General features: G+C 70.5%; 213 protein-coding genes, 2 tRNA genes and 2 riboswitches (2 of these 217 running past the window's edge). Of the genes, 124 read left to right on the top strand and 91 right to left on the bottom strand.

Annotation, left to right across the window (positions count from 1 at the left end):
- Both CLV46_RS04890 and CLV46_RS04895 read left to right on the top strand, forming a co-directional pair.
- Positions 1-152 carry the 3' portion of an APC family permease gene (locus CLV46_RS04890; protein WP_245866525.1) on the top strand. The gene continues 1,060 nt to the left of window position 1, outside the view, so the window shows 152 of its 1,212 coding nt (coding positions 1,061-1,212); the start codon falls outside the window, past its left edge; the stop codon is at positions 150-152.
- 138 nt (positions 153-290) lie between these two features.
- Complete coding sequence (locus tag CLV46_RS04895) at positions 291-500, top strand: DUF1232 domain-containing protein (protein ID WP_100363739.1); 210 nt, start codon at positions 291-293, stop codon at positions 498-500.
- Between the two features lie 177 nt (positions 501-677).
- Here CLV46_RS04895 and gndA read toward each other — a convergent pair whose 3' ends face one another.
- Positions 678-2,126: an NADP-dependent phosphogluconate dehydrogenase gene (gndA, locus tag CLV46_RS04900; RefSeq protein ID WP_100363740.1), complete on the bottom strand. Its 1,449-nt coding sequence runs from the start codon at positions 2,124-2,126 to the stop codon at positions 678-680.
- Positions 2,127-2,217: 91 nt separating this feature from the next.
- Here gndA and CLV46_RS04905 point away from each other — a divergent pair, with 91 nt between their 5' ends.
- The 5 genes from CLV46_RS04905 to mfd all read left to right on the top strand — a co-directional run bounded on the left by CLV46_RS04905 (position 2,218) and on the right by mfd (position 8,859).
- The gene (locus CLV46_RS04905) at positions 2,218-2,715 is read left to right on the top strand and encodes a gluconokinase (RefSeq protein ID WP_100363741.1); all 498 of its coding nucleotides are present in this window, start codon (positions 2,218-2,220) and stop codon (positions 2,713-2,715) included.
- The gene (locus CLV46_RS04910) at positions 2,712-3,749 is read left to right on the top strand and encodes a D-2-hydroxyacid dehydrogenase (RefSeq protein ID WP_100363742.1); all 1,038 of its coding nucleotides are present in this window, start codon (positions 2,712-2,714) and stop codon (positions 3,747-3,749) included. Before CLV46_RS04905 ends, CLV46_RS04910 begins: the two co-directional genes overlap by 4 nt.
- A 155-nt stretch (positions 3,750-3,904) precedes the next feature.
- On the top strand, positions 3,905-4,522 hold the full coding sequence (locus tag CLV46_RS04915; RefSeq protein WP_100363743.1) for a 50S ribosomal protein L25/general stress protein Ctc: 618 nt from the start codon (positions 3,905-3,907) through the stop codon (positions 4,520-4,522).
- Between the two features lie 15 nt (positions 4,523-4,537).
- Positions 4,538-5,131 carry an aminoacyl-tRNA hydrolase gene (gene pth / locus CLV46_RS04920; protein ID WP_100363744.1) on the top strand — a complete coding sequence of 198 codons (594 nt, stop codon included), beginning with the start codon at positions 4,538-4,540 and terminating at the stop codon, positions 5,129-5,131.
- 155 nt (positions 5,132-5,286) lie between these two features.
- The gene (gene mfd, locus CLV46_RS04925; protein WP_100363745.1) at positions 5,287-8,859 is read left to right on the top strand and encodes a transcription-repair coupling factor; all 3,573 of its coding nucleotides are present in this window, start codon (positions 5,287-5,289) and stop codon (positions 8,857-8,859) included.
- Here the strand turns inward: mfd and CLV46_RS04930 are convergent.
- Genes CLV46_RS04930 through CLV46_RS04940 form a run of 3 tightly spaced genes read right to left on the bottom strand, consistent with a single transcriptional unit; the run spans position 8,856 to position 10,407 of the window.
- The gene (locus CLV46_RS04930) at positions 8,856-9,173 is read right to left on the bottom strand and encodes a hypothetical protein (protein WP_157802230.1); all 318 of its coding nucleotides are present in this window, start codon (positions 9,171-9,173) and stop codon (positions 8,856-8,858) included. The genes mfd and CLV46_RS04930 overlap by 4 nt on opposite strands.
- Positions 9,173-9,772 carry a DUF1349 domain-containing protein gene (locus tag CLV46_RS04935; RefSeq protein ID WP_100363747.1) on the bottom strand — a complete coding sequence of 200 codons (600 nt, stop codon included), beginning with the start codon at positions 9,770-9,772 and terminating at the stop codon, positions 9,173-9,175. Before CLV46_RS04935 ends, CLV46_RS04930 begins: the two co-directional genes overlap by 1 nt.
- Positions 9,773-9,810: 38 nt before the next feature.
- Complete coding sequence (locus tag CLV46_RS04940; RefSeq protein WP_157802231.1) at positions 9,811-10,407, bottom strand: hypothetical protein; 597 nt, start codon at positions 10,405-10,407, stop codon at positions 9,811-9,813.
- 191 nt (positions 10,408-10,598) lie between these two features.
- On the opposite strand from CLV46_RS04940, the gene CLV46_RS04945 reads away from it, so the two are divergent.
- Positions 10,599-11,750, top strand: a complete 1,152-nt coding sequence (locus tag CLV46_RS04945; protein ID WP_157802232.1) for a sensor histidine kinase — start codon at positions 10,599-10,601, stop codon at positions 11,748-11,750.
- On the top strand, positions 11,747-12,412 hold the full coding sequence (locus CLV46_RS04950) for a response regulator (RefSeq protein ID WP_100363750.1): 666 nt from the start codon (positions 11,747-11,749) through the stop codon (positions 12,410-12,412). The genes CLV46_RS04945 and CLV46_RS04950 overlap by 4 nt, the downstream gene beginning before the upstream one ends.
- A gap of 14 nt (positions 12,413-12,426) precedes the next feature.
- Here CLV46_RS04950 and CLV46_RS04955 read toward each other — a convergent pair whose 3' ends face one another.
- Both CLV46_RS04955 and CLV46_RS04960 read right to left on the bottom strand, forming a co-directional pair.
- Positions 12,427-13,167: a CPBP family intramembrane glutamic endopeptidase gene (locus CLV46_RS04955; protein WP_100363751.1), complete on the bottom strand. Its 741-nt coding sequence runs from the start codon at positions 13,165-13,167 to the stop codon at positions 12,427-12,429.
- 48 nt (positions 13,168-13,215) lie between these two features.
- Entirely contained in the window at positions 13,216-14,289 is a 1,074-nt protein-coding gene (locus CLV46_RS04960) for a LacI family DNA-binding transcriptional regulator (protein ID WP_342746100.1), read from the bottom strand.
- Positions 14,290-14,377: 88 nt separating this feature from the next.
- Here CLV46_RS04960 and CLV46_RS04965 point away from each other — a divergent pair, with 88 nt between their 5' ends.
- From CLV46_RS04965 to CLV46_RS04985, 5 genes are all read left to right on the top strand, one after another.
- On the top strand, positions 14,378-15,304 hold the full coding sequence (locus CLV46_RS04965; protein ID WP_100363752.1) for a carbohydrate ABC transporter permease: 927 nt from the start codon (positions 14,378-14,380) through the stop codon (positions 15,302-15,304).
- Positions 15,301-16,233, top strand: coding sequence for a carbohydrate ABC transporter permease (locus CLV46_RS04970; RefSeq protein ID WP_100363753.1), 933 nt, complete (start codon positions 15,301-15,303; stop codon positions 16,231-16,233). The genes CLV46_RS04965 and CLV46_RS04970 overlap by 4 nt, the downstream gene beginning before the upstream one ends.
- 71 nt (positions 16,234-16,304) lie before the next feature.
- Positions 16,305-17,615 carry an ABC transporter substrate-binding protein gene (locus CLV46_RS04975; RefSeq protein WP_100363754.1) on the top strand — a complete coding sequence of 437 codons (1,311 nt, stop codon included), beginning with the start codon at positions 16,305-16,307 and terminating at the stop codon, positions 17,613-17,615.
- A 103-nt stretch (positions 17,616-17,718) separates the two neighbouring features.
- Positions 17,719-19,764: a beta-galactosidase gene (locus CLV46_RS04980; protein WP_100363755.1), complete on the top strand. Its 2,046-nt coding sequence runs from the start codon at positions 17,719-17,721 to the stop codon at positions 19,762-19,764.
- Positions 19,765-20,098: 334 nt separating this feature from the next.
- Positions 20,099-21,463 carry an MDR family MFS transporter gene (locus CLV46_RS04985; protein ID WP_100363756.1) on the top strand — a complete coding sequence of 455 codons (1,365 nt, stop codon included), beginning with the start codon at positions 20,099-20,101 and terminating at the stop codon, positions 21,461-21,463.
- Between the two features lie 16 nt (positions 21,464-21,479).
- Here CLV46_RS04985 and CLV46_RS04990 read toward each other — a convergent pair whose 3' ends face one another.
- From CLV46_RS04990 to CLV46_RS16630, 6 genes are all read right to left on the bottom strand, one after another.
- A complete protein-coding gene (locus CLV46_RS04990) occupies positions 21,480-23,603 on the bottom strand; it encodes a RecQ family ATP-dependent DNA helicase (protein WP_100363757.1) in 2,124 nt (707 codons plus the stop codon).
- Between the two features lie 213 nt (positions 23,604-23,816).
- Positions 23,817-24,275, bottom strand: a complete 459-nt coding sequence (locus CLV46_RS04995; protein WP_100363758.1) for a carboxymuconolactone decarboxylase family protein — start codon at positions 24,273-24,275, stop codon at positions 23,817-23,819.
- Positions 24,276-24,399: 124 nt separating this feature from the next.
- Positions 24,400-25,491 carry an LLM class flavin-dependent oxidoreductase gene (locus tag CLV46_RS05000; RefSeq protein WP_100363759.1) on the bottom strand — a complete coding sequence of 364 codons (1,092 nt, stop codon included), beginning with the start codon at positions 25,489-25,491 and terminating at the stop codon, positions 24,400-24,402.
- A gap of 112 nt (positions 25,492-25,603) precedes the next feature.
- Positions 25,604-26,218 carry a response regulator transcription factor gene (locus tag CLV46_RS05005; RefSeq protein ID WP_100363760.1) on the bottom strand — a complete coding sequence of 205 codons (615 nt, stop codon included), beginning with the start codon at positions 26,216-26,218 and terminating at the stop codon, positions 25,604-25,606.
- Positions 26,215-27,306, bottom strand: a complete 1,092-nt coding sequence (locus CLV46_RS05010) for a sensor histidine kinase (RefSeq protein ID WP_157802233.1) — start codon at positions 27,304-27,306, stop codon at positions 26,215-26,217. The genes CLV46_RS05005 and CLV46_RS05010 overlap by 4 nt, the downstream gene beginning before the upstream one ends.
- A gap of 41 nt (positions 27,307-27,347) precedes the next feature.
- The gene (locus CLV46_RS16630; RefSeq protein ID WP_157802234.1) at positions 27,348-27,599 is read right to left on the bottom strand and encodes a hypothetical protein; all 252 of its coding nucleotides are present in this window, start codon (positions 27,597-27,599) and stop codon (positions 27,348-27,350) included.
- 104 nt (positions 27,600-27,703) lie between these two features.
- Here CLV46_RS16630 and CLV46_RS05015 point away from each other — a divergent pair, with 104 nt between their 5' ends.
- A complete protein-coding gene (locus tag CLV46_RS05015) occupies positions 27,704-28,366 on the top strand; it encodes a hypothetical protein (protein ID WP_100363762.1) in 663 nt (220 codons plus the stop codon).
- Here the strand turns inward: CLV46_RS05015 and CLV46_RS05020 are convergent.
- Together CLV46_RS05020 and CLV46_RS05025 are read right to left on the bottom strand one after the other, a co-directional pair.
- Complete coding sequence (locus CLV46_RS05020; protein ID WP_100365901.1) at positions 28,351-28,755, bottom strand: GNAT family N-acetyltransferase; 405 nt, start codon at positions 28,753-28,755, stop codon at positions 28,351-28,353. The two genes, CLV46_RS05015 and CLV46_RS05020, sit on opposite strands and share 16 nt — an antisense overlap.
- 95 nt (positions 28,756-28,850) lie before the next feature.
- Positions 28,851-29,342, bottom strand: coding sequence for a MarR family winged helix-turn-helix transcriptional regulator (locus CLV46_RS05025; RefSeq protein WP_100363763.1), 492 nt, complete (start codon positions 29,340-29,342; stop codon positions 28,851-28,853).
- A 132-nt stretch (positions 29,343-29,474) separates the two neighbouring features.
- Between CLV46_RS05025 and CLV46_RS05030 the strand changes: the two genes are divergently transcribed.
- The 14 genes from CLV46_RS05030 to CLV46_RS05095 all read left to right on the top strand — a co-directional run bounded on the left by CLV46_RS05030 (position 29,475) and on the right by CLV46_RS05095 (position 42,149).
- A complete protein-coding gene (locus tag CLV46_RS05030) occupies positions 29,475-30,542 on the top strand; it encodes an LLM class flavin-dependent oxidoreductase (protein ID WP_100363764.1) in 1,068 nt (355 codons plus the stop codon).
- Positions 30,539-31,228 carry an NADPH-dependent F420 reductase gene (locus CLV46_RS05035; RefSeq protein ID WP_100363765.1) on the top strand — a complete coding sequence of 230 codons (690 nt, stop codon included), beginning with the start codon at positions 30,539-30,541 and terminating at the stop codon, positions 31,226-31,228. Before CLV46_RS05030 ends, CLV46_RS05035 begins: the two co-directional genes overlap by 4 nt.
- Before the next feature lie 26 nt (positions 31,229-31,254).
- Positions 31,255-32,427, top strand: a complete 1,173-nt coding sequence (locus CLV46_RS05040) for a low temperature requirement protein A (RefSeq protein WP_245866528.1) — start codon at positions 31,255-31,257, stop codon at positions 32,425-32,427.
- Positions 32,428-32,645: 218 nt separating this feature from the next.
- Complete coding sequence (locus CLV46_RS05045) at positions 32,646-33,278, top strand: hypothetical protein (RefSeq protein ID WP_100363766.1); 633 nt, start codon at positions 32,646-32,648, stop codon at positions 33,276-33,278.
- 105 nt (positions 33,279-33,383) lie between these two features.
- Positions 33,384-33,743, top strand: coding sequence for a MerR family transcriptional regulator (locus CLV46_RS05050; RefSeq protein WP_100363767.1), 360 nt, complete (start codon positions 33,384-33,386; stop codon positions 33,741-33,743).
- Between the two features lie 132 nt (positions 33,744-33,875).
- Positions 33,876-34,478 carry a hypothetical protein gene (locus tag CLV46_RS05055; RefSeq protein ID WP_100363768.1) on the top strand — a complete coding sequence of 201 codons (603 nt, stop codon included), beginning with the start codon at positions 33,876-33,878 and terminating at the stop codon, positions 34,476-34,478.
- A gap of 95 nt (positions 34,479-34,573) precedes the next feature.
- On the top strand, positions 34,574-35,272 hold the full coding sequence (mazG, locus tag CLV46_RS05060; protein WP_100363769.1) for a nucleoside triphosphate pyrophosphohydrolase: 699 nt from the start codon (positions 34,574-34,576) through the stop codon (positions 35,270-35,272).
- A 242-nt stretch (positions 35,273-35,514) separates the two neighbouring features.
- Complete coding sequence (hisS, locus tag CLV46_RS05065; RefSeq protein ID WP_100365903.1) at positions 35,515-36,765, top strand: histidine--tRNA ligase; 1,251 nt, start codon at positions 35,515-35,517, stop codon at positions 36,763-36,765.
- Positions 36,766-36,850: 85 nt separating this feature from the next.
- Complete coding sequence (gene eno, locus CLV46_RS05070) at positions 36,851-38,131, top strand: phosphopyruvate hydratase (protein ID WP_211282150.1); 1,281 nt, start codon at positions 36,851-36,853, stop codon at positions 38,129-38,131.
- A gap of 10 nt (positions 38,132-38,141) precedes the next feature.
- Complete coding sequence (locus CLV46_RS05075) at positions 38,142-38,648, top strand: FtsB family cell division protein (protein WP_100363771.1); 507 nt, start codon at positions 38,142-38,144, stop codon at positions 38,646-38,648.
- On the top strand, positions 38,645-39,187 hold the full coding sequence (locus tag CLV46_RS05080) for a DUF501 domain-containing protein (RefSeq protein ID WP_100363772.1): 543 nt from the start codon (positions 38,645-38,647) through the stop codon (positions 39,185-39,187). The genes CLV46_RS05075 and CLV46_RS05080 overlap by 4 nt, the downstream gene beginning before the upstream one ends.
- Positions 39,184-40,419: a S8 family serine peptidase gene (locus tag CLV46_RS05085; RefSeq protein WP_245866530.1), complete on the top strand. Its 1,236-nt coding sequence runs from the start codon at positions 39,184-39,186 to the stop codon at positions 40,417-40,419. The genes CLV46_RS05080 and CLV46_RS05085 overlap by 4 nt, the downstream gene beginning before the upstream one ends.
- Positions 40,420-40,457: 38 nt before the next feature.
- Positions 40,458-41,777, top strand: a complete 1,320-nt coding sequence (locus tag CLV46_RS05090) for an NAD(P)/FAD-dependent oxidoreductase (protein WP_100363774.1) — start codon at positions 40,458-40,460, stop codon at positions 41,775-41,777.
- A 298-nt stretch (positions 41,778-42,075) separates the two neighbouring features.
- A tRNA-Leu gene (locus CLV46_RS05095) sits at positions 42,076-42,149 on the top strand.
- Between the two features lie 39 nt (positions 42,150-42,188).
- On the opposite strand, the gene CLV46_RS05100 is transcribed toward CLV46_RS05095, so the two are convergent.
- Complete coding sequence (locus CLV46_RS05100; RefSeq protein WP_100363775.1) at positions 42,189-43,133, bottom strand: SDR family oxidoreductase; 945 nt, start codon at positions 43,131-43,133, stop codon at positions 42,189-42,191.
- Positions 43,134-43,301: 168 nt separating this feature from the next.
- On the opposite strand from CLV46_RS05100, the gene CLV46_RS05105 reads away from it, so the two are divergent.
- Positions 43,302-44,141, top strand: coding sequence for a helix-turn-helix transcriptional regulator (locus tag CLV46_RS05105; protein ID WP_100363776.1), 840 nt, complete (start codon positions 43,302-43,304; stop codon positions 44,139-44,141).
- 11 nt (positions 44,142-44,152) lie between these two features.
- Here the strand turns inward: CLV46_RS05105 and CLV46_RS05110 are convergent, their stop codons facing one another.
- Positions 44,153-44,734: a M15 family metallopeptidase gene (locus tag CLV46_RS05110; protein WP_245866532.1), complete on the bottom strand. Its 582-nt coding sequence runs from the start codon at positions 44,732-44,734 to the stop codon at positions 44,153-44,155.
- Positions 44,735-44,869: 135 nt separating this feature from the next.
- On the opposite strand from CLV46_RS05110, the gene CLV46_RS05115 reads away from it, so the two are divergent.
- Entirely contained in the window at positions 44,870-45,559 is a 690-nt protein-coding gene (locus tag CLV46_RS05115; RefSeq protein ID WP_100363778.1) for a response regulator transcription factor, read from the top strand.
- A complete protein-coding gene (locus CLV46_RS05120; protein WP_100363779.1) occupies positions 45,546-46,667 on the top strand; it encodes a sensor histidine kinase in 1,122 nt (373 codons plus the stop codon). Before CLV46_RS05115 ends, CLV46_RS05120 begins: the two co-directional genes overlap by 14 nt.
- Here the strand turns inward: CLV46_RS05120 and vanX are convergent.
- From vanX to CLV46_RS05135, 3 genes are read right to left on the bottom strand one after another with little or no spacing between them, the layout of a single operon-like run.
- Positions 46,627-47,295, bottom strand: coding sequence for a D-Ala-D-Ala dipeptidase VanX (gene vanX / locus CLV46_RS05125; protein WP_100363780.1), 669 nt, complete (start codon positions 47,293-47,295; stop codon positions 46,627-46,629). The genes CLV46_RS05120 and vanX overlap by 41 nt on opposite strands.
- Positions 47,292-48,332 (bottom strand): D-alanine--(R)-lactate ligase, encoded by a 1,041-nt coding sequence (gene vanA, locus CLV46_RS05130; RefSeq protein ID WP_100363781.1) that lies wholly within the window; start codon positions 48,330-48,332, stop codon positions 47,292-47,294. The genes vanX and vanA overlap by 4 nt, the downstream gene beginning before the upstream one ends.
- Positions 48,329-49,279 (bottom strand): NAD(P)-dependent oxidoreductase, encoded by a 951-nt coding sequence (locus CLV46_RS05135; RefSeq protein WP_245867020.1) that lies wholly within the window; start codon positions 49,277-49,279, stop codon positions 48,329-48,331. The genes vanA and CLV46_RS05135 overlap by 4 nt, the downstream gene beginning before the upstream one ends.
- Before the next feature lie 196 nt (positions 49,280-49,475).
- On the opposite strand from CLV46_RS05135, the gene CLV46_RS05140 reads away from it, so the two are divergent.
- A complete protein-coding gene (locus CLV46_RS05140; RefSeq protein ID WP_157802235.1) occupies positions 49,476-49,904 on the top strand; it encodes a hypothetical protein in 429 nt (142 codons plus the stop codon).
- 18 nt (positions 49,905-49,922) lie between these two features.
- Here CLV46_RS05140 and CLV46_RS05145 read toward each other — a convergent pair whose 3' ends face one another.
- On the bottom strand, positions 49,923-51,971 hold the full coding sequence (locus CLV46_RS05145) for a hypothetical protein (RefSeq protein WP_100363784.1): 2,049 nt from the start codon (positions 51,969-51,971) through the stop codon (positions 49,923-49,925).
- Between the two features lie 111 nt (positions 51,972-52,082).
- Here CLV46_RS05145 and CLV46_RS05150 point away from each other — a divergent pair, with 111 nt between their 5' ends.
- The 4 genes from CLV46_RS05150 (at position 52,083) to CLV46_RS05165 (ending at position 56,212) form a co-directional block, all read left to right on the top strand.
- Entirely contained in the window at positions 52,083-53,345 is a 1,263-nt protein-coding gene (locus CLV46_RS05150) for an alanine racemase (RefSeq protein WP_245866535.1), read from the top strand.
- Positions 53,342-54,643 carry a D-arabinono-1,4-lactone oxidase gene (locus CLV46_RS05155; RefSeq protein WP_100363786.1) on the top strand — a complete coding sequence of 434 codons (1,302 nt, stop codon included), beginning with the start codon at positions 53,342-53,344 and terminating at the stop codon, positions 54,641-54,643. Before CLV46_RS05150 ends, CLV46_RS05155 begins: the two co-directional genes overlap by 4 nt.
- Before the next feature lie 64 nt (positions 54,644-54,707).
- Positions 54,708-55,274 carry a LemA family protein gene (locus CLV46_RS05160; protein WP_100363787.1) on the top strand — a complete coding sequence of 189 codons (567 nt, stop codon included), beginning with the start codon at positions 54,708-54,710 and terminating at the stop codon, positions 55,272-55,274.
- Between the two features lie 44 nt (positions 55,275-55,318).
- Positions 55,319-56,212: a M48 family metallopeptidase gene (locus CLV46_RS05165; protein WP_100363788.1), complete on the top strand. Its 894-nt coding sequence runs from the start codon at positions 55,319-55,321 to the stop codon at positions 56,210-56,212.
- 112 nt (positions 56,213-56,324) lie between these two features.
- Here CLV46_RS05165 and CLV46_RS05170 read toward each other — a convergent pair whose 3' ends face one another.
- The gene (locus tag CLV46_RS05170; protein WP_157802236.1) at positions 56,325-57,455 is read right to left on the bottom strand and encodes a hypothetical protein; all 1,131 of its coding nucleotides are present in this window, start codon (positions 57,453-57,455) and stop codon (positions 56,325-56,327) included.
- Between the two features lie 57 nt (positions 57,456-57,512).
- A complete protein-coding gene (locus CLV46_RS05180) occupies positions 57,513-58,712 on the bottom strand; it encodes a winged helix-turn-helix domain-containing protein (protein WP_100363791.1) in 1,200 nt (399 codons plus the stop codon).
- A 162-nt stretch (positions 58,713-58,874) separates the two neighbouring features.
- Here CLV46_RS05180 and CLV46_RS05185 point away from each other — a divergent pair, with 162 nt between their 5' ends.
- From CLV46_RS05185 to ilvA, 6 genes are read left to right on the top strand one after another with little or no spacing between them, the layout of a single operon-like run.
- Positions 58,875-60,002, top strand: a complete 1,128-nt coding sequence (locus tag CLV46_RS05185) for an ABC transporter substrate-binding protein (protein ID WP_100363792.1) — start codon at positions 58,875-58,877, stop codon at positions 60,000-60,002.
- On the top strand, positions 59,992-60,852 hold the full coding sequence (locus CLV46_RS05190; protein WP_100365904.1) for an ABC transporter permease: 861 nt from the start codon (positions 59,992-59,994) through the stop codon (positions 60,850-60,852). Before CLV46_RS05185 ends, CLV46_RS05190 begins: the two co-directional genes overlap by 11 nt.
- A gap of 26 nt (positions 60,853-60,878) precedes the next feature.
- Entirely contained in the window at positions 60,879-61,667 is a 789-nt protein-coding gene (locus CLV46_RS05195) for an ABC transporter permease subunit (protein ID WP_100363793.1), read from the top strand.
- Positions 61,664-62,704, top strand: a complete 1,041-nt coding sequence (locus CLV46_RS05200; RefSeq protein WP_100363794.1) for an ABC transporter ATP-binding protein — start codon at positions 61,664-61,666, stop codon at positions 62,702-62,704. The genes CLV46_RS05195 and CLV46_RS05200 overlap by 4 nt, the downstream gene beginning before the upstream one ends.
- Positions 62,705-62,723: 19 nt before the next feature.
- Complete coding sequence (locus CLV46_RS05205; RefSeq protein WP_100363795.1) at positions 62,724-63,920, top strand: AI-2E family transporter; 1,197 nt, start codon at positions 62,724-62,726, stop codon at positions 63,918-63,920.
- A complete protein-coding gene (gene ilvA, locus CLV46_RS05210) occupies positions 63,901-65,154 on the top strand; it encodes a threonine ammonia-lyase (protein ID WP_100363796.1) in 1,254 nt (417 codons plus the stop codon). The genes CLV46_RS05205 and ilvA overlap by 20 nt, the downstream gene beginning before the upstream one ends.
- Before the next feature lie 84 nt (positions 65,155-65,238).
- Here ilvA and greA read toward each other — a convergent pair whose 3' ends face one another.
- Together greA and CLV46_RS05220 are read right to left on the bottom strand one after the other, a co-directional pair.
- Positions 65,239-65,724, bottom strand: coding sequence for a transcription elongation factor GreA (gene greA / locus CLV46_RS05215; protein WP_100363797.1), 486 nt, complete (start codon positions 65,722-65,724; stop codon positions 65,239-65,241).
- Between the two features lie 62 nt (positions 65,725-65,786).
- Positions 65,787-66,203 carry a DUF4307 domain-containing protein gene (locus CLV46_RS05220; RefSeq protein WP_100363798.1) on the bottom strand — a complete coding sequence of 139 codons (417 nt, stop codon included), beginning with the start codon at positions 66,201-66,203 and terminating at the stop codon, positions 65,787-65,789.
- Positions 66,204-66,281: 78 nt separating this feature from the next.
- On the opposite strand from CLV46_RS05220, the gene CLV46_RS05225 reads away from it, so the two are divergent.
- Positions 66,282-66,530, top strand: a complete 249-nt coding sequence (locus tag CLV46_RS05225) for a hypothetical protein (RefSeq protein ID WP_100363799.1) — start codon at positions 66,282-66,284, stop codon at positions 66,528-66,530.
- A 177-nt stretch (positions 66,531-66,707) separates the two neighbouring features.
- Here CLV46_RS05225 and trhA read toward each other — a convergent pair whose 3' ends face one another.
- The gene (trhA, locus tag CLV46_RS05230) at positions 66,708-67,457 is read right to left on the bottom strand and encodes a PAQR family membrane homeostasis protein TrhA (protein WP_100363800.1); all 750 of its coding nucleotides are present in this window, start codon (positions 67,455-67,457) and stop codon (positions 66,708-66,710) included.
- Positions 67,458-67,518: 61 nt separating this feature from the next.
- Between trhA and CLV46_RS05235 the strand changes: the two genes are divergently transcribed.
- From CLV46_RS05235 to CLV46_RS05250, 4 genes are all read left to right on the top strand, one after another.
- Positions 67,519-68,307 carry an isoprenyl transferase gene (locus CLV46_RS05235; RefSeq protein WP_245866539.1) on the top strand — a complete coding sequence of 263 codons (789 nt, stop codon included), beginning with the start codon at positions 67,519-67,521 and terminating at the stop codon, positions 68,305-68,307.
- An 8-nt stretch (positions 68,308-68,315) separates the two neighbouring features.
- A complete protein-coding gene (locus CLV46_RS05240) occupies positions 68,316-69,437 on the top strand; it encodes an aminotransferase class V-fold PLP-dependent enzyme (RefSeq protein WP_100363802.1) in 1,122 nt (373 codons plus the stop codon).
- Positions 69,438-69,614: 177 nt separating this feature from the next.
- Positions 69,615-70,970 (top strand): RNA 5'-3' helicase PhoH2, encoded by a 1,356-nt coding sequence (gene phoH2 / locus CLV46_RS05245; protein ID WP_245866540.1) that lies wholly within the window; start codon positions 69,615-69,617, stop codon positions 70,968-70,970.
- A 306-nt stretch (positions 70,971-71,276) separates the two neighbouring features.
- Positions 71,277-72,167: a hypothetical protein gene (locus CLV46_RS05250; protein ID WP_100363804.1), complete on the top strand. Its 891-nt coding sequence runs from the start codon at positions 71,277-71,279 to the stop codon at positions 72,165-72,167.
- Here the strand turns inward: CLV46_RS05250 and CLV46_RS05255 are convergent.
- The 6 genes from CLV46_RS05255 to xseA all read right to left on the bottom strand — a co-directional run bounded on the left by CLV46_RS05255 (position 72,164) and on the right by xseA (position 76,834).
- Positions 72,164-72,568, bottom strand: coding sequence for a VOC family protein (locus CLV46_RS05255; RefSeq protein WP_100363805.1), 405 nt, complete (start codon positions 72,566-72,568; stop codon positions 72,164-72,166). The two genes, CLV46_RS05250 and CLV46_RS05255, sit on opposite strands and share 4 nt — an antisense overlap.
- A 76-nt stretch (positions 72,569-72,644) precedes the next feature.
- On the bottom strand, positions 72,645-74,039 hold the full coding sequence (locus CLV46_RS05260; protein ID WP_100363806.1) for a class II fumarate hydratase: 1,395 nt from the start codon (positions 74,037-74,039) through the stop codon (positions 72,645-72,647).
- Positions 74,040-74,079: 40 nt separating this feature from the next.
- The gene (locus CLV46_RS05265) at positions 74,080-74,661 is read right to left on the bottom strand and encodes a carbonic anhydrase (RefSeq protein ID WP_100363807.1); all 582 of its coding nucleotides are present in this window, start codon (positions 74,659-74,661) and stop codon (positions 74,080-74,082) included.
- Between the two features lie 35 nt (positions 74,662-74,696).
- Complete coding sequence (locus CLV46_RS05270; protein ID WP_100363808.1) at positions 74,697-75,329, bottom strand: DUF4245 domain-containing protein; 633 nt, start codon at positions 75,327-75,329, stop codon at positions 74,697-74,699.
- Complete coding sequence (locus tag CLV46_RS05275) at positions 75,329-75,553, bottom strand: exodeoxyribonuclease VII small subunit (protein WP_100363809.1); 225 nt, start codon at positions 75,551-75,553, stop codon at positions 75,329-75,331. Before CLV46_RS05275 ends, CLV46_RS05270 begins: the two co-directional genes overlap by 1 nt.
- 9 nt (positions 75,554-75,562) lie before the next feature.
- Positions 75,563-76,834: an exodeoxyribonuclease VII large subunit gene (gene xseA / locus CLV46_RS05280; protein ID WP_100363810.1), complete on the bottom strand. Its 1,272-nt coding sequence runs from the start codon at positions 76,832-76,834 to the stop codon at positions 75,563-75,565.
- A 95-nt stretch (positions 76,835-76,929) separates the two neighbouring features.
- Between xseA and CLV46_RS05285 the strand changes: the two genes are divergently transcribed.
- Entirely contained in the window at positions 76,930-77,961 is a 1,032-nt protein-coding gene (locus CLV46_RS05285) for a 4-hydroxy-3-methylbut-2-enyl diphosphate reductase (RefSeq protein ID WP_100365905.1), read from the top strand.
- Between the two features lie 25 nt (positions 77,962-77,986).
- On the opposite strand, the gene CLV46_RS05290 is transcribed toward CLV46_RS05285, so the two are convergent.
- From CLV46_RS05290 to CLV46_RS05300, 3 genes are all read right to left on the bottom strand, one after another.
- The gene (locus CLV46_RS05290) at positions 77,987-78,352 is read right to left on the bottom strand and encodes a TraR/DksA family transcriptional regulator (protein ID WP_100363811.1); all 366 of its coding nucleotides are present in this window, start codon (positions 78,350-78,352) and stop codon (positions 77,987-77,989) included.
- 93 nt (positions 78,353-78,445) lie between these two features.
- A complete protein-coding gene (gene fbaA, locus CLV46_RS05295) occupies positions 78,446-79,471 on the bottom strand; it encodes a class II fructose-bisphosphate aldolase (protein WP_100363812.1) in 1,026 nt (341 codons plus the stop codon).
- Positions 79,472-79,506: 35 nt separating this feature from the next.
- Entirely contained in the window at positions 79,507-80,244 is a 738-nt protein-coding gene (locus CLV46_RS05300; protein WP_100363813.1) for a FadR/GntR family transcriptional regulator, read from the bottom strand.
- A 256-nt stretch (positions 80,245-80,500) separates the two neighbouring features.
- On the opposite strand from CLV46_RS05300, the gene CLV46_RS05305 reads away from it, so the two are divergent.
- From CLV46_RS05305 to glpX, 7 genes are all read left to right on the top strand, one after another.
- Positions 80,501-81,796 (top strand): MFS transporter, encoded by a 1,296-nt coding sequence (locus CLV46_RS05305; protein ID WP_100365906.1) that lies wholly within the window; start codon positions 80,501-80,503, stop codon positions 81,794-81,796.
- Between the two features lie 55 nt (positions 81,797-81,851).
- The gene (locus tag CLV46_RS05310; RefSeq protein WP_100363814.1) at positions 81,852-83,585 is read left to right on the top strand and encodes a dihydroxyacetone kinase family protein; all 1,734 of its coding nucleotides are present in this window, start codon (positions 81,852-81,854) and stop codon (positions 83,583-83,585) included.
- Positions 83,582-84,046, top strand: coding sequence for a ribose-5-phosphate isomerase (locus CLV46_RS05315; protein WP_100363815.1), 465 nt, complete (start codon positions 83,582-83,584; stop codon positions 84,044-84,046). The genes CLV46_RS05310 and CLV46_RS05315 overlap by 4 nt, the downstream gene beginning before the upstream one ends.
- A gap of 1 nt (position 84,047) precedes the next feature.
- Positions 84,048-84,806, top strand: coding sequence for a triose-phosphate isomerase family protein (locus CLV46_RS05320; protein WP_100363816.1), 759 nt, complete (start codon positions 84,048-84,050; stop codon positions 84,804-84,806).
- A complete protein-coding gene (locus CLV46_RS05325) occupies positions 84,803-85,603 on the top strand; it encodes a sugar phosphate isomerase/epimerase family protein (protein WP_100363817.1) in 801 nt (266 codons plus the stop codon). The genes CLV46_RS05320 and CLV46_RS05325 overlap by 4 nt, the downstream gene beginning before the upstream one ends.
- Positions 85,600-86,454: a phosphogluconate dehydrogenase C-terminal domain-containing protein gene (locus CLV46_RS05330; RefSeq protein WP_100363818.1), complete on the top strand. Its 855-nt coding sequence runs from the start codon at positions 85,600-85,602 to the stop codon at positions 86,452-86,454. The genes CLV46_RS05325 and CLV46_RS05330 overlap by 4 nt, the downstream gene beginning before the upstream one ends.
- 456 nt (positions 86,455-86,910) lie before the next feature.
- Positions 86,911-87,873, top strand: coding sequence for a class II fructose-bisphosphatase (glpX, locus tag CLV46_RS05335; RefSeq protein WP_100365907.1), 963 nt, complete (start codon positions 86,911-86,913; stop codon positions 87,871-87,873).
- Positions 87,874-87,931: 58 nt separating this feature from the next.
- Here glpX and CLV46_RS05340 read toward each other — a convergent pair whose 3' ends face one another.
- The 4 genes from CLV46_RS05340 to CLV46_RS05355 form a co-directional block, all read right to left on the bottom strand.
- Positions 87,932-89,401: a DNA recombination protein RmuC gene (locus CLV46_RS05340; protein ID WP_100363819.1), complete on the bottom strand. Its 1,470-nt coding sequence runs from the start codon at positions 89,399-89,401 to the stop codon at positions 87,932-87,934.
- 57 nt (positions 89,402-89,458) lie between these two features.
- Positions 89,459-90,061, bottom strand: coding sequence for a 3'-5' exonuclease (locus CLV46_RS05345; protein ID WP_100363820.1), 603 nt, complete (start codon positions 90,059-90,061; stop codon positions 89,459-89,461).
- A gap of 178 nt (positions 90,062-90,239) precedes the next feature.
- Entirely contained in the window at positions 90,240-90,929 is a 690-nt protein-coding gene (locus tag CLV46_RS05350; protein ID WP_100363821.1) for a hypothetical protein, read from the bottom strand.
- A 37-nt stretch (positions 90,930-90,966) separates the two neighbouring features.
- On the bottom strand, positions 90,967-91,620 hold the full coding sequence (locus tag CLV46_RS05355; protein WP_157802237.1) for a hypothetical protein: 654 nt from the start codon (positions 91,618-91,620) through the stop codon (positions 90,967-90,969).
- A gap of 118 nt (positions 91,621-91,738) precedes the next feature.
- Here CLV46_RS05355 and ychF point away from each other — a divergent pair, with 118 nt between their 5' ends.
- A complete protein-coding gene (gene ychF, locus CLV46_RS05360) occupies positions 91,739-92,812 on the top strand; it encodes a redox-regulated ATPase YchF (protein WP_100363823.1) in 1,074 nt (357 codons plus the stop codon).
- A gap of 196 nt (positions 92,813-93,008) precedes the next feature.
- On the opposite strand, the gene CLV46_RS05365 is transcribed toward ychF, so the two are convergent.
- Together CLV46_RS05365 and CLV46_RS17130 are read right to left on the bottom strand one after the other, a co-directional pair.
- A complete protein-coding gene (locus tag CLV46_RS05365; RefSeq protein WP_245866542.1) occupies positions 93,009-94,697 on the bottom strand; it encodes an amidase in 1,689 nt (562 codons plus the stop codon).
- Positions 94,698-95,186: 489 nt separating this feature from the next.
- Positions 95,187-95,747: a GTPase-associated system all-helical protein GASH gene (locus tag CLV46_RS17130; RefSeq protein ID WP_425430402.1), complete on the bottom strand. Its 561-nt coding sequence runs from the start codon at positions 95,745-95,747 to the stop codon at positions 95,187-95,189.
- A gap of 306 nt (positions 95,748-96,053) precedes the next feature.
- On the opposite strand from CLV46_RS17130, the gene CLV46_RS05370 reads away from it, so the two are divergent.
- Complete coding sequence (locus CLV46_RS05370) at positions 96,054-96,773, top strand: GntR family transcriptional regulator (RefSeq protein ID WP_100363825.1); 720 nt, start codon at positions 96,054-96,056, stop codon at positions 96,771-96,773.
- On the opposite strand, the gene CLV46_RS05375 is transcribed toward CLV46_RS05370, so the two are convergent.
- Both CLV46_RS05375 and CLV46_RS05380 read right to left on the bottom strand, forming a co-directional pair.
- Positions 96,748-97,449: a sugar isomerase domain-containing protein gene (locus tag CLV46_RS05375; RefSeq protein WP_100363826.1), complete on the bottom strand. Its 702-nt coding sequence runs from the start codon at positions 97,447-97,449 to the stop codon at positions 96,748-96,750. The genes CLV46_RS05370 and CLV46_RS05375 overlap by 26 nt on opposite strands.
- Positions 97,440-99,251 (bottom strand): PTS ascorbate transporter subunit IIC, encoded by a 1,812-nt coding sequence (locus CLV46_RS05380; protein WP_100363827.1) that lies wholly within the window; start codon positions 99,249-99,251, stop codon positions 97,440-97,442. Before CLV46_RS05380 ends, CLV46_RS05375 begins: the two co-directional genes overlap by 10 nt.
- 137 nt (positions 99,252-99,388) lie before the next feature.
- On the opposite strand from CLV46_RS05380, the gene CLV46_RS05385 reads away from it, so the two are divergent.
- Together CLV46_RS05385 and CLV46_RS05390 are read left to right on the top strand one after the other, a co-directional pair.
- A complete protein-coding gene (locus CLV46_RS05385) occupies positions 99,389-99,640 on the top strand; it encodes a type II toxin-antitoxin system Phd/YefM family antitoxin (RefSeq protein ID WP_100363828.1) in 252 nt (83 codons plus the stop codon).
- Positions 99,637-99,894 (top strand): Txe/YoeB family addiction module toxin, encoded by a 258-nt coding sequence (locus CLV46_RS05390; RefSeq protein ID WP_100363829.1) that lies wholly within the window; start codon positions 99,637-99,639, stop codon positions 99,892-99,894. Before CLV46_RS05385 ends, CLV46_RS05390 begins: the two co-directional genes overlap by 4 nt.
- A 145-nt stretch (positions 99,895-100,039) precedes the next feature.
- Here CLV46_RS05390 and CLV46_RS16635 read toward each other — a convergent pair whose 3' ends face one another.
- The 8 genes from CLV46_RS16635 to CLV46_RS05425 form a co-directional block, all read right to left on the bottom strand.
- The gene (locus tag CLV46_RS16635; protein WP_157802238.1) at positions 100,040-100,216 is read right to left on the bottom strand and encodes a hypothetical protein; all 177 of its coding nucleotides are present in this window, start codon (positions 100,214-100,216) and stop codon (positions 100,040-100,042) included.
- Between the two features lie 18 nt (positions 100,217-100,234).
- Positions 100,235-100,591 carry a DUF4190 domain-containing protein gene (locus CLV46_RS05395; RefSeq protein ID WP_100363830.1) on the bottom strand — a complete coding sequence of 119 codons (357 nt, stop codon included), beginning with the start codon at positions 100,589-100,591 and terminating at the stop codon, positions 100,235-100,237.
- 58 nt (positions 100,592-100,649) lie between these two features.
- Complete coding sequence (locus CLV46_RS05400) at positions 100,650-101,414, bottom strand: SDR family NAD(P)-dependent oxidoreductase (RefSeq protein WP_100363831.1); 765 nt, start codon at positions 101,412-101,414, stop codon at positions 100,650-100,652.
- Positions 101,415-101,460: 46 nt separating this feature from the next.
- Positions 101,461-102,456, bottom strand: coding sequence for an NAD-dependent epimerase/dehydratase family protein (locus CLV46_RS05405; protein WP_100363832.1), 996 nt, complete (start codon positions 102,454-102,456; stop codon positions 101,461-101,463).
- A 62-nt stretch (positions 102,457-102,518) separates the two neighbouring features.
- The gene (locus CLV46_RS05410) at positions 102,519-103,469 is read right to left on the bottom strand and encodes a carbohydrate ABC transporter permease (RefSeq protein WP_100363833.1); all 951 of its coding nucleotides are present in this window, start codon (positions 103,467-103,469) and stop codon (positions 102,519-102,521) included.
- Complete coding sequence (locus CLV46_RS05415; RefSeq protein WP_100363834.1) at positions 103,466-104,347, bottom strand: carbohydrate ABC transporter permease; 882 nt, start codon at positions 104,345-104,347, stop codon at positions 103,466-103,468. The genes CLV46_RS05410 and CLV46_RS05415 overlap by 4 nt, the downstream gene beginning before the upstream one ends.
- Before the next feature lie 40 nt (positions 104,348-104,387).
- The gene (locus tag CLV46_RS05420) at positions 104,388-105,689 is read right to left on the bottom strand and encodes an ABC transporter substrate-binding protein (protein WP_100363835.1); all 1,302 of its coding nucleotides are present in this window, start codon (positions 105,687-105,689) and stop codon (positions 104,388-104,390) included.
- 167 nt (positions 105,690-105,856) lie between these two features.
- The gene (locus CLV46_RS05425; RefSeq protein ID WP_100363836.1) at positions 105,857-106,903 is read right to left on the bottom strand and encodes a LacI family DNA-binding transcriptional regulator; all 1,047 of its coding nucleotides are present in this window, start codon (positions 106,901-106,903) and stop codon (positions 105,857-105,859) included.
- Positions 106,904-107,050: 147 nt separating this feature from the next.
- Here CLV46_RS05425 and CLV46_RS05430 point away from each other — a divergent pair, with 147 nt between their 5' ends.
- The 3 genes from CLV46_RS05430 to CLV46_RS05440 all read left to right on the top strand — a co-directional run bounded on the left by CLV46_RS05430 (position 107,051) and on the right by CLV46_RS05440 (position 112,476).
- On the top strand, positions 107,051-108,226 hold the full coding sequence (locus CLV46_RS05430; protein WP_100363837.1) for a glycoside hydrolase 5 family protein: 1,176 nt from the start codon (positions 107,051-107,053) through the stop codon (positions 108,224-108,226).
- Positions 108,227-108,317: 91 nt separating this feature from the next.
- Positions 108,318-111,356 carry an alpha-mannosidase gene (locus tag CLV46_RS05435; RefSeq protein ID WP_100363838.1) on the top strand — a complete coding sequence of 1,013 codons (3,039 nt, stop codon included), beginning with the start codon at positions 108,318-108,320 and terminating at the stop codon, positions 111,354-111,356.
- A 190-nt stretch (positions 111,357-111,546) separates the two neighbouring features.
- The gene (locus tag CLV46_RS05440; protein ID WP_170028532.1) at positions 111,547-112,476 is read left to right on the top strand and encodes a DMT family transporter; all 930 of its coding nucleotides are present in this window, start codon (positions 111,547-111,549) and stop codon (positions 112,474-112,476) included.
- A 6-nt stretch (positions 112,477-112,482) separates the two neighbouring features.
- On the opposite strand, the gene CLV46_RS05445 is transcribed toward CLV46_RS05440, so the two are convergent.
- Together CLV46_RS05445 and CLV46_RS05450 are read right to left on the bottom strand one after the other, a co-directional pair.
- On the bottom strand, positions 112,483-113,349 hold the full coding sequence (locus CLV46_RS05445; RefSeq protein ID WP_211282152.1) for an alpha/beta fold hydrolase: 867 nt from the start codon (positions 113,347-113,349) through the stop codon (positions 112,483-112,485).
- Positions 113,346-113,915, bottom strand: a complete 570-nt coding sequence (locus tag CLV46_RS05450) for a carboxymuconolactone decarboxylase family protein (RefSeq protein WP_100363839.1) — start codon at positions 113,913-113,915, stop codon at positions 113,346-113,348. Before CLV46_RS05450 ends, CLV46_RS05445 begins: the two co-directional genes overlap by 4 nt.
- A gap of 132 nt (positions 113,916-114,047) precedes the next feature.
- Between CLV46_RS05450 and CLV46_RS05455 the strand changes: the two genes are divergently transcribed.
- From CLV46_RS05455 to CLV46_RS05465, 3 genes are all read left to right on the top strand, one after another.
- Positions 114,048-114,434 carry an MmcQ/YjbR family DNA-binding protein gene (locus tag CLV46_RS05455; RefSeq protein WP_245866545.1) on the top strand — a complete coding sequence of 129 codons (387 nt, stop codon included), beginning with the start codon at positions 114,048-114,050 and terminating at the stop codon, positions 114,432-114,434.
- 66 nt (positions 114,435-114,500) lie between these two features.
- Positions 114,501-115,031, top strand: coding sequence for a hypothetical protein (locus tag CLV46_RS05460; protein WP_100363841.1), 531 nt, complete (start codon positions 114,501-114,503; stop codon positions 115,029-115,031).
- Between the two features lie 21 nt (positions 115,032-115,052).
- Positions 115,053-115,238 (top strand): hypothetical protein, encoded by a 186-nt coding sequence (locus CLV46_RS05465; protein WP_100363842.1) that lies wholly within the window; start codon positions 115,053-115,055, stop codon positions 115,236-115,238.
- 3 nt (positions 115,239-115,241) lie between these two features.
- Here CLV46_RS05465 and CLV46_RS05470 read toward each other — a convergent pair whose 3' ends face one another.
- Positions 115,242-115,832 (bottom strand): TetR/AcrR family transcriptional regulator, encoded by a 591-nt coding sequence (locus CLV46_RS05470; protein ID WP_100363843.1) that lies wholly within the window; start codon positions 115,830-115,832, stop codon positions 115,242-115,244.
- An 89-nt stretch (positions 115,833-115,921) separates the two neighbouring features.
- Here CLV46_RS05470 and CLV46_RS05475 point away from each other — a divergent pair, with 89 nt between their 5' ends.
- Both CLV46_RS05475 and CLV46_RS05480 read left to right on the top strand, forming a co-directional pair.
- Positions 115,922-116,179 carry a putative antibiotic biosynthesis monooxygenase gene (locus CLV46_RS05475; RefSeq protein ID WP_100363844.1) on the top strand — a complete coding sequence of 86 codons (258 nt, stop codon included), beginning with the start codon at positions 115,922-115,924 and terminating at the stop codon, positions 116,177-116,179.
- Between the two features lie 44 nt (positions 116,180-116,223).
- Positions 116,224-116,985 (top strand): 3-keto-5-aminohexanoate cleavage protein, encoded by a 762-nt coding sequence (locus tag CLV46_RS05480; RefSeq protein WP_211282153.1) that lies wholly within the window; start codon positions 116,224-116,226, stop codon positions 116,983-116,985.
- 23 nt (positions 116,986-117,008) lie between these two features.
- On the opposite strand, the gene CLV46_RS05485 is transcribed toward CLV46_RS05480, so the two are convergent.
- Positions 117,009-118,298, bottom strand: a complete 1,290-nt coding sequence (locus CLV46_RS05485) for an alpha/beta hydrolase (RefSeq protein WP_100363845.1) — start codon at positions 118,296-118,298, stop codon at positions 117,009-117,011.
- Between the two features lie 169 nt (positions 118,299-118,467).
- A riboswitch (glycine riboswitch) is annotated at positions 118,468-118,562 on the top strand.
- A riboswitch (glycine riboswitch) is annotated at positions 118,563-118,658 on the top strand. It begins immediately after the preceding riboswitch.
- A 14-nt stretch (positions 118,659-118,672) separates the two neighbouring features.
- Between CLV46_RS05485 and gcvT the strand changes: the two genes are divergently transcribed.
- The 3 genes from gcvT to gcvP are packed head-to-tail and all read left to right on the top strand — an operon-like array spanning position 118,673 to position 123,053.
- Positions 118,673-119,788 (top strand): glycine cleavage system aminomethyltransferase GcvT, encoded by a 1,116-nt coding sequence (gene gcvT, locus CLV46_RS05490; protein ID WP_100363846.1) that lies wholly within the window; start codon positions 118,673-118,675, stop codon positions 119,786-119,788.
- Positions 119,788-120,156: a glycine cleavage system protein GcvH gene (gene gcvH / locus CLV46_RS05495; RefSeq protein ID WP_100363847.1), complete on the top strand. Its 369-nt coding sequence runs from the start codon at positions 119,788-119,790 to the stop codon at positions 120,154-120,156. The genes gcvT and gcvH overlap by 1 nt, the downstream gene beginning before the upstream one ends.
- Positions 120,153-123,053 (top strand): aminomethyl-transferring glycine dehydrogenase, encoded by a 2,901-nt coding sequence (gene gcvP, locus CLV46_RS05500; RefSeq protein WP_100363848.1) that lies wholly within the window; start codon positions 120,153-120,155, stop codon positions 123,051-123,053. Before gcvH ends, gcvP begins: the two co-directional genes overlap by 4 nt.
- A 211-nt stretch (positions 123,054-123,264) precedes the next feature.
- Here gcvP and CLV46_RS05505 read toward each other — a convergent pair whose 3' ends face one another.
- The 3 genes from CLV46_RS05505 to CLV46_RS05515 form a co-directional block, all read right to left on the bottom strand.
- Entirely contained in the window at positions 123,265-124,845 is a 1,581-nt protein-coding gene (locus tag CLV46_RS05505) for a solute symporter family protein (protein ID WP_100363849.1), read from the bottom strand.
- Complete coding sequence (locus tag CLV46_RS05510) at positions 124,842-125,210, bottom strand: DUF485 domain-containing protein (protein ID WP_100363850.1); 369 nt, start codon at positions 125,208-125,210, stop codon at positions 124,842-124,844. Before CLV46_RS05510 ends, CLV46_RS05505 begins: the two co-directional genes overlap by 4 nt.
- Before the next feature lie 67 nt (positions 125,211-125,277).
- Positions 125,278-126,069, bottom strand: coding sequence for a CPBP family intramembrane glutamic endopeptidase (locus tag CLV46_RS05515; RefSeq protein ID WP_100363851.1), 792 nt, complete (start codon positions 126,067-126,069; stop codon positions 125,278-125,280).
- A 315-nt stretch (positions 126,070-126,384) separates the two neighbouring features.
- On the opposite strand from CLV46_RS05515, the gene CLV46_RS05520 reads away from it, so the two are divergent.
- The 7 genes from CLV46_RS05520 (at position 126,385) to CLV46_RS05550 (ending at position 136,154) form a co-directional block, all read left to right on the top strand.
- Positions 126,385-128,004: a peptide ABC transporter substrate-binding protein gene (locus tag CLV46_RS05520; RefSeq protein WP_245866548.1), complete on the top strand. Its 1,620-nt coding sequence runs from the start codon at positions 126,385-126,387 to the stop codon at positions 128,002-128,004.
- Positions 128,005-128,174: 170 nt separating this feature from the next.
- Entirely contained in the window at positions 128,175-129,104 is a 930-nt protein-coding gene (locus CLV46_RS05525; RefSeq protein WP_100363853.1) for an ABC transporter permease, read from the top strand.
- Positions 129,094-130,047, top strand: coding sequence for an ABC transporter permease (locus CLV46_RS05530; RefSeq protein ID WP_100363854.1), 954 nt, complete (start codon positions 129,094-129,096; stop codon positions 130,045-130,047). The genes CLV46_RS05525 and CLV46_RS05530 overlap by 11 nt, the downstream gene beginning before the upstream one ends.
- A complete protein-coding gene (locus CLV46_RS05535; protein ID WP_100363855.1) occupies positions 130,044-131,783 on the top strand; it encodes a dipeptide ABC transporter ATP-binding protein in 1,740 nt (579 codons plus the stop codon). The genes CLV46_RS05530 and CLV46_RS05535 overlap by 4 nt, the downstream gene beginning before the upstream one ends.
- 45 nt (positions 131,784-131,828) lie before the next feature.
- Positions 131,829-133,640 carry an ABC transporter family substrate-binding protein gene (locus tag CLV46_RS05540; protein WP_100363856.1) on the top strand — a complete coding sequence of 604 codons (1,812 nt, stop codon included), beginning with the start codon at positions 131,829-131,831 and terminating at the stop codon, positions 133,638-133,640.
- A gap of 75 nt (positions 133,641-133,715) precedes the next feature.
- Positions 133,716-135,623, top strand: a complete 1,908-nt coding sequence (gene typA, locus CLV46_RS05545) for a translational GTPase TypA (RefSeq protein ID WP_100363857.1) — start codon at positions 133,716-133,718, stop codon at positions 135,621-135,623.
- Between the two features lie 54 nt (positions 135,624-135,677).
- The gene (locus CLV46_RS05550) at positions 135,678-136,154 is read left to right on the top strand and encodes a hypothetical protein (protein WP_100363858.1); all 477 of its coding nucleotides are present in this window, start codon (positions 135,678-135,680) and stop codon (positions 136,152-136,154) included.
- A gap of 9 nt (positions 136,155-136,163) precedes the next feature.
- Here the strand turns inward: CLV46_RS05550 and efeB are convergent, their stop codons facing one another.
- From efeB to efeU, 3 genes are read right to left on the bottom strand one after another with little or no spacing between them, the layout of a single operon-like run.
- Entirely contained in the window at positions 136,164-137,411 is a 1,248-nt protein-coding gene (efeB, locus tag CLV46_RS05555) for an iron uptake transporter deferrochelatase/peroxidase subunit (RefSeq protein ID WP_100363859.1), read from the bottom strand.
- A complete protein-coding gene (gene efeO, locus CLV46_RS16940) occupies positions 137,408-138,583 on the bottom strand; it encodes an iron uptake system protein EfeO (RefSeq protein WP_100363860.1) in 1,176 nt (391 codons plus the stop codon). Before efeO ends, efeB begins: the two co-directional genes overlap by 4 nt.
- Positions 138,580-139,434 carry an iron uptake transporter permease EfeU gene (efeU, locus tag CLV46_RS05565; RefSeq protein ID WP_100363861.1) on the bottom strand — a complete coding sequence of 285 codons (855 nt, stop codon included), beginning with the start codon at positions 139,432-139,434 and terminating at the stop codon, positions 138,580-138,582. The genes efeO and efeU overlap by 4 nt, the downstream gene beginning before the upstream one ends.
- A gap of 138 nt (positions 139,435-139,572) precedes the next feature.
- Here efeU and CLV46_RS05570 point away from each other — a divergent pair, with 138 nt between their 5' ends.
- The 4 genes from CLV46_RS05570 (at position 139,573) to CLV46_RS05585 (ending at position 143,426) form a co-directional block, all read left to right on the top strand.
- Positions 139,573-140,568 (top strand): PIG-L deacetylase family protein, encoded by a 996-nt coding sequence (locus CLV46_RS05570; RefSeq protein WP_100363862.1) that lies wholly within the window; start codon positions 139,573-139,575, stop codon positions 140,566-140,568.
- A gap of 9 nt (positions 140,569-140,577) precedes the next feature.
- Positions 140,578-140,904, top strand: a complete 327-nt coding sequence (fdxA, locus tag CLV46_RS05575; RefSeq protein WP_100363863.1) for a ferredoxin — start codon at positions 140,578-140,580, stop codon at positions 140,902-140,904.
- A gap of 4 nt (positions 140,905-140,908) precedes the next feature.
- Positions 140,909-142,012 (top strand): succinyldiaminopimelate transaminase, encoded by a 1,104-nt coding sequence (gene dapC, locus CLV46_RS05580; protein ID WP_100363864.1) that lies wholly within the window; start codon positions 140,909-140,911, stop codon positions 142,010-142,012.
- A gap of 127 nt (positions 142,013-142,139) precedes the next feature.
- Entirely contained in the window at positions 142,140-143,426 is a 1,287-nt protein-coding gene (locus tag CLV46_RS05585; protein WP_100363865.1) for a citrate synthase, read from the top strand.
- Positions 143,427-143,617: 191 nt separating this feature from the next.
- Here CLV46_RS05585 and dapD read toward each other — a convergent pair whose 3' ends face one another.
- Positions 143,618-144,577, bottom strand: a complete 960-nt coding sequence (gene dapD, locus CLV46_RS05590; RefSeq protein ID WP_100363866.1) for a 2,3,4,5-tetrahydropyridine-2,6-dicarboxylate N-succinyltransferase — start codon at positions 144,575-144,577, stop codon at positions 143,618-143,620.
- Between the two features lie 60 nt (positions 144,578-144,637).
- Between dapD and dapE the strand changes: the two genes are divergently transcribed.
- The 3 genes from dapE to CLV46_RS05605 all read left to right on the top strand — a co-directional run bounded on the left by dapE (position 144,638) and on the right by CLV46_RS05605 (position 147,181).
- Positions 144,638-145,735, top strand: a complete 1,098-nt coding sequence (gene dapE, locus CLV46_RS05595; RefSeq protein ID WP_100363867.1) for a succinyl-diaminopimelate desuccinylase — start codon at positions 144,638-144,640, stop codon at positions 145,733-145,735.
- Positions 145,717-146,937, top strand: a complete 1,221-nt coding sequence (locus CLV46_RS05600) for a hypothetical protein (RefSeq protein ID WP_245866551.1) — start codon at positions 145,717-145,719, stop codon at positions 146,935-146,937. Before dapE ends, CLV46_RS05600 begins: the two co-directional genes overlap by 19 nt.
- Positions 146,938-147,010: 73 nt before the next feature.
- On the top strand, positions 147,011-147,181 hold the full coding sequence (locus CLV46_RS05605; protein WP_100363868.1) for a DUF3117 domain-containing protein: 171 nt from the start codon (positions 147,011-147,013) through the stop codon (positions 147,179-147,181).
- A gap of 54 nt (positions 147,182-147,235) precedes the next feature.
- Here the strand turns inward: CLV46_RS05605 and CLV46_RS05610 are convergent, their stop codons facing one another.
- Positions 147,236-147,868, bottom strand: coding sequence for an O-methyltransferase (locus CLV46_RS05610; RefSeq protein ID WP_100363869.1), 633 nt, complete (start codon positions 147,866-147,868; stop codon positions 147,236-147,238).
- 58 nt (positions 147,869-147,926) lie between these two features.
- Between CLV46_RS05610 and CLV46_RS05615 the strand changes: the two genes are divergently transcribed.
- The gene (locus CLV46_RS05615; protein WP_100363870.1) at positions 147,927-148,301 is read left to right on the top strand and encodes a sec-independent translocase; all 375 of its coding nucleotides are present in this window, start codon (positions 147,927-147,929) and stop codon (positions 148,299-148,301) included.
- A 13-nt stretch (positions 148,302-148,314) separates the two neighbouring features.
- On the opposite strand, the gene CLV46_RS05620 is transcribed toward CLV46_RS05615, so the two are convergent.
- The gene (locus CLV46_RS05620; protein ID WP_100363871.1) at positions 148,315-149,859 is read right to left on the bottom strand and encodes a succinic semialdehyde dehydrogenase; all 1,545 of its coding nucleotides are present in this window, start codon (positions 149,857-149,859) and stop codon (positions 148,315-148,317) included.
- A gap of 4 nt (positions 149,860-149,863) precedes the next feature.
- Positions 149,864-150,790, bottom strand: coding sequence for a LysR family transcriptional regulator (locus CLV46_RS05625; protein ID WP_100363872.1), 927 nt, complete (start codon positions 150,788-150,790; stop codon positions 149,864-149,866).
- A gap of 292 nt (positions 150,791-151,082) precedes the next feature.
- On the opposite strand from CLV46_RS05625, the gene CLV46_RS05630 reads away from it, so the two are divergent.
- A complete protein-coding gene (locus tag CLV46_RS05630) occupies positions 151,083-152,465 on the top strand; it encodes an MFS transporter (protein ID WP_100363873.1) in 1,383 nt (460 codons plus the stop codon).
- The gene (locus CLV46_RS05635; RefSeq protein ID WP_100363874.1) at positions 152,462-153,898 is read left to right on the top strand and encodes a pyridoxal phosphate-dependent decarboxylase family protein; all 1,437 of its coding nucleotides are present in this window, start codon (positions 152,462-152,464) and stop codon (positions 153,896-153,898) included. Before CLV46_RS05630 ends, CLV46_RS05635 begins: the two co-directional genes overlap by 4 nt.
- Here CLV46_RS05635 and CLV46_RS05640 read toward each other — a convergent pair.
- Complete coding sequence (locus tag CLV46_RS05640) at positions 153,891-154,475, bottom strand: PB1 domain-containing protein (RefSeq protein ID WP_100363875.1); 585 nt, start codon at positions 154,473-154,475, stop codon at positions 153,891-153,893. The genes CLV46_RS05635 and CLV46_RS05640 overlap by 8 nt on opposite strands.
- Positions 154,472-155,230: a DeoR/GlpR family DNA-binding transcription regulator gene (locus CLV46_RS05645; RefSeq protein ID WP_100363876.1), complete on the bottom strand. Its 759-nt coding sequence runs from the start codon at positions 155,228-155,230 to the stop codon at positions 154,472-154,474. Before CLV46_RS05645 ends, CLV46_RS05640 begins: the two co-directional genes overlap by 4 nt.
- Before the next feature lie 156 nt (positions 155,231-155,386).
- Between CLV46_RS05645 and CLV46_RS05650 the strand changes: the two genes are divergently transcribed.
- Genes CLV46_RS05650 through CLV46_RS05660 form a run of 3 tightly spaced genes read left to right on the top strand, consistent with a single transcriptional unit; the run spans position 155,387 to position 160,028 of the window.
- Entirely contained in the window at positions 155,387-156,409 is a 1,023-nt protein-coding gene (locus CLV46_RS05650) for a 3-oxoacyl-ACP synthase III (RefSeq protein WP_100363877.1), read from the top strand.
- Positions 156,406-159,057, top strand: a complete 2,652-nt coding sequence (locus CLV46_RS05655) for an alpha/beta fold hydrolase (protein WP_100363878.1) — start codon at positions 156,406-156,408, stop codon at positions 159,055-159,057. Before CLV46_RS05650 ends, CLV46_RS05655 begins: the two co-directional genes overlap by 4 nt.
- On the top strand, positions 159,054-160,028 hold the full coding sequence (locus tag CLV46_RS05660) for an NAD-dependent epimerase/dehydratase family protein (RefSeq protein WP_100363879.1): 975 nt from the start codon (positions 159,054-159,056) through the stop codon (positions 160,026-160,028). The genes CLV46_RS05655 and CLV46_RS05660 overlap by 4 nt, the downstream gene beginning before the upstream one ends.
- A 499-nt stretch (positions 160,029-160,527) precedes the next feature.
- Here CLV46_RS05660 and CLV46_RS05665 read toward each other — a convergent pair whose 3' ends face one another.
- From CLV46_RS05665 to CLV46_RS05675, 3 genes are read right to left on the bottom strand one after another with little or no spacing between them, the layout of a single operon-like run.
- A complete protein-coding gene (locus CLV46_RS05665; RefSeq protein ID WP_100363880.1) occupies positions 160,528-161,670 on the bottom strand; it encodes an Mrp/NBP35 family ATP-binding protein in 1,143 nt (380 codons plus the stop codon).
- Positions 161,648-162,163, bottom strand: coding sequence for a DUF1003 domain-containing protein (locus CLV46_RS05670; RefSeq protein ID WP_245866559.1), 516 nt, complete (start codon positions 162,161-162,163; stop codon positions 161,648-161,650). Before CLV46_RS05670 ends, CLV46_RS05665 begins: the two co-directional genes overlap by 23 nt.
- Entirely contained in the window at positions 162,150-163,469 is a 1,320-nt protein-coding gene (locus CLV46_RS05675) for a magnesium transporter MgtE N-terminal domain-containing protein (protein ID WP_100363881.1), read from the bottom strand. The genes CLV46_RS05670 and CLV46_RS05675 overlap by 14 nt, the downstream gene beginning before the upstream one ends.
- A 56-nt stretch (positions 163,470-163,525) precedes the next feature.
- Here CLV46_RS05675 and CLV46_RS05680 point away from each other — a divergent pair, with 56 nt between their 5' ends.
- Positions 163,526-164,020 carry a YflT domain-containing protein gene (locus tag CLV46_RS05680; RefSeq protein ID WP_100363882.1) on the top strand — a complete coding sequence of 165 codons (495 nt, stop codon included), beginning with the start codon at positions 163,526-163,528 and terminating at the stop codon, positions 164,018-164,020.
- A gap of 23 nt (positions 164,021-164,043) precedes the next feature.
- Here the strand turns inward: CLV46_RS05680 and CLV46_RS05685 are convergent, their stop codons facing one another.
- Positions 164,044-164,844 carry an ABC transporter permease gene (locus tag CLV46_RS05685; RefSeq protein WP_100363883.1) on the bottom strand — a complete coding sequence of 267 codons (801 nt, stop codon included), beginning with the start codon at positions 164,842-164,844 and terminating at the stop codon, positions 164,044-164,046.
- Position 164,845: 1 nt separating this feature from the next.
- Positions 164,846-165,751, bottom strand: coding sequence for an ATP-binding cassette domain-containing protein (locus CLV46_RS05690; RefSeq protein ID WP_100363884.1), 906 nt, complete (start codon positions 165,749-165,751; stop codon positions 164,846-164,848).
- 105 nt (positions 165,752-165,856) lie between these two features.
- Between CLV46_RS05690 and CLV46_RS05695 the strand changes: the two genes are divergently transcribed.
- From CLV46_RS05695 to CLV46_RS05710, 4 genes are all read left to right on the top strand, one after another.
- Positions 165,857-166,774 carry a TetR/AcrR family transcriptional regulator gene (locus tag CLV46_RS05695; RefSeq protein WP_100363885.1) on the top strand — a complete coding sequence of 306 codons (918 nt, stop codon included), beginning with the start codon at positions 165,857-165,859 and terminating at the stop codon, positions 166,772-166,774.
- Positions 166,775-166,848: 74 nt separating this feature from the next.
- Positions 166,849-167,190 carry a YciI family protein gene (locus CLV46_RS05700; RefSeq protein WP_100363886.1) on the top strand — a complete coding sequence of 114 codons (342 nt, stop codon included), beginning with the start codon at positions 166,849-166,851 and terminating at the stop codon, positions 167,188-167,190.
- Positions 167,187-168,401: an RNA polymerase sigma factor gene (locus tag CLV46_RS05705; protein ID WP_245866562.1), complete on the top strand. Its 1,215-nt coding sequence runs from the start codon at positions 167,187-167,189 to the stop codon at positions 168,399-168,401. Before CLV46_RS05700 ends, CLV46_RS05705 begins: the two co-directional genes overlap by 4 nt.
- A gap of 70 nt (positions 168,402-168,471) precedes the next feature.
- On the top strand, positions 168,472-169,146 hold the full coding sequence (locus tag CLV46_RS05710) for a uridine kinase family protein (protein WP_211282155.1): 675 nt from the start codon (positions 168,472-168,474) through the stop codon (positions 169,144-169,146).
- 51 nt (positions 169,147-169,197) lie between these two features.
- On the opposite strand, the gene CLV46_RS05715 is transcribed toward CLV46_RS05710, so the two are convergent.
- The 3 genes from CLV46_RS05715 to CLV46_RS05725 all read right to left on the bottom strand — a co-directional run bounded on the left by CLV46_RS05715 (position 169,198) and on the right by CLV46_RS05725 (position 172,934).
- Positions 169,198-170,679, bottom strand: coding sequence for an aminopeptidase P family protein (locus CLV46_RS05715; protein ID WP_100365914.1), 1,482 nt, complete (start codon positions 170,677-170,679; stop codon positions 169,198-169,200).
- Positions 170,680-170,738: 59 nt separating this feature from the next.
- Positions 170,739-171,857, bottom strand: coding sequence for a carboxylate-amine ligase (locus CLV46_RS05720; protein WP_157802239.1), 1,119 nt, complete (start codon positions 171,855-171,857; stop codon positions 170,739-170,741).
- A gap of 78 nt (positions 171,858-171,935) precedes the next feature.
- Entirely contained in the window at positions 171,936-172,934 is a 999-nt protein-coding gene (locus CLV46_RS05725) for an endonuclease/exonuclease/phosphatase family protein (RefSeq protein ID WP_100363889.1), read from the bottom strand.
- A gap of 54 nt (positions 172,935-172,988) precedes the next feature.
- On the opposite strand from CLV46_RS05725, the gene CLV46_RS05730 reads away from it, so the two are divergent.
- A complete protein-coding gene (locus CLV46_RS05730) occupies positions 172,989-173,849 on the top strand; it encodes a PHP domain-containing protein (protein WP_100363890.1) in 861 nt (286 codons plus the stop codon).
- A gap of 4 nt (positions 173,850-173,853) precedes the next feature.
- On the opposite strand, the gene CLV46_RS05735 is transcribed toward CLV46_RS05730, so the two are convergent.
- The 4 genes from CLV46_RS05735 to CLV46_RS05750 all read right to left on the bottom strand — a co-directional run bounded on the left by CLV46_RS05735 (position 173,854) and on the right by CLV46_RS05750 (position 177,487).
- Entirely contained in the window at positions 173,854-175,071 is a 1,218-nt protein-coding gene (locus CLV46_RS05735; RefSeq protein ID WP_100363891.1) for an MFS transporter, read from the bottom strand.
- A gap of 80 nt (positions 175,072-175,151) precedes the next feature.
- A complete protein-coding gene (locus tag CLV46_RS05740; protein ID WP_100363892.1) occupies positions 175,152-176,636 on the bottom strand; it encodes a dihydrolipoyl dehydrogenase family protein in 1,485 nt (494 codons plus the stop codon).
- A 180-nt stretch (positions 176,637-176,816) separates the two neighbouring features.
- Positions 176,817-177,011, bottom strand: coding sequence for a hypothetical protein (locus CLV46_RS05745; protein ID WP_100363893.1), 195 nt, complete (start codon positions 177,009-177,011; stop codon positions 176,817-176,819).
- A 26-nt stretch (positions 177,012-177,037) separates the two neighbouring features.
- The gene (locus tag CLV46_RS05750) at positions 177,038-177,487 is read right to left on the bottom strand and encodes a VOC family protein (RefSeq protein ID WP_342746101.1); all 450 of its coding nucleotides are present in this window, start codon (positions 177,485-177,487) and stop codon (positions 177,038-177,040) included.
- A gap of 68 nt (positions 177,488-177,555) precedes the next feature.
- Here CLV46_RS05750 and CLV46_RS05755 point away from each other — a divergent pair, with 68 nt between their 5' ends.
- Positions 177,556-178,218 carry a winged helix-turn-helix transcriptional regulator gene (locus CLV46_RS05755; RefSeq protein ID WP_100363894.1) on the top strand — a complete coding sequence of 221 codons (663 nt, stop codon included), beginning with the start codon at positions 177,556-177,558 and terminating at the stop codon, positions 178,216-178,218.
- Positions 178,219-178,534: 316 nt separating this feature from the next.
- On the opposite strand, the gene CLV46_RS05760 is transcribed toward CLV46_RS05755, so the two are convergent.
- Positions 178,535-179,977 carry a DEAD/DEAH box helicase gene (locus tag CLV46_RS05760; protein ID WP_100363895.1) on the bottom strand — a complete coding sequence of 481 codons (1,443 nt, stop codon included), beginning with the start codon at positions 179,975-179,977 and terminating at the stop codon, positions 178,535-178,537.
- Positions 179,978-180,063: 86 nt separating this feature from the next.
- On the opposite strand from CLV46_RS05760, the gene CLV46_RS05765 reads away from it, so the two are divergent.
- Positions 180,064-180,780, top strand: coding sequence for a ferritin-like fold-containing protein (locus CLV46_RS05765; RefSeq protein ID WP_100363896.1), 717 nt, complete (start codon positions 180,064-180,066; stop codon positions 180,778-180,780).
- Between the two features lie 21 nt (positions 180,781-180,801).
- On the opposite strand, the gene CLV46_RS05770 is transcribed toward CLV46_RS05765, so the two are convergent.
- Both CLV46_RS05770 and CLV46_RS05775 read right to left on the bottom strand, forming a co-directional pair.
- Positions 180,802-181,101, bottom strand: coding sequence for a hypothetical protein (locus tag CLV46_RS05770; protein WP_100363897.1), 300 nt, complete (start codon positions 181,099-181,101; stop codon positions 180,802-180,804).
- A 1-nt stretch (position 181,102) separates the two neighbouring features.
- Positions 181,103-181,327 (bottom strand): DUF3107 domain-containing protein, encoded by a 225-nt coding sequence (locus CLV46_RS05775; RefSeq protein ID WP_100365916.1) that lies wholly within the window; start codon positions 181,325-181,327, stop codon positions 181,103-181,105.
- A gap of 102 nt (positions 181,328-181,429) precedes the next feature.
- On the opposite strand from CLV46_RS05775, the gene CLV46_RS05780 reads away from it, so the two are divergent.
- Positions 181,430-184,495: an ATP-dependent DNA helicase gene (locus CLV46_RS05780; protein ID WP_100363898.1), complete on the top strand. Its 3,066-nt coding sequence runs from the start codon at positions 181,430-181,432 to the stop codon at positions 184,493-184,495.
- Positions 184,488-187,643, top strand: coding sequence for an ATP-dependent helicase (locus tag CLV46_RS05785; protein ID WP_100363899.1), 3,156 nt, complete (start codon positions 184,488-184,490; stop codon positions 187,641-187,643). The genes CLV46_RS05780 and CLV46_RS05785 overlap by 8 nt, the downstream gene beginning before the upstream one ends.
- A 130-nt stretch (positions 187,644-187,773) precedes the next feature.
- Here CLV46_RS05785 and CLV46_RS05790 read toward each other — a convergent pair whose 3' ends face one another.
- Entirely contained in the window at positions 187,774-188,628 is an 855-nt protein-coding gene (locus CLV46_RS05790; RefSeq protein ID WP_100363900.1) for a LysR substrate-binding domain-containing protein, read from the bottom strand.
- 127 nt (positions 188,629-188,755) lie between these two features.
- Between CLV46_RS05790 and CLV46_RS05795 the strand changes: the two genes are divergently transcribed.
- Entirely contained in the window at positions 188,756-190,183 is a 1,428-nt protein-coding gene (locus tag CLV46_RS05795; protein ID WP_245866565.1) for an MFS transporter, read from the top strand.
- Between the two features lie 7 nt (positions 190,184-190,190).
- Here CLV46_RS05795 and CLV46_RS05800 read toward each other — a convergent pair whose 3' ends face one another.
- Positions 190,191-191,183, bottom strand: a complete 993-nt coding sequence (locus CLV46_RS05800) for a phosphotransferase (protein ID WP_100363902.1) — start codon at positions 191,181-191,183, stop codon at positions 190,191-190,193.
- A 69-nt stretch (positions 191,184-191,252) separates the two neighbouring features.
- Between CLV46_RS05800 and nudC the strand changes: the two genes are divergently transcribed.
- Positions 191,253-192,185, top strand: a complete 933-nt coding sequence (gene nudC, locus CLV46_RS05805) for an NAD(+) diphosphatase (protein ID WP_100363903.1) — start codon at positions 191,253-191,255, stop codon at positions 192,183-192,185.
- The gene (locus tag CLV46_RS05810; RefSeq protein WP_100363904.1) at positions 192,179-193,897 is read left to right on the top strand and encodes an ATP-dependent helicase; all 1,719 of its coding nucleotides are present in this window, start codon (positions 192,179-192,181) and stop codon (positions 193,895-193,897) included. The genes nudC and CLV46_RS05810 overlap by 7 nt, the downstream gene beginning before the upstream one ends.
- Positions 193,898-194,682: 785 nt before the next feature.
- On the opposite strand, the gene CLV46_RS05815 is transcribed toward CLV46_RS05810, so the two are convergent.
- Entirely contained in the window at positions 194,683-196,011 is a 1,329-nt protein-coding gene (locus CLV46_RS05815; protein ID WP_100363905.1) for a zinc-dependent metalloprotease, read from the bottom strand.
- Positions 196,012-196,124: 113 nt separating this feature from the next.
- Here CLV46_RS05815 and CLV46_RS05820 point away from each other — a divergent pair, with 113 nt between their 5' ends.
- The 3 genes from CLV46_RS05820 (at position 196,125) to CLV46_RS05830 (ending at position 200,383) form a co-directional block, all read left to right on the top strand.
- Positions 196,125-197,234, top strand: a complete 1,110-nt coding sequence (locus CLV46_RS05820; protein WP_245866567.1) for a YlbL family protein — start codon at positions 196,125-196,127, stop codon at positions 197,232-197,234.
- A 126-nt stretch (positions 197,235-197,360) separates the two neighbouring features.
- Entirely contained in the window at positions 197,361-200,270 is a 2,910-nt protein-coding gene (locus CLV46_RS05825; RefSeq protein ID WP_245866570.1) for a UPF0182 family membrane protein, read from the top strand.
- Positions 200,271-200,306: 36 nt separating this feature from the next.
- A tRNA-Met gene (locus CLV46_RS05830) sits at positions 200,307-200,383 on the top strand.
- Positions 200,384-200,446: 63 nt separating this feature from the next.
- On the opposite strand, the gene CLV46_RS05835 is transcribed toward CLV46_RS05830, so the two are convergent.
- Positions 200,447-200,941, bottom strand: a complete 495-nt coding sequence (locus CLV46_RS05835) for a bifunctional nuclease family protein (RefSeq protein WP_100363907.1) — start codon at positions 200,939-200,941, stop codon at positions 200,447-200,449.
- A gap of 115 nt (positions 200,942-201,056) precedes the next feature.
- Between CLV46_RS05835 and CLV46_RS05840 the strand changes: the two genes are divergently transcribed.
- Both CLV46_RS05840 and CLV46_RS05845 read left to right on the top strand, forming a co-directional pair.
- The gene (locus CLV46_RS05840; protein WP_100365918.1) at positions 201,057-201,980 is read left to right on the top strand and encodes a 5'-3' exonuclease; all 924 of its coding nucleotides are present in this window, start codon (positions 201,057-201,059) and stop codon (positions 201,978-201,980) included.
- 62 nt (positions 201,981-202,042) lie between these two features.
- Entirely contained in the window at positions 202,043-203,203 is a 1,161-nt protein-coding gene (locus CLV46_RS05845; RefSeq protein ID WP_100363908.1) for an AI-2E family transporter, read from the top strand.
- Between the two features lie 204 nt (positions 203,204-203,407).
- Here CLV46_RS05845 and CLV46_RS05850 read toward each other — a convergent pair whose 3' ends face one another.
- A complete protein-coding gene (locus CLV46_RS05850) occupies positions 203,408-203,971 on the bottom strand; it encodes a hypothetical protein (protein WP_100363909.1) in 564 nt (187 codons plus the stop codon).
- A gap of 8 nt (positions 203,972-203,979) precedes the next feature.
- A complete protein-coding gene (locus CLV46_RS05855; RefSeq protein ID WP_100363910.1) occupies positions 203,980-205,131 on the bottom strand; it encodes a zinc-dependent alcohol dehydrogenase in 1,152 nt (383 codons plus the stop codon).
- A gap of 175 nt (positions 205,132-205,306) precedes the next feature.
- Between CLV46_RS05855 and CLV46_RS05860 the strand changes: the two genes are divergently transcribed.
- The 9 genes from CLV46_RS05860 to CLV46_RS05900 all read left to right on the top strand — a co-directional run bounded on the left by CLV46_RS05860 (position 205,307) and on the right by CLV46_RS05900 (position 215,358).
- On the top strand, positions 205,307-207,214 hold the full coding sequence (locus tag CLV46_RS05860) for a glycoside hydrolase family 127 protein (RefSeq protein ID WP_100363911.1): 1,908 nt from the start codon (positions 205,307-205,309) through the stop codon (positions 207,212-207,214).
- Positions 207,215-207,260: 46 nt separating this feature from the next.
- Entirely contained in the window at positions 207,261-208,052 is a 792-nt protein-coding gene (locus CLV46_RS05865) for an SDR family NAD(P)-dependent oxidoreductase (RefSeq protein ID WP_100363912.1), read from the top strand.
- A 184-nt stretch (positions 208,053-208,236) separates the two neighbouring features.
- A complete protein-coding gene (locus CLV46_RS05870; protein WP_157802240.1) occupies positions 208,237-208,854 on the top strand; it encodes a hypothetical protein in 618 nt (205 codons plus the stop codon).
- Between the two features lie 45 nt (positions 208,855-208,899).
- Entirely contained in the window at positions 208,900-209,385 is a 486-nt protein-coding gene (locus CLV46_RS05875; RefSeq protein ID WP_245866572.1) for an ASCH domain-containing protein, read from the top strand.
- A 167-nt stretch (positions 209,386-209,552) separates the two neighbouring features.
- Positions 209,553-210,536, top strand: a complete 984-nt coding sequence (locus CLV46_RS05880; RefSeq protein WP_100363914.1) for a LacI family DNA-binding transcriptional regulator — start codon at positions 209,553-209,555, stop codon at positions 210,534-210,536.
- A gap of 41 nt (positions 210,537-210,577) precedes the next feature.
- A complete protein-coding gene (locus tag CLV46_RS05885) occupies positions 210,578-211,882 on the top strand; it encodes an ABC transporter substrate-binding protein (protein WP_100363915.1) in 1,305 nt (434 codons plus the stop codon).
- Positions 211,883-211,937: 55 nt separating this feature from the next.
- Positions 211,938-212,921 (top strand): carbohydrate ABC transporter permease, encoded by a 984-nt coding sequence (locus CLV46_RS05890; RefSeq protein WP_100363916.1) that lies wholly within the window; start codon positions 211,938-211,940, stop codon positions 212,919-212,921.
- On the top strand, positions 212,918-213,787 hold the full coding sequence (locus CLV46_RS05895) for a carbohydrate ABC transporter permease (protein ID WP_100363917.1): 870 nt from the start codon (positions 212,918-212,920) through the stop codon (positions 213,785-213,787). The genes CLV46_RS05890 and CLV46_RS05895 overlap by 4 nt, the downstream gene beginning before the upstream one ends.
- On the top strand, positions 213,784-215,358 hold the full coding sequence (locus CLV46_RS05900) for an alpha-amylase family glycosyl hydrolase (RefSeq protein ID WP_100363918.1): 1,575 nt from the start codon (positions 213,784-213,786) through the stop codon (positions 215,356-215,358). The genes CLV46_RS05895 and CLV46_RS05900 overlap by 4 nt, the downstream gene beginning before the upstream one ends.
- Before the next feature lie 4 nt (positions 215,359-215,362).
- Here CLV46_RS05900 and CLV46_RS05905 read toward each other — a convergent pair whose 3' ends face one another.
- A complete protein-coding gene (locus CLV46_RS05905) occupies positions 215,363-216,211 on the bottom strand; it encodes a PfkB family carbohydrate kinase (RefSeq protein WP_100363919.1) in 849 nt (282 codons plus the stop codon).
- Complete coding sequence (locus tag CLV46_RS16640) at positions 216,208-216,777, bottom strand: hypothetical protein (protein WP_157802241.1); 570 nt, start codon at positions 216,775-216,777, stop codon at positions 216,208-216,210. The genes CLV46_RS05905 and CLV46_RS16640 overlap by 4 nt, the downstream gene beginning before the upstream one ends.
- A 45-nt stretch (positions 216,778-216,822) precedes the next feature.
- On the opposite strand from CLV46_RS16640, the gene CLV46_RS05920 reads away from it, so the two are divergent.
- Positions 216,823-217,641 (top strand): carbon-nitrogen hydrolase family protein, encoded by an 819-nt coding sequence (locus CLV46_RS05920; RefSeq protein ID WP_100363922.1) that lies wholly within the window; start codon positions 216,823-216,825, stop codon positions 217,639-217,641.
- On the opposite strand, the gene CLV46_RS05925 is transcribed toward CLV46_RS05920, so the two are convergent.
- The gene (locus CLV46_RS05925; RefSeq protein ID WP_100363923.1) at positions 217,638-218,834 is read right to left on the bottom strand and encodes a pyridoxal phosphate-dependent aminotransferase; all 1,197 of its coding nucleotides are present in this window, start codon (positions 218,832-218,834) and stop codon (positions 217,638-217,640) included. The two genes, CLV46_RS05920 and CLV46_RS05925, sit on opposite strands and share 4 nt — an antisense overlap.
- A 95-nt stretch (positions 218,835-218,929) precedes the next feature.
- Between CLV46_RS05925 and CLV46_RS05930 the strand changes: the two genes are divergently transcribed.
- The 4 genes from CLV46_RS05930 to CLV46_RS05945 all read left to right on the top strand — a co-directional run bounded on the left by CLV46_RS05930 (position 218,930) and on the right by CLV46_RS05945 (position 223,394).
- Positions 218,930-219,484, top strand: coding sequence for a hypothetical protein (locus tag CLV46_RS05930; RefSeq protein ID WP_157802242.1), 555 nt, complete (start codon positions 218,930-218,932; stop codon positions 219,482-219,484).
- Positions 219,485-219,774: 290 nt separating this feature from the next.
- Entirely contained in the window at positions 219,775-220,341 is a 567-nt protein-coding gene (locus CLV46_RS05935; protein WP_157802243.1) for a PKD domain-containing protein, read from the top strand.
- A 104-nt stretch (positions 220,342-220,445) separates the two neighbouring features.
- Positions 220,446-222,224 (top strand): S1C family serine protease, encoded by a 1,779-nt coding sequence (locus CLV46_RS05940; protein ID WP_211282156.1) that lies wholly within the window; start codon positions 220,446-220,448, stop codon positions 222,222-222,224.
- Between the two features lie 114 nt (positions 222,225-222,338).
- Positions 222,339-223,394, top strand: a complete 1,056-nt coding sequence (locus CLV46_RS05945) for a glycosyltransferase family 2 protein (protein WP_100363926.1) — start codon at positions 222,339-222,341, stop codon at positions 223,392-223,394.
- Between the two features lie 6 nt (positions 223,395-223,400).
- Here the strand turns inward: CLV46_RS05945 and CLV46_RS16945 are convergent, their stop codons facing one another.
- Positions 223,401-226,157, bottom strand: a complete 2,757-nt coding sequence (locus CLV46_RS16945) for a CDP-glycerol glycerophosphotransferase family protein (protein ID WP_245866574.1) — start codon at positions 226,155-226,157, stop codon at positions 223,401-223,403.
- Between the two features lie 158 nt (positions 226,158-226,315).
- Between CLV46_RS16945 and CLV46_RS05960 the strand changes: the two genes are divergently transcribed.
- A protein-coding gene (locus CLV46_RS05960; protein ID WP_100363927.1) for a CDP-glycerol glycerophosphotransferase family protein crosses the window boundary here: on the top strand, positions 226,316-226,728 show its 5' end (the start). The gene runs 886 nt beyond the window's last position; the window shows 413 of its 1,299 coding nt (coding positions 1-413); the start codon lies at positions 226,316-226,318; its stop codon lies off the right edge, out of view.

A 226,728-nucleotide genomic window follows, 5' to 3' on the forward strand; every position in this document is an offset into this window, starting at 1 on the left:
AACGCTGGGTGCCCCGCTTCGTACCGGCCGTCGGGCTCGCGGCGTGCCTGCTGTTGCTGCTCTCGGTGCCGCCGCTCGCCCTCGCCGCGACCGCGCTCATCCTGCTCGTCGGACACACCCAGCGCGAGCTGCGCGCCCGCCTCGCCCGGTGAGCGTCGTCGTTCCCTGCGCTTGTCGTCGTTCCCTGGGCCTGTCGAAGGGAACCGCCGCGCAACCCGCTTCGACAGGCTCAGCGACCGAGCCCCGGTGATTCAGAGCCGGCGTCGGGGTTCGCGGCGTACCGTGGTCGCATGAAGAGAGACCACTCCACGCTCAAGGCCGTGCTGATCGGTCTCGGTGCGCTGCTCTACGGGGCGTCGCCGATCGACCTCATCCCCGAGATCCTCGCCGGTCCGCTCGGCTTCGGCGACGACGCCGTCGTGCTCGTCGGCGCCGGCATCGCCATCTGGCGCATCATGCGCAAGCGCTCGCTGCGTCGCGCCACGCCCGCCGCCCCCTGAGTCGACCCGTTCCCTGAGCGCACCCGTTCCCTGAGCCTGTCGAAGGGAACCGTCGTACGACCCGCTTCGACAGGCTCAGCGGGCGCGCACGAAGAGCCTCGACGGGCTCAGCGAGCGTGGTGCGTGAACGGGAAGGGCCCCGGCCGCCGAAGCGACCGGGGCCCGGACGGACCGACGTCAGTGCGTGTCGGTCGCCTCGATCTCGGTGCGGTCGCCCGACCAGAGGGTGTGGAACGTGCCCTCCTTGTCGATGCGGCGGTAGGTGTGCGCGCCGAAGAAGTCGCGCTGCCCCTGCACGAGGGCGGCCGGCAGGCGGTCCGCACGCAGGCCGTCGTAGTACGACAGCGACGACGAGAACGCCGGCGACGGGATGCCCGCGTGGGCGGCCGTCGCGACCACCCGGCGCCAGGCATCCTGCGCCTCGGCGACCGCGTCGCGGAAGAACGGCGCCGTCACGAGGGCGACGAGACCCGGGTCCTCGGCGTACGCCTCGGTGATGCGGTTGAGGAAGCGGGCGCGGATGATGCAGCCGCCGCGCCAGATCTTCGCGATCTCGCCCTTCTGGATGTCCCAGCCGTACTGCTCGGCGCCCGCGACGATCTCGTCGAAGCCCTGCGAGTAGGCGATGATCTTCGACGCGTAGAGCGCCTTCTGCACGTCGGAGACGAACTGCTCGGGGTCGTCGACCGTCCACGAGTCCGACGGTCCGGGCAGGTCGGCTGCGGCGGCGCGCTGGGCGGGCTTCGAGGAGAGCGACCGGGCGAACACCGCCTCGGCGATACCCGACACGGGGATGCCGAGGTCGAGGGCGGTCTGCACCGTCCAGGCGCCGGTGCCCTTCGCGCCGGCCTGGTCGAGGATGACGTCGACGAGCGGCTTGCCGGTCTCGGCGTCGACCTGGCGCAGCACCTCGGCGGTGATCTCGATGAGGTAGCTCTCGAGCTCGCCGGTGTTCCACTCGGCGAAGATGTCCGCGATCTCGGCAGGGCTCTTGCCCGTGCCGCGGCGGATGAGGTCATACGCCTCGGCGATGAGCTGCATGTCGGCGTACTCGATGCCGTTGTGGATCATCTTGACGAAGTGACCGGCGCCGTCGGTGCCGACGTGGGTGACGCACGGCTCGCCCTCGGCGACCGCGGCGATCGACTTGAGGATGGGGCCGAGGGTCTCCCACGCCTCGGCGGAGCCGCCGGGCATGATCGACGGACCGTTGAGCGCGCCCTCCTCACCGCCGGAGATGCCGGCGCCGACGAAGTTGATGCCCGTCTCGCGCACCGCCTTCTCGCGGCGGATGGTGTCGGTGAACAGCGCGTTGCCGCCGTCGACGATGATGTCGCCCGGCTCGAACACCTTCACGAGCTCGTCGATGACCGCATCCGTGCCCCGGCCGGCCTTCACCATGATGATCGCGGTGCGCGGGGCCGAGAGCGAGGCCGCGAACTCCTCGTACGACTTCGCCGCGATGAAGCCGGCCTCCGGGTGCTCGGAGATGAGCGTCTCGGTCTTCTCCCACGTGCGGTTGAACACCGCGACCGTGTTGCCCTCCCGGCTGGCGAGGTTGCGGGCGAGGTTCGAGCCCATCACCGCCAGTCCGACGACTCCGATGTTGGCCTGTTCTGCGGACACGTTTCTCCTCGCGATCGACGGGATGGGGTCGTCTCCAGGCTACCGGCCGGGCCGCGCGTGCGACGGCGGATGGGCGGATAACGTGGTCGGCATGGTGAAGGTCGTCGTGATGGGGGTCTCGGGCTCCGGCAAGAGTTCGATCGGCAGTGCGCTCGCCCAGCGACTCGAGGTTCCGTTCGTCGATGCGGACGACCTGCATCCGCCGGCCAACAAGCTCAAGATGGCCTCCGGCAGTCCGCTCGTCGACGCCGACCGCTGGCCGTGGCTCGACGCGGTGGGCGCGGCGCTCGCCGCGGAGTCGTCCATCGTGGTGGCCTGCAGCGCCCTGCGCCTGTCGTATCGCGATCGCCTCCGCGTGGCCGCCCCCGACGCCGTCTTCGTGCACCTGCACGGCAGCGACGCCCTGCTGACCGAACGCCTCGGCGCCCGCTCGCACGAATTCATGCCCACCACGCTGCTGGGGTCGCAGCTCGCCACCCTCGAGCCGCTCGAGCCCGGTGAGGCCGGCTTCGTCGTCGACATCGCGCCGAGCCCGCAGCAGATCGTCGACGAGATCGTGCGGCAGCTGCCGGAGGAGGCGGCCCGATGACCGATCGCCTGCGGGTCGTGATCGCCACGCCGCTCGCCGACGACCTCGTCGCCATGATGGCCGAGCGCGAGCCGCGCCTCGACATCGTGCACGAACCCGACCTCATGCCGCCCGCGTCGGCGGACTGGATGGTGAAGCGCGACCGCGACGCCGACGCGCAGTCACGATACGAGCGGTACGTCGATTCGGGGGAGGCGCTCTTCGGGGTGCCCGACCAGTCCGGCACCGCCCTCGCCCGCACCATCCGGGCCAACCCGGACCTGCGGTGGGTGCACACCATCCCCGCGGGTGGCGGCGCCCAGGTGCGCGCCGCCGACCTGACGCGCGAGGAACTCGACCGCGTCGTGTTCACCACCTCCGCCGGGGTGCACGCGCAGCCGCTGTCGGAGTTCGCGCTGTTCGGTGTGCTCGCCGGGCTCAAGCAGCTGCCGCGGCTGCGTGCCGCGCAGAGCCGGCACGAGTGGGCGGAGCGCGATCCGATGGGGTCGATCACCGAGACGACCGTCGCCGTCGTCGGGCTCGGTGGCATCGGACGCCGCACCGCCGCTCTGCTCGCGGGACTGGGCATGACCGTCATCGGTGTGCACCGCCGGGAGGTCGAGGCTGAGGGTGTGAGCCGCATCGAACCGGTCGAACGGCTCGGCGACGTGCTCGCCGAGGTCGACGCGGTCGTGCTCGCCCTGCCCGCGACGGACGCCACCCACCACCTGCTCGGAGCCGACGCGCTGCGGCGGGCGAAGCCGGGACTCACGGTTGTCAACGTCGGACGCGGCACGACGATCGACGAGTCCGCCCTCGTCGCGGCCATCGGCGACGGGCGGGTCGGCTCGGCCACGCTGGATGTGACCGAGGTGGAGCCGCTGCCCGCGGACAGCCCGCTCTGGGACCTGCCGGAGGTGGTCATCGCGCCGCACACCGCCGCCATCAGCCCCCACGAGCCGCGTCGGATCGCGGAGCTGTTCGTCGACAACGCACGGCGTCTGCTCGACGGCGAGGAGCTGCGCAACGTGGTGAACACGGTCGAGTTCTACTGAGCACGTGTAGACTCGGCCACCGAAACCTCGGCGAGGGATGCCACGGCATCCGTGATCGACGCGGCGAGCGAGGCCCCCGGTCTTTCCTCACGCTGTTGCGTTCGAGATGAACCCCACCCAGACGACCGGGCCGCACGGCCCGCAAGGAGACGAACATGGCTGACAACACTCAGCTCAAGGCGGAACTGCGCACGCAGTTCGGCAAGGGCGCGGCGCGCAAGATCCGCGCCGTCAACAAGATCCCCGCCGTGATCTACGGCCACGGCACCGAGCCGATGCACGTGACCCTGCCGGGTCACGAGGTCGCGCTCATCCTGCGCAAGGCGAACGCGGTGCTCGACCTCGACATCGAGGGCACCAGCCGCCTCGCGCTCGTCAAGGACGTGCAGAAGGACCCGGTGCGCCAGATCATCGAGCACATCGACCTCATCATCGTGCGCAGCGGCGAGAAGGTCACCATCGACGTGCCGGTGCGCGTCGAGGGCGAGTCGGCTCCCGGCACGATCCACATGCTCGAGGTCAGCGCCCTGACCGTCGAGGCCGAGGCCACGCACATCCCCGAGAGCGTCACGATCGACATCGAGGGCAAGGGCGACGGCACGCAGATCCTCGCCTCCGACGTCACGCTGCCGGCCGGTACCATCCTCGCGATCGACCCCGACACGCTCGTGCTCAACGTCACCACGCCGTCGACCGGCGCCGGCGACGACGAGTCCGAGGGCGGCGAGTCCGCCGAGGGTTCGACCGAGAACGCCGGGGACTCGGCGGAGTAATCCGCCCCGCTCGACGTGGACGGCGATCTGTGGCTCGTGGTCGGTCTCGGCAACCCCGGGACCGGCTACGCGGCCAACCGCCACAACGTCGGGCAGATGGTGCTCACGGAGCTCGCCGATCGCGGATCGGCGAACTTCCGGCGTCATAAGACGAACGCGGCGGTGGCCGAGACCCGGGTCTCGGCCACCGGCCCGCGTCTCGTGCTCGCGAAGCCGAACAGCTTCATGAACCTCTCCGGCGGGCCCGTCGCGGCCCTGGTGAAGTTCTTCAAGGTGCCGCTCGAGCGCCTCATCGTCGTCCACGACGAACTCGACATCCCGTTCGACACCGTGCGGCTCAAATCCGGTGGCGGACACGGCGGCCACAACGGCATCCGCGACATCGCCGCCGCCCTCGGCTCGCCGGACTTCGTGCGCGTGCGGGTCGGCATCGGCCGCCCTCCGGGCCGCCAGCCGGCCGCCGACTTCGTGCTGCGCGACTTCGGCGCCGAGGAACGCAAGGTGCTGCCGAATCTGCTCGCGGATGCGGCGGATGCGGTCGAGCTGGTCGCGCGCGTCGGTCTCACCGAGGCGCAGCAGACGGTGCACGCCCCGCGCCCCGCCCGCTGAGGCACCGCTGGTCGAGGAGGCGCGGCGGAGCCAGCCGTATCGAGACCTCGTCCGTGGGGTCTCGATGCGCTCCTTCGTCGCTACTCGACCAGCGGGCCCCGCCGCCGTCAGCGAACATCCGGATGGGCGTCGGCGGCCGAACGTAGAATCCTCTAGTGAGTCTCGAGCGGTTGATCCCGGCCCTGTCGCGCGCCCGCATCCTCGACGAGGCTCTCGCCCACGCGGATCGCAACGCCGACTTCTCCCTCGTCGACGGGTTGCGTGTTCCGCTGCTCGCGGGGCTCATGCGCGCCCGCGAGGGACGCGTGCTGCTCGCGATCACCGCGACGAGCCGTGAATCGGAGGCGGTGCGCAACGCCGTGCCGTGCTGGCTGCCCGATGCCGAGGTGCTCGAGTTCCCGGCGTGGGAGACCCTCCCGCACGAGCGCTTGAGCCCGAGCGCCGAGACCGTCGGCAAGCGCATCCACGCCCTCCGCCGGATCGCCGACCACGACGGTTCGCACCCCGTCGTCATGGTCGCCTCGGTGCGTGCCGCCCTGCAGCCGCTCGCCGACAACCTCACCGACCTGCAGCCCATCCGCCTCGCCGCCGGCAGCCGCGGCAACGACCTCTCGTCGATCGCCGCCCGACTCGTCGACCTCGCCTACTCGCGCGTCGACATGGTGACGCGCCGCGGCGAGTTCGCCGTGCGCGGCGGGATCCTCGACGTGTTCGCCCCGACTGCCGAGCACCCCGTGCGAGTCGACTTCTTCGGCGACGAGGTCGAGCAGATCCGCGCCTTCTCGGTCGCCGACCAGCGCTCGCTGCCCGGCGACGTGACCGAGGCGGAACTGCCGCCGAGCCGTGAACTGCTGCTGTCAGATGTGGTGCGCCAGCGCGCCCGGGAGATGCAGCACGAGTTCCCGAGCCTCGCGCAGATGCTCGCGAAGATCTCCGAGGGCATCCCCGTCGACGGCATGGAGTCGCTCGCCCCCGCCCTCGTCGACCGGCTCGTGCCGCTCACCCACTACCTGCCCGAGGACGCCGCCATCGCGGTGCTGTCGCCGGAGCGCGTCGCGACGCGGGCCGTGTCGCTCGTGGAGACGAACCGCGAGTTCCTCTCCGCCGCGTGGAACGCGGCGACGGCAGGTGCCGAGGCGCCGATCGACCTCGACGCGGGCGACTTCCTCAGCGTCGAACGGCTGCGGCAGAGCGCCGGACGCCGCACCTGGTGGACCCTCTCCGCGTTCGACACCGGCGCCGCTGCCGCCGAGCTCCCCGGCGAGGCGGATGACGCGGCCGACACCTACGTGCACGTCGAGGCGACGCCCGCGCCGAGCTTCGCGGGCCGCGCCGAGGGAGCGATCGAGCACCTCGGCTCCCGCCTGCGCGAGGGGTGGACCGCCGCCGTCGCAGCGCAAGGCGTCGGCCTCGCCGAACGCGCGGCCGACCTGCTCTCCGAGCACGGTCTCGCCGGCCGGCTCGTCGAACAGTTCCCCGACGACCCCGAGGAGGGCGTCGCCTACCTGCTCACCGGTTCCGTCGAGTCCGGGTTCGAGGCCGAGGGCGCCCGCATCACCCTCCTGAGCGAGTCGGAGTTCTTCGGTCGCTCCGCCGGTTACGACTCGCGTCAGCCGAAGAAGCTCGCGAGCCGCCGCAAGAACGTCGTCGACCCCCTGCAGCTGAAGACCGGCGACTACGTCGTGCATCAGACGCACGGCATCGGCAAGTTCGTCGAACTCGTGCAGCGCGAGGTGAGCTCCGGCGGACGCAACGCTGTCAAGACCACGCGCGAGTACCTCGTGCTCGAGTACGCGCCGAGCAAGCGCGGGTACCCCGGCGACAAGCTCTACGTGCCGACCGACCAGCTCGACCTGCTCAGCCGCTACGTCGGCGGTGAGGCACCGAGCCTGTCGAAGATGGGCGGCTCCGACTGGGCCGCCGCGAAGGGCCGCGCGCGCAAGGCGGTGCGCGACATCGCGGTCGAGCTCGTCAAGCTCTACAGCGCGCGGATGGCGTCGAAGGGACACTCGTTCGGGCCGGACACCCCGTGGCAGCGGGAGCTCGAGGAGGCGTTCCCGTTCGCGGAGACGCCCGACCAGCTGCAGACCATCGACGAGGTCAAGGCCGACATGGAGCGGCCGATCCCGATGGACCGCCTGCTCTCGGGCGACGTCGGCTACGGCAAGACCGAGGTCGCCGTGCGGGCGGCGTTCAAGGCGATCCAGGACGGCAAGCAGGTCGTGATGATCGTGCCGACCACCCTGCTCGTGCGTCAGCACATGGAGACCTTCCAGGAGCGGTTCGCCGGATTCCCGGTGCATCTGCGGGCCCTCAGCCGCTTCCAGAACGCGCGCGAGTCGAGGGAGACGATCGAGGGGCTGCTGCAGGGCACCGTCGACATGGTCATCGGCACCCACCGCATCCTGAGCGACAACGTGAAGTTCAAGGACCTCGGCCTCGTCATCATCGACGAGGAGCAGCGGTTCGGCGTCGAGCACAAGGATGCGCTGAAGAAGCTCAAGACGAACGTCGACATCCTCGCGATGAGCGCGACCCCGATCCCGCGCACCCTCGAGATGGCCGTCACCGGCATCCGCGAGATGTCGACGCTGCAGACGCCCCCGGAGGACCGGCACCCGATCCTCACCTTCGTCGGACCGTACAGCGACAAGCAGGTCGCCGCGGCGATCCGACGTGAGCTGCTGCGCGAGGGGCAGGTCTTCTACGTGCACAACCGCGTCTCGAGCATCAACCGCGTGGCGGCGCAGATCGCCGAGATCGTGCCGGAGGCGCGGGTCGCCGTCGCTCACGGGCAGATGAGCGAGAGCACGCTCGAGCAGGTCATGGTCGATTTCTGGGAGCGCAAGTTCGACGTGCTCGTGTCGACCACGATCATCGAGACCGGCATCGACATCGCCAACGCGAACACGCTCATCATCGACCGGGCCGACAAGTACGGCCTGAGCCAGTTGCACCAGATCCGCGGCCGCGTCGGCCGTGGTCGCGAGCGCGCGTACGCCTACCTGCTCTACGACGAGAACAAGCCGCTGAGTGAGACCGCCCACGACCGGCTCGCGACGATCGCGGCGAACAACGACCTGGGCGGCGGCATGCAGATCGCCCTCAAGGACCTCGAGATCCGCGGAGCAGGCAACCTGCTCGGCGCCGAGCAGTCCGGCCACATCGCCGGCGTGGGGTTCGACCTCTACCTGCGGATGATCGGCGAGGCCGTCAGCGCGTTCCGCGGCGACGTCGCGGAGGGGCAGACCGAGCTGCGGCTCGAACTGCCCGTCGACGCGCACATCCCCGAGGAGTACGTCGAGAGCGAGCGTCTGCGGCTCGAGGCGTATCAGAAGCTGTCGACGGCGAGCGGACCGGCGTCGCCCGACGACGCGATCACCTCGGTCGTCGAGGAGCTCACCGACCGTTACGGCGCCCCGCCGCGCGCGGTGGAGACGCTCGTCGCCGTCTCGCGCCTGCGGCGGCTCGCGCAGAAGGCCGGGCTGAGCGAGGTCGTCGCGATGGGCAGCAACCTGCGCCTCGCGGGCGTGGCCCTGCCGGATTCGGTGCAGGTACGCCTGCAGCGGATGTATCCGGGGTCGAAGTACTTCCCGCAGACGAAGGCCGTGACGGTTCCGCTGCCGACCTCCGGCGGCGAGCGCATCGGCGACACGGAGCTCATCGACTGGGCGACGAGCCTGCTCGACGCGGTGTTCGTGCCGGCCGCGGTGCCCGCGCAGGCCTAAGCGGAGAGACCCGGCAGGTCCTCGGGCAGCCGCCACTCGGCGAGGAACTCGGGAAGCGTCTTCGTGCGCATGTCCTCCTCGACCTGGGCGAGCAGGAAGTCCGGCGAGCCCACATCCGCGGGCGTGCGCATGATGACCGCGCCCGTGTCGCGGCGGCGCACGACGAGGTCGAACCCCTCGTCGACCCCGTCGCCCAGAGCGGCGCCGAGCAGTGCCCGGCCCCAGCGCTTGAGGGCGTGCTCGTGCCGCGGTTCCAGGTCGGCGGTGAGCGCGTCGGCGGCCATCCGTCGCGGCGGGACGGGGGAGTCGCCCATCAGCTGCCGTCGCGCAGATCGGCGGGCACGACGGTGTCGAAGGCGATGCGGTCGAACCTGGCGGTGCAGGAGTCGCCCATCGGAGCCTGGGCGAGGAAGCCGACCGTGACAGGCCCGTCCCAGCCGAGTCGGAACAGTCGCACGAACTCCCACCGCACGCCGTCGAGCGACCAGTGGAAGGCCCAGCCCGGGCCCGTGCGAATGACCCGCAGGTGCACGGCGTCGACCGTCACGACGGTGGAGTTGCAGTCGTCGGAGAACCCGTCGGTGACGACGGACACGATCATCGCCTGCCCGTGCGGCGAGAACTCCAAGCAGAGCTTCGCCCAGTGGTCGCGGTCGCCCCAGATCGCGAGCGCGCCGGCGTCGAAGGTGCTGCGTGGGGAGTCGACCGCAACGCGGGCGGAGAGCGCGATCGCGGGCGGCGCGGTGAACCCGAGCGCGGTCGCGGCGTGCTGCTGCGCGCCGCCGAGCGCGTCGTTGGTCCAGTCCGCGCCGCCCGCCGAGGTGAGTACGAGGGTGCCGGTGTCGTCGACCGCGGCGGCGCCGGCCTCGCCGGTCCAGGTCAGTTCGGGCAGGGCGGCGAGAGCGATCGTCACGACGTCAGTCTAGGCAGCGGCTTCCCACCGGTCCCGGGTCAGCTCCGCGCGTTCCCGGTCGACGGGCGGTCCGCCTTGCCGCGCAGCAGGGCGACGGCGAGCGGCAGCAGGTAGGCGCCGACCAGGATGCCACCGCCCATCTGCGAGCCGATGATCGACAGCACGGGCACGAGGATGAGCGGCCAGGCGAGCGACGCCCTCAACCGGCGTGCACGCAGCAGCGATACCGCGAGGGCGATGGAGCCGATGAACCACAGCGCATTCGCGACCATCGCGACGATCGGGAAGAACTCGAGGTCGATGCCGTTCGCGGCGCTCGTGACGGTACCGACCGTGAGCAGCACGGTGCCGGCCGATGCGACCCAGGCGGGCCAGCTGCTGCGGGCACGACGCGCGAGCGCGAAGTGGATCACCGCGAACGCCCACAGGATGACGGAGAACAGCACGAGCAGCACACGCGTGCGCGGGTCGATCGCCGGGTCCTCGTCCTGCGGGAAGATGAGCTGAGACGTGCCCATCACGACGGAGAAGACCCCGGCGAGCACGGCGGCCCAGCCGGCGAACCGGTCGGAGGGGCGCCGGCGGGCGAGGGACGGTGCGGCGGGAGCCGTTCGAGCGGATGCGGTACTGGTCACGGGAGAGCCTTTCGTTCGGAGACGGTGCCCGGAAGCGGGCGACTCCGACGCTAGGAAGACCGCGGAGCCGCCGGCATCGTCCGCGGGTCGAGAACCTCCGTCCCCGAGGCTCGACCGGCATCGACGAAAGTCGGCATCCCTCGATACCCGGGTCGGCATCGCGGCGGGGGCCGCGGCTCTACCATGGCGGCATGACCGCGTCCCCGCCCGCCCGAGCGCTGCGGCTGCCCGCGTGGACGTCGTCGCTCGACCTCGCGATCGCGGGCACGCTCGCGGCCTGGGCGATCGTCGAGGCACTGCTGATCCCCGGGGCTCCGGTGACGGCGCAGCTCGGCTTCGCGCTCGCCGTGACGCTCCCTCTCGTCGTGCGACGCCGCTTCCCGGCAACCGTCATGCTCCTGCTCGGTGTCGCCTTCGTCGTGCACGCGGCCACGAGCGGGGCGCACGCGACGTTCAATCCCTTCCCGAGCCTGCTGGTGGCGACCTTCACGGTCGCGTCGCACGTCGCGCCGCTGTGGCGCAGCGCCCTGCTCGGCGTCGTGCCGATCGCGGCGATGCTCGGCAGCCACCTGCTCGGTTACTTCGGCACGCCCGGCATCGAGAAGGCGGGCGCGCTGTTCCTCTTCTTCTTCGTCGGAGCCACGTGGGCGGCCGGTCGCATCGTGCGGCAGCGCGGGCTCGCCGTCGACCGCACCCGCGAGGACGTGGACCGGGTCGCCGGCGAGGCGGTCGCCCTCGAGCGCACCCGGATCGCCCGCGAGCTGCACGACGTCATCGCCCACGCCGTCTCGGTCGTCGTGCTGCAGGCGGGGGCGGCCGAGCAGTTCCTCGACCGCGATCCGGAGCGGGCCCGCAAGCACCTCGCGATCACCCGGCGTACCGCCCAGGAAGCGCTCGAGGAGATGCGTCATCTGCTGGGGGTGCTGCGTGAGGACGACGTGCACTACGCGCCCCAGCCGGGCCTCGAGCGGGTGCCTGAACTCGTCGCCGAGACCCGGGCCGCCGGGCATGTGGTGCGCCTGGAGACCGACGGGGCGCACGCCGACGTGCCCGACGGGGTGTCGCTCGCCGGCTATCGCATCGTGCAGGAGGCGCTCACGAATGTGCGTAAGCACGCGCAGCATGCCGAGGTGACGGTGTTGGTGCAGACCGACGGGGAGCGGGTCCGCGTCGCGGTTCGCAGCTCCGCGGGGGCGCCGGGCGGCGACACCTCGACCGGGGGCGGGCACGGCATCCTCGGGATGCGGGAGAGGGTGCGCGTGTACGGCGGCAGCATCGACGCGGGACCGACCGCGGACGGCGGCTGGACCGTCGATGCGGTGCTTCCGGTGGTGCGGTCGTGACGGCGCTGCGGGTCGTGGTCGTCGACGACCACCCGCTCGTGCGCTCCGGGATCGTCGGGGTGCTCGAGGCGCAGGATGTCGAGGTGGTCGGGGAGGCGGATGACGGCGACGCCGCCGTCGAACTCGCGGAGCGCCTGCGACCGGATGTGGTGCTCATGGACATCCGGATGCCGCGTATGGACGGCATCGAGGCGACCCGTCGTCTGCGGGAGCTGGGCGACCCGCCGCGGGTGCTCGTGCTCACGACGTTCGACCTCGACGAGTACGTGTACCGGGCGCTGCGGGCGGGAGCCGCGGGCTTCCTGCTCAAGGATGCGTCACCGGACCGGCTCGTCGACGCGGTGCGGACGGTGGCCACGGGGGAGGCGCTGCTCGCCCCGGCAGTGACGCGCCGGCTCATCGAACGGTACCTCGGCGAACAGGCGGCACCCGCCGCACCGCCCCGCACCTTCGAGCTCACCGAACGTGAGCGCGAGATCTGGCTGCGCATCGCGCGCGGGCTCTCGAACGCCGAGATCGGTGCCGAGTTGTTCGTCAGCGAAGCGACGGTCAAGGCGCACGTGACCCGCCTGCTCGCGAAGCTGGGCGTGCGCGACCGGGTTCAGGCGGTCGTGGTGGCGTACGAGGCCGGCGTCGTGCGGCCGGGTGGCGAACCCGCCTGAACCGGCGAGCCGGGTCAGGCCCGGATGCGATGCGCCTTCGTGACGACCATGGGCAACAGCACGAGGGACCGCAGGTCGATGACGGCGTGCAGCGCCATCGGCACGAGGATGCTTCCCGTCGCCACGTACAGCGCCGACATGACGAGCCCGAGCACGGTCGCGCCCGCCATGCCCGCCGCGCCCTGGTAGAGGTGCAGCAGGCCGAACAGCACCGAGGCGAGGGCGAAGGCGAGCGGCCCGTTGCCGAGCACCGCGAAGAGCAGGGCGGGGAGCGCGAGGCGGAACAGCAGCTCCTCGACGACCCCGGCGTTGAGCGACAAGCCGGCGCCGTACCAGAGCTCGGCGCGGTTGCGGGGGATGAGCGCCGCGACGTCGCCGAGCGCGGGGATCTCGGTGGCCGAGCGGCCCACCACCACGGTCACGGCGATGAGTCCCGCGAGCACGACGACGAGTCCCACGGCGATCCCGATGCCGAGCCCGCCCGCGAGGGCGTCGAGTGCCGGGGCGATGACCGGCGCCGACCGCACGTCGTCGAGGACGGGCTGCACGAAGCCGCCGGCGGCGAGCAGCACGACGAGCGACAGGCCGCCGAGCAGCACGAGCGATTCGACGAGCCAGCGCCGGTAGGTGCGCTGTCGTGCCGCGGTGCGGCGCATGCGCTTGAAGCGCCCGTACTCGCGCCGCTCGCGCGTGATGGCGCGCAGGACGAGGATGCCGATGACGAGCACCAGCACCGCCCAGAGCGCGTTCTGCATCCGACCATTCTGCGGGTAGCGGGCCGGGCGGGCCGACCACGGGCGGCGTCAGCGCGGCGGGGGAGCGGTGCTCGCGCGCGGTACGAGGTGCGTCGGCACGAGGGTCGTGCCGATGTCGGTCGTACTCGATCCGAGCTGGGCGAGCACGCGGGCGACCGAGCGGCGGCCCATCTCGGCGAAGTCCTGGTGCACCGTCGTGAGCGGCGGTGAGAACGACGCCGCCTCGGGGATGTCGTCGAACCCGACGATGCTGACATCGTCGGGCACGCGTCGTCCGCGTTCCGCGAGCGCTCGGTAGAGGCCGAGTGCCATCTGGTCGTTGGCGCAGAACACGGCGGTGCAGTCCGGGTCGTCGGCGAGCAGCAGCCCGGCGCGGTAGCCGGATTCGGCCGTCCAGTCGCCCGGCGCGACCGGGGGGACGCGGCGTCCGGCGCGCTCGAGCGTCTCGCGCCATGCCCTCGTGCGGCGCTCGGCCGAGAACGAATCCTCCGGGCCGGAGATGTGCCACACGGTGTCGTGCCCGAGCCCGAGCAGGTGTTCCACCGCCTGGCGGGTGCCGTCGGCCTGGTCGGTGTCGACGACGGGATACCGGTCGCCCGCGTCCGAGTCGACCACGACGACCTTGACGTTCGGCGGCAGCGCGACCGTCGAGGAGTCCAGCAGGTGCATCTCCATGACCACGATTACGGCGTCGACCGCGAGCTCGTCCATGCGGGTGAAGGCGTTGCGGATGCCGCTCTGGGTGGGGGAGCCGGGGATGAGGGTGATCGCGTAGCCCGCCTCCGCTGCGGAGGCGGCGATCGCCTCGAGCGTGCGCATGTTGCCCGTCGTCGCGAGGGTGAACACGATGACGCCGATCGTGCGGAACTCGCCGCGCTTGAGCGCGCGAGCGGCGCTGTTCGGCCGGTACCCCAGTTCCGCCATCGCGCGCAGCACCGCATCCCGGGTCTCGGGGATGACGCCTTCGTAGCCGTTCGACACGCGCGAGACCGTCTGCGCGGAGACGCCGGCGCGTTCGGCGACATCGGCCATGGAGACGCGGCGGGCGCCCGCGAGCGGACGCGTGTCGGCCCGGCTGGCTCCGCCGCCGTCCCGCTGCCGCGCGGTCCGTTCCGCTGTCATGGCATCAGCTTATCCATGCGCTCATGTTTGCGTAAACATGCCATCCGTGTTCTCATGGTTGCGCAAACATAGGAGAACGGGTTCCTTCATGACAACGACGTCCCCACCGGCGGTCGCCCCTTCGCGAGCCGCCGCGGCCACCCGCCGCCGCACGCGAACCTCTTGGGCGGGCTGGGCCTTCATCGGCCCGTTCATGATCGTCTTCGCGCTGGTCTTCCTCGCGCCGATCGCCTACGCGCTCTACCTCAGCGTCTTCCGCGACCAGCTCGTTGGCGGCAACGCGTTCGTCGGGCTCGACAACTACGTGCAGGCCCTGGGTGACGAACGGTTCTGGGCGGGGCTCCTACGCGTGTCGCTCTTCCTGCTCGTCCAGGTGCCGGTGATGCTCTTCCTCGCGCTGCTCGTCGCCCTCGCGATCGACAGCGGCCGGCTCTACGGCAAGAACTTCTTCCGCATCGCGATCTTCCTGCCCTACGCCGTTCCCGCCGTCGTCGCGGCCCTCATGTGGGGATTCATGTACGGCACCCGGTTCGGGCTCGTGGGGAACATCAACGACTTCTTCGGCATCAGCCTGCCGAACCCGCTCTCGCCCGACCTGGTGCTCGCCTCGATCGGCAACATCGTCACCTGGGAGTTTATCGGCTACAACATGCTGATCTTCTACGCGGCGCTGCGGGTCATCCCGTCGTCGCTCTACGAGGCGGCCGAGATCGACGGCGCAGGCCAGTTCCGGGTGATCACGGCCATCAAGCTGCCCGCCATCCGTGGCGCCCTCGTCATCGCGACGATCTTCTCGATCATCGGCAGCTTCCAGCTCTTCAACGAACCGAGCATCCTGCAGAACCTCGCGCCCAACTCGATCACGACCGACTTCACGCCGAACCTCTACGCGTACTCGCTGTCGTTCTCGGGGCAGCAGTACAACTACTCGGCCACCGTCGCCATCATCATGGGCCTGCTCACGATGGCCGTCGCCTACGTCGTGCAGCTGCGCGGCATGAGGAAGGAATCATGACCGCCGCCACGACCGGCACGCCCCGGCGTGCCACGAGCAAGGCCGTGCCGCTGCGCAGCACGCGCCGCACATTCGCCTCGGTGGAGCGCCCGCGCCGCAGCGTGCTGCTCACCGCACTCACCACCGTCGTGCTGCTCTACTCGCTGATCCCGCTGCTGTGGCTGCTGATCAACTCGACGAAGACGCAGGGCGACCTGTTCACCTCGTTCGGGCTGTGGTTCGCCGGCGACTTCGCCTTCTTCGGCAACATCGGCCAGACGCTCACCTACGACGGCGGCATCTTCGTCCGCTGGCTCGGCAACACTCTGCTGTACGTGATCGTCGGGGCCGGCGGCGCCACGCTGCTCGCCGTGCTCGGCGGATACGCGCTCGCGAAGTTCGCCTTCCCGGGCAAGCGCGCCGTCTTCGCCGTCGTCATCGGCGCCGTCGCGGTGCCGGGAACGGCGCTCGCGGTGCCGACGTTCCTCATGTTCAGCCAGCTCGGGCTCACCAACACGCCGTGGGCGGTCATCATCCCGTCGCTAGTGTCCCCGTTCGGGCTGTACCTGATGTGGACCTTCGCGAGCGAGGCGATCCCGACGGAACTGCTCGAAGCCGCCCGCATCGACGGCGCATCCGAGTTCCGCACCTTCTGGCAGGTGAGCCTGCCGCTGCTCGCACCCGGCATCGTCACCGTCGCGCTGTTCACGATGGTCGCGACCTGGAACAACTACTTCCTGCCGCTGATCATGCTGCGCAACCCCGACTGGTATCCGCTGACGCTCGGACTCAACCAGTGGAACGCGCAAGCCGCGACCACCGGAGGTGAGGCGGTGTTCCACCTCGTCATCACCGGATCCCTCCTGACGATCGTGCCGCTCATCGTCGCGTTCCTCGTGCTGCAGCGCTACTGGCAGTCCGGTCTCGCCGCCGGAAGCGTCAAGGAATGACCCCCCGAAACGTCCATCCCGCCGCACCCGCGGCACCCGCAACACTCGACAACGAAGCGAGAGGCAACACCATGCACAGCACCATCCGCCGCCGCGCCATCGCCGGCGCGGCCCTCACCGCCGCCGCGGCGCTCACCCTGGCCGGCTGCTCCAGCGACGGGGGATCCTCCTCCGGCGGGGGCGCCGAAGAGGGCGGCAAGCTCACCGTCTGGGCGTGGGAACCCACCCTCGACGAGGTCGTCACCGGCTTCGAGAAGGAGTACCCCGACGTCGACGTCGAACTCGTCAACGTGGGCACCGGCGACACCCACTACACCGCCCTGCAGAACGCCATCGCGGCGGGCTCGGGCGTGCCCGATGTGGCGCAGCTGGAGTACTTCTCGCTGCCCCAGTTCACCCTCTCCGAGTCGATCGTCGACCTGACGGAGTTCGGCGCGGGCGACCTCGAGGACCTGTACTCGCCCGGGCCGTGGAACGCGGTCGAGAACGACGGCGGCGTCTACGGACTGCCGATGGACTCCGGTCCCATGGCGATGTTCTACAACAAGGCGCTCTTCGACCGGCTCGGCGTCGCCGTGCCCACCACGTGGGCCGAGTACGTCGAGGCCGCGCGCCAGATCCACGCCGCCGACCCGAACGCGTACATCGCGAGCGACACCGGCGACGCCGGCTCGGCCACGAGCATGATCTGGCAGGCCGGGGGCAAGCCCTACACCGTCGACGGCACGGACGTGTCGATCGATTTCAGCGACGAGGGCTCGACGAAGTACGCCGAGATGTGGCAGACCCTGATCTCCGAGGGCCTGCTCTCACCGATCAGCGGCTGGACCGACGAGTGGTTCCAGGGCCTCGGCAACGGCACCCTCGCGACGCTCGTCGTCGGCGCCTGGATGCCCGCGAACCTCGAGTCCGGTGTGCCCGACGCCTCCGGCGACTGGCGCGTCGCGCCCATGCCGCAGTGGGAGGCCGGTGACACGGCGACTGCCGAGAGCGGCGGCAGCTCGCTCGCGGTGCCCGCGCTGTCGAAGAACCAGCAGCTCGCCTACGACTTCATCGAGTACGCGAACGCGGGTGACGGAGTGCAGACCCGCATCGACGGCGGTGCCTTCCCGGCCACGGTCGCCGAACTCGAGTCGGAGGAATTCCTCAACACCGAGTTCGAGTACTTCGGCGGCCAGAAGGCCAACGAGATCTTCGCCGAGTCGGCCGCGAACGTCGTGGACGGCTGGAGCTACCTGCCCTTCCAGGCCTACGCGAACAGCATCTTCAACGACACCGCCGGCCAGGCCTACAACGGCGACATGACGCTGCACGAGGGTCTGCTCGAGTGGCAGGAAGCGTCCCTCGCGTACGCGAAGGAGCAGGGCTTCACCGTCAAGTGATCCACCGGGAGGCGGCGATCCGCCGCCTCCCACCCACGTAGGTTCGGGGCGCGCGTCCGAGTGGCCGCGCCCCGAACCGTCTCATCCACGAGGAGACCGACGGATGTCGGAGAAGACCATCGACCGCAGCTGGATCCGACGGGAACCGGGTGCGACGCCCCGGCTCGAGTACGGCGCCGACTACAACCCCGACCAGTGGCCGCGGGAGGTGTGGGACGAGGACGTGCGCCTCATGCGTCGAGCCGGCGTCACCGTCGTCTCCCTCGCGATCTTCTCGTGGGCGCGCATCCAGCCCGCCGCCGACGTGTGGGACTTCGAGTGGCTCGACGACGCGATGGACCTGCTGCACGCCAACGGCATCTCCGTCGACCTCGCCACGGCCACCGCGTCACCGCCGCCGTGGCTCACGACCGCGCATCCCGAGATCCTCCCCGTCACCCGCACCGGCGAGACGGTGTGGCCCGGGGCGCGGCAGCACTGGCGCCCCACCTCCGCGGTCTTCCGCGAGCACGCCCTGCGCCTCGTCGACGCCGTCGCCACCCGCTACGCCGACCATCCGGCGCTCGTCGCCTGGCACGTGTCGAACGAGCTCGGCTGCCACAACATCTACGACTACTCCGACGACGCCGCCCGCGAGTTCCGGCTCTGGCTGGAGCGCCGCTACGGATCGGTCGACGCCCTCAACGTGGCCTGGGGCACCGCCTTTTGGTCGCAGCGCTACAGCGCGTGGGAGCAGGTGCTGCCCCCGCGGCTGGCCGCATCGCATCCGAACCCCACGCAGCAGATCGACTTCAAACGCTTCTCCTCCGACGCGCTCAAGGACTACCTCGTCGCCGAGCGCGAGCTGCTGCGGCGCATCACGCCGGAGGTGCCCGTCACGACGAACTTCATGATCATGAACGAGACGAACGGGATGAACTACGCCGATTGGGCGGCGGAGGTCGACTTCGTCTCGAACGACCACTACGTGCTGCCGGGCGAGCAGAGCCGGGACGAGTTGTCCTTCTCGGCGAACCTCACCGGAGGCATCGCGGGGCACCGTCCCTGGTTCCTCATGGAGCACTCCACGAGCGCGGTGAACTGGCAGTCGGTGAACCTCGCGAAGCAGCCCGGCGAGCTGTTCCGGGACTCCCTCACGCACGTCGCGCACGGCGCGGATGCGGTGTGCTTCTTCCAGTGGCGGCAGTCCGCCGCCGGTGCGGAGAAGTTCCACTCCGGCATGGTGCCGCACGCCGGGGAGGACAGCGACCTGTACCGCGACGTGGTGCGGCTCGGCGAGACCCTCCGGGATCTCGCCCCGGTCGCGGGCACTTCGGTGACGCCTGCCCGCGCCGCGATCCTCTTCGACTGGGAGTCCTGGTGGGCGAGCGAGAAGGACTCGCACCCGACGCAGCTGCTGCGGTTCCGCGCCGAGGCTCTCGACTGGTACTCGGCGTTCCTCGACGCGGGCGTCCGCGTCGACGTGCTGCCCTCGGCGGCGTCGCTCGCCGGATACGACGTCGTCGTGGCCCCCGTGTTCTACCTCATGCCGCAGGACACCGCGGATGCTCTCCGCGCGTACGTCGAGGGGGGCGGCCACCTCGTCACGACGTACTTCTCGGGCATCGTCGACGAGAACGACCACGTATGGCTCGGCGGATACCCGGGTGCCCTGCGCGAGCTGCTCGGCATCCGGATCCAGGAGTTCGGTCCGCTGCTCGAGGGCGACACGGTCGCGCTCGACAACGGCACGAGCGGGTCGGTGTGGACGGATCGCATCGATCTCGAGGGCGCGGACGCGCTGGTGCGCTACGCGGACGGTCCGCAGTCCACCCGACCGGCCGTCACGCGGAACACCGTGGGCGCAGGCTCCGCCACCTACGTGTCGACGCGGCTCGGTCCGCGGGGACTCGCGCCCGTGCTCGCCGAGGTGCTGGAGCTCGCGGGCGTCGAGAGCGAGCTGCCCGAACCGCTTCGGGGGTCCGTCGAGCTGGCGGTCCGCGGATCGGCCGACTCCGAATTCTGGTTCCTCGTCAACCGCACCGCGGAGCCGGTGAGGATCGACGGCATCGACGGTGAGGTGATCGTGCGTTCCGTCCGGGACGACGGACCGGCACTCGGATCGCGCGAGGTTCTCGTCCTCCGCCGACCCGTCACGTCGACCGACTGACGCGCCGGCCACCGGGGAGCGCCGTCGGAGCGCTCCCCGGGCTGCGACCCGTTTCGCCCTACGACTCGCCGCGCTCAGCCGCGTGCCCGCACACTCCCAGCGCACTGAGCGCGGACATTCGTGGCTTGTGCCGCGTGCCGGACCGAGTCTGACGGCGTGTCAGGCCGGGGTTCCGCTGTCGCTGTCGTCGGAGATTACGGATCCGCCGGATCGGGAATGCGGGCCGGTGACGGAGACTTGTGTCCCGAGTGCCCGGCAGGGCGGCGAGAGGAGTGCGGTCATCAGCAGCGACGTCGGGTTCAGGTCGGAGCGGGGGCCCATCCTCATCGCCCTCATGGTCACCACGGGTCTCGTGGCGATCGATGCGACGATCCTCGCGACGGCGGTGCCCTCGATCGTGGGCGACCTCGGCGGCTTCACGCTGTTCCCCTGGCTGTTCTCGATCTACCTGCTCGCGCAAGCCGTGTCGGTGCCGGTGTACGCGAAGCTCTCCGACACCGTCGGACGCAAGCCGATCATCCTCATCGGCATCGGACTGTTCCTGCTCGGCTCCGTGCTGTGCGGACTGGCCTGGAGCATGCCTGCCCTCATCGCGTTCCGAGCCATCCAGGGACTCGGCGCCGGAGCGGTGCAGCCCATGGCGATCACGATCGCCGGCGACATCTACACCGTCGCCGAGCGCGCCCGCACCCAGGGCTATCTCGCGAGCGTGTGGGCGGTGTCGTCGGTGGTGGGTCCGACGCTCGGCGGCGTGTTCTCCGAGTTCGTCTCGTGGCGCTGGATCTTCTTCGTCAACATCCCGCTGTGCCTTCTCGCGGCGTGGATGATCGCGCGTCGCCTGCACGAATCGATCGAGAAGACGCGGCACCGCGTCGACTACGCGGGGGCGACGCTGCTCACCGTGGCGCTCAGCCTGCTCATCCTCGCGATCCTGCAGGGCGGACAGGCGTGGGCCTGGGACTCGCCGATCAGCATCGGCGCGTTCACGCTCGGCGGCGTGCTTCTCGCGGTCTTCCTCGTGGTCGAGCGCCGTGCCGCGGAGCCCGTGCTGCCGCTCTGGGTGTTCTCACGCCGGCTCATCCTCTCCACCGTGCTCGTCTCCATCGGCGTGGGGGCGGTGCTCACCGGGCTCACCTCGTTCGTGCCCACCTATCTCGAAGGCTCGGCGCACGTGAACGCCCTCGTCTCGGGTTTGGCGCTCGCGGCGTTGACCATCGGCTGGCCGATCTCCGCGTCGCTCTCCGGCCGGCTGTACCTGCGGGTCGGATTCCGCACGACGGTGCTCGTGGGCATGGTGTTCGCGGTCGCCGGCTCGCTCGTGCTCGCGTTGACGGCCGCGACGCCGTCGGTCGCGACGGTCGCCGTCGCGTGCTTCGTCGTCGGGCTGGGGCTCGGGCTCGTCGCGACCCCGAGCCTCATCGCCGCCCAGGCGAGCGTCGACTGGAACGAACGCGGCGTCGTGACCGGCACCAACATGTTCGCCCGCTCCGTGGGCAGCGCGGTGGGCGTCGCCGTCTTCGGTGCGGTGGCCAACGGCATCTTCGCGTCCTCCGCCGGCGGCGAGAACGATCCTTCGACGGTCGCCGAGGCATCCGGTGCGGTCTTCATCGCCGTGGCGATCGCCGCGATCGTCACCGTCGCTGCGGCGCTCGCGATGCCGCGCGACCGGCCGGAACTGCAGGCGCAGTCCGTCGACTGACCTCCGCCGTGCCGCGTCAGGCGCGCAGCGCGAGCGCGAAGGGCAGCACCGCCGGGGCTCCCGCCTTGAGCAGCAGGCGCCCGGCGACCGTGAGCGTCCAGCGGCTGTCGGCGAGGTCGTCGACGAGCAGCACCGGGCCCTCGAGAGCGGCCACTGCCGCCGCGAGGTCGTCCCCGACGGCGAAGCGCGGCCACACCGAGGCGAGCCGGTAGGCGCTGTTGCCGCCGGACTCCCCGCGAGCGCCGTCCGACACATCCTGCAGCTCGCCGAGGAACGGCAGTCGGCCGAGCCGGGCCAGTCCCGTCGCGAGCGAGCCGACGAGCTGCGGGTGCCGCTGCGACGGCACCGCGACCACGGCTGCGGGGCGCGCCTCCCAGTCCCACTCGCCGAGCACCCGGGCGCACGCGTCGAGCAGCCGCGGGGAGACGGGCGCGTCGGGCGCGTTGGGGGCGAACAGCTCGCGCAGCGTCGTGCCCCAGCCGAGGTCGGTGAGGCGGGCGAGGGCGCGGCCCTCCCGCACCCGCTCCGCGGCTGCGATGTTGCCCTTCACCGGCACACCGAGGAGGTCCGCCCCGGCGGGCCACTGCGCACGCGGCTCGATCGGCACTCCGACGCGCTGCAGGGTCGCGTTCGCCGCCTCGGCCGCGGCATCCGCCACATCCGTCGGGAACCACACTCCGGCGCAGTTGTCGCACCGGCCGCACGGGGATGCGGTCTCGTCGTCGAGCGCGCGCTGCAGGAACTCCATCCGGCAGCCGTCGGTGCGCTCGAACTCGATCATGCTCGCGTGCTCGTGCTCGCGTTCCTGCGCGATCCGCTCGTAACGCTCGCGGTCGTATGTCCAGGGGTTCCCCGTAGCGACCCAGCCGCCGCGCACCCGTCGCACGGCGCCGTCGACGTCGAGCACCTTGAGCAGCAGTTCGAGCGGGGTGCGGCGAATGTCGACGCGCGATTCGAGGGCGGGGGTCGAGAGCGGGCCGTCGGTGCGGCCGAGCTCGTCGAGCACCGCGGCGGCGCGCGCCTCGCTCGGCATCGACGCCGTCGCGAAGTGCTGCCAGATCGCCTCGTCTTCGGCGCCGGGCAGCAGCAGCACGTCGGCGTTGTCGGTCGCCCGCCCGGCACGGCCGACCTGCTGGTAGTAGGCGACGGGGGAGGAGGGCGCGCCCAGGTGCAGCACGAATCCGAGATCCGGCTTGTCGAAGCCCATGCCGAGGGCGCTCGTCGCCACGAGCGCCTTCACCTCGTTGCGCTTGAGCGCCCCCTCGCTCTGCTCGCGCTCGGCCGGATCGGTCTGCCCCGTGTAGGCGCGAACGTCGTAGCCCGCGCGGCGCAGCGCCCGGGCCGTGTCTTCGGCGGCCGACACCGTGAGGGTGTAGATGATGCCGGAGCCGGGCAGCTCGCCGAGGTGGTCGATGAGCCAGCCGAGCCGGGTGCGTGCCTCCGGCAGGTTCAGCACGCCCAGGCGCAGGGAGGCCCGGGCGAGCGGCCCGCGCACCGTAACGACCTCCTCGGCGCTGCCGAGCTGCTCGGCCACATCCTGCACTACGCGGCTGTTGGCGGTCGCCGTCGTCGCGAGCACGGGCACGCCGTCGGGCATCCGCTCGATCAGCTCGCGCAGCCGGCGGTAGTCGGGGCGGAAGTCGTGGCCCCAGTCCGAGATGCAGTGCGCCTCGTCGACCACGAGCAGCCCGATGCGGCGGATGAGCGCCGGCAGCTGCTCGTCGCGGAACGTCGGGTTGTTGAGCCGCTCGGGGGAGACGAGCAGCACGTCGACCTCGTCGGCGGCGAGCCGCGCCGACACGTCGGCCCACTCGTGCGCATTCGTCGAGTTGATCGCCACGGCGCGCACCCCGGCGCGCGCGGCGGCCGCGATCTGGTCACGCATGAGGGCGAGCAGCGGCGACACGAGCACCGTCGGGCCGCTGCCGCGACGGCGCGACAGCAGCGTCGCGACGAAGTAGACGGCCGACTTGCCCCATCCGGTGCGCTGCACCACTAGGGCGCGGCGCCGGTCGTCGACGAGGGTGCGGATGGCCTCGAACTGCCCCTCGTGGAAGTCGGCGTCGTCGCGGCCGACGAGGGTGCGCAGCACCTCGAGGGCTTCGGCTCGGGTGGCTTCGGCAGACGTCGTCTCGGGCATGCCCCCAGCCTGACACGGGGCGCGGACACGGGGCGTCGCTGAAGGGCCTCGCCGGCACCCCGGGATGAGCGTGACGCGGTCGGCGCTGGTGCGCGCGACCCGACCGGCCGCGGCGCCGCAACCGGCTCTGCGGTGAGGAGGATCCTCATCAGTGGAGGCGGTTCCGGAGCGTGTCGACGGATCGGCCCCGGACGTCGACCTCCCGCGACATGCTCACAGGCGACGAGGGCGCACCGGATGCCCGCTGAGGATCGAAATCCGGTTGAAGGCGTTGATCGTCACGGCCACCCATTCGGCGGCAGCGAAGACCTGGTCGCCGGGGACGGATCTGGCACCGAAGAGATCTCCCGTCGACTCCTCCGAGAGGGGCAGCGCGGTCGCCGCCTCCGCGACGGCGAGCACCGCCCGCTCCCGGTCGTCGAACAGGCCGGTCTCGCGCCAGGCCGGCAGCACGTCGAGCTTCTGCTGGCTGACTCCGACATCCCTCGCTTTGCCCGCGTGAAGATCAAGGCAGTAGACGCAGCCGTTCATCTGCGGGGCTCGGAGTTTGATCAACTCCGACTCCTGCGGCGTAAGGCCCCGCCGGAGAGCCCCCTCTGCCACGGACGACGCGAATGCGACAGCGGCCTGCCAGACCTCGGGCATGGCCTTGTCGATGAACGGACGACGCATCGCGACTCCTCTGCTCAGGCGGTGCTCGACGGCCTCGTCTCGTTCCCCATGGCGATGTCGGTGTGAGCGGCGACCGCCGTGAGCGGGAGCACACGGTGGTACTCGGCGGAGGTGGTGGAGTCGATCATGGTCTTCCTTCACTCTTGGTTGCAAGCGCCGATACCCGCTCAGCCGGGGCGTAGTCCCCGAGGAGCTCGCGCACTCGGGGCACCACTTCGCGGCCGTACAGTTCGATGGACCGCATGCCGCGCTCCCACGGCAGCGGGGCGAGCGCGTATTTGAAGTCGAACCGGCTGAGGTTGAGTGCGCGCACGCAGTCGGCGATCTTCCTCGCCACGGTCTCCGGAGAACCGATCATCAGCGCGCCGGCCTCGATCTCGCGCATGTACGAGTCGAGGGTCGGGGGGAGGGTGCCCCGTTCCCTGGCGGCGCGGGTCATCGTCGTCTGCCAGGCGGGCCAGAACGTCTCGGCCGCCTCGGCGTCGGTATCGGCGACGTGTCCGATCGCGTGTTGGCCCACCGGGAGCTGGGGGCGGTCGAATTGCGCGAGGGCTCGGTAGAACAGTTCGACATGTCCTGCGAACCTCGCGGGGCTTCCGCCGATGATCGCGATCATGAGCGGCAGACCGTGCCGGGCGGCGCGCACGACGGAGTCCGGGCTGCCGCCGACCCCCACCCACGTCGGTAACGCGCCGCGCTCGACGCGCGGGTACAGGGTCTGGGCTTGGAGCGGGGCGCGCGTGCTGCCCGACCAGGTGACGCGCTGATCGCGCATCAGCCGCACCCAGAGGTCCAGATTCTGCTCGAACAGGTCGTCGTAGTCCGCGAGGTCGAACCCGAAGAGCGGGAAGGAGTCGATCGTCGAGGCCCGGCCCACGACCAACTCCGCCCGTCCGCCCGACACGGCGTCCAGCGTCGAGTACTGGTGGAAGACGCGCACCGGATCCTGCGTCGACAGCACGGTCACGCTCGTTCCGAGGAGGATGCGGGAGGTGCGGCCGGCGATCGCCGCGAGGATGACGGGCGGAGCCGAATCCAGCATGTCCGAGCGGTAGTGCTCACCGACGCTGAAGAAGTCGAGGCCCACCCCCTCGGCGAGGACCCCCTGGTCCACCGTGCGCCGCAGAGTCTCTGCGTCGCTGAGCACCCGGCCGGAGAGATCCGTCATCGCGTCCGCGAACGTGTCGACGCCGAACTGCACCGCCGGAGCTGTCATGGCCCTGCCTCCTCTGTCGCGCGCCCGCGGTGAGGTCCCGCGGATCGCACCCACAGTCGACACCGTGTTCCAGCAACCGGGTCAACCGCGCAGTGCCGGGGATGTCCTGGAGTCACAACCAGCCGCGGTCGCGGGCGGTCCGCGCGGCATCGTGTCGCGTGGTCGTGCCGGTCTTCTGCATCGCGTTCGACAGGTAGTTGCGCACGGTCCCTGGCGCGAGGTGCAGCCGACGCGCGATGGTCGCGACCGAATAACCTTCGCGCGTCTCGCGCAGGGCGTCCGCTTCTCGGTCGGTCAGCGGGGAATCGTCGATGACGGACGCCTCGAGCACGTCGTGACCGATCCAGCGACCTCCGGCGTGAACCGTGCGCACCACCTCGACGATGTCCTCGGGGTCGGCGGCCTTGCTCATGAAACCGGCGACGCCGAGCCGCAGCGCCCGCCGCAGCACTCCGGGACGCGCGTGCCGCGTGAGCATCAGCACGCGCTGCTCCGGCAGAGCCGCCCGGATGGAGGCGACCGCGTCGAGGCCGTCCATCCCCGGCATCTCGAGGTCGATGACGAGCACATCGGGGCGGTGTCGCAGCGTCTCGGTCACGGCCTGCGGGCCGTTCTCCGCCTGCGCCACGACCTCGATCGTCCGGTCGAGTGGGAGCAGCGCCGCGAGGGCGGAGCGCAGCAGGTGCTCGTCATCGACGAGCACGATGCGGATCGGATCAGACGTCATCGGCGGCTCTTCTTCGCGGCCTCGTCGCGACGCGGGCCGATGCGCGCGGCGACGCGGAATCCGCCCGGCGGCCGCTCGATCCGCAGCACGCCTCCAGCGTCCTCGATCCGCTCGCGTAGGCGTGCGAGCCCGTTCAGCGGCGCGTCGACGTCGGTTCCCGCTCCATCGTTGGTCACCTCGACAGCGTCGGGCGACACCGTGATCGTGACGGTGGTGGGTCGAGCGTGCCGGAGCAGGTTCGTCGTCGCTTCGCGCAGCACGTGGGCGAGCAGCGGATGCGGAGTGGCCCCGGCGTCGTCGTCGAACCGGGCCGCGACGGCGATGCCCGCGGCTTCGATCAGGCGCGTGGCGTTCTCGAGCTCGGTCGCGAGACTCAGGTCGTGACGCGCGTAGGCGAGCGTGCGGGTGTGGGAGATGGTCTCGTCGGCGAGCCGGCGGATCTCGGTCAATTCCTGCTCGGCGCTTCCCGGATCCATGTGCACCAGCCGTCCGGCGAGCGCCGCCTTCAGCTTGATCACATGGAGCGAGTGCCCCTGGATGTCGTGGAGGTCGCCCGCGAAGCGCACCCGCTCGCGCGCGACGGCCAACTCGGCCTCGGTCTCCCGCGCGCGGTCGAGTCGCCGTGCGATGAGCCACGCGTGCTCGCTCGCCAGGATCACGCCGACGACGAACAACGTGCCGACGATGGGGGTCAGCAGGTAGGCCGCGGCGAGCCCCCACGACGGTGGATGGAAGGCGAACGAGGTCGCCCCGATCGCGCCGACGCCCACGGTGAAGGCCGCGATCCACAGCCTCGACCGCCTCATGCGGGCGATGAGCATGCCGCCGATCAACGACAGAGGAACGAAGCTGATCGGGCTCTGGGCGGTGAGAGCGCCGATCAGCCATGCCGTCACGGTGAGCATGAGCGCGAAGATCGCCTGCCGGGGATAACCTTCGAGGTTCCACTCGCGCAGTACACCGAGCGTGAGCAGGTAGCCGGCCGCCATGGTCACGCCTTCCCACCACGACGTCGCCGTCAGCGCCACGCCGAGCACGCTCAGTGGTGCGATCGCGACGACGGCCGTGACCATCGCCGCCCGGCGCATCCCCGCCTCGGCGGGTGCATCGCCCGGCTCGTCCTTGACGGTCAGATCTGCCTCCGCGTTTCCTGACGTGCGATCGCGCGACCGACGAGGGCTTTCGCGATCAGTGCCGCGACGACGAGGGCGAGCGCCACGTACTGCAAGGCCCCTGCGCTCAGGAAGAATTCCGTGATGCTCTCGGGCAGCGCCGTGAACAGACCGAAGTCGAAGTAGTAGACGCCGATGTAGGACAGGAAGACGGTCGCGGAGAGCAGGATGACCGCGTTGAGCGCCACGTCGAGGAGTTTCATGGTCACCCACGATCCCGCCGACCCCCTGTCGCCGCCAGTGACGTCGTGTCACACCTTCCCGTGACGCCATGCCACTGTCGGCGCGGCGCACGAGAGGGTGCGATGGGGGCATGACTACCGAACCTGCTCTCAGCGAGCGGCCCGCACGCGTGCGGCTGTGGCGGCGCCCCTTCCGGGTCATCCGCGAGAACAAGCGCGCCTACCTCTTCATCAATCTCGGCGCGTACGGCCTCGCGCTCGCCGGGTTCGCGGTCGGGCTCGCCTTCCCTGAGCTCAACGCGGCCCGAGGTGCCGCGTTGGAGGACGACGGAACGGCGGACCTCGTGTACCAGCTCGTGTTCACCCCGCCGCTCTTCGCGCTCGTGATCCTCGCGGTCAACGTCTTCCGCCTGAGTCTGCTCACGATCGTGCTGCCCTCGCTCATCGTGCCTTTCGCCGGACTCGCGTTCTTCGCCTACTGGGCCGTCGAAACCGGCATCACGCTCGTCGCGAGCAGCCCCGAGGGCTGGGTGGCGCGCATTCCGCACTCGCTGACGTTCATCATCGAGTTGCAGGCGTACGTGCTGCTCCTCCTCGGCGCGTACCTCCTGGGCCGGTCCTGGCTGTTCCCCCGCCGAGTCGGGGCGAAGAACCGGCGCCAGGGCTACGTGCGAGGACTGCAGCGGCTCGGGTTGCTGGCGCTGCCGGCGCTCGTGCTGCTCATCGTCGGGGCGGTGTGGGAGGCGTACTCCCTGCGGTACTTCATCCATCCCCTCACTCAGCTGCTCCTGTGAGTGCCGCGCACGGCGTGGCCGACGAGGGCGACATCGGCGGGGGAGGGCGCGCGGAACCGCCCTCCCTCGGCGAGGTAGGCGTCACCGTGCTTGGTCAGGTGCGCTCGGAAGAGCCGGCACACCGGCACCACGACGACGCCGTCGTCGATCGCGTCGGACAGGGCCGTGCGCACGAGGAGCCCGGCGAGTCCACGCCCGCCCGACGCGGCGTCCACTTCGGTGTGGAAGAAGATGCGCACCCGTTCTGCCGCATCGGCCTCGATGAAGTCCGCGCGCCCCGCAGGCACGGAGTCGTCGGCGAGGCGGACCCGGTACGACCGGATGGGTCCGTCGTCGACGGTGTCGATGATCGCGGAGGTCCCGGTGGTGTCGGTCAGTTCTCGGCTCATCAGCGGCATCCCGTCCAAGTGATTGACATGTGAATTATGTGGACCACGCGTGGCGGTGTCAATCGGATCCGGGATGCCGCGGACGGGGCAGTGCGTCACGTACGGGATCTGCCCGGCATTGGTGCGAGGCCGAGGTGGGCGCGGAGTGTCGTCGTGGTTTCATCGATGCGGGTCATCTGCTCATCGCTGAACGCGTCGATGAAGTAGGTCTTGATCGCGCGCAGGTGGGGGATCGTGCTCGCGCGGAACGCCCGGGCGCCGTCGTCGGTGAGCACGGTGCGTGATCCGCGGGCGTCGTCGGCGGACGGCTCGCGCCGGATCAGTCCGCGTCTCTCCATGCGCCCCAAGTGGCCGGACAGCCGGCTGCGCTCCCACTCGATGTGCGCGGCGAGCTCGGACGAACGGAGGGACTTCCCCTCGGCCTCGCTGAGCGTGAGCAACACCTTGTAGTCGCCTTCGGAGAGCCCGGAGTCCGCCTGCAGTCGAGCTTGCACGCGCGCGCGGAGGATCTCGACCGTCTGGATGTAGGCCGACCACACCGCGAACTCCTCGCTCGTCGGAAGTTCGTTACGGCGGGAGGCGCTCATCGTTCCCCTTGTGGTTGACATGTGAATTACTTCTGCGATGATTCAGACATCAATTACACATCGCTTCCGTCGCCTGCGGGGGAGCGGAAGCGCGATTCGCGGGAAGCAGCGGATGGGGCGGACAGGAGCACCGTGACAAACCTCTCGCAGCTTCAATTCGGCATCGACAGCTTCGGCGATCTGCCCCGAGACGACCGGGGCGACATCGTGTCGCACGCGCGAGCGATCAGGGCCGTCGTCGACGAAGCGGTGCTCGCGGACGAGGTCGGGATCGACGCCATCACCCTCGGCGAACATCACAGGCGCGAGTACGCGATCTCGAGCCCGGACACCGTGCTCGCCGGCGTCGCCACGGTGACCAAGCGCATCCGACTCGGATCCGGCGTCACCGTGCTGTCGTCCGACGATCCTGTTCGCGTGTTCCAGCGCTTCGCGACCGTCGACGCGCTGTCGAACGGCCGGGCGGAGGTGATCCTGGGCCGGGGCTCCTTCACCGAGTCGTTCCCGCTCTTCGGCTTCGATCTCAAGGACTACGAGGTGCTGTTCGAGGAGAAGATCAACCTGTTCCATCGCCTCCTCGACGAGGCGCCCGTCACGTGGGAGGGCACCACGCGCGCGGCGTTGCACGACGCGGACGTCTACCCGAAGACGGAATCGGGGCGACTGCGAACCTGGGTGGGTGTCGGCGGCTCGCCCCAGTCGGTACTGAGGACGGCCCACTACGGCTTCGGGCTCATGCTCGCCATCATCGGCGGCGCACCGGATCGGTTCGTGCCGTACGTCGACCTCTACCGCAAGGCGACGGCGCAACTCGGAACGACGGCCCAGCCGGTCGGGATGCACTCGCCGGGGTTCGTGGCGGCGACCGACGAGGAGGCGAAGGAGTTGTTCTATCCCGGCTACCGCGAGATCCGCGACCGCATCGGTGCGCAACGCGGGTGGCCGCCGCTGCGCCGTGAGGAGTTCGACGCCGATGTCGCCGCGGGTTCTCTGTACGTCGGCTCGGCCGAGACCGTCGCGAACAGGATCGCCCGCGCGATTCGCACCCTCGACGTCAGGAGGTTCGACATGATCTACTCCGCGGCCGGTACGGTCTCCGCTTCGGCACGGCTCCGCTCCGTTGAGCTCTACGGCACCCGCGTGATCCCTCGCGTCCGGGAACTGCTCGCCGAGACCGGAGTGCCCGAGGTCGCGCGATGACCGCGACCCTCGGGATCCTCGGCGCCGGCAAGGTCGGCACGGCCATGGCGCGACTGGCGCTGTCCGCAGGCTATCGAGTGCTCATCGCCGGCTCGGGTGAACCGTCGAAGATCTCCCTGTCGACCGAGGTGCTCACCCCCGGTGCCACCGCCGTGCACGCGACGGAAGCCGCTGCAGGTGCCGACATCGTGATCCTCGCCCTCCCGCTCAGCAAGTACTGGTCCCTGCCGGTGAGCCAGCTCGTCGGAAAGCTCGTCATCGATGCGATGAACCACTGGTGGGAGGTCGACGGCGCCCGTGACACGGTGCTGGCCCCGGGCGTCACCTCGAGCGAGGCGGTGCAGCAGTTCCTGCTGGGTGCGCGCGTGGTGAAGGCGTTCAATCACATGGGCTATCACGACCTGGAGGCCGAGTCGCGCGAGCGGGGGAGCGTCGGCCGCAAAGCGATCGCGATCGCGGGCGACGCACGTGAGGACGTCGCGGCAGCGTCCTGCCTCGTCGACGAGCTCGGATTCGACCCGCTGATCATCGGATCGCTCGCCGCCGGGGCGCGTCTGGAACCTGGCAGCCCCGCGTTCGGCGCGAACGTCGGCGTCCACGCGCTGAGGCGACTGACCGGGGGCGCCGAAGAACAGGTGCCCGTCCCGGCCCGGGCCGGTGCCCGTGTCGACGCGGTCGTCGGCTGAATCCACTCGGACGACCGGAAGACGAAATGACCGCCCCGCCACACCTCGCCTCCCGCTTCGGCCTCGTGCGGATGCGCCCGCGTGACCCGGACGAACCGCATCGCAGTGCGAGCCCCCTCGAACTGTTCTTCGACCTCGTATTCGTGGTTTCCGTAGCGATCGCGTCTCGGAACCTCCACCACTTCGAGAGCGAGGGTCACGTCGTCGAGGGGGTCGGGCCCTACCTCGCCATCTTCTTCGCCATCTGGTGGGCGTGGATGAACTTCACGTGGTTCGCGACCTCATTCGATACGGACGACTGGCTCTACCGGCTGACCACCATCGTCCAGATGGGCGGAGCGCTCCTAGTCGCCGCTGGCGCCGAAGCCGCGATGACGCAGGGCGATTTCGGCCTCACGATCCTGGGGTACATCGTGATGCGCCTCGTCACGGTGGGACAGTGGCTGAGGGCCGCTGCCGGATCGGTCGAGCATCGAGCCACGGCGCTCCGCTTCGCCGTGGGCATCCCGGCCGTGCAGCTGCTCTGGGTCGGGTGGTGGCTCGGCGTACCGGACGAGTTCAAGGCGCTCGGCTTCGTCCTCCTCGCGATGGCGGAGCTCGCGATCCCCGTCTGGGCGGAGCGCGCGAGCAAGACGCCGTGGCACCCGCACCACATCACCGAGCGTTACGGGCTCTTCACGCTCATCCTCCTCGGCGAATCGATCCTCGCCTCCGCGAACGCGATCATCGACGCGATCCACCACACTGCGGAGATCGGTCCGCTGCTCACCATCGCCGTCACGGCGCTCGTGCTCGCGGCGGGGATGTGGTGGGTGTACTTCGCTCGTCCGCAGCACGACAGGCTCGAGACCCTGCGAGGGTCGGTGCTCTTCGGCTATGTGCACTACGTGATCTTCGCGGCCGCCGGGGCCTTCTCGGCCGGCATCGAAGTCGCCATCGACCACGACACCAACCAGACCGACCTCGACAGCGTGGTGGCTGCCGCCACCGCCACCGTGCCGGTGGCGCTGTTCGTGATCGGAATCTGGTCGCTCGCGCTGCGGCGAGTACTGCCGCGGTGGGCCAACGTGGTCGTCGTGGTGCTCGGGGTGGCCATCGCGCTCGCCGCACTCGGGCCCTACAGTTTCGTCGTGGCAGCTGTCGGGATGGTCGTGATCGTGCTGGTGCTCGAAGTCACGCGGCCGCCGAAGGCGTCGTGACCTGCCGGTCCGCCCCGGAAGATCCCGCCTTCGGCAGCTGTCGGTCGTGATTCCGGAGGACCCGCCAGCTCGGACCCGCCGACGCTTGACCCGGTGGTGGGAACACAGTGTCGACTCGCTCTATGTGTGATGACGCGACGCGTCGGCGACCGGCCGCCCCACCGGCGCGCCCACGCCCGCGCGCCTCGGTCGGGTCATCGCCGAAGCAGGGCGGCTGAATGGGGCGGGTCAAGCCCGGCGACGGCCGCCCGTTGCAGCCCTACCGGTGGTGGCAACTGTTCGCCCGCTCGCTGTTCCACATCCGTCTGGCCGGCGACAACGGCGCGTCGGACCTGTGGTCCGTCGACGTGCGACACGGGGGCGACTCGAACGGCGTGGTGCACGGGGAGTTGTACCGCAACAGGGTGAACGAAACTCGAGCCAAACTCCCCGCGGCGTTCCCGGTGCCGGGCGGCACCATCGAGGTCGCCGCAAGCAGTTTCGGACTGAAGCGCTGCCACTTCGTCGGGACGGACGGCACTCGGAGGCAGTTGACGCCCGACCCGGCGTCGGCCGAGGGGCGGCGGGCCCATCTGGGGCGCGCGAGGCCGGTGCTGAGCCGTGCCATCGGACTCGTCTCCGGGATGGTGCTCGTCGTCGGGCTCCTGCTCGGCGTGCCGCAGATCGTCGAACAGATCACCCGGATCCCGTTCATCGCCGGTCACGTCGGCGTATTCGTCAGCCCGATCGCACTCGCCGCGGAGGTGAACGTCGTGCTGGTGCTCGTCTCGGTCGGGGCGAGCGTCGAGCGCGCGCTGCGACTGCGCTACAACCGGCTCCTCGATGGCGGCATCTTCGACGGCGACGACTGAGCACGGCATCCATCACCCCACGACGGCGTTCGCCGCTGTTGCGAGGTTGACACTGTGCTGGGAACACCGTTTTCGATGGGGTCCTGCTGAGGAGGGACCACACGAATGCCTTGGAGTACGCGGGAGATCGCCGACCTCGCCGGGACGACCCTCAACACGGTGCGGCACTACCACCGGATCGGCCTGCTCGAGGAACCGGAGCGCACGACGAACGGCTACAAGCAGTATCAGGTCCGCCACCTCGTGCGGTTGCTGCAGATCAGGCGCCTTCGCGACCTCGGAGTGCCACTCGAACAGATCGAGCGGGCGGATGGGAGTGGAGACGGTGCCTCCGCCGCACTGCGGTCCATCGATGCCGACCTGGGGACCACCATCGAACGCCTTCAACGTAACCACGCGGAGATCAAGGCGATCCTCGCGGGGTCGTCCCCTTCCGAAGTGCACGCGGAGAAGACGAACCGGTAGGCGAGCACCGCGGGTTCAACGTCACGTGGACAAACGTGAAGAGCACGCCGGACTTGACCATGTTGCCGCCACACGGGCTTCACTGGCCGTGAGTGAGCCCGATCTCGCTCCTGACGGAAACGGAGTGACATCGTGGCGATTCTGAGACGGCCTTTTCGTATCATTCGGGACCACTTCCGCGCTTACCTCGTGCTCAACGTGGTCATCTACGGAGCCTGCATGGCCGGAATGGTCGTCGGCATGATGTTCCCCGACCTGACGGAGTCGCAGGTCACGGCCATCCGGGAGGGCGAGAGCGCCGATCTGATCAGGTCGTTGACGAGCACGCCAGCGCTGTTCGCGCTGGCGATCTTCGCTAACAACCTCCTCCGAGCAGGGTTGTTGTCGATCGTGCTCCCATCCCTGGTCGTGCCGTTCTCGGGCATCGTCATCACGACGCTGCAGGTGTTCTTGGTCGGCATCATCCTGGCTCCTATCGATGCCGAGGCGACCGAGATCCTGTTACCGCACTCGGTGACCCTGATTCTCGAGTTCCAGGCCTATGTGGTGCTGGCCTTGGGGGCGTTCGTGCTGGGCAGGAACTGGCTGCGCCCCTCCTCCGTCGGAGCACCGAACCGGCGCCAGGGGTACCTACGGGGGCTCAGGGAGATCGCCGGGCTGGGCGCGCTCGCCCTGCTCCTGCTTCTCGTCGGCGCGGTATACGAGGCGATCTCGGTCTCCGACATCATCGGATAGCGCGTTCGGCTCGGTGCTCCGCCTGGTCGTGCGGAGGGAATGCGGCACGTCGGGCACGGGCGAGTGAATCGGGGGTCCGCTGGCAGGATGGGACGATGACGGATGCCGCGCCGCACCCCCGCCTCGACGAGCTCATCGCCACCCTCGAGCGTCTGCGGGCGCCGGGCGGTTGCGCGTGGGATCGCGAACAGACCCACGAGTCGCTCGTGCAGTACCTGATCGAGGAGACCTACGAACTCGTCGACGCCATCGAGTCCGGGTCGCGCGACGAGCTCGTCGAGGAGCTCGGCGACGTGCTGTACCAGGTGCTGTTCCACTCCGACATCGCGACCGAGGCCGGCTCGTTCACGATCGAGGACGTCGCGGCGCACATGAACGCCAAGATGATCAGCCGGCACCCCCACGTCTTCGGTGACGCGGTCGCCGATACCGCCGACGCCGTCGTCGCCCGCTGGGACGAGCTCAAGAAGACCGAGAAACCCACGCGTACGAGCGTGCTCGACGGCATCCCGCAGGCGATGCCCGCCCTCGCGCTCGCCGACAAGGTGATCGGGCGCGCGCACCGGGTGGGGGTCGACGTGCCGGAGGCGGACGGCGTCGACGATCACGCGGGCGAGGAGGAGTTCGGCGAGCAGCTGCTCGCCCTCGTCGCTGCGGCGCGCGCCCGCGGTTGGGATTCCGAACGCGCGCTGCGCGGAGCGTTGCGACGGCTGCAGGGCGACATCCGCTCGGTCGAGCGGAGGGACGACGCCCTCGCCAACCCGAATGGCGAGGGCGCCGCAGCCCGGACATGACCGTTCGATGAACGGGTCCGGACTCGAACCGACGGCTTACCCGAACCGTCGGCCCGCGTTTGTCGGGAGCGCAGCGCTCCGTCACGACTGATTCGCGTCGTCCCATCGGGTAGTGGGGGAGGTGGGCAGACACCGCATTCTATCCCGCGTCGTTCGGGGCGGCAAACGACTGAAGCTCTGATTCGCGGTCGTCCGGCGGGAGCGTGACCGACACCGGTCGGCGGGCCTGGGAGAATCGGATCATGGCCTCTCCCGTCACGCCGCCGCGCGGCATGCGCGACTTCCTGCCCGCCGAGAAGGCGCGTCGCGAACACGTGCTCACCGTCATCCGAGACGCGTACCGCCGTCACGGATTCGACGAGATCGAGACGCCCGTGATGGAGGACAGCGCCCGACTGCACTCCGGGCTCGGCGGCGACAACGAGAAGCTCGCGTTCGGCGTGCTCAAGCGCGGGCTCGGCAAGGACGACCTCCGGGCCGCCGACGAGCCCATCGACCTCACCGACCTCGGGCTGCGTTTCGACCTCACGGTGCCTTTGGCCCGGTTCTACGCGAGCCACCGGGCGGAGCTGCCGAACGTCGTGCGCACGATCCAGATCGGGCCGGTGTGGCGGGCGGAACGGCCGCAGCGCGGTCGCTACCGCCAGTTCGTGCAGTGCGACATCGACATCCTCGGGGAGGCCGGACCGCTCGCCGAACTCGAGCTGCTCGCCGCCACCTCCGATGCGCTGCAGGCCCTCGGACTCGGCGACGCCTGGATCCGCGTCAACGACCGCCGCATCCTCACGGCCCTCGTCGCATTCTGGGGCGTGCCGCCGGAGTCCGCCGAGAGCGCCCTCGTGACCTTCGACAAGCTCGACAAGATCGGTGAAGACGGCGTCGTCGCCGAACTCGGCGCGAAGGGACTCGGCGACGCGGCGGTCATCGCCGAAACGCTCGAACTCGTGCGTGATCTGCCCGACGACGGGTGGAGCCTGCTGGAGGACCCGCCGGTGTGGATCGAGCAGTCCGCCGCCGACCAGTTGCGCGCGCTGCGCGACGGGCTGCCGGGCGTGAGCCTCGTGTTCTCGCCCAACCTCGTGCGGGGCATGGGCTACTACACGGGCACGGTCTTCGAGATCGCCCACCCGTCGGTGCCCTACTCGCTCGGCGGTGGCGGCCGCTACGACGGCATGATCGGCCGCTTCCTCGGCAGCGACGTGCCCGCGGCGGGATCCTCGCTCGGGTTCGAGCGCATCGTCGACCTCGTCGACCTGCCCGCCGGCGTCACGGATGCGATCGCCCTCGTGCACGACGGGGTCGCACCCGAGCGGCTCGCGGCGCTCAAGCGCGAACTCGTCGCCGACGGATCGCGTGTCGTGCTCGTCCGTCGGGCGAAGAAGACGGGTGCGCAGCTCGAACAGCTCGCCGCCGACGGCATCACGCGGTTCGCGTTCGTCGGGCCGGACGCGATCACCGCGGCCGACCTCGATCTGCGGCCGCTCGCGAGCTGAGCGCGAGCCCCCGGGCTCGTCATGCGCCCGCACTAGGATGATCCGCGGACATCCAGCCCCCACTTTCCTGAAGGAGCGTTCCACCGTGGCCCAGATCGACGCCGTCAGCGCACGTGAGATCCTCGACTCGCGAGGCAACCCGACCGTCGAGGTGGAGGTGCTGCTCGACGACGGCACCGTCTCGCGCGCGGCCGTTCCCTCCGGTGCGTCCACCGGAGCCTTCGAGGCGTACGAACTCCGCGACGGCGACGCCGCCCGCTACGGCGGCAAGGGCGTCGAGGAGGCCGTGGACGCGGTCATCGACCGCATCGGCCCGGAGATCGAGGGCTTCGACGCCACCGACCAGCGCCTCATCGACGCGACGCTCATCGCCCTCGACGGCACCGACAACAAGAAGGAGCTCGGCGCCAACGCGATCCTCGGCGTGAGCCTCGCCGTCGCCCGCGCCGCCGCCGACTCGGCCGACCTGCCGCTCTTCCGCTACCTCGGCGGACCCAACGCGCACGTGCTGCCCGTTCCGATGCTCAACGTGATCAACGGTGGCGCGCACGCCGACACCAACGTCGACATCCAGGAGTTCATGATCCTGCCCGTCGGCGCGTCGAGCTTCCGGGAGGGCCTGCGCTGGGGCGCCGAGACCTACCACGCGCTCAAGTCGCTGCTGAAGAGCCGCGGCCTCTCGACCGGCCTCGGCGACGAGGGCGGCTTCGCTCCGAGCCTCGACAGCAACCGCGCCGCGCTCGACCTGCTCGTCGAGGCGATCGAGAAGGCCGGCTTCACCGCCGGCACCGACATCGCGCTCGGCCTCGACGTCGCGTCGACCGAATTCTTCGAGAACGGCGTGTACACCTTCGAGGGCAAGGCCACCAGCTCCGCCGAGCTCAGCGCCTACTACGCCGAGCTGCTCGGCGCCTACCCGCTGGTCTCCATCGAGGACCCGCTCGCCGAGGACGACTGGGAGGGCTGGGCGCAGCTCACCGCCGAGATCGGCGACCGCGTGCAGCTCGTCGGCGACGACCTGTTCGTCACCAACCCGACGCGCCTCGCCGACGGCATCGCGCGCAAGGCCGCAAACTCGATCCTCGTCAAGGTGAACCAGATCGGCACGCTCACCGAGACGCTCGACGCCGTGTCGCTCGCCCACCGCAGCGGCTACACCGCCGTCATGTCGCACCGCTCGGGCGAGACCGAGGACACCACCATCGCCGACCTCGCGGTCGCGGTGGACTGCGGCCAGATCAAGACCGGTGCGCCCGCCCGCTCCGAGCGTGTCGCGAAGTACAACCAGCTGCTGCGCATCGAGGAGGAGCTCGGCGACGCGGCCGTCTACGCGGGTCGTAGCGCCTTCCCGAGGTTCACTGCCTAGAGTCGACGACATGGCGCGGCGGCAGCACACCCGGAAGGTCCCCGTCGCCCTGCCGGAGCGCGACAGCGTTCAGGCGGGGTGGATGCGGGGCTTCCGGGTCTCCGGATTCACCCTCACGGTGCTCTTCCTCATCGTCGCCGCGCTCGTGTCGCTCGCCCCGTCGCTCAAGAACCTGATCGAGCAGCAGCAGGAGATCGCGCTGCGCGAGCAGCAGCTCGCCGACGCGCGGGACCAGGTCGACGAGCTCGAACAGCAGGTCGCGCGCTGGCAGGACCCCGCGTACCTCAAGGCGCAAGCCCGCGACCGGCTGATCTACGCGTTCCCGGGTGACATCACCTACCTGGTGGCGGATGACCGTGAGAACGTCGCGGCCACGCCGGTGCTCCCCATCAGCGACGAACTGCAGACGAGCAAGGTCGACTGGACCCGCTCCATGCTCGACTCCGTGCTCACGGCGGGACTCACTGAGCAGCCCGCCGACCAGATCGTCTCCCCCCAGCTCCAGGATCAGCAGTGACCAGACCCCCGTTCCCTCCGCCCACCGAGGCCGAGGTGGATGCGGTGAGCCGCCAACTCGGCCGCCCGGCGCGAGGAGTGATCGGCATCGCCGCGCGCTGCGCGTGCGGGGCGCCGACCGTCGTCGCGACCCTCCCGCGGCTGCCCGACGGCACGCCGTTCCCCACGCTGTACTACTTGAGCCACCCCGCCGCGACGGCGGCGATGTCGACCCTCGAGGCCATCGGCGTCATGCCGGAGTGGGCCGCCACCCTCGAGGGCGAGATCGCCGAGGCGTACACCGCCGCCCATGAGCAGTACCTCGCCGACCGCGAGAGCGTCGCGCACGTGCCCGAGATCGACGGGGTCTCGGCCGGCGGGATGCCCACTCGGGTGAAGTGCCTCCACGCGCTCGCCGCGCACGCCCTCGCGACCGGGCCCGGTGTGAACCCGATCGGCGATCGGGCGATCGCCGAGTCGGCGTGGAGCCCCGACCGGTGCGAATGCGCGGAGCCCTTCGACGCCTCGCAGGCGTCGTGGCTGCCCGGAACCGCGGCGTGAGAGCCCTCGCGCGAGGCACGGCCGTGCTCGGCCTCGTCGTCGCCTCGCTCGCCGTCGCGACTCCGGCGCACGCCGACCCGGTGCGCGATCTCGAGTACTGGCTCGACGATTACGGCATCCGCGAGGCGTGGAACACGACCCGCGGAGCGGGCGTGACGATCGCGGTCATCGACACCGGCATCGACGGCACCCATCCGGATCTCGCCGGGGCGGTCGTCGGCGGGTCGGACTTCTCGGGCCTCGGGGCGCGCAACGGGCAGCAACCGGTCGGTTCGACCGGCAGTGAGCACGGCACCCTCGTCGGCTCGCTCGCGGCGGGCCGGGGGAGCGCGCCCGACACGGGCGTCATCGGCGCCGCTCCCGAGGCCGACCTGCTGTCCCTCTCCATCGGATTCGGTGAAGGGGAGATCGGGTCGGACGACCAGATCGCGAGCGCCGTGCGGTGGGCCGTCGACAACGGTGCCGACGTGATCAACATGTCCCTCACCCGCAACACGCGGGACTGGCCCGAGAGCTGGGATGACGCGTTCCTCTACGCGATGGACAACGACGTGGTCGTCGTCGCCGCGGCGGGCAACCGCGGCACGGGTACCTACGTCGTCGGCGCTCCGGCGACCATGCCCGGTGTGCTGACCGTCGGAGGCGTGACCCGCGACGAGCAGGTCAGCGCCGAGGCGTCGTCGCAGGGCATCACGATCGGCGTCTCCGCACCGAGCGAGGAACTCGTCGGAGCGCTACCGGGGGGCGGCCACGCCCAGTGGGGCGGCACGAGCGGCGCGAGCCCGATCGTCGCCGGCATCGTCGCGCTCGTGCGCGCCGCGCATCCGGAACTCGACGCCGCCAACGTCATCAACCGGATCACCGAGACCGCTCGCGACCGCGGACCCTCCGGACAGGACTACTCGTACGGTTTCGGTCTCGTCGACGCGGCTGCCGCCGTCAACGACCGGGTGCCCGAGGTCGACGAGAACCCGATGGGCGATCTGCGGGAGTGGATCCGCGTCAACCGGCGCGCGCCCGCCGACGACCCGACCGCCGCCCCCACTCCGCTCGAACCCTCGGCCCCTCCGCTCATCGAAGCGCGCGGTCCGAGCGGCACGCTCTATCCGACCCCCGGGCAGCTGCGGGACGTCGGCATCCCGCTGCTCGTCTTCGTGGCGTTCGGCGGAGCCTTCGTCGTCGCGACCGCCCGCGCGGTCCGCGCGTACGGAGCGACTCGCCGCAGGGGGTAGATTTGTCGGCGGACCTTCGACCAAGGAGACACTGACTCGTGCCCAAGATCCTCATCGTCGGCGGCGGATACGCCGGTTTCTACACGGCTCTCAAGCTCGAGAAGTGGCTCCGGCCCGGCGAGGCGGAGGTCACCGTGGTGGACCCGCTGCCGTACATGACCTACCAGCCGTTCCTCCCCGAGGTCGCCGCCGGGTCGATCGAGCCGCGTCACGCCGTGGTCGCCCTGCGTCGTCACCTCAAGAAGACGAACGTCGTCACCGCCCGGGTCACCGGCATCGACCACGCGAGCAAGACCGCGACGATCACGCCCGAGATCGGCGCGCCGTACGAGTTCGAGTACGACCAGATCGTGGTCACCGCGGGATCGGTCTCCCGCACCTTCCCGATCCCGGGTGTCGCCGACAACGCCATCGGCCTCAAGACCATCGAAGAGGCGATCGCGATCCGCGACCGCATCCTCACCAACTTCCAGAAGGCGTCGAACCTGCCCGCCGGTGCGGAGCGCGACCGCCTGCTCACCTTCGTCGTGGTCGGCGGCGGCTTCGCCGGCATCGAGATCTTCGCCGAGATGCGCAGCTTCGCGAGCGCGCTGCTGAAGTACTACCCGAACCTGACCTTCGACGACGTGCACTTCCACCTCATCGAGGCGATGGGCCGCATCATGCCCGAGGTGTCGCTGCCGACGAGCCTCTGGGTCATCAAGAACCTCGCGCAGCGCGGGGCGATCGTGCACCTCGACACGCAGCTCAAGAGTGCCGTGGACGGCCAGATCGAGCTGTCGACGGGCGAGACGTTCGAGTCCGACCTCATCGTCTGGACGGCGGGCGTCATGGCCCACCCGATGCTGCGCGGCACCGACCTCCCCACCGAGGAGCGCGGCCGCCTGCGTGTGCAGCCCGACCTCCGGGTCATCAACGACGACGGCATCGTGCCGGACGCGTGGGGTGCCGGTGATGTGAGCGCCGTGCCCGACCTCACCGGAAAGGGCGTCGGCGGCTTCTGCGTGCCGAACGCTCAGCACGCCGTGCGTCAGGGCAAGCTCATGGCGAAGAACATCGTCGCCGTGCTGCGCGGCGAGGAGCCGAAGGACTACTACCACGAGAACCTCGGCGCGGTCGCGGGCCTCGGACTCGGCGTCGGCGCCTTCCAGAGCGGCAAGCTCGCCATCAAGGGCGTCATCGCGTGGTTCATGCACCGCGGCTACCACGGCCTCGCGATCCCGATGTGGGAGCGCAAGATCCGCGTCTTCTCGAACTGGATCCTCAACTTCCTGCTCGGCCGCGACATCGTCGAGCTGAGCGCGCGCGAGCAGCCGCGCGTGGCGTTCGAGACGTTCGCGTCGCGACCCAAGTCCTGAACGGTTGAGGCGACGGCCCGGGCTCGCGCCCGGGCCGTCGTCGTTCCCGCGCCCGCCGCGTCCGGCCGTCGTCCTCCCGCGCACGCCGGCCGCCGCACCGCGACCCCTCGCGCTCCAGTTCCGCGTCCCCGCGATCTGTCGCGCCGCAGTTCCGCGCTCGCGCTACAGGAAAGCGTGGCGCGCGACCACGTTCCAGTAGCGCGAGCGGGACGGGAGGCCGCGCCGTCGGGGCCGGAGGCAGCGCGGATCCGAGAGTCCGCGTGCGCCGGCCATTAGGCTGACGGCGCGCGCCGGGCGCGCCCCCGTAGCCCAATCGGCAGAGGCAGGCGACTTAAAATCGCTTCAGTCAGGGTTCGAGTCCCTGCGGGGGCACCCGACAAGACGTCGCCGCCGGGTTCGGACTCGCGGCGCTCACGTCGTCGGGAAGGTCGTGCCCGTGAGCTGCTCCGAGGCCGTCCAGATCCGGGTCGCGTCGTCGGTCTTGCGGAGCGGCGCGTACAGCGCGGTGGCGGTCGGGGGACCGCCCAGACCGCCCGGCCCGCTCGGGCCGTAGAACACGCCGCCTCCCGCGCTCCGATCGGTCGCCGCCATGAGCGCGGGCAGTCCGGCGCTCTCTGCCGTGCCGACGAGGATGCGGCGCGCCGAGAGGGCGCGGATGATGCGGATGCCGGCGGTGTCGGAACTGCGGCCGAGCTCCGGGCGCGCGGCGAGCAGGTTGGTGGGCGCCACTCCGGGGTGCGAGAGGTTGCTCGAGATCCCCCACCCGTTCGCCCTGCTGCGGCGATCCAGCTCGAGCCCGAACAGTCCCATCGCGATCTTCGACTGGCTGTACGCGCGTTGGCCGTGATAGCCCCGTTCCCAGTTCAGGTCGTCCCAGCGGATGCGCCCGCGTCGGGCCGCGACGCTGATCTGCGAGGTCACGCGAGCCCGTCCGGCCCGCAGCAGCGGAAGGAGCTGGGCGACCAGCGCGAAATGTCCCAGGTGATTCGTTCCGAACTGCAGCTCGAACCCGTCCGCCGTGGCCTGCCTGACCGGGGGCGTCATGACGCCGGCGTTGTTGATGAGCACATGGATGGGTTCGGACTCCGCGCGCAGGCCGTCGGCGAGGGCCGCGACCGACTCGAGCGAGGAGAGGTCGAGCGACCGCAACGAGACCCGCGCCTTCGGCACCGCCCGGCGGATGCGGGCGAGCGCATCCTCGCCCTTACGCGGATTGCGCACCGGCAGGATCAGCTCCGCACCGGCGGCGGCGAGTCGTTCGGCGATCCCGAGACCCATACCGTCGCTCGCCCCGGTGACGAGGGCCCGTTTCCCGTTCAAGTCCGGGATCGTGAGCCCGGGGTGTTCGCGTGGCATCGTTCTGCTCCTTCTGTGGTGGATTCGGTCCACCGTCGCCCAACCGCACGATGCGAGCCACGGCCTCCCGATCCGCCCCTGGCAAGGGGGGATCGTCGAGCCGTGGCTGACGTCGATCAGGCAGGGTAGAAACGGAACGGCACACGGAACGCGACGAGAGGGAGGGCGATGATCGACCGCATCGGCCTGGCGGCGTTCCTCCGGCAGCGCCGTGAAGCACTCCAGCCCGAGGATGTGGGCCTCCCGCGCGGTTCCCGGCGACGGGCGACCGGGCTCCGCCGCGAAGAGGTGGCGGGACTGTGCCACATGTCCACCGACTACTACGCCCGTCTCGAGCGGGCGCGCGGTCCCCAGCCGTCGAACCAGATGCTCGCCTCCATCGCCCAGGGACTGCACCTCTCCCTCGCCGAACGCGACCACCTGTTCCGGCTCGCGGGTCACAATCCGCCGGCTCGGGGCGCGATGACCGAGCACATCAGTCCGGGCATGCTGCGCATCCTGGACCGTCTCGAAGACACTCCCGCCGAGATCGTCACCGAACTCGGCGAGACCCTGCGGCAGACGCCGCTCGGCGTCGCGCTCACGGGCGACACCACCCGATTCACGGGGCCAGCCCGCAGCATCGGTTACCGGTGGTTCACCGATCCGGGCGCACGAGAGCTCTACGCGACGGAGGAGCATCCGTTCCTGTCGCGGATGTATGCATCCGGTCTCCGCGAGATCGCCACACTGCGCGGCCCCGACTCGCGAGCGGCCCACCTGGCGGAGCTGCTGCTCGCCGCGAGCGAAGAGTTCCGCACGCTGTGGAAGCAGCACGAGATCGGGTTGCGTCCGCACACGACCAAGCGCTTCGTGCATCCGGAGGTCGGCCCCCTCGAGCTCACCTGCCAGCGACTGATCGACCCCGATCAGTCGCACTCGCTACTCGTCTACACGGCGATCCCGGGCACCGAGAGTCACGACCGTCTCCAGCTGCTCGCCGTTCTCGGACCCACGGCGTTGCGCTGAGCGGAGGCGGCTCAGTGTCCGTCGCCGGGGCCGTGCGTCGCGTCGGCGCGCATCTCGGGACAACCCTGGTCGATCGCCTCGGGGCGCAACTCGTAGTGCCACGGCTCGTTGCCGTAGATCTGGCAGAGGCCGTAGCGCGCGCCGAACTCCGACAGCCACAGGGTGCCCTCGAACGGTCCGACGTCGACGCCCGCGCCGGTCACGTGCGCGGACGTATCCGGAGTGGCGACCCAGCGCGCGGCCTCCTCCGCGGAGCCGTACTTCACGATGGCGTCGCGCATCAGCTGCTCCTGGTGCTCGCGCGACCGCCAGCCGCTGTTGATGACGATGTCGACCCCGTCGACGGCGGCGGCCGTCGTCGCCTCCTGCAGCGCGCTCAGCAGGTCGGGCTCGAGCCGGTCGACGCCGGGGTAGCCCTCGTCGAACGCGGTGACCCCCTCGGGCAGGCCGCCCTGTTCGACCGACGTGGCATCCGGGCCGAGCGCGATGTCGGTCGGCGAGCCCGTCGACGGGCTCGCCGTCGAGGTGGCCGACTGATGGATGGCGATCCCGAGCACCGTCGCGACCGCCCCGACCAGTACGACGGCCAGCATCCTCAGGGCGGTACGGGACAGGGAGGCGGATGACGTGGTTCGACTCATGGATCCAGTCCACCGAGCAGCACGTTGCCCGGTCGTATGCGGTTTCGGATACGACGGCGATATGCGCGGCCTCGTAGCATCGACCACATGCGCGTGCTGGTCGTCGAGGATGAGCCGTTCATGGCGGAAGCCATCCGCGACGGACTCCGCCTGCAGGCGATCGCCGCGGACATCGCCGGCGACGGGGACACCGCCCTCGAACTGCTGAGCATCAACGACTACGACATCGCGGTGCTCGACCGTGACATCCCCGGTCCGTCCGGCGACGAGGTCGCCGCGAGCATCGTCGACTCCGGCAGCGGGATGCCCATCCTCATGCTCACCGCGGCCGACCGGCTCGACGACAAGACGTCGGGGTTCGAGCTCGGCGCCGACGACTACCTGACGAAGCCGTTCGAATTGCAGGAGCTCGTGCTGCGACTGCGGGCGCTCGACCGCCGACGCGCGCACAACCGCCCACCCGTGCGCGAGCTCGCCGGTCTGCGGGTCGACCCCTTCCGGCGGGAGGTGTACCGCGACGGGCGCTACGTTCCGCTCACCCGCAAGCAGTTCGCCGTGCTCGAGGTGCTCGTCGCCGCGGAAGGCGGGGTCGTGAGCGCGGAGGAGCTGCTGGAGCGGGCGTGGGACGAGAACGCGGACCCGTTCACGAACGCCGTGCGGATCACCGTCTCCGCGCTGCGCAAGCGACTCGGCGAACCGTGGGTCATCGCCACCGTGCCCGGTGTGGGCTACCGCATCGACACGGGGCCGGGAGGAGCCGATGATGCCCGACGCTAGGAAGCCGGGACCGAGCGTGCGCCTGAAGTTCGCCCTCAGCTACGCGGCCGTCATCCTGCTCACCGGTCTGCTGCTGCTCGCCGTGGTGTGGCTGTTCCTGCTGCGCTACGTGCCCGAGCAGATCTACATCCCGACCGGGGAGCCGGACGGTGGTCCGAGTCCGGTGTTCGTGCCCAACCAATCCGATCTCGCACGCGCCTTCGCGCCGCCCGCTGCAGCGGTCATGGGTGCCCTGCTGATCATCGGGCTCGTCGGGGGGTGGTTCCTCGCCGGCAGCATGCTCGCGCCGCTGCGGCGCATCACGGATGCTACGCGCCTGGCGGCGGGCGCCTCGCTGTCGCACCGCATCCACCTCGAGGGGCGCCGCGACGAATTCCGCGAGCTCGCCGACTCGTTCGACACGATGCTCGCGCGACTCGAAGCGCACAACGCCGAGCAGCAGAGGTTCGCCGCGAACGCGTCGCACGAGCTGCGCACCCCGCTGGCGATCACGCAGACGCTCCTCGACGTCGCGCGCGACGACCCGGACCGTGACAACGGCGAACTCGTCGAACGCCTCCGTGTCGTCAACGGCCGTGCGATCGAGCTGACCGAGGCGCTCCTGCTGCTGAGCCGCGCCGACCAGCGGTCGTTCACCCGCAGACCGGTCGACCTCTCCCTCATCGCGGAGGAGGCGACCGAGACGCTGCTTCCGCTGGCCGAGAAGCGCGGCGTCACCATCGAGACCTCCGGAGAGGTCGCAGTGACCATCGGCTCGTACGCCCTGTTGCTGCAGCTGACGACGAACCTCGTGCACAACGCGATCGTGCACAACGTGCGGGAGGGCGGCACCGTGCGGGTGTCCACGGGAGCGCGCGGCTTCGCCGTCGAGCTCACGGTCGAGAACTCGGGCGAGCGGCTCCCGCCCGACCTGGTCTCGACGCTGATCGAGCCGTTCCAGCGCGGCACGGACCGCATCCGCTCGGATCACGCCGGCGTCGGTCTCGGGCTGGCGATCGTGAAGAGCATCGCGCAGGCCCACGACGGAACCCTCGAACTGACCGCCCGCGAGGCCGGAGGCCTGCGTGTCACCGTGCGACTGCCCGTCGCGCCTCCGGACGCGAACTGAGCAGCGACTCCGCCATCCGGCTCGTGATCGGCACGTCGAAGTAGGTGTCGGGATACGGCTCGTCGCGCAGCGTGTAGTGCCACCACTCGCGGTCGTAGGCGTCGAAGCCGGCAGCGTCCATGACGGTGCGGAGCACCCTCCGGTTGCGCTCCTCGGCGGGGGTGAGCCCGTGCGCTCCGTGATGCGAACGCGGATCCATCAGGTCGTGGTCGCCGCCCATCGCGGCGAGCTCCCCGGTGCCGAGGTCGAACAGCGTCAGGTCGACCGTGCTGCCGCGGCTGTGCCCCGACCTCGCGGCGACGTAGCCCTGCTCGAACATCTCGGCCCGGGAGATGTTCGGGTAGTGGCGCCGCTTCGTGCGCCCGTCCTCCGGCTCGCGCGACCAGCGCAGGAAGCGGTCGACGGCTCGCTGCGGGCGGTACCCGTCCCACAACAGCAGGCCGCGTCCGTGGGCGGCGGCTGCCTCGGATGCTCGCTCGAGGGCGGCGCAGAGCTCACGCGTGCCCATGATGCGATTGGCGTGGTAGCCGTCCACCGGACCGCCGGTGAAGTTGTCCCACGTGGCGTACTTCGCATCCCAGCGGATGCCGGGGACGAACTCGTCGACGTGCACCAGCTCGCCGCTCACCGCCGGCTCCCCGCCATCGCCGCCGACGCGGCCCGGTCGATCACGTCGGCGAGCGACATCCCGGCGGCGGCCATCATCCGCGGGTAGCGGCTGTACGACGTCAGTCCCGGCAGCGTGTTGACCTCGTTGAGCATCACGGTGCCCGCGTCGGTGAGGAACATGTCCACGCGTGCGAGCCCCCGACAGCCGAGGGTGCGGTAGATCGCCACCGCCGTGTCCCGCACGCGGGCGCGGGTCGTCGCCGGGATGTCGGCCGGCACGATCGGCGTCGAGTTCTCCGACCCGCTCTCCGGCGCATCCTCCTGGTGGATCCGGAAGAACCCGTGCGAGAGGGCGATCCGGTCCACCTCCCCGACGACGAGGTCGGGGTCGTCACCCAGGATCGCGCATCCGACCTCGATGCCGACGACCGCTTCCTCGATGAGCACCTTCGAGTCGTACTGTCGCGCGGTCGCCACGGCCGCGGCGAGCCCCTCGCCGCGGGTGACCTTGCTGACGCCGAACGACGAGCCGGAGCGGGCGGGCTTCACGAACACCGGATAGGCGAACACGTCGGGGTCGACTTCTTCGCCGGCGGTGACGATCGAGAACGTCGGGGTCGGGATGCCCGCGGCGCCGGCCACGGTGTAGGCGAGTGCCTTGTCCATGCAGAGTGCCGAGCCCGGCACGTCGCACCCGATGTAGGGGATGCCGGAGAGCTCGAGCAGCCCCTGGACCGCGCCGTCTTCACCGTGGCGGCCGTGCAGCACCGGGAACACGAGGTCGAGCCGAACGGTCTCGTGCGTTGCTCCGTCGAGGACGAGCAGCCCGTGCGTCTCCGGGTCGGGGGAGAGCACCACCGGGCGTGAGTCCCCGTCCTCCCATCCCGCGGCGGGGCGGTCGCACCACCGCCAGGCGCCGTCCCGGGTGATGCCGAGGTAGATCGGCTCGTACCGCTCGGGGTCGAGGTTCTCGGCGACCTCGATCGCCGACTTGACGGAGATGGGGTGTTCTTCGGATGCGCCTCCGAACAGCACTCCGATCCTGATTCTGTTCACCGGTGTTCCCGTCCTTCGAATCGCAGGCAGTTGATGATGGTGTTGGCGACCGTGTCGGTCAGCGCGTGGTCGGTGTGGAACGCGACGTGCGGGGTGACGACCACGTTCGGCAGCGCCTGCAAGCGCGCCAACGGCGTATCGGCCGGCATCCTCCCGCGCAGGTCGACGTAGAACACGCCCTCCTCGCCCTCGACCACATCGAGTGCCGCACCGCCCAATCGGCCCCGTTCGAGCGCCGCGATCAGGGCCTCGGTGTCGACGAGAGGGCCGCGGGCCGTGTTGACCACGAAGGCCCCGCGCTTCAGACGCCGGATGCGCTCGGCATCGAGCAGATGATGCGTCGCCGCCGTGAGCGGGATGTGCAGGGTCACGATGTCGCTGCGTTCCAGCAGTTCGTCGAGGGTGTCGCGCGCGTCGGAGTTCCGGTCGCGCAGGTCATAGGTGAGGATGCGGCAGCCGAAGGCGCGCAGGCGGGTGATCACCGCCGTGCCGATGCGACCGGTTCCGACCACCCCGACGGTGAGGTCGCGGAGTTCACGACCCCGCATCCCGTGCAGTCGGTAGTCGTGCTCGTCGACGCCGCGCAGGACGGGCCTGGCGTGCCGCACCGCCATGAGCATGAGCATGAGGGTGTGATCGGCCACGCTGTCGGGGGAGTAGGCCACGTTCTCGACGCGGATCCCGAGCCGGTGCGCGTGTTCGACGGCGATGTGGTCGTACCCGGCGCTCCGCGTCGAGATGTAGGCGACGCCGGCTCGGCTCAACGCGTCGAGGACCGGCTCGGTGACGCGCGTCTTGTGTCCCACGCTGATGCAGCGGTGTCCCGACGCGAGGGCGACCGTGTGCTCGCTGAGCGGCGATGCGGTGATGGTCGGCTCGAGGCCGAGCCGCGGCGCGAGCTCCCGGAACAGCGCGGCCTCGTCCGGCGCGCAGCCGTACACCGTCATCCCGATTGTCGTGCCGGGCTCGGGAACGGCTGCGTCCGGCACGCGGCCGGGTGCGGCGGGCGGCGCGGTGTCGCTGTGGATCATGGCCCCAGTCAAGGCAGGGCGATGTTGCCCCGATGTATGCGATTCCCGATACGCCGGCGATATGCTCCCGCCAGGTGATGGCAGCTCGAGCGACGACGCGGAGGGCAGACGGATGATTTCGGACCGGGAACCGGTGGACCTCACGGGCTTCTTCCACGCGTACGCGCGTGCCTCGCTCACCGGTGATGCGCACGTGATCGCGGGGGCGCACGGTCCCGGCTACGTCGAGAGCGCGCCGTCGACCGTCGAGGCCTGGATCGTCGACGACGAGTACCGCGAGGCGGTGGCCATGCGCAGCGACGGGATGTCGCGGCTCGGTGTCGTCGACGTCTCCGCTGAGGTGCTCGAGACGACCCCGGCGGCGCCCCATCACGTGCTCGCGAGGGTCGCGTGGACACTGCGGTTCGACCGCGCGGGCGAGACGCGGGAGTCCCGCTTCGAGATCACCTACCTCGTGCGCCTCGTCGAGTATCCGCTCATCCTCGTCGCCATGTCACATGAGGACGAGGACGAGGTGATGCGTCGGGACGGGCTGCTCTGACGACGCGTCAGCGGTGGGTCAGGCCTCCTGCGGATCCACCCAGCGCAGCCAGCTCCACACGGCGAGGGCGAGCAGCCCGAATCCGAGCGCGCTGCCGACGACCGTCGCGAGCGGGAACGTCACGGCCGAGGCCAGCACGATCGCCGCGACGGTGACCGCCGCGATCGTCGTGCCGGCCCAGACGACCGGCGACCAGTCGAAGATCGCCCGGCCAGGAAGCGTGGCGACCGGCAGCAGCAGCACGACGACCGCGCTCAATCCCGCCATCGTGACGGTGGCGAGCGCCTCGCCGGCGAGCGAGCCCCAGAACCCGGCGGACGGCACGAGCGCGTCATCGACCACCCAGGCGAGAACAGCGACGGCCGCGGAGGAACCGACCTGGGTCAGGCCGATGAGTCCGCGCCGGCGGCGGTCGATCCCGCTGCCGAGGACCGCGGCGAGCAGCACCCCGATGACGACGGGTGGCTCGATGCCCCACCAGCGGGTGAGCAGCGCCGATGCGGCGCCGAGCAGCAGGAAGGTCGGCGCGAGCCGGAATCCGACCTCGGCACGTCCGCCGAGGAGCCGGGCCGGCAACGCGATACCCACCACGTTGAGTACCACGAGGCCGACGGCGATGGCGGCGACGAGGCGCAGGTAGCGCACCTCGCCCTCCACTCCGCTCGCGAGTGCGGCGAGCGCGGCGGCCCCCACGACGACGCTCGACGCGACGACCCAGGGGTTGAGCACGGCGTCGTCGTCATCGACGCCGCGGATGCGGTTGCGGCCGGTCAACCGGGCGACCGGCCGGCGCGGCAGTCGCGGGGCGATCGCACGGGCGAGCAGGCGCAGCGGCAGGGCGACGAACACGACGAAGGCGAGTGCGGCTCCGGCGCCGAGGAGCCACAGCGTCGGCTCGCCCATCCGGCTGAGGGTGGGAAGCGCCGACGCGTACCGGGTCGGGGCGTTCCAGTCGCTCCGTGGGGGCTCCGTGCCCGGCGGCGGGAAGACGCCCTGACCGTCGGGTGTGGCCTCGGGTAGGGGAGTGACCGGAGCGGGCGATGACGGTGCCGGCGCGGGCGCCGGGGCGGGAGCGGGCCTCGTCGGACGAGGTGTCGGCGTCGCCGAGGGCGCCGATCCGCCGATCCTCACGGCGACGGGCGCACTCGAGGCGCTGCGGTTGTCGGCGCCGTCGATCTGCTGCGCCGTCGCGGTGACCTCCCCTTCGCCCGCCTGGGCGACGCAACTCCAGCGACCCCCGGCGACGAAGGCGGCGCACAGCATCCGACCGGCCGCGATCACCTCGACCGCGGCGCCCTCCTCTCCCGTGCCGGCGAACTCGACCGGACCGGCGTCGATCCGGCTGCCGGAACGGGGTGCGGTCACCGTCGGCGCCGCCGGCGCGGTGCGGTCGATCACCACATTGAGGGGAGCGGACGCGTCGGAGCTGTCGTCACCGGTGGTCGCCCAGGTCTGGGTCGCCCGCACCTGGTACTTGCCCTCTGCGCCGGTGAGCGCGCACGTCCAGACGCCTCCGGCGTCGGCGGAGCCGCACCTCTGGGTGGTGTCGGTCGTCGGGCCGGTGAGCCGGACCGACACCGTCGCCCCGGGCTGCGCGGTGCCGGAGACGGGACCCCGCGTCATGAATACGGAGCTGCCGTGCACGAGCGGAGCACCGAGCACCCGCACCGTGCGTTCTTCCTCACCGGTCACCTCTCCGCCGTCGCGTTCGCGCACGACGAGCTCGACCGCGCCGTTCGGCAGGGAACGCTCGCAACTCCAGTCGCCGCTCGACTCCACCGGGAGGGAGCACAGCGTGCTGCCTTGCGACAGCACATCGACGGTGTATCCGGGGGTCGCGGTGCCGGCGATGACGATGCCGGTGTTGCTGCCGAAGAACCGGCCCTCCGCGGGTTCCTGCACCTCGAACCCGGGGCCGGGCATCGGGTCCGGCGCGACGGGTCCGCTCGGAGGGGCGGGCGTCGGTTCGGCGGTCGCCGCTGCCGCGGGGGAGAACGTTGCCAGAGCAGCGAGCAGCAGGATCGCTGTCGCGTGGAACACGCGGGACGGGGCGAATCCGTACGTCACCGTCCCCCCTCCTGTCGTGCACCGTGAGGCGCCTGGGCGGCGAGCGTGCAGGAAGTGTAACTCGCGCCCCTGACTTTTCGGGGACCACGGCGTAGCATGGCGCGAGCAACGATGCGAAAGGGATTCACCATGGGCGATGCCGGGTCACCCGCCCTCGATCTCGCGCTCGCTCCCGCCCCCAGTGACGCCACCGCCGTCGTCCGCGAACTCGACGAGGCGACGGCCGGCCTCGACGCACCGATCGGGGCGCTCTCGGTGCCGGCGCTCGCCGCCAACGCCCGCTCGCTCTCCGAGCGTGCAGGACGACTCCCCATCCGCGTCGCGAGCAAGTCCGTGCGCGTGCGGGCCGTGCTCCACGCGGTGCTCGCCCTCCCGGGATTCGCGGGTGTGCTCGCCTACACCCTGCGCGAGGCGCTCTGGCTCGCCGAGACGGTGCCCGACGTCGTCGTCGGCTACCCGAGCGCCGACCGCGGGGCGATCGCCCGCTTGTGCGCCTCCGAGTCTCTCGCCCGACGGGTGACCCTGATGATCGACGATCTCGACCAGCTCGATCTCGTCGACTCGGTGGTGCCGGCGGGTCGACGCGGGGACGTGCGCGTGTGTCTCGAGGTCGATGTGGCCCTCACCCACCGGGCGCTCGGCCGCCTCGGGGTGTGGCGCTCCCCGATCGCCACGGCGGACGACGCCCGCCGCCTCGCCGAGGCGATCGTGCGACGGCGGGGCTTCCGCCTCGTCGGCCTCATGGCGTACGAGGCGCAACTGGCCGGTCTCGGCGACAGCCCGGCCGGTCGTCCCGTACGCGCCGCCGTCGTCCGCTCGGTGCATCGCCGGTCCCGCGAGGAGGTCGCCGACCGCCGCGCAGCCGCGGTCTCCGCGGTCAGTGCCGTGACGCCCCTCGAGTTCGTGAACGGAGGAGGGACCGGATCGCTCGAATCCACGAGCGACGATCCATCCGTCACCGAGGCCGCCGCGGGGAGCGGACTGTTCGGACCGCACCTGTTCGACCAGTACTCGGCGTTCACCCCGTTGCCCGCGGCGGCGTTCGCGCTGCCGGTCGTCCGCCGGCCCTCACCGCGACGCGTCGTGATCGCGGGCGGCGGTTGGATGGCCTCCGGCCCGGTCGGGCGGGACAGGGAACCCCGCGTGGTGCTGCCCGAGGGGCTCCGGCCGGAGCCGAGAGAGGGGTTCGGGGAGGTGCAGACCCCGCTCGTCGGTGCTGCGGCGGACGCCGTCGCGGTGGGCGACCGGGTGTGGTTGAGGCACGCCAAGGCGGGCGAGTTGAGCGAGCACCTCGACCGGTTCGCGCTCGTGTCCGAAGGGGGCGTGCTCGGCCACATCCCCACCTACCGCGGCGAAGGGAAGGCGTTCCTGTGACGCCGTGGCGCACGTGGGGACGCACCGAGACCGTGCACTCGGCGCACGTCGCCCGTCCCGCCTCCGTCGACGCCGTCGCCGAAGTGGTCGCGCGCGCGGCGCGTGACGGCCGACGGGTGCGGGCGGTCGGCTCCGGGCACAGCTTCAGCGCCGTCGCCGTCGCCCCGGACATCCGGCTCGACACGTCCCGACTGACCGGTCTCGTGGCCGTCGACGTGCATGCCCGACGCGCGCGGTTCCGCGCCGGCACGACTCTGCACGACGTCGCCGAGTCGCTGACCTCCTACGGGCTCGCGATGCCGAACCTCGGCGACATCGACGGCCAGACGCTCGCCGGGGCGATCTCCACCGGCACCCACGGCACCGGACTCGCGTGGGGCGGACTGTGCACGCAGGTCGTCGGACTGACCCTTGTCACGGGCGCCGGCGAGCTCGTGCGCATCGACGACACCGAGCGCAGCGAGGTGCTGCCCGCCGCCCGCCTCGCGCTCGGCGCCCTCGGAGTGCTCGTCGAGGTGGAGCTGCAGTGCGTGGAGTCGTTCGCCTTGCGCGCGACGGAACTCGTCGAGCCGCTCGACGACGTCGTCGACGCGTTCGGCGAGCGGGCGGCGAACGCCGACCACCTCGAGTTCTACTGGTTCCCGCACACGCGGGTGGCGTGCACGAAGACGAACGAGCGGCTGCCGCTCGACCAGCCACTGAGTCCGCGCGGTCGGGCGCGGCGATTCGTCGACGAGGTGCTCGTGGAGGGGTACGGCTATCGGATGCTCAACACGGTGGCGCTCGCGGCGCCCGCGATCGTCCCGCCGGTGAACCGCCTCGCCGCGGAGCTCTTCGCGCGCGGCCAGCATTCGGACGCCGCGCACCGCGTCTTCACCACCCGACGCACCACGCGGTTCGTCGAGATGGAATATGCGCTTCCCCTCGACGCGGTGCCGGAGGCGTTCCGGGAGGTGCGGCGCCTGATCGAGACACGCGGGTGGCGCGTGGAGTTCCCCATCGAGGTGCGGGCGGCGGCCGCCGACGACGTGTGGCTCTCCACCGCCTACGGCCGGCCCACGGGGTACATCGCGGTGCACCGCTACCACCGTCAGTCGCATCGCGAGTACTTCACCGCCGTGGAAGAGGTGCTCGCGGCGTTCGGGGGACGTCCGCACTGGGGCAAGATGCACGGTCGTGTGCAGGCCGACCTCGCCGCTCTGTACCCGCGTTTCGGCGACTTCGCACGCGTGCGCGACCGCTTCGACCCCGCCCGCGTCTTCTCGAGCGCCCACCTCGAGCGCATCCTGGGGCACTGAACGCGACTCACTGTGCGGGCGAATCCCCAGTCGGAGCTGGGATCGCTCCCGTATGATTCCCGGTATGGAACTCCTCATCGTCGTCGGCGTGATCGTGCTTCTGGTGCTCATCGCCGGCATCTACCTCTGGGCGACGTACAACTCGCTCGTGAGCCTGAACGTGCGTGTCGACGAGGCGTGGAGCGACATCACCGTGCAGCTCAAGCGGCGCGCCGACCTCATCCCGAACATCATCGAGGCGGTGAAGGGGTACGCCGCCCACGAGAAGCAGGTGTTCGAGAACGTCACCCAGGCGCGCGCCGAGACCGTGTCGGCCGGCAGCCCCGCTGAGGCGTCCGCGGCCGAGAACCACATGCAGCAGGCGCTCAAGAGCATCTTCGCTGTGGCGGAGGCGTACCCGCAGCTGCAGGCGAACCAGAACTTCCTGCAGTTGCAGGCCGAGCTCGTCGACACCGAGGACAAGATCCAGGCGTCGCGGCGGTTCTACAACGGCGGCGTGCGCGACCTGAACACGAAGATCAAGCAGTTCCCGAACACGCTGTTCGTGCGGGGTCTCGGGTTCCACGAGCGCGAGTTCTTCGAGGTCGACGAGCCGGCGGCGATCGCCGAGCCGCCGCGCGTGCAGTTCTGACGCCGGCTCCGCGGCGCCACTGATCCACCCAGACCGGGAACCCGATGTACTCCGCGATCGCCAGGAACAAGCGCAACACCGTCTTCATCATCGCGCTGTTCATCCTCATCATCGGCGCGCTCGGATTCGCCGCCGACCAGATCTGGGGCGGCGGGCAGTGGGGCATCTTCGTCGGCACGCTCATCGGGGCGAGCATCTACGCCCTCGTGCAGTACTTCGCCGCGGGATCTCAGGCCGTCATGATGAGCGGTGCGCGTCAGATCGAGAAGCGCGACAACCCGCGGTTGTACCGCATCGTCGAGAACCTCTCGATCGCCGAGGGCATGCCGATGCCGAAGGTGTACATCGTCGACGACCCGGCCCCGAACGCGTTCGCGACCGGCCGTGATCCGCAGCATGCCGTCGTCGCCGCCACGACGGGCCTGCTCGACATGATGACCGACTCCGAACTCGAGGGCGTGATGGCCCACGAGATGGGCCACGTCAAGAACTACGACATCCGCGTCACGACGATCGTGTTCGGGCTCGTCGTCGCGATCGGACTCATCTCCGACATCCTGCTGCGGATGTCGTTCTTCTCGGGCGGCAACCGCAACAACAACAACGGCGGCGGCAACCCGATCTTCCTCGTGCTCGGGATCGCCGCGATGGTGATCGCCCCCCTCGTCGCGACCGTCGTGCAGGCCGCGGTGTCGCGGCAGCGCGAGTACCTCGCGGACGCCACCGGCGCCCTCACGACCCGCCACCCGGAGGCGCTCGCGAGCGCCCTGCACAAGCTCGGCGAGTACGGACGTCCGATGCGGCGTCAGAACTCGACCATGGCGCACATGTGGATCTCCGACCCGACGAAGCCGGGTATCGTCGACCGTCTCTTCTCGACGCATCCGCCGATCCCCGACCGCATCCGTCGCCTGCTCGACAACGCCGCTAAGTTCTAGCCGCGGTTCAGCCGCGCAGGCGCGTCACGCGCGATTTCCCGTCGCGAAGTGCGGGTCGGGCGGCTCCGAACCCGCAATTCGCGACGGGAATCGTCAGCGGGCCGCGTCGAGTTCACCCCCGCAGCTTCGTCACGATGTGCTGCGCCAAGGCGGTCGTGGCGGCCGGGAGCTCATCGGCGACGCGGAACTCCGGCAGTGAGTCGGTGGGGGAGAACATCTCGATACGGATCCAGTTGCGTCCGACCAGCATGTCGGCGATGCATCGCCCGTCGTCGAGGCACTCGAGACGGGCGTGGTCGTCCTCGCCCATGCCCGAGAGGCTCAGCGGTGTGCCCGTGCGCTCGGCCTTCCGCCATGCCCACTCGCCTGCGGGCAACCAGTCGATCACCGCGACGGAGTAGTCCGCGTGGGGAGCGCCGATGAGGCACGGCGCGGACCGCATCATGTCCCACGTCGATGCTTCCAGGCTCCATCCACCCGCTGGGCGCACCCACACCATCTCGGTGTCCAGTCCGAGCAACGCCGTGATCTCGGCCGGCTGCCCGAAACGCTCGCACGATCCATCGAGTCCGATGGTGTCCGCGGGCATCCAGTCCGCTTGGGGAGTGCGCGGCGACGCGGCGATGGCCGAGGTCACCCGCGCGAAGACCGCGGCGGCAGCAGCGCTCGCCTGTGTCTCCGAGCCGGCGGTGACACCCGACACGGTGACCCGCAGCCACACGTCGCCGACCAGGTCGTTCTGTTCGCAGCGCCATGTCGCGGCGATGTCGTGGCAGTTCGCCGTGCTGGCCTCCTGCTTGTAGTTCGCGAGGTACTTCGGCCATTCGGCCGTCGCATGGGGGAGGGCGTTGACGAGGACGCCGGCGTACAGCTCCGAAGGACTTCCCGTCTCGTCCGCGTAGTAGTCCTTGCCGTTGTTCCATTCGCAGTGCAGACCGCCCAACTGCTGCGTGCCGTATGCGAGCGGGCCGGTTCCGCCAGGAAGTGTCGACAGTGGTTCGTCCGACGCGACGGTCACCGGCTGCCACAGTGCGAGGCTCTCGATGTCTTCAGGCGTGACGAGGTCGGCGCACTCCAGATCGAACACGGAGGCCGGCTCGACGACCGGGTCGACGGGCGTCGCGCTCGGGGTCGGGGTGGAACTGGGCGAGGGCACGGGGGAGGCGGGCGTCGCGCATCCGGCGAGCAGGAGGATCGAGGCGGTGAGGCCGAGGAGGGCGGGAAGCGCCCGCGTGCTGGTCATGCTCGGAGCATATGGTGACGCAGGCTCAGTTGCGTCTATGGGAAGATATCGACTCGGTCACGAATCCGCGGGAATCGCCCGCCGCAGCGCCTGCGCGAGGTCGCCGCGATCGGCGACCGCGATCGACTCGAGTCCCTGCCACTCGCGGGTGCGATCGAGCAGCGGCACAAGGCGCTCGACGACCTCATCGCCGACGCCCGGCTCCCGCCACGCGGACTGGACGCGCAGCACCTTGGCCTGCCGGTCGCTCTTGAGGTCGACCCGGCCCACGAGTCGGTCGCCCTGCAGGACCGGGAGCGTGTAGTAGCCGTACACGCGCTGCGGCGCGGGGGTGTAGATCTCGATGCGGTAATGGAAACCGAAGAGCCGCAGGGCCCGGTCCCGCTCCCACACGATCGGGTCGAACGGCGACAGCAACGCGTCGGCGTCGAGGCGGCGGGGGATGCGGGCGTCGCGGTGCAGGTAGGCGGGCGCCGTCCAGCCCTCGACCGCGACGGGGAGCACCTCGCCGGACTCGACGAGGTCGACGAGCACGGCCTTCGTGGGAGCGGTGAGCAGCCGGAAGTAGTCGGCGATATCGCCGAGCGTGCCGATGCCGAGGGCACGCACGGCGTCGGAGACGAGACGGCGGTGCGCGTCGTCCTTGGACACCCGCCGCTCCACCACGTCGGCCGGCAGCACCTGTTCCGCGAGTCCGTACACCCGCTCGAAATTGCGGCGGCCGGCGGAGACCACGTCGCCCCACCGGAAGAGGTACTCGAGCCCGCGCTTCGCGTCGCTCCAATCCCACCAGGTGCCGCGTTTGCGTTCGACGTCCTTCTCGATCGCTCCTGCGGTCTGCGGTCCCTTGGCCGCGAGCTCGGCACGCAGCCAGTCGAGCGTCTCGCGGTTCGCGTGCGCCCAGTCGGCCGGATCGCTCGACCAGCGCTCGCGGGAGTCCTCCATCCGCCAGCGCCACAGCGGCCAGTCCTCCACCGGGATGATCGACGCGACGTGCGCCCACGTCTCGGTGTACCGGGCGCGCCGGGCGAAGGTGAGCCGATCGAGGAGCGTCTTGTCGTATTCGCCGAGGCGGGCGAACACGGGCAGGTAGTGGCTGCGCTCGAAGACGTTGACCGAGTCGATCTGCAGCAGCCTCAACCGTTGCATCAGCAGGTTGAGTTGGCGCGTGCCGACGGCGGGCGGATGCGGCACGCCGAAGCCCTGCGCCGCGAGGGCGATGCGGCGGGCTTGCGCCAGAGACAGTTTCTCGACCATCGCCACCGACCCTAGCGGCGGCTCACGACATCCCGCGGTCGTCCGTCGTTCACCGTGCGGACGCCGACCGTCCAACGGCTCTCCCTAGCGTGCGAGCGGGTCGCGCGGTACCCCTACGTCCGGATCACAGCACGGACGGCCGCGCCCCATGACGGAGGACCAGTGAACACTCGACGCGTCGGAATCGGCGTCGCGGCCGCTCTCGCGACCGCTCTCACCCTCAGCTCGTGCGCCGCTCAGGCGGAGGCCACCGACGACTCGGTGGACTACTCGACCGTGACGAGCCTCGACGAGGTCGGCGGGCTCGAGGCGCTCGAGGAGGCCGCCAAGGCCGAGGGTGCCCTGAACGTGATCGCGCTGCCGCGCGACTGGGCGAACTACGGCGAGATCCTCGACCTCTTCATGGAGAAGTACCCCGAGATCACTGTCACCGAGGCGAGCCCGGACGCGTCGAGCGCCGAGGAGATCCAGGCCGCCGAGAACCTCGCCGGTCAAGACACCGCCCCCGACGTGTTCGACCTCGGCCTCGCGGTCGCGCTCGAGAACACCGACGCCTTCGCGCCGTACCAGGTCGAGACGTGGGACGAGATCCCCTCGGAGCTCAAGGAGGAGACCGGCCTCTACGTCGGCGACTACGGCGGATACATGTCGGTCGGTTACGACCCCGACGCCGTGCCGGCGCCCGAATCGCTCGAAGACCTGCTCGGGGCGGACTACAAGGGCAAGGTCGCGATCAACGGCGACCCGACGCAGGCCGGCGCGGCGTTCGCGGCCGTGGGACTCGCGGCGGTGCAGAACGGCGGCTCGGTCGACGACTTCCAGCCCGGCATCGACTTCTTCTCCGAGCTCAACGCCGCGGGCAACTTCGTGAAGGTCGACCCGACGCCCGCGACGATCGCCTCCGGCGAGACCCCCGTCGTGTTCGACTGGGACTACCTCAACGTCGGCTACGGCACGCAGCTCGAGGGTCAGCGCAACTGGGAGGTCGTGATCTTCGACGGCACCGGCTACGCGGGCTACTACAACCAGGCGATCAACAAGGACGCGCCGCATCCGGCCGCCGCCCGCCTCTGGCAGGAGTTCCTCTACAGCGACGAGGTGCAGAACCTGTGGCTGAAGGGCGGTGCCCGTCCGGTGCGCGCCGACGCGATGGCGGAGGCCGGCACGATCGACGAGAAGCTCTTCGACGCGCTGCCGGAGAGCCCGGAGGAGACCGTCGTGCCGACCGCCGAGCAGAGCGACGCCGCGGGCGTGCTCCTCGGCGAGAAGTGGGCCTCGGCTGTCCAGTAGGTCACGCGGAACGGCAGCGGCCCTCGGGCTGCTGCCGTTCACGCTCTACGTGCTGCTGTTCCTCATCGTGCCGACTCTGCTCGCGGTCGGCACCGGCTTCGTCGACGGCGAGGGACGGCTGACGCTCGAGAACCTCGCCGGGCTCGGCGAGTCGCCGGTGCTCAGTGCCTTCGCCAACTCGGTGTGGGTCTCGGCGGTCACCGCCGTCATCGGGGCCGTCGTCGGCGCACTCGTCTGCTACGCCCTCCTCGGCGCGCGGCCGGGCGGCGCGCTGCGCTCGGTCGTGGATGCGGCGAGCGGCGTGCTCGCCCAGTTCGGCGGCGTCATGCTCGCGTTCGCGTTCATCGCCACCGTGGGCATCCAGGGACTCATCACCGTGCTGCTGCGTGATGCGACCGGAGTCGACATCTTCGCGGACGGCGTGTGGATCTACGAGGTGCCGGGACTGCTGCTGCCGTACGTCTACTTTCAGGTGCCGCTCATGGTCATCACGTTCCTGCCCGCCTTCGAGGCGCTCAAGCCGCAGTGGGCCGAGGCGAACGCCACGCTCGGCGGCACCCGCCGCGACTACTGGCTGCGCATCGGCATCCCCGTGCTGCTGCCGTCGTTCGCCGGGTCGCTGCTGCTGCTCTTCGCGAACGCCTTCTCGTCGTATGCGACCGCGGCCGCGCTCATCAGCCAGGGCTCGCAGATCGTGCCGCTGCAGATCCGTGCCGCGCTCACGAGCGAGACGGTGCTCGGTCGTGAGAACCTCGCCGGTGCCCTCGCCCTCGGGATGGTCGTCGTGATGGCGGTCGCGATGACGGCGTACGCGCTGCTGCAGCGCCGAGCGGGACGCTGGCTTCGATGACACCGTCGCCCAGCTCCCGAGCTTCGATGACGACCCCGTCGCGCACCACCCGCATCGTCATCCTCGCGGTCGTCGGGCTCCTGTTCGCCGTGCCCATCGCCGCGATGGTCGAGTTCACGCTGCGCGGCGGCCTCGAAGGCGGCTACGTGCTCGACCGGTGGATCGCCGTGTTCTCCGGAGAGCTCGACGGCCGGTACCGGCAGCTGTTCATCGGCATCGGCAACTCGCTCACCCTCGCCCTCGTGACCGTCGTGCTCGTGTTCGTGCTGCTCGTACCCACGATGGTGCTCGTGCAGCTGCGGTTCCCGCGGTTGCGTCGCCTGCTCGAGTTCGTCTGCCTGCTGCCCATCACCATCCCGGCGATCGTGCTCGTCGTGGGACTCGCGCCCGTGTACTCGGTGATCGCCCGCGCTCTCGGCAGCGGCGCCTGGACGCTCGCCTTCGCCTACGGCGTGCTCGTGCTGCCGTTCGCGTACCGGGCGGTGCAGGCGAACCTCGACGCGGTCGACGTCGTCACGCTCAGCGAAGCGGCGCGATCGCTCGGCGCGAGCTGGGGCACCGTGCTCGTCAGCGTCGTGCTGCCCAACCTGCGCCGGGGCCTGCTCGCCGCGGCGTTCATCTCGATCGCGGTGGTGCTCGGCGAGTTCACCGTCGCATCGCTGCTCAACCGCAGCAACCTGCAGACGGCGCTCGTGGTGGTCGCGAAGAGCGACCCGTTCACCGCCGTCGTCTTCGCCCTACTCGCCCTGCTGCTCGCGTTCGCGTTGCTGCTCGTCATCGGACGCATCGCGCGTCCCGCCCGGAGGTCCGCATGATCGCCACCGCATCGGCCGAGGTGCACCTCGCCGGCGTCGTCAAGCAGTACGGCGCCCACCGCGCCCTCGACGGGATCGACCTGCGCGTCGGCGCGGGGGAGATGATCGCCCTGCTCGGACCGTCCGGGTGCGGCAAGACCACCGCGCTGCGCAGCATCGCCGGGCTCGAGAGCATCGACTCCGGGGTCATCCGGATCGGCGACGACGACGTCTCCCGCGTGCCCACCAACAAGCGCGACCTCGGCATGGTCTTCCAGTCGTACTCGCTCTTCCCGCACCTCACGTCGCAGCAGAACGTCGAATTCGGGCTCCGGATGCGCGGGGTCGGCACCGCGGAGCGCCGGAAGCGGGCGGGAGAGGCGCTCGAACTCGTCGGGCTCGGTCACCTCGGCGCCCGCTACGCACACGAACTCTCCGGCGGTCAGCAGCAGCGCGTCGCTCTCGCCCGCGCCCTCGTGACCCGCCCGCGCGTACTGCTGCTCGACGAGCCGCTGAGCGCCCTCGACGCGAAGGTGCGCGTTCAGTTGAGGGAGCAGATCCGCGCCATCCAGACCGAGCTCGGCATCACCGCGCTGTTCGTCACCCACGATCAGGAGGAGGCGCTCGCCGTCGCCGACCGGGTCGCGGTGATGCGGGCCGGGCGCATCGAGCAGATCGGCAGCCCGGAGGAGTTGTACGGATCTCCGGCGACCCCGTTCGTCGCGGACTTCGTGGGGGTGAGCAGCCAGGTCCCCGGGCGGCTGACCGGCGGCACGGTCGAGGTGCACGGGGTCACGCTGCCCGTGCTCGGCGATGCGCCGCGCGACGGAGCGGTGCTCGCCTACATCCGGCCCGAAGACGTCGCGTTCGCCGAATCGGGCATCCCCGCGGTCGTCGTGTCGACGAGCTTCCTCGGTGCCGCGCGTCGCACGCTCGTGCGTCTGCCGGACGAGTCGGTGCTCGCCGTGCAGCACGCGGCTGGGACGCGAACGGTGCCGGGGGAGCGCCTTCATGTCGCGCTGAACGGACGCCCGGTGAGCGTTCGATCGGCGGAATGACCGCGCCTAGACTGGCGCAATGATCTTCGGGCGACGCGGGCAGCGGGCTTCGGCCCGGCTCGAACGCGGTCGGGCGGTCGGCGGAACCGGTCCCGGACCGGTCGACGGGGCGCTCAACGGCACGGTGCCGCCCGCCATGGTGATCGCCGGCGCGTGGGCGTGGCGGCTCCTCGCCGTCGCCGCCGTGATCGGCGTGCTCGTCTGGCTCGTCATCCAGTTGCGCGATCTCGTCGTGCCGGTGCTCGTGGCCGTGCTGCTCGCCGCGCTCCTCGTCCCGTTCTCGAACTTCCTGCAGCGGCACCGCTGGCCGAAGTGGCTCGCCGTCGCCGTGTCGGAGATCGGGATCATCGCCGTCATCACCGGCCTCATCTGGCTCGTCGTCACGCAGGTGCGGGCCGGGTTCCCCGACCTGCAGCGCCGCACGATGCAGCAATTCGAGGTGTTCCGGGAGTGGCTGCGCGACTCGCCGCTCGATCTCACCGACGCCGACCTGAACCGCTACATCGACCAGGGCTTCGCGGCGCTGCAGACCAACGCGAGCACGATCGCGACCGGCGCGCTCTCGGTCGGGTCCACCGCCGGGCACTTCATCACCGGCATGCTGCTCGTGCTCTTCGCCACCCTGTTCATCCTCATCGACGGTCGGGGCATCTGGAACTGGATCGTGCGGCTGTTCCCGCGCCGCGCCCGCGTCGCGGTGAACGGATCCGGTGAGGCCGGCTGGCACACCCTCAGCACGTTCGTGCGCGTGCAGATCTTCGTCGCCTTCGTGGACGCGGTCGGCATCGGCCTCGGCGCGTGGATCCTCGGCCTCTTCTTCGGCGGATTCCCGCTCGTCATCCCCATCTCGGTCGCGGTCTTCCTCGGGTCGTTCGTGCCCGTCGTCGGGGCCGTCATCACGGGGGCGTTCGCCGTCGTCGTCGCTCTCGTCTTCCTCGGTCCCGTGCCGGCGCTCATCATGCTCGGCATCGTGCTGCTCGTGCAGCAGATCGAGGGGCACATCCTGCAGCCGCTCATCATGGGCGCCGCCGTGCGCGTGCATCCCCTCGCCGTGGTGCTCGCGGTCGCCGCCGGCGGATTCCTCGCGGGCATCCCGGGAACGCTCTTCGCGGTGCCGATCGTCGCCGTGCTCAACGTGATGGTGAAGTACATCGCGTCGGGTGCCTGGCGCGTCACCGCCCACCCCGACGAGCAGGATGTGGCAACGCGTGTCTGAACAAGTGCTGGCCGGGCCCTCCCTGGCCGAGATCGAGGCCGCCCGCGAGGCGGTCGCCCAGGTGGCGAAGGTGACGCCGCTCGAGAGCGCGACGTTCCTCGGCGAGATCGTCGGCTCCGCCGTGTACCTCAAGTGCGAGAACCTGCAGCGCACCGGCTCGTACAAGATCCGCGGCGCGTACAACCGGCTCTCCCGGTTGACGGATGCCGAGAAGTCGCGCGGGGTCGTGGCCGCCTCGGCCGGCAACCACGCCCAGGGTGTCGCCTACGCCGCGCGTGAGTTGGGCATCCGGGCCACCATCTTCATGCCGATCGGTGTCGCCCTGCCGAAGCTGCAGGCGACCAAGCGCTACGGCGCCGAGGTCGTGCTCGAGGGTGCCATCGTCGACGAGACGCTACGCGCCGCGGCGCGCTTCGCCGAGGAGACCGGTGCGGTGCTCATCCCGCCGTTCGACCACACGGATGTGGTCGCGGGTCAGGGCACGCTCGGCCTCGAGCTGCTCGAGCAGCTGCCCGACGTCGACACGGTCATCGTGCCGATCGGCGGCGGGGGACTGATCTCCGGGGTGGCGAGCGCCCTCAAGCAGCGGGCACGCATCGAGGGTCGCGACATCCGCATCGTCGGCGTGCAGGCGGCCGGCGCCGCCCCCTACCCGGTGTCGCTCGCCGAAGGCCGTCCCGTCGAGATCGTCATCACGCCGACGATCGCCGACGGCATCGCCGTGAGCCGGCCCGGCGTGCTCAACTTCGACATCATCCGGCACGCGGTCGACGACGTCGTGACCGTGAGCGACGACGAGACCGCGCAGGCCATGCTGCTGCTGCTCGAACGGGCGAAGCTCGTCGTGGAGCCCGCGGGCGCCGTGGGCGTCGCCGCACTGCTCTCGGGACGCATCACCGGCGAACTCGGCACGACCGCGATCATCCTCAGCGGCGGCAACATCGACCCGCTCATGCTCGACCGCGTGATCAGCCACGGCCTCGCCACCTCCGAGCGCTACCTCAAGCTGCGCATCCCGTTGCCGGATCGTCCGGGTCAGCTCGCGCACACCGCACAGCTCGTGGCGTCGGCGAACGCGAACGTCGTCGAGGTGCTGCACACCCGCCACGGCACCGGCCTGCAGATCAGCGAGGTCGAGCTCGAACTGCACATCGAGACGCGCGGTCCCGAGCACGCCGACGAGGTCATCCGCACTCTCCGCGACGCGGGGTACGCGCCGCGCGTCGACTTCTAGGAGTCGGGCGCGGTACCGACGCGCCGGGCGTCGACGGAAACGGCCGCCCGAGCGATGCTCGAGCGGCCGTGTCGCGGATGCGGGTCAGCCCTCGAAGGCGTCGACCGAGACGATCTCCACGGAGATCTCCCGCCCGTTCGGGGCGGTGTAGGTGGTGGAGTCGCCGGCCTTGAGGCCGAGGATCGCGGCGCCGAGGGGGCTCATCTCGCTGTAGACGTCGAGGTCGCTGTCGCCGGCGATCTCGCGGCTGCCGAGCAGGAAGGTGCTCTCGTCGCCCTGGATCTTCGCGGTCACGACGGTTCCGGATTCGACGACGCCGCTCGGGGCGGAGGTCTCGCCGACGGTCGCGGTGCGCAGCAGCTGGGTCAGCTCGCGGATGCGGGCCTCGATCTTGCCCTGCTCCTCCTTGGCCGCGTGGTATCCGCCGTTCTCCTTGAGGTCGCCTTCCTCGCGCGCCGCCTCGATCCGCTTCGCGATCTCGAGTCGGCCCGGGCCGCTCAGCTGCTCGAGTTCGGCGCTCAGGCGGTCGTACGCCTTCTGGGTCAACCAGGTGGTCGAGGTGTCAGACATGGTGCTCCTCACAGAATGAGACCGGCCTCTACGGCCGGTCCCCGATGGTGAATCGTACGAGCCTAGACGACCCAGCAACTGTGGATCAAGCCTGTGTCAGGCTCCTCCACGGTGCGCACGGTCTCGCGGAATTCGCGGGTGCGCTGGTCGGACGGGGGCAGATCCACGATGCGCCAGCCGACGATCGCGAAGCTGTCGCTGAGCGCCTGCACCGCGCATCGGGTCTCGGTGCCGGGCTCGACGGTGAGTCGCCACCGCACGTCGATCTCACGACCGTCGTCGCTGATGACGTAGCCGACATCGCGCGATTCGAGCTGGGCCGGGCGACCGAGCAGCCCGCCCCACACCACCCACGCGACGAGCACGACGACGAAGGCGGCGGCGACGCCGACGGCCCACCACCGGCTGCGCGATGCGCGGCGAGGGGTGCGGCCGTAGCGCTGGTCGAGCTCGCGCTCGACTCCGGGCGTGACGGTCACCGCTCCTCCTCGCGTCTAGGCTGGATTCCAGGGTAGGCGGTCCGGCTGGATGCGACCGCCTCGACGTGAGGAGCTCGGGTGTTGACGCTGGCGGCGCAGGTCGATGAGAACGCGGTCACCCCGGGCGTCATCGGATTCATCGCGATCATCCTCGTCGCCGGAGCGACCATCCTGCTGCTGCTCGACATGACGCGCCGCGTGCGTCGCACCCGCTACCGTTCCGAGGCCCGGGAGCGGCTCGAGGCCGAGGCTCGCGGCGAGATCCTCCCCGAAGACACACCCGACGGCCCGGCGGCGGACGGCCGCACGCCCGACGCCCCCCGCTGAGCCCCGCGCGCTCGCCTCGGGCCCCGCGCGCGCCTGCGCGCGCGCTCGCGCCTCAGCAGAGCGCCGTTTCCCGTCAGTAGATGCCCTTTCCGCGCATCCGAAAGGGCATCTACTGACGGAGAACCGACCCGCTGAGCACCTCCCGCGGGCGCGACCTGCCGAGGACCTACGGCGGGGTCAGAAGGTCGGCGGGTCGAGAGCGACGAGCAGGATGCCCGTCCAGTGGCACAGGAACGCCAGCACGGTCAGGGTGTGGAAGATCTCGTGGAAGCCGAACACTCCCGGCACCGGGTTGGGCTTCTTGAGGGCGTAGATGATCGCCCCGACCGTGTACATGAGCCCGCCGGCGATGACGAGCGCCATCATGACCGGGTCGGCCTTGAACAGGTCTCCCATGTACATGACCGCCGCCCATCCGAGCAGCAGGTACAGCGGAACGTACAGCCAGCGGGGTGCCCCGATCCAGAAGATGCGGAAGCCGATGCCGAGCAGCGCACCGCCCCAGACCAGGCTGAGCAGCAGCACCGCCTGATCGAACGGCAGGGCCAGCGCGGCGAGCGGCGTGTAGGTGCCCGCGATGAGCAGGAAGATGTTGCTGTGGTCGAGGCGCTTGAGCAGCCGCTTCGTCTTCGGCTGCCAGTCGAAGCGGTGGTACACCGCCGAGATCCCGAACAACAGGAGCGATGTCACGGCGAAGACGAGTGTGCTCCACTTCGCGGTCGCGCCGTCCGCGACGCTCACCAGCACGATGCCCGCGATGATCGCGAGCGGGAACGTGCCGGCGTGGATCCACCCGCGCCAGGTGGGCTTGCGCTCCGCGTGGTCGACCTCGTCTTCGAGCAGCGGCAGGTTGGGCAGATCCGACGCCGGCTCCTGCTCCACGGAGGTGGACTCGGCGGGCCGCTCGGGCTGTGCGGGCGCGGTCATGGCGCGAGTTTACGACAGCGCCGCGTCGCCTCGCTGGGAGGGCGTGGGCTAGCGTTAGCTCGTGACGGACAGGGCGGAGGTGCGCGTGGGACGCGGCCTCCTGTACGGCCTCTACCAGAGACGCATCCGCCGGTCGCTCGCCGGGGCCGAGCTGCCTCATCATGTCGCGATGATCATCGACGGCAATCGGCGGTGGGCCCGTCAGCGGGCCCTCGAGACCGCGGCGCACGGACACCGCGCCGGCGCCGCGAAGATGCGCGAGTTCCTCGGCTGGTGCGACGAGGTGCGCATCCAGGTCGTCACGCTGTACCTGCTGTCGGCCGACAACCTCTCCGGACGCAGTGAGGCCGAGCTCGAGCAGCTGTTCGAGATCATCGGCGACCTCGCCGACGAGATCTCCCGCGTCGAGGGCTGGCGCGTGCAGCACGTCGGCACCGCCGAAGGGCTGCCCGACTCCCTCGTGCAGCGCCTCGCCGAGGCGCAGAAGCGCACGGCCGACCATGTCGGCCTGCACGTCAACCTCGCCGTCGGGTACGGCGGCCGCCGCGAGATCGCGGATGCGGTGCGCAGCATCATCCAGAAGCACCACCGCGACGGCGGCACGCTCGAGGATCTCGCCGACCTGCTGACCCCGCAGCTCATCGGCGACCACCTCTACACCGGCGGCCAACCCGACCCCGACCTCGTCATCCGCACCTCGGGGGAGCAGCGGCTGAGCGACTTCATGCTGTGGCAGAGCGCCCACAGCGAGTTCTACTTCGTCGAAGCACTCGGTCCGGACCTGCGCGAGGTGGATTTCCTGCGCGCACTCCGCGACTTCTCGCGACGACACCGCCGATACGGACAGTGAGACCGCCCATGCACATCGACGACTTCGCCGCGCGCTTCTCGGAGGAACCCGGCTACCTCGACTTCGCGCGCCTCGGACCGATCGGTCGTGCGGTGGAGGAGGAGGTCGCCGCCCAGCTCGACAAGTTCGCCCGCGCACGCTTCGGCACGATCGACTCGTTCGAGGCGGAAGAGCCGCGCGTGCAGGAGGCGGTCGCGGCCCTCACCGGATTCGCCGCCGACCACATCGTGTTCCAGCCGAACACCAGCACGGGCCTCATGCACACCCTCTTCGGGCTCACCGGCCCCGTCGCGCTCGCCGCATCCGAGTTCCCGTCGCTCACCTTCGCGGCGGCGCGCGCGAGCGAGGCGCTCGGTGTCGTCACCCCGGTCTGGCTCGACACCGACCACGGACGGGTCACCCCCGGCAACCTCCGCGACCAGCTCGAACCGAACACCGTCGCGGTGGCGGTCAGCCTCGTCGACTTCCGCACCGGATACCTCGCCGATCTGGAGGGCATCCGGCAGGTCATCGGCGACCGGCTGCTCATCGTCGACGCCATCCAGGGCTTCGGCGTCGTGGATGCGCCCTACGAGGTGGCGGATGTGGTGGTCGCCGGCGGCCAGAAGTGGATCCGCTCCGGCTGGGGCACCGGGTTCATGGCGTTGAGCGACCGCGCGCTCGAGCACCTCACCCCGGTCTGGTCGGGCTTCCCCGGTACCGATCTCGACGGGATGCCGCTCGACGAGGTGCCGCCGCCGAGCGGCACGGCGAGGGCGTTCCGCATCAGCAACGCCGACCGGGTCGCGCAGGCCCGCTTCTCGGCCGCGCTCGAGGAGATCGCCGAGGTCGGTGTCGCCGCCGTGCAGCAGCGTCTCGCCGAGAAGGTGACCCGCATCATCGACCTCGCCGACGAGTACGCGCTCGCCGTCGTGTCGTCCCGCGACGAGTCCGAGCGCGCCGGCATCGTCGTGCTCGAACCGGCTCCGGAGCACGTGACGGTGCTCGTCGCGTCGCTGCACAACCACGGCATCGCCTCGACCCAGCGCGGCGGCACCGTGCGGCTGAGTCCGCACGTGTCGACCACCGAGGACACGTTCGAGATGCTGCGCGGCGCGTTCCTCTCGTACGCGACGACCACCAACGTTTAACGCCGCCGTAACCTCCGCTTCAGCGTGTCGCCCGACCCCTCGCCGGGGCGGGGCCTAGCGTCATGCTCATCGGGCATCGCGCCCGATCGGAGCGGCCACACAAGTTCGTTCCGGGACCGCCAGTGGCCGTTCTGCCGAATGGATCCGGATGCGCTCAGCATCCGGGGAGGAGCAGTAGTGGCCGCGCTCGAAACCCCCCAGCAGAAGAAGCGCCGCGAGGCATCGGTCGAGAAGAAGCAGGGGGAGCGCACCTACGTGCTCGACACCTCCGTGCTGCTGAGCGATCCGCGCGCGATCTTCCGCTTCGCGGAGCACGCCGTCGTGCTCCCCGTGGTCGTCGTCACCGAACTCGAGGCCAAGCGCCACGACCCGGAGATCGGCTACTTCGCACGACAGGCCCTGCGCATCCTCGACGACCTGCGCGTCGAACACGAGCGCCTCGACTTCCCGATCGCCGCGGGCGACGAGGGCGGCAGCATCCGCGTCGAGCTCAACCACTCGAACATGGCCGTGCTGCCCTCCGGGCTGCAGCTCGGCGACAACGACTCCCGCATCCTCGCCGTCGCCATGAACCTCGCGAGCGACGGGCTCGACGTCACCGTCGTGTCGAAGGACCTGCCCATGCGCGTGAAGGCCGCGTCGATCGGTCTTGCCGCGGAGGAGTACCGCGCCGAACTCGCCGTCGACTCCGGTTGGACCGGGCTCGACGACCTCACGCTGAGCGCCGAGCAGATGGCGGAGCTCTACGACAAGGAGGAGCTGCACACCCGCGCTGTCGCGGACCTGCCGGCGAACACGAACCTCGTCATCCACTCCGACCGGGGGTCCGCCCTCGGCCGGGTCGCGTCACGCGGGGTCGTCAAACTCGTGCGCGGCGACCGCGACGTGTTCGGTCTGCACGGCCGTAGCGCCGAGCAGCGGCTCGCGATCGACATGCTGCTCGACCCGGAGGTCGGGATCGTGTCGCTCGGCGGTCGCGCCGGCACCGGCAAGTCGGCCCTCGCCCTGTGCGCCGGACTCGAGGCGGTGCTCGAGAAGCAGCAGCATCGCAAGATCATGGTGTTCCGCCCGCTGTACGCCGTCGGCGGTCAGGAGCTCGGATTCCTGCCCGGCGATCAGGGCGAGAAGATGAACCCCTGGGGTCAGGCGATCTTCGACACACTCAGCGCACTCGTGAGCGACAACGTGCTCGACGAGATCGTCGACCGCGGCCTGCTCGAGGTGCTGCCGCTCACCCACATCCGTGGTCGCTCGCTGCACGACGCGTTCGTGATCGTCGACGAGGCCCAGTCGCTCGAGCGGAACGTGCTGCTCACGGTGCTGAGCCGCATCGGCCAGAACTCGCGCGTCGTGCTCACCCACGACGTGGCGCAGCGCGACAACCTGCGGGTGGGACGCCACGACGGCGTCGCCTCGGTCATCGAGACGCTCAAGGGGCACTCGCTGTTCGGGCACATCACCCTTACCCGTTCCGAGCGCAGCGCGATCGCCGCGCTCGTGACCGAAGTACTGGAGGGCAACGAGCTCGCCTGACCCACGGCGACGCACTGAGTTGCGGACCCGTCCCCTGAGCCTGTCGAAGGGGCCGGGACCGCACACGCTCACCGGTTGAGTTGCGGACAAGTGCGGGAATGCCGTCGCGCATTCCCGCACATGTCCGCAACTCACCAGGGTGACGTCCGGATGGCACGCGGCACGCTACGTCGGCGGACGGAACCGCGGGAGAAGTCGCAACCGCGCCGGAGATGGTCGCCCCGTACGCGAAGCCCGCCGCGGAACGCCGGGGAAGTAGTCCGCGCGGACGACGCTACCGGATGGACCGTCGCCTACGTTGGCCCCATGAGCCATCCGACAGCCGGGATCGACGATTCGTCCGTACGCGCCGTGCGGCTCGCGCGCTGGGGCGTGCTGTCGCTGCTGATCGCGATCCTGATGCCGGCGTGGTTCTTCGGTGGCCTGCCGTTCGTCTCGTCCTGGCCAGCGCTCCTGGTGGCGTTCGGCGTGCTGCTGGTGACCGGGATCGTCATGATCGCCCGCGCGCTGCACCTCGCGGGCAAGCCGTGGGGTCTCGCGCTGCTCATCGTCGCGGTGCCCATCCCGCTCGCGGGGATGGTGATGATCCCGCCGGCCATCGCCCTGCTCGCCCTCGGAGTCGTCGTCGGGGCGTGCGCCTTCCTGACGCGGGTCGACACGGTCGAGCACGGGCAGCGCACCGCGGCCCCTCGCCGACATCGGGCGTTCGCCGGCGCGGGTGTCGCCGTGCTGCTGCTCGCTGTATCGGCCGTCGGACTCGCCGACACGCTCGTGCTGCAGCCACTCGCGATGACCGACGACGCCTATGACCTCGACGACGTGTACGGCATGATCGGCCCTGCCGCAGCGACCGGCGGTGCCGTCATGCCGACGCTCTGGGCGGCCTTCGGTGTGCTGCTCGCGGCCGGCTTCGCCGTGGTGCCGCCGCTCGCGAACGGGCCGGTTGCGGCATGGCTCGGCATCCGCCGCATCGTCGCCCTGGGTGTCGGCGCCGCCGGAGCCGGGCTGATGGCTCTTCCGTGGGCCGGCTTCGCGCTCGGCATGGAGATCTCCGACACCGTGCCACCGATGCGAGGAGGCGTCTCGCCGCTCACCGCTGTGTTGACCGCACTCGGCTTCGTGCTCGTCGTCGCGGTGATCGTCGGCACCGTCCCGCCGTCGCCGCTGCGCCGGCCGCGCGCCGTGGTGGCGGGCTAGGACTCGGCCTGATCCGACAGCACGGAGAGCACGTTGCCCGCCGGGTCCCGGAACCAGCAGATGTCCGGACCGTCGTCCTTCGAGCGTGAGCGCATGATGCCGCGATGGTCGGTCGGGAACTCGTCGTCGGAGTAGATCTTCGTCTCGACGCCCCGCTCGCGGAGCGCATCCACGGCCGCGTCGATGTCCCGCACGGCGAAGTTCAGCACTGTGAAGGTCGCCGGCTCGTGGTTCTCCTTGGGATAGACGAACAACTCGCCGCCGCCCGGCAGCGCGAGGGTCAGGCCCATCGCGTCGTCGTGCAGCTCGAGTCCCAGCACGTCGACGTAGAACCGACGTGCCTCGTCGAGGTCATCCACCGAGAAGCCGCTGAAGGCCCTCGTCTCGCCGAACACCGTCATCGTGATCCTCCTCGATCGGTCCGCTGCGTCCTCGCCGACAGCATCCTCCTCCGATCGCGGAGTGTCCAGACCCGACTCAGCCGGGGTGGGTCATCGCGAGCACGTCGAGGGCGCTGTCGAGCTGCTCCTCGGTGATCTCGCCACGCTCCACGAACCCGAGGTCGATGACGGCCTCGCGCACGGTGAGCCCCTGGGCGACGGAGTGCTTCGCGATCTTCGCCGCCGCCTCGTAGCCGATGATCTTGTTCAGCGGCGTCACGATCGACGGCGACGATTCCGCGAGGGCGCGGGCCCGGTCGAGGTTCGCCTCGAGTCCGGTGATCGTCTTGTCGGCCAGCACGCGCGTCGAGTTGGCGAGCAGCCGGATGGACTCGAGCAGCGCCGTGCCCATCACCGGGATGGCGACGTTGAGCTCGAAGCTGCCGGATGCACCGGCCCACGCGATCGTCGCGTCGTTGCCGATCACCCGCGCTGCGACCATGAGCACGGCCTCCGGAACGACCGGGTTGACCTTGCCGGGCATGATCGAGGAGCCGGGCTGCAGGTCGGGGATGTGCAGCTCGCCGAGTCCCGTGTTGGGTCCGGACCCCATCCACCGCAGGTCGTTGCAGATCTTCGTGAGCGACACGGCGATCACGCGCAGCGCCCCGGACGCCTCGACGAGGCCGTCGCGGGCGCCTTGCGCCTCGAAGTGGTCCTCCGCCTCGGTGATCGGCAGGCCCGAGTCCTCGGCGAGCTCGGCGATGACCTGCTGCGGGAAGCCGAGGGGCGTGTTGATGCCCGTGCCCGTCGCGGTGCCGCCGAGCGGCACCTCGGCGACGCGGGGGAGTGCGGACTCGATGCGCGCGATCCCGAGACGCACCTGGCGTGCGTAGCCCGCGAACTCCTGTCCGAGCGTGACCGGGGTGGCGTCCATCAGGTGGGTGCGCCCCGCCTTGACGGCGGTCGCCCACAGCTCGGCCTTCTGCTCGAGCGCCTCGGCGAGGTGGGTGAGGGCGGGGATGAGGTCGTGCAGCAGCGCGCCGGTGACGGCGACGTGCACCGAGGTGGGGAACACGTCGTTCGACGACTGCGACGCGTTGACGTGGTCGTTCGGATGCACCGGAGAGCCGAGTTTCTCGGTCGCGAGGGTCGCGAGCACCTCGTTCATGTTCATGTTCGAGGAGGTGCCGCTACCGGTCTGGTAGGTGTCGACCGGGAAGTGCTCGTGGTGGCGCCCGCCGATGATCTCATCGGCCGACGCGACCACCGCATCCGCGATGCCGGAGTCGAGGATGCCGAGCCGGCCGTTCACGATCGCCGCGGCCCGCTTGATGCGGGCGAGCGCGATGATCTGCGCCGCCTCGAGACCGGTGCCCGAGATGGGGAAGTTCTCGACCGCTCGCTGGGTCTGCGCCCGGTACAGGGCCGACGCGGGAACCCGCACCTCGCCCATCGTGTCGTGCTCGATGCGGAAGTCTTCGTGGCTCACGGCGTTGTGTGTCTTTCCCTGGTCGATCGGTGCTGGGGTGTCAGATGGATCCGACGACGACGTCGGAGACCGCCTTGCCCTCGTGGAGCCGGTAGTTCGCGCCGACGATCGCCAGCCTACCCTCGGCCACGGCGAGGCTGATCAGCTCCGACGCCTCCAGCAGCTCGCGCACCGTGTCGCGCAGATGCTCGCGGCCGACGATCAGCGGATCGGTCGCGCCCGTCTCGGCCTGCACCCGCGTCACCGCCGGCACGATGGGGGCGATGAGGTCGCGGATGTGCGGCGGCAGGGTCGGCGCGTCCGGTCCCTGGGAGTCGATGGCGGCGCGCACGGCACCGCAGCTGTCGTGCCCGAGCACCACGATGAGGGGCACACCGAGCACTTCGACGGCGTACTCGAGCGAGCCGATGACCGACGACGAGATGACCTGACCGGCGTTGCGCACGACGAAGAGGTCGCCGAGCCCCTGGTCGAAGATGATCTCGGCGGCGAGGCGGGAGTCGCTGCAGCCGAACAGGGCCGCGCGGGGCGCTTGCGCTCCAGCCAGTTCGTGGCGGCGCTCGACGTTCTGCCGCGGGTGCAGCGGCGTGCCGGAGACGAAACGATCGTTGCCGTCACGCATCTCGCGCCAGGCTTCGGCGGGGGGACGTACCGGTCTCATGGGGTCAACTCCTCGGCGACAGCGGTGGCAAGCACCCCGAACTCCTCGTCGGGGGCGGTGCCGAACAACACGACGGTGGATCCTTCGGCTTCGGTGACGAGTGCGTAGGCGAGATTGCCGGGTGATTCGGCGTCCCGCTGATCGTATTCGGTCCATTCGCGCCCGCCGACGGTGACGGTGTCACCGGGTTCGGCGCGTTCGAGCACGTTCGACACCCAGGTGGGGTTCGCCTCCAACCCCTGGCGGATGCCGATGTACTCGTCGGTGGGGGTGACGAGACCGATCGTCCACACCGTCACCTGGTCGCTGCCGGTCTGCACGTCGGCGCGGTTGGCACGCCACCGTTCCGGGAGCGACGGCACGACGAGTGGGGTGTCGATGCCGGACTGCGCGTCCTCGGCGACGGCGGCGTAGTCGATGACGTTCACCTGCCCCGGCCGGTCGTTCGACATCAGCGCACCGACGAAACCGGCGATGAGCAGCGATGCGACGATCGCGACGATCAGGTTGAACGCGGTCTGGTTCGCCCGACGCTTCTCGCGCGCGGCGGCTTTCCGCTGCGCGGTCTCCTGCGGCGTCTCGGGCCGTTCCAGCCCGGCGACGATCGGACGCTCATCCGGGTCGGTCATCAGTTCTCGCCCGCGGGCGTCCGGCGGGCAGCCTCGAGCCGTGCCTTGGCGCCGATGAGCCACTCCTCGCACCGCTGGGCGAGCGCTTCGCCACGCTCCCAGAGCGCGAGCGACTCCTCGAGGGTCGGCGAACCCTGCTCGAGCTCGGCGACCACGCGCACGAGTTCGTCGCGCGCCTGCTCGTAACTGAGCTGCGCGACATCCGAGGGAGGGGAGGAGGCCACGTGTCGATCCTACCGAGCCGCCGTGGGGGTGCCGTCGGCGCTGTCCACGGCGCCGGTGACGCCCTCCTCGACGCGCGTGACGTCGGCGGCGAGCCGCCCGCGGGCGACGGTGATCCGCAGGGCGGTGCCGACCGGCGCGTCGACGGCGTCCCGCACCGCGCGCCCGTCGGGCAACTGGGCGATCGCGTAGCCGCGGTCGAGGGTTCGCTGCGGCGAGAGGGCCCGCAGCTGCGAGCGCAATTCGACGACGTTGCGTTCGGCGCGCTCGAGGGCGAGCGACACGAGTTCGCTGCCGCGTCCGACGTAGCGCGTGAGCTCCTCGGCCCGGCGGTCGATGAGGGAGGAGGGGTCGGCGAGTACGGGACGCGAACGGATGTGCTCGAGCCGGTCGATCTCGTGACTGACGCGCGTGTGCAGCCGGTTGGCGATGCGCGCACGCGCCTGCCGCACGCGGTTGAGTTCGTCGGCGACATCCGGCACGACCCGTTTCGCCGCATCCGTCGGTGTGGACGCGCGCAGGTCGGCGACGTCGTCGAGCAGCGGTCGGTCGGCCTCGTGGCCGATCGCGCTCACGAGAGGGGTGGTGATCGCTGCGGCGGCGCGCACGAGACGTTCGTCGCTGAACACGAGCAGGTTCTGGAAGTCGCCGCCACCGCGCGCGACGATGATCACCTCGACCTCGGGATCGGCGTCCAGTCGGCGGATCGCACCCATGAGCTCGCTCGGCGCCCGCTCGCCCTGAACGGCGGCGTACGCCACACGGAAGTTGACGGCGGGCCAGCGCAGTTGCGCGTTGCGCCGCACATCCTTCTCGGCGTCGGAGTCCTTCGCGGTGACCAGGCCGATGCAGGTGGGCAGGAACGGCAGCGCACGTTTGCGGTCGGCGTCGAAGAGCCCTTCCCGGGCGAGCGCCTGACGCAGTCGTTCGAGCTTCTCGAGCAGATCACCGAGTCCGACGTGGCGCATGTCGAACACCTGCATGGTGAGCGAGCCGCCCTTGACCCACCAGTTGGGGCGCAGCGAGGCGACGACCCGGTCGCCCTGTTTGAGGTCGGCGGGCACGCGGGCCCGCACCGTCGACCACATCGTGAACGACACGGTCGCGTCGGCGTTCAGGTCCTTGAGCTTGCCGTAGACGTTGCCGCCCGACACGCTCCACTGGGTGATCTCGCCCTCGACCCACACGGATCCGAGCCGTTCGATCCAGGCTCCGAGCTTGGTCGAGAGCATCGCGACCGACCACGGCGCGTCGACCGTCGACGGTGCCGAGGCATCCGTCATCGACCGCTCCCGTCTCTCCCAGTGGTCGGCCAGTGGCCCGCCCGTAGAATGAGAACGTGAGCACGATCACGAACGGAGCGGCCGTCGGCCTCGAGATGCCGCGTCTTCCCGCGGCACGCAACAGGCTAGTCGACACCCCCGTCGCGGGCCGCAAACGTGTCGTGCTCGCGGCTCCCCGCGGATACTGCGCCGGCGTCGACCGAGCGGTCGTCGCTGTGGAGAAGGCGCTCGACCACTACGGATCGCCCGTCTACGTGCGCAAGCAGATCGTGCACAACGTGCACGTCGTCTCGACGCTCGAGAAGCGCGGCGCGATCTTCGTCGACGATGTCGAGGAGATCCCCGAGGGCTCGCACGTCGTGTTCAGCGCCCACGGCGTCTCGCCCGCGGTGGTGCAGGGCGCGGCCGACCGGCACCTGCACGCGATCGATGCGACCTGCCCGCTCGTGACGAAGGTGCACCGCGAGGCGACCCGGTTCTCGCGCGACGACTACGAGATCCTGCTCATCGGCCACGCCGGCCACGAGGAGGTCGAGGGCACGATGGGTCACGCACCCGAGCGCACGACGCTCGTGAACGGCCCGGACGATGTGGATTCGATCGTCGTGAACAACCCCGACCACGTCGTGTGGCTGTCGCAGACCACGCTGAGCGTCGACGAGACGATGGAGACCGTCCGCCGGTTGCGGGAGCGGTTCCCGAACCTGCAGGACCCGCCGAGCGACGACATCTGCTACGCCACCCAGAACCGTCAGGTCGCCATCAAGAAGGTGGCCCAGGGGGCCGACCTCGTGATCGTCGTCGGTTCCGCGAACAGCTCGAACAGCGTCCGTCTCGTGGAGGTCGCCCTCGAGCACGGGGCGAAGGCGGCGTACCGCATCGACTATGCGAGCGAGATCAAGCAGGAGTGGCTCGACGGCGCCGCGACGATCGGCGTCACGAGCGGTGCCTCCGTGCCGGAGGTGCTCGTGCAGGAGGTGCTCGAGCAGCTCGCCGACGCCGGCTACGCCGACGTCGAAGAGGTCGTCACGGCGGAGGAGGACCTCATGTTCTCGCTGCCCAAGGAGCTGCGCCGCGACCTCACCGGCGCACAGGACGCGCGCGCCCTCGGCGGTCGCCGCAACTGATTCCCGGCGCTGAGCGTGCGGCGAATCAGCGGGCCGGGTGCTGGGCGGCGCACGTGACGCACCGGGTCGCCGCCGGACGGATCCGCAACCGCTCGACCGGGATCGCCACACCGCAGCTCTCGCACCGGCCGTAGTCGCCGGCCTCCAGGCGGCCGAGTGCCGCCTCGACCTCGCGCAGCTCGGCGGCGGCCGCGCCGCTCAGCGCGACCGTGCGCGACCAGTCGGCGGCGAGCGTCGACCCTTCGGGGTCGTGCTCGTCATCCGCGGTCGCCGCCGAGCGGGCGGATCGGATGCCGTCGAGGTCCGCGGCCGCCGCGGCGGCCGACCGCTGCAGTTCGACCGAGCGGGCGCGCAGCAGCGCCGCGAACTCCTCCTCGGCAGCGGGCTCCATGCGCACCTTCCTACCCGCATCCCCTGACCGACAGCTCCCGCGGATGCGGAACGGCCCCGCACGGCGAGCGTGCGGGGCCGTTCGTGGAGCGGATCAGTTGCCGGAGTGACCGGCCGAACCGAGCTGCTGGGTGGCCTCGACGACGCGGGCGGCCATCGCCGTCTCCGCCGACTTGCCCCACGCGCGCGGGTCGTACTGCTTCTTGTTGCCGACCTCGCCGTCGATCTTGAGCACGCCCTCGTAGTTGCGGAACATCCACCCCGCGATGTCGCGGGTGTAGGCGTACTGCGTGTCGGTGTCGATGTTCATCTTCACGACGCCGTTCGCGACCGCCTCGGCGATCTCCGCATCCGTCGAGCCCGATCCGCCGTGGAAGACGAGATCGAGGGGCTTCGGGCCGGTGCCGTACTTGGCGGCGATGCCGTCCTGGATCTCCTTGAGCAGCTCGGGGCGCAGCTTCACGTTGCCCGGCTTGTACACGCCGTGCACGTTGCCGAAGGTCAGCGCGGCCATGTAGCGGCCCTGGTCGCCGAGGCCGAGCGCCTCGACCGTCTGCACCGCGTCGTCGAGCGTCGTGTAGAGGTGCTCGTTGATGTCGTGGCTGACGCCGTCCTCTTCGCCGCCGACGACGCCGATCTCGACCTCGAGGATGGCGTTGATCGCCTTCATGCGGGGGAGGATCTCGCGCGCGATCGTGAGGTTCTCGTCGAGCGGCACGGCCGAGCCGTCCCACATGTGCGACTGGAAGATCGGGTTGCGTCCGGCGCGCACCTCGGCCTCCGAAGCCTCGAGCAGCGGATACACGAACCCGTCGAGCGCGTCCTTCGGGCAGTGGTCGGTGTGCAGGGCCACGGTGATCGGGTAGTTCTTGGCGACCTCGGTGACGAAGGCCGCGAAGGCGAGCGCGCCCGTCGCGCGGGCCTTGACGCTCTGGCCCGCGAAGTAGTCCGCGCCGCCGGTGGTGACCTGGATGATGCCGTCGGAGCCGGCGTCGCTGAGGCCCTGCAGAACGGCGTTGATCGTGGAGGAGCTCGAGACGTTGACGGCCGGGTAGGCGAACCCGCGGGTCTTCGCCTTGTCGAGCATCTCGGCGTACTGGTCGGGCGTGGCGACGGGCATGGTGTCTCCAGGTGGTGGTGGGGGCGCAGGAAGCGCTACGAGTCTATTGTCCGGGCGAGCCGGGCGCCCGCGGTGCTCATGTGGTAGCCCATCGCCGCGGCGACGGCGTCCGGATCCCGCGTCGTGAGCGCCTCGAACACCCGTGCGTGCTCCTCGTAGGCGAGCCGCGCCTCCTCCTCGTCGCGGAGCCCGCGTTCGACCCAGATGCGCAGCAGCGAGCGGATGCTCTGCAGCAGGTCGAAGAGCACGGTGTTTCGTGAGCTGCGGCCGATCTGGAGGTGGAACTTGAGGTCGGCCTCGATGAACCGGGTGCGGTCGTGCAGGTTGTCACGCATCGCATCGAGGTGGCGCTGCAGCAGCATGAGCTCGCGGTCCTCGATGCGTTCGGCCGCCAGGCGGGCGGCGAACACCTCGAGCTGGCCGCGCAGTTCGATGAGTTCTCGCGTGCGCGGTTCGCCGAGCATCATGCCCCAGCTGAGCGTCTCGGGCAGCAGTTCGCTCGCGTTCCCCCGCAGGTAGGTGCCCGAGCCCGGGCGCACGTCGACGATGCCGAGGATCTCGAGGGCCGCGAGCGCCTCCCGCACCGCCGACCGTCCGATGCCGAGGGATGCGGCGAGCTGGCGCTCCGGAGGAAGGCGGGTGCCGGGGGCCACGTCGCCGCTCGTGAAGTAGTCGAGCAGGCGCTTGGCCACGGCGCTGACGGCACTGCCGGACGCGACACTGCCGAGCGCAGCGGTGATGCGGTCGGCGGAGTCTCCGGGATAGGCGGGCATCTCTCGGAGGGTAGCAAGCGCGCACGGCCGACACGCGCATCCCCACCTAAATTGGTCAACCGGTTGCTATTTCGACGCCGACGTACGCATACTGGTGGCGCGTCCCCGGACGCCACCGCCGCACGCGGTGCTCCCTCACCATCCGAATGCCAGACAAAGGAGTTCTGTGTCCGCCACCGACACGGCATCCGGCACCGCGATCGAACGATCCGCGATCCGCAAGGTCGCGATCCGACTCGTTCCGTTCGTCGCCCTGATGTTCTTCATCAACTACCTCGACCGCACCGCGATCGGCTTCGCCTCGCCGAACGGCATGAACGACGACCTCGCCCTCTCGGCCGCTCAGTTCGGCTTCGCGTCGGGCGTCTTCTTCATCGGCTACATCCTGCTCGAGGTGCCCAGCAACCTGGCCCTGCACCGTTTCGGCGCCCGCAAGTGGCTCGCCCGCATCATGGTGAGCTGGGGCATCGTCGCGTTGCTGTTCACGTGGGTGCAGAACTTCGAGCAGCTGACGATCCTGCGCTTCATCCTCGGTGTCGCCGAGGCCGGGTTCTTCCCCGGCGCGATCCTCTTCCTCAGCCTCTGGGTTCCGGCCAAGCACCGCAGCAAGATCCTCGCCCTCTTCTACCTGGCGCAGCCGCTCACGACCGTGATCGGCGCCCCGCTCGCCGGCCTGCTCATCCAGGCCGACGGCTGGTTCTTCGGCCTCGAAGGCTGGCGCTTCATGTTCTTCGGCGTCGCCATCCCGGCGATCGTCGTCGGCATCGTCGCCTGGTTCTACCTCAAGGACAAGCCCGCGGATGCCGGCTGGCTCACCCCGGAGGAGCGCACGTGGCTCACCGAGGCGCTCGCGAGCGAGAAGGCCGCCACCGAGCAGAAGAACCACCACGTCAGCATCCGCCACGCCTTCTCGAGCGGACGGGTGTGGATGCTCTCCTTCATCTACTTCGGCTTCATCTACGGCCTGTACGCGCTCGCGTTCTTCCTGCCGACGATCATCGACGGGTTCCAGCAGCAGTTCGGCACCGAGTTCGACGTCTTCCAGAAGGGCCTCATCACGGCGATCCCGTACGTGCCGGCCGCCATCGCGTTGTACTTCTGGTCGCGTGACGCGAGCCGCCGCGGCCTGCGCACCTGGCACATCACCGTGCCGGCGCTCGCCGGAGCGGTCAGCATCCCGCTCGCCCTGTTCGCCGGCTCGCCCGTGCTCACCATCGCGGTGATCGCGATCACCGCGATGGCGATCTTCTCGGCGCTGCCGAACTTCTGGACGCTGCCGACGCAGTTCCTCACCGGGGCGGCCGCCGCAGCCGGTGTCGCGCTCATCAACACCGTGGGCAACCTCGCCGGATTCTCGGCGCCCTACATCACCGGTGCGGTGGCCGACTGGACGGGAACGAACGGCGAGCCGAACTACGAGGTGCCGATGTTCATCGTGGGCGGCTTCATGCTGCTCTCCGCCGTGCTGATGTTCGCGCTGTCGCGCCGCAACCGCACGACGGTCGACCCGACCGACCCCGCCGCGCTGCGCGCGCCGTCGGCGACCAAGTGATCCCCGCCGGGGCGGTCGTCGTCGACCGCCCCGGCCCGTCCGTCAGGAGTTCGAGATGACCCGCCTCTACAACGACCCGCAGGCGTTCGCCGACGAGATGATCGACGGCTTCGTCGCCGCCAACTCGCGCTGGGTGCGCCGCGTCAGCGGCGGTGTGGTGCGCGCGACGCGCACCGAGCCCGGCACCGTCGCCGTCGTCGTGGGCGGCGGCTCCGGCCACTACCCGGCGTTCGGCGGTCTCGTCGGCCGCGGTCTCGCCCACGGTGCGGCGATGGGCAACCTCTTCGCCTCGCCGTCGGCGCAACAGGTGCACACCGTCGCCGCGACGGCGCACCGCGGAGCGGGCGTGCTGTTCAGCTACGGCAACTACGCCGGCGACGTGCTGCACTTCGACCAGGCGCAGGAGCGCCTGCGCGCCGAGGGCATCGAGTGCCGCACGGTGCGCGTCACCGACGACATCTCGAGCGCGCCCGCCGACCGCGCCGATCAGCGCCGCGGCATCGCCGGCGATCTCACCGTGTTCAAGGTCGCGGGGGCGGCCGCGGATGCGGGCTACGACCTCGACGGCGTCGTGAGGGTCGCCGAGCGCGCGAACGAGCGCACCCGCTCGTTCGGTGTCGCATTCTCGGGCTGCACCCTGCCGGGTGCGGATGCCCCGCTCTTCACGGTGCCGGAGGGGCGCATGGGCGTGGGCATGGGGATCCATGGGGAGCCGGGTATCCACGAGGCCGACGTGCCGAGCGCCGACGGGCTGGCGGAACTGCTCGTCTCCTCGCTGCTCGGCGAGGTGCCGCAGAGCGTCGACACCGTGCGGGGGGCACGGGTCGGCGTCATCCTCAACGGCCTCGGCTCCGTCAAGTACGAGGAGCTCTTCGTCGTCTACCGCCGGGTCGCGCAGCTGCTCGCCGAGGCTGAGCTCGAGGTCGTGGACCCGGAGGTCGGCGAACTCGTGACGAGCTTCGACATGGCGGGCGTCTCGCTCACCCTGTTCTGGCTCGACGACGAGCTCGAGCGGCTGTGGGGTGCGCCGTGCGACACCCCCGCCTACCGCAAGGGCGCCCTCGAGCCCGCCGAACTGATCGACGACACCGAACTCGCCGCGGAGACGGCCGCGGAGATCCCGCCGGCGACCGCCGCCTCGCGGCAGGTCGCGGACGTCGCGGTCGCCGCACTCGCGACGATGTCCCGCACGATCGACGAGCACGTCGACGAGTTGGGCCGCATGGACGCGATCGCCGGCGACGGCGACCACGGAATCGGCATGCAGCGCGGCGTGCACGCCGCCGTCGACGCGGCGCGGGCCGCGCACGCCGCCCAGGCGGGCGCCGGTACCGTGCTGGCCCTCGCCGGTGACGCGTGGGCCGACCGGGCCGGCGGCACCTCCGGTGCGCTGTGGGGCGCGATCCTCCGCGCCGTCGCGACCGAGGTCGGCGACGAGCGGGTGCCGGACGCCGCCGCACTCGCCCGCGGCATGCGCGCGGCGACCGACGCCGTGCTCCGCTTCGGCGCGGTCGTCGGCGACAAGACCATGGTCGACGCTCTCGTGCCCTTCGCCGACGAACTCGAGACGGCCGTCGGCGACGGCGCCGGAATCACCGCCGCCTGGGCGCGCGCCGCCGATGCGGCCGCCGCCGCGGCCGCCGCCTCCGCCGACCTCATGCCGCGCATGGGTCGCGCGCGCCCCCACGCCGAGAAGAGCCTCGGCACGCCCGATCCGGGAGCGCACTCCTTCGCGCTGCTGATGAGGGCCGTGCTCACCACCACCACGAACGGAAGGAACGCGTCATGAGCGACGCCCTGCGCATCGTCGTCGGATCCGACGACGCCGGCTACGACTACAAGGAGGTGCTGAAGGCCGACCTCGACAAGAGCGACCTCGTGGCCTCCGTGACCGACGTCGGCGTGGACGCCGACGGTCACACCCCCTACCCGACCGTCGCCATCGCGGCCGCCGAGATGGTGGCACGCGGCGAGGCCGACCGGGCCCTGCTCATCTGCGGCACCGGCCTCGGCGTCGCGATCGCGGCGAACAAGGTGCAGGGCATCCGCGCCGTCACCGCCCACGACAGCTACTCGGTCGAGCGCGCGGTGCTCAGCAACAACGCGCAGGTGCTCACCTTCGGTCAGCGCGTCGTCGGGCTCGAGCTCGCCCGCCGCCTCGCCCGCGAGTGGCTCACCTACCGCTTCGACGAGTCGAGCGCCTCCGCCGACAAGGTGCGCGTGATCGACGAGTACGAGGCGCAGGACTGAGATGGCCCTCGCCATCGGCGTGAGCCTGAAGATGTACTTCGGCCACGCCCGCACGCTCGAATGGGTCGACGCGGTCGCCGCGCTCGCCCGCCGGCACCCCGCCGTGCGGGACGGAATCGTGCGCCTGTTCGTCGTACCCACGTTTCCGGCCCTCGTGCCGGTGCTCGAGCGCGTCGCCGGGACGGGCATCGAGGTCGGAGCGCAGGACGTGGCGTGGGCCGACGAGGGTGCGTACACCGGCGAGGTGAGCGCCGTCGAGCTCGCCGAGATCGGCGTGCGACTCGCGGAGATCGGCCACGCCGAGCGGCGACGGCTCTTCGGTGAGACGGAGCAGGTCGTCGCCGACAAGACGGCCGCCGCCCTGCGGAACGGAATCGTGCCGTTGCTGTGCATCGGCGAGGCCGAGCGGATGCCCGTGGCGGATGCGGCCCGCGAGTGCATCGGGCAGCTCGATGCCGCGATCGACGGGTCTCCGGGCGGGGAGCTGCTCGTGGCCTACGAGCCGCACTGGGCGATCGGCGCGGAGCGTCCCGCCGAGCCGGAGCACATCCGCACCGTTCTCACGGCGCTCCGCGAGCACCTCGCCGCGACGCCCGGTTTCGCGGGCGGCGCCATCTACGGCGGCAGCGCCGGACCGGGCCTGCTCACCGAACTCGCGGGCGCGACCGACGGGCTCTTCCTCGGCCGGTTCGCCCACGACCCCGCCGCGCTCGAGGCGATCCTCGACGAGGCGCTGCGCATCCGGGGGGCGGCGGCGTGACCATCGGACTGAGCACCTACTCCTTCTTCTGGCAGCTGTCCGACGAGGCGCCGCAGCCGCTCACCCTGTCTGACGTGCTGCGTCGCACCCGCGAGCTCGGCGTCGACCTGCTGCAGATCTGCGACTACCCGGCGATCGAGCAGTGGGACGACGACGCCGTGCTCGCGCTGAGACGTGAGGCGGATGAGCTCGGCATCGAACTCGAACTCGGAACCCGCGGCATCCGCCCCGCTCACCTGCGCCGCTACCTGCACCTCGCCGAGCTGCTGCGCGCGCCGCTCGTGCGCAGCATGGTCAACACGGCGGATGACCGGCCCACGCCCGACGAGGCGGCCGCGGCGCTCGCCGAGGTGATGCCCGAGTTCGAGGCCGCCGGGGTGACCGTCGCGCTCGAGACGTACGAGCAGCAGAGCTCGACGGCGCTCGTCGAACTCGTGGAACGCGTCGCCTCGCCGCGGCTCGGCATCTGCGTCGACCCGGCCAACACCGTCGCGGGGCTCGAACTGCCGCGCGACGTCGTCGAACGGGTCGCCCCGCACGTCGTCAACGTGCACGTGAAGGACTTCGCCTTCAGCCGCCGCGACGGCTGGGTGGGCTTCACCCTCGCCGGTGTGCCGCTCGGCGAGGGCCTGCTCGACTACGACCACCTCATCGACACCGTCGACGCCCGGGCCCGCGGGCTCAGCCAGATCATCGAGCACTGGCTGCCGTGGCAGGGCGACTACGAGACCACCGCTCGCCTCGAGAACGAGTGGAACGACCGAAACCTCGACTACCTCAGGAGGAACAACCCATGACCGAGAACCTCACCATCGCCGTGATCGGCGCCGGCGGCAAGATGGGCATGCGCGTCTCGAACAACCTGCAGAAGACCGGCCACACGGTCTTCTACAGCGAGAACTCGCCCGCCGGGCAGGAGCGCGTGAGCGCGACCGGCCGCATCCTCACCGACACCGACACCGCGGTCGCCGACGCCGACGTCGTGGTGCTCGCCGTTCCGGACCGCGCCCTCGGCGCCGTGTCGGAGCACGTCGTGCCGCAGCTGAAGACGGGCGCGATCGTGCTCACGCTCGACCCGGCTGCCGCCTACGCCAACCTGCTGTTCCGCCGCGATGACGTCGAGTACGCGGTCGCGCATCCGTGCCACCCGTCGGTGTTCGTCGAGCGGCACACCCCCGAGGAGTACGCCGACACGTTCGGCGGCATCGCCGCGAAGCAGGATGTCGTGGCGGCCCTCGAGTCGGAGGACGAGGCCGTGCGCGCCATGGCCGAGACGGTCATCCGCGTCATCTACGCGCCCGTCATCGACGTGCACTGGGTCACCGTGAAGCAGCTCGCCTACCTCGAGCCGACCCTCGTCGAGACGGTCGCCTGCATGGTCGGGGACCTGCTGCGCGAGGCGCTGCACGAGACGGTGCACACCGTCGGCGTGCCCGAGGCGGCCGCGCGCGCCATGCTGCTCGGACACACGCAGGTCGCGCTCGCGAACACGCTCAAGGGCGACAACCCGTTCTCCGACGCGTGCCTCATCGCGATGGACTACGGCCGCGAGACGATCATCAAGGACGACTGGAAGCGCATCTTCAGCGACGACCAGCTCGACCACGTCATCTCGCGGATGCTGCACCTCGACGGCATCACCCGCTGACCCGACCGCCGGCCGGCGCGCTCCCTCGCGCCGGCCGGCGCCTTCCCGCTCGTCGCACGCCCGTTGCGCTACACCTCCGCCGTCACGCGGCCCCGTTGCGCTACACCTTCGCCGTTACGCGGTCCCGTTGCGCTACACCTTCGCCGTTACGCGGCATGTTTTCCTGGCGCGCGAGGGCCTTCCTGTAGCGCGACGAGCTGCTGACACCGCTCGCCGCCGTCGCCGCCCGACCGGGCCGGAGCGATCCGCTCGGTGCCGTTGCGCACATCCGTGCATCCCGTGCCCGGGAACGTTCCGCGTGGCTAGGCTGGCGGTACGCCGACCACCACCTGGCGTGAACCCTGGCCGGGCCGCCGGCCGCTGCCTTCCGGCAGATCTTCGACCGACGACGACAGGGAGACACAGGTGGACACCCACACCGGCACCCTCTTTCAGCACCCCGACCGCAACCTCGCCATGGAACTCGTGCGGGCGACCGAGGCGGCGGCCATCCGCGCCGTGCCGTTCATCGGACGCGGCGACAAGAACGCCGCCGACAAGGCGGCGGTGGATGCGATGCGCAAGTTCCTGGGTACCGTCGACTTCGACGGTGTCGTGGTGATCGGCGAGGGTGAGAAGGACCACGCGCCGATGCTCTACAACGGCGAGATCGTCGGCACGGGACGCGGCCCGGCGTGCGACATCGCCGTCGACCCGATCGACGGCACCTCGCTCACCGCGGCTGGCCGCCCGAACGCGTTGTCGATGCTCGCCGTCGCCGACCGCGGCAGCATGCTCGACGCGTCGACCGTGTTTTACATGGAGAAGATCGTCACCGGGCCCGAGGGCATCGGGGTCGTCGACCTGCGGCAGTCGGTGGGCGAGAACATCCGTGCCCTGGCGAAGGCGAAGGGCAAGGACGTCGGCGAGATCCGCGTCGCGGTGCTCGACCGTCCGCGGCACGCGCAGCTCATCGAGGAGATCCGCGAGGCCGGCGCCGGCACACGTCTGCTGCTCGACGGCGACGTCGCCGGCGGCATCAACGCGGCCCGGTACGAGAGCCGCATCGACATGTGCATCGGAATCGGGGGCAGTCCCGAGGGTGTCGCGACCGCGTGCGCGATCAAGGCGCTCGGCGGTCTCATCCAGGGCCGGCTCGCCCCGAAGACGGCTGAGGAGCGCGAGCGCGGAGCGGCCGCAGGACTCAAGTTCGACTACGTGTACGGCGCCGATGAGCTGGTGCGCAGCGACAACACGTTCTTCGTCGCCACCGGAGTGACCGACGGCGAGCTCGTCGAGGGTGTGCGTCGCAAGGGGCCGATCATCCGCACCGAGAGCATCGTGCTGCGGTCCCATTCGGGCACGGTCCGCCGCGTCGTCGCGGACCACCTCGCCGAGAAGTGGCTCGATGAGGGCCCGGCGCTGCGCGCCACCCTCTGACTACGGCGAAGGGCCGCGCGAGTGATCGCGCGGCCCTTCTCGTACGTCGTGTCGCCGGTCAGGCGGTGCGGCGGGTCTCCTCGTCGCCGAGCACGGGTGTGACCTGCGCGGGGTCGATCTCCGGGCGGCCGATGCCGGTCTCCTCGAGGGCGGCGAACTCCAGCTCGACGGCCGCGGCGACGGCGCGCTTCGGCGCGCGCTCGGTCGTGCCGGTGAGCTCGTACGCGGTCAACTCGCGGGGCGTCTCCTCGACGCCTTCCATCGCGCCGATGACCTTCGACTCGTCGAGCACGTTGAGCTTGCGGGCCGACGGCAGCACCTGGCGCTCGAGCGATCCGACGAACTTGTTGTAGTCGTTGACGGTCGCCTTCACCGAGCGGCCGAGCTTCTCGACGTGCTGCGCCATGGTGGCGAGGCGTCCGTAGAGCTCGCGGCTGAGGTCGAACAGCGTCTTCGCCTCTTCGGTCACGGTGGCCTGCTGCCAGCTCACGGCGACCGTCTTCAGCACGGAGAAGAGGGTCACGGGCGAGGCGAGCGCGACGCGCTTCGAGAACGCGAACTCCATGATCGTCGGGTCCACCTCGAGTGCGGACGAGAGCAGCGACTCGCTCGGGATGAACGCGATCACCATCTCGGGGCTCGCGTCGAGTCCCTCCCAGTACGCCTTGCTGCCGAGGGTCGTGATGTGGTCGCGCACCGCCTTCACGTGCGCTCGCATGAGGGTCTCGCGGCGCGCGAGTTCCGCATCCGGCGCCGTCGCGGCGATCGAGTTGGCCTCGATGTAGGAGTTGAACGGCACCTTCGCGTCGACGGCGATGCTCTTGCCGCCGGGGAGGTTGACGACCATGTCGGGGCGGCCGTGGCCGCGGTCGGAGACGATGCTCGACTGCACGTCGAAGTTGACCCGCTGCAGGAGTCCGGCGGCCTCGACGACGCTGCGCAGCTGCGTCTCGCCCCACACCCCGCGGGTGGAGTTGTTCTTGAGGGCGGCGGCGAGCGACTCGGCGGTGGCGCGCAGACGCTCCTCCGACTCGGTGGCGCTGCGCAGCTGCTGCGCGAGCTCGCCGTGCTGCAGGTTGCGCTGCGTCTCGAGCTCGGTGACCTTCTGCTGCATCGTGCGGAGCGTCTCCTGCACGGGCGTGAGCGCCTGCAGCACCTTGCTCTCACGGCGCTCCGCCTCGACGCGCGCCTCCGCCTCGAGGCGGTGCCGCTCGACGAGTTCGGCGTTGCGCTGCTGCTGCGTCGCGACCTGCTCGCGCAGGCTCTCCGCGGTCGCGGTGATCGACGCGAGCTCGCGCTCGAGTTCCGCACGCCGCATCGACTCGGCCGCCTGCAGTTCGGCGCGCACCTCCGCCTCGGCGGCGCGCAGCTCGACGAGCTCCCGGGCGTGCTGCTCCTCGACGAGCCGGTGGTCGGCGAGATCCGTCACGGGCTCGACCCGGCGCGACCGTGCGACGAGCAGACCGATCACCGCGCCGAGGGCGACACCGATGAGGAGTCCGAGCAGAAGAGGGAGAACCGCGTCCATGTCTTCAGTGTCGCAGCGGGTTCCGACATCGCCGGCCGCGACCCGCCCGTGCCGCCCTCAGACGAAGGTGGGAACCGCCGCTCCGAGCGGCGTCGCAACGGTTCCGATGGTGCCGAGCTTCAGGCGGGCGAGGTCGACGAGTCCGGTCACGTCGGGCGCGTCGTGGCGCCGAGCGGCGTGGACCGCGATCGCGGCGCAGGCGCGGGCATCCTCGAGGGCGTCGTGGTGGGAGAAGTCCTCGAAGCCGGCGGCCATCGCCACGACGGGCAGGCGGTAGGAGTCGAGGTGGTAGGTCTTACGGGCGAGCTGCAGCGTGCACAGGTAGTTGTAGCCCGGCGTCGGCAGCAGGTGCGCGTCGCACGCCGCCCGGATGACGCCCATGTCGAACCCGGCATTGTGCGCCACGAGGTGGTCGTTCTCGGCGAACGAGACGAGATCGTCGAGTTGCTCCGCCCAGGTGGCGGCGTCGATCACGTCGTCTTCGGTGATGCCGTGGATGCGGGTGTTCCACATCGAGAACCCGCCGAAGGTGGGGCGGATGAGCCACTGCGCCTCGTCGACGACACGCCCGTCGCGCACCTTCACCATGCCGACGGAACAGGCGCTCGCGGGGGAGTTGTTGGCGGTTTCGAAGTCGATCGCGGTGAAGTCGAGGGGCACGAGCGAAGGCTCGCACGGCCCTCCGACGTGGCGACGGATGCCGCGCCGCTCACCTCGGAACGGCGGCCGCGCGCTCCTCGTGGCCGTTCAGCGCGCCGAGCGTGCCCATTCGCGACAGAATCCGCCGGAATCCGGGACGAAAGTGTCGCGAACGGGCACACTCGGCGGAGGCGGGCCGTCAGAACCCGAGGTACGACTCCTGGGGCGAGTGAATGGCGGTGACCGGCCCGCCGTCGGGCGTGCCGAGCAGGCCGATCATCTTGGTCGTCTTGCTCTCGGAACCGACCCGCTCGGGGAACTCGGGATCGGTCAGGTACATCACGCCGCCCTCGAACCAGTCACGGCGGACCGCTTCGGCGAAGCCGGGCATCGTGGTCAGGTCGGAGCCGACGTGCTGCCCGGTGCGCGTGACGACGTCGAGCTCTTCGACGGTCGGTGCGTCCACGCGGATCCAGGCGGGAAGGAAGTAGTCGGTGCGCGGGAAGTCGAGGCGCGCGATGCCGAGAGTCAGTCCCTCCCAGGCGTAGGTGTCGAAGTCGGCGATGTGCGTGCCGTCGCCCTTCTCCTCTCCTGTGACCGGGTCCGCCTCGAACGCGACGTCCACTGCTTCGAGCAGCGCGTCCGGTTCGGCGTCCCATCGCACCTCGGTGAGTACCTCATCCGTGGCACTGTGCACGGCGAATCCGGCCGGCCCGATGACGATCGCGGCGGGCGCGTCGGGGTCTTCGGTGGGCGTCGGGGTAGGGGATGGGGACGACGCCGAGGGGGACGCGACAGGCTCCGCGGGGGCGGCGGTCGCGCATCCGGCGAGAGTGAGCGCGGCCACCGCGACGAGCAGCAGGCGGCGGAGGGTCGAGTTGTCGTGCACGTGGGTTCCTTGCGGTGTGATCGAGTGGAGGGAGGAGTCAGACGCCGTAGTCGGCGCTGGGAGCGTTCAACTCGACGACGAGTCCGCGGTCGTTCTCGACACGCACGCCGACGAAGTTGTGCGTGCTGGGCGACTCGATCTCAATCTGATCGACGGCGAAATAGGTGTACGACAGTCCCTCGTGCTCGTAAGGGTTCGCGATCGGCGGGTTGAGCGCCTGCACTGCCGAGGTGGGGGAGCCGATCGTGAGCCCGTCACCGGTGCGGATCGCCACGTCGCCGACGCTCGACACGGAGCTGATCACCGAGATGTTGCTCCACAGCGGCGGTTCGGCTTCGAAGTCCTGCACGCGGAAGACAAAGCCGTCCCACTTGTAGTCAGTGCCGGGTGCCGCCTCGATGTGTCCCGGATACGGCACCTCCTCGGGCTCGGTGCCGAACGCGTCCGTGAGCGCGGCGATGGACTCCTCGGCGAGGTCGAACCAGCCGAGCGCGTCGAGCTCGGTACCGTCGTCGAGCAGGCGGAGGCCGGCCGACGTGATGACGATCTCGTCGACTTCCGGCTCGGGCGCGGCCGTCGGGGTGGACGAGGGCGACGCGGAGTCGGACGGCGTGGGGTCCGCTGCGGGAGCCGTCGTCGTGCATCCGGCCAGTGCAAGCACGGCCGCTGCGGCAAGGAGAAGCTTCTTCACGAGCACACTGTGACGCACCCAGGGGTCGGGTGAGTCATCCTGCAGAACGAACTACCACCGCCGTATCCGAACCGTTATCGGCGGGGCGCACGGCAGCGCGTCGGTACGATTGACCCCCGTGGCTCTCACTATCGGAATCGTCGGTCTTCCCAACGTCGGCAAGTCGACGCTCTTCAACGCCCTGACCAAGAATCAGGTGCTCGCCGCGAACTACCCGTTCGCGACGATCGAGCCCAACGTCGGGGTCGTGAACCTGCCCGACCCGCGGCTGAACGTGCTGGCCGAGATCTTCTCCTCGGAGCGCATCCTGCCCGCGACGGTGTCGTTCGTCGACATCGCCGGCATCGTGCGCGGCGCGAGCGAGGGGGAGGGGCTCGGCAACCAGTTCCTTGCCAACATCCGTGAGGCGGATGCGATCGCGCAGGTCGTGCGCGGATTCGAGGACTCGGATGTGGTGCATGTCGACGGCGCGGTGAACCCGGCGAGCGACATGGAGACGATCAACACCGAGCTCGTGCTCGCCGACCTGCAGACCCTCGAGCGCGCGATCCCGCGTTACGAGAAGGAGGTGCGCGGCAAGAAGATCGACACGGCCGTGCTCGACGCCGCTCTCGCCGCGAAGGAGGCGCTCGACACGGGCGCGCCGCTCTCGGCGACGAAGGTCGACATCTCTCCGATCAAGGAACTCGGGCTGCTCACCGCAAAGCCCTTCATCTACGTCTTCAACGTCGACGAGGCGGTGCTGACGGATGCCGGACGCAAGGCCGAACTCGCCGCCCTCGTCGCCCCGGCTCAAGCCGTGTTCCTCGACGCGAAGATCGAGTCGGAGCTCATCGACCTCGACCCCGACGACGCCGCCGAACTGCTCGCCTCGACCGGTCAGGACGAGAGCGGCCTCAACCAGCTCGCCCGCATCGGCTTCGAGACCCTCGGACTGCAGACCTACCTCACGGCCGGCCCGAAAGAGGCCCGCGCCTGGACCATCGGCAAGGGCTGGAAGGCCCCGCAGGCCGCCGGCGTCATCCACACCGACTTCGAGAAGGGCTTCATCAAGGCCGAGATCGTGTCGTTCGACGACCTCGTCGCCACCGGATCGATCGCCGAGGCCCGCGCGAAGGGCAAGGCGCGCATCGAGGGCAAGGACTACGTGATGCAGGACGGCGACGTCGTGGAGTTCCGCTTCAACGTGTGACAGGGCTGCGCGCCTAGTCGGTCCCGCCGCGGTCGGGGAAGAGTCCCGCACACGAGACCCCGCGTCGTCGCCAGGGCGCTGGTAGCGTCAGGGTCAGGGTGAGACACCCGGGCCCGCGATGCGCGTCTGGGTAGCAGTCGAACGACCGAGGAGGGGTCGGCGCCCATAGGCGCCGGCCCCTCCTCTCATGCCTCACTCAGGAGGTGTGGCTCCTCCTGCGGCGCTGGCTCACGACCAGCGTTATTCCTCCAGCCGCGAGGAGACCCGCCGCGACGCCGGCCTGCAGTGTCGCGTCGGCGGGGCCGGTCGCCGCGAGAGTCGGGCTAGGCGCCGCCGCCGGCGACTCAGGCGTGCCGCCAGCAGATGGCACCGTGTGGTCGAGCTCCGGGGTGGACGCCGGCGGCACGCGGTGCAGGGTGGCCTGCTCGTAGTCGTAAGACATCGCCAGAAGGCTCGCGTCCTGGCTGCGCGGAGCCGCAAGCTCAAGGCCCACCGCGGCGCCGGTCGAGGTGAAGCCCGCCGGCAACGAGACTGTCGGCACGCCCGTGTTCGCTCCCACGTCGCAGAAGGTCGTGCCCGCCCAGTCCGGCGTCGCCGAAGTCGCGCTCGTCGGCATCGCGATCGCGTCCAGGTCGTGGTCGAGGAAGTACTGGTACATGGCGGCGCGGCCGGCCTGCTGTGCGAGCCCCGCGTCGATCCACGCCTGGTTCGGGATCGGCTCGGCGCTCATGAAGTAGTCGATGTCGCCCTGCGTGAGCGAGGATCGGCCGTCCTCGATCAGGTCGGTGAAGGTGAGCGCACCAGCGGGTGCCGTCAGTTCGGCGAGGCCCTCGGGCCACTCTGCCTCCGTGTTCGCGAAGAAGGTGTCGATGTCGTGACGCATGTCGATCCATCCGCCGCTCGCGAGCGTCCCGCTGACGAACTCGCGAGTGAAGGTGTCGGTGATGTCGACGATTTCGGCGCCCTGCGCCGCCAGGTCGGCTACGGCCTGGTCGACGAGGGCCGTTGTCTCGGCGAGACCCGGCCGGGCCGGGTCCTCCTCGAACGTCCAGTGGAAGTAGCCGATCCGCTTGCCGACGAGAGCGGTCTCGCTGAGGCCCTCCAGGTAGATGTCGGAGTCCTGCTCATCGGCGATCACGGTCTGCGGGTCGGCGGGGTCGTAGCCCGCGAGGACCTCCATCAGGATCGCGGCGTCGGTGACGGTCTTCGTCATCGGCCCGGACACGTCCTGACGCAGCGAGAGCGGCACGATGCCGGCCACACTCGTGAGGCCCATCGTCGGTCGGTAACCGACGAGGCTCTGGTGGGCGCTCGGACCCACAATCGAGCCGCACGAGTCCGTGCCAAGGCCCGCAGGACCGAAGCTCGCCGCGACCGCGGCGGCCGTGCCGCCGCTCGAACCACTCGCGCTGTTGGCCTGGTTGTACGGATTCGCCGTGCGTCCACGCTCGGAGCTCGCCGTGTAGGTGCCGTGCCAGGCGAGCTCCGCCATGTTCGTCTTGGCGAGGATGATCGCGCCCGCCGCTCTCAGGCGCTCGACCGCCGTGGAGTCGACCTTCGTCTGGTAGCTGCGCAACGCGATGCTGCCCGCGGTCGTCGGCATGTCGAAGGTTGCGTAGTTGTCCTTCACCACAATGGGGACGCCATGCAGTGGCCCGCGCAGGCTGCCCGCCGCACGTTCCGCGTCGAGCTCCGCCGCGGTCGCGAGCGCGTCCGGGTTGGCGAGGATGATCGCGGCTAGTCCTGGCTGGTCACCGTAGGGGTCGTCGTAGGCGGCGATCCGGTCGAGGTACTCCTGCGTGAGAGCTACCGAGGTCGTCTGCCCCGACTGGAGCAAGGCGAGGACATCGGCGATGCCGAGATCGACGACCGCCGGTGCAGACATGGACGCGGCATGAGCGGGAGCACCGATCGAGCCAGCGACGGCGAGACCGGCGCAGACCGCCGAAACAGCGGACACGCGGGAGAGTTTCGAGAAGGCAGAAACGGGCATTCGGGAAGGGCTCTTTCCGTAGGGGAGGGGAGAATCCCTTGATGCTGGCCGCAGCTTGTTTCGCTTGCATTTCGCGCGGGGAACATTCTGCGTCCACGGGTTCGGGACATTTGCACGAACAGGGTGGAGTACCCCTGCTGGAAGCGCGGCCGCACCGGAGCAGAGGGGTATTCGTGAGAAACCGCGGGGACGTCGTCAGCCACCGCGTAGGCACCAGCGAGCCAACCGAGATGTCGCTTCGCGACGGAATGTGGTGGAGTTCCGAGTCAACGTCTAGTACGGCACATCGGCACACACAGCGTGGAACGCGCGCCTACCGGCCAAGTCGCGCCGTAGCGCCTAAGAACGCGTGCTTGCGCTCGACGCAAATCCCGCAACGCGCTACGGCTCCACGGGGCGATCGGCAAGAGCTCCGCAAATGTAAGTTGTGCCCAACGGCCGGAAATTGCGATAGCCGTGGTGCGAGACTCCTATGCTCGCCTTCATCGCAAGGAAGTCGAGGAATCGTTGCCTGGGTAGCCTGCTCGCATCTGGGCGAGGAGAGCATCCAAGGTGATGGTTCCGCCACCGCCACCTTGCTTCAGAGTTTGGACTGCATTCCACCAGCGGGTTGCACCAGGGCCCTCCATGCGGAGCCGCGCGGGGTCCCCCCGGATCGCTTCCAGAGAGCATCTTGGTTGGGGCCCTCTGGGTAAAGAAGTCATGCTCTGATGCTTGTGCGACCGCACCGACGAGCATTGCCCGGAGAACCTCCGCTGGCGGCTCGGGAAACACGTTTCGATACGTGGACCACTCGTCGAGCAGCGCAGCATCCGCCGCCCGCATCGGATACGCAATCGCCGAGGTAGATTCGTCTACCCCCGCAGCTAGAGCTTGAGGAATCAGGGCTCGAAGGTCCGAGGCGAACCGCCTGGTCAGCGTCTTCGTCGCTGACCGGAGCATGTAACTCGGTCTTCACCCTCACCGATCTGCGTCAAGAGCCGGCACGGAGAAGGTCTCCGATCAAATCCATCAGGTTCTCCCTATGCCATTTGATGGCCAGCGGCCCATCTGACCGCATCAACGGGAGTCGACCTGAACGGGCATTGAACGAAATCGGCTCAGGTTCGGACTTGATGATCCTGCGTCCCAAGGCGCCGCGTCGATATCTAAGGGGCCACGCTTCTCCGGGCGCGTCCAACGCCGTACTATCTTGCGGTTTGCGTACTGCAGGTATGAGTGCGCGACGCAAGTGGTGATAGGAGCGTGATGAAAGCACAGGAGCCGCGGTATCGGCAGCTGACCGCCCAGCTGCGCACCGCCGTAGCGTCCCTGCCGGTAGGGGCTCCGCTGCCAAGCGAGCGCGCGCTCTCGGAGGAACACGGTGTTGCGCGCATGACGGCGCGGAAGGCGCTCGAGGCGCTCGAGAACGAGGGGCTCGTCGTTCGCGAGGTCGGGCGCGGCACCTTCGTCTCGCGGCCCGGCGTAAGCCTGCCTCTGCGGCTCACGAGCTTCAGTGAAGACGTGCGCGTGCGCGGCATGGTCCCGACGAGCTCGGTGCTCCGATTCGAGCGGCGTGCGGCCACCGCCACCCAGACCGAGAAGCTGAGAACGCAGGAGGTTGTGGAACTCCACCGCGTGCGACTCGCCGACAAGCAGCCGCTCGCGATCGAACGCAGCACGCTCGTCGGAGAACTGGTGCCCGGCATCGAGCGGTTCGACCTCGCGCAGGAGTCGCTCTACGCGGTGCTCGAGCGGGAGTACGGGCTCTGGTTCGATGGGGGAGAGCAGACCATCCGTGCTGCCCTCGCCGACGAGGAGGTGGCGCCGCTTCTCGGGATCGCGAACGGCAGCCCTGTACTCGAACTCGAACGCACCTCCTCGGCCGGCGGGCGCGTCGTCGAGCACACCATCTCGACCTACGCGGGGGAGCGGTTCGAGCTCTCCGCGCACATCGAGCCGGTCAGATCTCGGGGATCTGCGGGCTGAACCGCTGCTCCAGCTTCGCGTTCGCGTCGTCGTTGCCCGCCATGTTGGCGCTGCGCCAGCGCGGCGTCTCCGGGTTGAGTTCGTGCACCTCTCGCAGCACGGCCGTCCACAGCGCCACGTTCGCGAGGCTCGACGTCGGCGCCGTGACAGGCGCGGAAGGCGGCCACGAGACATCGCCGGGCGCGACGCCGGTGTCGAGCACGATGTCCGCAATCTCGAACAGCCGCTGACCCGCCCGCAGCGGCGCCGCGGCGCTCGCCTCGCGCGAGGTCATCGCGACGACGGTCGCCCCCGCATTCCGGGCGACCTGGGCCACCTCCACGGGGTAGGGGTTGATGCCCGAGGTCGAGAAGACGATGACCGTGTCGACCGGTTGGATGTCCGCCGCCTCTGCGACCTCCCGCCCGAGTCCCGGCTCGCGCTCCGCCGCGGTCGCGGTGCGCGCACCGTAGAGGGGGAGCACCCGCGGATGCCAAAGCGGACGCACGTGCGCGAGACCGCCGGCGCGGAAGAACGTTTCCAGCACCGCGGCCAGAGAGTGCCCCGCGCCGGCGGCACGCACGAGGCCGCCGTTGCGGCCCGACGCGACGATCGCCTCCGCGACCGCGCGCACTCCGTCGGCGTTGCGCTCGCAGACGTCGGTGACGAGGTCCGCCAGGTCGCGCGTCACAGCCATCCCTTCTCCCGGAGTCCGGCCTCGATGCGTGTCTGCACGTGCTCGACGTTCACGAACTCGGTTACCGACACCATCACCGGTGCGAGCGTGCCCAACTCGTTGAGGTAGCTGCTCTGAGCGACGACGAGATCCGGCGTGCGACCGCGCGCCGAACTCACGTCGGCGTGCTCGATCTCGATCGGGATGCCGAGGTTGCCGAACGCCTTCTGCGCCGTCATCTTCAGCATCAAACTCGTGCCCATCCCCGCGCCGCACACCGCGAGCACGCTGAGCGTCTCCGGGCGCTCGGAGGTGGCGCGTTCCGTCGCCACCGCGCTCGGAGCGGTGCCGAGACCGGACGGAGCGGCGGCGAGTGCGGCGCCCTCGGGAGCGGGCACGGCGGGCGCAGCATCCGGAGCAGCGTCCGCCGGCAGTTCGCGCGGCATGCGACGCCCGAGGGCGACGAGCACGATCACCGTGACCGCGAGTACCGCGAGGGCGATGACCCACAGCGTCCACTCGCCGAGCGGGGCGAGCAGGTGGCCCGCGCCGAGCACGAGCCAGCCGACCGCGTACCAGTCCGCGTCGGCGAGCGTCGCGATCTCCGGAGCGGTGCCGCTGTACAGACCCCATCCGATCCACTGTCCGACCGCCAGCACGACCGCGTTGAGCACGCCGCCGAACACCGCGCCGCGCCATCCGGCGACCGCGTTGCCGAACACGCCGCCCGCACCGCCGCCGAAGAACAGCATGATCATCGGCGGGATGAGCACGAAGATGCCGGATGTCGCGAAGCCGATCATGAAGAGGATGAACACCACGGTGGAGCTGACGAAGCCGAGCATCACCGCGGTGGGGGCGCGCGTGAACGTCACCGGAAGGTCGAGCGCGGGCTTCGCGCCGGGCAGCAGACGGTCGGAGAGGCCCTTGAAGGCCGGAACGATCTCGGCGAGGAACATCCGCACGCCGAAGAGGATGATGGCGATGCCGCCGGCGAAGCGCAGCGCCTGCAGCAGCGCCCACACCCACGGCGCGACCGCGGCGTCACCGATCTGCTCGGCCACCACATCCGGAGCCGCGAACAGTACGGCGATCAGCATGATGATGCCGGTGACGAACGCGGTCGACACGGTGATGTCCTTGAAGAACGACAGCGCGCGCGGCAGCTTGAGGTGCTCGGCGTCGTGCCGCACGGGGTCTCCGAGGCGCAGCGCGCGGGCGGCGTAGCCGGAGGCGATCGCGATCGTCGAGTCGGTGTGTGCGAGGCCCACCTCGTCGTTGCCCATCACCTTGCGCATGAGCGGCGCGGTCCACAGTGGCTGCAGCACCCAGTAGCAGCCGATGAGGATGGAGCCGACTCCGGCGAGCAGCCAGCGGTCCACGTCTCCGTACGCCTCGACGAGGCTCGCGGCGAGCACGACGCTCATCCAGTACATGAGGTGACCGGTGAGGTACACGTAGCGGGCGGCGCGGAAGATGCGCACGAGCACGAGGTGCACCACGAAGCCGCCGGCAATGATGAGCGGCACGACCGATCCGGATCCGGCCGAGAACTCGGCGAGCGTCGAATCCGCGGTGGGCGGTTCGAGGCCGAGTGCGCTCGACACGATCGCCTGGAACGCGACGAGCCCGCCGATGAAGATGTCGACGCCGATCGTGAGCACGATCACGCCGACGGTGGCGCGGATCGTGCCCGCGACCACGTCCTCCGCGGGTTTGCGCTGCAGGACGAGGCCCAGAAGCGCGATCAGACCGATCAGTAGCGATACCTGGCTGAACAGGTTGTCGGTGATGGCGCGGACGATCTGCTCGATGGCATCCATGGGGCCCCCTCGCTCGGATCGGCCGGCGTGTCGGCCGTTGCGCAATGGTATAGCCCAATTCGGGTCGGGGGAAGGTGCGTGCCGGTTGCTCATACCGGGGTGGCTGCGTACAATAACTTGTACCTAAGGATGTGATTATGCGCACCATCTCGTACTCCGAATCGCGAGCGAAATACGCAGCGACTCTCGACGCGGTGCTCGATGACCGCGAAGAGGTCGTCGTCACACGCGCGGGCAAGGACCCGGTCGTCATCGTCGCGCTTGACGACTACGAGTCCCTCAAGGAGACGGCGTACCTGCTCCGCAATCCTGCCAACGCGCGCCGGCTGCTCGCATCGATCGATCGACTGGAACACGGCGCAGGAACCGAGCGTGAGCTCGACGAGTGAGGCTCGTGTGGGATGAGAGCGCCTGGGAGGACTATCTGTACTGGCAGACTCAAGACCGTAAGGTGCTCAAACGGATCAACACACTGCTTCGCGACATCCAGCGCAACGGGAACGACGGCATCGGAAAGCCGGAGGCGCTCAAGCACGGATTCCAGGGGTACTGGTCACGTCGCATCACTGACGAGCATCGGCTCGTCTACAAGGTGACCGGCGATGCGGTGCTCATCGCCCAGTGCCGCTTCCATTACGAATGAGGCCGCGGTGCTCGCTCAGGTCTCTGCGTTCCGCGGTCCGGTCGACCTCCTCCCGCGAGCCGACGGCGAAAGCGAGGTGCTGCCACCCGACCTGCCCGTGCACGTGCGGACCCGTGCCGGGCGCCCGCGCGGGCATCAGAGTGAGCTAAGTCTCGTCGTCCCTCTGCCACGACACCGACCCCTCGGCATCGTGGCGTTCAATGCCGAGCGCGTGCAGCACCGGGTGGAACTGCGCGATACCGCGGGCGAGGTCGTCGACGCTGACTCCGAGGTGGTCGAACACGGGCATGCGATCGAGTCCCGCGCTCGCGGTCGCCGGCATCCAGCGCTCGGGCGTGCGTCAGGCGGCGTAGCCCGCCGCGCCGCCGGCGCCGATTGCGGCCATCCAGAGCGCGGTGGTGAGCACGATGATGCCGAGCGTGACGTAGCCGAGCACCAGCCCGCTGAGTGACTGACCGCGTCCGATGCCGCCCAGTCCGGCGGCGCGGCTCAGGCCGATGTGCCCGAACACGGCCGCGAGTACGGCGGGGGCGAACGCGAGGAAGGCCGACACGAGGCCGAGCACCGGCACGGGAGTCCAGATGCCGATGACGATCGCCACGATGCCGAGGATCATCGCAGCGATCCCCATCCCGTTCGACGGCGCCTTGACGGCCTGGTGGTAGACGATCTGGCTGTGCGGCGGCTGGTAGGTCACTCCCGGCAGCGTAGGGAAGTCCGCGGGAAACGAGCCACCCCCAGTTCTGGCGGGCGCGTCAGCTCATCACCGACCCGCTCGTGAGGTTGAAGATCGCGCCGGTCATCGCGCCGGCGCGATCCGACGCGGCGAACGCCGCCGCATCCGCCACCTGCCGCAGCGTCGGCATGCGGTCGAGCGCCGTGCCGGCGGTCATGTAGTGGAACGTCTCGTTGTCCTCGAGTTCCCCGGGGTCGCCCCACGACTCCGGCAGGGCGTCCGGTCGCAGGCACACCACGCGTACGCCGTGCGGACCCACCTCCCCGGCGAGGCTGCGGGTGAACTCCTCGATCGCCGCGCACGCCGTGCCGAACCCGCCGGTCGCGTGGTAGCGGCGGTCCCGGCCCGACAGGGCGGATGCGGAGGTCGAGAGGGTGAGGATGGCGCCCGAACCCTGGGCGGTCATCCGCCGCGCCGCCGCGGTGCCGATCGCGAAGTTGGTGCGCAGAGCGGTGACCGTGGGCAGCACGTAGTCCTCCACGTCCATCTCGCGCAACGGGGTGCCCTGGAGCTCGCCGTGCAGGCTCGTCGCGTTGACGGTCACGTCGACGCGTCCGATCGACTCGAGGTGCGCATCCACCTCATCGGGCTTCGAGGCGTCGAGGGTCGCGACCTCGGCGCGGTGCCCGGCGGCGCGGATGTCGTCGGCGACGCGATCGAGGGAGTCGCGAGTGCGCCCCACGAGGTGCACCACCGCACTCTCCTCGGCGAAGACCCGCGCGATGGTGGATCCCACCGACCCTGCGGCGCCGTACACGACCGCCACCTTCTCGTTCAACAACATCGTCGACCTCCCTGAGCGCCAGTCTGCCGGTGCACGGCCGGAACGACTAGACCGCCGCCAGCAGCTCGCGTTCCTCATCGTCGGTCAGTCCGGCGCGGCGCGGCCACGCGCCGGCGTCGCTCGACTCCCACGCGAGCGTGTCGGCGAGGGTCTCCACCAACGGTCGCGGGCGCAGGCCGGCGGAACGGGAGCGGGTGACGTCGCGTGCGCTGTGCCCGCTGTACTCCGGCTCGGGCAACCAGATCGGCAGCGAGCGCGGGCCCATCCACGCCTCGACGCCGTGCTCGGCGAGCCACGTCGGCGCCACGGCGACGACCTCGCCGTCGTGGCCCGCGACCTCGCGGGCGAGGCGGAGGTGCTCGGCGAAGGGCGTCGCGTCGCCGTACGCGTTCATCGTGCCGGCGATGCGCCTCTCGGCGGCATCGACGAGCCACGACGCGAGGTCGCGCACGTCGATCACCTGCGTGCTGAGTCGCGGCGCATCGGGCACGAGCACCCGCCCCTCGGCATTCGAGGGACGAGCGAAGCGCCGCGGCCAGTAGCCGGTGCGGCCGGAGCCGTCGCCCGGACCGCCGATCAACCCCGCCCGCGCGATGAGCGCACCCCCGTCGCCGCGAGCGGCGAGCACCGTGTTCTCGCACGCGACCTTCGCCGGTCCGTACTGCGACATGTCGTGCATCGTGTCGCCCGCAAGCGGCTCGAGCCGCTCCGCCGTCTCGTCGTCGCCGGGGCGGTCGTCGCGCGCGTACACCGAGCCGGTCGACACGAACACCCAGTGCTCGGTGCGGTCGCTCAGCGCCGCGAGGGCGCCGCGCACGTGCCCGGGTTGGCGCGAGACGTCGATCACCGCATCCCACCGCTCGCCGGCGACGCCCTCGTACGCGGCGGGATCGTCCCGGTCGGCCGTGACGAACCGCACTCCGTTCGGCGCCATGCCCGACGAGCCTCGCGCGAGCGCCGTGACGTCGTGCCCGCGCGCGATCGCATCACGGGCGATGTGCGAGCCGAGCCAGGCGGTGCCGCCGAGGAGGAGGATGCGCATGCCGTCATCCCAGCGCACGCCGGGGCGCAGCGCGAGCGGTTCTGCTGACGGCAGAGCCGACCTCAGCCCTTGACCGCGCCCTCCTGCACTCCCTTGAAGAAGAAGCGCTGCGTGATCGAGAACATCACCACGAGGGGGACGAGCGCGATCATCGTGCCCGCCGCGATGAGGCGCGGGTCGGCCTGGAAGTTGCCGTTCAGGTACGCCATACCCACCGTGAGCGTGTACTTCGCCGGGTCGCTCAGCACGACGAGCGGCCACAGGTAGTCGTCCCACGCGCCGATGAAGGCGAAGATCGCGACGACGCTCACCATGCCGCGCACGTTCGGCCACACGATGTGGCGGATGCGCTGCCAGGTCGTCGCGCCGTCGACGGTCGCGGCATCCAGCATCTCGCTCGGGATCGCCCGGCACGCCGTCGCGACGAGCAGCACGTTCATCGCGTTGATCGCGCCGGGCAGGAACACGCCCCACAGGCTGTCGGCGAGACCGAGGTTGCGGATGGTGAGGAACTGGCTCGTCAGCGTCACCTCGCCGGGCAGCAGCAGGGTGGAGAGCAGGATGCCCAGCACGATGCGCTTGCCCCGGAACCGCATGCACCCGATCGCGTAGCCGGCGAACGTCGCGAGCACCGTGTTGCTCAGCACCGTGCCGAGCGCGACGAGGAGCGAGTGGAACGCGTACAGGTAGACGGGGATGAAATCGGTCACCCGCACGTAGTTCTGCAGCGTCGGGTCGGTCGGCACGACGTTCGGCGGGAACGTGTAGATGTCGTCGCCCGGACCCTTGAAGGAGGTCGACAGCTGCCACACGAGCGGACCCACCACGAGCACGGTCACGAAGAGCAGCAGCGCGTACCGGCCGACGAGCCCGCCGAGGGTGGGGCGGGCGAAGTCACCCGATCCGCGCCGGCGGTACGGCCGCTGGCGTCGAGGAGCGCGTTCCCGCGGCGGGGTCGGCGTGGTCCCGGCATCCGGCCCGCTCACCCGCTTCGCGTCGTCGATCGCGGTCATGAGACGGTCCTCCGCTCGCGGTTCATCCAGGCGATCGCGATGAGGGGCAGCACGGTGAGCAGGAACAGGGCGACGCTCAACGCGGAGGCGTACCCCACGTCGCCGTTGAGACCCTGCCCGACCTGGCGGATGAGCATCACGATGGAGAGGTCCTGCCCGCCCGGGCCGCCGGTTCCGTTCGAGAGCACGTGCAGCTCGGTGAACACGCGCATCGCGGCGACGGCGACGAGGGCGGAGATGAGCAGCATCGCGCCGCGCACCCCGGGGATTGTCACCGAGAGGAAGCGGCGGAACGCGCCCGCGCCGTCGAGCATCGCCGCCTCGTGCAGCTCCCGGCCCACGTTCCCGAGCGCCGCGAGATACACGACCATGTAGTAGCCGAGACCCTTCCACACCGTGAGCAGGATCGCGCAGGCGAGCAGCCACCACCGGTCGACGAGGAACGCAACCGGCTTGTCGAGCAGACCGAACGCCTGCAGCGTCTGGTTGATCACGCCGCGGCTGTCGAACATCCACGTCCAGATGAGCGCGACGACCACGACCGACGCGATCACCGGAAAGTAGAAGGTCGTGCGGAACGCCGCGATGCCCGGGATCGTCTTCTCGACGAGCAACGCGAGCAGCAGCGGCAGGATCGTGAGCAGCGGAACGCACACGATCATGTAGATCACGCTCGTCGTGAGGGCGTAGCCGAACTGCTCGTCCTGCAGCATCCGCCCGTAGTTCTCGAGCCCCACGAACCCGCCGGTGCGCAGCGGTCGCGAGTCGGTGAAGCTCAGGATGACCGTGTTGAGGAACGGCCAGAGGCCGAACACCAGCACCCAGACCACGGCGGGCGCCACGAGAAGCCAGGGGGTGTACCACTTGTGCGATCTCACGGGTGCCCTTCCGTCGGTCCGGGTGCTGGTGTGCGGATGCTCAGTACTCGACGAGGTTGTCGTTCGCGTACTCCACGACCTTGTCGAGGGCCTCCTTCGACCCCACCTCGCCCTTGAGGGCGAGCGCGAGCTGCTGGTCCATGTACGTCTTCATGGCGCTCGTCCACTGGAAGGGGATGAGGATGCGCGCGGTCTTCATCGACTCGGAGACGATCTCCATCGCCTCCTTCTGCAGCGGGTCGGTGACCGACTCGCTGAGGCTGCCGACATCCGCACTGCCGTCGACGGTGCCGGGCACGAAGCCGAGGGCGAGCTGCGCGAACGCGACCTGGTTCTCGGTGTTGGTCAGGTACTCCGCGAAGGCGAGCGCGGCGGCCTTGTTCTTCGAGTCGTTCGAGACGGAGACGCCCTGCACGAACAGCGGCGCATCGCCGATGCGCGGGGTCGCGATGACGCTCTCCCGGATGCTCGGGGCATCGCGCTGCAGGTCGCCGGCGAACCCGGAACCGGCGGTCGTGTACGCCACCTTGCCCTGCTTGAACATGTCGGCGTTGCCGCCGTAGTCGCCGGTCAGCGCCTCCGCGGGGAGAGCGCCCGCCTGGTACGCGCTCGCGAACTGGTCGACGATCGCCGCGGCCTCGTCGGTGTTGAACACGAATTCGCCGTCGTCGTTCATGACCTCGATACCGCTCGAGGCGAAGAGGTCGATCGTGGGCATGGACGACAGCAGCGGCATCTGCCCGCCGGACGCCTCGCCCACCTGCTCGGCGAGGGAGAGGAGTTCCTCGTTGGTCGTCGGAAGCGCGGAGGTGTCCGCGCCGTACTGCTGCAGCGCCGCACCGTTCCACCAGCCGAGGTCGGTGCCCAGGTACCACGGCAGACCGTAGGTGCCATCGATGCCGGGGTAGGTGTATGCCTCCCACGCGCCGGGCACGTACTGGTCTTCGAGCGACGAGTCCGCTGCTGCGAGGTCGACGAGCTTGCCGGCCGCCACGAGCGGGTAGGCGATGTCGGGCGGCAGGTTCACCACGTCGGGGAGACTGTTCGAGTTCGCCTGGCTCAACACCTTGTCCTGGTAGCCGTCGCCGGGCTGGTCGAGCCACTCGACGGTGACGTCGGGGTGCTCCTCCTCGAAGGCGGCGATGAGGTCTTCGAAGTAGGGGCTGAACTTCTCGTTCTTGAGCGACCAGCTCTGGAACTTGATCGTTCCGCTCAGCTCGCCGCTCGTGTCGATGGGGCCGTCGCTTCCGGCGGCGGGTCCGGCGCCGGTGCAGCCGGTGAGGGCGAGGGCGCCGACGGCGAGTACCGCGGTCGCCGTCGCGAGACGTGTCGTGAGTTTCATAGAGCTTCTTCCTTGAACCAATGTCGAAACGTGCGCGACCGCGGTGCGGCCCGACTGGCGGGTCCTTACTACAGCGCTTTAGTGGAATGAAAGCATCCGGCCGCCGCGGTTGTCAATCACGCCGACCCGGGCCGGGTGGAGCCGTGCGCGGACCGGGCCGGGGGAGCTCAGCGGGGCGCTGCGGTGGACTCGCGGTGCACGATCGCCGCGTGCACGGGCGGATGCTCGACCGGTTCGTGCGCGAGCAGCTGGAGCATCTCCGCGGCCGCGATCTTGCCGAGCGTCACGGCGTCGCGGTTGAGCGCCGTGAGCGTGGGGTGCAGGACCTGACACGTCGTGGAGTCTTCCCACGACACCACCGACACGTCGGCCGGCACGGCGACGCCGAGGCCGGAGAGCGTGCTGATCCCGGCGATCGCCATGACGTCGCTGTCGTAGACGAGGGCGGTCGGCGGTTGCGGCGAGGCGAGCAGGCGTCGGGTCGCGTCCTTCGCGAGCGACGGATCGAAGTTGCCCGCGATCGTCTGGCCCCACACGCCGTTGTCGATGCAGAACGCCGAGAACGCGTCCATACGCTGCTGGGTGTGCCAGAAGCTCTGGTCGCCGCTCACGTAGGCGATGCGCGTGTGCCCCAGATCGAACAGGTGCTGCATGATGAGCCGCATCGACCCGGCGTTGTCCACGTGCACGCTGCGCAGCGTGTCGCTCTCGGTCTCCCCGCCGACCACGATCGTCGGATGCCCGAGCGCGGCGAGCACCTTGAGGCGCGGATCCTCGGCGCGCGGGTCGAGCACGAGCACGCCGTCGACGCGTCCATCGGCGATCCAGTTCTCGTGGATGGCGATCTCGGCCGCGATGTCGGCGGCCATCTGCAGCTGAAGGGAGTAGCCGCGCTCGCTGAGCACCGATTGCACCCCGGCGATGAACTTGGCGAAGAAGATCTCCTCGCCGATCACCTCCTCGGGCCGGGAGAGCACGAGCCCGATCGTCTCCGCGTTCTTGCCCATGAGGGTCTGGGCGGCGTGACTGGGCCGCCAGTGCAGTTCCTTGGCGACCTCGAGGATGCGCGCGCGCGTCGCATCCGAGACCCCGCGTTTGCCGTTGACGGCGATCGACACGGCGCCGCTGGTGACTCCCGCGCGTTCGGCGATGTCCGCGATGGTGACGCGCTTGCGCCGCCGCGGATCCGCGACGGCCCCGTGGTCGCCCGTCATGACGCCTCCCGCTCAAGTGCTTCAGGGATCACTCTAGTGTTGCGACGTTCCGCGCCGATGTGGTTGGTTTGCTCAAGCGCTAAAGTTCCGTGCGATGGGGGCGCCGAGGTCGTCGCACGTCACGTCCGACGGGGAGCACTACGACAGATGAGGTTCGGCGTCAACTACACGCCCCGGGTGGGCTGGTTCCACCACTGGCTCGACTTCTCGAGCGATGAGGTGGCCCGCGACTTCGACACCATCGCGGAACTCGGCGTCGACCACGTGCGCGTCTTCCCGCTCTGGCCGCTGTTCCAGCCGAATCGCACCCTCATCCGCTCGTCGGCGATCGACGACCTGGAGTGGATGCTCGAACTCGCGGCGCAGCGGGGGCTCGACGTCGCGGTCGACGGACTGCAGGGTCACCTCTCGAGCTTCGACTTCGTGCCCGCGTGGCTCACAAGCTGGCACCGGCGCGGGTTCTTCACCGACCCGGAGGTGATCGAGTCCACCGCCGAGTACCTGCGCACGATCGCGGCCGCGTGCGCACCGCACGCGAACTTCCTCGGCATGACCGTCGGCAACGAGGTGAACCAGTTCACCGGCACGGTGCATCCGGAGCCGTATCCCGCCACCGTCGCCGACATCGACCGGTGGCTCGACACGATGATCGCGGCCTGCCGGGCCGGCGCGCCCGAGGCGCTCACCGTGCACTCCTGCTACGACGCCACCTGGTACGACGACACCCAGCCGTTCACCCCGCAGCATGCGGCGCGGATCGGGGATGCGACCGTCGTGCATTCGTGGGTGTTCAACGGCACCGCGCAGAAGTACGGACCGGACTCGTTCGAGACGCGGGCCCACGCGCGTTACCTCGTCGAGCTCGCCCGCGCGTTCCAGACCGACCCGGCGCGGCCGGTGTGGGCGCAGGAACTCGGCGCCCCGCGCAACGTGCTGCCCGCGGAGTCGGTCGTGCCGTTCATCGAGCACACGATCGACGCCCTCGCCGGCGCGCCCGAGCTGTACGGCATCACCTGGTGGTGCTCGCACGACGTGAGCCGGTCGCTCGCCGACTTCCCGGAGCTCGAATACGACCTGGGGCTCATCGACGAGCACGGAACGATCAAGCCGGAGGGTCGCGCGGTGCAGCGGGCCATCGCCGCGGCAAGATCGACACCGGTGCGCGAGCCGTCGAGGTCGATCCCGCTCGACCTCGACGAGGTCGGCGGACGCGCGGCGCTCGCACCCGGCGGCACGTTCTGGCGGCGGTACATGGAGGAGGCGCGCACGCACGGGCATCCGCTCGTCCGGCTCGTCCCCTCCGACACGCTGGCTCGCGCCTGACCGCCGCCGTTCACCACGCATCTCCCGCTCCACCCGGCCCTCCCGCCGTCCACCCCGCCATGCCCCGACCACCACGAACCGGAAGACCACGATGCACGAGAACCAGCAGCTGACCATCGGACGCGTGACGCGCGTGCTCGAGGAACGGCTCCGTCCCGCCATCCACGCGCAGCCGCATCCGCTCGAACTCGCCCGCCACACCGTCGGCGGCGAGCCGATCCCCGTGTCGGAGGGGATCGCCGCGTCGTTCGAGCCGATGCCCGCCGGATCGACGTGGGGGCGGGCGTGGGACACGACGTGGTTCCGCATCACCGGCGAGGTGCCCGCCGCGTTCGCGGGCCGTCGCGTGGAGATCGTCGCCGACCTCGGATTCGACGTGAACATGCCCGGCTTCCAAGCCGAGGGACTCGTCTACCGACCCGACGGCGCTCCCGTGCGCTCGCTCAACCCGCGCGCGCAGTGGATCCCCGTCACGCCCGAGGCGCGCGGGGGAGAGTCGATCGAGTTCTACATCGAGGCGGCGTCGAACCCCGTGCTGCTCGACTACCACCCCTTCCTCCCGACCGAACAGGGCGACTCGGCCACCGCGACCGACGAGGAGCTCTACCGCCTCCGTCGCGTGGACGCGTGCGTCTTCGAGGAGGAGGTCTTCGAGCTCGTGCACGACGTCGAGGTGCTCGTGCAGCTCGCGCAGCAGCTCGGCGCCGACTCGGCACGGCGGTCGCGCATCCTGCGGGCGCTCGACAAGGCCCTCGACCGCGTCGACCTGCAGGACATCGCCGGCACCGCCGCGGCCGGGCGGGCGGAACTGCGCGAGGTGCTCACCAGCCCGGCGGAGCCGAGCGCGCACCGGCTGACGGCCGTCGGCCACGCCCACATCGACTCCGCCTGGCTGTGGCCGCTCCGCGAGACCGTGCGCAAGGTCGCGCGGACGTCGAGTTCGATGGTCACGCTGCTCGAAGAAGACGACGAGTTCGTCTACGCGATGTCGAGCGCCCAGCAGTACGACTGGCTCAAGCGCGAACGACCCGAGGTGTTCGCCCGGGTGAAGGAGGCGGTCGCCGCCGGGCGGTTCGTGCCGATCGGCGGCATGTGGGTCGAACCGGATGCGGTGCTTCCGTCGGGAGAGTCGTTCATCCGTCAGATCAGCTACGGCCAGCGCTTCTTCCGCGAGGAGTTCGGGGTGGAGTGCCGAGGAGCCTGGCTGCCGGACAGCTTCGGCTACTCCGGCTCGCTTCCGCAGATCCTCGTCGGAGCGGGTTTCGACTGGTTCCTCACGCAGAAGATCTCGTGGAACCAGGTGAACCGCTTCCCGCACCACTCCTTCCTCTGGGAGGGGATCGACGGCAGCCGGATCTTCACCCACTTCCCGCCCATGGACACCTACAACGCGCAGCTCTCCGGCGAGGAGGTGGCGCGCGCCGCCCGCCAGTTCAAGGAGAAGGCCGTCGCCACGTCGTCCCTCGCGCCGACCGGCTGGGGCGACGGCGGCGGCGGGACCACCCGCGAGATGCTCGCGCGAGGCAAGCGCATGGCGGACCTCGAAGGCAGCCCCCGGGTGGTGTTCGAGTCGCCCGACGCGTTCTTCGACCGCGCGATGGCGGAGCTGCCGGATCCGGCGGTGTGGCGCGGCGAGCTCTACCTCGAACTGCACCGCGGCACCTTCACCACCCAGCACAAGACCAAGCAGGGCAACCGTCGCAGCGAGCAGCTGCTGGCCGAGGCCGAACTCTGGGGCGCCGTCGCGGCCGTCCGTGCCGGCTACGCCTTCCCGCACGACGAGGTCGACGACCTGTGGCGCGAGGTGCTGCTGCTGCAGTTCCACGACATCCTCCCCGGCACCTCCATCGCCTGGGTGCACCGCGAGGCCGAGGAACGCTACGCCGAGATCGCCCGGCGGCTCGAGGCGATCATCGCCGACGCGCTCGCGGCCCTCGGCGTCGACCTCGACGACGTCTCGGCGGCCGGCCGCTCCGACGCGCAGCGCACCCTCGTGAACTCGGCACCGGTGACCTGGAACGGGGCGCCCGGTGCCGCGGTGTCGCTGCGGCCGACGCCGGTTCCGCGCGCGGCCCGTCGCGAGGGCGACCGGTTCGTGCTCGAGAGCGAGCACGTGAAGATCGAGATCGACGGGAACGGGCACGTCGTCAGCGCCGTCGATCTCGCGCTGGGTCGCGACGCCGTCCCGCCGGGGGAGCGCGGCAACCTCCTGCAGCTGCACCAGGACTTCCCCAACATGTGGGACGCGTGGGACGTCGACGCCCACTACCTCGACATGCGGCAGGACCTCGACTCCGGCGCCGTCGTCGACCTCGACGGCGCCGCCGTGACGGTCGCGACGTCCTTCGGGGAGTCGAGCATCCGGCAGCGGCTGTTCCTCGCCGACGACGGTCGCACCCTGCTCATCGACAACACGGTCGAGTGGGCCGAGACCGAGAAGTTCCTCAAGCTCGCCTTCCCCGTCGACGTGTTCGCCGACCACGCGGTCGCCGAGACGCAGTTCGGGGTTCACTCCCGCACGACGCACACGAACACGTCGTGGGAGGACGCCCGGTTCGAGACCCAGGCGCAGCGCTGGTTCCTCGTCGAGGAGCCCGGTTTCGGCGTGGCGTTCCTGAACGACTCGAGCCACGGCTTCGACGTACAGAGGGTCAAGCAGGGCGACCGCGTGTCACAGCTCGCCCGGTTCTCGATGCTGCGCGCACCCCGCTTCCCCGATCCCCGAACGGACCGCGGGACCCAGACGATGCGGTTCGGCGTACTCGTCGGCGCGGACGTCGGCTCGGCCACCGAGGCGGCCATCCGTCTCAACACCCCGGCGCGCCATGCGACCGGAGCCGTGGTGTCGCCGCTCGCGACGAGCACGAACCCGGCGGTGGTCATCAGCGCCGTGAAGCTCGCGGATGACCGCTCCGGCGACGTGATCGTGCGGCTGTACGAGTCGCGCGGCGGACGTGCCCGCACCGAGGTGCGCCTCGACGCCCCCGGTCTCGGCACGATCAGCCGCACCGACCTGATCGAGCGCCCGGTGGAGGCAGAGTCCGTCGCCACGACCGTCGACGAGGAGACGATCACCGTGACGCTGGAGCTGCGCCCCTTCGAGGTGGTGACGCTGCGGCTGTCCCGGTGATGCCGCGACGTCGCGTCAGTCCATCACCGATCCGCTCGCGAGGTTGAGGATCGCGCCGGTCATCGCGCCGGCGCGATCCGACGCGACGACTGCCCTCGCACGGCGAATTCGTGCCGAACTCCACCGCGATGCTGCCGGGTCCGCAGCGAGGGGTGTCCGGCGTCGGCGGATACACCCAAGATGGTGGACTGTGACCCGTCGCGCCCTCGTGCTGTTCATCGCCCTCGCGATCTCGTGGGGCATCCCGTACCTGCTGATCAAGGTCGCCCTCGAGGAACTCGACCCCGCGATGGTCGTGCTCGGCCGCAGCGCGCTCGGTGCCCTCGCGCTGCTGCCGCTCGCGTTCTACCGCAAGCAGGTGGCGAGGGTGCTGCGACGGTGGCGGCCGCTGCTCGTCTACACGGTCGTCGAGATCGTGCTGCCCTGGTATTTCCTGAGCTCCGCCGAGACGCGGTTGCCGAGTTCCACGGCTGGCCTGCTCATCGCGGCCGTTCCGCTCGTCGGCGTCGGAGTCGCGTTCGTCATGGGCCGACCCGAACGGGTCACGGGATGGAACTGGGTGGGCATCCTGCTCGGCATGCTCGGCGTCGCGGCGCTCGTCGGACTCGACGTGGCCGGTTCGGACCTGCTGGGTGTCGCCGAGATCGGGGTGGTCGTCGTCGGCTACGCCGTTGGTCCGGCGATCCTCTCTCGCTGGATGTCCGACCTGCCCGGAATCGGCGTTGTCGCCGTCTCGCTCGCGATCACGGCGATCGTCTACGTGCCGTTCGTGTCGTTCACCGGCGGCTGGCCCACGGAGTGGCCGTCCCTCGCGGTGAGCGGCTCGATCGTGACGCTCGCCCTCGTGTGCAGCGCGGGCGCATTCCTCATCATGTTCGCGCTCATCGCCGAGATCGGACCGGTGCGGACGACGACCATCACCTACGTCAACCCCGCGGTCGCGATCGCCGCGGGCGCGCTCGTGCTCGACGAGCGCATCACCGTCTGGACCATCGTCGGATTCGTGCTCGTGCTCGCCGGGTCGTTCGTCGTCACCTGGCGGCGCGCCCCGGTCGATGCACCACCGGGCCCGTCATCCGTGCCGGCGACCGTTCCGGAGGACGACACGTCGCTCCGCTGATCAGGCTCAGCTCGGGTCGGAGCCGTGCTCCGGCGCTCGGCGAGCGCGGTCGGCCAACCATTCGAGCGCCGGGACTCCGGTGCTCGCGAGCACCGAGACGTGTCCTTCTCCCAGCACGCTCCGCCAGGTCGCGCCCGGGATCCGGGAGGCGAGCCACGCGCCGTGGGCGGCCGGCACCATGCGATCCTCGGCGCCGTGCACGAACAGCACCGGAACCCGGATGTCGGTGACATCGAATCCCCACGGCGCGACGAAGGCGAGGTCGTCGTCGATGAGTGCTGCCGGGCCGGCCGCTTGTGCGGGGCCGACGACTTCGTCGAACCACCCCCATTCGCCTTCGAGTGCGCGCCGGTCGGCGTCGATGAAACCGAAGTCCTCGTCGCCGGGTGACGCCTCGTGGCGTTCCTTGGCTTGCCGACCCGACGCCGCAGCGCGCAGCGAGTTGGCGCTGCCGGGTGCCATCCCGGCGAACCAGTCGAGACCGTCCGCGCCGAACGGAGCGGGGCTCGCGCCCGCGACCACGGCCGTCACGCGCTCGGGCAGCAGCGCTGCGCACGCCAGCGCGTGCGGGGCGCCTCCGGAGTGCCCGAAGACACCGAACCGGGCAGCTCCGACGGCGTCCGCGATCGCCGCGACATCATCCGCCGCCGACGCGACATCGCGGCCGGGACGCGGCGTGGAGCCGCCGTAGCCTGGCCGGTCGTAGCCGACGAACCGGATGTCGAGCCGCTCGGCGGCGTCGAACAGCGGGCGTGGCGGGGTGCCGAGGTTCGGGGTGCCGTGCAGCCACACGACCACGTGGTCGCCTTCGCCCGTGTCGTAGCCGTGAAGGGTGCCGCCGTGCGGCGACGGCACGTCGAACTCGCGGATCACAGGCCCGCCACGAGCGCCTCACGCAGCGCGGCGGGGAGGGTGGGCGGAACATCCACATCGACCGCGAGGGCCTGGACCGCCCGAGCGTAATAGTTGCGGGCCGCCGCCGCGAGCGCGATGTCGACGATCTCGCGATCGCTGAAGCCGACCTCCCGGAGCCGCAGGGAGTCCGCATCGGTCATCGACGACGCATCCGTGCTCACCTTCTCGGCGAAATCCATCATCGCGATCTCGGCCTCGGTGAGGTCGGCGTCGTGATGATCGGTCGCGACCCGCACGAGCTGCTGCTCGGGGATGAGCGGCAGGGTCTTCGCGCCGTGGGCGAGTCGGCAGTGCAGTGACCGGGCCCCGCGGGCGGCCGCCAACGTGACGAGTTCGTAGCGCCGCGCACCCAGTTGGGAGGCGATCGCGCGGATGAGGTTCTCGAACGCGAGCTCCGCCTCGGGATTCATCGCCATCACGCGCGTGTGACTCGGCACGTAGCCGTTGCGTCGGATGTCGTCGGCGTAGATGTCCGCCGCGAGTCCGGCAACTCCGTTCTCGTCGGGTGTCACGATGATGGACATACCGGGCCTCCTCGCCGTCGTGGCTCGATGCTGCCACTGCCGTGCGTCTACGGGAAGGGGGTTCGCGGCGCCGACGGAGGCTCGTGTGAGGATCGTCCGGGAACGCGTCGATCCGATCGTGCAGGGGGATGGGTGAACGGTCACGACCTTCAGCTGGCGGCGGTCGCGCGTGCCGGGTCATTGCCGGATGCCGGGCTCGAGCAACCGTTCGGCCCCGAGTGGGATGTGTACAAGGTGCGCGGGCGCGTCTTCATGCTGCTCACCACTCTGGGCGAGCAGCCGATCGTGACCCTGAAAGCGACCCCGGAGGACACGAAGGCCCTGTGTGCCGGGTTCGAGCACATCGCTCCGGGGTACCACATGAACAAGCGCCACTGGATCACTCTCTCGGGCGGGGACGACATCGATGCGGCGCTCGTCCATGAGCTGGTGACCGAGTCGTTCCTGCTCGTGGTCGAGAAGCTGCCGCGAGCTCGGCGTCCGATCGGGCTGCCGGAGCGCGGGGGCGCCGCGGACTGATCGTCCGCGGTGAGGGACGCATCCAGGGACGCGTGGCGGCACGCGGGCGCCGGTAGGCTCCGCGACATGGAGGGGCACGTCGACGACGCACGCGTGCTGAGCGACGCGCAAGCGATGACGGATGCCGCGCGGGACCGCCTCCGCGAAGGCGGTGCCCGCACCGAGGCGCATGCCCGCTATGTGCCGCCGCGCCGGGTGCTGTTCATCCAGCGCGCCGCCACCATGGAACCGCTGGGGCGGGTGTGGCGGCTCGGTGTGCTGCTACTGGATGGCGGCGGCGGCCTGTACGCCACGGGGTCGTTGACGCGCGCCGTGCCGACGGGGCACCCCAACCTCCAGTCGCTCTCCGCCGAGACGCGACGGGAGTACCGCCAGGCAGCCCTCAAGGCGGGTTTCGAGCAAGGGGAGACGGTGAACTTCGACACCACCCCGATCGAATGGGACGCGCAGGCGTTGCGCTCCTCCGCGGGCCCGCTCGTGGTGACCGACGACGGACTGGGCGTGCGCTGGGCCGCCACGGCCGCGGCGCTCGTCCCCTTCGAGCGCTACCTCGCCGAGCGCGTCGAGCTGCTTCTGCATCCGCCGGAGGGTGCGTAGGAACGCCGGTACGCTCGCAGCATGCTGCCGTTCTTCCCCATCCCGGTGCAGGGTGACGTACCGCCCTGGGTGCTCGTGCTGTTCGGCATCGCGGCGATCACAGGATTCGTGGTGCTCGTCTACCAGGCGGTGCGCTGGTTCCGCGACAACCGCGACGACGATGACCGCGGCGGCGACGACCGCAGCGGAGAGCCGGGCGAGCGCTGACGCTCAGACCGACTGGCGGCTGAGTCGCTCGGCGATCGCCTCGGCAGCCGTGACGATGGCGTCCCGGCGCTGCAGGCGGCGCTGCTCGTCCGGATCGCCGAAGTAGAGCTGGTCGAGGTTCGAGAGCACGTGCCACCCGTCCGACAGGGTCACGATCGTGATCAACAGGTCGCGTGCCTGCACATCCGTCAGCTCCGGTAGCGCCTCGCGCATCCCCTTCACTTTGCGCTGGCACGTCGCGCGTCGCTCGATGAGCGCGTGCGGAGCACCGAGTTCGAGCCCTTCCCACATGAGCAGCCGGGAGAGTTCCGGGTGCTCGCAGTGGTAGTCGAAGACCCGCCCGGCGTAGTCGGCGACGGCTTTCGTTCCCGTTCCCTCGACGGACACCGCATCGAGCAGTCCGTGCAGCTCGCGCTGCAGCACGACGCCGAAGAGCTCGTGCTTCTTGCCGAAGTACTGGTAGATCCGCTCCTTGTTGACGCCCGCGTCGGCGGCGATGCGGTCGACCCGGGCGCCGGCGAGCCCGACGCGGCTGAACTCGCGCGCCGCCGCATCGAGCAGCAGCTGCTGCGTACGCGCGGTGTCCCAGGCCATGACGCCAGTGTACGCGCGATCCCAACTAGGTAGTTGCAAATGCGCCTCATCCGTCCTATGGTCGTGCCAACTACCTGGTTGGAGATTGAATGACCGACACCATCACCCCCGCCGCTCCGACGACCGCGCCTCCCCGCGTGCCGTCCGTGCACGTCCGCGCGCTCATCACCTGGAGCGCGATCTTCCCGCTCGTGACGCTCGGACTCGCCGCGCTGACGCCGCTCATGGAGCAGTGGCCGCTCGTGCTGCGTTCGCTCGTGCTCACCGCGATCGTGGTGCCGCTCGCCGTCTACCTCGTCGTGCCCGCCTTCATGCGGGCGTGGATGCGGTTGAGCGCGCGCCGCTGAGCGCACGCGGCGGCGCTGAGCGCTTGTCGTCGGCCGGGCGTACCGTGACGAACGTCCGCGCCGACGACGAGAGCGAGGCGAACATGTCGCAGCCCTTCCTGCAGGCCGCCCTCAACGGGGACCGGGAACATCCCGCCGCTCCCCGCTCACCCGAGGCGATCGCCCGCGAAGCCGCCGGCGCGGTGGCCGCCGGCGCACGATCCGTTCACCTGCATCCGTACGACCGCGACGACCGCCAGAGCCTCGACGCGGCGGTGTGCGCTGCCACCCTGCGGGTGGTGCGCGCGGCGTGCCCCGGCGTGCCGATCTCGCTCACCACCTCCGCCGACGTCGAATCGGATCCGCGACGACGCCTCGAGCAGGTCGCGGCGTGGACCGAGTGGCCCGACCTCGTGACGGCGAACCAGGGGGAGGAGGGCATCGTCGAGCTCTGCGAACTGCTGATCTCCCACGGCGTCGGCATCGAGGCGGGGTTGCTCGGCTGGAGGGATGCCGAGCTCTTCGTCGCGTCGGGCCTCGCCTCGCGCTGCGTTCGCGTGATGGTCGAACCGCTCGACGCGGACCCCGATGATGCGGTCGCCCACGCCGAGCGGATCGAGCGCATCGTGGCCGACGCCGGCATCACCCTCGAGCAGGTGCATCACGGCGACGGCATCGCCTCGTGGGCGGTCAACGCCCGCGCCGTCGACCGCGGGCACGGCATCCGCACCGGGCTCGAAGACACCCCGGTGCTCCCCGACGGCCGGCTCGCGGCAGGCAACGCCGACCTCGTCGCGGCCGCCGCCGCGATGCTCGCCGCGCACTGACAGGGCGACGGCACGGACGACGTTCATCCGGGGCAGGATGCGCGGTCGAACGTCGTCTCGAGGAACCTCCTCGTCTCTTCGTTCGCGGCCTCGATCCCGGCGGTCCGTCCGGCCGAGCCGATCAGCGACGACAGCGGCGGCAGGAAGAGCGCCGCGTCCGTGAAGCTGAGGTGCTGCGTGCCGGGCACCACCACGCGGGTGCCGCAGGACGCGAGCACCTCGCTGAGCGCCCGTTCGTAGCGCGCGTCGCTCTCGACACTTCCGGCACCTCCTCCGGCCACGATCGCCAGCACAGGAACCGTCGGGGTGCCGCCCCGCGGAAGACCGTCGATGTCGATCACGGCATCCACCCGTGCATCCCGCGACGCGGCGAGTATCGCCGCGGCACCGCCGATCGAGTGTCCGGCGGCCGCGACTGCGCCGACTTCGATCCCGAGATGGCTCTGAAGGTGGTCGAGGGTCGCGAGCAGGTCATCGGCGCGGATGCCCGCGAGCTCGTCGGCGACCCGCTGGTCGGTCTCGTCGTCACCCGTCGTGGTCAGTGCGGAACGGATCACCGTGCCGTCCTCGAGCACGACGGCTGCGGAGTCGTACGGGTGGTCGAGTGCCGCGACGAGGTAGCCGTGACTGGCGAGATCCTCCGCCCAGGCCGAGTTCTGGGTGCGCACGCCGCCCAGGCCGGGGGAGAAGAGCACGAGCGGAAGTGGGCCCTCGACGCGCGGGGCGTCCTCGATCGCGTGGGTCTCCGCGTGGGCGACGCCGTCGAGGAGGAATCCGGGCAGACCCGCCTGGTCGGCCATCGCCTCGGAGACGACCGCGCTCTCCAGGTAGGGCCGACGTGGACCGTCGGCCTCCGTCGGATACCAGAGCTGCGCCACGAGCACCCGGGTGTCGCCGGGTGCGGCCGTGAGCACTTCGTCGACGCCGGTATCCCACTGGATGACCGTGCTGCCGACCGTGTGCTTCCCGCTCGGATCGGGGAGGACGAGCGCGGGCAGCGCCCACGCGGCGCCACCGGCGATCACGGCCGAGGCGATGGCGGCGAGCGAGGTGAGCCACGCCGCAGCACCGCGGGCGACGGCGCCGGCGCGACTCGTCGGACGCTCGGAGGCGCGCACGGCGACCGTCGAGACGGCGAGCACGCCCGCGAGAGCGAGGGGAACGAGCATCCAGCGCGGCTCGGCCACGAGCACCACGGTGAGCCCGATCACGACGACCGCTGACGACGACGCGACGACGAATCGCTTGCGCGCTGTCGGCGTCCAGGCGATCACGACGAGTGCGAGGACGGTGACGGACACGGCGATGGTCATGAGGCTCCGTTCGGGGTCACCTCAACCTGCCGGGGAGCCGCGATGGTGCACGTCCCCCGCGAGATGGCTCCCGCTGCGACTTCCGGATGATCCTCGACCGTCGGCACACGGCGACACCCGCACGAAACATCCGCACGGTACGCTGGTGCCCACAATCGAACACCGGGCCGCAGGTGATGCGGGAGAGCTCTCGGAACGCGCGAGGGCACCGAAGGAGCAAGCACTCCCCGCCAATCTCTCAGGTACGTGTACCGCATCGACCAGGCCACTCTGAAAAGCGGATGCGCAGCGCGCGTCCCGCCCACGGTGAAAGCCGGCGACAGCCGGTGAAGCTCTCAGGCTCATGACAGAGGGGGAGTTCTTCACCGTCGACCATGCGTCAGGAGAACTCCGTGACCGAACGCCGCTCACCGCTGCACGACATCCATGCGGATGCCGGGGCCAGCTTCACCGATTTCGCCGGGTGGCAGATGCCGGTGCGTTACACGTCGGACCTCGCCGAGCACCACGCGGTGCGGACCGCCGCGGGGCTGTTCGACCTCTCCCACATGGGTGAGATCGTCGTGGTCGGCCCGGAGGCCGACCGGGCCCTCGACTACGCCCTCGCCGGGCGAATCTCGGCGCTCGCCGAAGGGCAGGCGAAGTACACGCTGCTGCTCGGGCGTGAAGGCGGCATCCTCGACGACCTCATCGTCTACCGCACCGGTACGGACCGCTTCGTCGTCGTCGCGAACGCCTCGAACCGCGAGGTCGTCGCCGCGGAACTCGCCGAACGCACCGCCCCCTTCGACTGCGAGAGCCTCGACGAGAGCGACGACATCGCGCTCATCGCCGTTCAGGGTCCGAAGGCGCTCGAGATCCTGCAGAACCTCGACCCCTACCTCGACGCGGACGCGGCGTCGCTGAAGTACTACCGCGCCACCGCCGGGCTCTTCGACGGGCACAACGTGCTCGTCGCCCGCACCGGCTACACGGGCGAGGACGGCTTCGAACTCTACGTGTCGCCGGATGTGGCTCCCGCGCTGTGGCGCGCCATCGCCGAGGCCGGCGCGGGCAGCGGACTGCTGCCGTGCGGTCTCGCCGCGCGCGACACGCTGCGGCTCGAGGCCGGCATGCCCCTCTACGGACACGAGCTCTCGCGCGACATCCACCCCGCCCAGGCGGGCCTCGGTCGCGTCGTGAAGAGCGGCGACGACTACGTCGGCCGCGAAGCGTTCGAGGCGGGTCCGGCGGAGGGCGCTCGCGTGCTCGTCGGCCTCACCACCGAGGGACGCCGCGCCGGCCGCGCCGGATACCCCGTGCTCGACGGGGACGACGTCGTCGGGGAGATCACCTCCGGTGCGCTGTCGCCCACCCTCGGGCATCCGATCGCGATGGCGTACGTCGACCCCGCATCCGCCGACTCCACCACCCTGACCATCGACGTGCGCGGCACCCGGGTGCCCGCCACCGTCGCCTCCCTTCCCTTCTACTCGCGAAAGGCACTGTGATGGCCGAGCCCACCGACCTGAAGTACACCAAGGAGCACGAATGGGTGCTCGTCGAGGGGGACGTCGCGACCATCGGCATCACCGCCTATGCCGCCGACCAGCTCGGTGACATCGTCTTCGTCGACCTGCCCGCCGTGGGCTCCCGCGTCGAATCCGGCCGCGTGGTCGGCGAGATCGAGTCGACCAAGTCGGTCGGTGAGCTCTACGCGCCCGTCGCGGGGGAGATCGTCGAGGCGAACGACGCCGTCGCGGCGTCGCCCGAACTGCTCAACAGCGACCCGCTCGGTGACGGCTGGCTCATCAAGGTGCGCTTCGACGCCCTGCCCGAGCTGCTCGACCTCGACGCGTACACGGCGCTCACCGCATGAGCACCGCCTTCAGCGAACGGCACATCGGCACCGACTCCGTCGCGCAGCTCGCGATGCTGCAGGCCGTCGGATACGACACGATCGACGCCCTCATGGACGCCGCGGTGCCCGCCGCGATCCGGCAGGACACGATCGCCCGCAGCAGCATCCCGGATGCCGCGACTGAGCGTGAGGCGCTCGCCGAGCTGCGCGCCATCGCCGGCCACAACCGCGTGCGCCGCTCGATGATCGGGCTCGGCTACTACGGCACCCTCACGCCGAGCGTCATCCAGCGCAACGTGCTCGAGAACCCGAGCTGGTACACGGCGTACACCCCCTACCAGCCGGAGATCTCGCAGGGGCGCCTCGAGGCGCTCATCAACTTCCAGACCATGGTGAGCGACCTCACCGGCATGACGACCGCGAACGCGTCGATGCTCGACGAGGGTACGGCCGTGGTCGAGGGGATGCTGCTCGCGCGTCGCGCCTCGGGCTCGACGTCGAACGTGTTCCTGGTCGACGCGGATGCCCTGCCGCAGACCGCTGCGCTGCTCGCCAGCCGCGCGACGGCCGTGGGCATCGAGCTCGTGACGCTGCCGCTCGCCGACACCGACCCGGCCGAGCTGCCCGAGGCGTTCGGCGCATTCGTGCAGTACCCGGGTGCATCCGGTCGCGTCTGGGACCCCACCGCGATCACCGCGGCGGTCAAGGAACGCGGCGGCCTCGTGATCGCCGCAGCCGACCTGCTCGCCATGACGCTGCTGACCGCGCCCGGCGAGTTCGGTGCGGATGTCGCCGTCGGCACCTCGCAGCGTTTCGGCGTGCCGATGGGCTTCGGGGGTCCGCACGCGGGCTACATGGCCGTGCGCGCCGGGCTCGAGCGTCAGCTGCCCGGTCGCCTCGTCGGCGTCTCGAAGGACGCGACCGGCCACCCCGCCTACCGGCTCAGCCTGCAGGCGCGGGAGCAGCACATCCGTCGCGAGAAGGCGACGAGCAACATCTGCACCGCGCAGGTGCTGCTCGCCGTGATGGCATCGATGTACGCCGTGTACCACGGCCCCGCCGGCCTCACCCGGATCGCACGGCAGGTCGCCCGCACGACCGCGTCGTTCGCGGCGCGGCTCACCGCGGCCGGGCACGAGCTGCAGCACGACGTGTTCTTCGACACGATCCGGGTGCGTGTGCCCGGCCGTGCCGACGCGATCGTCACCGCGGCGCGCGAGAAGGACCTGCTGCTGCACTTCGTCGACGCCGACACCGTCGGCATCAGCTTCGACGAGGCGACCAGCGAGGCGATGTCCGGCGGGGCGATCGCCTCTGCGGCGTCCGTGCTCGCCGAGGTGTTCGGGCTCGACGGCGACCGCGTCACGGCCGAACCGGCCATCCCGGCGGAACTCGCCCGGCGCAGCGACTTCCTCACGCATCCGGTGTTCCGCACCCATCACTCCGAGACGGCGATGATGCGGTACCTCAAGTACCTCGCCGACAAGGACTACGCGCTCGACCGCGGCATGATCCCGCTCGGTTCGTGCACGATGAAGCTCAACTCGGCGACCGAGATGGCCGCGGTGACGTGGCCCGAGTTCGCCGGACTGCATCCGTTCGCCCCCACCGAAGACGTGCAGGGCTACCTCGTGCTGCTCTCGCATCTCGAGACCTGGCTCGCCGAGGTCACCGGATACGACACGGTGTCGCTACAGCCCAACGCCGGCAGTCAGGGCGAGCTTGCGGGGCTTCTCGCCATCCGCGGCTACCACCTCGCCAACGGCGACACCGGACGCACGGTGTGCCTCATCCCCTCGAGCGCCCACGGCACGAACGCCGCGAGCGCGGTGCTCGCCGGCATGCGGGTCGTCGTTGTCGCCACGAACGAGAACGGTGACGTCGACCTCGACGATCTGCGTGCGAAGATCGCAGAGCACGCCGATCAGCTCGCCGCCCTCATGGTCACCTACCCGTCGACCCACGGCGTGTACGAGCACGAGATCCGCGAGGTCACGGATGCGGTGCACGCCGCCGGCGGTCAGGTGTACGTCGACGGCGCGAACCTCAACGCCCTGCTCGGCTACGCACGGTTCGGGGACTTCGGCGGCGACGTGTCGCACCTCAATCTGCACAAGACGTTCTGCATCCCGCACGGCGGCGGCGGACCGGGCGTCGGCCCGGTCGCCGCGAAGGCGCACCTCGCTGCGTACCTGCCCGGGCATCCGATGGCGCAGTCGTCGCGGCATCCGGCGTTCGACCTGCGCACCGGTCGCGTCGGCGACTTCGAGCACGGGGGTGGACCCGTCTCGGCCGCGCCGTACGGCAGTCCGAGCATCCTGCCCATCAGCTGGGCGTACGTGCGGATGATGGGGCAGGAGGGGCTGCGCGCCGCGACCGGTGCGGCGGTGCTCGCCGCGAACTACGTGGCCGCGCGCCTGCGCGAGCACTACCCGGTGCTGTACAAGGGCGAGAACGGGCTCGTCGCGCACGAGTGCATCCTCGACCTGCGGCCGCTGCGCGAGGCGACCGGCGTGACCGTCGACGACGTGGCGAAGCGCCTCATCGACTACGGATTCCACGCCCCGACGATGTCGTTCCCGGTGGCGGGCACCCTCATGGTCGAACCGACCGAGAGCGAGGACCTCGCCGAGATCGACCGTTTCATCGAGGCGATGATCGCGATCAAGGCCGAGGCGGATGCCGTGGGCGCCGGACGCTGGCCGAAGGACGACAACCCGCTCGTGAACGCGCCGCACACCGCCGAGGCGGTCATCGCGGGGGAGTGGGAGCACGCCTACACGCGCGAGGAGGCGGTGTACCCGCTGCGCAGCCTCGTGCGGGCGAAGTACTGGCCGCCGGTGCGGCGCATCGACCAGGCGTACGGCGATCGCAACCTCGTCTGCGCGTGCCCGCCGATCGAGGCGTTCGCGTAGCCGCGCACTGACGCCGAGCGTGCCCCCGCCCGACACGTCCGGCCCGGAACCGCGGCCGGGTCGTCGGACGGAGGCACGTTCGGCGTCGCGCTCGACTCGTGCCGCGCATCCTTCCCTTCGCCGCGCGAATTTCGGCGGCACGGGGAAGGTTGCGCGGCACGGGGGACGGCCGCGACGGCAGGCGCCGCGGCCGCGCCCGTCAATGCTCGGGTCAGTGCTCGGTCGCCTTCTCGGCGCCGTGGCCGGTGAGGGAGCGCACCTCCATCTCGGCCTGCAGCGCCGGGCTCTCCTTCCGCCGCGAGACGAGCGTCGCGATGATGCCGAGGGCGAAGCCGATCGGGATCGACACGATGCCGGGGTTCGAGAGCGGGAACCACGAGAAGTCCACGTCCTTGAAGATCGACGTCTCGGTGCCCGACACGACCGGGGAGAACAGGATGAGCAGCAGCGCGCTGCCGAGACCTCCGTACATGCTCCACACCGCCCCGGCCGTCGAGAACCGCTTCCAGAACAGCGAGTAGAGGATGGTGGGCAGGTTCGCCGACGCCGCCACCGCGAACGCGAGCGCCACGAGGAACGCCACGTTCTGACCCTGCACCCCGATGCCGCCGAGGATCGCGAGGATGCCGATCACCACGACGGTGACGCGCGCGACGCGCACCTCGCCGTTCGGCGGCACCTCCCCGCGCTTGATGACGTTCGCGTACACGTCGTGGGCGAAGGATGCGGCGGCCGTGATGGTGAGACCCGCGACGACAGCGAGGATCGTCGCGAAGGCGACCGCCGAGATCACCCCGAGCAGCACGGAGCCGCCGAGCTCGAACGCCAGCAGCGGCGCCGCAGAGTTCACCCCGCCGGGGGCGCCGAGGATCGTCTCCGCCCCGATGAGCGCGCCGGCGCCGTAGCCGAGCACGAGGGTGAAGAGGTAGAAGATGCCGATGAGCCAGATCGCCCAGACGACGCTCTTGCGCGCCTCCTTCGCCGTCGGCACCGTGTAGAACCGCATCAGCACGTGCGGCAGGCCGGCCGTGCCGAGCACGAGGGCGAGAGCGAGCGACAGGAAGTCGAGTCGCGTGATGTCGGTCAGCCCGTACTGGGCGCCCGGTTCGAGCACCGCCTTGTCGCTGTTGGCGGCCGCGGCGCCGAGCAGTCCCGAGAAGTCGAAGCCGTTGATCGCCAGCACCCAGACCGTCATAACGCCGGCCCCCGCGATGAGCAGCGCCGCCTTGATGATCTGCACCCAGGTGGTGCCCTTCATGCCGCCGACGAGCACGTACAGGATCATCAGCGCGCCGACGACGGCGATCACGACCGACTGCCCGAGCGCCTCGTCGATGCCCAGCAGCAGCGACACGAGACCACCGGCACCCGCCATCTGCGCCAAGAGGTAGAAGAAGCAGACCGCGAGCGTCGTCGTGGCCGCGGCCATCCGCACCGGTCGTTGCGCGAGGCGGAACGACAGCACATCCGCCATCGTGAAGCGGCCGGTGTTGCGCAGCAGCTCGGCCACGAGCAGCAGGGCGACGAGCCACGCCACGAGGAAGCCGATCGAGTAGAGGAACCCGTCGTACCCGTTCACGGCGATCGCACCGCAGATGCCGAGGAACGACGCCGCCGAGAGGTAGTCGCCGGCGATCGCCGTGCCGTTCTGGAAGCCCGAGAACGAGCGCCCGGCGGCGTAGTAGTCGGACGCGGTCTTGCTGTTCTTGCTCGCCCGCAGCACGATCACGAGGGTGATCGCGACGAAGGCCGCGAAGATCGAGATGTTGAGGATCGGGTCGCCGATGGTCATCGCGACACCCCCCGGCGCTCGAGGTCGGTCCGCAGCTCTTCGGCGAGCGGATCCAGCTGACGGTTCGCGTACATGACGTAGGCGGTCGTGATCGCGAAGGTCGTGACGAACTGGCCGAGGCCCAGCAGGATGCCCACGTTGATGTTCCCGATCACCGGCGTCGCCATGAAATCGTGCGCGTAGTCCGCGAGCAGCACGTACGCGAAGTACCAGACGAGAAAGGCGATCGCGAGGGGGAAGACGAATCGGCGGTGCCGGCGCCTCAACTCCGTGAATCGGGGCGAGCGCTGCACCTCCTCGAACGTGTCGCCCTCGGGGGTGCCCGCGTGCGGTGCCGTGGAGTCGGGCGGTGGCAGATGCGTCATTCCAGCTCCTTCGCTGCCGCACGACGGTGTGCGGGCTACCCCATCGTTTCCAGCACTCGAGCGGGTGTCAAGCACCCCCGGGCGCGCCGAAGAGCGAGGGGAATGCGCTCGCCGCCCACGGATATCCCACGAACACGACGGCATCGATGAGCGTGTGCGCCACGATGAGCGGCACGAGCCGCCCGTAACGCGCATACAGCCAACCGAAGACGATGCCCATCCCGACGTTGCCGAAGAACGCCGGCACCCCCTGGTACAGGTGGTAGCTGCCGCGCAGCACGGCGGCAGTGAGGATGATGCTCCACCGGCCCCAGCCGAGGTCGCGGAGCCTGGCGAAGAGATAGCCGACCACGACCACCTCCTCGGTCACCCCGGCGCGCAGCGCCGAGAGCAGCAGCACAGGCACGGTCCACCAGTGGTCGTCGAGGGCGGTCGGCACGACGTGGGGGGTGAGTCCGAGCGACCGGCCGAGCAGGTACAGCCCGATCCCGGGAACGCCGATGACCACGACGAGCAGCGCGCCCAGCCCGCTGTCGCGCCCCACGCGATCCCCACTGATGCCGAGCCGGCCGAGTCGAGGCCGGGCCGTGGACCAGAGCAGGAACACCACGAGGGCGACGGGAGCGAGATCGAACAGGATGGCCAGCAGCTGGTAGATCAGGTCGAAGATCTCGCGGTCGCTCAGCGAGGCGTTGAGGGTGGCCGTCTGCCGGGAGATCGGCTCGTCACGAGTGAGGCGGTTGACGATCGCCACGATCGCGTACACCGCCGACTGACCGAACGACAGCGCGAGCACGATGACGACCTCGGCGACGAGCCGACGATCTGCGCTCGGTCGTTGCGTCGGCGGGAGGGTCACCTCACGATGCTAGAGGCGGCGGACAGGCGGATGCCGCACGGTGCCACCGACCCCTCGCACGTCCCGACGCCGGCGCGGAACCGGTTTCACCGTCGCGGCGGCGGGATGCTGCGCGCGATTCTTGCGTGACCCGGCTGCAGGCGCACGAAGCCTCCACTCTCGCGCAAAGTCGTTGCCTGTTAGGTTTCCGCTCTGTAACTTTTCCGGCCCTGGTTTTGCCTCACCCCGTCTGCTGCCTAGGGTTCTGTCTATCGAGCGTGGCTCGTGATGGGGGATCCCGCGCGACCGCGTACTCACTTTTCACCAGGAGGAACATTGCGTATCACACGTGTGGGAGCAGCAGCGGGGGGCCTGGCGATCGCCTCGGCCCTCGTGCTCGGCGGCTGCTCCGCCGGTGGCGGCGAAGAGACCGAGGGCAGCAACGCCTCGGGCATCATCACCACCAACGGATCTGAGCCCCAGAACCCGCTGATCCCGACCAACACCAACGAGGTCGGCGGCGGCAAGATCATCGACAACATCTTCGCGGGCCTCGTGTACTACGACGCTGAGGGTGCCGCCATCAACGACATGGCCGAGTCGATCGAGACCGAGGACAACGTCACGTTCACGGTCAAGGTCAAGGAGGGCCAGAAGTTCACGAACGACGAGGACGTCACCGCCGAGTCCTTCGTCGACGCGTGGAACTACGGAGCGGACGCCGCGAACGAGCAGCTTTCGAGCTACTTCTTCGAGGACATCCAGGGCTTCAGCTACGAGGAGAGCGTTCCGGAGCTCCCGGGCCTCAAGGTCGTCGACGACCAGACCTTCACCATCACGCTGAACGCGCCGCGCGCGGACTTCCCGCTGCGTCTCGGCTACTCCGCGTTCTACCCGCTGCCTCAGGCGGCGTTCGAGGACATGGACGCCTTCGGCGAGAACCCCATCGGCAACGGGCCCTACATGCTCGACGGTGAGGGCGCCTGGAAGCACAACGAGAAGATCGACCTCGTCGTGAACCCCGACTACGAGGGTGGCCGTAAGGCGCAGAACGACGGCGTCAGCATCATCTTCTACGCGACCCAGGAAGCGGCCTACGCCGACCTGCAGTCGGGCAACCTCGACATCATCGACCAGGTGCCGGACACCGCGTACGAGACCTTCGAGGAGGAGCTCGGCGACCGGGCGATCAACCAGCCCGCCGCGGTGTTCCAGTCCTTCACCATCCCGGAGCGCCTCGCGCACTTCGGTGGTGAAGAGGGCAAGCTCCGTCGTCAGGCCATCTCGATGGCGATCAACCGCGAGGAGATCACCGAGGTGATCTTCGCCGGCACCCGCACCCCCGCGCACGACTTCACGTCGCCCGTCATCGACGGCTACTCGGAGGACGTGCCCGGTTCCGAGGTGCTCGACTACGACCCCGACGCCGCGAAGGAGCTGTGGGCTCAGGCCGACGCCATCTCGCCGTGGGACGGCACCTTCCAGATCGCGTACAACGCCGACGGCGGCCACCAGGCCTGGGTCGACGCGGTGACGAACAACATCAAGAACAACCTCGGCATCGACGCGTCGGGCGCTCCGTACCCGACCTTCGCCGAGGCGCGCACGCTCATCACCGACCGCACGATCCAGACGGCGTTCCGCACCGGTTGGCAGGCCGACTACCCGGGTCTGTTCAACTTCCTCGGGCCGCTCTACGCCACCAACGCCGGTTCGAACGACGGTGACTACAGCAACCCCGAGTTCGACCGTCTGCTGCAGGAGGGTTCGGCCGCCTCGTCGACCGAGGAAGCCAACGAGCTGTTCCAGCAGGCGCAGTCGATCCTCTTCGAGGACCTGCCCGCCATCCCGCTGTGGTACTCCACGGTGCAGGCCGGCTTCTCGGAGCGCGTCGACAACGTCGCGATCGACTGGCACTCGGTGCCGCTCTTCTACCAGGTGACCGTCAAGGAGTAAGCCTCCGGGCTCTCCGCACCTGATAGTGGACACCCGTGGGGCGGCGGACTTCGATCCGCCGCCCCACAACCCTGTCCGCCGACGTGACGTAGCATGGTGCGTCGGCCCGGGCGGGCCAACAGACAGGCATTCTCCTTCATGACCGAATATCTCTTCGTGCGGGCGGACTCGTGACCGGGTACATCGTCCGTCGACTGCTGCAGGCCGTCCCCGTCTTCTTCGGGACCACGTTCCTCATCTACTTCATGGTGTTCGCCCTGCCGGGCGATCCCATCGTCGCTCTCTTCGGGGAGCGCACGCCGAACCCGGCGGTTCTCGAGCGTCTCAGGGCTGAGTACAACCTCGACAAGCCGTTCATCGTGCAGTACCTGCTGTACATCGGCAACATCTTCCAGGGCGACTTCGGCACCTCGTTCTCGGGTCAGCCCGTCTCGAGCATCCTCGCCCAGGCGTTCCCGGTCACCCTCCGTCTCGCGGTCATGGCGATCATCATCGAGATGATCGCGGGCATCCTGGTCGGCCTCATCAGCGGCCTCCGCAAGGGCGGCTGGTTCGACGCGTCGGCCCTCGCGCTCAGCCTCCTGCTGATCTCGGTGCCCATCTTCGTTCTCGCGTTCGTCGCCCAGTACTTCCTCGGCGTGCAATGGGGTCTGTTCAGACCGACGGTCGGTGGGGGTGCACCGATCCAAGACCTTGTGCTGCCGGCCATCGTGCTCGCGACGATCAGCTTCGCCCAGATCGTGCGCCTCACCCGCTCCGGCGTCATCGAGACGGCGCAGCTCGACTTCGTGCGCACCGCCTACGGCAAGGGACTGTCGCGGAACCGCGTCGTCCCTGTGCACGTGTTGCGCAACTCGCTCATCCCCGTCGTCACCTACCTCGGCGTCGACTTCGGTGTGCTCATCGTCGGAGCGACCGTCACGGAGGGCATCTTCAACGTGCCCGGTGTCGGACGCACCCTCTTCCAGGCCATCGTGCGCGGTGAAGGACCGACCGTCGTGTCGTTCGTGACCGTCATGGTGCTGCTCTACCTGCTCGTCAACCTGGCCATCGACCTGTTGTACGGCGTGCTCGACCCGAGGATCCGCTATGCCAAGTAAGAATTCGACCCGCCTGCCGCACTACGTGGCCCCCTTCGAGGACGACACGCTCGGCGCCGTCGACACCGTGCGCGCCGAGGGCAAGCCGAGCAACCTCTGGCTCGACGCCTGGCGCGACGCCCGCCGCCGCCCGCTGTTCTACGTCTCCGGCGTGCTCATCCTGCTCATCACGTTCGTCGCGCTGTTCCCGTGGCTGTTCACCGCGGAGCCGCCGAACAACAACTGTCTGCTCGAGAACAGCAACGGCGCTCCGGAGGCGGGACACCCGCTCGGGTACACGAAGCAGGGCTGCGATGTGTTCTCGCGCATCGTGCACGGCACCTCGACGTCGCTCACCGTGGGCGTGCTGGTCATCCTGATGACCTCGATCGTGGGCGTCATCGTCGGCGCGCTCGCCGGTTTCTACGGCGGCTGGCTCGACAGCGTGCTCTCGCGCGTCGGCGACATCTTCTTCGCGATCCCCTACATCCTCGCGGCCGTCGTCATCATGAGCGTCTTCTCCGCCTACCGCAGCGTGCCCGTCATCGCCTTGGCGATCGGGGCGTTCGCCTGGCCGTCGACAGCGCGAGTGTTGAGGTCGGAGGTGTTGCGGGTCAAGCACTCGGACTACGTCATGGCGGCGACCGCCATCGGCATCTCGCGCTTCAAGATCCTCGTGAAGCACGTGCTGCCGAACTCGATCACCCCGGTCGTCGTCATCACGACGATCGCGCTCGCGGGTGCCATCACCGCGGAGGCGACGCTGTCGTACCTCGGCGTCGGGCTTCCCAACAGCTTCATGTCCTGGGGCAACGACATCTCGCAGGCGCAGGCCGACCTGCGCACGTCGCCGCAGACGCTCATCTACCCGTCGATCGCGCTGACGATCACGGTGCTGAGCTTCATCATGATGGGCGAGGTCGTGCGCGAGGCGCTCGACCCGAAGGCGAGGGCACAGCGTTGAGCACCATCGATCCGAACACCCCCCTGCTCGAGATCAAGGATCTCGAGGTCGGATTCCGCACGCAGAACGGACTCGTCTCCGCCGTCCGCGGCGTCAGCCTCACGGTCATGCCGGGGGAGACCCTCGCGATCGTCGGCGAGTCCGGGTCCGGCAAGTCCACGACCGCGGCGGCCGTCATCAACCTCCTTCCGGGATCGGGACAGATCACCGGCGGTCAGATCCTCTTCGAGGGGCGCGATCTCGCCAAGCTCGACCGGCGCGAGATGGAGTCCGTGCGCGGGCGCCTCATCGGCATGGTCCCGCAGGATCCGATGTCGAACCTCAACCCCGTGTGGAACGTCGGGTTCCAGGTCGAGGAGGCCATCCGCGCGAATGGCATCGCGAGCAAGAAGGCGGATGTGAAGCGCCGCGCCGTGCAGGTGCTGCGCGAGGCGGGGCTCGACGACGCCGAGAAGCGGTTGCGGCAGTTCCCGCACCAGTTCTCGGGCGGTATGCGTCAGCGCGTGCTCATCGGCATCGGCCTCTCGGCCGACCCGAAGCTGCTCATCGCCGACGAGCCGACCTCCGCGCTCGACGTCACGGTGCAGCGCAAGATCCTCGACCACCTCGAGAAGCTCACGAGCGAGCGCAACACCGCGGTGATCTTCATCACGCACGACCTCGGCCTCGCCGCCGAGCGTGCCGAGAACATCGCGGTCATGTACCGCGGCAAGGTCGTCGAGTCGGGGCCGGCGCTCGAGATCCTGCAGAACCCGCAGCACCCCTACACCCAGCGGCTGGTGGCCGCGGCGCCGAGCCTCGCCTCGCGCCGCATCCAGTCGTCGGTCAGGCGGCACGAGACGATCGAGCACGAGACGCAGGACGAGGTCGCGGTCGTCGATCTCGTCGCCGCGGCGGAGACGCACGCCCAGGCGCGCCGTGCCGCCGCGTCGGCGTCGACCGTGCCGGCGATCGAGTTCACCGACGTCACGAAGGTGTTCAAGATCCGCACGGGCAGCTTCAGCTCGACGGACTTCACCGCGGTCGACAAGGTGTCGTTCAGCATCCCGCGCGGCACCACGATGGCGCTCGTGGGGGAGTCGGGCTCGGGCAAGTCGACGGCGGCGAAGCTGCTGCTCAAGCTCGAGGAGGCGACCTCCGGCTCGATCAAGGTGGGCGGCAAGGAGATCGGGCCGATGTCGCGGAAGGAGACCTTCTCGCTGCGTTCGACGATGCAGCCGGTCTTCCAGGACCCGTACGGTTCGCTCAACCCGCTGCGCAACATCGAGAACACGATCGGCGAGCCGCTGCAGGTGCACGGCTTCGGCGACAAGGCGGCCCGTCGGGCGCGGGTGAAGGAGGTGCTCGACCAGGTCGCCCTGCCGACGAGCGTGCTCACCCGCTACCCGAACGAGCTCTCCGGCGGTCAACGGCAGCGCGTCGCCATCGCGCGGGCGCTGTCGCTCAAGCCGGAGATCGTCGTGCTCGACGAGGCCGTCTCGGCGCTCGACGTGCTCGTGCAGGCGCAGATCCTGAACCTGCTCGCCGACCTGCAGGCGGAGCTCGGGCTGACCTACCTCTTCATCACGCACGACCTCGCGGTCGTGCGGGTCATCGCCGACAACGTCTGCGTCATGCGCAAGGGGCAGATCGTCGAGTCGGCGACCACCGATGAGGTGTTCGACAACCCGCGTGACCCGTACACCCAGGAGCTGCTCGCCGCCATCCCCGGCGCGAACATCGCCCTGGGAGCCTGACCGAGCACGACCGAGTGCCGCGACGAGTCGTGGCAGACTGAATCGATGGCTTCTTCCCGACGCGACCACCTGCGTCGGGGGGCAGCCGCGGTCCTCGTCGCGGCACTCGCCGGCTCGGCCGCAGGCTGCTCCCCGACGGGTCCCGAACCGGTCGAAGGCTCGACCGTCACGGTCGCCCGCAGCGAGCCGTTCACCTCGCTCAACGCGCAGACCTCCTACGGCAACCGCGGCACCAACGCCGCGGTGCGGCACCTGACGACGTCGCAGTTCGTCGCCTACGACGCCACTCCCGAGCTGGTGCGCGATGAATCGTTCGGCACCATCACCGTCGAGGACGAGGATCCGCTGACCGTCACCTACAGGGTGGCGGACGGGGTCGCCTGGTCCGACGGCGAGCCCGTCGACGCGGCCGATCTGCTGCTCTCGTGGGCGGCCAACTCGGGCGCCGTGAACACTCCGGAGTTCGACGACGAGCCGTACGTCGACGAGGAGACCGGGGCGTACGCCGAGGACTTCCCCGACGACGTCGTCCACTTCGACGGTCAGGTGAGCAACGGCCTCGCCGGGGTGACGCAGACCCCGGAGGTCGGGGACGACGGCCGGTCGATCACCCTCGTCTACGACCGCTACTTCGCCGATTGGGAGCTCGCCTTCGAGGTCGGGGTGCCCGCGCACGTCGTCGGCGCCCGCGCCCTCGGCATCGACGACGCCGACGAGGCGAAGGATGCGGTCGTCTCCGCGATCCAGGATCGCGACGAGGCCGCACTCGCTGCGCTGTCGCGCACCTGGAACGCCGATTTCAACCTCGACCGGATGCCCGAGGACCGGTCGTTGCTCGTCGCGAACGGTCCGTACACGGTGACCGGCATCGAAGCGGGGCAGAGCGTCGAGCTGACCGCGAACCCCCGCTACCGCGGCGAGCACCGCCCCGAGTTCGAGCGTGTCGTCCTGCGCACGATCAGCGACCCGCTCGAGGCGGTCGCCGCCCTGCGCGACGGCGAGGTCGACGTCATCACCCCGCAGGCGTCCGCCGACGTCGCCGCCGAACTGCTCGCTCTCGACGACGTCACGGTGCTGAGCGGGTCGGACAGCACGTACGAGCACCTCGACCTGCAGTTCACCGCGAGCCGGAACGGGCACTTCGCCGACGCCCGCGTGCGTGAGGCGTTCCTGCGGGTGGTGCCGCGACAGCGCATCCTCGACGAGCTCGTCGGCTCCATCCAGGAGGAGGCGGAACTGCGCGACTCGTTCGTGTTCATGCCGTCCGACCCGCGCTACGCCGACGCGGTCGCCGGCAACGGGTCGGACGAGTACGCACGCCCGGACCCCGAGCGCGCGCGGGAGCTGCTCGCCGAGGCGGGGGTCACCTCGCCCGAGGTCTGCATCCTGTTCTCCTCGACCAATCCGCGCCGCGTGCGCGAGTTCCAGCTCATCCAGGAGTCCGCCGCCGAGGCCGGATTCCGGGTGACCGACTGCTCCGCGCCCGATGCGGTGCCCGTCCTCGGCAGCCCGGGGGAGTACGACGCGGCGCTCTTCGGGTGGAACGTGCCGAACCTCTCCACCGCGGGCACGAGCGCGATCTTCCGCTCCCGCACGGGCATCGACAACCTCAACGGCTACGCCAACCCCGAGGTCGACGCCCTGCTCGACGAGTTGAGCGGGGAACGGGATGCGGATGTCCGTGCGCAGCGGCTCGCTGAGCTCGACGCCCTGGTGTGGCGCGACGCCTACGGGCTGCCCCTGTATCAGCTGCCCGTGCTCACCGGAGTGGGGCCCGGAGTGGAGAACGTGACGCGTTCGCCGCTGCCGCCCGGGGTGCTCTGGAACGTGTGGGATTGGCGCCCGACCGGAAGTTGACGCTTCCCCGGTAGAATGGAAGGCGCGGGCTCTCCCGCACCTCCCCCTTTTTCTCTCCCGTGAGGATGCTCCCGCATGGCCACTGCCATCCGTCGCGACCTGCGCAATGTGGCGATCGTCGCCCACGTCGACCATGGCAAGACGACCCTCGTCGACGCCATGCTGCGCCAGACCAACTCCTTCGAAGCCCACGCCCACCTGGAAGACCGGGCGATGGACTCCAACGATCTCGAGCGCGAGAAGGGCATCACGATCCTCGCGAAGAACACCGCGATCTCGTATGCCGGTGCTCACGCCACCGATGGTCCGATCACGATCAACGTGATCGACACCCCCGGCCACGCCGACTTCGGCGGCGAGGTCGAACGCGGCCTCAGCATGGTCGACGGCGTCGTGCTCCTCGTCGATGCGAGCGAAGGCCCGCTGCCGCAGACCCGCTTCGTGCTGCGCAAGGCGCTCGCCGCGAAGCTGCCCGTCATCCTGCTGGTCAACAAGACCGACCGTCCGGATGCGCGCATCGACGAGGTCGTCAGCGAGTCGCAGGACCTGCTGCTCGGCCTCGCGAGCGACATGGCCGACGAGGTCGAGGACCTCGACCTCGACGCGATCCTCGACGTGCCCGTCGTCTACGCTTCCGGTCGTGCCGGAGCGGCGAGCCTCAACAAGCCGGCGAACGGCTCGCTGCCCGACAACGACGACCTCGAGCCGCTGTTCGGCGCGATCCTCGAGCACATCCCGGCGCCGACCTACGACGACGAGCACCCGCTGCAGGCGCACGTCACGAACCTCGACGCGTCGCCCTTCCTCGGCCGTATCGCGCTGCTGCGCATCTTCCACGGCGAGCTCAAGAAGGGGCAGACCGTGTCGTGGGTGCGCCACGACGGCAGCACCCAGAACGTGCGCATCACCGAGCTGCTCATGACGAAGGCGCTCGACCGCTATCCGGCGGAGAAGGGCGGCCCCGGCGACATCGTCGCGATCGCGGGCATCGCCGACATCACCATCGGCGAGACGATCGCCGACCCGGAGGACGTGCGGCCGCTGCCGCCGATCACGGTCGACGACCCGGCGATCTCGATGACGATCGGCACCAACACCTCGCCGCTGGTCGGCAAGGTCAAGGGCCACAAGCTCACCGCGCGCATGGTGAAGGACCGCCTCGACCGCGAACTGATCGGAAACGTGTCGATCAAGGTCGTCGACATCGGACGACCCGACGCGTGGGAGGTGCAGGGGCGCGGCGAGCTCGCCCTCGCGATCCTCGTCGAGAACATGCGCCGTGAGGGCTTCGAGCTCACCGTCGGCAAGCCGCAGGTGGTCACCAAGACCGTCGACGGCAAGGTGCACGAGCCCTACGAGCACCTCACGATCGACGCGCCCGAGGACTACCTCGGTGCGATCACCCAGCTGCTCGCCGCCCGCAAGGGCCGTATGGAGGGCATGTCGAACCACGGCACCGGCTGGGTGCGCATGGAGTTCGTCGTGCCGTCGCGCGGACTGATCGGCTTCCGCACCGAGTTCCTCACCATCACCCGCGGCACCGGGATCGCCAACACGATCTTCCACGGCTACGACGAGTGGGCGGGCACCATCACGACCCGCACGAACGGCTCGATCGTCGCCGACCGTGCCGGCGTCGTGACCCCGTTCGCGATCGTCAACCTCCAGGAGCGGATGACGTTCTTCGTCAACCCGACCGAGGAGGTCTACGAGGGCATGGTGATCGGCGAGAACTCGCGCGCCGACGACATGGACGTGAACATCACCAAGGAGAAGAAGCTCACCAACATGCGCTCCTCCACGGCGGACACGTTCGAGTCGATGACGCCGTCGCGGCAGCTGTCGCTCGAGGAGTGCCTCGAGTTCGCCCGCGAGGACGAGTGCGTCGAGGTGACGCCCGAGATCGTGCGCATCCGCAAGGTCGAGCTCGACGCCAACGCGCGGGCCCGTGCCGCGTCGCGTCTCAAGCGCCAGGACGCGTAAGACGACCACCCTCCTGCCCGCCGCTGCCCAGGCAACGGCGGGCAGAATGGTGTCATGACCTTCCGTCGTTACCTGCTCGCCGGCGCCCTCGCGTCGGGCCTCCTGCTCACCGGGTGCACCGGCACGCCGCTCGACAACGCGGTGGAGGGACTCGTCGACCAGGGGGTCGAACAACTCCAGGGCGGCGTGGATCAGGCGATCGGCGACGCACTCGGCGGCGCCGATCTCTCCACCGACGGTCAGGTGCCCGAGGGCTTCCCGACCGACACGGTGCCGCTCACCGGCGAGGTGCGCGGCGGCGGTGCCGGTCCCAACGGGTCCGGGTGGGTCGCGCAGACGGTGCTCGGCTCCGCGGCCGACTACGAACAGGCGTCACAGGCCCTCGAAGACGCCGGGTTCACCGCATCCGTGAGCAATTCCGACGCGAACAGCGCCTTCGGTCAGTTCACCGGCAACGGCTACTCGGTCGTGCTGACCGTGGCGAGCGAGCAGGACGCGGTCGTCGCGACCTACATCGTGACGCCCGCCTGAGGCCCGGCCTCAGGCGAAGAGCCGCTCGCCGACCGGTTCGCCCGACCGTGAGCCGGGCGGCACCGCGAACACGCCCGAGCCGACGTGGCGCACGTACTCGTTCATGGCGTCGTTGCGCGCGAGCGAGAGCTGGATGGGCACGAACTGGGTGCGGGGATCCCGTTGGAACGCGATGAAGAACAGCCCGGCGTCGAGCCGGCCCAACTGGTCGTTGCCGTCGACGAAGTTGTAGCCGCGGCGCAGGAGTGTCGCCCCGCCGTTGTGCTCCGGGTGCGCGAGTGACACGTGCGAGGCGGGATCGATGAGTGGGGCGTCGTCACGTCCGGTCACCGAGAAGTCGACCGGGGTGAACTCCTCACCGCCGCTCAACGGAGCTCCGACGCCCTTCGTACGCCCGATCACCCGCTCCTGCTCCCGCAGCGACGTGCGATCCCAGGTCTCGATGGTCATGCGGATGCGACGAGCGACGAGGTAGCTGCCGCCGGTCATCCATGCCGGGCCGTCTCCGTCGTTCACCCACACGTGGCGTTCGACCTGGGTGGTGTCCTCCGCGCGGAGGTTCGCCGTTCCGTCCTTGAACCCGAACAGGTTCCGCGGGGTCGTCTGGGCACGGGTCGTCGACGAGGTGCGGCCGAAGCCGAGCTGCGACCACCGCAGCGTCGCCCGGCCGAAGGCGATGCGCGACAGGTTCCGGATGGCGTGCACCGCGACCTGCGGGTCGTCGCTGCAGGCCTGGATGCACAGGTCGCCGCCGCTGCGGTTCTCCTCGAGGGCGTCGCCGGGGAAGTGGGGAAGCTCCTCGAGTGCGTCGGGTCGACGGCCGGCGAGCCCGAACCGGTCGTCGAAGAGCGTCGGTCCGAAACCGAACGTGATGGTGAGCCCACCGGGCGGCAGGTCGAGCGCCTCTCCCGTATCGTCCGGCGGCGCGTCGTAGGGTCCGCTAGCCGCCCCGTAGGGCCCGGCGCCGAGGCCGGTCGTCATCCGTTCGGCCGCGGTCGTCCAGTCGGCGAGCAGCTCGAGCAGTTCGTCGCGGGTGATGTCGCTCACGTCGAAGGCGGCGAAGTGCAGCCGGTCCTGGGCGGGCGTCACGATGCCGGACTGGTGCAGCCCGCGGAACGGGTAGGTGCGTGCGACGGCTGATCCGTTCCCGAGGGTGGCGGTCGCGGCGTAGGTGGCGCCGCCGCCGAGGGCGGCGCCGGCGACTCCCGCCCCGGCGAGCCCGAACAGCCCGCGCCGGGAGATCCCGCCCGTGGTCACAGCACGAGTGCGGCGGTGATGCCCGACAGCGGTTCGGCGAGCGCGTTCACCTGGTCGGACAGGCCGCGCACCTCGTCGGCGGTCAGCTCGGTGTAGAGACGGAACCCGTCTCCGACGCGCTGCGCGTCGAGGAGTTCCTGCAACGCGGCGAACTCGGTGTCGAGACGCTCGACGAGCTCGGCGTCCTCCTTCGCCAGGATGTCGCGGACGCCCTCGTACAGCACGCGCGCCCCGTCGACGTTGGCCTGGAAGTCCCACAGGTCGGTGTGCGACCAGAACTCCTCCTCGCCGGTGACCTTGCCGGTCGCGACCTCGTCGAGCAGGCCGATCGCGCCGTTGGCCTGCTGGTCGAGCGTGAACTCGAGGTCCTGCACCTTGCTGTGCAGGGTCGCGGTGTCCGCGACGAGACGCTCGGCGAGGTCCGCCCGCTTCTCCGGCGGGTACGGCACGAACCCGGCCTCGGCCTCGGCGGGCCAGAGGTCCTTCTCGATCGCGTGCCATCCCGTCCACTCCTGGCCGGGCTCGAGGTCCGCCTCGCGCAGGTCCATGCGCGGGTCGAGGTCGCCGAAGGATTCCGCAACCGTCTCGATGCGCTCCCAGTGCACGCGGGTGGGCGCGTAGAGGGCGCGCGCGGCGTCGTCGTCACCGGCGATGTAGGCCGCGGCGAACTCCTCCGTGCCGCTCACGAGCTGCTCGACCTGGTCTTTCACGTAGGCCTTGTAGTTGGCGTTCGCGGTCTCGACCTGCTGAGCGGTGTCGCCGCTCGCGGCGAGCTCGACCCCCGAGTCGGTGACGGTGAACGGGGACTTGTCGACCCCCTCGCCGACCATTCCCGGCTTGCACACCGTGAAGTAGTCGCCGGGGGTGGCCTGCACGACGAGGTCCCGGCTCAGTCCCGGCCCGATGTTCTCGACCTCGCCCACGATGCGCAGTCCGTCGTCGGCGAGCAGGTAGAACTCGGTCACCTGGTCGCCGGCGTTCGAGACGGTGAACACCACGTTGCCGCTCGGCGCCTCGGAGGCCGAGACGGCGCACGAGTCCGCGGTGCTCTCGACGGAGAGCCGGGCGGTGTCGCCGCCCTGGGGTGCGTTCGGCACGCATCCGGCGAGCAGCAGCAGGGCGGCGGCACCGGATGCGGTGATGAGTGCGGGGCGCAGGGCGCGGCGGGTCATCGGACTCCTTCGAGCTGGGCCGGCGCGGACGCCGGTCGGGCGGGTCGGCGTCCGCGCAGCGACGCGCGGACGAAGAGGGTGAGCACCGGGACGGCGTAGGCGACCCACACGGCCGCCTCCAGCCAGGTGGTCGCGGGGGAGAAGTTGAAGATGCCCTTGAGCAGGGTGCCGTGCCAGCTGTCCGGAGGAACGATCGCGCTCACGTCGAACACGTACGAGGTGAGACCGGGCAGCACCCCCGCCTCCTGCAGGTCGTGCACCCCGTAGGAGAGCACGCCGGCGGCCACGATCACGAGCAGCGCACCGGTCCAGGTGAAGAACGGCGACAGGTTGATGCGGAGGATGCCGCGCTGGATGATCCAGGCGAGGGCGATCGCCGTCGCGATGCCGAGCAGCGAGCCGACCAGCGGCAGGGCGCTCGAACCGGTCACCCGGGCGGCCGCCCACAGGAACAGCGCCGTCTCGATGCCCTCGCGGGCCACCGCGAGGAACGCGACGAGCACGAGACCCCACCCCGCTCCGGCGATGTGGGTGTCGACGTCGTGGCGCAGGTGACTGCTCAGGTCGCGGGCGGCCCGCAGCATCCAGAACACCATCCAGGTGACGAAGCCCGCCGCGACGATCGACAGCGTTCCGCCGATGAGCTCCTGCGCCTCGAACGAGAGCCCGTAGGCGCCGAAGGTGAGCACGGCCCCGAGGGCGAGGGAGAGCAGGACCGCGAGTCCGACCCCGAGCCAGATGCGGGGCAGCACGTCGCGGCGGTCGAGCTTCACGATGTACGCGACCAGGATGCCGACGACGAGTGCGGCCTCGAGCCCTTCGCGCAGGCCGATGAGGTAGTTGGCGATCATCTCTCTCCCGGAGTCGCCCGTCCGGAAGTGGCGTGCGGCGAGGTTAGCCTACCCTAAGTCCGCTCGCTGATCCGTCCCGTGCTCAGCGGTCCCGCCGCGCGCCCTCGGTATCCTGGCCCGAACCGGGACGGGGGAGCCATGTCGAATCGCGCGCAGCGGGCGCTCATCGTCGTCGCCGACCCCGCCGACGCGATCGTCCTCGCGGCGGGAGTGATCGCGACGCTGACCTCCGCGGGTGGACACGTCACCGTCGTGAGTTGCCTCGAGACGCAGGACGGAGCGGACGTGTCGCGCGCGCTCGCCGATCTCGGCGTGCATGACCATCGTGTACTCGGTCACGCCGACGCGCGCCGCACCGGTCTCGCGCCGCGCCGCTACGTCGCGACGGCGGTGAACGAGACCCCGTTCGGGCGTGAGCCGGCGCCCGGAGCCGACCACGATGCGCTCTGCCGCGCGGACGCCGGCGAGGTCGCCGCCGATGTCGCCACGGTCGTGCTCGACGTGAGACCGGATGTCGTGCTCGGCTACGACGAGTGGGGCGGCGATCGCCATCCCGACCGCATCCGCGTCTACGAGGCGGCACGACGCGCGGCCGAGGTGATGGGCGTGCCGTACTACGCCGCCGACGGCGCCGACGCGGGGCGCACCGCGACACTCCGGCTCGACCCGGATCGGCACGCGGCGGAGCGCAAGGCCGCCGCGCTCGCCGCGCTCGGACGGACGTCCACGGGCGCGATCGAGCGTTTCACCCGACTGCGGCGGCACCCGGCACCGGAACGCACCCGCCTTCCCAGCCTGCTCGCGGGCGCGCTCATCGCATTCCTCGCCGGCGCCGGGGTCGGCGCTCTCGGCACCATCAGCCACCAGTTCTCGCCGCCGTGGGGCATCGCGCTCGCCCTGCTCGCCGTCGCGGGACTGGTCGTGGGACTTCGGGTCGTGTTCGGCACCCGCACGATGTCGTTCGCCGCGACCGTCGGGGTGCTGGGCGCCGCCGCCTTGTTCACACTGCCCGGCGGGGGCGGATCGGTGCTGGTGCCCGGCAACGAACTCGGATACGTCTGGACCTTCGGTCCGGTGCTGATCGCCCTCTTAGCACTCGGCTGGCCGAGGATTCCGCAGCGACCGACACCGTAGACTGACGAGGTGACCTACGTCATCGCGCTTCCCTGTGTCGATCTGAAAGACCGCGCCTGCATCGACGAGTGCCCCGTCGACTGCATCTACGAGGGCGACCGGATGCTGTACATCCACCCCGACGAATGCGTCGACTGCGGTGCGTGCGAACCGGTGTGCCCGGTCGAGGCGATCTACTACGAAGACGACCTGCCCGAGCAGTGGTCGGACTACTACAAGGCCAACGTCGAGTTCTTCGAGGACATCGGATCGCCGGGCGGCGCCGCCAAGGTCGGAGTCATCCACAAGGACCACGAGCTCGTCGCGGCGCTCCCGCCGCAGGCGAGCGGGGAGTGAACGCATGAGCATCGACCTGCCCGACTTTCCCTGGGACGCCCTGAAGCCGCACGCGGAGACCGCGAAGCGTCACCCCGGCGGCCTCGTCGACCTCTCGGTCGGCTCGCCCGTCGACCCCACCCCGCAATCGGTGCGCGACGCCCTCGCCGCGGCATCCGACGCCCCGGGATACCCGCAGACGGCCGGAACGCCGGAGCTGCGTGAAGCGATCGTCGCCTGGTACACGCGCCGCCGCGGCGCGGCCGACGACCTCTCGGTCGAGAACGTGCTGCCCACGATCGGCTCAAAGGAATTCATCACGAGCCTCCCGCTGCTGCTCGGCCTCGGCCCCGGCGACGTCGTGGTGCAGCCGACCATCGCCTACCCGAGCTACGCCATCGGCGCTGCACTCGCCCGCGCCGAGGTCGTCGCGAGCGACGACCCCGCGTCGTGGCCCGAGAACACGAAGCTCATCTGGCTCAACAGTCCCGGCAACCCCGACGGCCGCGTGCATTCGGTCGAGTTCCTGCGCGCCGCCGTAGCGCGCGCTCGCGAACTCGACGCCGTGATCGCCAACGACGAGTGCTACGCCGAGTTCGGCTGGCAGGACGAGGCCGTGCCGAGCATCCTCGACGCCCGCGTCACCGACGGATCGCGCCGCCTCGTGCTCAGCGTCTCGTCGCTGAGCAAGCAGGCCAATCTCGCCGGCTACCGCGCCGGCATGGTCGCCGGCTGCAGCGAGGTCGTTCAGGCGCTGCTGAAGGCCCGCAAGCACGCCGGCCTCATGGTGCCGGCGCCCGTGCAGGCCGCCATGGTCGCCGCCCTCAATGACGACGCGTCCGTCGCGCAGCAGCGCGAGCTGTACCGGATGCGGCGCGAACTGCTGCGCTTCGCGCTCGAGCGCGCCGGATTCCGTGTCGACGCGAGCGAGGGCGGCCTGTACCTGTGGGTGACCCGCGGTGAGGACTCGTGGGCGACCGTCGAGGCGCTCGCCGAAGTCGGTGTGCTCGTCGCTCCCGGCGCGTTCTACACCTCCGGTGTCTCCGAGCATGTGCGCATCTCGATCACCGTCGTCGACGATCGGCTGGTCGCGGCGGTCGACCGTTTGACGGAACTCGCCAAACGCTGACCTCTGGTCCTGTGGGGGGACGTTCTGGCGTTCTTTTGCCCATAGGCTGTAACGCGGACCTCGCGGGCGACGCCACGACCGACGCCGGCGTCCATGACCCCACGACGGCGAACACTCAGGAGATCCAGTGAGCGACGACGCAGCCAAGGCCACACTGACCTTCCCCGGCGGAACGGCCGAGTTCCCGATCCACCGGAGCGTCGACGGCAACCCGAGCATCGACATCTCGACGTTCACGAAGCAGACCGGGTACACCGCTCTCGACTACGGCTTCGTCAACACCGCCGCCACCCGCAGCGCGATCACCTACATCGACGGCGACCAGGGCGTTCTGCGGTACCGCGGCTACGCGATCGAGGACGTCGCGGCGAACTCCACGTATCTCGAGGTCGCCTGGCTGCTGATCTACGGCGAGCTGCCCACGCCGAGCGAGCTGAGCGAGTTCGAGGAGCGGATCCGCCGTCACACGCTCCTGCACGAGGACCTGCGTCGCTTCTTCGACGCGCTGCCGCACACCGCGCATCCGATGTCGGTGCTCTCGAGCGCCGTGTCGGCGCTGTCGACGTTCTACGAGGGCTCGCTGAGCGTGCGCGACCCCGAGCAGATCGAGATCTCGACCATCCGGCTGCTCGCGAAGCTGCCCGTCATCGCCGCGTACGCGCACAAGAAGAGCCTCGGCCAGGCGTTCCTGTACCCCGACAACTCGCTGAGCTTCGTCGAGAACTTCCTCAAGCTGAACTTCGGCACCATGGCCGAGCCGTACGAGGTCGACCCCGTGCTGTCGAAGGCGCTCGACCGCCTGCTGATCCTGCACGAGGACCACGAGCAGAACGCGTCGACGTCGACCGTGCGTCTCGTCGGCTCGACCGAGGCGAACCTGTTCGCCTCGATCTCGGCCGGCATCAACGCCCTCTACGGCCCGCTGCACGGCGGGGCGAACGAGGCCGTGCTCAAGATGCTCGGCGAGATCCGCGACTCCGGCGAGAGCGTCGAGCGTTTCATCGAGCGGGTGAAGAACAAGGAGCAGGGCGTCAAGCTCATGGGCTTCGGTCACCGCGTCTACAAGAACTTCGACCCGCGCGCCCGGCTCGTCAAGCAGAGCGCCGACGAGGTGCTCGAGGCGCTCGGCGTGCAGGACCCGCTGCTCGACATCGCGAAGCAGCTGGAAGAGGCCGCGCTGGCCGACGACTACTTTGTCGAGCGGCGTCTCTACCCGAACGTCGACTTCTACACGGGCGTGATCTACAAGGCGATGGGCTTCCCCACGCGCATGTTCACCGTGCTGTTCGCGATCGGCCGCCTGCCCGGCTGGATCGCCCACTGGCGCGAGATGAACACCGACCCGGCCACGAAGATCGGCCGCCCGCAGCAGCTCTACACGGGCGCCCCCGCGCGCGACTGGCCCCAGCGCTGACACTCGCGGCACGCGCATCCGCGTGCCGCGCGTCTGATTGTCCGACACCCTCGCGGCGAATCGATCAGCGGCGGTCCTGCGAACGTCCGAGTTGGCGAAAGCATCGCCACCCGGGGGCGTTTTCGCGATGGATTCGCCAACTGGCGCTGTGCGAGCTGCTCGAGTCGAGTCGAGACGCGCGGCAAGAGTGGCTATGCGTGCAGGGCGGCGTTGAGCTCGATGCCGCGCCCGGCGCGGGGGAGCACCTCGACGGCGCCGGTGAGGGAGTTGCGGCGGAAGAGCAGCCCCGGCACCCCGCTCAGCTCGGCCGCCTTCACCACGCGCGGCTCGGAGCCCGGCACGAGCACCGTCACCTTGGTGCCGGCGGTCACGTAGAGGCCGGCCTCGACGACCGAGTCGTCGCCGATCGAGATGCCGATGCCGGAGTTCGCACCGAGCAGGGCACGCTCGCCGATCACGACGCGCTGGGTGCCGCCGCCGGAGAGGGTGCCCATGATGCTCGCGCCGCCGCCGATGTCGGAACCGTCGCCGACGACGACGCCCTGCGAGATGCGACCCTCCACCATCGAGGTGCCGAGGGTGCCGGCGTTGAAGTTCACGAAACCCTCGTGCATGACGGTGGTACCGGGCGCGAGGTGCGCGCCGAGCCGCACCCGCGACGCGTCGGCGATGCGCACGCGCGGCGGGCTGACGTAGTCGAGCATCCGCGGGAACTTGTCGAGCCCGAGGAACGAGATGCCCGCGCGCTGCAGCTCCGGCCGCAGGCGCGCGGCGTCATCCGGGTGCATCGCGCCGGCGGTCGTCCACGCGACGATCGGCAGGTGCCCGAAGATGCCGTCGAGGTTGATCGTGTTCGGCGCCACGAGGGTGTGGCTCAGCAGATGCAGCCGCAGGTATGCGTCGGGGGTGGATGCGGGGGGCGCGTCGAGGTCGATCTGCACGGTGACGAAGTCGGTGCGCACCGCGCGGCGCTCGTCGGTGCCGACGAGCGTCTCGAGCGACGCCGGGGCGATGTGCGGGTCGGTGCCCTCGGGCAGGGCGCCGAGGCGCGGCTCCCGGAACCACGTGTCGAGCACCGTGCCGTCACGGGCGATCGTGGAGAGGCCGTAGCCCCAGGCGGCGCGGGACGCGGAAGTCGACTCGGTGCTCATCGCCTCCAGGGTATCGGTCGCGCGACGGCCGCCCAGGGCGTCCGACCTAGACTGGGCGGCATGCCGGTGAGCGACCCGACCCTGCCTCTGCTCGATCCGACCCTCTCGGCGGTGGAACTCACCCGCCAGTTCTGCGACATCGAATCGGTGTCGGGCAACGAGCGGGTGCTCGCGGATGCGATCGAAGCGGTCCTCGAGGGAGCCGACCACCTCGAGGTGATCCGCCGGGGCGACTCGATCGTCGCGCGCACCCGGCTCGGACGCGACCGGCGCGTCGTGATCGCCGGACACATCGATACGGTGCCGCTCAACGACAACCTGCCTACGCGTTTCGAGACCGAGGACGGCGTCGACTACCTGTGGGGCCGCGGCACCGTCGACATGAAGGCCGGGGCGGCCGTGCAGCTCAAGCTCGCGGTCGAGCTGACCGATCCCGTCGTCGACCTCACCTGGGTCTGGTACGACCACGAGGAGGTCTCCGACGACCTCAACGGTCTCGGCCGCCTCGCGCGCACCGAGCCGGAGCTCATCGCCGGCGACTTCGCCATCCTCTGCGAGCCGAGCAACGCGAGCATCGAGGGCGGATGCAACGGCAATCTGCGCGTGGAACTGCGCACCTACGGCGTGCGCTCGCACTCGGCCCGGTCCTGGGTCGGGCACAACGCCATCCACGACGCCGCCTCCATCCTGCAGACCCTTGCGACCTATGAGGCCCGTGAGGTCGAGGTCGACGGGCTCGTGTACCGCGAAGGACTCAACGCGGTCGGCATCACCGGGGGAGTGGCCGGCAACGTCATCCCCGACGAGTGCATGGTGCACATCAACTACCGTTTCGCCCCCAGCCGCAGCGGTGAGGAGGCGATCGCGCACCTGCGCGAGCTGTTCCCCGGCGTCGACCTGACCGTCGTCGACCTCGCCGAGGGTGCTCGCCCGGGCCTCGACGACCCGCTCGCGCAGGACTTCGTCGCGGCCGTGGGTGGCGAGGCGAAGCCCAAGTACGGCTGGACGGATGTCGCCCGCTTCTCCGCGCTGGGCGTGCCCGCCGTGAACTACGGTCCCGGTGACCCGCAGAAGGCGCACGCCGACGACGAGCGGGTGCCGCTCGCGCACATCGAGGAGTGCGAGCGCGGACTCCGGGCGTGGCTCACCGGCAACTGACCCGGCTGCGGGCGCGCTACCGCCTCACGCCGTGGTGGGTGCGGGTGCTCGCCGTCTACGCGGCCTCCCGCGTGGTCACCACGCTCATCTTGCTCGCCTACGCCGCCGCGCAGCCCGCGAACGCCTGGACCGGAGCCTCGCCGGGCTACGCCGACTTCGCGAGCATGTGGGACGGGCACTGGTACTTCATCATCGCGGTGGCCGGGTATCCGAGCGACCTGCCGGTCACCGACAGCGGCGCGATCGGCGAGAACGCGTGGGCGTTCATGCCGGTGTATCCGCTGCTCGTGCGGGCGCTCATGTTCCTCACCGGGCTGCCGTTCGACGTGCTCGCGGTCGCCGTGTCGGTGGGTGCGGGTGCCGGGGCGGCCCTCGTCTTCGAGCGGCTGATGCGACTCGTGCTGCCGCCGCACGCGGTGATGTTCTCGGTCGTGCTCTTCTGCGTCGCCCCGCTCTCGCCCATCCTGCAGGTCGCGTACGCCGAGTCCCTGCATCTGCTTCTGCTCGTGTCGGCGCTCTCCCTGCTGGTGCGCCGCCGATACGTGTGGATGCTGCCGGTCGTCGCGGTCGCATCGCTGACCCGGCCGAGCGGGCTGGCGCTCGCCCTCGCGCTCGCTGTGCACGTCGTGGTGCGCTGGGCGCGACGGCGTAGGGAGCCGTTCCCCCGCGGCGAGGCCGCCGCCGCAACCGGCGTGGCGGTGTTCAGCGGTGTGATGGGTTTCGCCTGGCCGGCGTTGGCCTGGCTCGGCACGGGCCGTCTCACCGCCTACACGGACACCGAGCTCGCGTGGCGCGCCCCCTACGTCGGCGAGCAGCACCTCGTGCCGTTCGCCGCGTGGCCGCAAGCGGCCCAGTGGTGGTTCGGCCGCCTCGGACTGCCCGGCGACTCCCCGGTCGGGGTCCTCGTGCTCCTGCTCGTCGTGGCGCTCTTCGCGGCAGCGCTGTTCACCCCGGCCGTGCGCCGCCTCGGAGTCGACCTGCGGATCTGGGTGGGCTCCTACGCGCTGTATCTGCTCGCGGTGTTCTTCCCGCAGTCGAGTACGTTCCGCCTGCTCGTGCCGCTGTTCCCTCTGCTCGGTGTGGTGGCGCTCCCGCGATCGCCCTGGTACCGCATCGCCGCCGTGGCGGTCGCGATCGCGGGTCAGGTGGGCTGGGTGCACATCGCGTGGTGGGTCGACGGCTACGACTGGACGCCCCCGTGATGCACCCCCGTTTTCGGGTTACGCCGGAAGTGACGGATAATGGAGGAGATCATCCGCTGAAAGGGGACTATCGATGGCAGCCATGAAGCCGAGGACCGGTGACGGGCCGATGGAGGCTGTGAAGGAAGGTCGCCTCATCATCGTGCGCGTTCCGCTCGAGGGCGGTGGGCGTCTGGTCGTCTCGGTCAACGATGCCGAGGCGAAGGAACTGCATGACGCACTCGCTGGAGTCGTCCAGGCCTGAGGCCGTTCGAACGATCCTTCTCACCGCCCGTCCGCGCTCTGCGCGGGCGGGCGGTCACACACTCAGCTTGGTCAGCTGGAGCAGCCCGTCGCCGGCGAGGGACAGCGAGCTGACCACCGCGGTCGACTGCGAGATCTCCTTGAGCAGCGTGCGGTAGAGACCGATCGTGCCGTCGCGCTGAGCGGGATCGGCGACGCGGCCACGCCACAGGGCGTGGGCGACGAGTACCGTTCCGCCGACCCGGGCGAGCCGCAGGCCGTGCTCGACGTACTCGATCACCGACGCGGGGTCGGCGTCGATGAAGACGAGGTCGTAGCTGCCGTCGTTCATGCGGGGCAGCACTTCGAGCGCGCGACCGGTGATGAGCCGGGCGCGGGCGCCCGCGATCCCGGCGTCGAGGAACGCCTTGCGGGCGTTCTGCTGGTAGTCGAGCTCGGAGTCGATCGTCGTGAGCGTCGCATCGGGAGCACCGCGGAACAGCCACAACCCGCTCACCCCGAGGCCGGTGCCGATCTCGACGATCGACTTGGCCGCGCTCGCTGCGGCGATGACCGCGAGCTGCGCTCCGGTGCCCGGGGACACCGCGTCGACGCCCTGCTCGAGCGAATGCTGACGGGCGAGGGCGATCTCCTGAGGCTCGTTGACGAGTTCCTCCGAGTAGCGCCACGCGAGTTCTCTGTCGGACACGTGACCTCCGTCGACCACTGTAGGCGGAGGGCGAGGGGCCGCGGGTTAGGCTGTGCGGGTGTCCTTCGGGTTGACCTTCGAGAAGCTGCTCGTGATCGGAGTGATCGCGGTCTTCCTGCTCGGTCCCGACCGGCTCCCGTACTACGCCTCGCAGCTCGCGCGCCTCGTGCGCTCGCTGCGGCAGATGGCGAACGGGGCGAAGGACCGCCTCCGCGAGGAGATGGGCCCCGACTTCGACGACGTCGACTGGAAGAAGCTCGACCCGCGACAGTACGACCCTCGCCGGATCATCCGTGAGGCGCTGCTCGAGGACGATCCCGCGCCCCCGCCGCCCACGGTGACGCCGCCGCGCAAGTCCGCGTATCAGCAGCACAAGGAGAAGATGGAGGCGGCCGCCGGTTCGCCGACTCCGTTCGACACCGAGGCGACCTGAGGGGCGCCGTCCCTCAGCGCCGCCGGGCCGCCTTGAGCCCGCGGAGCAGCAGGAGCATCGGCCCGGTCATCCGCTCGAACTCCTCGCCCGTGCGAGGCAGCTGCAGCAGACCGGTCGCCTCGGCGATCGTGACCGGCTCGACGAAGCGGCGCAATCCTTCGATGCCGTTGCGGCGCCCGAGCCCGGACTGCCCGAGCCCGCCCATCGGGGCGTCGATGCTCGCGAAGGTGGCGCGGTAGCCCTCGTTGATGTTCACGCTGCCCGCGTGGAGGCGCCGGGCCAGCCGGCGCGCCCGGCGCCGATCGCCCGAGAAGATTGCGGCGTTGAGCCCGTAGCTGGAGTCGTTGGCCCGCTCGACCGCCTCCTCTTCGCTGTCCACGACGGTCACGCCGAGCACGGCGCCGAAGGTCTCCTCCCGCGCGCACGTCATGGTCTCGCGCAGGTCGGTGAGCACGGTGGGGGCGTAGAACAGCGGGCCGAGCTCCGGTCGGGGATGCCCGCCGGCGAGCACCGTCGCGCCCTTGGCGATGGCGTCGTCGACGTGGGCGGCGACGCGGTCGAGCTGCGCGGGGGTGGCGAGTGCGCCGACGTCGGTGCTGTAGTCGAGCGCCCCGCCCTGCCGGAGCCCGTCGGTGACCGCCGTGAGCTCGTCGAGGTAGGCGTCGGCGACGCCGCGCAGCACGTAGACGCGCTCGATCGACACGCACAGTTGCCCCATCGCGGCGAACGCGGCGTACGCGGTGTCGCGCGCGGCCCGCGCGGGGTCGACGTCGTCGAGCACGATGAGCGGGTTCTTGCCGCCGAGTTCGAGCGACGCGCCCGTGAGCCCGCGTGCGGCGCGCTCGGCGACGCGGCGTCCGGTCTCGGTCGAACCGGTGAAGCAGACGTAGTCCGCGGAGTCCACCACCGCGGAGCCGATCGTGTCGCCCTCGCCGGTGACGACGGACCAGATCTCCTCGGGAACGCCCGCGTCGAGGAACGCGCGGCGCGCGGCGAGCACCGACAGGGTCGCCTGGTCGTCGGTCTTCTGCAGCACCGCGTTGCCGGTGGCGAGCGCGGGCACCGCATCCATGAGGGCGAGGCTCAACGGGTAGTTCCAGGGCGTGATGACGCCGACGAGTCCCTTGGGGCGGTAGGTCACCTCGGTGCGGATGACGCCGGGGATCCCGGCACGGCGCCGTTCGGCGGCGACCGCCCGGTGCGTCGAGAGGGCGCTGTAGCGGGTGACCGACGCGCCCTGGAACACCTCCTCGAACGCCTGGCCGCGGGTCTTGCCGGTCTCGAGCTGCACGAGGTCGAGCAGTTCGCCCCGCCGCTGCAGCAGGAGGTCGTGTGCGCGGAGCAGCACGGCGCGGCGGTGGCTCGGACCCGCGTCCCACCAGGCCCGCTGCGCGGCGCGCCCGGCTGCCGCGGCATCCGCGACGTCGTCGACGGAGCTGTGAGGCAGATCGTGTCCGACCTCGCCGGAGAAGGGAAGACGCACCCGCACGGTGCGCCCCGAGGTGGCGTGGAGGTCCGCGGTGAGCTCGTCCGCGTCGACGAGCCGGGTGTCGGTCATGCGTTCACGCTACTCCGCGGGCGGCCATGCGTTCCGTGTAGGCGGCCGCTTCCGCGCGCAGCGCCTCGACGACCACGCGCACGGAGGGTCGTTCCATCCGGTCGGGGCGCACGAGCGCCCAGAGGATCCGTTCCGAACGGATGCCGGTGAGCGGACGGGTGACGAGCCCGTTCTCGCGGTCGCGGGTGGTGTAGCGGGGCAGGATGGCGATGCCGTGACCGGCCGCGACCATCGCCTCGGCGATGCCGTTGTCGAAGAAGCGCTGCGTCACGTCGAGGTCCCGGCCGGCGATCGCGGCGATGCGGGTGAGGATGCGGTCGTAGGGGAATTCGCGGGGCGCCCCGATCCAGGGCTCGTCCACGAGGTCGGCAGGGGAGAGCTTCGACCGTTTCGCGAGCGGATGATCGGGACGGAGTGCGATGTCGAGGGGCTCGCGCATGAGCTCCACGACGGTGAGGCCGCGTTCGCGCCAACTCGGCAGCACGCCGGACGCGTCCGCGATGACGACGTCGTGGTCCGGGGTGAGGTCGGCGAAGTCCGGCAGCAACGGATCCTGGTCCGTGCAGCTGAGCACGAGTCCCGGCACGTCGGCGAGCGCGTGCAGCAGACCGGGCAGCAGCATCTCGCCGGCGGTGGGGAACGTGGTGAGGGTCACCTCGCCCCTCGGCTGCCGCGTGAAGTCCTCCCACACCGCCTCGGCCCGCTCGAGGGCGATCGCCACATCCGTCGCGGTGGCGGCGAGCGCACGACCGGCGACCGTGAGCCGGATCCCTCGCCCGTGCCGCTCGGTGAGCGGGATGCCGGCCTCGCGTTCGAGCACCTTCAGCTGCTGTGAGACCGCGGAGGCGGTGCGGTTCGTCGCACGGGCGACGGCCGTGACGCTGCCCCGCTCGGCGAGTTCGCGGAGCAGTTCCAACCGGTGCACGTCCATGTAGCCAGACTAAAGCGACATTGCATCCGAATTCGATTGTGCTTAAGGGTTTCTGGCGGTGGAATGGAGCCATGAACTTCGAACTCCTCTTTCTCGGCGCCGTGTCGGCGTGGGCGATCACCGCGAGCATCGTGTCGATCGCGCGCGACGGCTACCGCCGCATCCCGACCCGCCACGCCTGAGCCCCGAGCCGGTTCGACCGGCTGACGGACCCGCGCCTCTCCCGATCGGGAGGGGCGCTTCGTCGTTCCGGAGCAGAGGCGCGACGGCGGACCGCCGATACACTCACGCCATGACTCCGGTCGTTGCGGACCCGGCCCGGTCCGCCCTCGCGCGCTCCACGCGCCTGCGTTACGCCGTCGGTTCGCTCGGCACCGGTGGCTTCGGCACCCTCCCGGGCCTCGTGCTCGTGTTCTACCTGACCGACACGCTCGGGGTGTCCGCGCTCGCCGCCGGAGTCGTCGTGACGCTCGCGAAGGTGTGGGACGTCGTCATCGATCCCGCCGTCGGGGCGCTGAGCGACCGCGAGCTCGCGAACCGCGGTGCGCGCCGCCGACCGATGATCGTCGGCGCGATCGCCCTCCCGGTGTTCTTCGCCCTCACGTTCGCCGTTCCCGCCGGTACGCCGGCCCTGGCGGCGGGGGTGTGGGTGGGCGTGGGTTTCGTGCTCTGCACGACGGCCTTCAGCCTGTTCCAGGTGCCCTACATCGCCCTCCCGGCGGAACTCGCGGCGGGATACGACGCCCGCACGCGCCTGCTGTCGACGAGGGTCGTCGTGCTCACGGCGGCGATCCTGCTGTTCGGAGCCGGCGGTCCGGCGCTCCGTGCGCTCGGCGCGGATGAGAACTCCGGATACCTGCTGATGGCGGTCGTCGCCGGCGTCGTGATCGGTCTGGGCATGCTCGTCGCCTCCGGCGTCGCGCCGCGCTCGAGCGGTGTCGCCGCCCGGGCGGCGATTCCCCGCATCCGGCTGCTCGAGGGCTACCGCACCGGCATGGCGGCGCTGCGCACGAGCCAGCCGTTCCGCGCGCTGCTGACGGCGTTCGTGCTGCAAGGACTCGCGACCGGACTCATGCTCGCGGCGGCGCAGTACGTGGCCACGTGGGTGCTGCGATCGACGGATGCGGTGACCCTGCTGTTCGTGGCGCTCATCGCGCCGGCCCTCATCGCCACCCCGGTCTGGGGCGCGATCGCCCGGCGCATCGGCAAGGAGCGCGCCTACCTCATCGCGAGCATCCTGTTCGGCGTCGCCGCGCTGCTCGTGACCCTGCAACTCGTGGCGCCCGGCGCGTGGATCTACGCCCCGGTGGCGCTCGCGGGAGCCGCGTACGCGGGGATGCAGGCGCTGCCGATGGCGATGCTCCCGGATGTCATCGCCCTCGACGCCCGCGAGCGGGGCACCGGTCGGGCTGGTGTCTTCGGCGGCGTGTGGACGGCGGGGGAGACCCTCGGCATGGCCCTGGGCGCCACCGTGCTCTCGATCGTGCTCGCCGCGACGGGCTACCTCTCCTCGACCGGCGCCACCACTGTCGAGCAGCCCGGCTCCGCGATCGTCGGCATCGTGGTGAGCTTCTCACTCGTACCGGCGGCGCTGCTCGCCGCGAGTCTCGTGCCACTCAGCCGCTACCGCATCCGTCGCCACGATGTGGACGAGCCCGAGCGGGCGTCGGCGTGACGCCCGAGGAGGTGCTCGCCCGGCTCACCGAGCTGCGGCGTGCCGACGCGCCCACCCATGGCGGGCGGGTGCTGTCGTACGTGTACGACTCCGGGCGCCCCGAACTCGATGCGCTGGCGGCGGAGGCGGCACGTCTCGTGCAGCCGCTGAACGCGCTCGATCCGACGACGTTCGGCTCCGTCGCGGTCATGGAGCGCGAGGTCGTCGGCTTCGTGCGTGACCTCGTGCACGGCGGTCCGGATGTCGTGGGCAACGCGACCTCGGGCGGCACCGAGAGCTGCCTGCTCGCGGTGCACACGGCGCGGCGGGTGTGGCGCGGCGAAGGCACCCCGCGCCTCGTCGCCCCCGCGACGGTGCACGCGGCGTTCCACAAGGCCGCGGAGTACTTCGGGCTGCACCTCGACCTCGTGCCGGTCGACGCCGACGGTGCCGTGAGCGCGACGGATGTGGTCGACCTGCTCGCTGCCGACGTCGCCCTCGTCGTGCTGTCGGCCCCGAGCTATCCGCACGGGGTGCTCGACCCCGTCGGCGAGGTCGCCGAGGCGACCTCCGCGCGGGGCATCGCCCTGCACGTCGACGCGTGCTTCGGGGGGCTCGCCCTGCCGTTCTGGCCCGACCTCCCCGAATGGGACTTCCGTGTTCCCGGCGTCACGAGCCTGAGTGCCGACCTGCACAAGTTCGGGTACGCGCCCAAGGGGGCGTCGGTGCTGCTGCAACGAGGCCGCAACCGTCACCGCGCCCAGTACTTCGCCACCACCCGCTGGCCCGGCTACCCGGTCGTCAACCCCACACTGCTCGGGTCGAAGCCCGCGGGTCCGCTCGCGGCGGCGTGGGCGATCGTGAACGTGCTCGGTCCGGAGGGATTCGCCGAGCTCGCCGACTCCTGTCGTCGCTCCACGCGCATCCTCATCGACGAGGTCGCGCGGATCGATGGGCTCCGCGTCGTCGGTTCTCCCGTCGGCCCGCTGCTCGCCGTGGCGACCGACGAGTCCAACCCTGCGGGGCGTCGCGTCGATCCGCATCATTGGGCCGACGAGGTGCGGGCGGAGGGGTTCCTGCTGCAGCTGCAGCCCGCATCCGCTCAAGCCGGCGGTCCGCGCCTGCCGCGCACAACGCACCTCACGGTCACCCCGGTGACCGAACGGGTGCTGCCCGAGCTGCTGCCGGCGCTCGCCGAGGCCGCGGATCGCGCGCGCGGTGTTCCGGGCGCCGACGCGACCGGGGCGCTCGCGACCCTCGGCGACGTGCCGGAGACCGTGGACGCGGACACCGCTGCGGCACTGCTCACCGGGTTCGGCATCGGCGGCGGTGGTGCGCTGCCCGACCGGCTCGCGCCGCTCCTGGCCCTCATCGAGGCTCTACCCGCGCCCCTCGCGGAGCGCCTGCTCACGGAGCTGCTCGCGCGGCTCGTCGAGCCGACCGCGCTCAGCTGACCCGGGCCGCGAGCCAGTCGTCGAATTCGGTGAGCGTGCGCACGCCGGAGTCGAGCACGGCGGTGTAGATCGCGAAGCCGCCGGGGTAGTCGGCACGCTCCCACCACTCGTTCTTGATCCGCAGGATGGCGACACGTTCGGCCGGCGAGAGCCGATCGCGCAGCCGCTCGTGGAAGGCGACGACATGTTCGTGCGGGTCGAGCAGGAACACCGACAGGTCGATGCGCCAGGTGGCGCCGTCCCGCACCACGTCGAAGGGCACGTGGAACCGCTCGTCGCGGCGTTCCGCGGGGCTGCGGTCCCCACGCTCGTCGCGGTAGTCGAACGCATGCACGCCGGGCATGCGCAGCACCCGCTCGATCATGGCCAGCACGTCGCGCGGGGTCGTGTGCGGCCCGGGGCAGACGGCGACGTCGAGATCGCGCCAGGTCATGAGCCCCGAGACGACGCTGCCCATCACGCGCACGGGGCCCGCCTCGAGCACGTCCTCGAGGCGCAGCGCGCGCAGCACCTCCAGCCCGGTGCGCTGCAGGTCGTCCGCGGTGGCGAGCAGTTCCTCGTCGCTCGGCCGCGTCATACGATCACGAACTCGACGTCGTGCCGCTCGGCGATGTCCCGCTCGTCGTCGGTCGGCTCGTGGTCGGTGACGATCATCGCGAACTCGCGCACGTGCGCCGCCCAGGCGAACGCGACGGTGCCCCACTTCGCGGCGTCGCAGACGAGGATGCTGCGGGCGGCGGAGCGCACGGCGGCCATCTTCACGGCGGCGTCGCCGATGTCGTAGGCGGTGACGCCGTCGATCATCGAGAACCCGCACCCCGAGATGACGGCGGTGTCGAAGCGGAAACGACGCACCGACTCCTCGGCCGCGGGTCCGACGAACGACCCCTCGCCGGGACGGACGTCGCCGCCCGGGAGGCTGAGCCGGATGCGCGGCGCCTCGGCGAGGGCGTTCGCGGCGGCGAGGGAGAGCGGCATGACGCGCAGATCCTGCTGCTCGATCGCGTGTGCGACCTCGAGGCAGCTCGTGCCGCTGTCGAGCAGCAGACTCTCGCCGGGGGAGAGGCGGCTCGCCACGGCGGCCGCCATCCGTCGCTTCGCGTCGCCGGACGACACCGCTCGAGCGGAATACGGGGCCTCCCGGGTCCGCAGCGCCAGCCGGCGGGCACCGCCGTGCACCCGGCGCAGTCGTCCGCGCTTGTCGAGGTCGAGCAGGTCGCGGCGTACCGTCGGTTCCGACGCGTCGAGCAAGGCGGCGAGTTCGGTCACGGTGACCTGTTCCACCTCCTCGAGGCGGTCGAGGATGCGGTCGTGTCGGGTCTGCTGGTCCACCGGATCACTGTAGCGGGGCTGCGCGAACGCTCATAACACGTGCTCGAACGATCACAACCGGAGAACACGTTCAGCGAACGCCGAGGAAACAGGCACTCCGTAAGGAGAAGATGCTGAGGTAGTCGCGCAGCTGCGATCGAGTACCAGAGGAGTGACGTGGACGGGAACGCGACGACGAGATTCGGCAACGCCGCACTGCTCGCCGTGGCCAGCACCGTGGCGCCCCGGGTGACCACGAGCGCGCAGATCGAGGAACGGTTGAAGCCCGTGCTCAAGCGGCTGCGTCTGCCGCAGGGTCTTCTCGAGCGGGTCGCCGGCATCACCGAGCGCCGCAACTGGGCCGACAGCGAGCAGTTCGACATCGCGACGATCGACGCGGGACGCCGCGCCCTCGCCGAGGCGGGGGTTCGACCCGATCAGGTCGGTCTGCTCATCAACACCTCGGTCACCCGCAAACACCTCGAACCGTCGGTCGCGGTGCGCATGCACCACGGTCTCGGGCTGCCGACCTCGGCGGTCAACTTCGACATCGCCAACGCATGCCTCGGGTTCGTCAACGGCTTGAGCCTCGCGGCGCAGATGATCGACGCCGGGCAGATCCGCTACGCGGTCGTGATCGACGGCGAGGACGCCGACGACATCCAGCTCAACACGATCGAGCGGCTGAGCCGCGAGGGCATCGGCCGTGAGGACTTCATGGCCGAGTTCGCGAGCCTCACCCTCGGCTCCGGCGCGGCGGCGGCCGTGCTCGGCCCGGCCGACGCCCACCCCGAGGGCCACCGGTTGATCGGGGGCGTGACCCGCGCCGCGACGCAGTTCCACGACGTGTGCGTCGGCAGCGTCGACGGCATGTTCACCGACGCGAAGATGCTGCTCAAGGGCGGCATGGACCTCGTGGTGTCCGCCTGGAAGGACGCCAAGCGCGAGTGGAACTGGAAGCGCATGGACCGCTACATCATGCACCAGGTCTCGGACGTGCACACCGACGCCCTCGTGAAGGCCGTCGGCCTGGACCGCGCGCGCATCCCGCTCACCTACCCGAAGTTCGGCAACGTCGGACCGGCGTCGATCCCGATGACCCTCGTCGAGGAGGCCCCGTCGCTGCGTCGCGGCGATCGGGTGCTCATGATGGGTGTCGGGTCCGGGCTCAACACCTCGATGCTGGAACTGGCCTGGTGACCCCGCCGCGCGTCCCCGCGCAGCTGCCCCCCGCGGGACTCGCGGAACTCGATCCCGCGACCTCCCGCCTCGTCACCGTCGGCGGCGATGAGCCGGTCACCTGGCACGTGCTCGACTCGGGTCCGCGCCTCGCCGAGCTCGGCGTCGAACCGGCCGGCACCATCCTGTGCGTGCACGGCAACCCGACCTGGTCGTACCTCTGGCGACGGATGCTCGACACGTCGCTCGCCCGCGCGGAGGCGGGGCAGACGACGTGGCGGGTCGTCGCTCCCGACCAGCTCGAGATGGGCTGGTCCGAGCGCACCGGTCGCGTGCGCCGGCTCGCCGACCGCGTCGCGGATCTCGGACGACTGACCGACGCGCTCGAGCTCGATGGTCCCGTGGTGACTCTCGGGCACGACTGGGGCGGCGTGGTGTCACTCGGCTGGGCCGTCGACCACCCCGACCGGCTCGCGGCTGTGACCCTGCTCAACACGGCGGTGCACCAGCCCGCCGGGGTGCCCATCCCCGCGCCGTTGCGCGTCGCCCTCCAGCCCGCCGTGCTCACCGCGGCGACCGAGCGCACGACCGCGTTCCTCGACACCACGCTCGCGCTCGCGCGACCCGCGCTGCGTCGTGAGGTGCGGGCCGCCTACCGCGCGCCCTACGCCGGGGCCGTGCGTCGCGCGGGCATCCGACAGTTCGTCGCCGACATCCCCGTCGACGGGAGACACCCGAGCGCCGCCGAACTCGATCGGATCGCCGACGGCGTCACGCGGCTCGACGTGCCCTCCCTGCTGCTGTGGGGGCCGGCGGACCCGATCTTCGGCGACCGGTACCTCGACGACCTGCTCGACCGGATGCCGCGCAGCGACGTGCACCGATTCGAGGGCGCCGGACACCTCATCGCCGAAGACGTCGCCTGCGCGCCAATCGTCTTCGACTGGCTCGCCGACCGCATCCGCTCGACCTCCGAACCGACCGCGGACCCCGCGCCCTCGGCTGCTGTCGGCGAGCGTCGTCCGATGTGGACGACCCTGATCGAACGGTCGGACGATGACGACGTCGCCCTCGTCGAGCTCGCGCCGCCGGGTCGACCGGCGCCGCGTCGGGTGCCGTGGTCGCTGCTCTCCCGCCGCGTGCGGGAGGTCGCAGCGGGGCTCCACCGGCTCGGCGTGCGAGAAGGCGACCGGGTGTCGCTGCTCGTGCCGCCGGGCGCCGACCTCACCGCCGCGCTCTACGCGTGCCTGCGCATCGGCGCCGTCGTGGTGGTGGCGGACGCCGGGCTCGGCCTCCGGGGACTCACCCGCGCCGTCCGCGGCGCGCAAGCCGACTGGATCATCGGCGCCCGGCCCGGCCTCGCCGCGGCACGCGCGCTCGGCTGGCCGGGGCGGCGCATCTCGACGACGACCTTCCCGCCGGCGCTCGCCCGTCCGCTCGGGGTGATCGCCTCCCTGCCGCAACTGGCCCGCGACGGACGCGACGCGGAACTGCCGGCCGAGCCCGCCGCGGATGCGCTCGCCGCGGTACTCTTCACCTCCGGGTCGACCGGCCCGGCGAAGGGCGTGCTCTACACCCACGGCCAGCTCGAGGCGCTGCGCGACCGTCTCGCCGCGCAGTACGGCATCGACGGGTCGACCGGCCTCGTCGCCGGGTTCGCGCCGTTCGCGCTGCTCGGCCCGGCGCTCGGGGCGCGCACGGCGACCCCCGACATGGACGTCACCGCGCCGCGCACCCTCACGGCGCGCGCCGTCGCCGCGGCCGTGGACTCCGTCCGGGCGACCGTGCTCTTCCTCTCCCCGGCCGCCATCGCCAACGTCGTCGCGACCGCCGACGACCTCACCGACCTCGAACGCGACGGTCTCGCGAGCGTGCGCACCGCGCTCTCGGCGGGGGCGCCGGTCGCCCCCGCCCTGCTCGACCGCCTCGCGGCCCTCCTGCCCGCCGCGCGGCTGCACACCCCCTACGGCATGACCGAGGGACTGCTCATGACCGACATCGACCTCGACGGCATCCGCTCCGCCGAACCCGGCCCCGACGCGCGCGTCGGCGGGGGAGTGTGCGTCGGACGACCCGCCGACGGCGTCGAGGTGCGCATCGCGGCGCTCGACGCCGACGGCAACGCGGCCGGCACACCGGCGGCCGACCCGGAGGTGACCGGGGAGATCGTCGTGACGGCACCGCACCTCAAGACCGGCTACGACCGCCTGTTCCTCACCGACCGCGCCGCGGCAGCGGGCGTGCCCGACGACGGACGGCGCTGGCACCGCACCGGCGACGTCGGCCACCTCGACGCGGAGGGACGACTCTGGATCGAGGGGCGCATGCCGCACGTCGCCGTGACCGCCGACGGACCGGTCACGCCCGTCGGCGTCGAACAGCGGCTCGAGACGGTAGAGGGCGTCACGCGGGCGGGACTCGCGGCGATCGGCCCCCGCGGCACCCAGCAGCTCGTCGCGGTGCTCGAGACGCCGGCGGCCCGCCGCGCTGCTCTCGCCGACCTCGACCTCGCGACGGCCGCGCGCACGGCCGCCGGTCTGCCGCTCGCGGCCGTGCTCACCGTGCCGACTCTGCCCACGGACATCCGGCACAACTCGAAGATCGACCGCACCCGGTTGTCGCGGTGGGCGGATGACGTGCTCGCCGGCGGTCGGATGAGGCAGCCGTGAGGGTGCTCGTCACGGGCGCGAGCGGCTTCCTCGGTCGTGCCGTCGCCGCGGACCTCGTCGCTCGCGGCCACGACGTCCGCTGCTTCCAGCGCCGCCCCTCCGGCGTCGCAGGCGCGACGGATGTGCTCGGGTCGGTGACGGATGCGGACGCCGTGCGCCGGGCCGTCGACGGCACGGATGCGGTCGTGCATCTCGCCGCAAAGGTGTCGCTCGCGGGTGATCCGGCGGAGTTCGAGGCGGTCAACGTCGGCGGCACCCGCTCCGTGCTCGACGCCGCCCGCGCGAGCGGCGTCGGCCGGGTCGTGTTCGTCTCCTCTCCGTCGGTCGCCCACGCGGGCGCCTCGATCGTCGGCGCCGCGGCCGACCCCGCAGATCCGCTGCACGCGCGCGGCGACTACGCGCGCACGAAGGCGACGGCCGAACTCGAGGCCCTCGCGGCCGACGGCGACGACGTGCACGTCGTCGCCATCCGCCCTCACCTCGTGTGGGGCCCCGGTGACACCCAACTCGTGGAGCGCATCGTCGAGCGGGCGCGCCAGGGACGGTTGCCCATCCTCGGCAGCGGCGCCGCGCTCATCGATTCGACCTACATCGACAACGCGGCATCCGCCATCGCCGTCGCCCTCGACCGCGTCGACGAGGTGCACGGGCGCGCCTACGTCGTGACCAACGGCGAACCGCGCCCGGTCGCCGAACTCATCGCCGGGATGTGCCGGGCCGCCGGCGTCGAGCCGCCGGCGCTGCGCGTGCCCGCCGCGGTCGCCCGCACCGCGGGAGGCGCCGTCGAGGCGGTGTGGCGCGTCCGGCCGGGCGTCGACGAGCCGCCGATGACCCGCTTCCTCGCCGAGCAACTCAGCACCGCCCACTGGTTCGACCAGCGCGAGACCCGTCGCGACCTCTCGTGGACCCCGACCGTCTCGATCGACGAGGGCATGGAGCGCCTCGCCGCCCACTACGCCGCCCGCCGCTGACCCGCGGCCACCCCGCCGGCACGAGACCGTGTCGCGGTTCGGCGAACGTGCCTCCACCCGACGTTCTGACCGAGTTTCGGGGCGGAGAACGTCGGATGGAGGCACGTTCGACGGGCTCCCTTCGATCGAACGTGCCCGTTGGCGACGGGAACGGCGGCGATCCGCGGTGGATGTGTCGCGAACGGGCACGCTCGGCGGGCTCCCTTCGACAGGCTCAGGGAGCGGGACGCCGAGCCGGTCGAAGTGCCGCCCGCGTCGAGCGTGCCCGTTACGGACCGCGGGAGCGCTTCCATCCGTCCGCTTAGTCCGTAACGGGCACGCTCGGCCGTCGTCCTCCCGTCGAGAGTGCCCGTTGGCGACACAAAACGCGGCAATACGGGGTGGATGTGTCGCGAAGGGGCACGTTCGACGGGCTCCCTTCGACAGGCTCAGGGAGCGGGATGCTCGACGGGCTCCCTTCGACGGGCTCAGGGAGCGGGGGTCGCGGGCGACGGGGCGGCTAGGGGTTGATGCGCATTGCGAGGTGGCGGCCGGCGAGGCCGCGGGCGCGCGTCGCGAGGGTGTCGGCGAGCGCATCGATCGCGACGGCGGCGGGATCATCGGGGGTCGTGAGCACGACCGGGGCGCCCGTGTCGCCGCCGCGGCGCAGGTCGACGCTCAACGGCACCGACGCGAGCACGGGCACGTCGAGGCGGCGGGCCAGTTCCTCGCCACCACCGCTGCCGAACAGCTCGAGCACGGTGCCGTCGGCCTGGGGGAGCCCCGCCATGTTCTCGACGACGCCGATGACGGTCTGCCCGGTCTGCCGGGCGGCGATGCCGGAGCGCTCCGCCACTTCCGCCGCGGCGGTCTGCGGGGTCGTGACGACGAGCACCTGCGCCTGCGGCAGCAGCTGTCCGACCGAGATCGCCACGTCGCCCGTGCCCGGCGGGAGATCGAGCAGCAGCACGTCGAGGTCGCCGAACCACACGTCGGTGAGGAACTGCTGCACCGTCCGGTGCAGCATCGGCCCGCGCCACGAGACCGCCGTGTTGCGCGGCGCGCCGGGCGCCGGCTGCGGCAGGAACATGCCGATCGACACGACCTTCACGCCGTGGGCGACCGGCGGGAGGATGAGCTCGCCCACGCGCGTCGGAACGGCACCCTCGATGCCGAGGATGCCCGGGATCGAGAACCCGAACACGTCCGCGTCGACGAGGCCGACGGCGAGTCCCTTCGCGGCGAGGCTGACGGCGAGGTTCGCCGTGAGCGTCGACTTGCCCACACCGCCCTTGCCGCTCGTGACCGCGAACACCTTGGTGAGGCTGTCCGGGCCGAACTGGTGCTCGCGCGGACGCCCGCCGCGCAACCGCGCCGTGAGCGCGTCGCGCTCCTCGCGCGTCATCACCGACACGTCGACGCTCACCGCCGTCACCCCATCGACGGAGGCCGCCGCGGCGCGCACGTCGCGCTCGATGCGGTCCGCCGCCGGGCATCCGACGATCGTGAGCTTCAGATCGACGTGAGCCGCCCCGTCGGCGACGGTCACGCCGCCGATCATGTCGAGCTCGGTCACGGGGCGGCGGATCTCGGGGTCGATGACCCGGGACAGCGCCGTGAGCACCGCCGCCTCGAGGGGCTCAGTCACGCTTCTGCTCGTCATCGGACCTCTCGTCGCGCTCCAGCTCCTCGAGCAGGCTGCGCAGTTCGCCGCGGATGAAGTCCTTCGTCGCCATGTCCTTCATCGCGAGCCGCAAGGCCACGACCTCGCGGGCGAGGTACTCGGTGTCGGCGAGGTTGCGTTCCGCACGTTGCCGATCCTGCTCGAACTGCACGCGGTCACGGTCGTCCTGCCGGTTCTGCGCGAGCAGGATCATCGGCGCCGCGTACGACGCCTGCAGCGACAGGATGAGCGTGAGCAGCGTGTAGTTCAGGGCGCGCGGGTCGAACTGCGCCTCGCGCGGGGCCCACGTGTTGTACCCGATCCAGACGATGACGAACACCGTCATGCCGAGCAGGAACCACGGGGTCCCCATCGCGCGGGCGACACCCTCGGTGAATCGCCCGAACCGGTCACGGCTGTGCAGGCGGGGAACGACGGGGACGCGCTGGCCCTTGGGGGTCTCGAACGGATTCTGACGTCTAGCGCGAGGCACGGCGCGTCCTCCTTCCCGGTCTCGGCTTCAGGGTGATGGCAGCGGTCGAGGTGTCCCCGTAGGGTTTCACCTCGTCTCCGCTGCTACTTCGCCAGTCATCGGGAAGCAGGTAGTCGAGGACGTCGTCGATGGTCACCACCCCGACGAGTCGGTGGTTGTCGTCGACCACGGGAACCGACACGAGGTTGTAGCTCGCGAGGATGCGCGACACCTCGGCCGCGCTCGTCTCGGCCTTGACCGGCTCGAGCGACTGGTCGAGCAGGGTGCCGAGGCGTTCCATCGGCGGGTAGCGCAGCATCCGCTGGAAGTGCACCATGCCGAGGAAGCGGCCGGTCGGCGGCTCGTACGGCGGCAGCGTCACGCACACGGCGGCGCCGAGCGCGGGCGCGAGCTCGTGGCGCCGGATGAGGGCGAGGGCCTCGGCGACGGTCGCGTCGGCCGAGAGGATGATCGGCTCGGTCGTCATCAGACCGCCCGCGGTCTCCGGGTCGTAGGAGAGCAGGAACCGCACGTTGTCGGCCTCTTCGGGCTGCATGAGTCGCAGCAGCGCCTCACCGCGCTCGTCGCTCAACTGGGCGATGAGGTCGGCGGCGTCATCCGGCTGCATCTGGTCGAGCACGTCGGCGGCGCGCGTGTCGTCGAGGTGGGCGAGGATCGACACCTGCTCGTTCTCGGGCATCTCCTCGAGCGCGTCGGCGAGCCGGTTGTCCGGCAGCTCCTCGGCGACTTCGAGGCGGCGCTCCTCGGGAAGGTCGAGCAGGGTGTTCGCGAGGTCGGCGGGCAGCAACTCGGAGTAGCTCGCGATGAGCTGCTCCGCCGACTGCGCCTCGCCGTCGGACTGCTTCTCGCGCACCTCGCTCCAGGTGGCGAAGACAGACGGGCCCTTGCCGAACGGCCCGCTCGTGCGCGGACGGCGCAGGAAGAGCTGACCGACCGACCACTCGCCGGGGGCCTCCTCCTCGATGGCGACGTCTTCGATCGTCGCCTCGCCGGAGCCGTTGCGCAGCACGACCTTGCGGCCGATGAGCTCGGCCATCACCCGCACTTCGCCGCCGCGTTGCTCGAAACGCCGCAGGTTGATCTCGCCCGTGGCGATCACCTGACCGGCGGCGATGCTGGTCACCCGCCCGATCGAGAGGAACACCCGGCGCTTGCCCGGCACCTCGACGATCAGGCCGACCACGCGCGGCGGTTCGGTCTTGCGGTACACCACGAGCGCGTCACGGACCCGGCCGACCCGGTCCCCTGCGGGATCGAAGACGGCCGCCCCGTTCAGACGGGCGACGAATACCCTGGTGGCGCTCACGATACGAGGGTAGTCGCTCCGGGCTGACGGACGGATGACCGTGCCAGAATGACGACATGACGAATGCAGGCCTCTTCGGCCGCCGCGGACCGAATCAGCCGTCGCTGCCGCGCGGGGAGGTGCTCGGCACCTACGACACCTATCCCGAGGCCCAGCAGATCGTCGACAGGCTCGCGAAGGCCGAGGTCGATGTGAGCCGCGTGTCCATCGTGGGCAACGACCTGAAGACCGTCGAACGGGTCACCGGGCGGCTCACCTACGGCCGCGCGGCGGCCGCGGGAGCCGCCTCGGGTGCCTGGTTCGGCCTCTTCTTCGGCGTGCTCCTCACGTTCGTGACGCCGAATCTGCTCTTCCTCGGGGCCGCCGTGCTCATCGGTGCCGGGTTCGGCATGCTGTTCGGTCTCGTGACCTACGCCGTCAACCGCCGCGTGCGCGACTTCACCTCGCAGACTCAGGTGCTCGCCTCGAACTACCAGATCATCGTCGCGCCGGACGTGCTCGTGCGGGCCCAGGACGCGCTCGCCCGGCCCGACACGGAGCACGGGCACTGACCCGAGCCCGCGGGGCGCCCGGGTCAGCGCCGGGCGGCCTTGCGGCGGAACACCCAGCCGCCCCACACGAGGGCGACGACGAGGATGAGCGTGCACCACCCGACGGTGAGCAGGGGCGCGGCGCCGAGTTCGGTGCCCATGAGCAGCCCGCGGATGGTCTCGATCACCGGCGTGATCGGCTGGTGCTCGGCAGCGCCGCGCAGCCACTCGGGCATCGTGTCGACGGGCACGAACGCGCTCGAGAGGTACGGCAGGAACAGCAGGATGAATCCGAACCCGTTGGCCGCCTCGGCGTTCGGTGCCGCGGCGCCGATCGCTGCGAACAGGTAGGTGATCGCGAGGATCCAGAGCGCGACGACGCCGAGTGTGCCGAGCCATTCGAGCGGGCCGGCGTCTGGTCGGAAGCCGACGAGCAGGGCGACACCGACGACGATCGCCGACGCGAGCAGATTGCGCAACAGGCTCGCGACGACGTGTCCGGTGAGCACGGCCGATGAGCGGATGGGGATGGTGCGGAACCGGTCCATCACTCCGCTCTGCATGTCGTCGGCGACGTCGACCGCCGTGCTCGCGGCCCCGTATCCGGCGCACAACAGGATGATGCCGGGCACCACGTAGTCCACGTAGTCGCCGCCGCGGTCGATCGCGCCGCCGAAGACGTAGACGAACAGCAGCATGAGCATCACGGGCAGCACGACGGCCATGAGGAGCGCCTCGGTGTTCCGCACGGAGCGCAGCACGCTGCGGCGGGCGAAGGCGAGCTCGGGGGCGAGCGGTGCGAGCCGCGGGCGGGTGGCTGTGAGGGGAGGGGTCGTCGTGGTCATGTCAGTTCCTTCCGGTCGCGGTCGCGGTGGTGGTGAGCGGGGCGGAGTCCCCGGTGAGGGCGAGGAAGACGTCGTCGAGGCTCGGCCGGCGCAGCTGCACCGAGCCCTCCGAGATGCCGTCGGACTGGAGTCGGCGTACCGCAGCGGCGAGGCCCGCGAGGGTACCGTCGGAGGCGACCTGCGCGATCTGCGTGCCCGTCGCATCCGTCACCTCGACCAACTCGTCGCCGATGCGCCGCTTGAGCTCGTGCGGATGACCGTCGGCGACGATCCGCCCGCCGTGGAGTACGGCGACCCGGTCGGCGAGCTGATCGGCCTCCTCGAGGTACTGCGTCGTGAGGAACACCGTCGTGCCGTCGGCGGCGAGACCGCGCACGACGTCCCACAGCTCGCGTCGGCTGCGGGTGTCCAGTCCGGTGGTCGGCTCGTCGAGGAACATCACCTGCGGCGGCACGACGAGGCCGAGGGCGAGGTCGAGTCGGCGACGCATGCCGCCGGAGTACGTGCTCGACGCCCGGCGACCCGCCGCGACCAGATCGAACCGCTCGAGCAGCTCGTCGGTCCGCCGCCGGGCCTGCTGTCCGCGCAGGCCGCGGAGCGCTGCGACCAGTTCGAGGTTCTCACGCCCGGTGAGTCGTCCGTCGACGGCGGCCGCCTGGCCGGTGAGGCTGATGCGGTGCTGCACCTCGGCGCGCTGGGTCGCGGTGTCGAAGCCGGCCACCCGCACGGAGCCGGCGTCGGGCTGCACGAGGGTGCAGAGGATGTTCACGAGGGTCGTCTTGCCGGCTCCGTTGGGGCCGAGAAGCGCGAATACGCTTCCGGCCCGCACGTCGAGGTCGAGCCCGTCGAGCACGGTCGTCTCCCCGAATCGTTTGCGGAGTCCATGGATGCTGATGGCGTCGGTCATGGCTGTCGCTTCCTGTGTACGTCGAAAACTGTTTACTGCGTATAGCTTGTGGTTTAAGTCATACACAGTTCTAGACTGAGCGTCAACACCGAGCGACAGGAACCGATGAGCGACCCCGAGATCGAACCAGAACTCCCGCGGGGAATCGCCCTCGCGTGGGGCATCGCCGCCCATCCGCAACGGGGTCCGAAGCGCGAATTGAGTCTCGAGCGCATCGTCGACACGGCCGTCGAGATCGCGGACGAAGGCGGTCTCGCCGCGGTGTCGATGTCGAGCGTCGCCTCCCGGCTCGGCTTCACACCGATGTCGTTGTACCGCTACGTGAGCGCCAAGGAAGACCTGCTGCTGCTCATGAACGAGCAGGCGATGGGCGTGCCGACGGAACGCGTGCGCGAGGCCGCGGACTGGCGCGAGGCGCTGCGCGTCTGGTGTCACGACCAGCTCGAGATGTACCGGCGACACGCCTGGATGCTCGACACCACCATGAGCACGGCGGTCACCACACCGAACAACATGGCGTGGCTCGACGCGGGGCTCGGCGCGCTGGCCCAGAGCGGACTCACCGAGCACGAGAAGGTCGCCGCGTGCCTCATGATGATGGCCCAGGTGCGCTGGCAGGCGCAGATCGAGCGCGGCTACCGCTCCCAGGCCGAAGCGCTCGGCGGCGACACCGAAGCGCTCGACCGGCAGAACGCCTCCGTGCTCCGCATGCTCGTCTCCGAGGCCGAGTTCCCGTATCTGCGCCGCGCGGTCGACGCGGGGGTCTTCCACCCCGACACCGAAGGCGACCCGTTCACCTTCGCCCTCCACCGGTCGCTCGACGGCATCGAGAAATACGCCGCTGAGCGTCCCGCGGCGCCCGAACCGGAGCCCGTCGACCCGCCCGAGGTGGTCGGCGACAAGCGGGTGAAAGAGGCGATCAAAGCGCGACGGGAAGCCGAGAAGACGCTCCGCGACGCCCGCAAGCGCGAACGGGAGGCGCTGCAGCATGCTCGCGAGCGTGCCGTGCGCTCGCCGAAATGAATCGTGGAGGTGTCGAGATCGGCCGTGGCCCGTTCGTAGTACGGGTGTAAGCACCCCCTGAAAGGAGCACCACCATGCGTTATCTCTTCCTGATCGGCAGCTCGCCCGACATGACCGAGTCGAGTGCCGCGGATGACGGCCCCACCATCGAGGAGTGGGTCGGCGAGGTCTACGGCGGCGGTGCCGGCAAGATCGGCGACCGGCTGCGGCCCGCCTCCGAGGCCACGACCGTGCGCGTGCGCGGCGGCGAGACGCTCGTCACCGACGGCCCGTTCGTCGAAGGCTCCGACTACATCGGCGGATTCGACGTGATCGAATGCGCCGACCTCGACGAAGCCATCGCGATCGCCCGCAAGCACCCCATGGCGCGCCACGGTCTCATCGAGATCCGACCGAGCTGGCCGCTGGATCTGTGACCTCCGCTGCGGTCGCGGACTCCGTCGCCGCCCTGCACCGAGCCGAATGGTCGCGGCTCGTCGCCGGCCTCATCCGTGTGACCGGCGACTGGGCGGTCGCCGAGGACTGCGCGCAAGAGGCGTTCGAGACGGCGCTCGGCCGGTGGGATGCGGACGGCATCCCACCGGCTCCGGGTGCGTGGCTCGCGACGGTGGCCCGCAACCGTGCCCTCGACCGGCTGCGCCGTGCCGGGCTCGAGCAACGGATCGTGAGCGAGGGGCTGCTCGCGCCGGAGCCGCCGGACGACGTGGACGACGACCGGCTGCGGCTGCTGTTCACGTGCTGCCACCCCGCGCTCGCTCTCGAAGCCCGGGTGGCGCTCACCCTGCGTACCGTCGCGGGACTCACCACGGCGGAGATCGCCCGCGCCTTCCTCGTGTCCGAATCGACGATGGCCCAGCGGCTCGTCCGCGCGAAGGCGAAGATCGCGCACGCCGGCATCCCGTTCCGCGTGCCCCCGCCGGAGCTTCTGGCCGAACGTCTCGACGGCGTGCTCGCGGTGATCTACCTCGTCTTCACCGAGGGGTATTCCGCAACCGGGGGCGACGAGCTCGTCCGTGCGCCGCTGGCCGAGCAGGCGATCCGGCTCGCCCGGCTCCTGCACGGGCTCATGCCGGGGGAGACGGAGGCGGCGGGTCTGCTCGCGCTGCTCCTGCTGCAGCACGCCCGTCGCGACGCGCGGGTGGACGAGTACGGTGACGCGGTGACGATCGATGCGCAGGACCGCTCCCGCTGGGATCGGGAGGCGATCACCGAGGGCTCGACGCTCATCCGCCGGGCGGCACGCGAAGGGACCGTCGGGCGGTACACGCTGCAGGCGGTCATCGCCGCCGCGCACGCGACGGCGCCGTCGTGGGAGCGCACCGACTTCGCCGCGATCCTCGACGCCTACGACGCGCTCGCCGCGATCGACCCGTCACCCGTCGTCGCCCTCAACCGGGCGATCGCCGTCGGGATGGCCCGCGGGCCGCAGGCCGGACTGCGAGCCGTGGACACGGTGGGTGACGCACCCGCGACGCTCGTCGCTCCGGCCCGCGCCCGATTCCTGCGCGACTCGGGCCGGCGCACCGAAGCGGCGGCGGAGTACCGCCGGGCGCTCGAACACACTCGAGCAGCTCCCGCCCGGCGTCACCTCGAGGCCCGCCTGCGCGAGTGCGAATCCGAAGCGTGAATCCGCCCGTCGATGTCCGCCGTCGCCTCGGGGCTCGATAGCGGCCGACGCCGGTGCCAGCATGGCCGGTATGACGCGTCCCCTCATCCCCGGTCCCGGCGAGCCCGCGGCCGGCTCGTTCGCCGCCCGTCCGTTCGGCACCTGGGTCCGCGAGCTGATCGCCCTCGCGGGTGACCATGTCCATCGTCCCCGCCTGATCGCCATCGACGGACGGGGAGGAGCGGGCAAATCGACGATCTCCGAACGCATCGCCGACGTCGTGCCGGCCACGACGATCGTGCACACCGACGACGTGGCCTGGCGCTACTCCATGTTCGACTGGGGCGACGCGATGCGTGAGCACATCCTCGAGCCGCTGCATCGAGGTCTGCCGGTCGACTACCGGCCCGCCGCGTGGCACGAGCACGGGCGGTCGGGCAGCATCCGCATCGAACGCGGCACGTCGACGGTGCTCGTCGAGGGCACGGGGATCATCCGTGACGAGCTCGCGGCACTGTTCGACGCGAGCATCTGGATGCAGTCGGACGCCGAAGAGGCCAGACGGCGGGCACTCGACCGCGATGTCGCGAGCGGCGTCAACGGCGACCGCGAGGCCGCCACGGCCTTCTGGGACCTGTGGCAGGAGGAGGAGGTGCCGTTCTTCGCGCGGGAACGGCCCTGGGCGCGCGCCGACTTCATCGTCGCCGGCACGCCGGTCGTGCCTCTCGCCGAGACCGAGCTCGCGGTCACCCGCGCAGGCGAGTGACCACGTCCCGTGGGTGCGGACTCGTCGGCGCGGTGAGCACGCCTCCCGCGGTCAGCGCGCCAGCCACGCCTCCACGTCGGCGACGGTGCGCGGGATGCCGGCGGAGAGGTTGAGCGCCCCGTCCTCGGTCACGACGATGTCGTCCTCGATGCGCACCCCGATGCCGCGGAACTCCTCCGGCACCGTCAGGTCGTCGGGCTGGAAGTACAGACCCGGCTCGATCGTGAACACCATGCCCGCCTCGAGCACGCCGTCGGTGTAGAGCTCCCGTCGTGCCTGGGCGCAGTCGTGCACGTCGAGGCCGAGGTGGTGGCTCGTGCCGTGCACCATGTAGCGGCGGTGGTACTGGTGCTCCGGCTCGAGCGACTCCTCCGCCGTCACCGGCAGCAGACCCCACTCGGCGGTCTTCGCGGCGATGACCTTCATCGCCTCCGCGTGCACCTCGCGGAAGCGGATGCCCGGCTTCACGATCGCGAACGCCGCGTCGGCGGCTTCGAGCACCGCCTCATAGACCTTGCGCTGCACGTCGGTGAACCGTCCGCTCACCGGCAGGGTGCGGGTGATGTCGGCGGTGTAGTAGCTGTCGAGTTCGATGCCGGCGTCGATGAGGATCAGGTCGCCGGCCGCGACCGGTCCGTCGTTGCGGGTCCAGTGCAGGATGCACGCGTGCTCACCGGAGGCGGCGATCGTGCTGTAGCCGGTCGCGTTCCCCTCGGCTCGCGCGCGCCGGTTGAACGTGCCTTCGACGAGGCGCTCGCCGCGGGGGTGCGCCATGATCTCGTCGCGATCGGCGATCACGTCGTCGAAACCGAGCTTCGTGACGTCGACGGCGAGGCGCATCTGCTGCACCTCCCACGCGTCTTTCACCAGACGCATCTCGCTCAGGTCGCGCAGCAGTTGTGCATCCTGCGCCTCGAGGGTGTCGGCTCCCGCCACATCCGTTTCGTGATGCCGACCCCGCACCTCGTCCAGTCGGGCGGTGAGCGCCGGGTCGGCCTCCCGCACGACGAGCGTGTCGGCATCCGCGTGCTCGAGCAGGTCCCCGAGCAGCGTGAGACCGCGCGTGCGGAGTCCGAGCGACGAGGCCACCTCCGAGGGCGACGGGCGACGACCGGTCCAGAACTCGCCGACCTCGGGATTGGCGTAGAACTCGTCGGTGTCGCGGCCGGCCGGCTCCCGGAAGAACAGGGTCGCCTCGTGTCCGCCGTCGACGGGGTCGAGCACGAGCACGCTGCCCGGGACCGTGTCGGCTCCCCACCCGGTCAGGTGGGCGAACGCCGAGTGCGCACGGTACGGGTAGTCGTCGTCGTTCGAGCGCGGCTTGGCGGGACCGGCAGGCAACACGAGACGCTTGCCCGGGTACATCGCCGAGATGCGCGCGCGGCGGTCTGCGGCGAACGAGGCGACCTCGAGGGGCGCCGCATCGGCCTCGTCGCGCTCGGCCCAATTGGTCGAGATGTAGGAACGGAATCCCTCCGACACGGGGGTGGTGCTGCGGTTCGCGGTGGCGCGGGGCGCGGTCTGCTCAGCCATGCCGCCATTCTCCCACCGCACGGCACGGCGTGCGCCGGTGCGCATCCGGCCGGCGCGGTTTAGACGGGTTCGGGGGAGCGGGGCTGTGCGGCATGGGTGGCCAGAACCGCGTCGGCCACCACCTCGGCGAGCCGTCCGGTGCGGCGGAACGCCCGGCGCTGGTGGTCTGCTCCGGTGCCGCGGCGCAGGATGCGCTGGACGCCGGCGACCACCGCGGGGCCGTCGCCGATGTCGTCGAGAGCCGGCCGGATGTGTTCGAGCAGCGCGGTGATGACCTCCGCCGCCGGGCGGGCCGATCCGGTCACCGGATGCACGAGCTCACCGCGCACCCCGGAATGGGCGGCGCGCCACGACGCCAGCCGGATCGAGGAGGCGGGCACCGGGTTCGGTGGCAGACCGAGCGCCCCCTCGCGAGCGGCCGTCTCGACGAGGGCCCGGACGAGACCGGCGATGACCGCCGTGTCCGCGGGATCGAGGCACACGTCGGCGACCCGCACTTCGACGGTCGGATGGTTGCGGGAGAGACGCACGTCGAAGTAGAGCATCCCGGCATCCATCGGCACGCCGGTACGGAGGGTGCGCTGCTCGTGCTCGATGTAGTTCTCGATCGTGCCGAAGATGTCGCTCGGACCGGAACACGGCCACTGCGACCAGGCGATCGTGCGGTAGCTGCTGTAGCCGGTGTCCTCCGAGTCGAAGAACGGGGAATTGGTCGACAGTGCCAGCACCGACGGCAGCCAGCTGCGCATCCGGTCGATGACCGCGACGCCCTCCTCGGGAGAGGTCACCGACACGTGCACGTGGAAGCCGCATACGAGGCTCCGTCGTGCGACGAGCCCGAAGCGCTCCATCATCTCGTGGTAGCGGGCCTTCGGGGTCACGTGGGGGCGCACCGGGAGGGGCGAGCTGGCGAGTGCGACCGCGCGAGCGCCCGCGGCGCGCGCTTCGCGGTCGGCGAGAGCGCGAGCGGCGACGATCTCCGCCGCGAGCCCGTCGAGGGTCGAATGCGGCGAGGTGATGGCCTCGAGCATCTCCTGCTGCAGCTCCGCCTCGAGCTGCGGGCCGGGTTCCGGCAGCGCCTCGGCATGATGGCCGAGCGCCTGGCGCGCCACGGCGAGCGGCTCGCCGCTGACCTGATCGACCAGCAGCAGCTCCTCCTCCACCCCGAAAGTGCGCATGGGAGGAGTATGGCTCCGCTGCCCGTCGGCGGGCCAGATGCGCGCCGGCACTGTCAGGGGTCTGCGAGCGATGCGCCGCTATTCCGAGCGGTCGAAGCGGGCGACGATCGGCCGGTGGTCGCTCCCGGCGTCGTCGAAGTCGGTGAGCACCGTGAACGCCCGCGCGCGCCAGGTATCCGTGGCGAACACGTGGTCGATGGGGGTGCCGAGGGGCGCGGGCAGCCACGCCGGCCAGGTGCCCACGCCGGCCATGTTCGTCACCCGCGCGGCGTCGTGGCATCCGGCGAGGTCCCCGCCGTCGGCGAGACCGGCGAGGTGGTCGAGGGTGGCGTTGAAGTCGCCGGCGACGATCGCATCCGGCTGTCGGCACAGCTCGGCGGCCCAGTCGAGATCGGCGCGCCACTCGTCCATACGCGACGGGACCGGGGCGACCGGATGCACGGCCGCGAGCAAGGGACCCTCGCCGGACACCGGCAGGGCGACGACGGAGTGCAGCACGCTCGTGTCACCGAACTGGTCGGTCACGGCGTATTCGCCCAGCTCGACGCTCACCAGCAGCGACGTGGCCCGTGCCTCGAGCTCCTCGTCGCCGCCACCGAGCACGGCCATCTGACGCCCTCCGGCGAGCATCGCCGCGGCGATCTCGTCCGCGGTCGAGCGGGCCGTCTCGGGCAACGTCACCACATCCGCCCCCTGCTCGAGAGCGATCTCGGCGACGGCCTGCGCGCCCGGCTCGCCGCCGAGGGTGTTCCACGACAGCACTGTGAGAGACGCCTCGTCGGCGCTGCGTGCCGGGCCGAACCCACGCGAGGCGAGCACGGCGGCGCTGACGAGCACGAACGCCAGCAGCAGCACCGCGACGGAGCCCGCGAAGCGGCGCACGGTGCGGGAGGCGAGGGCGATCACCACGAAGACGACCAGGAGCACGACGGCGGCGCCGGCCGCGACCGCGCGCAGGGACACGATCTGAGCGACGACGCTCGCCTGTTCCAGACCGAGGAGTTGCGGCCAGGCGGCGATGAACAGGACCGCGGCGAGCGCGAGCAGGGCGAGGGCGGCGAGCAGGCGGGCGATCATGGCTCCGCGAGCCTATCCGGGTCGGCTGTCGATCACCCTGCGTACGATGGGGGGATGCCCGCCGGGATCGATCTGCATCTGCACAGCAGCGTGTCCGACGGTACCGAGACGCCCTCGCAGCTCGTCCGTGCGGCGGCCGCAGCCGGGCTCGGCACGATCGCCCTCACCGACCATGACTCGACGGCCGGATGGCAGGAGGCGTTCGAGGAGGCACCTCGCGCCGGGGTCACGGTGGTGCCCGGCATGGAGTTGAGCACGCAACTCGACTACGCGAGCGTCCACGTGCTCGCGTACCTCTTCGACCCCTCCGATGCGGCGCTCGTGCGTGAGACGGCACGCATCCGGGCCGAACGGCTGGCGCGCGCCGAATCGATGGTGCGTCGCATCTCAGCGGACTACGACCTGGAGTGGGAGGACGTGCTCGCGCAGACCACGCCCGGGGCCACGGTCGGCCGCCCGCACATCGCCGACGCCCTCGTCGCCCGCGGGCACGTGCCCAATCGCTCGGCGGCGTTCGCGAGCATCCTGCACTGGCGCGGCGGGTACTACCGCCCGCACTACGCGCCGGAGCCCGTCCACGGCGTGAAGCTCATCACCGAGGCCGGCGGCGTCGCGGTGATCGCGCATCCGGGAGTACCCGGCGTCCAGCGCGTGCTCGACGACGCGGAATTGCGTCGACTCGTCGACGCGGGTTTGTTCGGCCTCGAGGTCTACCACCGCGACAACCCGCCGCAGGCGCGGGATCGTCTGCTGAAAGCGGCCCGCAAGTACGGGCTCGCCGTCACCGGATCGAGCGACTACCACGGCACGGGCAAGCCGAACCGTCCGGGGGAGAACACGACCGAGCCGGAGGTGCTCGATCGTATCCTCGCCGCCGGAACCGGTTCGGCACCGGTGCTCGGCGCCGCGGCCTAGCGCATCACGCGGGGTTCGTCGCGACGCCGGTCGCCTGCGCCGGCCGGGCGCGCCACGCGACGATGACCGTCGCCACCCCGACCAGCACGACGACCGAGCCGACCACCTCGAACGTCGTGTCGAGGCCGAGCCACCCGACCAGCAGGCCGGCGACCACGGCGGGGACGGACAGGGCGAGGTACGCCACCGTGTAGTACGCGGACATCACCGAGGCCCGGTGGTGGGACGGGATCGTCCCGACGAGGGCGCGCAGACCGCCGAGGAAGCCGATGCCGAAGCCGATGCCGCCGACCGCCGAACCGACGAGGAGGACCGTGCCCGAACCGGTCGCCGTGGCGATTACGACGAGCGACACCCCGGCCGCGAGCGCCACCGACCCCAGCATCGCGAGGAGCCATGGCGGTGTGCGGTGGAAGGCGAGCTGTGCGATCGACGCCGCGGCGGCGAGCGCGATGATCCCGCTGCTGGAGAGCACCACATCGGTCGTGTGGAACAGTCGCGCCCCGAGGGCCGGGCCGAGGCTGAAGTAGAGACCGCCGAGCGACCAGGTGGCGATGACGGTGAGCGCGGCCAGGAGGAACGGACCGCGGATCGCCCGCGGAACATGCGGGCGGGCCACGCGCACCCGGATACCGCGCGCCTGTGCGGCCGGGTGGGGCATCCAGACGACGCCGGCCATCGCGACGGCGAAGAGCACGAGGAGCAGCAGGTACGGCAGCACGCGCGGCGCGCCACCGGACTGTACGAGTTCGGCGGCGCTGAAGATGCCGAGCGCGATACCGGCGGTGCTCGCGACGCCGTTCGCGAGTCCCGCCGCCCACGGATCGCGGCGGGGGTGCAGGTCGAGCAGGGCGGCGCTCGCGGCGCTCACCGCGAGACCGGTCGCGAGGCCCTGGAGTCCGCGGGCCACGAACAGCCAGCCCACCGACGATGCGATGACGTACAGCACCGTGGAGACGAGCAGCGCCCCGAGCGAGACGAGCAGCACGGGTCGACGCCCGACGTCGTCGGAGAGCGACCCGCCGAGGAGCAGGGCCACGAGCACGCCGACCGCGTAGGTCGCGTAGACGAGCGTCAACGTGAACGGTGAGAGATGCCAGCTCGCGCCGTACGAGTGGTAGATCGGCGACGGCGTCACCGAGGCGAACAGCGCGAGACCGATGATCCCTGCGGCGAGGAAGTAGGCGACGGACGGAGGGAGGGTGCGGTGAAGCGCGTTCATGACCGGGCTTTCAGGTGATCGGCGCTCGCCGTGCCGCGGGAGGGGCACGGCGAGCGGTGGGGGAGGGGGACGGACGGTTGTCAGTCGACGGGCGTCAGGTCCGCGCGTTCACGGTTCTTCGGGATGGCGCTCTCGCGTCCGTAGGTCTCGAGGAGGCGCAGCCAGATCTCGTTGACCGTGGGGTAGGCGGGCACGGCGTGCCAGAGGCGATCGAGCGGCACCTCCCCGACGATCGCGACGGTGGCCGCCTGCAGGAGCTCCGCGACGTCCGGGCCGACAAAGGTCGCGCCGAGCACGACCGAGCGGTCCTCGTCCACGACGAGACGGGCCTGGCCGCGGTACCCGTCGGCGTGCAGGCTCGCTCCGGCCACCCAGCCGAGGTCGTAGTCGACCGCGCGCACGCGGTGGCCCGCGGCGATGGCGGCCTCCGCCGTGAGCCCGACGGAGGCGACTTCCGGATCGGTGAAGGTCACCTGGGGCACGGCGCCGTGATCGGCACTCGCCACGTGGGCACCCCAGCGGGCATCGGAGACGTCCCGACCGATGGCTCGCGCGACGATGACGTCCCCCGCGGCGCGAGCCTGGTACTTGCCCTGGTGCGTGAGCAGCGCGCGATGGTTGATGTCGCCCACCGCGTAGAGCCAGTCGAAGCCGGGCACGAGGAGCGTGTCGTCGGTGTCGAGCCACGTGCCGGGTCGCAGCCCGATCGTCTCGAGCCCGATGTCGACCGACCGGGGCGCACGACCCGCCGCGACGAGAAGCTGCTCGGCCTCCACGGTGTCGCCGGCGGAGGTCTCGATCGCGAAACCGTGGTCGGTGCGGGCGACCCGTGACGGTTCCGTCTGCAGGCGGAGGTCGACGCCGTTCTCGCGCAGGGCGGCGGTCACGCGCTCACCCGCAAAGGGCTCCATGCCCGCGAGAAGGGCACCGCGCGAGATCAACGTCACGCGCGTGCCGAACCCGGCGTAGGCGGTGGCCATCTCGGCGGCGACGACTCCGCCGCCGATGATCACGAGACTCGCCGGCACCTCCTTGACGCTCGTCGCGTCCCGACTCGTCCACGGCCGTGCCTCGCGCAGCCCCTCGATGTCGGGGATGTACGCGTCGGAGCCGGTCGCGATGGCGACCGCCTGACGTGCACGGAGCACGACGGTGCCTCCGTCCGGCGTGTGCACGGTCACCTCACGCGTCCCGCTGATCCGTCCGTGGCCGCGCAGCAGGTCGATACCCGCACCCGTGGCCCACGCGACCTGGCCCGCATCCGACCAGTTGTTCGTGAAGGAGTCGCGGCGGGCGAGGACCGCCTGCACGTCGAGGTCGCCCGTGACGGCCTCAGCCGCGCCGCGCACCGCTCGAGCGGCGCGGAGAGCGGCGGCGGAGCGCAGGAGCGCCTTCGAGGGCATGCACGCCCAGTAGGAGCACTCGCCTCCCAGCAGCTCGTGCTCGACGATGACGGCCGTGAGGCCGCCCTGGACGGCCCGATCGGCGACGTTCTCGCCCACGGCGCCACCTCCCAGTACGACGACGTCGTATTCCTCGGTGCGCGTGGTCTCGGTGTTGGTCATGGTGTTCAGTGCTTTCTGCGGGGTGCGGGTGTTGCCGTGGTCGACGCCGTCGGGGGTGCCGGCGGGCGACTGCCGACCGCGTCGTTCTCGCGGCCGGCAGTCGCTCGCAGGGGAGCGATCTCGATCTCTCTGATGAAGAGCTCCTCGTAGATCGACATGGTGGTGATCCTTCTCAGTCGTTCACGCGCTCGGCGTCGCCGGCTCTGCCACCAGCCGGTAGCCGCGGGCGGCGAGGCCTTCGGTCATGTGTGCCGCGTACCACGCGGGCCACTCCTCGTCGTAGACGCCGCCCAGCTCCTCCGCCTCGAATACGCCGTGCGCATCCGCGGCGGCGGTGAGGAGGTCGAGGATCACCTCGTTCGTCACGTTGTCCATCGCTCCTTCTCCTTCGCCGTAGGTGATCAGCGACCGGGGAGGCGGTCGGTGATCTCCTGGAGGAGCCAGCTGTTGCCATCCGGGTCGCTGAAGGTCGCGAACGAGCTGTAGCTCGCACGCTCCGGATGTGCGCCGGGGATGCGGTACTGGGCGCCCTCCCGCACGAACGGGTCGGCCTCGTGGAAAATCTCGGAGATCTCGATGCCACGAGCGGCGATGTCGGCGCGGGCCGCCTCGATGTCGGGCACGGCGGCGAGCAGTCCGCCGACGGGTGCCGCCGAGGCGTTGAGCGTGCCGGTGCCGAAGATGATCGACGCGGATGACCCGGGAGGGGTCAACTGCACGATCCGGTAGCCCTCGTCGATGACGAAGTCCGCATCGAGGCGGAAGTCGAGGCGCTGGTAGAAGGCCTTTGCGCGGTCCACGTCCGTGACGGGGAGGATGACGACTTCGAGCTTGAGTTCCATGATGTCCATTGCTCCTTATTTAGGACCAGGTGATCCTGATGGAGGAGTGAACTGTGCGGACGGCGTACTCTATTCCCGTGACGGCGAAAAAACGTGAAGATGCCTGCGGCATCGCCCGATCGCTCGACGTGGTCGGTGAACGATGGGCGCTCCTGGTCGTGCGCGAACTGGTCTTCGGACCGAAGCGATTCACCGATCTGCGCGCCGGGTTGCGCGGAATCAGCCAGAACGTGTTGAGCCAACGCCTGCGCGACCTCGAGGCGGCCGGGATCGTGCGACGCACTCTCCTCGGCCCCCCGGCGAGCACGCACGCCTACGAGCTCACGGCCGCCGGTCACGCCCTCGAACCGGTGCTCGTCGCGATGGCGCGGTGGGGCGCACTGACCCCGCTCGAGCCCGGATCGGAGATGAGCAACGACGCCTTCGCCCTCGCACTCAAGGCGCTCTTCGTGCCGGGCGCCGACGGCTTCGCCGGCTCCGTGCGGTTGAAGCTCGTGCGCGACGCGTTCGACGTGCGGGTCGAGGGCGAGCACCTCCAGGTCGCCCGCGCCGCCGGCGCCGAACCCGCGGTGACGATCGAGGGCGCGGAATCCGTGATCCGATCCGTCATGTTCGAGCGGCGCGAACTCGACGACGCGCTCGAGTCGGGCGAGCTGCGCATCCAGGGCGACCGCGCCGCGGCTGGCGCGTTCCTGAAGCGCTTCGCACTCCCGACGCTCCCGGTCGATCAGACGGCGTAGCGCGCGCGGCGCCGGCTCCGCCGCCACGACGAGATCGCAGCACTACATATCCAGGCCGGGTCGACCCCGAAGCTCCCGCGTGCCGGAGCATCTGGCGGGTTGTTCGTCTCCGTGACCGTCAGCAGCAACGACGTCGGCCGCGAGGGGGCGATCTCGACCCGAAACGTGCTCCACTCCGGGTCATCGTCGCCAACTCGCGCTCCCAGGCGCGGGACGGAGGTTCGCGCCGCGCACAATCCGCCGTGCCGACGAAAGATGCGCGGCACATGGAAAAGGGGCCGGCGCGAACGCCGACCCCTCCCGTAGACCTGTGCGACTACGCCTGAGGCGCGGCCGGCGCGGCGCCGCCGGACGGGCGGCGACGGCGCGTGCGACGACGGCGGGTCGGGGCGCCGCCATCGTGTGCGCCTCCACCTTCCGCCGAGCGCTCCGCGGTCGCGGCCGGTGCCGAGGCGTCGCCCGAGGAACCCGAACCCGAGCCGGATCCGCCGCGGGTGCGCTGCCGGCTGCGCGAGCGCGCGGGGCGCTCCTCGCCCTCGGCACGCGGCGGCTTCTCCGTGTTGGGCGCCGCGGGGCTCGGCTTGAGCCGGCCCTTGACGCCCGCGGGGATGTCGAGGTCGGTGTAGAGGTGCGGCGACGACGAGTAGGTCTCGACCGGCTCGGGCTGACCGAAGTCGAGCGCCCGGTTGATGAGTGCCCACTTGTGCAGGTCGTCCCAGTCGACGAACGTGACCGCGATGCCCGTCTTTCCCGCACGGCCGGTGCGGCCGGCGCGGTGCAGGTAGGTGTCGTGGTCGTCCGGGATGGTGTGGTTGATCACGTGCGTGACGTCGTTGACGTCGATCCCGCGTGCCGCCACATCCGTCGCGATGAGGATGTCCTTCTTGCCCGCCTTGAACGCGGCCATGGCGCGCTCGCGCTGCTCCTGATTGAGGTCACCGTGGACGGCGGCGGCGTTGAAGCCACGGTCGTTGAGTTCTTCGACGAGCTTCGCCGCGGCGCGCTTCGTGCGGGTGAAGATGACGGTCTTGCCGCGGCCCTCGGCCTGCAGGATGCGCGCGATCACCTCGTCCTTGTCGAGCGAGTGCGCCCGATAGATGACGTGCTTGATGTTCGCCTGCGTCAGTCCCTCGTCCGGGTCCGTGGCGCGGATGTGGATCGGCCGGTTCATGAAGCGGCGCGCGAGGGCGACCACCGGTCCGGGCATCGTGGCGGAGAACAGCATCGTGTGACGCGTCGACGAGGTCTGCGCGAACAGCTTCTCGACGTCGGGCAGGAAGCCGAGGTCGAGCATCTTGTCGGCTTCGTCGAGCACCATGACCTCGACGTTGGTGAGGGAGAGCAGTCGCTGCCCGGCGAGGTCGAGGAGGCGGCCGGGGGTGCCGACCACGATCTGGGCGCCGGCCTTGAGCTGCTCGACCTGGCCTTCGTAGGCCTTGCCGCCGTAGACGGCGACGACCTTCGTGTCGCGGTTGGCGGTGGCGAGCGTGAGGTCCTCGGCGACCTGCACGCACAGTTCGCGCGTGGGGACGACGACGAGCGCCTTGACGCCCGGCTCGGGGTTGAGCCCGAGGCGCTGGATGAGCGGGAGGCCGAATCCGAAGGTCTTGCCGGTGCCGGTTTTGGCCTGACCGATGATGTCCTGGCCCGAGAGGGCGAGGGGGATGGTCTGGCTCTGGATGGGGAACGGTTCGACGATGCCGTGGGAGGCGAGAGCGTCGACCAGGTCCTGGTCGATGTTGAGATCGGAGAAAGTCAAAGGAGAGAAAGCCTGTCTATTGGGATGGCACGGCCATTCTACCGGGGTGGCGCGGGCACGGGGGCGCCGACACCTACACTGGGCTCGTGGTCTCCTGGTTCCGTCGCGCCCGTGAGCGGCTCGACGCTCCGCGTCTGAAGCCGCGCAACGACCAGCGCGCCATGGAACGGGTGGATCTGCACGAGCTCAGCCCGAAGCTGCCCGCCTACCTCGCGCAAGCGGCGTACCTCCAGCTCACCTTCTTCGAGACGCTCGGCCACGTCGTCGCCTCCGCGCCCACGACCGAGGCGAAGATCGCCCTCGCCCGGGTCGCCGACCGCGCGCTCGACAAGCACGAGGCGCTCGTCGCCGAGATCGTACGACGCGGCGACGACCCCGCGAAGGCGATGGAGCCCTTCCGGGCGGGCGTCGACGAGTTCCAGCGCGTGACGCGGGGGAACGACTGGTACGAGAACCTCGTCACGTGTTACGTGACCGCCGGGTTCCTCGACGACTTCTTCGTGCTGCTCGGCGCCGGCTACACCGGTGAGGCCGCCACCCGCTCGGTCGCGGTGTTCCGCCGCCCGTCCGGATCCGAAGACCTCGTCGCGCTCATCCAGGCCGGCATCGACGCGAATCCGCGGCTCGGTTCCCGCCTCGCGATGTGGGGGCGACGACTCGTCGGAGACACGATGCTCGTCGCCCGATCCGCGCTCGTCTTCGGCGCCAATCACGACACCGACGAGGCCCGGATCGAGCCCGTCTTCACCGAACTGATCGCGGCGCACACCCGCCGGATGGATGCGCTCGGCCTGACCGCGTGAGCCCGCTGAAGCGGAGCGGCGTCAGGCCGTCTTGCCGCTCAGGAGGCTCTGCAGCATCCGCTCGTCGTGCTTCTCACGACGGCGCGGCAGCAGCACGGCGAAGGCGAGCGCGGCGGCACCGCCGAGCACGAGGCTGATCGCCCAGATCCAACCGCCGTCGAACGTGAGTCCGAGCCACACCAGCGCGACCCAGACCGCCGCCGTCACCGCCGCCGCGACGGCGGGGATGAGCAGCAGCCCGTACTCGTTGCGTCCCGGCACCACCATCCGCACCAGCAGGCCGATGCCCGCGGCGATCACGGTGACGAAGAGCAGCTCCATGTCAGGCGACGAAGCCGATGCGGCGGGATTCCTCCGCGCCGACCTCGACATAGCCGAGCGATGCGGTCGGCACGATGTAGATGCGACCCTTGTCGTCGCTCAGCTTGAGGTAACGGCTGTCGCTGTCGAGGGCGGCCGCGACCTGCTGTTCGATCTCCGCGGGGCTCTGCGACGTCTCGAACGAGATCTCCCGGGGGCTGTTGGTGATGCCGATGCGAATGTCCACGTCGTCAGAGTACCGGCCCTGCACGCGGGGTTCGGCCACGTTCTCTGAGGGCAGACACGCCGGCGGTCGGCGGATGTCGGCGTGGCCGATTAGCGTGGCTGCGTGGTCATCCGGGGATTCGTCGCGCCGACGCCGCCGGAGCCTCCGGTCGCGCTCGATCCGTCGCAACGAGCCGTGCTCGAACTGCCCGCCGACGCGAGCGCCGTCGTGCTCGGCGCGCCCGGCAGCGGCAAGACGACGACCCTCATCGAGGCCGTCGCACAACGCGTGCTCGAGAAGGGCTGGAGCACCGACGAGCTGCTCGTGCTCGCGCCGTCCCGCGCGACCGCGACGCGGTTGCGTGACCGGCTCGCCCTGCGCTTGGGCGTGCCGACGAGCGGCCCGCTCGCCCGCACGCCGACCTCGTTCGCGTTCCGGATCACCCGCAGCGACGACCTCGGCGACCCGCCGACCCTGCTGACCGGTGGCGAGCAGGACGCGTTCATCCGCGAACTCCTCGAGGGGCACGCCGAGGAAGGAAGCGGCCCTGCCTGGCCCGACCACCTCGGGCCCGACGTGCGCGCGCTGCGCACATTCCGCACCGAGCTGCGGGAACTGCTCATGCGGGCGACGGAGTACGGGGTCGCCCCGCAGCGGCTTGCGGCCCTCGGTCGCGAACACGACCGCCCCGAGTGGGTCGCCGCCGGCGCGTTCGCCCGCGAGTACGCCGCCGTGCTCGCGAACACCGGCGCGGCCTCCCTCGACCCGGCGGAGCTGCTGTCGGCCGCCGCCGCGTCGATCCGCGCGGGCGTCGACCTCGGCCCGCTGCGCCTCGTACTGCTCGACGACGCCCAGGAGGCGACCGAGTCGGTGCTCACGCTCGTGCGGGCGCTCGCCGACCGCGGCGTCGCGGTGCTCGCCTTCGGCGATCCGGATGTCGCGACGAACGGATTCCGCGGCGGCGAGGCGTCCGGCCTCGCGCGCCTCGCCCCTCGCACCCTCACCCTCGACGGCGTGCACCGGCACGGTCCCGCCCTGCGGGCCGCCCTCAGCTCCGTGGTGGCCCGCGTCGGCGCCGCCGCGGCCGGCACCCAGCGTGCCGCCGCCTCCCGCGCCGCCGACCACCCGCATCCGATCGCGGTCGTGGAGGCGCCGACCCCCGCGCGTCAGTACGCCGCGATCGCCCGCCGGTTGCGCGAGGAGCACCTCGAGAACGGATGCGCATGGACCGACATGGTCGTCGTCGTGCGCAGCGGCTCGCGGTTGGCGGAGGTGGCCCGTGCCCTCACCCTCGCCGAGGTGCCTGCGCGCGGCTCCGGCGGCGGTCGCGCCCTGCGTGACGACACCGCCGCGCGCACGCTCCTCACGATCGCCGCGGTCGCCCTCGGGCGCACGGAGCTCGACGAGCAGGTCGCGAGCGAGCTGCTGCTGTCACCGTTCGGCGGGCTCGATCGGCTGGGGTTGCGCACGCTCCGGCTCGCGCTGCGCGCGGAGGAGCTTGCGGGCGGCGGGTCGCGCGCGAGCGGCGAGCTGCTCGTCGAGGCGCTCGGCGACCCGGCCCGGCTCGCGACCATCGACCATCGAGTCGGACGCTCGGCGACCCGCCTGGCCGGCACGCTCCAGGCGGTCGCCGCGCTCGCCGCCCGCGGCGGCACGATCGAGGAGCTGCTCTGGACCGCGTGGGAGCGCAGCCGCCTGGCCGAGCGATGGGGCGAAGAGGCGCTCTCGGCGGGGGTGACCGCGGAGGAGGCGAACCGCAACCTCGACGGGGTGCTCGCCCTGTTCACCTCGGCTCGGCGCTTCGTCGAGCGGCGACCCGAAGACGAACCGCGCGCGTTCGTCGATAGCCTGCTCGACGCGGAGGTGCCCGAAGACCTGCTCACCCCGCAGGCGCGGGAGGACGCGGTGCTCGTCACGACGCCCTCCGGTGTCGTCGGCAGCGAATACCGGATCGTCGTCGTCGCCGACGTGCAGGAGGGCGTATGGCCGAACCTGCGGCTGCGCGGCTCGCTGCTCGGCGCCCAGCAGCTCGTGCGCGTCGTCACCGGCGAGGCGGACGCGCAGCTCGACGAACGCCGGCTCGTGCGCGACGACGAGCTGCGCTTGTTCGCGCTCGCGATCTCGCGTGCCCGCGAGCGGGTCATCGTCGGCGCCGTCGTCAACGACGATGAGGCGCCGAGCGTGCTGTTCGGGCTGCTCCCCCCGGATGTCGAGCGCCTCGACGCGACCGCCGTGCGGCCGCTGTCGTTGCGGGCGACCGTCGGCCGGATGCGGCGCGACCTCACTGCCCCGGGCGTGCCGGCCCCGGTGCGCTCCGCCGCCGCGTCGGGCCTCGCGTTGCTCGCTCGCGAGCAGGTGCCCGGCGCCGCGCCCGAGCAGTGGGGCGGGCTGCTGCCGGTCTCGACCGACGCTCCGCTGTGGGACCTCGACGACCCGGAGGTGCGTGTGCCGGTGTCTCCTTCGTCGATCGATCGTCTCGAGGAGGCGCCGCTGCACTGGTTCGTCGACCGCGTCGCCGGCGACTCCGGGTCGACCGCGCTCACGCTCGGCAACGTGCTGCACTGGGCCCTCGAGACGAGCGAGGCCCCGGATGCCGACTCGCTGTGGGCGCGCGTGCAGGAGCGGTGGGGCGAGCTCGCCTTCGAGTCGCCGTGGGTGGCTGAACGCGAGCAGCGCCTGGCCCGGCGCATGGTCGAGGCGATGGCCGCCTACCTCACCGACACCACCGCATCCGGCAACCGCTTCGTCTCCGCCGAGCAGTCCTTCGAACTCGAGATCGACCGTGCTGTCGTGCGCGGCAAGATCGACCGCGTCGAACAGGCCGCCGACGGTCGCGTCGTGATCATCGACCTCAAGACCGGGCAGGCGAAGAAGGCCGACGGCGACGCGCAGCTCGAGGCCTATCAGGCCGCCTACGCCTCCGGTGTCGTCGAGGGACTCGCCGACGGGCACGCGCCAGGCGGCGCGGCCCTGCTGTTCGTCAAGAAGGGCACGAAGAGCCGGCCCTACACGCTCGCCGTGCAGCCGCCCTTCGGTGACGAAGGGCTCGAGGCCTTCAAGGAGCGCATCACCCGCGCGGCGCGGCTCATCGCCGCGGCCGAATTCGAGGGGCTGCTGGAGCTCGACGAGTTCCGCCCCGGCAACGAGAAGTTCCGCTGGCACATCGTCGGATCGGTGACCGGTGACTGACGCGCTCGAGATCGCGGCGGCCCTCGGCAACCCGCCGCCGACCCCCGAACAGCGGGCCGTGATCGAGGCGCCGCTCGAACCCACCCTCGTCGTCGCCGGCGCGGGCAGCGGCAAGACCGAGACGATGGCCAACCGCGTGCTGTGGCTACTCGCGAACGGTCACGTGCGCGCGGGCGAGGTGCTCGGCCTCACCTTCACGCGCAAGGCGGCGGGGGAGCTGGGCCACCGGCTGCTCGACCGCATCCGCCGCCTCGCCGCCGTCGGACTCGCCCCCGAGTACGACGAGTTCGAGCCGGCCGTCGTCGCGACCTACAACTCGTTCGCGAACACCCTGTACCGCGACAACGCGGCCCTGCTCGGCCGCGAGAACGACGGGGCCGTGCTCTCCGACGCGTCCGCCTGGCAGCTCGCGCGGTCGATCGTCATCCGCAGCGCGCATCCGGCCCTGCGGGAGCTCGACAAGAGCATCGACGTGGTCACGGCCGCCGTGCTGCGGGTGAGCACGGCGCTCGGCGAGAACACCGTCGATCCGGAGCGCGTGCGTGCCTTCACCCGGCAGTTCGCCTCGATCGACGAGCTGCCTCTCGGGCCGCGCGGGGCCGCCTATGAGGACGACATGAACCGGATGCGCGAGGTGCTGCACCTGCCGATGCTGCTCGATCTCGCCGGCGAGTACGCCGATGCGAAGGTGCGCCGCGGACTCGTCGAGTACTCGGACCAGGTCGCCCTCGCGCTGCGCATCCTGGAGACGTTCCCGAAGCTCGGGGAGGAACTGCGGGAGCGGCACAAGGTCGTGCTGCTCGACGAATACCAGGACACGAGCGTCGTGCAGACCCGCCTGCTCGCCGCCGCGTTCCGGGGCCACGCCGTGATGGCCGTCGGTGACCCGCACCAGTCGATCTACGGCTGGCGAGGCGCGAGCGCGGCGAATCTCGAGCAGTTCGGGCACGACTTCGCCGGCGGCAGCGTCCCCGCGTTCTCGCTCTCGACGAGCTGGCGCAACGGCACGCGCATCCTCGACGTCGCCAACACGATCGCCGCGCCGCTGTCGGCGCTGTCCCGCGTGCCCGTCGCGACGCTTCAGCCGGGTCCGCGGGCGAGCGAGCTGCCCGTCGACCTCTCGGTGCAGCAGACCGTCATCGACGAGGCGTCTGCGGTGGCCCGCTGGTTCGCCACGCGCCTGCAGACGCCGCCGGGGGAGCCGCCGCCGTCGGCGGCTCTGCTGCTACGCACACGCAAGACGCTGCCCTTCTTCCTGACCGCCTTGCGCGACGCGGGCATCCCGACGCACGTGCTCGGCGTCGGCGGTCTGCTCGCCGAGCCCGAGATCGCGGATCTCGTCTGCGCGCTCACCGTCGTGCACGATCCCACGGCGGGCTCGCCGCTGCTGCGGCTGCTCGCGGGGTCGCGGTGGCGGCTCGGCGCGAAGGATCTCGCCGCGCTGCGCGACGTCGGCGACTGGCTGCGCGACCGTGACTACGCCCAGCGCTCCTTCGACGACGACGTGCGCGCGGGAATGCGCGCCTCGCTCGCCGACGGCGAGGGGCGCAGCATCGTCGACGCGCTCGACTTCGTCGCCCACGCGCGCGACGATCACCGAGAGCTGACCCGGTTCAGTCCGGTCGGTCTGGAACGGTTGCGCGACGCCGGGCGTCTGTTCCGCCGGCTCCGCGAGCGCGCCGGGCTCGAGCTCGTCGACTTCGTCGGGCACGTGCTGCAGGAACTGCGGCTCGACATCGAAGTCGCGGCGAACGAGGCCCGACCGGTCGGGTCGGCCAACATCGAGGCGCTCTTTGACGCGATCGCGTCGTACGTGGCCATCGACGACGTCGCCACGCTCGGCGGATTCCTCTCCTGGTTGCGCGAGGCGGAGAAACGCGACGACCTGTCGCCGAGGCCGGAGGACCCGGAGCCCGGCACCGTGCAGATCCTCACCGTCCATGGGTCGAAGGGCCTCGAGTGGGACCTCGTCGCCGTGCCGCGGCTCGTCGCCGACGAGTTGCCCTCGAAACCGCTCGAGGGCACGGGCGGATGGGTCGCGTTCGGCGGACTGCCGTACGAGTTCCGCGGCGACGTCGGGGAGCTGCCCGTGTTCGGCTGGCGCGGCGCCCGCGACCGCAAGGAGCTGAAGACCGCTCTCGCGGAATTCAAGGCCGAGGTGGGGGAGCGGTTCGTCCGGGAGGAACGCCGCCTCGCCTACGTCGCGGTCACCCGGGCGCGGCACCGGCTGCTGCTCTCGGCGTCGTACTGGGCGACCCAGACGGCATGGCGGAAGCCGAGTCCGTTCCTGGTCGAACTCGCGGAGGCCGGACTCGTCCCCGCGCTGCCGGAGGGGCCGGAGGAGCTCGAGGAGAACCCGCTCGGCGAGCTCGTGTCGCGGTTCACCTGGCCGCGCGACCCGCTCGGACATCGCCGGCCGCGTGTCGAGGCCGCGGCCACGCAGGTGACGGTCGCCGAGCCCGCCGCCGCGGGACCGTACGCGCGCGACCTGGAACTCCTGCTCGCCGAACGCGCCGCCCGGCTCTCCCGCGCCGACCGGGTCTCGGTGCCGGCGCGCATCCCCGCCTCACGGTTCAAGGACTTCGTCGGCGACCCGGCCGCGATCGCCCGCGAACTGCGGCGGCCGTTGCCGGAGCGCCCGTACCGGGCGACCCGGCTCGGCACGCTCTTCCACGGCTGGGTGGAGGCGCGGGCGACCGGCGCGGCCTCCGGTGACCTCGTCGATGCGTTCGCGCACGAGCTCGACCTCGGCGACGGCGTGGATCGCGACCGGTTCGCCGAGCTGCAGGCGACGTTCGAACGATCGGAGTGGGGGGCGCTCCAACCGATCGAGGTGGAGCGGGAGGTGCACCTCGTGCTCGCCGGGCAGGTCGTCGTGTGCAAGATCGACGCCGTGTTCGAGCGGAACGGGCGCATCGAGATCGTCGACTGGAAGACCGGTCGGGCGCCGACGACCGCCGACGACCTCGCCGCGAAGCGCCTGCAGCTCGCCCTGTACCGGCTCGCCTACGCGCGGTGGCGGGGCATCGATCCGGCGGACGTCGACGCGGTCTTCTACTTCGTCGCCGACGACCGGGTCATCCGCCCCGACCGTCTCGAAGACGAAGAGGAGCTCGTCGCCCGCTGGCGTGCCGCCCTCGTCGCCTGATCGCGGATCCCACCATCACGCCGGTCGAGGAGGCGCGCGGAGCCGCCGTATCGAGACCGCCCGACGCCCGCCGTCCCCGCTGGTCGAGTAGGCGCGCGGAGCCGCCGTATCGAGACCCCCGCGGCGGGCCTCAGCGCTGCAGGTTCCCCGATCGCGTGAGGATCGCCGTCATGAGCGCCTCGACCGGCTCCCGCGCCGCGCTCGGGTTGTCGACGAGGGCGAAATCGATGTCGCCGAGGGCCGGCAGCCCGAGCGATTCGCCGACCGCGGCGAGGTCGCCGGGGATGAGCGTCTGCGGCAGCACGACGATGCCGATGCCGGCCCGTGCGGCGGCGAGTGCGCCGTTGACCTCGCGCACGTTGCAGGTGATGCGCCACGTGCGGCCCGCCTCCTCAAGGGCGGCGATCGCCGCGGTACGACTGAGGCTCGGCGACGGGTAGGCGATGAGCGGAACCGGCGCGGTGCCATCGAGGTTCATGTCCCGGTGCGCGACCCACGCCATCCGATCGCGACGCACGAGCCTGCCCGCGGTGTCGCCGGCCTCCCGCTTGACGAACACGAGGTCGAGCTGTCCCGCCTGCAACCGCCGGGTCAACGTGCCGCTCTGCGACACCGTCAACTCGAGGTTGATCTGCGGATACAGCTGTCGGAAGTCGCGCAGGATCTGCGGCAACTGGGTGAGGGCGAGGTCGTCGGCCGAGCCGAAGCGGAGCCGTCCGCGCATCGCCGATCCGGTGAAGTAGCTCGCCGCCTGATCGTGGGCGGCGAGGATGCTGCGCGCGAAGCCGAGCATCGCCTCGCCGTTGTCCGTGAGACCAACGGCCCGGGTGTCACGAGCGACGAGAACGCGACCGGCGGCGTGTTCGAGTCGGCGGATCTGCTGACTGACCGTCGGCTGACTGAGCTGCAGACGCGTGGCGGCGTGCGTGAAACTGCGGGTCTCCGCGAGCGCGACGAACGTGCGCAGCAGGGCGGGGTCGAACAAGCGTCGTCCTCCTCGTATTGGCTTCACCAATCCTAGTTATAGGTGGGATTATTTCCGGCAATGAACGCGTTCACCCTAAGTTGGAACTGCTGCCACGAAACCGATTACACGCGTTCAGGAACTGATTTTGTCGTTATCTCCGACGGACCCCGCCGCCGTCACCGCTCCGCTGCCCGTCCTCAACGAACGTCCGAAATGGCGTGACACGTTCGACGCCCTCCGTTCGTACAACTACCGCCTGTACGTCACCGCCCAGCTCGTCGCGAACACGACCGGGTGGATGCAGCGCATCGCGACCGACTGGCTCGTGCTCGAGCTGACCGGCAACGTCGCGCTCGTCGGCCTCACGATCGCCCTGCAGTTCCTGCCCATGCTGCTCCTGGGTGCGGTCGGCGGCGTCGTCGCCGACCGTGTCTCGAAGCGGCACATGATCCTCGCAATTCAGACGGTGGTGGCGCTGTTGAGCGGGCTCCTCGCCATCCTCGCGATCACCGGGACCGTCGAGCTGTGGCACGTGTACGTCATCGTCTTCGTGATCGGTCTGCTGCAGGTCTTCGACGGACCGGCGCGCAGCGTCTTCGTCAACGAGCTCGTCGGCCATTCGCGCCTGCGCAATGCGATCAGTCTCAACGCATCGATCTTCCACCTCGGCGGACTGCTCGGACCGGCCGTCAGCGGTGTACTCATCGTCGTGGTCGGTGCCGGGTGGGCGATCGCCATCAACGCCGCCGCCGCCGTGATCACGATCACGTCGCTGCTGCTCATGCGCACCTCCGAGCTGCGCATCGCGCCGCGCGTCCCCGGGAAGCCCGGGCAGGTGCGCGAGGCGGTGCGGTACATCCGGTCGAAGCCGACCATCTACTGGCCCCTGACGATGCTCGCCTTCGTCTCGGTGTTCGGGATGTCGCTACCGTCGCTGCTCGCCGGCATGGCCGACCGGGTCTACTACACGGGCGCGACCGGATACGGGCTCTACAACTCCCTCGTCGCGGTCGGCGCACTGACCGGAGCGCTGCTGTCGACCCGGCGGATGAACCTGCGACTGCGCTCGATCGTGATCGCCGCGTTCTGTTACGGCGCCCTGCAGATGACCGCGGGTCTCGTGCCGCTCGTCGCTGTGTTCCTCCCGCTGCTGATCGGCGTGGGCATGGCACGACTGCTCTTCGCGACTGCGGCGGAGTCGATGACGCAGCTCTCGACGAACCTCGCCATCCGCGGGCGGGTGATGTCGTTCTACATCCTCGTGCTCGTGGGCGGGCAGGCGATCGGCGGTCCGCTGCTCGGTTGGCTCGCCGAGCACTACGGACCGCGCCTCGCCCTCGTCATCTCCGGTGCCGTGCCGGCCGTCGCGGCGATCGTCATCGGGCTGGTGCTGGCCCGCTCGGGTCAGTTGACGTTGCGGGTGGAGCTGCACCGTCGCGGGTTCGTGCGCATCGTTCCGCGCAAGCGGCGGGCGAACCGCCCGGCGGATGACCGCACCCCGCGTCGCCCGTTCCGTCGCGGCCGCGGCACCTCGCGCCCGGTCGCGTCGCCCGGCGCGTTGTCCCGCCAATAGGAGCGGTTCAGCCGGCGGCGCGCTCCGAGCGCTGCAGCAGCGACTCGACCTCGTCGACCGTCGCGGTCGGCATGGTGGCGGGTCCGATCGGGTTCATGATGTCGCTGTGCACGCGGTCGGCGAGCGCCGAGAGCAGGTTCACGGCATCGTCGACGATCTCGGTGCTGCGGGTCTGGGTGCCGTGCAGCAGCCACTTCACGAGCTCGAGTTCGGCGTAGAGGGTGGCGCGCTGGCGCACCTGCCGGTCGATGCTGCCGCGCACCCGGGTGTAGGCCTCGAGCGCGTTCTCGGCCACCCATTCGCCGCGGGCACCGAACAGCCAGGCGAGGTCGCGGGCCGGGTCGCCCACGCGCAACTCCTGCCATCCGAGCACACCTGTGACCTGATCGCGCTCACTGAGGATGGAGGAAGCGCTCAGCGCGCCGTTGATGACGGTCGGCTGGAACTGCCAGATCGTCGACTCCTCGGTCGCGTGCTCCCACCGGGAGATGAGGGCGGACGGGACCAGTCCGGTCGCCGTCGCGCGGTCGATGAGGCTCACCGACGCGCGCAGGCACTCGATCGCGCCGAGGGAGGGGAGTCCGGCGTCGGCGACGAAGCTCGTCGGCAGTCCGTGGATGGCGGCGACGGCGCGTCCGATGGAGGCGGCGAGTTCGGGCGTGATGGTGTTCAGCCCGGTCTTGCCTCCGGGGAGGAAGTCGTACACGATGCCGCGCGTCTCGCCCACGGGCACCTGGCCGAGCGGGTTGGTGACGGCGAAGGGCAGGCGGGTGCGGATACCGGCGCTCAGGGCGCGAAGGGCCACGAGGTCGGCGGACTGCTCCGACTCGCTCGCGGCTGTGCGGGGCACGCGGATGATGAGTCGGCGACCGTCACGCGCGGTGATGAGGGCCGAGTCGACGGACCCCCCGGTGCCGCCGTATCCGGACGCGGCCACCACGTCGAGGTCCGCGACGGCGGCTGTCGCCAGCGCGGCTAGAGTGAGAGGGGTTCTGGCCATGCCGACAGGGTAGGTCGGGGTTCGGCGCCGGGGCCGCACGCCACGCACACTCGGACTCGATTGGTCGCCATGTCGTCGTTCACCTCCCGCCTTCCGCTCTCGCGCTCGGCGATCGACCGTGACGACGTCTCCCGCCAGCGGGACGACCTGCTCGACGAGCTCTGGGCGGACGCCTCCACGCTCGTGCTGCCGCTCCACGACGGGTCGGCGCCGCTGCGCACCGACGGATCCCTCGCCCTCGTGCCTCCGTTCCCCGTCGACTCCTCGGTGCTGCGCGTCTACCTGGGGCGCACCCTCCCGGACGAGCGCGACGCAGGCGGAACGCCCGTCGTCGCGGTCGTCGTCGACGAGCGGACCGTGCCCGGCGTCGGCGAGGTCGAGTGGGTCGGACTCCGAGCGGTCGGAGCGGCGCTCCCCGCCCGCGATGCCGGCATCTTCACCGAGGCGCTCGCGATGGCGAACTGGCACGCCACGCATCGCTTCTCACCGCGCTCGGGTGCGCCCACGACGGCGGCGCGCGCGGGCTGGGTGCGGATCGACCCGACCGACGGCAAGGACCTGTTCCCGCGCACCGACGCGGCGATCATCGTCGGTGTCACCGATGCCGATGACCGACTGCTGCTCGGCGCCAACGCGATGTGGGCGGGCAAGCGGTACTCGCTGCTGGCGGGCTTCGTCGAACCGGGGGAGTCCCTCGAAGCGGCCGTCGCCCGCGAGGTGCACGAGGAGTCGGGACTCCGCGTCGACCAGGTGACATATCTCGGCAGCCAGCCGTGGCCCTTCCCCGCCTCGCTCATGGTCGGGTTCACCGCGCGTGTCGCCGAGGGCGCCTCGACCCAACCGGTGCCCGACGGCCAGGAGATCATCGATCTGCGGTGGTTCTCCCGTGAAGAGCTCGCCGCGTCACTCGACGAGATCGGGCTGCCCGGACACGCGTCGATCGCGCGGGCGATCATCGAGCAGTGGTACGGCGGTCCCATCGAGGACGGCATCGAATGGTGAGTGCCGACGCACTGCTCGAGGCGCTCGACGACGAGCAGCGCCGGGCGGCCGAGGCCCTGCTCGGACCGGTGTGCCTCCTCGCCGGCGCCGGAACGGGCAAGACCCGGGCGATCACGCACCGCATCGCGTACGGCGTGGCGACCGGCGTCTACCCGCCCGGGCGCGTCATGGCCCTCACCTTCACCACCCGGGCCGCGGGGGAGCTGCGTTCCCGGCTGCGCGCACTCGGCACCTCGGGGGTGTCCGCGCGCACCTTCCATTCGGCGGCGCTGTCGCAGCTGTCCTACTTCTGGCCGCAGCTCGTCGGCGGTTCGCTGCCCAAGCTCGTCGAGAGCAAGGGGCGCCTGCTCGCCCACGCGGTGGACGGTATGCGCCTCAAGCTCGACACCGCGACCCTGCGCGACCTCGCTTCGGAGATCGAGTGGCGCAAGGTCTCCGGGCTCACGATCGAGGAATACGAGCGCGCCGCCCACACGCGAGTGCTTCCGGGCGATCTGACGCCCGACCGCGCGGCGCAGGTTCAACTCGCCTACGAGAACCTCAAGGACGAACGGCGTCAGCTCGACTTCGAGGACGTGCTGCTGGCGACCGCCGGCATGATCGAGCAGGAGCCGCGGGTCGCCCAGCAGGTGCGCGAGCAGTACCGGTTCTTCGTCGTGGATGAGTACCAGGACGTGTCGCCGTTGCAGCACCAGCTGCTCGAGCTGTGGCTCGGCGACCGCGACGACGTGTGCGTCGTCGGCGACGCGAGCCAGACCATCTACTCGTTCGCGGGCGCCTCGAGCGACTACCTGCTTGGCTTCCCGTCGAAGCACGACCGCGCCGTCGTCATCCGCCTCGAGCAGAACTACCGCTCCACGCCCGCGATCGTCGACACCGCGAACCGGCTGATGCGCGGCCGGGCCGGAGCGCTCGAACTCGCCTCCGCCGCCGACGTGCGCGGTCCGGAACCGGTGGTCTCGTCGCATCCGCACGATTCCGCCGAAGCGCGCGCCGTCGCCCAGCAGATCAAGAAGCTCGTCGAGCAGGGGGAGAAGCCGGAGAGCATCGCCGTGCTGTACCGCATCAACGTGCAGGCGGCGGCGCTCGAGTCGGCGCTGTCGGATGCGGGCGTGAGCTACCAGGTGCGCGGCGCGACCCGCTTCTTCGAACGGCGCGAGGTACGTGAGGCGCTCATGATGCTCAAGGGCGCGTCGGTGTCGATCATGGACGAACCGCTCTTCAAGACGGTGAGCGACGTGCTGCGCTCGCTCGGGTGGAGCCAGCAGGCGCCCGAGGCGCGCGGGGCGGTGCGGGAGAAGTGGGAGGCCCTCGACGCGATCATGGGGCTCGCCGAGCAGGCGCCAGCGGGCACGACGCTGCGCGAGTTCGTCGACGACCTCTTCGCCCGCCAGGCGACTCAGCACGAGCCGACCGTCTCGGCGGTGACCCTCGCCACGCTCCACTCGGCGAAGGGGCTCGAGTGGGACACGGTGTTCCTCGTCGGGTTGAGCGAAGGACTCGTGCCCATCTCGTACGCGAAGGGCTTCGACGCGATCGACGAGGAGCGGCGCCTCATGTACGTCGGCATCACGCGAGCGCGCCGGCGGCTGCAGCTGTCGTGGGCCGAGCAGGGGATGCATCGGCAGACGATGCGGCAACCGAGTCGTTTCCTCGCTGAGTTGCGTCCCAGCACGCGCACTCGGGATGCCGTGTCCACGTCCGCCGGCTGACTCCGGCCGCCGTCACGAGCAACGACGTGCCGGCAACGCCGTCCTGCAGCATCCGCACGGCTGCGACCGCCGCCTCGGTGGCGAGCAGGGGCGGCTCCGCGAACCGCCGCCCGAGCACCTGCGCCGAGATCGCGACGTGCGCCGCGTCGTCGTCTGCGCGGTGCAGTGCCAGGCAGTGCAGACACGGCGACCGGCCGGGCGCCACGAGCGGGCCGACCGTGATGGCGTTGCCGGTGATGACCACCGGCAGATGGGCGATGTCTCGACGCAACCACGCGCCCGCGGAGCGAGGCGCCGTGACCCCGTGCTCGACGAGCACCGCCACCTCCGGAAGCGGCGGCTCCGGCTGATCGGCACGGCCACGGGTGACCGCGTCGCCCTCGGCGGCGAGCAGTCCGGTCACCGTGTCGGCGACGCGCCCAGTGCCGCACACGGTGATCCGGCGTCGACGTCGCGCCGGATCGAGGAGCGCCGGGCCGACCGCGGTCAGTACCCGGTCGACGGCCGCGTCGTCGCCGTGCACGACCGCGCGGAGCACTCCGCGCGGCGCCCCGGTGGCGAGCGCCTGCAGCAGACGTTCGTCGAGTGCACTGACCCCGTCGAGGCGGGCCACCGGATGATCCACGCCGAATTGCACGGAGTCGGGGGTGCGCCAGACGAGGGGGATGCGGGGGTCGAGACGCAACGACATTCCGTCATGATGCGACGGCGCGACGGGCTGCGGGCCGGCCGTCCACAACGAGAGCCGCGAGAAGCTCCCGACAGAGGTTGGGGAGGAGCGGCGCTCACGCCTCCTTGGGCCGGTCCGTTCCCTCGTCGCCGAGCAGGTCCTCGAGCGCGCGGTCGAAGTCGTCCGGTTCCGGCGCCGGGCCGGTGAGGCGGGCGGTGAGCGCCGCGGGGTCGTCGATGTCCGACCCGACGGGCACCAGGTCGGGGTGCGACCACAGGGCGTCGCGTCGCTCGGCGCCGACGGCATCCGTCACGGCACGCCACATCGCGGCGGCCTCGCGCAGGCGTCGCGGCCGCAGCTCGAGTCCGACGAGCGTCGCGAATGCCGACTCGGCGGGCCCACCGGATGCCCGACGGCGCTTCACCGTCTCGGCGATCGCGTCCGCGCGGGGGAGACGCGTGGTCGCCTCGGCCGTCACGACATCCACCCAGCCCTCGATGAGGGCGAGCATCGTCTCGAGGCGTTCCAGGGCGGCGAGCTGCTCGTCGGTCTTCGGCGGGATCAGGGCGCCGCTCGTCATCGCCTGACGCAGTTCCTCGGGGTTCTGCGGATCGAAGTCGGCCGCGAGCTGCTCGAGCCGCTCGGTGTCGATGCGGATGCCGTGCGCGAACTCGGTGATCGAGGTCAGCAACCGCAGGCGCAGCCACTTGGCGTGGCGGAACAGACGCGCGTGCGCGAGCTCGCGGACCGCGAGGTACAGCTGCACCTGGTCGACCGGGATGTCGAGGCCCGTTCCGAATCCGGCGACGTTCTGGGGGATGAGCGCCGCCTCCTCGTCGAGCAGCGGGATGCCGACGTCGCCGCCGGAGACCACCTCGGTGGAGAGCTGACCCACGACCTGGCCGAGCTGCATCGCGAACAAGGTGCCGCCGACGTTGCGCATGAGCTGCCCGGCGTTCTGCAGCAGGCCGGCCATCTCCTCCGGCGCCTGATCGCGCAGCACGTCGGTGAGGGCGTTCGCGATGGAGGTGGCGACGGGTTCGGCGAGCTGGGTCCAGACGGGCATGGTGGCCTGAGCCCACTCAGTGCGGCTCATCAACCGCGGAGTGGAGGGCAGCTCGGCCACGAAGGTGGCCTCGTCGAGCCACAGTGCGGCGACGTGGAACGCCTGCTCGAGCTGAGAGCGCTCGGCGGGCAGAGTGGGCACGGAGGTGCGGGTCGAGATCGACCGGGCCTGCTCGAGAGCGAGACCCCAATTGATGCCGTCGCCGCTGGATTGCAGCGCGCTCTGCAGCTGCGCGATGAGCCGGGCCACCATCTCGGGGTCGTTGGGCAATCCCGCCGCTCCCGCGAGCTTCGACGGGTCGATGTCGGAGTTGCCGGAGAGGAAGTCCCGGAGCATGTCACGGAACTCGTCGGGCTCGTCCCGCGGATCGTCAGCCATGCGATCTACGCTAGTCCGTGCGCCCCGCCCGGAACCCGGAATCGACCTAGGCTGGGGCGTCTGCGCGTGCGCCCGTGGCGAACACGTCGCCCCGATCGCTTGGAAGGAGCGCAGTGGTCCTGTTCACCGACGTCGAACCCGACGTGCCTCACGGAGCGCGCCGGTCGACCTGGGTCGGCTGGCTCCTCGTCATCGTCGGGCTCGTCGCCGCCCTCGTCATCGCGGTGACACCGGCCCCCTACGTGATCGAACGTCCGGGACCCGTGTTCAACACCCTCGGCGACACGCGGGTCGGCGGGGAGGAGCGTCCGCTCATCCAGATCCCGGATCAGGAGACCTTCGAGACCGACGGCGCGCTGAGCCTGCTGACCGTCACGGTGTCGGGCAACCCGCAGCAGCTGCCGACCTGGATCGACATCGCGCTCGCCTGGTTCGACCCGAGCAAGAAGGTGGTGCCCGTCGCCGAGGTCTTCCCTCCCGGGACCACGCTCGAGCAGTCGAACGAGCAGAGCCGGGTCGACATGGAGAACTCGAAGCAGGAGGCCATCGCGGCCGCGATGACCGAACTCGACTACGAGTACACGTCGACGCTCACGATCGTCGCCACGACAGATGGTCTGCCCGCGGACGGGGTGCTTCGAGAGGGCGACCGGATCGTGTCTCTCAACGGCGAGGCGTTCACCGACGTGACCTCGCTGCGCGAGGCGATCGCCGAGAACGGCACGGACGCCGCCGCGGAGGTCGTGGTCGACCGGGACGGCGAGCAGGTGACCGAGGAGCTCACCCCGGTGCCCGGCCCCGACGGCAAGCCCGTGCTCGGCATCACCGTCGGCAGCGAATACGACTTCCCGTTCGCGGTCGACATCGAACTCGACGACGTCGGCGGACCGAGCGCCGGGATGATGTTTGCGCTCGGGATCATCGACAAGCTCACCCCGGGCGAGCTCAACGGTGGCGAGAACGTCGCCGGCACGGGCACGATCACGGCGGCCGGTGAGGTGGGACCGATCGGCGGCATCCGGCAGAAGATGTACGGCGCGCTCGGCAGCGGTGCCGACTGGTTCCTCGCCCCCGCGGGCAACTGCGAGGAGGTCGTCGGCAACGTGCCGGAGGGGCTCGAGGTGTTCGCGGTGCAGACGCTCGACGATGCCGAGGCGGCTGTCGAGGGCATCGCCGCGGGGGACACGGCGGATCTGCCCGGCTGCGAGGCTTTCGCCGGCTGACGGCCACATCCGCCGGGGCTCGGCACCCGCGCATGCCCTCAGCGAACGGACCTCAACTCCGGCGTTCTCGCAGTCTGTCCCCCATAGGATGGGGGCCCGACCCAGTTCCTGAGCCGAGGGTGCCCCTTGTCCACAGCAAACCCGCCCGCCAATCGAACTCGAGCCACCATCGCGGTCGTCGCCGCGGTGCTCGCCGTGATCGTCATCGGGTTCTTCATCTTCGCGAGCCTGTACACCGACGTGCTCTGGTACGAGCAGGTCGACTACCTCGGCGTGCTCCTCACCCAGTGGGGTGCGCAGGCCGCCATGTTCGGTGTGGGCTTCCTCGGCATGGCGCTTCCGGTGTGGGCGAGCCTGTTCATCGCGTTCCGGTTCCGGCCGATGTACGCGAAGCTCAACTCGCAGCTCGACCGCTACCAGCAGGTCGTCGAACCGCTGCGTCGCGTCGCGATGCTGGGCATCCCGATCGTGCTCGGTCTCTTCGCCGGCGTCTCGACGGCGTCGCGGTGGCCCGTCGTGCTGCAGTGGCTCAACCGCACGCCGTTCGGTGAGACCGACCCGCAGTTCGGGCTCGACATCTCGTTCTACGTGTTCGAGCTGCCCTTCTACCACGGGGTCGTCGGCTTCGCCTCGGCCGTCGTGCTGCTGTGCGCGGTCGGCGCGCTCGCGACGAGCTACCTCTACGGCGCGCTCCGCGTGAACGGCCGCGAGGTGCGCATCTCCCGCACCGCACGCATCCAGCTCGCCGTCACCGGCGCCATCTACCTCGCGCTGCAGGCCGTGAGCCTGTGGCTCGACCAGTACACGACGCTGTACTCCTCGCACGAGGGCTTCCTCGAGACCGGCGCCGGCTACACCGTGGCGAACGCCACCATCCCGAGCCGCGCGATCCTCGCCGGCGTCGCCGCGCTCGTGGCGATCCTCTTCATCGTCACCGCGGTGATCGGCCGCTGGCGCCTGCCGATCATCGGCACCGCGCTGCTGCTCGTGACCTCGTTGCTCATCGGCTCCGTGTACCCCTGGATCGTGCAGCGCTTCCAGGTGGAGCCGAGCGCGCAGACCCTCGAAGAGGAGTACATCCAGCGCAACATCGATGCGACCCGCGCCGCCTACAACGTGGACGGCGTCGAGGAGCAGCCCTACAACGCGACGACCGACGCCACGGCCGGCGCGCTGCGCGAAGATGCCGAGACCACGGCGAACATCCGCATCGTGGACCCGGCGCTCGTCTCGGACACCTTCCGGCAGCTCGAGCAGGTGCGGCAGTTCTACCAGTTCCCCGAGTACCTCGACGTGGACCGCTACGAGATCGACGGCGCCACGCAGGACACCGTGATCGCGCTGCGTGAGCTCAACCAGGAGGGCCAGAGCTCCCGCGGCTGGCTCAACGACCACATCATCTACACGCACGGTTACGGCGTCGTCGCGGCGTACGGGAACCAGCGCGCGGATGACGGCGAGCCGGTGTTCCTCGAGTCGGGCATCCCGCTCAGCGGCGGCCTCGGCGAGTTCGAACCGCGCATCTACTTCGGCGAGACGTCGCCCGAGTACTCGATCGTCGGTGCGGACGAGGGCGCCAACGCCCGCGAGATCGACTACCCGACCGCCGGCGAGGACGAGTCGGAGAGCCCGCGCTTCACGTTCGACGGCGACGGTGGACCGAAGCTCGACAACGTGTTCAAGCGCCTGCTCTACGCGCTCAAGTTCCAGTCGGAGCAGATCTTCCTCTCCGACGCGGTGAACGACCAGTCGCAGATCCTCTACGATCGTGACCCGGCCACGCGCATCCAGAAGGTCGCTCCGTACCTGACGCTCGACAACGACCCGTACCCCGCGGTCGTCGACGGCAAGATCGTCTGGATCGTCGACGCGTACACGACGAGCGCGAACTACCCGTACTCCGACACGAACAGCCTGTCGGAGACGATCGCGGACACCTACCAGCCGCGGCCGAACTTCCCGCTCGACAACATCAACTACATCCGCAACTCGGTGAAGGCGACCGTCGACGCGTACGACGGCACGGTCACGCTCTACGCGTGGGACGACCAGGACCCGGTGCTGAAGACGTGGCAGAAGATCTTCCCGTCGACGCTCGAGCCGATGAGCGAGATGAGCGACCAGCTGCTCGACCACGTGCGCTACCCGGCGGACCTGTTCAAGGTGCAGCGGTCGGTGCTCGAGCGCTACCACGTCGACACGGCGAACTCGTTCTACCAGGGCAACGAGGCGTGGAGCACGCCGAACGACCCGACGGCCTCGTCGTCGAACCCGACGCTGCAGCCGCCGTATTACCTGACCATGCAGGTGCCGGGCACGGAGCAGCCGGCGTTCACGCTCTATTCGACGTTCATCCCGAACAACTCCGGGCAGAACGCGCGCAACGTGCTCACCGGCTACCTCACCGCGAACTCCGATCCGGGGGAGGACTACGGCAAGCTCACGATGTTGACGCTCCCCGAGGGTCAGGTGCCCGGACCGGGGCAGGTTTTCAACACCTTCAGCTCCGACACCGAGGTGGCCAACCAGCTCGCGCTGCTCGAGCGCGGCAACACCGAGGTGCGGCGCGGCAACCTGCTGACCCTCCCGGTCGGCGGCGGTCTGCTCTACGTGCAGCCCGTGTACGTGCGCGCCACTGGCGAATCCGGGTACCCGCTGCTGCGCAAGGTGCTTGTGGCGTTCGGTAACGACATCGCGTTCGAAGACACCCTCGATCAGGCGCTCGACACCCTGTTCGGCGGCGACTCCGGTGCGGATGCCGGTGACACGGACGTGGAACCGACCGATCCGGAAGACCAGCCGGGCGCGGAGGAGCCGCCGGCCGAGGAGCCGCCGGCGGAGGAGCCGGGCACCGAGACGCCTCCCGCCGAGGAGCCGAGCACGGGCGGCGACGCCCTCGCCCAGGCGCTGGCGGATGCGCGCCAGGCGCTGCAAGACCGCGAGGCCGCGTACGCGCGGAACGACCTCGTCGCCGCGGCTCAGGCCGACGAGGCACTGCAGGACGCGATCGAACGGGCCATCGCCGCGAGCGAATAACCGCCCCGCCCCGCTGTGCTAGGCTTTTCCATGCGCCGCGGGGTGGAGCAGTTCGGTAGCTCGCTGGGCTCATAACCCAGAGGTCGTAGGTTCAAATCCTGCCCCCGCAACCACCACAGAAGGCCCGGAACCACTGGTTCCGGGCCTTCTGCTTTGTCTGGCCGGATGCGGCGGGCTCAGCCCTGGAAGTCCTCCGGGTCGACCTCGTCGAGGAACTTCTTGAACTCCTCGAGCTTCTCCTCCTCATCCGGTTCGCTCGTGAAGTCGTCGTCGACCGACGCGGCGGCCATCACCTCGTCGGCCACCCACAGCGGGGCGCCCGTGCGCGACGCGAGGGCGATCGCGTCGGAGGGCCGGCAGTCGATCGACACCGGGCGACCGTCGACCCGCAACGACAACTCGGCGAAGTAGGTGCCCTCGTCGAGCCGGGTCACCTCGACGCGTTCGACCGTCGCGCCGACCGTCTCGAGCAGCGTCTTCATCAGGTCGTGCGACAGCGGCCGCGGTGCTTGCGCTCCCTCGATCGCGATGAGGATCGACGTCGCCTCCTGCTCGCCGATCCAGATCGGGAGCACGCGGTCGGTCCTGGGGTTCCCCGCCATCGGTTTGAGGAGCACGACGTGCTGCCCTCGAACGTCGATCGCGATACCGGCGATACGCACCTGGGTCATGAGAGATCTCCTCGTCGAGCGCGGATGCCCGCACGCTACCCAGTGCGGATGCGATAAACAACCGGGACGCGGAGCCGCGGTGCGGCACACTGAATGCGTGACCACCGGACGCCTCATGCTGCTCGACACGGCCGCCCTCTACTTCCGGGCGTTCTACGGGGTGCCCGACACCGTCACGGCGCCCGACGGCACCCCCGTGAACGCCGTGCGCGGACTGCTCGACATGATCGCCCGTCTCGTGACGGAGTTCCGCCCGGACGAGCTCGTGGCCTGCTGGGACGACGACTGGCGCCCGCAGTGGCGGGTCGACCTCATCCCGAGCTATAAGACGCACCGCCTCGCGGAGGAGGTCGAGGTCGGACCGGACGTCGAGGTCGTGCCGGACCCGCTGAACGTGCAGGTGCCGGTCATCGTCGAGGCGCTGACCGCGCTCGGGATCGCCATCGTCGGCAAGCCGGGCTACGAGGCCGACGACATCATCGGCACCCTCGCGACCACCGCATCCGGGCCCGTCGACGTCGTCACCGGAGACCGCGACCTGTTCCAAGTGGCCGACGACGACCGCGAGGTGCGCGTCATCTACACCGCGCGCGGCATGAGCCGGCTCGAGATCGTGACGGATGAAGTGCTGCGGGGCAAGTACGGCGTCTCTCCGTCCCAGTACGCCGACTTCGCCACGTTGCGCGGCGACACCTCCGACGGACTGCCCGGCGTGCCCGGAATCGGCGAGAAGACGGCCGCGGGACTGCTGCGCGACCACGGCGACCTCGGGGGCATCATCGCCGCCGCCGACGCCGCACCCGCGTCGGGCATCTCGGCGACGATGGCGGCGAAGATCCGGGGCGCGGCCGACTACCTCTCGAAGGCGCCGGCGGTGGTCGCCGTCGTGCGCGACCTCGACCTGCCGCCGTTCGACGCGAGCATCGGCGTCCCGGATGCCGGTCGCGCGCGATTCGCGGAGCTCACCACGCGCTGGGGGCTCGGAGAATCCGCGACGCGCGTGCTCACCGCCCTCGACGCCCGCGCCTCCGCATCCTGACGATTCGCCCGGCGCCCCGCCTCACACCGGATGCGGTGGGACGCGCCTCCTAGGCTCGGACCATGCCCTTCTCGCGCCGGTACACGACGGACGACTCCGTGACCCCGCCTCCGCCCGCGGGCCTGTGGGCCGACAAGTTCGGCAAGGTGGCCACCCGCACGCTGCAGAGCATCATCCTCGTGATCGCGATCATCGGGATCGTGTACGCGGCGATAGCGCTGCGACTCGTGGTGATCCCGGTGCTGCTCGCGTTGATCGTCGCCGCCGCGCTCGGCCCGATCGTCGAAGCCCTCCACCGTCGGGGCCTCCCGCGCGTCGCCGGCGCCGCGCTCGTGCTGGTCGTCGCCGTGCTCGGTCTCGGCGGCCTCGTGACCGGCATCGTCTTCGCGGTGCGATCGCAGTGGCCGCAGCTCGTCGAATCCGCCACGCAAGGCGTGGAGCAGCTGCGCGAGATCGCGGAGGGGTTCGGCATCGCGACCGACCAGGAGGCCATCGACGACGCGGTGGCGCAGGTGCAGGAGTTCCTCACCAGCTCCTCGTTCACCTCGGGCGCCATCTCCGGCGTCTCGAGCGCGGTCGAGCTCATCACCGGCACGGTGCTCTTCGCCTTCGTGCTCTTCTACTTCCTGCGCGACGGCGCGAGCATCTTCGAGTTCCTCATCCGCCCCTTCCAGGGCCGCTACCACGTGAAGGCGCAGCGTTCCGGGCGTCGCGCCCTCGAGGTGATGGGCGGCTACGTGCGCGGCACGGCGCTCGTCGCCCTCGTCGACGCGGTGTTCATCGGCATCGGACTCTTCGCGGTCGGCATCCCGTTCGCGCTCGCGCTTCCGCTCGCGGTGCTCGTGTTCGTCTTCGCATTCGTGCCGATCGTGGGCGCGACCGCCGCAGGCGTGCTCGCGGCGCTCGTCGCGCTCGTGACCGCGGGGTTGTGGCCGGCCATCATCATCGTGATCATCGTCGTCGCCGTGAACCAGATCGAGGGGAACTTCCTGCAGCCGGTCGTGCTCGGCCGCTCGCTGCAACTGCACGCGCTCGTCGTGCTGCTCGCGATCACCGCCGGCACCATCCTCGCCGGCATCACCGGCGCCATCCTGTCGGTGCCGCTCGTCGCATCCGCCTGGGCGATCGCGAAGGCGTGGAGCGGCGACGAACCGCCGCACGGCACCACGGTCGGCAAGCCGCCGCGTCGCGACAGACGCCGAGCCCCCGCCGTCGCGGAGTAGTCCGTTCCGCTGCCGTCGGCCGGGCGGCCCGGATGCCGCTCGCCGAGGGCCCGGCCTTAGTCGCGCCTGCCGTCTGGCGGCAGCGGGAGCGGATGTTCCGAGCGACACGCCGGTGAAGCGCCGCGGTCGGCGGCGCGCCGAGTCGGGCATCCGCTCTCGCTGACTCCCCGGTACGAATCCCGGCGGCGATGACCGATCGGGGACCTAGCGGCGGGCGAGCCGCCGTACGACCTTGAACGCCACCACGCCCGCGAGCACCCACGGGCCCGCCACGAGGATCGGGTCGAGCCAGGTGTGGTTCACATCGACCCGGTTGCGTCCGTAGCGCGACGAGATCGGGTGCCGGCGGAACTCGCTGAGGATGCCGGTCTCGGTGATCGGGTTGTCGGGACGGGTGGTCGCGAACGATGCGAGGTGGCTCTCGATCGCGTCGACCCGGTCGCCGACGATGAGCAGCAGCCAATGGGCGGCGCGCCCCTCGCTGAAGCGTCGGTACGCGTACCCGCGGATCACCCCGGAGAGCCCCTTGAGCGGCTGGGCGGTGCCGAACACCGGTGTCATCGACTTGTGCTCGATGGACCGCTCGCGCGGTCCGGACTGGGGTTGCGATTCGGGGAGGTCCCAATGCGCACCCGAGTCGAGGTCACGCCGCTCGCGAGGGAACGAGGGACGGTTCGCGGGATCGAGGTCGGCACCCCAGCCGGGAATGCGGGCGCGGAGCTCGTCGGCGGAGGGTGCGGGATTCTGCTTCTCGGCGGGATAGGCCACGGGGACTCCTAGGCTTCGCTGTTCGGGATGACGACGGTCTTGATGCAGTCGTCGAGCTTCGACGAGAACATGTGGTACCCCTCGGCGATGTGCTCGAGCGGGATCCGGTGGGTGATCATGTCGCTCGGCTTGATGTAGCCGTTCCGGATGTGCTCGAACAGCCGCGGCCATTGCCGCTTCACCGGCGCCTGGTTCATGCGCAGGGTGAGCCCCTTGTTCACCGCGTCGCCGAACTTGACGAGGCTGAAGATGGGTCCGTAGGCGCCCAGCACCGACACCGTTCCACCCTTGCGGACGGAGTCGATGGCCCAGTTCAAGGCGATGGGGGACCCGCCCTGCAGCTTGAGCTTCGAGCCGGTGATGTGCTGCAGCAGGTTCCCGTCCGCCTCGGCTCCCACGGCCTCGATCACGACGTCGGCTCCGAGGTTCTCGGTCTGGTTCTTCAGCTCGACGATGATGTCGTCGTACTCCGCGAAGTTGAGCGTCTCGGCGTGCGACATCGTGCGCGCCTTCTCGAGGCGGTAGTCGAGGTGATCCACCACGATGACCCGGCCCGCGCCCATGAGCCACGACGACTGTGCTGCGGCGAGGCCCACCGGACCGGCGCCGAACACGACGACCGTGTCGCCCTCGACGATGTCGCCCAGCTGCGCTCCGAAGTACCCCGTCGAGAACGCGTCGGTGAGCATGAGCGCATCCTCGTCGTCCAGCCACTCGGGGATGATCGAGGGGCCGACGTCGGCGAAGGGCACTCGCACGTACTCGGCCTGTCCGCCGTCGTAACCGCCGGTGGTGTGCGAGTAGCCGTAGATGCCGCCGACCGCGGTCGCGTTCGGGTTGACGTTGTGGCAGTTGGAGTAGAGCCCGCGTGCGCAGAAGAAGCACGAACCGCAGTAGATGTTGAACGGCACCATGACCTTGTCGCCGGGCTTGAGGTTCTGCACCGACGATCCGACCTCGTGCACCACACCGATGAACTCGTGTCCGAACGTGTGACCGACCCTGAGGTCCGTCATGAGCCCGTGATACAGGTGCAGATCCGAGCCGCAGATCGCGGCGCGCGTCACGCGCACGATGGCATCGTTCGGATGCTCGATGCGCGGCATGTCCTTCTCTTCGACGCGCACCTTGTACGGCCCGCGGTACACCATTGCTCTCATGTGTGCCCTCCGCGCGCCATCCTCACCCGGGCATCGTGCTCGGCATGCTCCGCGGGGAAGTCACTCAGGAAGGTCGGAGGTCGCGGCGGGCTGAGCGTCGGTTCAGCCGACTCGCGGTCTCAGGTCCCGCCCGGTTGACTGGGGGTGTCCACGACCGCGCCGCACTGGAGGACACATGCCCGCTTCGACCCGCCGCAGCTCCCTGCCGATCACCGACGTCGTCATCGACGACGCGTTCTGGGCGCCCCGCCGCGAGACGGTGCGCACCGCGACGCTGCCGCAGCAGGAGCACATGCTGCGCACCGGGGGCCAGATCGAGGCGCTCGCCCACGCGTGGAAGCCGGGCGACCCGAACGAGCCGCACGTGTTCTGGGAGTCGGATGTCGCGAAGTGGATCGAAGCGGCGAGCTACAGCCTCGCGACGCATCCGGATGCCGCCCTCGAGCGGCGCGTCGATGAGGTCATCGAGGCGCTCGCCGGCGCCCAGCAGGAGGACGGCTACCTCAACACGTACTTCACCGTCGTGCGCCCGGGGGAACGGTTCACCGACCTGCGCGACGCCCACGAGCTGTACGTGGCCGGGCACCTCATCGAGGCCGGGGTGGCGCACCACGCCGCGACCGGCAAGACGACGCTGCTCGGCATCGTGCGGCGGTTGGCCGATCTCATCGACCGCGAGTTCGCCCCGGGCGGTGCGGCGGAGGGCGGCTACGACGGTCACGAGGAGATCGAGCTCGCGCTCGTGAAGCTGTACCGCGCCACGGGGGAGCGGCGATACCTCGACCTCGCTGCGCGACTCATCGACGCGCGCGGCACACAGCCGTTCTACTTCGAGCTCGAGGCGCAGCGGCGCGGGACGCCCGGCTACTTCGGCCACGTGTTCCCCGACCGCGACGCGCACCCGCAGCGGTTCCGCGAGTACAACCAGAGTCACCTGCCCGTGCGGGAGCAGCGCGAGGTCGTGGGTCACGCCGTCCGCGCGATGTACCTGTACTCCGCGATGGCGGATCTCGCGCAGGAGCTCGACGACGCCGCCCTGCGCGAGTCATGCGAACGGCTGTGGGACGACCTCACCGGCACGAAGCTGTACGTCACCGGCGGACTGGGCGCCGACCCCTCCATCGAGGGCTTCGCCGGTCCCTACGAGCTGCCGGACGCATCCGGCTACGCCGAGACCTGCGCGGCCATCGGGCTCGTGCTGTGGGCGAAGCGGATGGCGCTGCTCACCGGTGAGGGACGCTACATCGACGTGCTCGAGCGCGCCCTCTACAACGCGGTGCTGAGCGGGGCGTCGGCCGACGGCGTCTGCTACTTCTACGGCAACCCGCTCGCGAGCGACGGGTCGGTGGAGCGCAAGGAGTGGTTCGGCGTCGCCTGCTGCCCGCCCAACTTCGCCCGGCTGACGCAGTCGCTCGAGTACTACGCGTACGCGCAGGGCGACCACGAGGCGGTCGTCGACCTGTTCGTCGCGGGCACCGCGCGGTTCCGGTTCGACGAGACGGCCGTCGGGCTACGCGTCTCGACGGAGTATCCGCATGACGGCGCGGTGCGCATCGAGATCGAAGCGGATGCCGAGAGCGAATTCATCCTCGCGGTGCGGCTGCCCGAGTGGGCTCGGCAGGGCGCGGTTCTGCGTGTTGTGGGGGAGCCGCTCGACGTGGGCACGGTGCTCGACGGCGGCTATGTGCGGCTCTCCCGGCGGTGGAGCCCCGGAGACGTCGTCGAACTCGAGCTGCCGATGGAGCCGCGCCGAATCTGGGCGGATCCGCGCGTGACCTCGACGGTCGGTCGTGTCGCCCTGCACCGCGGCCCGCTCGTGTTCTGCCTCGAGGGGGTCGACCACGACGCACCGCTCGACGCGATCTCCCTGCCGCGCGGCGCCTCGTTCGCCGTCGCGCGTGACGATGCGCTCGGCGTCGACGTGCTCGTCGGTGACGGCGTCGCCGACGAGCCGTCGGGGGATCTCTACCCGGAACGGCCTCTGGGACGGCGACCGATTCCCGTGCGGGCCGTGCCCTACGCCGCGTGGAACAACCGGGGTCGGTCGAGCATGACGGTGTGGGTGCGAGAGGCTGTCGCGTGAGGACAACCGGCCGACCGCACGCCGGCTCGAACGAGGAGGAGGCACGATGATCGACCTGACCGGCAAGACGGCGCTGGTGACCGGCTCCACCGCGGGGATCGGTCTCGCAATCGCGCAGAAGCTCGCCGCAGCGGGAGCGTCCGTCGTGGTCAACGGCCGGCGCGAGGAATCCGTCGCGGCCGCCGTCGAACGGGTCCGCAGCGGAGGCGCCACCGCCGAGGTGCGCGGCGTGGTCGCCGACGTGACCAGGGCCGAGGGAGCCGATGCGGTGCTGTCCGCGGAGCCGCAGCTCGACATCCTCGTGAACAACCTCGGCATCTTCGGAGCCGCCGATCCGCTGACCATCGACGACGACGAGTGGCGTCGCTACTTCGACACCAACGTGCTGGCGGCAGTCCGCCTCATCCGCGCCTACCTGCCCGGCATGATCGCGTCGGGCTGGGGACGTGTGCTCAACATCGCGAGCGACTCGGCGGTCGTCATCCCGGCCGAGATGATCCACTACGGGATGTCGAAGACCGCGCTGCTGGCCGTCTCCCGCGGGTTCGCGAAGGCCGCCGCCGGCAGCGGCGTCACAGTGAACTCGGTCATCGCGGGACCGACGCACACCGGCGGCGTCGAGGACTTCGTCTACGAACTCGTCGACAAGGATCTGCCGTGGGAGGAGGCGCAGCGGGAGTTCATGCGCAAGCACCGCCCGCAGTCTCTGCTGCAGCGCCTGATCGAGCCGGAGGAGATCGCGAACATGGTGGCGTACCTCGCGTCGCCGCTCGCGTCGGCGACGACCGGGGGCGCCGTGCGCGTCGATGGCGGGTACGTCGACGCAATCCTGCCCTGACCCGCCCGACGGCGTTCCCAGGGAATCCCGGGGTGACACTCGCAGGAGGCTTTGTTAGCCTCGGGCGGTCCGTATCCGTCGACCCGGTCAGACACCTCCCTCCTCTATGACTTCTCCCGAACTCCCGAGCCGCCGTTCCCTCCGCCCTCGTCGCCGCACCGTGCGACTGCCGTGGGGGCTCGAGATGACCCGGGGCTCGCTCGTCAGGATCGGCGCCGCCGTGGCCGCCGTCGTCGCTCTCGGCGGGACCGCCCTCGTCACGAACCAGCCGGAGCCGACCGCGGCACAGAAGCCCGTCGCCGCGCTGCAGAGCTTCACCGTCCCGGCCGATGCGCCCGCGCAGACCGTCCAGCGTGACGACATGACGGCGACGGACATGATCGCGCAGCTCGCCGCGAGCGGCACCAACCGCGATTGGGCCACCATGGTGCTCGTCTACGGCGGTTGGCCGACCACCGAGTCGAACGTGACCGTCATGATGCGGTGGATGCGCCAGGAGAACTACGAGAAGAACTGGTGGCAGCGCAACAACCCGCTCAACAACGGGTTCGGTTCTGGCGGCGGTAGCGGCCTGGGCAGCTACGACAACCTCGTGATCGCGGCGCAGAAGGCCGCAGAGAACCTGCACCGCGGCTCCGGCTACCGTGACATCGTCGCCGGCTTCGCCGCATCCGCCCCCACCGAGCAGATCGAGAGCGCCATCTGGGCGTCGCCGTGGGCGAGCAGCCACTACCAGAACGGCGCGCACTGGCATTATCACCCGGCCGACGTCGTGAAGGCGCCCGCTGAAGCCTGGGGCTGACCGGTATCGTCGTCGCTGGCCCTGAGGGCCGGAAGGAGCGACGGGATGACACCGAACACCGAGGCGGCGAAACGGATGTGGGACGACTACGTCGCCACAGATCCTTCCGGACTCGCCGCCGCTCCCGAGTACACGGTGGAGTCGTTCGGCGACTCGCCCCGACTCGCGGACGAACTGCTCGAGCTCGTCATCGACGGACGCAAGCGTGCGACAGCCGGCCTGGTCGCCGACTTCGTGCACGGCGGGGAGCTGCTGCCGCGGATCGGTGGACACTGGATCGTGTGCGACGGCGCCGGTGAACCCCGCGTGATCCTGCGAACCGTCGAGCTGCGGGTCGGCCCGTTCACCTCCGTCGACGAGCGCTTCGCCTTCGACGAGGGGGAGGACGACCGCACCCTCGAGAGTTGGCAGGACGCGCACCGCCGCTACTTCACGCGGGTCTCGGCCGCTCGCGGCGAGGAGTGGAGCGAGAACGACGAGGTGTCGTTCGAGCGCTTCCGCGTCGTCTGGCCGCCGGAGCACGCGGACTGAGCGGCATCCGTCAGCGCGGCTGAGGCTCGACGCGCTCTTCTCGCCGCAGCCCGTTTCGTAAACGTTTGCGCTGGCTCCCTGGCGCTTCGTATGGTCGTGGCTGCTTGTTCACGTAAACGTTTACGTCGCCGCCGACGCGGTGCCGTCGAGCACCCGGGGAGGACGCCGTGACCACCATCCGCGACGTCGCGCGCCACGCGGGCGTCTCGCCAGCGACGGTCTCCCGCGTCGTGAACGGCATGCCCGGATACTCCTCGGCCACTCGCGATCGCGTGACGCAGGCGGTCGCCGAACTGGGTTACGAGCCCGACACGCTCGCCCGCGGCCTCAAGACCATGCAGAGCACGATGATCGGGGTTTTGGCGCCCGTGGTGTCCGACGCTCTGGCATCGCAAGTGATGAGCGGTGTCGAGAGGGCCGCCCGCGAACTCGGCTACTCCGTCATGCTCGGCCGCACCGGGCCCGGCTCCGAGTTCGCGCCCGGGTACCTGCACACGCTGCGCACGTATCGGGCCGCAGGCGTGGTGCTCATCTCCGCCGCGATCACGGCCGACATGCGGCGCGTCGCAGGCCCGAAGATGCCACTCATCTCCGTCGCCATCCGAGACGGCAAGCAGTTCCCGAGTCTCGCCATCGACGACGAACGTGCGGCCTACGACGCCACCCGCCACCTGCTGGGGCTCGGTCACGAACGCATCGGTCTGCTCGCCGGCGATGCCACGTCACTGTTGGTCAACGCGCCGCGCGAGCGGGGGTATCTGCGTGCGATGACCGAGGCGGGAGCGACACCGTTGCTCGAGCGGGGCAACTCGCTCTACGACAGCGCCCCGCCCGCCCTCGGGCGTCTGCTCGAGCGCGACCCCGCCCTCACCGCCGTCTTCGCCTTGAGCGACGAGATGGGGGCCGCTGTCGTCAACGAACTGCAGCGCCTCGGACGTCGGGTCCCCGACGACGTGTCCGTGCTCGGATTCGACGACACCCGCACCGCACAGCACGTTCACCCGGCCCTCAGCACTGTCGCGCAGCCACTCGAACGCATGGGGGAGGTCGCCGTGCACCACCTGCTCGACGCCGGCAATGGCGGCGCGCGCATCCTGCCCCACCGGCTCATCGAGCGCGGGTCGACAGGCCCAGCCCGACGAACCCCTTGACCCCCTTGACCCCTCACCGAACGATAAACAAGGAGAACGACATGAGGCGACGACGCCACAGCGCCCCGCTGCTCACAGCCACCGCTCTGCTAGGGGGCGCCGCCCTCACGCTCACGGGCTGCGCCGCTGGCAGCAGCGACGAGAGCGCTGCGACCGACGAGCTCACCGGACGCGGCCCGATCACCTACGTCAGCAGCCCGGACGCATCCGGCGCGGCGCAGAAGAGCATCGACGTCTGGAACGCCGAGCACCCCGACGAGCAGGTCGAGTGGATCGAACTGCCGCTCGACGCGGACCAGCAGCGTCAGCAGCTCGCGCAGAACGCGCAGATCGAGAGCGATGCGTACAGCGTGCTGAACCTCGACGTCGTGTGGACGTCGGAGTTCGCCGCGAACCGCTGGATCGTGCCCCTGCCGGACGACGCGCTCCCGACGGATGATCTGATCCCGGCCACCGTGGACGCGGCGACCTACAGTGACACTCTCTTCGCAGCCCCGTACTACACGGACGGCGCTCTGCTCTACTCGCGCACCGATCTGCTCACTGCGGCAGGGGTGACCGAGCCCCCCACGACGTGGGACGACCTGCGCGCCGCGTGCGACAAGGTGCTCGCGCTTCCGGAGGCGCAGGGGATGTCGTGCTATGCGGGACAGTTCGACAAGAATGAGGGACTGACCGTCAACTTCAGCGAAGCGGTGGCCTCGGCAGGGGGCACGCTGTTCACCGAGGATGGCCGACCCGACGTCGACACTCCGGAGGCGAAGGCGGCACTCCAGTTCCTGGTCGACGGATTCGCCGACGGCACCATCCCCGAAGAGGCGATCACGTTCCAGGAGGAACAGGGACGACAGGCCTTCCAGGACGGCAAGCTCGTGTTCCTGCGCAACTGGCCGTACATCTTCAAGTCGCTCAGCGCGGAGGACGGCTCCAGCGCGGTGGCGGGCAAGTTCGGCGTGTCCCCGATCCCCGGCGCGGAAGAAGCCGGCGTCTCGACCCTCGGAGGACGCAACCTGGCGATCGCCGCCAACGCCGAGAACAAGGCGACGGCATTGGAGTTCATCCAGTTCTTCACCGGCCAGGAGCAGGAGGAGGCGCGCCTCGAGCTGAGTTCGCGGGCACCGGTCTACGGCTCCTTCTTCGAAGACGAGGCCGTCACCGCCAAGTACCCGTATCTCCCGACGCTGCTGACCTCCCTCGAGAACGCCCAGCCGCGACCGAAGGTCGTCAAGTACGGGGAGACGACCGCCGTGATCCAGGACGAGGTCTACGCGGCCATCACCGGCGACAAGAGCGTCGAGGATGCGCTCGCCGACCTGCAGTCCGAGCTCGAATCCCTCGCGGGCTGACCTCGGTGGCCGCCGCTTCGGCGGCGGCCACCACCGAATCGACCAGGAGTTGCTCATGACGGCCGTGCCCACCGCGCCGACCATCCGGACGCCGCGAACCGGCTCCCGCACCCCGGGGGAGGGACGCCGGGCGGCGCTGCTGCTCTCGCCCACCTTCCTGGTGCTGGCGCTCGTGATCCTCTACCCGCTCATCTCCGCCTTCCACCAATCCCTGTACAGCTCGGAGTCGGGGCTCGACGCCCAGGGCTTCGTCATCGAGGGTGACGTGTTCGTGGGCCTCGGCAACTACCTCGAGATCTTCGCCGGAGCCGAGAGCGGCCGGTTCTACAACGCGCTCGGGAACACGACCTTCTTCACCTTCACGTCGGTCGCGCTCGAGACGGTCATCGGCGTGGCCTTCGCCGTGGCGATGAACCGCGCCTTCCGGGGCCGCGCGTTCCTGCGGGCGGCCGTGCTCGTGCCGTGGGCGATCCCGACGGCGGTCTCGGGGCTGCTCTGGCGCTGGATCTTCCAGGCCGACGGCATCGCGAACGCGCTGTCGGGTCAGCAGGTGCTGTGGACCGCGGAAGGCTTCGCGTCCCAGGTCGCCGTGATCACCGCCGAGGTGTGGAAGACGGCGCCCTTCATCGGACTGCTCGTGCTCGCCGGCATGCAGATCATCCCCGAGGAGGTCTACGAGGCGGCGAAGCTGGACGGCGCGGGAGCGTGGCGCCAGTTCCGGTCGATCACCCTCCCGCTCGTGAAGCCGGCGTTGCTCGTGGCTGTGCTGTTCCGCCTGCTCGACGCGCTGCGCATGTTCGACCTTCCGTTCGTGCTCATCGGGCCGCGGAAGTCGTCGGTCGAGACCCTCTCGATCCTCGCGTGGGACTCCTCGAACCAACTGCAGTACGGCGCCGCCTCGGCGTTCTCGATCGTGCTGCTCGTCTACGTCGCGGTCATCGCGTTCGTCTTCGTGAAGCTCCTCGGCGCCGACGTCGCCGGTGCGGGGGAGCAGCGACGATTGCGGAGAGCCGCCGCCAAGAGAGGAGGCGTGCGATGACCGCGCTCACCGCATCGGCCCGCACCACCGCCCGCAACCGGAGGGAGGTGCTCCGCTCGGTCGGCCGCTGGCTCGGTATCGCCGTGATCGGTGTCTACTGCCTCGCGCCGTTCTACTGGATGCTCGTCTCGAGCCTTCGGCGCACGAGCGACATCTTCGACAACTCGCTGCTGCCGACCGTGTGGTCGGTCGAGAGCTACCTCAAGGTCTTCTCCGGATCGTCGAACTTCGCCCGGGCACTCGGCAACAGTCTCATCGTCGCGACGACGACGACGGTGCTCGCCCTCGCCCTCGGCATCTTCGCCGCCTACGCCATCTCGCGCCTGAACTTCCGGTTCAAGTCGGCCATCCTGGCCGTCATCATCGCGACGTCGATGTTCCCCGGCATCTCGGTCGTCGTGCCCTTGCTTCGCCTGTTCAGTGACATCGGGTGGATCAACACCTATCAGGCGATGATCGTGCCGAGCCTCTCGTTCGCGATCCCGCTCGCGGTCTGGAACCTCACCACGTTCATGAAGCAGCTGCCCTACGACCTGGAAGAGGCGGCGATGATCGACGGCGCCACGAAATGGCAGGCGTTCCGGAAGATCCTCTTGCCCCTCGCCGCGCCCGGCGTGTTCACCACCGCGATCTTGACGTTCATCCACAGCTGGAACGAGTTCATCATCGCGTTGTCGATGGTCAACGATCCGGCCGTGCAGACCGCGACGGTGGCCATCTCGAAGTTCACGGGAGCCAGCGAGTTCCAGGCTCCGTACGGCGAGCAGATGGCGGCCGGTGTGATCGTCACGATCCCGCTCGTGATCGTCGTGCTGATCTTCCAGCGGCGCATCGTCGAGGGACTGACGTCCGGGGCCACCAAGTGAGCGCCCCGGCGGATCAGTGGTGGGACACCGCGGTCGTCTACGAGGTCTACCCGCGATCGTTCGCGGATGCCGACGGCGACGGGGTCGGCGACCTCCGCGGTGTCATCGAGCGGCTGCCGTACATCGCCTCTCTGGGAGTCGACGGCATCTGGCTGACGCCGTTCCAACGATCACCGCAGGTGGATCAGGGATACGACGTCAGCGACTACTGCGACGTCGACCCCATGTTCGGCACACTCGCCGATTTCGACGAGCTCCTCGGCGGAGCGCACTCGCTCGATCTCCGCGTACTCGTCGACCTCGTTCCGAACCACACCTCCGTCGAGCATCCGATGTTCCGCGCGGCCGTCGACGCGGGTCCGGGTTCGCCGGAACGGGACATGTTCCACTTCGCGGAGGGCTCGGCGGACGGCGCGCCCCCCAACAACTGGGTGAGCGTCTTCGGCGGACCGGCGTGGTCGCGGGCGCGCCCCGAGTCGCACGACGACACCGAGTGGTACCTGCACCTCTTCTCGCCCGCCCAGCCGGACTGGAACTGGCGCAATCCGGCCGTCGCCGAGTACTTCGACGATGTGCTCCGCTTCTGGTTGGACCGGGGCGTCGACGGCGTGCGTATCGACGTGGCGCACGGTCTCTACAAGGCCGAGGGCCTCCCCGACAGCGCCGTGGTGCCGACCGTCATTGACGGACTCCGCTCGAACCCGCTGGCCATGGATCAGGAGCCGGTGCACGACGTGTACCGACGGTGGCGGCGAATCGCCGACGAGTACGTGCCACCGCGGCTGCTCGTGGGCGAGGTGAACCTCGAACCCGATCGAGCCGCACGCTACACGCGGCCGGATGAACTGCACCAGGCCTTCGCCTTCGCGTTCGCCCGGCTCGGATGGAGTGCGGGCGCCTGGGCGCAGGTGGGAGCCCAGCTGGAGCTGGCCCGGCGCACGCACGGGTCGGCGCCCACCTGGGCTCTCGAGAATCACGACCTGGTTCGTGCGGTCACGCGTTTCGGGGATGGCGCGGTCGGCATCCGTCGAGCCCGCGCCGCCGTCGTCGCCCTTCTGGGGCTTCCCGGCGGCTGCTACCTCTACCAGGGTCAGGAGCTGGCGCTGCCCGATGTCGATGTGCCGGTCGAGTCCCGACGTGACCCCATGTGGTTCCGCGGCGGGGTGTCACGCGACGGGGCGCGCGTGCCGATCCCGTGGACATCGAAATCAGCCGACTCGTACGGTTTCGGGGGAGGGACGCCCTGGTTGCCGACGCCCGACGGATGGGGCCGACGTTCCGTCGAGGCACAGGAGGACGATTCCGCATCGATGCTCGCGCTCGTGCGGTCGACGATCCGGTTGAGGCGCGAGCTCCTCGACGACGGCGTCTTCGCCGCTGGGGAGGGCGCAGAGTGGGAGCTCGGCGAGGACGGGTCGGTCGTTTGTCGCCGTGAAGGCGGCGTCATGGTCGTCGTCGGCATGGGTGACATCGCCGTGGCGCTGCCCGACGGGGAGGTTCTTTGGAGTTCCGACCCGCTCGACGGGGGACTGCTCCCGCCCGACACCACCGCGTGGATCGCACCCCGATGAGGGCTCAGCGCGGCTGAGCCCCCACCCACTGCACGGCCTCCGCGCCGGCCGCGACACCGGCCGCAGCCGCCTCGTTGAGCGCCACCCCGCGAGCGAGCGCCGCCGCGAGGGCGCCGGCGAACGCATCGCCCGCGCCCGTCGTGTCGACGACCTCGACGCGCGGGGCGCGGTGATGGCGCACGCCGTCGCCGTCCGCGACGAGGGCGCCGTCGCCTCCGAGCGTCAGGACGACGGACCGCACCCGCGGCAGGAGCCGCTCGACGAGCTCCTCGGGGCTGCCGTCGCCCGCGATGAGCGCGGCCTCGGTCTCGTTCACGATGAGCGGGTCGCACGCGGCGAGCAGCTCCGCGGGCACCTCGCGCGCGGGGGAGAGGTTGAGCACGAACCGAGCGGATGTGCTGGCGCTCGCCGTGCCGACCACGTCGAGCGGCACCTCCAGTTGGGCGAGCACCACGTCGCCGGCGTCGAGGGCGGACACCGTGTCGCGCACGGTCGCCGCATCCACGCGGTCGTTGGCGCCCGCCGCGACGACGATCGTGTTCTCGCCGTCGTCTGCGACGGTGATGAGCGCGACACCGGACGGGCCGTCGATCGTCAACAGCGCGGAGACGTCGACCCCGGCCCCCGCGAGTCCCGACCGCAGGGTGTCGCCCACCGCATCCGTGCCGACCGCTCCGAGGAAGAGCGGGGCGACACCCGCCCGCGCGGCGGCGGCGGCCTGGTTGGCGCCCTTGCCCCCGAGACCCGTCGAGAGGTCGCCGCCCAACAGGGTCTCTCCGGGCCGCGGGTGCCGGGCGACCCGCACGGTGAGGTCGCTGTTGACGGACCCGAGCACGACGAGCCGTCCGCTCACAGCAGGTCTTCGCTCACCGAGTAGAGCACGCTCGAGATGAGCCCGTCGGTGAACTGGAAGGCGACGATCGCGCCTCCGGCTGACCGTCCGACGGCGACGCCGTCGGGGAAGTAGGTGGCGTAGTCGCCGGAGCGGAACGGCTCCACGGCGGCCTCGTCGAGCGGGAACTGCCACGGCGCCCCCTGGACCCCGTAGGTCGAGATCGCCTCGACCGCCTGCTCGCGGCTCACGACCGCTCCTTCGCTCGCCGCGACGGCGAGGGCGACCTGGTCCGCGATCAACGGCCCGAACGTCGCCGGGTCGCCGCCGTTCAGCATCGCGCCGATCGCGGCGAGATCCGGCGTGGCGGCGGTGGGCGTCGGTGTGGGGGTCGGCGTCGGGGTCGCACTCGGCTCCGGCGTCTCGGATGCGCTCACGCTCGGCCGAGGTGTCTCCGTCGGTTCCTGCGGACCGACCCGGAGCACGCCGGTGGCGAAGAGAACGGCGACGATGGCGAGCACGACGCCGACGGAGATGAGCGCGATGATCCACGCGCGGAACGTGCGGCGTCCTTCGACGTCGGACATGGTCGTCCTTCCGGAACCGGGCGGGGTGATCGTTAGGGTAATGGAATGAGCGGCGAGAGGGCAGGGGCATCCGTACGGGTGGCCGCCGTGCAGTTCGCGCCCGGCGCGGATCGGGCCGCGAATCTCGAGCAGATGGAGCGACTGGCGCACGGTGCCGTCGCGCGCGGCGCCGACGTGGTCGTCTTCCCGGAGTACTCGCACTTCTTCTCGCCGCAGCTCGACGCGTCGTGGGTGGATGCCGCGGAGGGGCTCGACGGTCGCTTCGTCGACGGCGTCACCGCCATGGCACGGGAGTTCGGTGTGCACGTCGTCGCGGGGATGGTCGAACGGGCCGACGCCGGCCACATCTCCAACACGCTCGTCGCGATCGACCCGGCCGGTGACCTCGTCGCGACGCACCGGAAGCTGCATCTCTACGACGCGTTCGGACACCGTGAGAGCGACCGGATCGCCCCGGGTGACATCGTCGACCCGCAGACCTTCGCCGCCGGCGGCTTCACCGTCGGCATGCAGACCTGCTACGACATCCGGTTCCCCGAGGTGAGCCGACGACTCGTCGACGCCGGCGCGGACGTGCTGCTGGTGCCGAGCGAGTGGGTGCCGGGACCCGGCAAGGAACACCATTGGCGCACTTTGCTCACCGCTCGGGCGATCGAGAACACGAGCTACGTCGTCGCCGCCGATCACGCCGCACCGAGCGGCATCGGCGTCAGCACGGTCATCGACCCGGCGGGCGTCGAGCTCGCGTCGCTCGGCGACGGCACGGATGTGGTGCTCGCCGACCTGAGCGTGGACCGCCTCGCGGAGGTGCGCGAGGTCAACCCAGCGCTGCGGTTGCGGCGCTTCCGGGTCGTTCCCGCCTAGTCGCGCAGCGAGGCCAACCGGCCCACCGCATCCGTCAGCACCTCGTCGCGTTTGCAGAAGGCGAACCGCACGAGCGACGCATACTCGGGTCGCCGCCGCGGGGTGACGAACGCGCTCACCGGGATGGCGACGACCCCGGCCTCGACCGGCAGCCGTCGGCAGAACTCGACGGCATCCGGATGTCCGAGAGGTGTCGCATCCGCGAGCACGAAGTAGCTGCCGCGGGTGGGATGCACCTCGAGTCCCGCGGCGGCGAGGCCGGCACTGAGAACGGCGGCACGCCGCTGCAGCGTCGTCGCAAGCCCGGTGAAGTAGCTGTCGGGGAGGTCGAGGCCCACACCGATCGCCGGTTGGAACGGGGCGCCGTTCACGTAGGTGAGGAACTGCTTCACCGCGAGCACCCGGTCGACCAGCGCGGCGGGCGCGGTGAGCCAGCCGATCTTCCAGCCAGTGGTGTTGAACGTCTTGCCGCCGCTCGAGATCGTGATCGTGCGCTCCGGCGCCCCGGGCAGGGCGCTGATCGGCGTGTGCGGCACACCGAAGGTGATGTGCTCGTACACCTCGTCGGTGACGATGATCGCGTCGTGGCGGTGGGCGAGCTCCACCACGAGTTCGAGCGTCGCCCGGTCGAGCACCGCCCCGGTGGGGTTGTGCGGCGTGTTGATCAGGATGAGCCGCGTGCGGTCGGTCACGGCGACGCGAAGTTCCTCGTGGTCGACGGTGAAGTCGGGCGCGTGCAGGGGCACGGTCACGTGGCGTGCACCGGCGAGGGCGATGGTGGCGGCGTAGCTGTCGTAGTACGGCTCGAGCGTGACGACCTCATCGCCCGACTCGGTGAGCGCGAGGATCGTCGCGGTGAGCGCTTCCGTCGCGCCCGCGGTGACGAGCACCTCGGTCTCGGGGTCGACCTCCAGCCCGTAGAAGCGCCGCTGGTGACGCGCGATCGCCTCGCGCAGTCGGGCATGACCGCGACCGGGGGAGTACTGGTTCACCCCAGACGCGATGGCCTCCCGGGCCGCTTCCAGCACCTCCGCCGGCCCGTCCTCGTCCGGGAAACCCTGCCCCAGGTTGATCGCGCCGGTCGCCTGCGCAAGCGCGCTCATCTCCGCGAAGATCGTCGGACGCAGCGTGCCGTCGTCGGCGAGCAGCCCTGCCCCGGATGCGGTGCGCCGCCAGGCGCCATGGCTCGTCACCCGGGATACGGTACCCGTCCTCCACGGTCGAATGACCCGCCATGACGGTGTGGAAACCTCACCCGGGACGGCGCCCGCTGTTCTAGCGTGTCAGCATGCGTCTGCTCCGCCGCGTCACCGCCGCCTCGGCCCTGGTCGCAGCGGTCGCGCTCGCCGGATGCACGACTCCGACGGAGGACCCGCCCGAATCGCCCAAGCCCTCTGCCGCGCCGGTGTTCGCCTCCGAGGAGGAGGCGCTCGCCGCGGCGGAAGAGGCGTACACCGCGTACTTGGCGATGTCAGACGAGATTGCGACCGGTGGTGGAAAGGACCCCGAACGCATGCGAGGTTTGGTGACCGCCGATCAATTCGAGGAGGAGATTGCGTCGTTCGCGATGTATTCCGAACGAGCGCTCCGACTCTCCGGCTCTTCATCCTTTCGGAACTTCCGCCTCCAACAACTACACCAGGAGGGCGGACGGGTCGATATTGCGGCGTATGCGTGTCTGGACGTCTCTGGCACCCGATTGGTCGATGAGGAAGGCCAGGATAAAACGCCGAACCCGCGGCCGGACTTAGTTCCTCTTGAATTGCGATTCGAGAACGCGGGTGCGCCGCCGAAACTGCTCCTCGCTGCGAGCGATGTGTGGGAGGGCGGCGGCGTATGTTGACCTCACAGAAGGTACTGGTGTTCCTCCTTCTGACTGCAGCCTTGGGCTCGGCATCCGTACCGAGCATGGCGGCGATCAGGCTACAAGGGTGTGCCGGCTCCAGCGCGGTATTCGGTTGCACCAACGCAAACGGCGAAATCGTGGGGACCGAGGTTGATCTGGAGGCGACCACATCTACCGGTGTCTCCTCCGCTGGACGGGCGAATCAGCCCGGAGACTCAGAGACGGCAGATGGGACGGCAGTTTCGCCGCAGCGCCCTCGCCGGGCGCTGCCGTGCCCGACGGACAACATGCGCCCGAACGCCAACTACGACGGGTGCTTCGTGTCGGCGGACGAGGAGGAAACTGCTCCGACGCCCGACCCGGGTCTGCCTGCAGTGACGCTCGCCGATCTTGTGAGCTTCCGCCCGGTGCCACCGGTGCAGCGGATGGAACCGAACGGCTGGATGGTCGCCGGGCTGGAGACCAACTTCTACTCGCAGGTGGATCAGCAGGTGCAGACAGGCACGCTCTTGGGTCTGCCGGCCTCCGTTCGGTTCACCCCGGTCGCGTGGCGCTGGGACTACGGCGACGGCACCACCAAGACCACCGCCTCGCGCGGTTCCACCTGGCAGGTCGCGGGCCTCCGAGAGTTCGATGCGACGCCGACGAGTCACACATTCGAGGAGCCCGGCACGTACACGATCCGGCTCACGGTCGACATCGCCGCCGAGTACCAGTTCGCGGGAGCAGGGTGGCGCGCCATCACCGGCACCCTCCCCGTTGCGGCCAACGAGATCACCGCCGTCGCCGGGACCGCCGACACGGTGCTCGTCGGCCGGGACTGTGCCGAGAATCCGCGCGGTCCCGGCTGCTGACGGCTCACAACAACGCCATAAGGTCGCCGCAGACCGCTCTCAGGGCAGCCAAATAGAGTTCACAGGAACGAACTCGAAGCTGGCACGGCTTGAAAGGAGCACCCATGAGCGACACCCCGGAGTCCACTCCTCGCCGTGAGAACGAGGACCCGCAGCAGGACCCCACCACGTCTTCCCCGGCCGCCGCCAGCGACGCCTCCAGCGCCCCCGACAACGCCCCCCGCCCCGACGCGCAGCCGGCCGCCGCGACGCCTTTGGAGCCGCAGCAGCCGACCTCGACCGCCCCGCAGTCGCCGACCGCGGGGAACCCGCAGCAGGCCAACACCGCGACGGAGCCGCAGCAGCCCACCGCTCAGCAGCCGACCGTGTCGCACCCCACCGCACAGCAGCCGACCACTGCACAGCCGACCGCATCCACCGTGCCGCAGGCTTCCGCCCCCGGAACCGCTCCGGCGCATCCGCACAGCGCGACCGCCGCCGGATACTCCGCCACGCCGACCGCGCCGCAGTACGGGGCGCCGCACATCTCCGGTGGTCACCCGACTCCGCAGGCCCCCACGGCTCCGCACGGCGCTCCGCAGACCTCGTACGCGAGCGACCCCGCCGCTCCCGGGAGCGCGTTCGGTCCGGCCGCCGCGAACGGTGGCGACGGAACCACGACGAAGAAGAAGCGCGCCGGCGTACCGCTCATCGCGGCGCTCGCGGTGGGTGCCCTCGTCGGCGGTGTCTCCGGAGCGGGCGTCACCGCCTGGTCGTTGAGCGCCAACAGCGGATCCCCGGCCGGCGCCGAGAGCCGCCCCACCACGGTCACCGTCAACAACGCCGAGGACGCCACCGCGATCACGGGTGCCGTCGCGACCGCCGCGCCCTCCGCCGTCACGGTCTACGTGACCGGCGAGCAGGGATCCGGCAGCGGATCGGGCGTCATCATCGACGACGACGGCCACATCGTCACCAACAGCCACGTCGTCACCCTCGACGGGGCCGCGGCCAACCCGAAGATCCGGGTGCAGACCTACGACGGGCGTCTCCTCGATGCGACCGTCGTCGGTACCGACCCGATCGCCGACCTCGCGGTCATCAAGGTCGACGACACGAGCGACCTGCAGCCCGCCGAATGGGGTGACTCGAGCGACCTCAACGTGGGCGACACGACCATCGCCCTCGGCGCACCGCTCGGCCTCTCCAACTCGGTCTCGAGCGGCATCGTCAGCGCACTGAACCGCAGCATCCAGGTCGCCTCGTCCGCTCTGCCCGAGACGCAGGCGCCCGAAGACGACCAGCAGCAGCAGGATGACGGCAACGATCCGTTCGACTTCTTCGACTTCGACATCCCCGGCCAGGAGCCGAACCCGAACGCGCAGAGCTCCGCCATCTCGCTGTCGGTCATCCAGACCGACGCGGCGATCAACCACGGCAACTCGGGCGGCCCCCTCGTGAACACCGACGGCCAGGTCATCGGCATCAACGTCGCCATCGCGAGCGCCGGCGGCGGCGCGAGCGGCGACTCCGGCAACATCGGCGTCGGCTTCGCCATCCCCTCGGATGTGGCGCAGCGCGTCGCGAAGGAGATCATCGAGAACGGCACCGCGACCCACGGACTGCTCGGAGCCTCGGTGCGCGACGTCACCAGCGACCCCGAGCAGACCGAGGCCACCACCGTCGGCGCGAGCATCGCGAGCGTCGAACCCGGCGGCGCGGCGGATGCGGCGGGCCTCAAGGCCGGCGACATTGTGACGAAGTTCAACGACGTGCCGATCACCGGCAGCTCCGACCTCACCGCGCAGGTGCGCACGCAGCCGGCAGGCGGCAAGGCGACCATCACCTACGTGCGCGACGGTCGCAGCGACACCGTCGAGGTGACGCTTGGACAGCTCCAGTAGCACCCGCAGCGAGCACGGACCGGACGCGCAGCCCCCGCGCGCCCGGGCCGTTCGCCGCTGCTAGGCTCGGATCGCCGTTCGACGGCTCCCGAGCCCCACACCGAAGCAGACCGCATGGCCCCTGAGGCGAACCACGAGGCGAGTACCTATCCGGGCGTCTCCTATGTGATGCCCGTGCTCAACGAAGCGGGCTACATCGAGGCGGCCGTCGCGAGCATCTTCGCGCAGGAGTACCCCGCCGACAGCGAGATCGTGCTCGCGCTCGGGCCGTCCTCCGACGGCACCGACGCGATCGTCGAGCGACTCGCGAACGCGGACCCGCGCATCCGCATCGTCCGGAATCCGGGGATGGACATCCCCATCGGGCTCAACCTCGCGATCGCCGCGAGCAGACATCCGATCATCGTGCGGGTCGACGCCCACACCGAACTCGCCCCGGGCTACACGCTGCGCGGCGTGCAGACGCTCGAACGGACGGGTGCCGCGAGCCTCGGGGGAGTCATGTCCGCGGTCGGTCGACCGGGATTCCAGTCCGCCGTGGCACGTGCCTACAACAGCCGGTTCGGACTCGGCGGCGGTGCCTACCACGGCGGCGCTCACGAGGGCCCGGCCGAGTCGGCGTACATGGGCATCATGCGGGCGGATGCGCTGGCGCAGGTCGGCGGATTCGACGAGACCCTGCGGCGAGGCGAGGACTGGGAACTCAACTACCGGTTGCGGCAGGCCGGGCACCTGGTGTGGCTCGACCCCGAACTGCAGGTGCGCTACTGGCCGCGCAGCACCTGGAGCCGGCTCGCGCGGCAGTTCCACTCGACCGGGATCTGGCGGGGAGAACTCGTCCGGCGTCTCGGCGGCAAGAACCCGCTGCGGTTCTTCGCCCCGCCTGCACTCGTCATCGTGACGCTGCTCGCCGTGGTGCTGCTGCCGTTCCATCTCACCGGGCTGCTGAGCGGGCCGATCGGCATGCTGCTCGCGCTCCTCTACCTGGGCCCGCTCGCCTACCTTCTGCTGCTGCTCGTCGCTGGCATCGCCATCGACGGCAGCCTCGGCGATCGCGCGCGCTTCGTGCTCGTGCTCGCGACGATGCACCTCAGTTGGGGCATCGGGTTCCTCATCGGGGTCGTCCGGGGTGCGCGCGACGCGGTCGACACCTCGCGCACCGAATCCTGACTCGGTTCAGCCGATCGTGCCGTCGGCGAGCAGCCGGCGCACGATGCGTTCGGCCGCACCCCCGTCGTCGTGCGGCGTGAACCGCTCCCGCCACACGGCGTAGCGCTGCGCGTATTCGCCGGCCACCGCCTCCGCGTTGCGGATGCCCTCGAGCAGTTCCGCGCGCGTGCGGGTGAGGGCGCCCGGCGCCTCCGCGAGCAGGTCGAAGTAGAACCCGCGCAGCTCCTCGCTGTAGTGCGCGAGGTCGGGTGTGAAGAACACGATGGGCCGGCCGGTGGCGACCCAGTCGAACATCACGGACGAGTAGTCGGTGACGAGCACATCCGTCGCCAGCAGCAGATCCGCGACATCGGGATAGGTGGTCACATCGAGCAGCCGCGCGCCCTGCAGATCCCGTCCGTACCGGAGGGTGCGCGAGTGCCCGCGCACGAGCAGCACGGTGTCGTCGTCGAGCTCCGCCGCGAACCGGGCGAGGTCGACGTAGTCCACCATCTCGGTGCGGTCGTCGCGCCAGGTCGGCGCGTAGAGCACGACGCGCGCGTCGGCGTCGACCCCGAGCCGTCGCCGTACCGCGGCCCGATCACCCGTGGCGAGCACGTCGTTGCGCGGGTACCCCTCGCACCAGATCGGACCGGTGAACGCGTACGCGCGACGGAAGATCCGCTCGCTGTACGCGTTCTGCGCGAGCAGCACATCCCACCGCGCGCGTTCCCGCAGCACGGCGATGCGCTGCCGCCAATGCGAGGTCGGGCGGTCGAGGGCGAGCTTCTTCAGCATGGTGCCGTGCCAGGTCTGCAGCACGCGCTGATGCGCACGCGGCCGGTACCGTTTGCGCAGCCAGTCGTTCACCACGAGCAGCCGCGCCTCGCCGCGTACGCGCCACCATTCGCGGCTGCCCTCGAGGATGGGGGTGGCACCGTCGGGCACCTCCACCGAGAGGTCGACGACGCTCCAGTACCGCCGGGTGCCCGGGCTGAGCTGCGCGATCGCGGCGTCGATCGCGCGCGGGTTGTCCGAGGCGGACTGGCCGTAGAAGCTCTCGAAGAACACGGCGTCGCGCGGGGTCGGGCGCCCGCGACGGTAGCTGCGCTCGAGCGCTCGCTGCGCGTCGCGGCCGCGCTCGTCGTCGGCGAGGGGCGGGGCCACGCGGATGACGACGCCGCCGTCGTCGGCCACCACCTCCACCCGGGAGGCCTCGTCGTGCAGCTCCGGCGCCGCCGCGAGCAGCCGGATGCGGTGCAGCGGCTCACCGTCGTCGAACTCGAGGCGGTAGTCGCCGCGGGGGAGCGGAAGGGGAGCCGACCCCCAGCGCGAGAGCCGCAGCGGGATCTCCAACCGGAAGCCGTCGTCGAGCACCTCCAGGTGGCCGTCGACGCGCGCGCGGGGGCCTCGCGCCGCCGCGGTGCGTGGACGACGGCCGTTGAGCCGCCCGTGGAGCACGAGCGCGGGCACGTCGGATCGCTTCTCGACGGCGGTGATCTCGGGTCGCGCGGTCGGATGTTCGGGTGGGGTCGGCAGCGTCGCCGGGAGCTTCTCGGAGATACCGTGCAGGATAGCGGCCAGCACGCGCTCGGTGGCGAAACCGTCCCGCACGTCGTGGTGCTCGTCGGCGAGGCGCCGGGCGTGCCGGTCCTCGGGGGCGGACAACGCGGCGCGCACCGCGTCGAGGGTGCCCGCCCAGTCGCGGTGGTGATGACCGCCGCTGAACTCGCGGTACGGCCGGTAGAGACCGCGCCGCGTCGCGTACTGGGCCGCGTCCGGCGCGAAGAACACGATCGACCCGTCCGTCAGGGCGTGGTCGAACGCGATCGAGGAGTAGTCGGTGATGAGCACGTCGACAGCCGGCAGCACCGGCGTCACATCGCGGAGGAGGTCGGATCCGAGCATCCGGATGCGGGCGAAGCGGTCCGCGCCGACGGCGTAGTCGCCGGCGCCGAGCGGATGCGACCGCACGAGCAGCACCGCATCCAGCTCGTCGAGGGCGGAGCCGATCGCCTCCCACTCCGCTTCGGTGGGCACGGCCGGGTCCGGTGCTCCGTCGCGCCACGTCGGGGCGTACAGCAGCACGGGGGCGCCGTCCGGAAGCTCGCCCACCGCCGACGCGAGCGCGTCACGTGCGCGCTCCCGGCGCACGGCGGGGGTGTCCCGCAGCAGCACGTCGTCGCGCGGATCGCCCGTCACCCGCACGCGCTCGGGCGGCAGTCCGAACGCCGTCGCGATGCGTCGAGCCGCCGGCTCCGAGGCGACCGGGAACAGGGAGATCTGGCGCCCCGCGGTGCGGTAGGCGCGAGCGATCAGCCGGCGCACGAGCGGATGGTCCGGCAGGAACGACACCCGCAACGCGGCCGGGGAGTCGAGGTGCAGCCGTTTGAGTGGGATGCCGTGCCACAACTGCACGACGAAGCCGCCGCGCACCGCGTACCGGTTCACGTCGCCGAAACCGTGCGTCACGATGAGCACCTTCGAGCGCAGCGTGTGCCGGAATCCGGACGCGCTCGTCTTCACGGCCGCCTCGAGACCGGCGGCGCGCGCCTCCGCAAGTTCTCGCTCGTCGCCGGCCAACCACACCACCCGCACCTCGGGCAGATGCTCCCGCACGGCCCGGACCAGCGGCAGGGCACCTTCGCCGACTCCGATCCCCGAGCCGACGACCCACCGGCGGGAGGAACGCGGAACGAGGAACGTCGTGACCGCGCCGAGCCCGTACAGCGGTAGCCTCACGAGCTTGCGCGCGTTGCCGGCGCTGAAGGTGAAGCGGGCCATCGGGGTGGGGCCTTCCTGGGGCGGGCGACGTCGCCCTCGATTCTGGCACGGGCGTCCGTCGCAGCCTGCGTGACGCATCGGAACGGTAACGGATGTGCCGGATCGTCGGGTGGCGTCCGCGCACGCTGATTCAATGAGAGAGGGGAGGAACCGACTTCATGGCCGTTCTCGACGATCTCAGGTCCGCCCGCCGCGTCCTCCGCAACATCGTGCGGTCGCGTCGCGCGCGGGCCGGCGTGTCCAAGCGTCTACCGTTCATCCGGCGTCCGGAGCCCGACAGCATCCGCGTCGCCGTCTACTTCGCCGACACGCGGGTGAACCTGTACCAGATCCGGCAGTGGTACGCCCCGCTCGCCGAGCTGTCGAAGCACCACCCGGTCGCGATCATCACCCGGTCGCCCGGCACCGCGCTGACGCTGTGGGACGAGGCCCCGGTGCCGGTGCTCTACCTGCGCCAGGTGGTGGAGCTCGAGCAGTTCGTCGCCGAGCAGAACCTGCGCATGGTGCTGTACGTCAATCAGAACGCCAAGAACTTCCAGATGTTCCGGTACGGGCGCATGTGGCACGTGTT

It is taken from the genome of Diaminobutyricimonas aerilata (genome assembly GCF_002797715.1).
Taxonomy (GTDB): Bacteria; Actinomycetota; Actinomycetes; order Actinomycetales; family Microbacteriaceae; genus Diaminobutyricimonas; species Diaminobutyricimonas aerilata.

What these genes read in the sequence shown, in the direction of transcription:
- CLV46_RS04895 (WP_100363739.1), top strand. Translation starts at nt 291, where the DNA reads ATGAAGAGAGACCACTCCACGCTCAAGGCCGTGCTGATCGGTCTCGGT.
- CLV46_RS04905 (WP_100363741.1), top strand. Translation starts at nt 2,218, where the DNA reads ATGGTGAAGGTCGTCGTGATGGGGGTCTCGGGCTCCGGCAAGAGTTCG.
- CLV46_RS04910 (WP_100363742.1), top strand. Translation starts at nt 2,712, where the DNA reads ATGACCGATCGCCTGCGGGTCGTGATCGCCACGCCGCTCGCCGACGAC.
- CLV46_RS04915 (WP_100363743.1), top strand. Translation starts at nt 3,905, where the DNA reads ATGGCTGACAACACTCAGCTCAAGGCGGAACTGCGCACGCAGTTCGGC.
- CLV46_RS04930 (WP_157802230.1), bottom strand. Translation starts at nt 9,173, where the DNA reads ATGGGCGACTCCCCCGTCCCGCCGCGACGGATGGCCGCCGACGCGCTC.
- CLV46_RS04945 (WP_157802232.1), top strand. Translation starts at nt 10,599, where the DNA reads ATGACCGCGTCCCCGCCCGCCCGAGCGCTGCGGCTGCCCGCGTGGACG.
- CLV46_RS04955 (WP_100363751.1), bottom strand. Translation starts at nt 13,167, where the DNA reads ATGCAGAACGCGCTCTGGGCGGTGCTGGTGCTCGTCATCGGCATCCTC.
- CLV46_RS04960 (WP_342746100.1), bottom strand. Translation starts at nt 14,289, where the DNA reads ATGACAGCGGAACGGACCGCGCGGCAGCGGGACGGCGGCGGAGCCAGC.
- CLV46_RS04965 (WP_100363752.1), top strand. Translation starts at nt 14,378, where the DNA reads ATGACAACGACGTCCCCACCGGCGGTCGCCCCTTCGCGAGCCGCCGCG.
- CLV46_RS04970 (WP_100363753.1), top strand. Translation starts at nt 15,301, where the DNA reads ATGACCGCCGCCACGACCGGCACGCCCCGGCGTGCCACGAGCAAGGCC.
- CLV46_RS04975 (WP_100363754.1), top strand. Translation starts at nt 16,305, where the DNA reads ATGCACAGCACCATCCGCCGCCGCGCCATCGCCGGCGCGGCCCTCACC.
- CLV46_RS04980 (WP_100363755.1), top strand. Translation starts at nt 17,719, where the DNA reads ATGTCGGAGAAGACCATCGACCGCAGCTGGATCCGACGGGAACCGGGT.
- CLV46_RS04985 (WP_100363756.1), top strand. Translation starts at nt 20,099, where the DNA reads ATGGTCACCACGGGTCTCGTGGCGATCGATGCGACGATCCTCGCGACG.
- CLV46_RS04990 (WP_100363757.1), bottom strand. Translation starts at nt 23,603, where the DNA reads ATGCCCGAGACGACGTCTGCCGAAGCCACCCGAGCCGAAGCCCTCGAG.
- CLV46_RS04995 (WP_100363758.1), bottom strand. Translation starts at nt 24,275, where the DNA reads ATGCGTCGTCCGTTCATCGACAAGGCCATGCCCGAGGTCTGGCAGGCC.
- CLV46_RS05000 (WP_100363759.1), bottom strand. Translation starts at nt 25,491, where the DNA reads ATGACAGCTCCGGCGGTGCAGTTCGGCGTCGACACGTTCGCGGACGCG.
- CLV46_RS05005 (WP_100363760.1), bottom strand. Translation starts at nt 26,218, where the DNA reads ATGACGTCTGATCCGATCCGCATCGTGCTCGTCGATGACGAGCACCTG.
- CLV46_RS05010 (WP_157802233.1), bottom strand. Translation starts at nt 27,306, where the DNA reads ATGCGCCGGGCGGCGATGGTCACGGCCGTCGTCGCGATCGCACCACTG.
- CLV46_RS05015 (WP_100363762.1), top strand. Translation starts at nt 27,704, where the DNA reads ATGACTACCGAACCTGCTCTCAGCGAGCGGCCCGCACGCGTGCGGCTG.
- CLV46_RS05020 (WP_100365901.1), bottom strand. Translation starts at nt 28,755, where the DNA reads ATGAGCCGAGAACTGACCGACACCACCGGGACCTCCGCGATCATCGAC.
- CLV46_RS05025 (WP_100363763.1), bottom strand. Translation starts at nt 29,342, where the DNA reads ATGAGCGCCTCCCGCCGTAACGAACTTCCGACGAGCGAGGAGTTCGCG.
- CLV46_RS05035 (WP_100363765.1), top strand. Translation starts at nt 30,539, where the DNA reads ATGACCGCGACCCTCGGGATCCTCGGCGCCGGCAAGGTCGGCACGGCC.
- CLV46_RS05040 (WP_245866528.1), top strand. Translation starts at nt 31,255, where the DNA reads ATGACCGCCCCGCCACACCTCGCCTCCCGCTTCGGCCTCGTGCGGATG.
- CLV46_RS05045 (WP_100363766.1), top strand. Translation starts at nt 32,646, where the DNA reads ATGGGGCGGGTCAAGCCCGGCGACGGCCGCCCGTTGCAGCCCTACCGG.
- CLV46_RS05050 (WP_100363767.1), top strand. Translation starts at nt 33,384, where the DNA reads ATGCCTTGGAGTACGCGGGAGATCGCCGACCTCGCCGGGACGACCCTC.
- mazG (WP_100363769.1), top strand. Translation starts at nt 34,574, where the DNA reads ATGACGGATGCCGCGCCGCACCCCCGCCTCGACGAGCTCATCGCCACC.
- hisS (WP_100365903.1), top strand. Translation starts at nt 35,515, where the DNA reads ATGGCCTCTCCCGTCACGCCGCCGCGCGGCATGCGCGACTTCCTGCCC.
- CLV46_RS05075 (WP_100363771.1), top strand. Translation starts at nt 38,142, where the DNA reads ATGGCGCGGCGGCAGCACACCCGGAAGGTCCCCGTCGCCCTGCCGGAG.
- CLV46_RS05100 (WP_100363775.1), bottom strand. Translation starts at nt 43,133, where the DNA reads ATGCCACGCGAACACCCCGGGCTCACGATCCCGGACTTGAACGGGAAA.
- CLV46_RS05105 (WP_100363776.1), top strand. Translation starts at nt 43,302, where the DNA reads ATGATCGACCGCATCGGCCTGGCGGCGTTCCTCCGGCAGCGCCGTGAA.
- CLV46_RS05110 (WP_245866532.1), bottom strand. Translation starts at nt 44,734, where the DNA reads ATGCTGGCCGTCGTACTGGTCGGGGCGGTCGCGACGGTGCTCGGGATC.
- CLV46_RS05115 (WP_100363778.1), top strand. Translation starts at nt 44,870, where the DNA reads ATGCGCGTGCTGGTCGTCGAGGATGAGCCGTTCATGGCGGAAGCCATC.
- CLV46_RS05120 (WP_100363779.1), top strand. Translation starts at nt 45,546, where the DNA reads ATGCCCGACGCTAGGAAGCCGGGACCGAGCGTGCGCCTGAAGTTCGCC.
- CLV46_RS05135 (WP_245867020.1), bottom strand. Translation starts at nt 49,279, where the DNA reads ATGACGGTGTACGGCTGCGCGCCGGACGAGGCCGCGCTGTTCCGGGAG.
- CLV46_RS05140 (WP_157802235.1), top strand. Translation starts at nt 49,476, where the DNA reads ATGATTTCGGACCGGGAACCGGTGGACCTCACGGGCTTCTTCCACGCG.
- CLV46_RS05150 (WP_245866535.1), top strand. Translation starts at nt 52,083, where the DNA reads ATGCGAAAGGGATTCACCATGGGCGATGCCGGGTCACCCGCCCTCGAT.
- CLV46_RS05160 (WP_100363787.1), top strand. Translation starts at nt 54,708, where the DNA reads ATGGAACTCCTCATCGTCGTCGGCGTGATCGTGCTTCTGGTGCTCATC.
- CLV46_RS05165 (WP_100363788.1), top strand. Translation starts at nt 55,319, where the DNA reads ATGTACTCCGCGATCGCCAGGAACAAGCGCAACACCGTCTTCATCATC.
- CLV46_RS05170 (WP_157802236.1), bottom strand. Translation starts at nt 57,455, where the DNA reads ATGACCAGCACGCGGGCGCTTCCCGCCCTCCTCGGCCTCACCGCCTCG.
- CLV46_RS05180 (WP_100363791.1), bottom strand. Translation starts at nt 58,712, where the DNA reads ATGGTCGAGAAACTGTCTCTGGCGCAAGCCCGCCGCATCGCCCTCGCG.
- CLV46_RS05195 (WP_100363793.1), top strand. Translation starts at nt 60,879, where the DNA reads ATGACGACCCCGTCGCGCACCACCCGCATCGTCATCCTCGCGGTCGTC.
- CLV46_RS05200 (WP_100363794.1), top strand. Translation starts at nt 61,664, where the DNA reads ATGATCGCCACCGCATCGGCCGAGGTGCACCTCGCCGGCGTCGTCAAG.
- CLV46_RS05205 (WP_100363795.1), top strand. Translation starts at nt 62,724, where the DNA reads ATGATCTTCGGGCGACGCGGGCAGCGGGCTTCGGCCCGGCTCGAACGC.
- ilvA (WP_100363796.1), top strand. Translation starts at nt 63,901, where the DNA reads ATGTGGCAACGCGTGTCTGAACAAGTGCTGGCCGGGCCCTCCCTGGCC.
- greA (WP_100363797.1), bottom strand. Translation starts at nt 65,724, where the DNA reads ATGTCTGACACCTCGACCACCTGGTTGACCCAGAAGGCGTACGACCGC.
- trhA (WP_100363800.1), bottom strand. Translation starts at nt 67,457, where the DNA reads ATGACCGCGCCCGCACAGCCCGAGCGGCCCGCCGAGTCCACCTCCGTG.
- CLV46_RS05240 (WP_100363802.1), top strand. Translation starts at nt 68,316, where the DNA reads ATGCACATCGACGACTTCGCCGCGCGCTTCTCGGAGGAACCCGGCTAC.
- CLV46_RS05250 (WP_100363804.1), top strand. Translation starts at nt 71,277, where the DNA reads ATGAGCCATCCGACAGCCGGGATCGACGATTCGTCCGTACGCGCCGTG.
- CLV46_RS05255 (WP_100363805.1), bottom strand. Translation starts at nt 72,568, where the DNA reads ATGACGGTGTTCGGCGAGACGAGGGCCTTCAGCGGCTTCTCGGTGGAT.
- CLV46_RS05265 (WP_100363807.1), bottom strand. Translation starts at nt 74,661, where the DNA reads ATGCGTGACGGCAACGATCGTTTCGTCTCCGGCACGCCGCTGCACCCG.
- CLV46_RS05270 (WP_100363808.1), bottom strand. Translation starts at nt 75,329, where the DNA reads ATGACCGACCCGGATGAGCGTCCGATCGTCGCCGGGCTGGAACGGCCC.
- xseA (WP_100363810.1), bottom strand. Translation starts at nt 76,834, where the DNA reads ATGACGGATGCCTCGGCACCGTCGACGGTCGACGCGCCGTGGTCGGTC.
- CLV46_RS05285 (WP_100365905.1), top strand. Translation starts at nt 76,930, where the DNA reads ATGCCGCGTCTTCCCGCGGCACGCAACAGGCTAGTCGACACCCCCGTC.
- CLV46_RS05290 (WP_100363811.1), bottom strand. Translation starts at nt 78,352, where the DNA reads ATGGAGCCCGCTGCCGAGGAGGAGTTCGCGGCGCTGCTGCGCGCCCGC.
- fbaA (WP_100363812.1), bottom strand. Translation starts at nt 79,471, where the DNA reads ATGCCCGTCGCCACGCCCGACCAGTACGCCGAGATGCTCGACAAGGCG.
- CLV46_RS05300 (WP_100363813.1), bottom strand. Translation starts at nt 80,244, where the DNA reads ATGCCCGCCTATCCCGGAGACTCCGCCGACCGCATCACCGCTGCGCTC.
- CLV46_RS05305 (WP_100365906.1), top strand. Translation starts at nt 80,501, where the DNA reads ATGTTCTTCATCAACTACCTCGACCGCACCGCGATCGGCTTCGCCTCG.
- CLV46_RS05310 (WP_100363814.1), top strand. Translation starts at nt 81,852, where the DNA reads ATGACCCGCCTCTACAACGACCCGCAGGCGTTCGCCGACGAGATGATC.
- CLV46_RS05315 (WP_100363815.1), top strand. Translation starts at nt 83,582, where the DNA reads ATGAGCGACGCCCTGCGCATCGTCGTCGGATCCGACGACGCCGGCTAC.
- CLV46_RS05320 (WP_100363816.1), top strand. Translation starts at nt 84,048, where the DNA reads ATGGCCCTCGCCATCGGCGTGAGCCTGAAGATGTACTTCGGCCACGCC.
- CLV46_RS05330 (WP_100363818.1), top strand. Translation starts at nt 85,600, where the DNA reads ATGACCGAGAACCTCACCATCGCCGTGATCGGCGCCGGCGGCAAGATG.
- glpX (WP_100365907.1), top strand. Translation starts at nt 86,911, where the DNA reads ATGGAACTCGTGCGGGCGACCGAGGCGGCGGCCATCCGCGCCGTGCCG.
- CLV46_RS05340 (WP_100363819.1), bottom strand. Translation starts at nt 89,401, where the DNA reads ATGGACGCGGTTCTCCCTCTTCTGCTCGGACTCCTCATCGGTGTCGCC.
- CLV46_RS05365 (WP_245866542.1), bottom strand. Translation starts at nt 94,697, where the DNA reads ATGTCTGCACCGGCGGTCGTCGATCTCGGCATCGCCGATGTCCTCGCC.
- CLV46_RS17130 (WP_425430402.1), bottom strand. Translation starts at nt 95,747, where the DNA reads ATGCTCCGGTCAGCGACGAAGACGCTGACCAGGCGGTTCGCCTCGGAC.
- CLV46_RS05370 (WP_100363825.1), top strand. Translation starts at nt 96,054, where the DNA reads ATGAAAGCACAGGAGCCGCGGTATCGGCAGCTGACCGCCCAGCTGCGC.
- CLV46_RS05375 (WP_100363826.1), bottom strand. Translation starts at nt 97,449, where the DNA reads ATGGCTGTGACGCGCGACCTGGCGGACCTCGTCACCGACGTCTGCGAG.
- CLV46_RS05380 (WP_100363827.1), bottom strand. Translation starts at nt 99,251, where the DNA reads ATGGATGCCATCGAGCAGATCGTCCGCGCCATCACCGACAACCTGTTC.
- CLV46_RS05385 (WP_100363828.1), top strand. Translation starts at nt 99,389, where the DNA reads ATGCGCACCATCTCGTACTCCGAATCGCGAGCGAAATACGCAGCGACT.
- CLV46_RS16635 (WP_157802238.1), bottom strand. Translation starts at nt 100,216, where the DNA reads ATGCCGGCGACCGCGAGCGCGGGACTCGATCGCATGCCCGTGTTCGAC.
- CLV46_RS05400 (WP_100363831.1), bottom strand. Translation starts at nt 101,414, where the DNA reads ATGTTGTTGAACGAGAAGGTGGCGGTCGTGTACGGCGCCGCAGGGTCG.
- CLV46_RS05405 (WP_100363832.1), bottom strand. Translation starts at nt 102,456, where the DNA reads ATGCGCATCCTCCTCCTCGGCGGCACCGCCTGGCTCGGCTCGCACATC.
- CLV46_RS05410 (WP_100363833.1), bottom strand. Translation starts at nt 103,469, where the DNA reads ATGACCGCGATCGACGACGCGAAGCGGGTGAGCGGGCCGGATGCCGGG.
- CLV46_RS05420 (WP_100363835.1), bottom strand. Translation starts at nt 105,689, where the DNA reads ATGAAACTCACGACACGTCTCGCGACGGCGACCGCGGTACTCGCCGTC.
- CLV46_RS05425 (WP_100363836.1), bottom strand. Translation starts at nt 106,903, where the DNA reads ATGACGGGCGACCACGGGGCCGTCGCGGATCCGCGGCGGCGCAAGCGC.
- CLV46_RS05430 (WP_100363837.1), top strand. Translation starts at nt 107,051, where the DNA reads ATGAGGTTCGGCGTCAACTACACGCCCCGGGTGGGCTGGTTCCACCAC.
- CLV46_RS05435 (WP_100363838.1), top strand. Translation starts at nt 108,318, where the DNA reads ATGCACGAGAACCAGCAGCTGACCATCGGACGCGTGACGCGCGTGCTC.
- CLV46_RS05450 (WP_100363839.1), bottom strand. Translation starts at nt 113,915, where the DNA reads ATGTCCATCATCGTGACACCCGACGAGAACGGAGTTGCCGGACTCGCG.
- CLV46_RS05460 (WP_100363841.1), top strand. Translation starts at nt 114,501, where the DNA reads ATGGAGGGGCACGTCGACGACGCACGCGTGCTGAGCGACGCGCAAGCG.
- CLV46_RS05465 (WP_100363842.1), top strand. Translation starts at nt 115,053, where the DNA reads ATGCTGCCGTTCTTCCCCATCCCGGTGCAGGGTGACGTACCGCCCTGG.
- CLV46_RS05470 (WP_100363843.1), bottom strand. Translation starts at nt 115,832, where the DNA reads ATGGCCTGGGACACCGCGCGTACGCAGCAGCTGCTGCTCGATGCGGCG.
- CLV46_RS05475 (WP_100363844.1), top strand. Translation starts at nt 115,922, where the DNA reads ATGACCGACACCATCACCCCCGCCGCTCCGACGACCGCGCCTCCCCGC.
- CLV46_RS05485 (WP_100363845.1), bottom strand. Translation starts at nt 118,298, where the DNA reads ATGACCATCGCCGTGTCCGTCACCGTCCTCGCACTCGTCGTGATCGCC.
- gcvT (WP_100363846.1), top strand. Translation starts at nt 118,673, where the DNA reads ATGCGTCAGGAGAACTCCGTGACCGAACGCCGCTCACCGCTGCACGAC.
- gcvH (WP_100363847.1), top strand. Translation starts at nt 119,788, where the DNA reads ATGGCCGAGCCCACCGACCTGAAGTACACCAAGGAGCACGAATGGGTG.
- gcvP (WP_100363848.1), top strand. Translation starts at nt 120,153, where the DNA reads ATGAGCACCGCCTTCAGCGAACGGCACATCGGCACCGACTCCGTCGCG.
- CLV46_RS05505 (WP_100363849.1), bottom strand. Translation starts at nt 124,845, where the DNA reads ATGACCATCGGCGACCCGATCCTCAACATCTCGATCTTCGCGGCCTTC.
- CLV46_RS05510 (WP_100363850.1), bottom strand. Translation starts at nt 125,210, where the DNA reads ATGACGCATCTGCCACCGCCCGACTCCACGGCACCGCACGCGGGCACC.
- CLV46_RS05530 (WP_100363854.1), top strand. Translation starts at nt 129,094, where the DNA reads ATGCCAAGTAAGAATTCGACCCGCCTGCCGCACTACGTGGCCCCCTTC.
- CLV46_RS05540 (WP_100363856.1), top strand. Translation starts at nt 131,829, where the DNA reads ATGGCTTCTTCCCGACGCGACCACCTGCGTCGGGGGGCAGCCGCGGTC.
- typA (WP_100363857.1), top strand. Translation starts at nt 133,716, where the DNA reads ATGGCCACTGCCATCCGTCGCGACCTGCGCAATGTGGCGATCGTCGCC.
- CLV46_RS05550 (WP_100363858.1), top strand. Translation starts at nt 135,678, where the DNA reads ATGACCTTCCGTCGTTACCTGCTCGCCGGCGCCCTCGCGTCGGGCCTC.
- efeO (WP_100363860.1), bottom strand. Translation starts at nt 138,583, where the DNA reads ATGACCCGCCGCGCCCTGCGCCCCGCACTCATCACCGCATCCGGTGCC.
- efeU (WP_100363861.1), bottom strand. Translation starts at nt 139,434, where the DNA reads ATGATCGCCAACTACCTCATCGGCCTGCGCGAAGGGCTCGAGGCCGCA.
- CLV46_RS05570 (WP_100363862.1), top strand. Translation starts at nt 139,573, where the DNA reads ATGTCGAATCGCGCGCAGCGGGCGCTCATCGTCGTCGCCGACCCCGCC.
- dapC (WP_100363864.1), top strand. Translation starts at nt 140,909, where the DNA reads ATGAGCATCGACCTGCCCGACTTTCCCTGGGACGCCCTGAAGCCGCAC.
- dapD (WP_100363866.1), bottom strand. Translation starts at nt 144,577, where the DNA reads ATGAGCACCGAGTCGACTTCCGCGTCCCGCGCCGCCTGGGGCTACGGC.
- dapE (WP_100363867.1), top strand. Translation starts at nt 144,638, where the DNA reads ATGCCGGTGAGCGACCCGACCCTGCCTCTGCTCGATCCGACCCTCTCG.
- CLV46_RS05605 (WP_100363868.1), top strand. Translation starts at nt 147,011, where the DNA reads ATGGCAGCCATGAAGCCGAGGACCGGTGACGGGCCGATGGAGGCTGTG.
- CLV46_RS05620 (WP_100363871.1), bottom strand. Translation starts at nt 149,859, where the DNA reads ATGACCGACACCCGGCTCGTCGACGCGGACGAGCTCACCGCGGACCTC.
- CLV46_RS05625 (WP_100363872.1), bottom strand. Translation starts at nt 150,790, where the DNA reads ATGGACGTGCACCGGTTGGAACTGCTCCGCGAACTCGCCGAGCGGGGC.
- CLV46_RS05630 (WP_100363873.1), top strand. Translation starts at nt 151,083, where the DNA reads ATGACTCCGGTCGTTGCGGACCCGGCCCGGTCCGCCCTCGCGCGCTCC.
- CLV46_RS05640 (WP_100363875.1), bottom strand. Translation starts at nt 154,475, where the DNA reads ATGACGCGGCCGAGCGACGAGGAACTGCTCGCCACCGCGGACGACCTG.
- CLV46_RS05665 (WP_100363880.1), bottom strand. Translation starts at nt 161,670, where the DNA reads ATGACGAGCAGAAGCGTGACTGAGCCCCTCGAGGCGGCGGTGCTCACG.
- CLV46_RS05680 (WP_100363882.1), top strand. Translation starts at nt 163,526, where the DNA reads ATGACGAATGCAGGCCTCTTCGGCCGCCGCGGACCGAATCAGCCGTCG.
- CLV46_RS05685 (WP_100363883.1), bottom strand. Translation starts at nt 164,844, where the DNA reads ATGACCACGACGACCCCTCCCCTCACAGCCACCCGCCCGCGGCTCGCA.
- CLV46_RS05690 (WP_100363884.1), bottom strand. Translation starts at nt 165,751, where the DNA reads ATGACCGACGCCATCAGCATCCATGGACTCCGCAAACGATTCGGGGAG.
- CLV46_RS05695 (WP_100363885.1), top strand. Translation starts at nt 165,857, where the DNA reads ATGAGCGACCCCGAGATCGAACCAGAACTCCCGCGGGGAATCGCCCTC.
- CLV46_RS05700 (WP_100363886.1), top strand. Translation starts at nt 166,849, where the DNA reads ATGCGTTATCTCTTCCTGATCGGCAGCTCGCCCGACATGACCGAGTCG.
- CLV46_RS05710 (WP_211282155.1), top strand. Translation starts at nt 168,472, where the DNA reads ATGACGCGTCCCCTCATCCCCGGTCCCGGCGAGCCCGCGGCCGGCTCG.
- CLV46_RS05715 (WP_100365914.1), bottom strand. Translation starts at nt 170,679, where the DNA reads ATGGCTGAGCAGACCGCGCCCCGCGCCACCGCGAACCGCAGCACCACC.
- CLV46_RS05720 (WP_157802239.1), bottom strand. Translation starts at nt 171,857, where the DNA reads ATGCGCACTTTCGGGGTGGAGGAGGAGCTGCTGCTGGTCGATCAGGTC.
- CLV46_RS05725 (WP_100363889.1), bottom strand. Translation starts at nt 172,934, where the DNA reads ATGATCGCCCGCCTGCTCGCCGCCCTCGCCCTGCTCGCGCTCGCCGCG.
- CLV46_RS05730 (WP_100363890.1), top strand. Translation starts at nt 172,989, where the DNA reads ATGCCCGCCGGGATCGATCTGCATCTGCACAGCAGCGTGTCCGACGGT.
- CLV46_RS05735 (WP_100363891.1), bottom strand. Translation starts at nt 175,071, where the DNA reads ATGAACGCGCTTCACCGCACCCTCCCTCCGTCCGTCGCCTACTTCCTC.
- CLV46_RS05740 (WP_100363892.1), bottom strand. Translation starts at nt 176,636, where the DNA reads ATGACCAACACCGAGACCACGCGCACCGAGGAATACGACGTCGTCGTA.
- CLV46_RS05745 (WP_100363893.1), bottom strand. Translation starts at nt 177,011, where the DNA reads ATGGACAACGTGACGAACGAGGTGATCCTCGACCTCCTCACCGCCGCC.
- CLV46_RS05750 (WP_342746101.1), bottom strand. Translation starts at nt 177,487, where the DNA reads ATGGACATCATGGAACTCAAGCTCGAAGTCGTCATCCTCCCCGTCACG.
- CLV46_RS05770 (WP_100363897.1), bottom strand. Translation starts at nt 181,101, where the DNA reads ATGGAGCTGCTCTTCGTCACCGTGATCGCCGCGGGCATCGGCCTGCTG.
- CLV46_RS05800 (WP_100363902.1), bottom strand. Translation starts at nt 191,183, where the DNA reads ATGGCCAGAACCCCTCTCACTCTAGCCGCGCTGGCGACAGCCGCCGTC.
- nudC (WP_100363903.1), top strand. Translation starts at nt 191,253, where the DNA reads ATGTCGTCGTTCACCTCCCGCCTTCCGCTCTCGCGCTCGGCGATCGAC.
- CLV46_RS05810 (WP_100363904.1), top strand. Translation starts at nt 192,179, where the DNA reads ATGGTGAGTGCCGACGCACTGCTCGAGGCGCTCGACGACGAGCAGCGC.
- CLV46_RS05815 (WP_100363905.1), bottom strand. Translation starts at nt 196,011, where the DNA reads ATGGCTGACGATCCGCGGGACGAGCCCGACGAGTTCCGTGACATGCTC.
- CLV46_RS05835 (WP_100363907.1), bottom strand. Translation starts at nt 200,941, where the DNA reads ATGACCCAGGTGCGTATCGCCGGTATCGCGATCGACGTTCGAGGGCAG.
- CLV46_RS05840 (WP_100365918.1), top strand. Translation starts at nt 201,057, where the DNA reads ATGCTGCTCGACACGGCCGCCCTCTACTTCCGGGCGTTCTACGGGGTG.
- CLV46_RS05845 (WP_100363908.1), top strand. Translation starts at nt 202,043, where the DNA reads ATGCCCTTCTCGCGCCGGTACACGACGGACGACTCCGTGACCCCGCCT.
- CLV46_RS05855 (WP_100363910.1), bottom strand. Translation starts at nt 205,131, where the DNA reads ATGAGAGCAATGGTGTACCGCGGGCCGTACAAGGTGCGCGTCGAAGAG.
- CLV46_RS05860 (WP_100363911.1), top strand. Translation starts at nt 205,307, where the DNA reads ATGCCCGCTTCGACCCGCCGCAGCTCCCTGCCGATCACCGACGTCGTC.
- CLV46_RS05865 (WP_100363912.1), top strand. Translation starts at nt 207,261, where the DNA reads ATGATCGACCTGACCGGCAAGACGGCGCTGGTGACCGGCTCCACCGCG.
- CLV46_RS05870 (WP_157802240.1), top strand. Translation starts at nt 208,237, where the DNA reads ATGACCCGGGGCTCGCTCGTCAGGATCGGCGCCGCCGTGGCCGCCGTC.
- CLV46_RS05875 (WP_245866572.1), top strand. Translation starts at nt 208,900, where the DNA reads ATGACACCGAACACCGAGGCGGCGAAACGGATGTGGGACGACTACGTC.
- CLV46_RS05885 (WP_100363915.1), top strand. Translation starts at nt 210,578, where the DNA reads ATGAGGCGACGACGCCACAGCGCCCCGCTGCTCACAGCCACCGCTCTG.
- CLV46_RS05890 (WP_100363916.1), top strand. Translation starts at nt 211,938, where the DNA reads ATGACGGCCGTGCCCACCGCGCCGACCATCCGGACGCCGCGAACCGGC.
- CLV46_RS05895 (WP_100363917.1), top strand. Translation starts at nt 212,918, where the DNA reads ATGACCGCGCTCACCGCATCGGCCCGCACCACCGCCCGCAACCGGAGG.
- CLV46_RS16640 (WP_157802241.1), bottom strand. Translation starts at nt 216,777, where the DNA reads ATGTCCGACGTCGAAGGACGCCGCACGTTCCGCGCGTGGATCATCGCG.
- CLV46_RS05920 (WP_100363922.1), top strand. Translation starts at nt 216,823, where the DNA reads ATGAGCGGCGAGAGGGCAGGGGCATCCGTACGGGTGGCCGCCGTGCAG.
- CLV46_RS05930 (WP_157802242.1), top strand. Translation starts at nt 218,930, where the DNA reads ATGCGTCTGCTCCGCCGCGTCACCGCCGCCTCGGCCCTGGTCGCAGCG.
- CLV46_RS05935 (WP_157802243.1), top strand. Translation starts at nt 219,775, where the DNA reads ATGCGCCCGAACGCCAACTACGACGGGTGCTTCGTGTCGGCGGACGAG.
- CLV46_RS05940 (WP_211282156.1), top strand. Translation starts at nt 220,446, where the DNA reads ATGAGCGACACCCCGGAGTCCACTCCTCGCCGTGAGAACGAGGACCCG.
- CLV46_RS05945 (WP_100363926.1), top strand. Translation starts at nt 222,339, where the DNA reads ATGGCCCCTGAGGCGAACCACGAGGCGAGTACCTATCCGGGCGTCTCC.
- CLV46_RS16945 (WP_245866574.1), bottom strand. Translation starts at nt 226,157, where the DNA reads ATGGCCCGCTTCACCTTCAGCGCCGGCAACGCGCGCAAGCTCGTGAGG.